The 230,686-nt window shown below is 74.4% G+C and carries 160 protein-coding genes, 4 pseudogenes and 1 riboswitch (2 of these 165 cut by a window edge); of the genes and pseudogenes, 105 read left to right on the top strand and 59 right to left on the bottom strand.

Translation table 11 applies throughout. The features are described 5' to 3' along the window. From OG689_RS12170 to OG689_RS12140, 7 genes are all read left to right on the top strand, one after another. A protein-coding gene (locus tag OG689_RS12170; protein ID WP_266320081.1) for a non-ribosomal peptide synthetase crosses the window boundary here: on the top strand, positions 1 to 8,530 show its 3' portion. It extends 1,190 nt beyond the left edge of the window; 8,530 of the gene's 9,720 nt are visible here — the last part of the coding sequence; its start codon lies beyond the left edge, outside the window; its stop codon occupies positions 8,528 to 8,530. A gap of 92 nt (positions 8,531 to 8,622) precedes the next feature. After that, complete coding sequence (locus OG689_RS12165; RefSeq protein WP_266320079.1) at positions 8,623 to 8,847, top strand: MbtH family protein; 225 nt, start codon at positions 8,623 to 8,625, stop codon at positions 8,845 to 8,847. 111 nt (positions 8,848 to 8,958) lie between these two features. Then, complete coding sequence (locus OG689_RS12160; protein ID WP_266320077.1) at positions 8,959 to 10,824, top strand: ABC transporter ATP-binding protein; 1,866 nt, start codon at positions 8,959 to 8,961, stop codon at positions 10,822 to 10,824. After that, positions 10,817 to 12,562, top strand: a complete 1,746-nt coding sequence (locus OG689_RS12155; protein WP_266320075.1) for an ABC transporter ATP-binding protein — start codon at positions 10,817 to 10,819, stop codon at positions 12,560 to 12,562. The genes OG689_RS12160 and OG689_RS12155 overlap by 8 nt, the downstream gene beginning before the upstream one ends. 107 nt (positions 12,563 to 12,669) lie before the next feature. Beyond that, entirely contained in the window at positions 12,670 to 13,500 is an 831-nt protein-coding gene (locus OG689_RS12150) for a siderophore-interacting protein (protein ID WP_266320074.1), read from the top strand. Next, positions 13,497 to 14,567 carry an iron chelate uptake ABC transporter family permease subunit gene (locus OG689_RS12145; protein ID WP_266320073.1) on the top strand — a complete coding sequence of 357 codons (1,071 nt, stop codon included), beginning with the start codon at positions 13,497 to 13,499 and terminating at the stop codon, positions 14,565 to 14,567. The genes OG689_RS12150 and OG689_RS12145 overlap by 4 nt, the downstream gene beginning before the upstream one ends. After that, the gene (locus tag OG689_RS12140) at positions 14,564 to 15,703 is read left to right on the top strand and encodes an iron chelate uptake ABC transporter family permease subunit (protein ID WP_266320072.1); all 1,140 of its coding nucleotides are present in this window, start codon (positions 14,564 to 14,566) and stop codon (positions 15,701 to 15,703) included. Before OG689_RS12145 ends, OG689_RS12140 begins: the two co-directional genes overlap by 4 nt. Before the next feature lie 84 nt (positions 15,704 to 15,787). Here the strand turns inward: OG689_RS12140 and OG689_RS12135 are convergent, their stop codons facing one another. From OG689_RS12135 to dhbA, 6 genes are all read right to left on the bottom strand, one after another. Next, on the bottom strand, positions 15,788 to 16,294 hold the full coding sequence (locus OG689_RS12135) for a GNAT family N-acetyltransferase (protein WP_266320071.1): 507 nt from the start codon (positions 16,292 to 16,294) through the stop codon (positions 15,788 to 15,790). Continuing rightward, positions 16,291 to 17,103 carry an ABC transporter ATP-binding protein gene (locus OG689_RS12130; protein WP_266320070.1) on the bottom strand — a complete coding sequence of 271 codons (813 nt, stop codon included), beginning with the start codon at positions 17,101 to 17,103 and terminating at the stop codon, positions 16,291 to 16,293. Before OG689_RS12130 ends, OG689_RS12135 begins: the two co-directional genes overlap by 4 nt. Then, positions 17,100 to 17,732: an isochorismatase family protein gene (locus OG689_RS12125; RefSeq protein WP_266320068.1), complete on the bottom strand. Its 633-nt coding sequence runs from the start codon at positions 17,730 to 17,732 to the stop codon at positions 17,100 to 17,102. The genes OG689_RS12130 and OG689_RS12125 overlap by 4 nt, the downstream gene beginning before the upstream one ends. Before the next feature lie 14 nt (positions 17,733 to 17,746). After that, a complete protein-coding gene (locus OG689_RS12120; protein ID WP_266320067.1) occupies positions 17,747 to 19,339 on the bottom strand; it encodes a (2,3-dihydroxybenzoyl)adenylate synthase in 1,593 nt (530 codons plus the stop codon). Further along, a complete protein-coding gene (locus OG689_RS12115; RefSeq protein WP_266320065.1) occupies positions 19,336 to 20,523 on the bottom strand; it encodes an isochorismate synthase in 1,188 nt (395 codons plus the stop codon). The genes OG689_RS12120 and OG689_RS12115 overlap by 4 nt, the downstream gene beginning before the upstream one ends. Before the next feature lie 107 nt (positions 20,524 to 20,630). Next, the gene (gene dhbA / locus OG689_RS12110) at positions 20,631 to 21,380 is read right to left on the bottom strand and encodes a 2,3-dihydro-2,3-dihydroxybenzoate dehydrogenase (protein WP_266320064.1); all 750 of its coding nucleotides are present in this window, start codon (positions 21,378 to 21,380) and stop codon (positions 20,631 to 20,633) included. A 414-nt stretch (positions 21,381 to 21,794) separates the two neighbouring features. Here dhbA and ddaH point away from each other — a divergent pair, with 414 nt between their 5' ends. Then, positions 21,795 to 22,652, top strand: coding sequence for a dimethylargininase (gene ddaH, locus OG689_RS12105; RefSeq protein ID WP_266320063.1), 858 nt, complete (start codon positions 21,795 to 21,797; stop codon positions 22,650 to 22,652). A 125-nt stretch (positions 22,653 to 22,777) separates the two neighbouring features. On the opposite strand, the pseudogene OG689_RS12100 reads toward ddaH, so the two are convergent. From OG689_RS12100 to OG689_RS12085, 4 genes and pseudogenes are all read right to left on the bottom strand, one after another. Next, positions 22,778 to 23,233 (bottom strand): annotated as a pseudogene (locus OG689_RS12100) (alpha/beta fold hydrolase); the annotation flags it as partial. A 64-nt stretch (positions 23,234 to 23,297) separates the two neighbouring features. Beyond that, a complete protein-coding gene (locus tag OG689_RS12095) occupies positions 23,298 to 25,703 on the bottom strand; it encodes an excinuclease ABC subunit UvrA (protein ID WP_266320061.1) in 2,406 nt (801 codons plus the stop codon). A gap of 234 nt (positions 25,704 to 25,937) precedes the next feature. Beyond that, complete coding sequence (locus OG689_RS12090) at positions 25,938 to 26,348, bottom strand: VOC family protein (protein ID WP_266320060.1); 411 nt, start codon at positions 26,346 to 26,348, stop codon at positions 25,938 to 25,940. 10 nt (positions 26,349 to 26,358) lie between these two features. After that, the gene (locus OG689_RS12085) at positions 26,359 to 26,802 is read right to left on the bottom strand and encodes a helix-turn-helix transcriptional regulator (protein WP_266320059.1); all 444 of its coding nucleotides are present in this window, start codon (positions 26,800 to 26,802) and stop codon (positions 26,359 to 26,361) included. 175 nt (positions 26,803 to 26,977) lie between these two features. Between OG689_RS12085 and OG689_RS12080 the strand changes: the two genes are divergently transcribed. The 7 genes from OG689_RS12080 (at position 26,978) to OG689_RS12050 (ending at position 33,973) form a co-directional block, all read left to right on the top strand. Further along, positions 26,978 to 28,279: a diaminopimelate decarboxylase gene (locus OG689_RS12080; RefSeq protein WP_266320058.1), complete on the top strand. Its 1,302-nt coding sequence runs from the start codon at positions 26,978 to 26,980 to the stop codon at positions 28,277 to 28,279. 242 nt (positions 28,280 to 28,521) lie between these two features. After that, entirely contained in the window at positions 28,522 to 29,445 is a 924-nt protein-coding gene (locus OG689_RS12075; RefSeq protein ID WP_266320056.1) for an alpha/beta hydrolase, read from the top strand. Between the two features lie 14 nt (positions 29,446 to 29,459). Further along, complete coding sequence (locus OG689_RS12070; RefSeq protein WP_266320055.1) at positions 29,460 to 29,975, top strand: RNA polymerase sigma factor; 516 nt, start codon at positions 29,460 to 29,462, stop codon at positions 29,973 to 29,975. Then, a complete protein-coding gene (locus OG689_RS12065; protein WP_266320054.1) occupies positions 29,972 to 30,436 on the top strand; it encodes a hypothetical protein in 465 nt (154 codons plus the stop codon). The genes OG689_RS12070 and OG689_RS12065 overlap by 4 nt, the downstream gene beginning before the upstream one ends. 234 nt (positions 30,437 to 30,670) lie before the next feature. After that, positions 30,671 to 31,714: an NAD-dependent epimerase/dehydratase family protein gene (locus OG689_RS12060; protein WP_266320053.1), complete on the top strand. Its 1,044-nt coding sequence runs from the start codon at positions 30,671 to 30,673 to the stop codon at positions 31,712 to 31,714. Further along, a complete protein-coding gene (locus OG689_RS12055; protein WP_266320052.1) occupies positions 31,711 to 32,451 on the top strand; it encodes a maleylpyruvate isomerase family mycothiol-dependent enzyme in 741 nt (246 codons plus the stop codon). Before OG689_RS12060 ends, OG689_RS12055 begins: the two co-directional genes overlap by 4 nt. A gap of 223 nt (positions 32,452 to 32,674) precedes the next feature. Next, the gene (locus tag OG689_RS12050) at positions 32,675 to 33,973 is read left to right on the top strand and encodes an AarF/UbiB family protein (protein WP_266320051.1); all 1,299 of its coding nucleotides are present in this window, start codon (positions 32,675 to 32,677) and stop codon (positions 33,971 to 33,973) included. A 63-nt stretch (positions 33,974 to 34,036) separates the two neighbouring features. Here the strand turns inward: OG689_RS12050 and OG689_RS12045 are convergent, their stop codons facing one another. Both OG689_RS12045 and OG689_RS12040 read right to left on the bottom strand, forming a co-directional pair. Beyond that, positions 34,037 to 34,804 carry a helix-turn-helix transcriptional regulator gene (locus OG689_RS12045; protein ID WP_266327040.1) on the bottom strand — a complete coding sequence of 256 codons (768 nt, stop codon included), beginning with the start codon at positions 34,802 to 34,804 and terminating at the stop codon, positions 34,037 to 34,039. Between the two features lie 146 nt (positions 34,805 to 34,950). Further along, positions 34,951 to 36,315: a carotenoid oxygenase family protein gene (locus tag OG689_RS12040; RefSeq protein ID WP_266320050.1), complete on the bottom strand. Its 1,365-nt coding sequence runs from the start codon at positions 36,313 to 36,315 to the stop codon at positions 34,951 to 34,953. 118 nt (positions 36,316 to 36,433) lie between these two features. On the opposite strand from OG689_RS12040, the gene OG689_RS12035 reads away from it, so the two are divergent. Continuing rightward, positions 36,434 to 37,033, top strand: coding sequence for a TetR/AcrR family transcriptional regulator (locus OG689_RS12035; protein WP_266320048.1), 600 nt, complete (start codon positions 36,434 to 36,436; stop codon positions 37,031 to 37,033). A 144-nt stretch (positions 37,034 to 37,177) separates the two neighbouring features. On the opposite strand, the gene OG689_RS12030 is transcribed toward OG689_RS12035, so the two are convergent. After that, positions 37,178 to 38,155: a hypothetical protein gene (locus OG689_RS12030; protein WP_266320046.1), complete on the bottom strand. Its 978-nt coding sequence runs from the start codon at positions 38,153 to 38,155 to the stop codon at positions 37,178 to 37,180. A 186-nt stretch (positions 38,156 to 38,341) separates the two neighbouring features. Here OG689_RS12030 and OG689_RS12025 point away from each other — a divergent pair, with 186 nt between their 5' ends. Both OG689_RS12025 and OG689_RS12020 read left to right on the top strand, forming a co-directional pair. Then, the gene (locus OG689_RS12025) at positions 38,342 to 39,322 is read left to right on the top strand and encodes a DUF1702 family protein (RefSeq protein WP_266320045.1); all 981 of its coding nucleotides are present in this window, start codon (positions 38,342 to 38,344) and stop codon (positions 39,320 to 39,322) included. Further along, positions 39,319 to 40,692: a cytochrome P450 gene (locus tag OG689_RS12020; RefSeq protein ID WP_266320043.1), complete on the top strand. Its 1,374-nt coding sequence runs from the start codon at positions 39,319 to 39,321 to the stop codon at positions 40,690 to 40,692. The genes OG689_RS12025 and OG689_RS12020 overlap by 4 nt, the downstream gene beginning before the upstream one ends. 74 nt (positions 40,693 to 40,766) lie before the next feature. Here OG689_RS12020 and OG689_RS12015 read toward each other — a convergent pair whose 3' ends face one another. The 5 genes from OG689_RS12015 to OG689_RS11995 are packed head-to-tail and all read right to left on the bottom strand — an operon-like array spanning position 40,767 to position 50,633. Further along, a complete protein-coding gene (locus tag OG689_RS12015; protein ID WP_266320042.1) occupies positions 40,767 to 41,318 on the bottom strand; it encodes a flavin reductase family protein in 552 nt (183 codons plus the stop codon). Between the two features lie 3 nt (positions 41,319 to 41,321). Next, positions 41,322 to 41,810: an acyl-CoA thioesterase gene (locus tag OG689_RS12010; protein WP_266320040.1), complete on the bottom strand. Its 489-nt coding sequence runs from the start codon at positions 41,808 to 41,810 to the stop codon at positions 41,322 to 41,324. A gap of 2 nt (positions 41,811 to 41,812) precedes the next feature. After that, positions 41,813 to 47,683, bottom strand: coding sequence for a type I polyketide synthase (locus OG689_RS12005; RefSeq protein ID WP_266320038.1), 5,871 nt, complete (start codon positions 47,681 to 47,683; stop codon positions 41,813 to 41,815). After that, on the bottom strand, positions 47,680 to 48,696 hold the full coding sequence (locus OG689_RS12000; RefSeq protein WP_266320036.1) for an enediyne biosynthesis protein: 1,017 nt from the start codon (positions 48,694 to 48,696) through the stop codon (positions 47,680 to 47,682). The genes OG689_RS12005 and OG689_RS12000 overlap by 4 nt, the downstream gene beginning before the upstream one ends. Then, on the bottom strand, positions 48,693 to 50,633 hold the full coding sequence (locus OG689_RS11995; protein WP_266320035.1) for a CRTAC1 family protein: 1,941 nt from the start codon (positions 50,631 to 50,633) through the stop codon (positions 48,693 to 48,695). The genes OG689_RS12000 and OG689_RS11995 overlap by 4 nt, the downstream gene beginning before the upstream one ends. 309 nt (positions 50,634 to 50,942) lie before the next feature. Here OG689_RS11995 and OG689_RS11990 point away from each other — a divergent pair, with 309 nt between their 5' ends. The 9 genes from OG689_RS11990 (at position 50,943) to OG689_RS11950 (ending at position 59,074) form a co-directional block, all read left to right on the top strand. Continuing rightward, positions 50,943 to 52,493: a GMC family oxidoreductase N-terminal domain-containing protein gene (locus tag OG689_RS11990; RefSeq protein WP_266320034.1), complete on the top strand. Its 1,551-nt coding sequence runs from the start codon at positions 50,943 to 50,945 to the stop codon at positions 52,491 to 52,493. Between the two features lie 187 nt (positions 52,494 to 52,680). Further along, entirely contained in the window at positions 52,681 to 53,382 is a 702-nt protein-coding gene (locus OG689_RS11985) for a DUF899 domain-containing protein (RefSeq protein ID WP_266320033.1), read from the top strand. Continuing rightward, complete coding sequence (locus OG689_RS11980; RefSeq protein ID WP_266320032.1) at positions 53,382 to 53,558, top strand: hypothetical protein; 177 nt, start codon at positions 53,382 to 53,384, stop codon at positions 53,556 to 53,558. The genes OG689_RS11985 and OG689_RS11980 overlap by 1 nt, the downstream gene beginning before the upstream one ends. A 488-nt stretch (positions 53,559 to 54,046) precedes the next feature. Continuing rightward, on the top strand, positions 54,047 to 54,418 hold the full coding sequence (locus tag OG689_RS11975; RefSeq protein WP_266320031.1) for a metalloregulator ArsR/SmtB family transcription factor: 372 nt from the start codon (positions 54,047 to 54,049) through the stop codon (positions 54,416 to 54,418). Positions 54,419 to 54,823: 405 nt separating this feature from the next. Beyond that, positions 54,824 to 55,462 carry a peroxidase-related enzyme gene (locus OG689_RS11970; RefSeq protein WP_266320029.1) on the top strand — a complete coding sequence of 213 codons (639 nt, stop codon included), beginning with the start codon at positions 54,824 to 54,826 and terminating at the stop codon, positions 55,460 to 55,462. Then, positions 55,462 to 56,337 carry an SDR family NAD(P)-dependent oxidoreductase gene (locus OG689_RS11965; RefSeq protein ID WP_266327038.1) on the top strand — a complete coding sequence of 292 codons (876 nt, stop codon included), beginning with the start codon at positions 55,462 to 55,464 and terminating at the stop codon, positions 56,335 to 56,337. Before OG689_RS11970 ends, OG689_RS11965 begins: the two co-directional genes overlap by 1 nt. Before the next feature lie 20 nt (positions 56,338 to 56,357). Continuing rightward, positions 56,358 to 57,146 carry an SAM-dependent methyltransferase gene (locus tag OG689_RS11960; RefSeq protein WP_266320028.1) on the top strand — a complete coding sequence of 263 codons (789 nt, stop codon included), beginning with the start codon at positions 56,358 to 56,360 and terminating at the stop codon, positions 57,144 to 57,146. A 35-nt stretch (positions 57,147 to 57,181) separates the two neighbouring features. After that, a complete protein-coding gene (locus OG689_RS11955) occupies positions 57,182 to 58,231 on the top strand; it encodes a hypothetical protein (protein ID WP_266320027.1) in 1,050 nt (349 codons plus the stop codon). Between the two features lie 75 nt (positions 58,232 to 58,306). After that, the gene (locus tag OG689_RS11950; RefSeq protein WP_266320025.1) at positions 58,307 to 59,074 is read left to right on the top strand and encodes a helix-turn-helix transcriptional regulator; all 768 of its coding nucleotides are present in this window, start codon (positions 58,307 to 58,309) and stop codon (positions 59,072 to 59,074) included. A 141-nt stretch (positions 59,075 to 59,215) separates the two neighbouring features. On the opposite strand, the gene OG689_RS11945 is transcribed toward OG689_RS11950, so the two are convergent. Together OG689_RS11945 and OG689_RS11940 are read right to left on the bottom strand one after the other, a co-directional pair. Beyond that, complete coding sequence (locus OG689_RS11945; RefSeq protein ID WP_266320023.1) at positions 59,216 to 60,169, bottom strand: ABC transporter permease; 954 nt, start codon at positions 60,167 to 60,169, stop codon at positions 59,216 to 59,218. After that, positions 60,166 to 61,107 carry an ABC transporter ATP-binding protein gene (locus OG689_RS11940; protein WP_266320021.1) on the bottom strand — a complete coding sequence of 314 codons (942 nt, stop codon included), beginning with the start codon at positions 61,105 to 61,107 and terminating at the stop codon, positions 60,166 to 60,168. The genes OG689_RS11945 and OG689_RS11940 overlap by 4 nt, the downstream gene beginning before the upstream one ends. A gap of 261 nt (positions 61,108 to 61,368) precedes the next feature. Between OG689_RS11940 and OG689_RS11935 the strand changes: the two genes are divergently transcribed. The 8 genes from OG689_RS11935 (at position 61,369) to OG689_RS11900 (ending at position 75,891) form a co-directional block, all read left to right on the top strand. Next, the gene (locus OG689_RS11935) at positions 61,369 to 61,533 is read left to right on the top strand and encodes a hypothetical protein (RefSeq protein WP_190211860.1); all 165 of its coding nucleotides are present in this window, start codon (positions 61,369 to 61,371) and stop codon (positions 61,531 to 61,533) included. A 169-nt stretch (positions 61,534 to 61,702) separates the two neighbouring features. Next, on the top strand, positions 61,703 to 63,019 hold the full coding sequence (locus tag OG689_RS11930; RefSeq protein ID WP_266320020.1) for a cytochrome P450: 1,317 nt from the start codon (positions 61,703 to 61,705) through the stop codon (positions 63,017 to 63,019). A 251-nt stretch (positions 63,020 to 63,270) separates the two neighbouring features. Then, positions 63,271 to 64,134, top strand: coding sequence for a biotin/lipoyl-containing protein (locus tag OG689_RS11925; protein ID WP_266320019.1), 864 nt, complete (start codon positions 63,271 to 63,273; stop codon positions 64,132 to 64,134). Beyond that, complete coding sequence (locus tag OG689_RS11920; protein WP_266320018.1) at positions 64,131 to 66,506, top strand: ATP-binding cassette domain-containing protein; 2,376 nt, start codon at positions 64,131 to 64,133, stop codon at positions 66,504 to 66,506. The genes OG689_RS11925 and OG689_RS11920 overlap by 4 nt, the downstream gene beginning before the upstream one ends. Next, entirely contained in the window at positions 66,503 to 68,728 is a 2,226-nt protein-coding gene (locus tag OG689_RS11915; RefSeq protein WP_266320017.1) for an ATP-binding cassette domain-containing protein, read from the top strand. The genes OG689_RS11920 and OG689_RS11915 overlap by 4 nt, the downstream gene beginning before the upstream one ends. A gap of 1 nt (position 68,729) precedes the next feature. Next, positions 68,730 to 72,050, top strand: a complete 3,321-nt coding sequence (locus OG689_RS11910) for a DUF4135 domain-containing protein (protein ID WP_266320016.1) — start codon at positions 68,730 to 68,732, stop codon at positions 72,048 to 72,050. 28 nt (positions 72,051 to 72,078) lie between these two features. After that, positions 72,079 to 74,340 (top strand): TOMM precursor leader peptide-binding protein, encoded by a 2,262-nt coding sequence (locus tag OG689_RS11905; protein ID WP_266320015.1) that lies wholly within the window; start codon positions 72,079 to 72,081, stop codon positions 74,338 to 74,340. 60 nt (positions 74,341 to 74,400) lie between these two features. Further along, positions 74,401 to 75,891, top strand: a complete 1,491-nt coding sequence (locus OG689_RS11900) for a SagB family peptide dehydrogenase (protein ID WP_266320014.1) — start codon at positions 74,401 to 74,403, stop codon at positions 75,889 to 75,891. 174 nt (positions 75,892 to 76,065) lie between these two features. On the opposite strand, the gene OG689_RS11895 is transcribed toward OG689_RS11900, so the two are convergent. The 3 genes from OG689_RS11895 to OG689_RS11885 form a co-directional block, all read right to left on the bottom strand. Beyond that, the gene (locus tag OG689_RS11895; protein ID WP_266320013.1) at positions 76,066 to 76,734 is read right to left on the bottom strand and encodes a response regulator transcription factor; all 669 of its coding nucleotides are present in this window, start codon (positions 76,732 to 76,734) and stop codon (positions 76,066 to 76,068) included. Between the two features lie 52 nt (positions 76,735 to 76,786). Further along, on the bottom strand, positions 76,787 to 77,017 hold the full coding sequence (locus OG689_RS11890) for a hypothetical protein (RefSeq protein ID WP_266320012.1): 231 nt from the start codon (positions 77,015 to 77,017) through the stop codon (positions 76,787 to 76,789). A gap of 289 nt (positions 77,018 to 77,306) precedes the next feature. Then, on the bottom strand, positions 77,307 to 77,633 hold the full coding sequence (locus OG689_RS11885) for a hypothetical protein (protein WP_266320011.1): 327 nt from the start codon (positions 77,631 to 77,633) through the stop codon (positions 77,307 to 77,309). A 362-nt stretch (positions 77,634 to 77,995) separates the two neighbouring features. Here OG689_RS11885 and OG689_RS11880 point away from each other — a divergent pair, with 362 nt between their 5' ends. After that, complete coding sequence (locus OG689_RS11880) at positions 77,996 to 79,000, top strand: LuxR C-terminal-related transcriptional regulator (RefSeq protein WP_266320010.1); 1,005 nt, start codon at positions 77,996 to 77,998, stop codon at positions 78,998 to 79,000. Positions 79,001 to 79,059: 59 nt separating this feature from the next. On the opposite strand, the gene OG689_RS11875 is transcribed toward OG689_RS11880, so the two are convergent. Further along, positions 79,060 to 79,284: a hypothetical protein gene (locus OG689_RS11875; protein WP_266320009.1), complete on the bottom strand. Its 225-nt coding sequence runs from the start codon at positions 79,282 to 79,284 to the stop codon at positions 79,060 to 79,062. A gap of 105 nt (positions 79,285 to 79,389) precedes the next feature. After that, positions 79,390 to 80,532, bottom strand: a complete 1,143-nt coding sequence (locus tag OG689_RS11870) for a sulfite oxidase (RefSeq protein ID WP_266320008.1) — start codon at positions 80,530 to 80,532, stop codon at positions 79,390 to 79,392. Between the two features lie 228 nt (positions 80,533 to 80,760). On the opposite strand from OG689_RS11870, the gene OG689_RS11865 reads away from it, so the two are divergent. The 3 genes from OG689_RS11865 to OG689_RS11855 all read left to right on the top strand — a co-directional run bounded on the left by OG689_RS11865 (position 80,761) and on the right by OG689_RS11855 (position 83,190). Continuing rightward, positions 80,761 to 80,979 (top strand): hypothetical protein, encoded by a 219-nt coding sequence (locus OG689_RS11865; protein WP_266320007.1) that lies wholly within the window; start codon positions 80,761 to 80,763, stop codon positions 80,977 to 80,979. Between the two features lie 113 nt (positions 80,980 to 81,092). Beyond that, positions 81,093 to 81,848, top strand: coding sequence for an alpha/beta fold hydrolase (locus OG689_RS11860; protein ID WP_266320006.1), 756 nt, complete (start codon positions 81,093 to 81,095; stop codon positions 81,846 to 81,848). Between the two features lie 154 nt (positions 81,849 to 82,002). Continuing rightward, positions 82,003 to 83,190, top strand: a complete 1,188-nt coding sequence (locus tag OG689_RS11855) for a permease (RefSeq protein ID WP_266320005.1) — start codon at positions 82,003 to 82,005, stop codon at positions 83,188 to 83,190. A 94-nt stretch (positions 83,191 to 83,284) separates the two neighbouring features. On the opposite strand, the gene OG689_RS11850 is transcribed toward OG689_RS11855, so the two are convergent. The 4 genes from OG689_RS11850 to OG689_RS11835 form a co-directional block, all read right to left on the bottom strand. After that, positions 83,285 to 83,956: a hypothetical protein gene (locus tag OG689_RS11850; protein ID WP_266320004.1), complete on the bottom strand. Its 672-nt coding sequence runs from the start codon at positions 83,954 to 83,956 to the stop codon at positions 83,285 to 83,287. Between the two features lie 51 nt (positions 83,957 to 84,007). After that, the gene (locus OG689_RS11845; RefSeq protein WP_266320003.1) at positions 84,008 to 84,901 is read right to left on the bottom strand and encodes a hypothetical protein; all 894 of its coding nucleotides are present in this window, start codon (positions 84,899 to 84,901) and stop codon (positions 84,008 to 84,010) included. Beyond that, the gene (locus tag OG689_RS11840; protein WP_266320002.1) at positions 84,898 to 85,689 is read right to left on the bottom strand and encodes a ParA family protein; all 792 of its coding nucleotides are present in this window, start codon (positions 85,687 to 85,689) and stop codon (positions 84,898 to 84,900) included. The genes OG689_RS11845 and OG689_RS11840 overlap by 4 nt, the downstream gene beginning before the upstream one ends. A 192-nt stretch (positions 85,690 to 85,881) precedes the next feature. Then, on the bottom strand, positions 85,882 to 86,457 hold the full coding sequence (locus OG689_RS11835) for a class I SAM-dependent methyltransferase (RefSeq protein WP_266320001.1): 576 nt from the start codon (positions 86,455 to 86,457) through the stop codon (positions 85,882 to 85,884). Positions 86,458 to 86,788: 331 nt separating this feature from the next. Here OG689_RS11835 and OG689_RS11830 point away from each other — a divergent pair, with 331 nt between their 5' ends. The 4 genes from OG689_RS11830 to meaB all read left to right on the top strand — a co-directional run bounded on the left by OG689_RS11830 (position 86,789) and on the right by meaB (position 93,078). Beyond that, positions 86,789 to 87,640 (top strand): nucleotidyltransferase domain-containing protein, encoded by an 852-nt coding sequence (locus OG689_RS11830; RefSeq protein ID WP_266319999.1) that lies wholly within the window; start codon positions 86,789 to 86,791, stop codon positions 87,638 to 87,640. Between the two features lie 314 nt (positions 87,641 to 87,954). Continuing rightward, positions 87,955 to 89,847, top strand: coding sequence for a methylmalonyl-CoA mutase small subunit (mutA, locus tag OG689_RS11825; RefSeq protein ID WP_266319998.1), 1,893 nt, complete (start codon positions 87,955 to 87,957; stop codon positions 89,845 to 89,847). Between the two features lie 23 nt (positions 89,848 to 89,870). Continuing rightward, positions 89,871 to 92,051, top strand: a complete 2,181-nt coding sequence (gene scpA, locus OG689_RS11820; protein ID WP_266327036.1) for a methylmalonyl-CoA mutase — start codon at positions 89,871 to 89,873, stop codon at positions 92,049 to 92,051. 13 nt (positions 92,052 to 92,064) lie between these two features. After that, positions 92,065 to 93,078 (top strand): methylmalonyl Co-A mutase-associated GTPase MeaB, encoded by a 1,014-nt coding sequence (meaB, locus tag OG689_RS11815; RefSeq protein ID WP_266319996.1) that lies wholly within the window; start codon positions 92,065 to 92,067, stop codon positions 93,076 to 93,078. 99 nt (positions 93,079 to 93,177) lie between these two features. On the opposite strand, the gene OG689_RS11810 is transcribed toward meaB, so the two are convergent. Further along, positions 93,178 to 93,870 (bottom strand): DUF4386 domain-containing protein, encoded by a 693-nt coding sequence (locus OG689_RS11810; RefSeq protein WP_266319995.1) that lies wholly within the window; start codon positions 93,868 to 93,870, stop codon positions 93,178 to 93,180. 138 nt (positions 93,871 to 94,008) lie between these two features. On the opposite strand from OG689_RS11810, the gene OG689_RS11805 reads away from it, so the two are divergent. Next, a complete protein-coding gene (locus OG689_RS11805) occupies positions 94,009 to 94,761 on the top strand; it encodes a TetR/AcrR family transcriptional regulator C-terminal domain-containing protein (protein ID WP_266319994.1) in 753 nt (250 codons plus the stop codon). Positions 94,762 to 94,902: 141 nt separating this feature from the next. Here the strand turns inward: OG689_RS11805 and OG689_RS11800 are convergent, their stop codons facing one another. Then, on the bottom strand, positions 94,903 to 95,862 hold the full coding sequence (locus OG689_RS11800; RefSeq protein WP_266319992.1) for a rhomboid family intramembrane serine protease: 960 nt from the start codon (positions 95,860 to 95,862) through the stop codon (positions 94,903 to 94,905). 337 nt (positions 95,863 to 96,199) lie between these two features. Here OG689_RS11800 and OG689_RS11795 point away from each other — a divergent pair, with 337 nt between their 5' ends. Then, positions 96,200 to 96,553: a YciI family protein gene (locus OG689_RS11795; RefSeq protein WP_266319990.1), complete on the top strand. Its 354-nt coding sequence runs from the start codon at positions 96,200 to 96,202 to the stop codon at positions 96,551 to 96,553. 8 nt (positions 96,554 to 96,561) lie between these two features. After that, positions 96,562 to 97,905: an RNA polymerase sigma factor gene (locus OG689_RS11790; protein WP_266319988.1), complete on the top strand. Its 1,344-nt coding sequence runs from the start codon at positions 96,562 to 96,564 to the stop codon at positions 97,903 to 97,905. A 90-nt stretch (positions 97,906 to 97,995) separates the two neighbouring features. Here the strand turns inward: OG689_RS11790 and OG689_RS11785 are convergent, their stop codons facing one another. Together OG689_RS11785 and OG689_RS11780 are read right to left on the bottom strand one after the other, a co-directional pair. Next, positions 97,996 to 99,378 carry an ABC transporter substrate-binding protein gene (locus OG689_RS11785; RefSeq protein WP_266319986.1) on the bottom strand — a complete coding sequence of 461 codons (1,383 nt, stop codon included), beginning with the start codon at positions 99,376 to 99,378 and terminating at the stop codon, positions 97,996 to 97,998. A 323-nt stretch (positions 99,379 to 99,701) separates the two neighbouring features. Next, positions 99,702 to 100,922 carry a glycoside hydrolase family 6 protein gene (locus tag OG689_RS11780; RefSeq protein WP_266319984.1) on the bottom strand — a complete coding sequence of 407 codons (1,221 nt, stop codon included), beginning with the start codon at positions 100,920 to 100,922 and terminating at the stop codon, positions 99,702 to 99,704. A gap of 1,194 nt (positions 100,923 to 102,116) precedes the next feature. On the opposite strand from OG689_RS11780, the gene OG689_RS11775 reads away from it, so the two are divergent. The 8 genes from OG689_RS11775 (at position 102,117) to OG689_RS11740 (ending at position 110,665) form a co-directional block, all read left to right on the top strand. After that, positions 102,117 to 103,448, top strand: a complete 1,332-nt coding sequence (locus OG689_RS11775; RefSeq protein WP_191291238.1) for an extracellular solute-binding protein — start codon at positions 102,117 to 102,119, stop codon at positions 103,446 to 103,448. A gap of 300 nt (positions 103,449 to 103,748) precedes the next feature. After that, positions 103,749 to 104,651: a carbohydrate ABC transporter permease gene (locus OG689_RS11770; RefSeq protein ID WP_229912910.1), complete on the top strand. Its 903-nt coding sequence runs from the start codon at positions 103,749 to 103,751 to the stop codon at positions 104,649 to 104,651. Between the two features lie 11 nt (positions 104,652 to 104,662). Continuing rightward, complete coding sequence (locus OG689_RS11765) at positions 104,663 to 105,595, top strand: carbohydrate ABC transporter permease (RefSeq protein ID WP_266319982.1); 933 nt, start codon at positions 104,663 to 104,665, stop codon at positions 105,593 to 105,595. Positions 105,596 to 105,698: 103 nt separating this feature from the next. After that, the gene (locus OG689_RS11760) at positions 105,699 to 107,189 is read left to right on the top strand and encodes a GH1 family beta-glucosidase (RefSeq protein WP_266319981.1); all 1,491 of its coding nucleotides are present in this window, start codon (positions 105,699 to 105,701) and stop codon (positions 107,187 to 107,189) included. 291 nt (positions 107,190 to 107,480) lie between these two features. Beyond that, positions 107,481 to 108,104 carry a GNAT family N-acetyltransferase gene (locus tag OG689_RS11755; RefSeq protein WP_266319979.1) on the top strand — a complete coding sequence of 208 codons (624 nt, stop codon included), beginning with the start codon at positions 107,481 to 107,483 and terminating at the stop codon, positions 108,102 to 108,104. Positions 108,105 to 108,303: 199 nt separating this feature from the next. Beyond that, positions 108,304 to 109,194, top strand: a complete 891-nt coding sequence (locus tag OG689_RS11750; protein ID WP_266319978.1) for an SGNH/GDSL hydrolase family protein — start codon at positions 108,304 to 108,306, stop codon at positions 109,192 to 109,194. A gap of 10 nt (positions 109,195 to 109,204) precedes the next feature. Next, the gene (locus OG689_RS11745; RefSeq protein ID WP_266319976.1) at positions 109,205 to 109,693 is read left to right on the top strand and encodes a DUF6328 family protein; all 489 of its coding nucleotides are present in this window, start codon (positions 109,205 to 109,207) and stop codon (positions 109,691 to 109,693) included. A gap of 153 nt (positions 109,694 to 109,846) precedes the next feature. Then, positions 109,847 to 110,665 carry a shikimate 5-dehydrogenase gene (locus tag OG689_RS11740; protein ID WP_266319974.1) on the top strand — a complete coding sequence of 273 codons (819 nt, stop codon included), beginning with the start codon at positions 109,847 to 109,849 and terminating at the stop codon, positions 110,663 to 110,665. Positions 110,666 to 110,725: 60 nt separating this feature from the next. Here OG689_RS11740 and OG689_RS11735 read toward each other — a convergent pair whose 3' ends face one another. From OG689_RS11735 to OG689_RS11720, 4 genes are all read right to left on the bottom strand, one after another. Beyond that, on the bottom strand, positions 110,726 to 113,266 hold the full coding sequence (locus OG689_RS11735) for a glycoside hydrolase family 3 C-terminal domain-containing protein (protein ID WP_266319972.1): 2,541 nt from the start codon (positions 113,264 to 113,266) through the stop codon (positions 110,726 to 110,728). Next, positions 113,263 to 114,096, bottom strand: coding sequence for a carbohydrate ABC transporter permease (locus OG689_RS11730; RefSeq protein ID WP_266319971.1), 834 nt, complete (start codon positions 114,094 to 114,096; stop codon positions 113,263 to 113,265). The genes OG689_RS11735 and OG689_RS11730 overlap by 4 nt, the downstream gene beginning before the upstream one ends. Beyond that, complete coding sequence (locus OG689_RS11725) at positions 114,096 to 115,064, bottom strand: carbohydrate ABC transporter permease (RefSeq protein ID WP_266319970.1); 969 nt, start codon at positions 115,062 to 115,064, stop codon at positions 114,096 to 114,098. The genes OG689_RS11730 and OG689_RS11725 overlap by 1 nt, the downstream gene beginning before the upstream one ends. Positions 115,065 to 115,167: 103 nt before the next feature. Further along, a complete protein-coding gene (locus OG689_RS11720; RefSeq protein ID WP_266319968.1) occupies positions 115,168 to 116,466 on the bottom strand; it encodes an extracellular solute-binding protein in 1,299 nt (432 codons plus the stop codon). A gap of 418 nt (positions 116,467 to 116,884) precedes the next feature. Here OG689_RS11720 and OG689_RS44790 point away from each other — a divergent pair, with 418 nt between their 5' ends. The 6 genes and pseudogenes from OG689_RS44790 to OG689_RS11685 all read left to right on the top strand — a co-directional run bounded on the left by OG689_RS44790 (position 116,885) and on the right by OG689_RS11685 (position 124,217). Continuing rightward, complete coding sequence (locus OG689_RS44790; protein ID WP_323189276.1) at positions 116,885 to 120,361, top strand: discoidin domain-containing protein; 3,477 nt, start codon at positions 116,885 to 116,887, stop codon at positions 120,359 to 120,361. A gap of 109 nt (positions 120,362 to 120,470) precedes the next feature. Beyond that, positions 120,471 to 120,893 (top strand): annotated as a pseudogene (locus tag OG689_RS44785) (discoidin domain-containing protein); the annotation flags it as partial. A gap of 90 nt (positions 120,894 to 120,983) precedes the next feature. Beyond that, positions 120,984 to 121,865, top strand: a pseudogene (locus OG689_RS44780) (DUF1996 domain-containing protein); the annotation flags it as partial. Between the two features lie 152 nt (positions 121,866 to 122,017). Next, on the top strand, positions 122,018 to 122,590 hold the full coding sequence (locus tag OG689_RS11695) for a hypothetical protein (RefSeq protein ID WP_266319965.1): 573 nt from the start codon (positions 122,018 to 122,020) through the stop codon (positions 122,588 to 122,590). 183 nt (positions 122,591 to 122,773) lie between these two features. Beyond that, complete coding sequence (locus tag OG689_RS11690; protein WP_073922823.1) at positions 122,774 to 123,826, top strand: LacI family DNA-binding transcriptional regulator; 1,053 nt, start codon at positions 122,774 to 122,776, stop codon at positions 123,824 to 123,826. 190 nt (positions 123,827 to 124,016) lie between these two features. After that, positions 124,017 to 124,217: an antitoxin gene (locus OG689_RS11685; protein ID WP_266319962.1), complete on the top strand. Its 201-nt coding sequence runs from the start codon at positions 124,017 to 124,019 to the stop codon at positions 124,215 to 124,217. 197 nt (positions 124,218 to 124,414) lie between these two features. On the opposite strand, the gene OG689_RS11680 is transcribed toward OG689_RS11685, so the two are convergent. Together OG689_RS11680 and OG689_RS11675 are read right to left on the bottom strand one after the other, a co-directional pair. Then, on the bottom strand, positions 124,415 to 127,420 hold the full coding sequence (locus OG689_RS11680) for an acyltransferase family protein (RefSeq protein WP_266319942.1): 3,006 nt from the start codon (positions 127,418 to 127,420) through the stop codon (positions 124,415 to 124,417). A gap of 15 nt (positions 127,421 to 127,435) precedes the next feature. Beyond that, the gene (locus OG689_RS11675) at positions 127,436 to 129,124 is read right to left on the bottom strand and encodes a cellulose synthase catalytic subunit (RefSeq protein WP_266319940.1); all 1,689 of its coding nucleotides are present in this window, start codon (positions 129,122 to 129,124) and stop codon (positions 127,436 to 127,438) included. A 392-nt stretch (positions 129,125 to 129,516) separates the two neighbouring features. Continuing rightward, a riboswitch (SAM riboswitch) is annotated at positions 129,517 to 129,629 on the top strand. A gap of 18 nt (positions 129,630 to 129,647) precedes the next feature. On the opposite strand from OG689_RS11675, the gene OG689_RS45025 reads away from it, so the two are divergent. From OG689_RS45025 to OG689_RS11610, 14 genes are all read left to right on the top strand, one after another. Further along, positions 129,648 to 129,755 (top strand): putative leader peptide, encoded by a 108-nt coding sequence (locus tag OG689_RS45025; protein ID WP_354536917.1) that lies wholly within the window; start codon positions 129,648 to 129,650, stop codon positions 129,753 to 129,755. 158 nt (positions 129,756 to 129,913) lie between these two features. Continuing rightward, positions 129,914 to 132,964, top strand: coding sequence for a LuxR family transcriptional regulator (locus OG689_RS11670; RefSeq protein WP_266319938.1), 3,051 nt, complete (start codon positions 129,914 to 129,916; stop codon positions 132,962 to 132,964). A gap of 156 nt (positions 132,965 to 133,120) precedes the next feature. Further along, positions 133,121 to 142,648, top strand: coding sequence for a type I polyketide synthase (locus tag OG689_RS11665; RefSeq protein WP_266319937.1), 9,528 nt, complete (start codon positions 133,121 to 133,123; stop codon positions 142,646 to 142,648). Positions 142,649 to 142,663: 15 nt separating this feature from the next. Continuing rightward, positions 142,664 to 155,749, top strand: a complete 13,086-nt coding sequence (locus tag OG689_RS11660; protein WP_323189275.1) for a type I polyketide synthase — start codon at positions 142,664 to 142,666, stop codon at positions 155,747 to 155,749. Positions 155,750 to 155,846: 97 nt separating this feature from the next. Beyond that, positions 155,847 to 161,948 carry a type I polyketide synthase gene (locus OG689_RS11655; protein WP_266319935.1) on the top strand — a complete coding sequence of 2,034 codons (6,102 nt, stop codon included), beginning with the start codon at positions 155,847 to 155,849 and terminating at the stop codon, positions 161,946 to 161,948. Further along, on the top strand, positions 161,933 to 162,697 hold the full coding sequence (locus OG689_RS11650; RefSeq protein WP_266319933.1) for an SDR family oxidoreductase: 765 nt from the start codon (positions 161,933 to 161,935) through the stop codon (positions 162,695 to 162,697). The genes OG689_RS11655 and OG689_RS11650 overlap by 16 nt, the downstream gene beginning before the upstream one ends. A gap of 49 nt (positions 162,698 to 162,746) precedes the next feature. Continuing rightward, positions 162,747 to 163,172: an ester cyclase gene (locus tag OG689_RS11645; protein ID WP_266319931.1), complete on the top strand. Its 426-nt coding sequence runs from the start codon at positions 162,747 to 162,749 to the stop codon at positions 163,170 to 163,172. 198 nt (positions 163,173 to 163,370) lie between these two features. Then, positions 163,371 to 163,775 carry a nuclear transport factor 2 family protein gene (locus OG689_RS11640; protein WP_266319930.1) on the top strand — a complete coding sequence of 135 codons (405 nt, stop codon included), beginning with the start codon at positions 163,371 to 163,373 and terminating at the stop codon, positions 163,773 to 163,775. Positions 163,776 to 163,957: 182 nt separating this feature from the next. Continuing rightward, positions 163,958 to 165,616 (top strand): ABC transporter substrate-binding protein, encoded by a 1,659-nt coding sequence (locus tag OG689_RS11635; RefSeq protein WP_266319929.1) that lies wholly within the window; start codon positions 163,958 to 163,960, stop codon positions 165,614 to 165,616. A 1-nt stretch (position 165,617) separates the two neighbouring features. Beyond that, on the top strand, positions 165,618 to 166,556 hold the full coding sequence (locus OG689_RS11630) for an ABC transporter permease (RefSeq protein ID WP_266319927.1): 939 nt from the start codon (positions 165,618 to 165,620) through the stop codon (positions 166,554 to 166,556). 4 nt (positions 166,557 to 166,560) lie between these two features. Then, the gene (locus OG689_RS11625) at positions 166,561 to 167,451 is read left to right on the top strand and encodes an ABC transporter permease (RefSeq protein ID WP_266319925.1); all 891 of its coding nucleotides are present in this window, start codon (positions 166,561 to 166,563) and stop codon (positions 167,449 to 167,451) included. Continuing rightward, on the top strand, positions 167,448 to 169,220 hold the full coding sequence (locus OG689_RS11620) for an ABC transporter ATP-binding protein (RefSeq protein ID WP_266319924.1): 1,773 nt from the start codon (positions 167,448 to 167,450) through the stop codon (positions 169,218 to 169,220). Before OG689_RS11625 ends, OG689_RS11620 begins: the two co-directional genes overlap by 4 nt. Before the next feature lie 2 nt (positions 169,221 to 169,222). Continuing rightward, positions 169,223 to 170,110, top strand: a complete 888-nt coding sequence (locus OG689_RS11615) for a metallophosphoesterase (protein ID WP_266319922.1) — start codon at positions 169,223 to 169,225, stop codon at positions 170,108 to 170,110. Further along, on the top strand, positions 170,107 to 170,751 hold the full coding sequence (locus OG689_RS11610; RefSeq protein WP_266319920.1) for a 4'-phosphopantetheinyl transferase superfamily protein: 645 nt from the start codon (positions 170,107 to 170,109) through the stop codon (positions 170,749 to 170,751). The genes OG689_RS11615 and OG689_RS11610 overlap by 4 nt, the downstream gene beginning before the upstream one ends. A 35-nt stretch (positions 170,752 to 170,786) precedes the next feature. On the opposite strand, the gene OG689_RS11605 is transcribed toward OG689_RS11610, so the two are convergent. The 3 genes from OG689_RS11605 to OG689_RS11595 are packed head-to-tail and all read right to left on the bottom strand — an operon-like array spanning position 170,787 to position 174,327. Further along, positions 170,787 to 172,508 (bottom strand): CocE/NonD family hydrolase, encoded by a 1,722-nt coding sequence (locus OG689_RS11605; RefSeq protein ID WP_266319919.1) that lies wholly within the window; start codon positions 172,506 to 172,508, stop codon positions 170,787 to 170,789. Continuing rightward, the gene (locus OG689_RS11600; protein ID WP_266319917.1) at positions 172,498 to 172,944 is read right to left on the bottom strand and encodes a nuclear transport factor 2 family protein; all 447 of its coding nucleotides are present in this window, start codon (positions 172,942 to 172,944) and stop codon (positions 172,498 to 172,500) included. The genes OG689_RS11605 and OG689_RS11600 overlap by 11 nt, the downstream gene beginning before the upstream one ends. An 18-nt stretch (positions 172,945 to 172,962) precedes the next feature. Further along, positions 172,963 to 174,327, bottom strand: coding sequence for an NAD(P)-binding domain-containing protein (locus tag OG689_RS11595; RefSeq protein ID WP_266319915.1), 1,365 nt, complete (start codon positions 174,325 to 174,327; stop codon positions 172,963 to 172,965). 210 nt (positions 174,328 to 174,537) lie between these two features. On the opposite strand from OG689_RS11595, the gene OG689_RS11590 reads away from it, so the two are divergent. The 3 genes from OG689_RS11590 (at position 174,538) to OG689_RS11580 (ending at position 177,416) form a co-directional block, all read left to right on the top strand. Then, complete coding sequence (locus OG689_RS11590; RefSeq protein WP_266319913.1) at positions 174,538 to 174,975, top strand: ASCH domain-containing protein; 438 nt, start codon at positions 174,538 to 174,540, stop codon at positions 174,973 to 174,975. Positions 174,976 to 175,189: 214 nt separating this feature from the next. Continuing rightward, the gene (sigJ, locus tag OG689_RS11585; protein WP_266319911.1) at positions 175,190 to 176,140 is read left to right on the top strand and encodes an RNA polymerase sigma factor SigJ; all 951 of its coding nucleotides are present in this window, start codon (positions 175,190 to 175,192) and stop codon (positions 176,138 to 176,140) included. An 85-nt stretch (positions 176,141 to 176,225) separates the two neighbouring features. Continuing rightward, the gene (locus OG689_RS11580) at positions 176,226 to 177,416 is read left to right on the top strand and encodes an FAD-dependent oxidoreductase (RefSeq protein ID WP_266319909.1); all 1,191 of its coding nucleotides are present in this window, start codon (positions 176,226 to 176,228) and stop codon (positions 177,414 to 177,416) included. 192 nt (positions 177,417 to 177,608) lie between these two features. On the opposite strand, the gene OG689_RS11575 is transcribed toward OG689_RS11580, so the two are convergent. After that, on the bottom strand, positions 177,609 to 177,980 hold the full coding sequence (locus OG689_RS11575) for a hypothetical protein (RefSeq protein WP_266319908.1): 372 nt from the start codon (positions 177,978 to 177,980) through the stop codon (positions 177,609 to 177,611). Between the two features lie 478 nt (positions 177,981 to 178,458). Here OG689_RS11575 and OG689_RS11570 point away from each other — a divergent pair, with 478 nt between their 5' ends. After that, on the top strand, positions 178,459 to 179,541 hold the full coding sequence (locus OG689_RS11570) for a YhjD/YihY/BrkB family envelope integrity protein (protein ID WP_266319906.1): 1,083 nt from the start codon (positions 178,459 to 178,461) through the stop codon (positions 179,539 to 179,541). A gap of 122 nt (positions 179,542 to 179,663) precedes the next feature. Here OG689_RS11570 and xylB read toward each other — a convergent pair whose 3' ends face one another. Then, positions 179,664 to 181,100, bottom strand: a complete 1,437-nt coding sequence (gene xylB / locus OG689_RS11565) for a xylulokinase (RefSeq protein ID WP_266319904.1) — start codon at positions 181,098 to 181,100, stop codon at positions 179,664 to 179,666. 302 nt (positions 181,101 to 181,402) lie between these two features. Here xylB and xylA point away from each other — a divergent pair, with 302 nt between their 5' ends. Further along, positions 181,403 to 182,608, top strand: a complete 1,206-nt coding sequence (xylA, locus tag OG689_RS11560; RefSeq protein WP_266319902.1) for a xylose isomerase — start codon at positions 181,403 to 181,405, stop codon at positions 182,606 to 182,608. 44 nt (positions 182,609 to 182,652) lie between these two features. Here the strand turns inward: xylA and OG689_RS11555 are convergent, their stop codons facing one another. The 5 genes from OG689_RS11555 to OG689_RS11535 form a co-directional block, all read right to left on the bottom strand. After that, entirely contained in the window at positions 182,653 to 183,324 is a 672-nt protein-coding gene (locus OG689_RS11555; RefSeq protein WP_266319900.1) for an NUDIX domain-containing protein, read from the bottom strand. Next, complete coding sequence (locus tag OG689_RS11550) at positions 183,321 to 183,698, bottom strand: DUF4406 domain-containing protein (RefSeq protein ID WP_266319898.1); 378 nt, start codon at positions 183,696 to 183,698, stop codon at positions 183,321 to 183,323. The genes OG689_RS11555 and OG689_RS11550 overlap by 4 nt, the downstream gene beginning before the upstream one ends. Before the next feature lie 52 nt (positions 183,699 to 183,750). Continuing rightward, positions 183,751 to 184,536, bottom strand: a complete 786-nt coding sequence (locus tag OG689_RS11545; protein WP_266319897.1) for a DeoR/GlpR family DNA-binding transcription regulator — start codon at positions 184,534 to 184,536, stop codon at positions 183,751 to 183,753. Between the two features lie 69 nt (positions 184,537 to 184,605). Then, complete coding sequence (locus OG689_RS11540; protein ID WP_266319896.1) at positions 184,606 to 184,923, bottom strand: hypothetical protein; 318 nt, start codon at positions 184,921 to 184,923, stop codon at positions 184,606 to 184,608. Beyond that, a complete protein-coding gene (locus OG689_RS11535) occupies positions 184,920 to 185,360 on the bottom strand; it encodes an ATP-binding protein (protein WP_266319895.1) in 441 nt (146 codons plus the stop codon). Before OG689_RS11535 ends, OG689_RS11540 begins: the two co-directional genes overlap by 4 nt. A gap of 119 nt (positions 185,361 to 185,479) precedes the next feature. Here OG689_RS11535 and OG689_RS11530 point away from each other — a divergent pair. Both OG689_RS11530 and nadE read left to right on the top strand, forming a co-directional pair. Beyond that, positions 185,480 to 185,691 (top strand): annotated as a pseudogene (locus OG689_RS11530) (DUF397 domain-containing protein). Between the two features lie 85 nt (positions 185,692 to 185,776). Further along, a complete protein-coding gene (gene nadE / locus OG689_RS11525) occupies positions 185,777 to 186,619 on the top strand; it encodes an ammonia-dependent NAD(+) synthetase (RefSeq protein ID WP_266319893.1) in 843 nt (280 codons plus the stop codon). A 101-nt stretch (positions 186,620 to 186,720) separates the two neighbouring features. Here nadE and OG689_RS11520 read toward each other — a convergent pair whose 3' ends face one another. Next, positions 186,721 to 187,359: an NAD(P)-binding domain-containing protein gene (locus OG689_RS11520; protein ID WP_266319892.1), complete on the bottom strand. Its 639-nt coding sequence runs from the start codon at positions 187,357 to 187,359 to the stop codon at positions 186,721 to 186,723. Between the two features lie 156 nt (positions 187,360 to 187,515). Between OG689_RS11520 and OG689_RS11515 the strand changes: the two genes are divergently transcribed. Both OG689_RS11515 and OG689_RS11510 read left to right on the top strand, forming a co-directional pair. Then, positions 187,516 to 187,935, top strand: a complete 420-nt coding sequence (locus OG689_RS11515; protein ID WP_266319890.1) for a helix-turn-helix domain-containing protein — start codon at positions 187,516 to 187,518, stop codon at positions 187,933 to 187,935. An 85-nt stretch (positions 187,936 to 188,020) separates the two neighbouring features. Then, positions 188,021 to 188,704, top strand: coding sequence for an aminoglycoside phosphotransferase family protein (locus OG689_RS11510; RefSeq protein WP_266319888.1), 684 nt, complete (start codon positions 188,021 to 188,023; stop codon positions 188,702 to 188,704). Positions 188,705 to 188,733: 29 nt separating this feature from the next. On the opposite strand, the gene OG689_RS11505 is transcribed toward OG689_RS11510, so the two are convergent. The 3 genes from OG689_RS11505 to OG689_RS11495 all read right to left on the bottom strand — a co-directional run bounded on the left by OG689_RS11505 (position 188,734) and on the right by OG689_RS11495 (position 193,342). Further along, entirely contained in the window at positions 188,734 to 189,447 is a 714-nt protein-coding gene (locus OG689_RS11505; RefSeq protein ID WP_266319886.1) for a carbonic anhydrase, read from the bottom strand. 276 nt (positions 189,448 to 189,723) lie between these two features. Beyond that, on the bottom strand, positions 189,724 to 190,428 hold the full coding sequence (locus OG689_RS11500) for a DUF6333 family protein (RefSeq protein ID WP_266319884.1): 705 nt from the start codon (positions 190,426 to 190,428) through the stop codon (positions 189,724 to 189,726). Positions 190,429 to 190,606: 178 nt separating this feature from the next. Further along, a complete protein-coding gene (locus tag OG689_RS11495) occupies positions 190,607 to 193,342 on the bottom strand; it encodes a cellulose binding domain-containing protein (protein ID WP_266327030.1) in 2,736 nt (911 codons plus the stop codon). Positions 193,343 to 193,615: 273 nt separating this feature from the next. On the opposite strand from OG689_RS11495, the gene OG689_RS11490 reads away from it, so the two are divergent. Further along, positions 193,616 to 195,952, top strand: coding sequence for a glycoside hydrolase N-terminal domain-containing protein (locus OG689_RS11490; protein WP_266319883.1), 2,337 nt, complete (start codon positions 193,616 to 193,618; stop codon positions 195,950 to 195,952). Between the two features lie 110 nt (positions 195,953 to 196,062). Next, positions 196,063 to 196,728, top strand: a complete 666-nt coding sequence (locus OG689_RS11485) for an MOSC domain-containing protein (protein WP_266319882.1) — start codon at positions 196,063 to 196,065, stop codon at positions 196,726 to 196,728. Between the two features lie 39 nt (positions 196,729 to 196,767). On the opposite strand, the gene OG689_RS11480 is transcribed toward OG689_RS11485, so the two are convergent. Then, a complete protein-coding gene (locus OG689_RS11480; RefSeq protein WP_266319880.1) occupies positions 196,768 to 199,788 on the bottom strand; it encodes a glycoside hydrolase family 3 C-terminal domain-containing protein in 3,021 nt (1,006 codons plus the stop codon). Between the two features lie 326 nt (positions 199,789 to 200,114). Between OG689_RS11480 and OG689_RS11475 the strand changes: the two genes are divergently transcribed. The 9 genes from OG689_RS11475 to OG689_RS11435 all read left to right on the top strand — a co-directional run bounded on the left by OG689_RS11475 (position 200,115) and on the right by OG689_RS11435 (position 215,341). Next, a complete protein-coding gene (locus OG689_RS11475; protein WP_266319878.1) occupies positions 200,115 to 201,794 on the top strand; it encodes a Tat pathway signal sequence domain protein in 1,680 nt (559 codons plus the stop codon). Positions 201,795 to 201,957: 163 nt separating this feature from the next. Next, complete coding sequence (locus tag OG689_RS11470; RefSeq protein WP_266327028.1) at positions 201,958 to 202,863, top strand: ABC transporter permease subunit; 906 nt, start codon at positions 201,958 to 201,960, stop codon at positions 202,861 to 202,863. Next, positions 202,860 to 203,789, top strand: coding sequence for a carbohydrate ABC transporter permease (locus OG689_RS11465; RefSeq protein ID WP_266319876.1), 930 nt, complete (start codon positions 202,860 to 202,862; stop codon positions 203,787 to 203,789). Before OG689_RS11470 ends, OG689_RS11465 begins: the two co-directional genes overlap by 4 nt. Before the next feature lie 110 nt (positions 203,790 to 203,899). Continuing rightward, on the top strand, positions 203,900 to 204,985 hold the full coding sequence (locus tag OG689_RS11460; RefSeq protein ID WP_266319875.1) for a LacI family DNA-binding transcriptional regulator: 1,086 nt from the start codon (positions 203,900 to 203,902) through the stop codon (positions 204,983 to 204,985). Beyond that, entirely contained in the window at positions 204,966 to 206,990 is a 2,025-nt protein-coding gene (locus tag OG689_RS11455) for a glycoside hydrolase family 31 protein (protein ID WP_266319874.1), read from the top strand. The genes OG689_RS11460 and OG689_RS11455 overlap by 20 nt, the downstream gene beginning before the upstream one ends. After that, positions 206,990 to 208,996 (top strand): beta-galactosidase, encoded by a 2,007-nt coding sequence (locus OG689_RS11450; protein WP_266319872.1) that lies wholly within the window; start codon positions 206,990 to 206,992, stop codon positions 208,994 to 208,996. Before OG689_RS11455 ends, OG689_RS11450 begins: the two co-directional genes overlap by 1 nt. A 234-nt stretch (positions 208,997 to 209,230) precedes the next feature. Next, entirely contained in the window at positions 209,231 to 211,051 is a 1,821-nt protein-coding gene (locus tag OG689_RS11445; RefSeq protein ID WP_266319871.1) for an alkyl sulfatase dimerization domain-containing protein, read from the top strand. Positions 211,052 to 211,053: 2 nt separating this feature from the next. Further along, the gene (gene glsA / locus OG689_RS11440) at positions 211,054 to 212,340 is read left to right on the top strand and encodes a glutaminase A (protein WP_266319869.1); all 1,287 of its coding nucleotides are present in this window, start codon (positions 211,054 to 211,056) and stop codon (positions 212,338 to 212,340) included. Positions 212,341 to 212,614: 274 nt separating this feature from the next. Continuing rightward, positions 212,615 to 215,341 (top strand): GH92 family glycosyl hydrolase, encoded by a 2,727-nt coding sequence (locus OG689_RS11435; RefSeq protein WP_323189380.1) that lies wholly within the window; start codon positions 212,615 to 212,617, stop codon positions 215,339 to 215,341. 50 nt (positions 215,342 to 215,391) lie between these two features. Here the strand turns inward: OG689_RS11435 and OG689_RS11430 are convergent, their stop codons facing one another. The 3 genes from OG689_RS11430 to OG689_RS11420 all read right to left on the bottom strand — a co-directional run bounded on the left by OG689_RS11430 (position 215,392) and on the right by OG689_RS11420 (position 219,820). After that, positions 215,392 to 216,360 carry an acyltransferase domain-containing protein gene (locus OG689_RS11430; RefSeq protein ID WP_323189274.1) on the bottom strand — a complete coding sequence of 323 codons (969 nt, stop codon included), beginning with the start codon at positions 216,358 to 216,360 and terminating at the stop codon, positions 215,392 to 215,394. 249 nt (positions 216,361 to 216,609) lie between these two features. Further along, complete coding sequence (locus tag OG689_RS11425; RefSeq protein ID WP_266319868.1) at positions 216,610 to 218,256, bottom strand: AbgT family transporter; 1,647 nt, start codon at positions 218,254 to 218,256, stop codon at positions 216,610 to 216,612. Then, positions 218,246 to 219,820: a leucyl aminopeptidase gene (locus tag OG689_RS11420; RefSeq protein WP_266319867.1), complete on the bottom strand. Its 1,575-nt coding sequence runs from the start codon at positions 219,818 to 219,820 to the stop codon at positions 218,246 to 218,248. Before OG689_RS11420 ends, OG689_RS11425 begins: the two co-directional genes overlap by 11 nt. 334 nt (positions 219,821 to 220,154) lie before the next feature. On the opposite strand from OG689_RS11420, the gene OG689_RS11415 reads away from it, so the two are divergent. From OG689_RS11415 to OG689_RS11405, 3 genes are all read left to right on the top strand, one after another. Continuing rightward, positions 220,155 to 222,236 carry a SpoIIE family protein phosphatase gene (locus OG689_RS11415; protein WP_266319866.1) on the top strand — a complete coding sequence of 694 codons (2,082 nt, stop codon included), beginning with the start codon at positions 220,155 to 220,157 and terminating at the stop codon, positions 222,234 to 222,236. 253 nt (positions 222,237 to 222,489) lie between these two features. Continuing rightward, complete coding sequence (locus OG689_RS11410) at positions 222,490 to 223,245, top strand: hypothetical protein (protein WP_266319864.1); 756 nt, start codon at positions 222,490 to 222,492, stop codon at positions 223,243 to 223,245. Beyond that, positions 223,242 to 223,580 carry a transcriptional regulator gene (locus OG689_RS11405; protein WP_266319863.1) on the top strand — a complete coding sequence of 113 codons (339 nt, stop codon included), beginning with the start codon at positions 223,242 to 223,244 and terminating at the stop codon, positions 223,578 to 223,580. The genes OG689_RS11410 and OG689_RS11405 overlap by 4 nt, the downstream gene beginning before the upstream one ends. A gap of 34 nt (positions 223,581 to 223,614) precedes the next feature. On the opposite strand, the gene OG689_RS11400 is transcribed toward OG689_RS11405, so the two are convergent. Further along, positions 223,615 to 224,220: a TetR/AcrR family transcriptional regulator gene (locus tag OG689_RS11400; protein WP_266319862.1), complete on the bottom strand. Its 606-nt coding sequence runs from the start codon at positions 224,218 to 224,220 to the stop codon at positions 223,615 to 223,617. 89 nt (positions 224,221 to 224,309) lie between these two features. Between OG689_RS11400 and OG689_RS11395 the strand changes: the two genes are divergently transcribed. Further along, positions 224,310 to 225,434 carry an FAD-dependent monooxygenase gene (locus OG689_RS11395; RefSeq protein ID WP_266319860.1) on the top strand — a complete coding sequence of 375 codons (1,125 nt, stop codon included), beginning with the start codon at positions 224,310 to 224,312 and terminating at the stop codon, positions 225,432 to 225,434. A 270-nt stretch (positions 225,435 to 225,704) separates the two neighbouring features. After that, complete coding sequence (locus OG689_RS11390; RefSeq protein WP_266319859.1) at positions 225,705 to 226,190, top strand: cupredoxin domain-containing protein; 486 nt, start codon at positions 225,705 to 225,707, stop codon at positions 226,188 to 226,190. A 101-nt stretch (positions 226,191 to 226,291) separates the two neighbouring features. Here OG689_RS11390 and OG689_RS11385 read toward each other — a convergent pair whose 3' ends face one another. Further along, positions 226,292 to 226,810: an ATP-binding protein gene (locus tag OG689_RS11385; RefSeq protein WP_266319858.1), complete on the bottom strand. Its 519-nt coding sequence runs from the start codon at positions 226,808 to 226,810 to the stop codon at positions 226,292 to 226,294. Positions 226,811 to 226,968: 158 nt separating this feature from the next. Here OG689_RS11385 and OG689_RS11380 point away from each other — a divergent pair, with 158 nt between their 5' ends. The 6 genes from OG689_RS11380 to OG689_RS11355 form a co-directional block, all read left to right on the top strand. Continuing rightward, complete coding sequence (locus tag OG689_RS11380; RefSeq protein ID WP_266319856.1) at positions 226,969 to 227,904, top strand: helix-turn-helix transcriptional regulator; 936 nt, start codon at positions 226,969 to 226,971, stop codon at positions 227,902 to 227,904. A 2-nt stretch (positions 227,905 to 227,906) separates the two neighbouring features. After that, complete coding sequence (locus OG689_RS11375; RefSeq protein ID WP_266319855.1) at positions 227,907 to 228,107, top strand: DUF397 domain-containing protein; 201 nt, start codon at positions 227,907 to 227,909, stop codon at positions 228,105 to 228,107. 33 nt (positions 228,108 to 228,140) lie between these two features. Next, a complete protein-coding gene (locus tag OG689_RS11370; RefSeq protein ID WP_266319854.1) occupies positions 228,141 to 228,314 on the top strand; it encodes a hypothetical protein in 174 nt (57 codons plus the stop codon). Positions 228,315 to 228,523: 209 nt separating this feature from the next. Next, on the top strand, positions 228,524 to 229,054 hold the full coding sequence (locus tag OG689_RS11365; RefSeq protein ID WP_266319852.1) for an HPP family protein: 531 nt from the start codon (positions 228,524 to 228,526) through the stop codon (positions 229,052 to 229,054). 295 nt (positions 229,055 to 229,349) lie between these two features. Then, a complete protein-coding gene (locus OG689_RS11360; protein WP_266319850.1) occupies positions 229,350 to 230,075 on the top strand; it encodes a TetR/AcrR family transcriptional regulator C-terminal domain-containing protein in 726 nt (241 codons plus the stop codon). Positions 230,076 to 230,355: 280 nt separating this feature from the next. Next, positions 230,356 to 230,686 carry the beginning of an NAD(P)/FAD-dependent oxidoreductase gene (locus OG689_RS11355; RefSeq protein ID WP_266319848.1) on the top strand. It continues 827 nt past the right edge of the window, so only the first 331 of its 1,158 coding nucleotides appear in the window; the start codon lies at positions 230,356 to 230,358; its stop codon lies off the right edge, out of view.

Below are 230,686 nucleotides of genomic sequence, written 5' to 3'. Positions count from 1 at the left end.
CGACGCGCTGCGCGACGCCCTGGCCGGCGCCGGCGGCCCGGAGGTCACCGGTCTCGGCGCCCGCGACGCCACCCACTACCCGCTCGGCCTGACCGTGCTGCCCGGCGCCGAGCTGCGGGTCGAGCTGGAGTACCGCCCCGACCTGTTCGAGCCGGCCGAGGCCGAGCGGCTGACCGACCGTTTCCTGGCCCTGCTCACCGCCTTCGCCGCCGACCCGGACACCCCGCTGGCCCGCCTGGACCTGCTGGGCGCGGCCGAGCGCGCCGCCCTCGCGGCCACCGTCGCCGGCCCGGCCGGGCCCGTCCCCGCGGGCACCGTGCACGACCTGTTCGCCGCCTCCGCCGCCCGCACCCCCGACGCCGTCGCGCTGGTCGCCCCCGACCTGGCCGGCGGGAGCACCGAGCTGACCTTCGCCGCTCTGGCGGACGCCGTCGACCGGCTGGCCCGCCTGCTGCTCTGCCGCGGCCTGGGCGCCGAGCGGGTCGCCGCCCTGGCACTGCCGCGCTCCGCCGAGTCGGTGACCGCGATCTTCGCGGTGCTCGCCGCCGGCGGCGCCTACCTGCCGCTGGACCTCGACCACCCGGACGAGCGCCTCGCCATGCTGCTCGACGACGTCCGCCCGGCCGTCGTGCTGACCACCCGTGAGGTGGCCGGACGGCTGCCCGAGGTGCCCGGCGCCGTCACCCTGCTGCTGGACGACCCGGCGGTGGCGGCGGCGCTCGCCGCCCTGCCCGGCGGCCCGCTCACCGACACCGAGCGCGGCGGGCCCGTCCACCCCGGCCAGGCCGCCTACGTCATCCACACCTCCGGCTCCACCGGCCGCCCCAAGGGCGTGTTGATCCCGCACGCGGGCCTCGCCAACCTGGCGCACGACCACCTCGGCGGCACCTTCGCCGAGGCCGCCGCCGGCCGCCGGCTGCGCGCCGTCAGCGCCGCCTCGTTCGCCTTCGACTCCTCCTGGGACCAGCTCCTCTGGCTGGTCGGCGGCCACGAGCTGCACGTGCTCGGCGACAGCGAGCGCCGGGACGCCGAGGCCGTCGTGGCGCACGTCCGGGAGCACCGGATCGACGTCCTCGACCTCACCCCCACCTACGCCCGGCAGCTCCTGGACAGCGGCCTGCTGGACGGCGCGCACCGCCCGTCGCTGCTGCTGCTCGGCGGCGAGGCGCTGCCCGAGGGCCTGTGGACCAGGCTGCGTGCCGAGCCCGGTGTGACCGCCCTCAACTACTACGGCCCGACCGAGTTCACCGTCGACGCGCTGCTCGCCGACCTCGCCGACAGCCCCACGCCGAGCGTCGGCCGGCCGCTGCGCAACGGCCGCGCGTACGTCCTGGACTCCCTGCTGCGGCCCGTCCCGGCCGGCGGGCGCGGCGAGCTGCACCTGGCCGGCGACCAGCTGGCCCGCGGCTACCTGGGCCGCCCGGACCTGACCGCGGAGAGGTTCGTCGCGGACCCGTTCGGCGCCCCGGGCGAGCGGATGTACCGCACCGGGGACCAGGTGCGCCGCCGCGCCGACGGCACCCTGGACTACCTCGGCCGGATCGACGACCAGGTGAAGATCCGCGGCTACCGGATCGAGCTCGGCGAGATCGAGGCGGCGCTCGCCGACCTGCCCGGCGTCGCGCACAGCGCGGTGCTGGTCCGGTCCGGCGCCGTCAAGCGGGTGGTCGCCTACGTGGTGCCGGCCGCCGGGGCGCTGCTCGACACCGAGGCCCTGCACCAGGCCCTCGCGGCCCGCCTGCCCGAGTACATGGTGCCCTCGGCCTACGCCGTGCTCGACGCGCTGCCGCTGACCGTGAACGGCAAGCTGGACCGGGCCGCGCTGCCCGAGGACGCCTTCGACTTCGCCGGCGCGGCCACCGGCCGGGCCGCCGAGACCGAGACCGAGGAACTGCTCTGCGAGCTGTACGCGGAGGTCCTCGGCCTGCCCGCGACCGGCGCCGAGGACGACTTCTTCCGCCTCGGCGGCGACAGCATCTCCTCCATCCGGCTGATCGGCGCCGCCCGCGCCGAAGGCCTTCTCCTCAGCCCGCGCGACGTCTTCGAGCGCCGCACCCCCGCCGCCCTGGCCGCCCTCGCCGACCAGCGCGGCACCGTCGGGACGGTGCCCGAGCCCGCCGAACTGCCGGCCGCCACCGAGGCCGAGCTGGCCGTGGTGCGGGCCGCCGCCCCCAAGCTGGAGATCGAGGACCTCTGGCCGGTCTCGCCGCTCCAGCAGGGCCTGCTCTTCGAGGCCGGCTACGACGACCAGGCGCTGGACGTCTACACCTCGCGGGACGTGGTCACGCTGACCACCCGGGTGCCGGGCCCGGTGCTGCGCGCCGCCGTCGCCGCCGTCCTGGAGCGCCACCCCAACCTGCGGGTCGGCTTCCTCCAGGAGGGGCTGGAGCGCCCGGTGCAGTTCCTGCCGCGCGCCGTGGACGTGCCGCTGACCGAGATCGACCTCGGCGACCTGGCCCCGGCCGAGTTCGAGGCGGAGCTGGCCCGGCTGACCGAGCGGGAGGCCGCCACCCGGTTCGACCTGACCGCCCCGCCGCTGCTGCGCCTGGTCTCGGTGCTCGCCCCCGGCGGCGGGCAGCGGATCCTGATCACCAACCACGCCCTGCTCTGGGACGGCTGGTCCGCCGGCCTCTTCCTGCAGGAGCTGCTGACCCACTGCGCCGGGCAGCCGGCGCCCGCCCTCGGCCTGCCCTACCGGGACTTCCTCGGCTGGCTGGGCGCGCAGGACCAGGAGGAGGGACGGGCGGCCTGGCGAGAGGCGCTGGCCGGCCTGGACGAGCCCACCCTGCTCGCCCCGCAGGCCCGGGAGCGGGCCGCGTTGCTGCCGCAGGAGGTCACCGCCGGCATCTCGGCCGAGCTGACCGGGCGGATCGCCGCGTTCGCCCGCGAGCACGGCCTGACCCTGAACACCGTGCTGTCCGGCGCCTGGGGCCTGCTGCTGGCCGGGCTGACGGCCCGCGAGGACGTGGTGTTCGGCGCCACCGTCTCCGGCCGGCCGGCCGAGCTGGCCGGGATCGACGCCACCATCGGCATGTTTCTCAACACCGTGCCGGTCCGGGCCCGGCTGGACGGCGCCGAGAGCGTCGCCGCCTTCCTCGCCCGGCTGCAGGGCGAGCAGACGGAGCTGCTGGCGCACCACCAGGTCAGCCTGGGCGAGATCCAGCGCGGCACCGGCTTCGGCCGGCTCTTCGACACCTTGCAGGTGCTCCGCAACACCCCGGCCGACCAAGGCGTGCGGGACCGGATCCGGGAGAGCCTGGGCGTCCAGCAGGTGGTGGACGTGGACGCCACGCACTTCCCACTGATCTTCATCACCAACCCCGGCGAGGCGCTCTCCTTCGAGTGGAAGTTCCGCCCGGACGTCTTCGAGCGGGCCACCGTCGAGGAGCACGCCGAACGGCTGGTGGCCCTGCTCGGCCAGCTGGTCGACCGCCCGGGCCTGCTGGTCCGCGAACTCGACGTGCTGACGGTGCGTGAGCGTGGTTTGGTGCTGGGGGAGTGGGCGGCGACGTCGCGGGGGTTGCCGGAGGCTTCGGTGGCGGATCTGCTGGCGGAGCGTGCGGTGTCGGTGCCGGGGGAGACGGCGTTGGTGTTCGGTGCGGCTTCGTGGACGTACGCGGAGTTGGACGAGCGGGTGAACCGGTTGGCGCGGTTGTTCGTGGCGCGGGGTGCGGGGCCGGAGAAGGTGGTGGCGCTGGGGTTGCCGCGGTCGTTGGAGATGGTGGCGGCGTTGTTCGCGGTGCTGCGCTCGGGGGCGGCGTACCTGCCGTTGGAGTTGGACTACCCGGTGGAGCGGCTGGCGTTCATGGTGGAGGACACCGCCCCGGTCTGCCTGGTCACCGACTCCACCGCGGCCGCGCTGATGCCCGCGCACCCCGACACCCTGCTGCTCGACGCGGACTCCGTCCGGGCGGAGCTGGCGGAGCTGCCCGGCACCCCCTACCGGGCGGCCTGGTCACCGGACGCCCCGGCGTACGTGATCTTCACCTCGGGTTCGACGGGCCGGCCGAAGGGTGTGGTGACGCCGTACCGGGGTCTGACCAACATGCAGTTGAACCACCGGGAGGCGATCTTCGACCCGGTGGTGGCCTCGGCCGGTGGGCGGCGGCTGCGGATCGCGCACACCGTCTCCTTCTCCTTCGACATGTCGTGGGAGGAGCTGCTCTGGCTGGTCGAGGGCCACGAGGTGCATGTGCTGGACGAGGCGCTGCGCCGCGACGCCGAGGCGCTCTCCGCCTACTGCGCCGAGCTGGCGGTCGACGTCATCAACGTCACCCCGTCCTACGCCCAGGCGCTGGTGGAGTGCGGCCTGCTGGACGAGGGGCGGCACCGTCCGGTGCTGGTGCTGCTGGGTGGTGAGGCGGTGGCGGAGACGCTGTGGTCGAAGCTGCGGGACACCCCGGGGGTGATGGGCTACAACCTGTACGGGCCGACCGAGTACACCATCAACACGCTCGGCGGCGGGACGCTGGACTCGGTGACCGCGACGGTGGGCCGGCCGATCTGGAACACCCGGGCCCACGTCCTGGACGCTCACCTGCGCCCCGTACCCGTGGGGGTCGCCGGTGAGCTGTACGTCTCGGGCGTGGGTCTGGCGCGGGGTTATCTGAACCGGCCTGGTCTGACGGCGGAGCGGTTCGTGGCGGACCCGTTCGGCGAGCCCGGGGGGAGGATGTACCGGACCGGCGACGTGGTGCGGTGGCGTCAGGACGGTCTGCTGGACTTCCTGGGCCGGGTGGACGACCAGGTGAAGATCCGCGGTTACCGGGTCGAGCCCGGTGAGATCGAGGACGCCGTGGCCCTGCACCCCGAGGTGGCCCGGGCCGCCGTCGTGGTCCGCGAGGACACCCCCGGCGTCAAGCGCCTCGTCGCCTATCTCGTGCCCGCCGGCCCCGGCGTCGACGTGGCCGGCGTGCGCAGCGACCTCGCCCAGCGCCTGCCCGAGTACATGGTGCCGTCGGCGTTCGTGGTCCTCCCCGAACTGCCGCTCACCGTCAACGGCAAGCTCGACCGCAAGGCCCTGCCCGCCCCCGACGCCGCCGCCGCCGGCCGCGCGCCGCGCGACGCCCGCGAGGAGATCCTCTGCGGCGCCTTCGCCGAGGTGCTCGGCCTCGCCGAGGTCGGCCCGGAGGACCACTTCTTCGACCTGGGCGGCCACTCGCTGCTCGCCACCCGCCTGGTCGGCCGGATCCGCACCCTGCTGGGCAGCCGGCTGACCGTCCGCGACCTGTTCGAGGCGCCCACCCCGGCCGGCCTGGCCCACCGGGCCGCCGCCGAGGGCGAGCCGCGCCCCGCGCTCGGCCGCCGCGAGCGCCCGGCCGACCTGCCGCTGTCGCACGCGCAGCGCCGGATGTGGTTCCTGCAGAACCTGGACGACTCGGGCGCCACCTACAACGTGCCGCTGGTCGTCCGGGTCACCGGGGAGCTGGACCTGGCCGCCCTGCGCGCCGCCGTCCGCGCGGTGACCGAGCGCCACGAGAGCCTGCGTACCGTCTTCACCGAGCGCGACGGCGCCGTCTTCCAGCAGATCCTGGACGTCCCCGGGGCCGCCGACACCGTCCACCTGGTCGCGTCCGGCGAGCACCGCCTCGCGGCCGACGTCCAGGAGGCGGTCCGGCACGGCTTCGACCTCTCCGCCGAGGCGCCGCTGCGCGTCACCGTGCTCGAGATCGCCCCGCGGGACCACGCGCTCGTCCTGCTCTTCCACCACATCGCCGGCGACGAGTGGTCGATGCTCCCCTTCATCGACGACCTCACCACCGCGTACACCGCGCACGCGGCCGGCGCGGCGCCCGCGTGGACGCCGCTGCCCGTCCAGTACGCCGACTACACGCTCTGGCAGCAGGAGCTGCTGGGCGCCGCCGACGACGCGGACAGCCTGCACGCCCGCCAGGTCCGGTACTGGCGGGAGGCGCTGGCCGGGCTGCCGGAGGAGCTGCCGCTGCCGATCGACCACCCGCGCGTCCCGGTGGCCGGCCACCGCGGCGACACCGTGCACGCCCAGGTGCCGCCGGCGGTCTACCGCGGCCTGCGGGAGGCCGCCCGGGCCACCGGCAGCACCACCTTCATGGTGCTGCAGGCCGCGGTGGCGACCCTGCTGCACCGGCTCGGCGCGGGCACCGACATCGCCCTCGGCGCACCGGTGGCCGGCCGCTCGGACGCCGCCCTGGACGGCCTGGTCGGCTTCTTCGTCAACACCCTGGTGCTGCGCAACGACCTGTCCGGCGACCCGACCTTCGCCGAGCTGCTGACCCGCACCCGGGACGCCGACCTGGCCGCCTTCGCCCACCAGGACCTGCCGTTCGACCGGCTGGTGGAGGCCGTCAACCCGCCGCGGGTGCCCGGCCGGCACCCGCTGTTCCAGGTGATGCTCGGCTACCAGCACAACGACGGTCAGGCCGGCCGGCTGCTCGGTCTGGAGAGCCGGATCCTGCCCTTCGAGCTGGGCGCGGCGAAGTTCGAACTCGACTTCAACTTCGAGGAGACCCCCTCGACGGAGGAGATCGACATCGCCTTCGAGTACGCCGCCGACCTGTACGACCGCTCCACCGCCGAGGCCCTGGTCGAGCGCCTGCTGGCGGTCCTGGAGCAGGTCGCCGCCGACCCGCGCCGCCGCATCGGCACCCTGGACGTGCTGACGGTGCGTGAGCGTGGTTTGGTGCTGGGGGAGTGGGCGGCGACGTCGCGGGAGTTGCCGGAGGCTTCGGTGGCGGATCTGCTGGCGGAGCGTGCGGTGTCGGTGCCGGGGGAGACGGCGTTGGTGTTCGGTGCGGCTTCGTGGACGTACGCGGAGTTGGACGAGCGGGTGAACCGGTTGGCGCGGTTGTTCGTGGCGCGGGGTGCGGGGCCGGAGAAGGTGGTGGCGCTGGGGTTGCCGCGGTCCTTGGAGATGGTGGCGGCGTTGTTCGCGGTGCTGCGCTCGGGGGCGGCGTACCTGCCGTTGGAGTTGGACTACCCGGTGGAGCGGCTGGCGTTCATGGTGGAGGACACCGCCCCGGTCTGCCTGGTCACCGACTCCACCGCCGAGGCCCGGATGCCCGACGCCCCGGGCGTGGCCCGGCTGCTGCTGGACTCGCCGGAGGTGGCGGCCGAACTCGCCACCCTGCCCGCGACCCCGCTCGGCCTCACCGTCGACCTGGACGCCCCGGCGTACGTGATCTTCACCTCGGGTTCGACGGGCCGGCCGAAGGGTGTGGTGACGCCGTACCGGGGTCTGACCAACATGCAGTTGAACCATCGGGAGGCGATCTTCGACCCGGTGGTGGCCTCGGCGGGCGGGCGGCGGCTGCGGATCGCGCACACCGTCTCCTTCTCCTTCGACATGTCGTGGGAGGAGCTGCTCTGGCTGGTCGAGGGCCACGAGGTGCATGTGATGGACGAGGCGCTGCGCCGCGACGCCGAGGCGCTCTCCGCCTACTGCGCCGAACACGCCATCGACGTCATCAACGTGACGCCCTCCTACGCCCAGGCACTGGTCGACCGGGGGCTGCTGGACGAGGGGCGGCACCGTCCGGTGCTGGTGCTGCTGGGTGGTGAGGCGGTGGCGGAGACGCTGTGGTCGAAGCTGCGGGACACCCCGGGGGTGATGGGCTACAACCTGTACGGGCCGACCGAGTACACCATCAACACGCTCGGCGGCGGGACGCTGGACTCGGTGACCGCGACGGTGGGCCGGCCGATCTGGAACACCCGGGCCCACGTGCTGGACGCTCACCTGCGTCCGGTGCCGGTGGGGGTGGCGGGTGAGTTGTACGTCTCGGGTGTGGGTCTGGCGCGGGGGTACCTCAACCGGCCTGGTCTGACGGCGGAGCGGTTCGTGGCGGACCCGTTCGGCGAGCCCGGGGGGAGGATGTACCGGACCGGCGACGTGGTGCGGTGGCGTCAGGACGGTCTGCTGGACTTCCTGGGCCGGGTGGACGACCAGGTGAAGATCCGCGGTTACCGGGTCGAGCCCGGTGAGATCGAGGACGCCGTGGCCCTGCACCCCGAGGTGGCCCGGGCCGCCGTCGTGGTCCGCGAGGACACCCCCGGCGTCAAGCGCCTCGTCGCCTACCTGGTGTCAGGTGAGGGTACCCTTATCGAGGTCGCCTCGGTCCGGCGTATGCTGGCCGGGCGCCTACCCGACTACATGGTGCCGTCGGCGTTCGTGGTCCTGCCCGAACTGCCGCTCACCGTCAACGGCAAGCTCGACCGCAAGGCCCTGCCCGCCCCCGACGCCGCCGACTTCACGGCGTCAGGACCGCTGCGCGGCCCGCGGTACCCGAGCGAGAAGGCGGTGCACTCCGCGTTCGCCGAGGTGCTGGGCCTGCCCGCGCTCGGGATCGACGAGAACTTCTTCGAGCTCGGCGGGCACTCGCTGCTCGCGATGTCGCTGCTGCAGCACCTGCGGGCCGCGTTCGCGGGCGAACTGTGCCTGGCCGACCTGCTGGCCCGGCCCACCGTCGCCGCGCTCGCCGAGTTCCTGGTCGACCGTACGGTCCAGACCGCCCTCGGCGAGTCGGCCGACGAGGTGGCGCCCTGCTCCGACTGACCGGCCCCACCCCTCCGACCGGCCTCACCGCCGACCAACCTCACCCACCAGCCACCCCCCCGACCCGACGCAGAGCCACCCGAGGAGACGACATGACTGCCACCAACCCCTTCGAGGACGACGACGCCCGCTACTTCGTGCTGGTCAACGCCGAGAACCAGCACTCGCTGTGGCCGGCCTTCGCGGAGATCCCGGCCGGCTGGACCGCCGTGCACGGCGAGGACACCCGGCAGGCCTGCACCGAGTACGTCGACACCCACTGGACCGACATGCGCCCGGCCAGCCTGATCGCCCGCACGGAGGCCGTGGCGTCCTGACCGCCCGTCGGGGGACGGCCCCGGGCCGTCCCCCAGGGCCCGCCCGAAGCCCCTCCCGAGGGCCCGCCCGCTCCCACCCGACCGCCGCGACCAGACGGATGACCGATCGACGTGAGCACCCCACCGCCCGACCCCGCCGCCTGCCCCGCCGCCGGACCCGCTGACGGTCTGACCGCCGAGCAGCTGGCCGACGAGGACCTGGAGCCCGGCGCGCTCTCCCCGGAACGGCGCCGACGCGCCCGGGCGCTGCTGCGCGGCTCCCTGCGACCGCACCGCGCGACCGTCGCCGCCGCCATGATCGCCGCGGCGATCCGGCAGGTGGCCCTGCTCGCGGTGCCCTGGTGCGTCCAGAAGGCGCTCGACGAGGGCCTCCAGAAGCACGACGACCAGGCCCTGCTGCTCTGGTCCGGCGCCACCGCGGCCACCGCCCTGGTCCAGTTCGCCGGCCTCTACGGCTGGCAGTACTGGGCCGGCTTCGCCGATGCCAAGGTCGGCGCCGACCTGCGTTCGCGGCTGCTGCGCCACCTCTCCGGACTCGACCGCGCGGCCCTCGCCTCCCGCGGCCACGGCGACCTCGCGATGCGCGCCACCCGCGACACCGACCTGGTGCGCGAATGGGTGCACGGCCTGGCCGTCTGGGTGGTGCTGGCGACCACCTTCGTGGTGGTGCTCCCGGCGCTCGCCGTCCTCGACCTGAGCCTGCTGCTGGTCACCCTGGGCACCCTGCCGTTCCTGGTCTGGGTCAACCTGTACTTCCCCAAGCGCTTCGCCGCCGCCAGCGGCGAACTCGCCCGGGTGCACGGGGAGCGCGCCGACGCCGTCGCCGACCTGCTCCAGGTCGGCACCGGACTGCGTGGCACCGGCGGCCACCGCCCGCTGGTGGAACGCCACCACAGTGCCAGCGCCGAGGTCACCGAGCGGACCGTCACCGCGGCCCGGATCGAGGCCGGCTGGGCCGCCGTCGCCCCGTTCGTCCCCCGCCTCGCGGTCGCCGCGGGCGTCGGCGTCGGCGGCCTCGCCGTCCTCGACGGCCGGCTCAGCCTCGGCGGGCTGGTCGCCTTCACCTCCTGGATGGCGATCGTCACCCTGGCCACCCGCGTCCTGGTCGACCGCCTGTTGGAACGCGGCCAGGCGGACGTCGCGGCGGCGCGGATCGACGAGGCGCTGTCCATCCCGCCCACCGTCACCGAGCCGGACGCCGACCGGGCGAAGGCGCTGCCGGTCGAGGGCGCGCTCGCCTTCACCGGCGTCACCGCCGTCCGGGACGGGCGGACCGTGCTCGGTCCGTTCGACCTGGAGGTGGCGCACGGCGAGTTCGTCGCCGTCCGCGGCGCCACCGGCTCCGGCAAGAGCACCCTGCTGCGCCTGGGCGTCCGGCTGGACGACCCGGACGCCGGCCACGTCCGCTACGGCGGCACCGACCTGCGCGAGGCCCGCCTCGACGAGGTCCGCGCCCGGATCGCGTACGTCGCCCAGCGGCCCGTTCTGCTCTCCGGCACCGTCGCCGACAACCTCCGGCTCGGCCGGGACCTCGACGACGAGGCGCTGCGCGAGGCCTGCCGTACCGCCGGCATCCACGAGCAGCTCGCCGCGATGCCCGACGGCTACGACACCGAACTCGGCGAGGGCGGCACCGCCCTGTCCGGCGGCCAGGTCCAGCGCCTCGCCATCGCCCGGGCGCTGCTCGGCGACCCGCGCGTCCTGCTGCTCGACGACTCGACCTCCGCCCTGGACACCGGCACCGAGCGGCTGGTGCTGGAACGGCTGAGGCGGTGGGCCGTCGACCGCACGATCGTCTTCGCCACCCACCGCTCCGCCGTCCTGGACGCCGCCGACCGGGTGGCCGTCGTCGGCCCCCGGACCACCGCGGTGCCCGGCACCCCGGCGCCCGGCACCGCGGCGCCCGGCACCCCGGCGCGCACCGGCGAAAGGCCCGACCCCGTGACCCCGAACGCCGTGGAGGTGGCCCGTGGCTGAGCAGCCCCTGCTCCAGGACGAGGCCGACCAGCGGGCGGTACTGCGCCGCGCCGCGCCGTACCTGCGCCCGCACCGCGGCCGGCTGGCCGTGGCCCTCGGCGTCGGCCTGGCCGACTCGGCGGCCCTGGTGGCGGTGGCCCCGCTGATCGGCCTGGCCGCCGACTCGCTGGCCGACGGCGACCGCGGCGGGCTGGGCCTGGCCGTGGCCCTGCTGGTGGCGCTCGCCGCGGCCCAGCTGGTGCTGGCCCGGGTCGGCGAACTGCTGCTGATCACGGGCGGGGAACAGGTCGTCCGGACGTTGCGCGAGCAGGCCGTGGAGAACCTGGCGACCGCTCCGCTGCGCTTCCTGGAGACCCACCGCAGCGGCGAGCTGCTGCGCCGGGCCACCGGCGAGGTCGCGGCGCTGGCCGCCTTCGTCCGGTTGCACCTGCGCAACATGGTCGCCTCGGCGGCCACCCTGGTCTTCACCCTGGTGGTGCTGGCGGGCTACTCCTGGATGCTGCTGCTGGTGCAGCTGGCCGTCTTCCTGCCGCTGACCCTGCTGGTCACCCGCTGGTTCCAGCGGGACGCCGGCGCGGCCTTCGGCGGCAAGGCGAGCGCCGAGGCGACCGTCGCGGCGACCTTCTCCGAGACGCTGACCGCCCGCGAGGCGCTGCAGACCTCGCGCGGCCTCACCGGCTGGACCCGGCGCTTCGAGCGGGAGAACACCCGCGCGGTGGGTGCCGCCCGGCGGGCCCTGCGGGTGGAGAACCGGATCGACCTGGTCAGCCTGATCGAGGGCGCGGCCCTGGTGGTGCTGCTGCTGGTCGGCGGGTGGCTGGTCTCGCACGACAGCGTCAGCCTCGGCACCGTGGTGGTCTTCGTGGTGGCAAGCCGCAACCTGTTCGACTGCTTCGCCGAGATCTCCCAGCTGGTCGGCGAGGTGCAGACGGCCAGGACCGGCCTCGCCCGGCTGCTGGACCTGCTGGCGGCCACCCGGCCGCAGGACGCCCCCGCGCCGGCGCCGGCCGGCCTGCCGGCCCGCGGCGACCTGCGCTGCGCCGACGTGGAGTACTCCTACCGCGCCGACGGGCGGACCCTGCACGGCATCTCGCTGGACTTCCCCGAGGGCAGCCGGACCGGCGTCGTCGGGGAGACCGGCTCGGGCAAGACCACGCTGTCCAAGCTGCTCTGCGGCCTCTACCGCCCCGACGGCGGCGCGGTCACCTTCGCCGGCACCGACCTGGCGGACCTCCCGGAGGCGGAGCTGCGCCGCCGGATCGTCCTGGTGCCGCAGGAGGTGCGGATGGTGTCGGGCACGATCGCGGACAATCTGGCGCTGGTCCAGGGCGCCCCCGACCGGGCCCGGATCGAACGGACCGTCGACCAGCTGGGCCTGCGTGGCTGGACGGTGGACCTGCCGGGCGGCCTGGACGCCGAGGTCGGCCAGCGCGGCGGCAACCTGTCGGCCGGCGAGCGGCAGATCCTCGGGCTGGTGCGCGCGGTGCTCGCCGACCCGGCCGTCCTGGTGCTGGACGAGGCCACCGCCGACATCGACCCGGTGACGGCGGCCCGGCTGGAGGGCGCGCTGGACGAGCTGCGCGCCGACTGCACCCTGGTGGTGATCGCGCACCGCCCGGCCACCATCGCCCGGATGCCCCGGGTGGTCCGGCTGGACGGCGGCCGCCTGCTCGCTGACGTACCGGCAGGTGGACGACCGAGCGGTGGGACGATGACTGGTCCCAGGAGTGCAGGTTAGGCTAACCTAAATCGTAGGATTGCCCTGTGCCGCCGCCCGGCCCCGTCGTGGCGGCGGCACAGGGCCGTCCGGGCCGGCGCACACCCACCACCGGATTGGGCACAACGATGAACACCGACACGGCTCCACCGCGTATGCGGATCGTCCGTCATCCGCTCAAGTACCGTCTGCTGGAAGTCAAGCGGGTCGTCCGGGTCACGCCCGGCACCGTGCGGGTCACCCTCGGCGGGGAGGCGCTGGAAGGCTTCTGCGAGCAGGCGCCGACCGACCACGTGAAGCTCTGCTTCGCCGAGCCCGGCGCCGAACTGCCGGTCGAGCCGGTCGTGGAGAACGACACCTGGATGGACGCCCCGGTCGAGCCCGTCACCCGCGACTACACGATCCGGCACTACCGCCGGGCCGAGCGGGAACTCGACATCGACATGGTCCTGCACGGCACCGGGGTCGGCTCCGGCTGGGCCGCCGCCGCCGAACCGGGCATGCGGCTGGGCGTCTTCGGCCCGCGCGGCTCCGAGGAGATCCCCTTCGTCCACGACTGGTACCTGCTCGCCGCCGAGGAGACCGCGCTGCCCGCCCTCGCCCGCTGGCTGGAGATGCTGCCCGCCGGGGTCAAGGTGCTGGCCTTCGTCGAGGTCTCCGGGCCGCAGGACGAGCAGGAGCTGACCACCGCCACCGACCTGCGGCTCACCTGGCTGCACCGCGGCGACAACCCGTCCGGCACCGGAGACCTGCTCGAACGGGCCGTCCGCGCGGCCGAGTTCCCGCCCGGCATGGGCTTCGCCTGGATCGCCGGCGAGGCCAACACGCTCAAGCCGATCCGCCGTCACCTGCGGACCGAGCGCGGCCTGGGCAAGGACCAGGTCGACGTGGACGGCTACTGGAAGCGCGGGGTGGCCAATCACGACCACCACGAGGACGACCACCACGAGCACGCATGACCGCCGAGATCCTGGCGAAGCCGGCGCCGGCCGTCCCCGCGCCCGGGCCCGCGACGCCCGGCCGGACCGGTACGGGCCGCCGGCTGGCCTGGCTGTCCGGAGCGCTGGTGCTGCTCGCCGTGCTCGCGCTCGCCGGCATCGCCGTCGGCGCCCGGTACATCCCGCCCGGCCAGGTCCTGCACGTCCTGCTGCACCGTGAACCCGCCTCCGAGGACTGGATCGTGGTGCACCACGCGCGGATCCCGCGCACCCTGCTCGGCATCGCGGTGGGCGCCGCCCTCGGCATCGCCGGCGCCATGATGCAGGCCCTCACCCGCAACCCGCTGGCCGACCCCGGCCTGCTCGGCGTCAACGGCGGCGCGGCCGCCGCCGTCGCCGCCGGGACGGCCCTGCTGGACCTGCGCACCTTCGGCTCCTTCGTCTGGTTCGCACTCGCGGGCGCGGCCGTCGCCGCGCTGGTGGTGCAGATCCTCGGCGGGGGCGGGCGGGCCTCGGCCACCCCGGCCCGCCTCGCGCTGGCCGGCACCGCCGTCACCGCCGTGCTCACCGCCTTCGTCAACGGGCTGATCCTGCTCGACCCGCTGACCCTGAACCGGTTCCGGTTCTGGCAGGTCGGCACGCTGGCCGGGGTGGACTCCGCCGTGCTCGGCCAGGTGCTGCCCTTCCTGGCGGCCGGCGGCCTGCTCGCCCTGCTGCTGGGCCGCCCGCTGAACGCCCTCGCGCTCGGCGACGACGCCGGGCACGCGCTCGGCGCCAACCCGACCCGGACCAGGCTGCTCAGCCTGCTCGCCGTCACCCTGCTGTGCGGCGCGGCCACCGCGGCGGTCGGCCCGATCGCCTTCGTCGGCCTCGCCGTGCCGCACCTGGCCCGGCACGTCTGCGGGCCCGACCAGCGCTGGATCATGCTGCTGTCGGCGGTGCTCGCGCCCGTCCTGCTGCTCGGCTCGGACATCATCGGCCGGCTCGCGCTGCACCCGGCCGAACTCCAGGTCGGCGTCGTCACCGCCTTCATCGGCGCCCCGCTCTTCATCGCCCTCGTGCGCGGCCGGAGGATCGCCCAACTGTGAACGGCCCCACCGCGGTCGACCCCGCCGCCACCCTGCCCGCGACGCCCCCCGCCGCTCCCGCGGCAGAGCCGCCCGGCGACCCGGGGCCCGGCCTCGCGCCGGTGCCGTTGCGCGCCGTCCCGCTGCCCGCCGGCGGGTCGCTGCGCTGGCACCCGCGGGCCACCGTGGTCGGCGGCCTGCTGGTGCTGGCCCTGCTCGGTGCCGTGACCTGGGCGCTGACCGCCGGCGACTACCCGCTGCCGGTCGCCGACGTCCTCGACGTCCTCACCGGCGGCGGCGCCCGAGCCGACCGGTACGTGGTGATGGAGGTCCGGCTGCCCCGGTTGCTGACCGCCCTGCTGGTGGGGGCCGCCCTGGGCCTGGCCGGCTCGCTCTTCCAGACCCTGGCCCGCAACCCGCTCGGCAGCCCGGACGTCATCGGCTTCACGGTCGGCTCCGCCACCGGCGCGCTGGCCGTCATCCTGGTCATCGGCGGCGGCGCCGCGGCCGTCGCGGGCGGCGCGGTGGTGGGCGGCCTGCTCACCTCGGTGCTGGTGTACCTGCTGGCCCGGCGCGGCGGCACCCAGGGCTACCGGCTCGTCCTGGTCGGCATCGGCGTCAGCTCGCTGCTCGCCTCACTGAACGCCTACCTGATCGCCCGCGCCTCGTTCAGCGACGCGCAGAGCGCCGCGGTCTGGCTCACCGGCAGCCTCAACGCCCGGGGCTGGGAGCACTGTGGCCCGATGGCCGTCGCGCTGGCCCTACTGCTGCCCGCGGCGCTGCTGCTCGGCCGGCCGCTGCGGATGCTGGAGATGGGCGACGACGTCGCGTCCTCGCTCGGGGTGCGCACCGAGGGGGTGCGGATCCGGCTGGTGCTGATCGGCGTCGGGCTCACCGCGGCGGCCACCGCCGCCGCCGGGCCGATCCCGTTCGTCGCGCTGATCGCCCCGCAGGCCGTCCGCCGGCTGACCCGGGCCACCGGGCCCAACCTGCTCGGGTCGGCGCTGACCGGCGCCCTGCTGCTGGCGCTCAGCGACCTGGCGGCGCAGCGGCTGCTGGCCCCGACCCAGCTGCCGGTGGGGGTGCTCACCGGGGTGGTCGGCGGGTGCTTCCTGATCTGGCTGATCGTCCGTCAATGGCGGGGCGACCGGGCCTGAGGCCCCCTCGGCACCCGCCGCGCACGAAGGTCCCTGGAGACCGGTCGGACGGTCTCCAGGGACCTTCGCGGTGGCGGGGGTCGGTCAGCCCCGGTCGAGGGTCAGGGCGAAGACCCGTGAGCCGCGGGCCGGGTCCAGTCCGGCCGCCCAGGACCGCGGGGCCAGCGCCACCGGGATCTCCCGGAAGCCGCTGCGCAGGAACAGCGCGCCGTCGCCGGTGCTGGCCGTGACGAGCGTACGCAGCCCGCACCGGCCCGCCTCCGCGAGCAGGGCCGCCAGCAGCCGGGAGCCGAGACCGGCGCCCTGGCGGCCGTCGCGGACGCAGAAGTTGTGCACCAGCCCGGCCGCCGGGTGCCGCGGTTCGGGCGGCAGCGCCCGCAGCGCGACGCAGCCGTCCAGCTCTCCGTCCGGGCCGCCGCCGGTGGCCGCGCCGGGCACCATCAGGAAGCGGTCCCCGGGCCGGCGGTAGTCCGCCACCGTGCGCGGCCGCAGCGCGCCGCTGCGCATGAACGGCGCGGAGAGCGCGTACAGGGCCTCGGCGTCGGCCCCGGTCGCGGTGCGGACCGGGGCCGGGCGCAGGGTTCCTCTCACCGGACGGCGGCCCGGTGCCTGGGTGCCATCGGCACCACCAGCGGGGTGCCGGTCTGCGGGTCCTCGATCACCTGGCAGGGCAGGTCGAAGACCCGCTCGACCAGCTCGGCGGTGACGATCTCGGACGGCGCGCCCTCGGCGACCACGGCGCCGTCCCGCATGGCGATCAGGTGCGTCGCGTAGCGGGTGGCCTGGTTGAGGTCGTGCAGCACGGCGACCAGGGTGCGCCGCTGCTCCTGGTGCAGTCGGGCGCACAGGTCGAGCACCTCGACCTGGTGGGCGATGTCCAGGAAGGTGGTCGGCTCGTCCAGCAGCAGCAGCGGGGTCTGCTGGGCGATCGCCATGGCCAGCCAGACGCGCTGGCGCTGGCCGCCGGAGAGCTCGTCGACGAAGCGGTCGGCCAGGCCGGTCACGTCGGTGGCCGCCATCGACTCGGCGACCACCCGGTCGTCCTCGCGCGACCACTGCCGCAGCAGCCCCTGGTGGGGGTAGCGGCCGCGGGCGACCAGGTCGGCCACGGTGATCCCGTCCGGCGCGGTGGAGCTCTGCGGCAGCAGGCCCAGCCGGCGGGCGAGTTCCTTCGCGGGCAGCGCGCCGATCTGCCCGCCGTCCAGCAGCACCCGCCCGGCGGCGGGCTTCAGCAGCCGGGCGAAGGCCCGCAGCAGGGTCGACTTGCCGCACGCGTTGGGCCCGACGATGACGGTGAACGAGCCGTCCGGCACGCCGATGGACAGATCGGTGGCGATGGCCCGGTCGCCGTATTTGAGGGTGACGGCCTCGGCGTACAACCGGCCCGGGGGCGTGGTCACTTCGTCTCCAGGAGCTGGTCGGTGGTGAGGACGACGGCGCACTTCTCGGCGGCCCAGCGTAGTGCTTCGAGGTGCTTCTCGGCCGAGAAGTCGGCGACCGCGTCGGAGACCACGAAGGCCTGGATGTCGCGGGACCAGGCGTCGCAGGCGGTCATCATGACGCCGATGTGGGCGTACACGCCGACGATGACGAGCTGGTCGCGGCCGGCCGCGGCGAGCAGTTCGGCCAGCTCGGTGCGGGCGAAGGCGCTGTACTTCCACTTGAGCAGCATGGTGTCGCCGGCCGCCGGGGCGACGATCGCCGGGACGCCCTGGGCGTGCTCGTCGGCGGGCAGACCGGGGCCCCAGAAGTCCAGTTGGAGGCCGCGCTGGGCGGGCGTCTGGCCGCCGCGCTGGTGCGAGTAGAGGACGGGCATGCCGTGCGCGCGGGCGTGTGCCAGCACCCGGGCGGAGTTGGCCAGGGCGGGGGCGAGCGGCGGCCCGGCGGCGGGGAACGCGCCGAGGAAGTAGTTCTGCAGGTCGTGGACGAGCACGGCGGCCCGTGCGGGGTCCACCTGCCACGGCACCTTGGGCGCCGGGTACCGGTCGGGGCCGGGCAGGTCGTACGGGGCGATGGTGGGAAGGGGCATGTGACGGGGTCTCTCTAGCGCGGGGCGGAGCGGAGGTCCTTCTTGCTGACCTTGCCGATGCCGGTCTGGGGGAAGGCGGTGACGAACTCGACGCGGTCGGGCACCTTGTAGTCGGCGAGCCCGCCGGCCCGGACGAAGGCCTTCAGGTCGACGGGGCGGGGCCGTTCGGCGCCGGGGAGCAGGATGACGTACGCGCAGCTGCGTTCGCCGAGGTATTCGTCCGGGGTGGCCACCACCGACACGTCGTGCACGGCGGGGTGGCGCAGCAGGACGTTCTCGACCTCCTCGGCCGCCACCTTCTCGCCGCCGCGGTTGATCTGGTCCTTGGCCCGGCCCTCCACCACCAGGTGGCCGGTCGGGGTACGGCGGACCACGTCGCCGGTGCGGTAGAAGCCGTCGGCGGTGAAGGCCACCGCGTTGTGCTCGGGGGCCCGCCAGTAGCCGCGGACGGTGTACGGGCCGCGGGTCAGCAGGTGGCCGGTGGCGCCCTCGGGCAGGTCCTGGTCCTCGTCGTCGACGATCCTCACCTCGTCGTCGGGGGAGATCGGCCGGCCCTGGGTGGTCAGCACGGTCTCCTCGGGGTCGTCGACCCGGGTGTAGTTGACCAGCCCCTCGGCCATGCCGAAGACCTGCTGGAGGCGGCAGCCGAGGGCGGGGCCGAGCCGGCGGGCCGCCTCCTCGCTGAGCTTGGCGCCGCCGACCTGGAGGAGTTCCAGGCTGGACAGGTCGCGGCCGGCCGCGGGGGCGGCCTGCGCCCAGGCGAGGGCCAGCGGCGGCACCAGCCCGGTGAGGGTGACCCGTTCGCGCTCGATCAGGGCGAGCGCGGTGGCCGGGCTCGGGTCCGGGGCGAGCACCACCCGGCCGCCGGCGTGGAAGGTGCCGAGCGTGCCGGGGGAGCTGAGCGGGAAGTTGTGGGCGGCGGGCAGCGCGCACAGGTACACGGACCCCGGCGTCAGCTCGCAGATCACCGCCGACTCGCGCACGCTGTACAGGTAGTCGTCGTGGCTGCGGGGGATCAGCTTGGGCAGGCCGGTGCTGCCGCCGGAGAGCTGCAGGAAGGCCAGGTCGGAGGCGGTCGGCGGGTCGGCCGGCGGGGCGGACCCGGCGGACCGCAGCTCCTCCAGCGGGGTGAAGGGGCCGGGGTCGCCGAGCACGATCACCTCGCCCAGCGCCGGGACCGCCCGGGTGACCTCCAGGGCCAGCTCGCGGTGGTCGAAGCCGGCGTGGCGGTCCGCCACGATCAGCGCCCGGGCCTCGGTGAACTCGCAGAAGTACGAGAGCTCGGCGCGGCGGTGCGCGGGCAGCGCCATCACCGGGACCACGCCGGCGCGCAGGGCGCCGAAGAAGACCTCGAAGAACTCGGCGACGTTGGGCAGCTGGAGGACCACCCGGTCGCCCTTGCGCAGGCCGCGGGCGAGCAGGCCGGCCGCCAGCACGTCGGCCCGGCGGTCGAGTTCGGCGTAGCTCCAGTGACGGTCGCCGTCGGTGACGGCGATCCGGCCGGGATGGCTGCCGGCGTGCCGGCGGATCACGGTGTCCAGCGTCTCGCCGGTCCAGTACCCGGCCGCGCGGTAGCGGTCCGCGAACTCCTCGGGCCACAGCGTCACTTGGCGTCCTCCAGTCCGACGGCGTGCAGGAATGTTCGGAACTTGGCGCCGGTCTCGGCGAGTTCGTGCTCCGGGACGGAGGCGGCGACCACGCCCGCGCCGGCGAACAGCCGCAGGCGCTCCCCCTCGGCCTCGGCGCAGCGCAGGGTGACCACCCACTCGCCGTCGCCGGCCGCGTCGCCCCAGCCGACCACGCCGGTGTAGAGGCCGCGGTCGAAGGGCTCCAGGGCGCCGATCAGGTCGCGGGCCCGGTCGGTGGGCGTCCCGCAGACGGCCGGGGTGGGGTGCAGGGCGAGGGCCAGGTCGAGCGCGCTGGTGCCGGCGTCGCGCAGGGTGCCGCTGACGGTGGTGGACAGGTGCCACATGGCGGCGGTGCGGATCAGCGAGGGCTGCGCGGGCACCACCAGGTCGTCGCAGTACGGCTCCAGCGTCCGGCGGACGGCGTCCACCACGAAGGCGTGCTCCGCCAGGTCCTTGGGGGACTTCGCCAGGGCGGCGGCGCGGCGCACGTCCTCGACCGGGTCGGTGCTCCGGGCGGCCGAGCCGGCGAGCGGGTTGGAGACCACCGAGCGGCCGCGCCGGGACAGCAGCAGCTCGGGGCTGGCGCCGACCAGGGTGGCCGCGCCGCCGGCCGGCACCGCGAAGGTGTAGCCGTTCGGGTCGCGGTGGATCAGGCGGTGCAGCATGGTGGTGAGGTCCGCGCCGCCGGGCGCGGTGAGTTCGAGGGTGCGGGCCAGCACGACCTTGGACAGCTCCGGGTCCTCGTTCATCTGCCGCACCGCCTCGGCGACGGCCGTCCGGTACGTCTCCGGGGCGGGCACCGGGCGCTGGTTCCAGGCCCGGCCGGCGGCCGGGGCGAGCGGCGGGCGGGGCAGCGGGCTCTCGCGGACCGCGCCGGCCCGGCGCACCCGGGCGGGGATGAAGAGCTCGGCGTCCCGGCCGGGGGCGAACGGTATCGCCCCGACCACGACGGGGTTGTCCTCCTGCGCGCTGCGGGCCTCGGCCAGCAGGCGTCCGGCCGAGGCTGGGTCGGGGACGGCCCGGCGCCGGCCCTCGGCCAGCAGGGTGCCGTCGGGGCCGGCGAAGAACGCCCTCGCCGGCCCCGGCCGGTAGGCAGCCAGCAGCGTGCCGCCGGCGGGCAGCGCCGCCGAGGGGGCGTCCTGGGCCTGGAAAGCCGTGGTCATGGTGCTCCGTTCTGCCGGTGCGTGCGGGCACCGGGACGCTGGGACTGGGATCGCTGGACGGGCGGGGCGGGCCGCCCGTTGGGCGCGGGGGCCGGGCCGGCACGGGCTCAGGCCCGCAGCGTCGCGCCGCCGTCGACGTACAGGTCGTGCATGGTGATGTGCCGGGCGCGGTCGCCGGCCAGGAAGGCGACGGCCTCGGCGACGTCCTCGGGTGCGGCGATCCGGCCGAGCGGGATGCCCACCCGGTAGCTGGCCGGGTCGCCGTCTATGACGCGCTGTTCGGCGTCGTCGTCGGTCCACAGGGCGCGCTGCATGTCGGTGTCGGTCGACCCGGGCGAGACCAGGTTGCAGCGGACGCCGGAGCGGGCGAGTTCGAGTCCGAGGCAGCGGACGAACATGGTGGTCGCGGCCTTGGAGGCGGCGTAGGCCGCCATGTTGGTGCGGGGCACCCCGGCGGCGTTGGAGCCGACGGTGACGATGCTGCCGCGCCCGCGGTCGGCCATCCGGCGGCCGACGGCGCGGCAGGTGTGGAAGACGCCGGTGGTGTTGACGGCGAAGGTGCGCGCCCAGTTCTCGTCGGTGGTCTCCAGCACGGGGGCGGCGGTCAGCACACCGGCCACGTTGACGAGGACGTCGATCGGGCCGTGTTCGCGCTCGATCCGGTCGACCAGGGCCTCGACGGCCGCGCCGTCGGTGACGTCGAGCCGGTGGACGGTGCCGTCCGGGGCGTCCAGGTCGGAGGCGATCACCTCGGCCCCGCGTTCGGCCAGCATCCGGGCGACGGCGGCGCCGATGCCGCGGGCCGCGCCGGTCACCAGGGCGACGCGGCCGGCGAACTCGGTGGTCGGGTCGGCCACGGTCAGGCCTCCGTTCTGACGGTCGGTCCGGCGGCGGCGGGGCGGGCGGCGCCGGCCGGGCCGGGGCCCGCCGGTCGCCCGCCGGGGTGCAGAGGGGGCGCCGTGGCGGCGGCACTGCCGGCGGTGGGCGGCATGGTTGCTCTCCGGGTGGGTCGAGGTTCGAGGTGCAGGTCGGCCGAACGCGCACACGAAGTGCTGCAGTAAGGTTAGCCTAACCACATCGGATGAGGTGGCCTCGGGGGCGCCTCTTCCTCCGGTGGTCCGCGGCTCCCGCGCGGATCCGCGCCGGCCGCCGCCTGCCACCCTCCCCGCCGCTCAATTCCCGCCCAGGCCAAGGCAATCCCGCCGGCCCAGGGTGTTGCGTCGTGGCGATCCCACGCCGCAGCAGATTCGCATCCCGACCGGAGGACCTCCATGCCTGCCACGGACACCATCACCTCGGCGACCGCCGCCCCGCTCCGGGAGGCCCGCGTGGCCACCCCTCGCCGCTTCCTGATGTGCCCGCCGCGCCACTTCGACGTGACCTACTCGATCAACCCGTGGATGGACCCGGCCAAGCCGGTCGACGGCGCACTGGCCCTCGCCCAGTGGACCTCCCTGCGCGACCTCCACCTCTCCCTCGGCCACACCGTCGAGGTGATCGAGCCGCTCCCGGGCCTGCCCGACATGGTGTTCGCGGCCAACGGCGCCACCGTGGTCGACGGCCGGGTGTTCGGGGCGCGGTTCCGCCATGCCGAGCGCACCGCCGAAGGGCCCGCCTACCTCGACTGGTTCACCGCCCGGGGCTACCGGGACGTCTACTGGCCCGAGCACATCAACGAGGGCGAGGGTGACCTGCTGACCGTCGGCCGCAGGATCCTGGCCGGCAGCGGCTTCCGCACCGACCCCCGCGCGCACGCCGAGGCCCAGGAGTTCTTCGGCCTGCCCGTGACCGGCCTGACGCTGGTGGACCCGAAGTTCTACCACCTCGACACCGCCCTCGCGGTGCTCTCCGACGACGAGGTCATGTACTACCCGGAGGCGTTCAGCCCCGGCAGCCGGGCCGTCCTGCGCGAGCTCTTCCCGGACGCCGTCCTCGCCGCCGCCGAGGACGCCGAGGTCTTCGGCCTCAACGCGCTCTCCGACGGTCGCCACGTACTGCTGCCGGAGGCCGCCGTCGGGCTCCACCGCCAGCTCCGCGAGCGCGGCTTCGAGCCGATCGGCGTCGATCTGACGGAGCTGCTGCGCGCCGGAGGCAGCGTCAAGTGCTGCACGCTGGAGCTGCGTCCGTAGCGGCCGCCCGGAAGGCCGGGTGCCGGCCCGGGGCGGCACCGGTTGGCCCGGCAGGCACGACGGAGTCCCGGTCCGGCGCTCCTGGCGGACGCCGGGCCGGGACCTTGTGGGTTCGTCCAGGCCTGCGGGTCGATGTTGCTGTCCAGGACCATCGCGCGGACCCGGTCGGGGTACAGGTTCGCGTAGGTGGCGTCGAGGATCGTGCCGTAGGAGACGCCGAGGTAGGTGAGCCGTGGCTCGCCCACCGCCTGGCGGAGCAGGTCGAGGTCGTGCGCGGTCCCGGCGGTCGACACATGGCGCAGAAGCTCGGGGTGCCGCTGCTCGCAGCGTTCGCCCAGCGCCCGGTAGGCGGCGATCCACGCCGCCCGTTCCTGCTCGCCCACCGGGAACCCGGCGGGTTTGCCCGCGGCCCGTTCCGCGGCCTCCTGAGGCGTGTCGAAGCAGTTGACGGCGGTGCTGTTGCCGACTCCGCGAGGGTCCCAGCTGACGATGTCGAACCGGTCCCGCACCTCCTGCGGGAGGTCCTCGTAGTTCTGATGCACCTGGACCGTCCCGGGTCCGCCGGGGCCACCGGGCTTCACGAAGAGGGTGCCGAGGCGCCGCCCGGGGTCGGCCGCCGTCAAGGGGCGCCAGGGGCACCCCGGGTCAGGCGCCCACGTACGCCGCGAGGTGCTCTCCGGTGAGGGTGGAGCGGGCGGCGACCAGGTCGGCGGGCGTGCCCTCGAAGACGATCCGGCCGCCGTCGTGGCCGGCGCCGGGCCCCAGGTCGATGATCCAGTCGGCGTGCGCCATCACCGCCTGGTGGTGCTCGACGACGATCACCGACTTGCCGGAGTCGACCAGCCGGTCGAGCAGGCCGAGCAGCTGCTCGACGTCGGCGAGGTGCAGACCCGTGGTCGGCTCGTCGAGCACGTACACGCCGCCCTTCTCACCCATGTGGGTGGCCAGCTTGAGCCGCTGCCGCTCGCCGCCGGACAGCGTGGTGAGCGGCTGGCCGAGGCTGACGTAGCCGAGCCCGACGTCGGCGAGCCGCTCCAGGACGCGGTGCGCGGCGGGGGTGTGCGCCTCGCCGGAGCCGAAGAACTCCTCGGCCTCGCTCACCGACATCGCCAGCACCTCGCTGATGTCGCGGCCGCCCAGGTGGTGGTCCAGCACCGACGCCTCGAACCGCTTGCCCTCGCACTCCTCGCAGACGCTGGCCACACCGGCCATCATCGCCAGGTCCGTGTAGACGACGCCCGCGCCGTTGCAGGTCGGGCAGGCACCCTCGGAGTTCGCGGAGAACAGCGCCGGCTTCACGCCGTTGGCCTTCGCGAACGCCTTGCGGATCGGGTCGAGCAGCCCGGTGTACGTCGCCGGGTTGCTCCGCCGGGAGCCGCGGATCGCACTCTGGTCGATCGACACCACCCCCTGCTCGGCGGCCGCCGGGCCCTTCACCAGCGACCCGTGCACCAGCGAGCTCTTGCCGGAGCCGGCGACACCGGTGACCACGGCGAGCACCCCGAGCGGGATGTCGACGTCGACGTCGCGCAGGTTGTTCGCCGTCGCCCCGCGGACCTCCAGCGCGCCGGTCGGCTTGCGCACCGACTCCTTGACGGCGGCGCGGTCGTCGAAGTGGCGGCCGGTGACGGTGCCGCCGGTCCGCAGCCCTTCGACGGTGCCCTCGAAGCAGACGGTGCCACCCCCGGAGCCGGCGCCGGGCCCGAGGTCGACGACGTGGTCGGCGATCGCGATGGTCTCCGGCTTGTGCTCCACCACCAGCACCGTGTTGCCCTTGTCCCGCAACCGCAGCAGCAGCTCGTTCATCCGCTGGATGTCGTGGGGGTGCAGACCGATGGTGGGTTCGTCGAAGACGTAGGTGATGTCGGTGAGCGAGGAGCCGAGGTGGCGGATCATCTTGACCCGCTGCGCCTCGCCGCCGGACAGCGTCCCCGACGGCCGGTCCAGCGAGAGGTAGCCCAGCCCGATCTCACCGAAGGCGTCCAGGCTCTGCTGCAGGGCGTCCAGCAGCGGTTCCACGGAGGGTTCGTCGAGGCCGCGGACCCAGTCGGCCAGGTCGCTGATCTGCATGGCGCAGGCGTCCGCGATGCTGATCCGCCCGATCTTCGAGGACCGGGCGCCCTCGGCGAGCCGGGTGCCGTCGCACTCGGGGCAGGTGGTGAAGGTGACCGCCCGCTCCACGAAGGCCCTGATGTGCGGCTGCAGGGCCTCCTTGTCCTTGGCCAGGAAGGACTTCTGGATCTTGGGGATCAGCCCCTCGTAGGTGAGGTTCACCCCCTCGACCTTCACCTTGGTCGGCTCCCGGTAAAGGAAGTCGTGCATCTCCTTCTTGGTGAACTTGCGGATCGGCTTGTCCGGGTCGAGGAAGCCCGACTCGGCGTAGACCCGCACCGTCCAGAAGCTGTCCGACTTCCAGCCGGGGATGGTGAACGCGCCCTCGGCGAGCGACTTGGAGTCGTCGTAGAGCTGGGTGAGGTCGATGTCGGAGACCGCGCCCCGGCCCTCGCAGCGGGTGCACATGCCGCCGGTGCGGTTGAAGGTCGCCTTCACCGTCTTCTTCGCGCCACGCTCGACGGTGATCGCGCCGCTGGCCCGGACCGAGGGGACGTTGAAGGCGTACGCGCTGGGCGGGCCGATGTGCGGCTCGCCGAGCCGGCTGAAGAGGATGCGCAGCATGGCGTTGGCGTCGGTGGCGGTGCCGACCGTGGAGCGGGGGTCGGCGCCGAGGCGCTGCTGGTCGACGCTGATCACGGTGGTCAGCCCGTCGAGGACGTCGACCTCGGGCCGCGCCAGGGTCGGCATGAAGCCCTGCACGAAGGCGCTGTAGGTCTCGTTGATCAGCCGCTGCGACTCGGCCGCGATCGTGTTGAACACCAGGGAGCTCTTGCCCGAGCCGGAGACGCCGGTGAACACCGTCAGCCGCCGCTTGGGGATCTCGACGCTGACGTCCTTGAGGTTGTTCACCCGCGCGCCGTGCACGCGGATCAGATCGTGGCGGTCGGCGGCGTGCGGCTCCTCCGGTCGCGGGTCCGTCCTCGTGGCCTTGCTCATCCTGTCTCCCTCTCTCGGGCGGGCCCCTGGGCGGGCCCCGCCGGCGTCGCCCGGCGCGATCCGGCCGGCTTCGGGCAGGCGGTCCCGCGCCGGGCGGGGCCGCGTCCGGCGCGGTGACCAAGGTTTCCACGCCGCTCCGGCCGCTGGGGCCGGTTCGCCGCAGCCGGCGGCGCGGGCGGCGCAGCCCGTCCCGGTGCGGCCCCGGCAGCGGGGGCGCCGTGGCGGGCGGAGGGCTCAGCGGGCCTCGTTGATCCGGACGAGGTTGCCCGCAGGGTCGCGGAAGGCGCAGTCACGCACCCCGTACGGCTGCTCGGTCGGCTCCTGCACGACCTCGGCGCCGGCGGCCTTCAGCCGGTCGAAGGTGCCGTCGAGGTCGGCGCTCGCCAGCACGATGCGGGCGTAGCTGCCCTTGGCCATCATCTCGGTGATGGTGCGGCGCTCGTCCTCGGTGACGCCCGGGTCCGCGGCCGGCGGCTCCAGGACGATGGAGGTCCCGGGCTGGTCGGCGGGGCCGACCGTGAGCCAGCGCATCCCGCCGTAGCCGACGTCGTTGCGCACCTCGAACCCGAGGCTGTCCCGGTAGAAGGCCAGCGAGGCCTCCGGGTCGTTGTGCGGGAGGAAGGTCCAGTGAATGGTGAGGTCCATGACGATCACGCTAACCGCGGGCCGGGGGCCGCGCTTCTTGATTCCTGACCGGTCTGGTCACCTGCTTCGCCACGCAGGAAGGGATCCCCTCGGTGGCGTCCGCGGCCAGCCGCCGGTAGGTGCTGGGCGGCATCCCGACCAGTTCGGTGAAGCGGGTGCTGAAGGTGCCGAGCGAGGAGCAGCCGACCGCGAAGCAGACGTCGGTGACGCTGAGGTCGCCGCGCCGCAGCAGGGTCATCGCCCGCTCGATGCGCCGGGTCATCAGGTAGCTGTACGGCGATTCGCCGTAGGCGAGCCGGAACTCGCGGCTGAGGTGCCCGGCCGACATGTTCGCGCCGCGGGCCAGCGCCTCGACGTCCAGCGGCTGGGCGTACTCGCGGTCGATCCGGTCACGGACCCGGCGCAGCCGCGCGAGGTCGCTCAGGTGCTGCGCCGCGGCGCCCTTGGTGCTCACCCAAGCGATCGTGCCACAGGGCGGGGGCGGGTGTCCGGCCCTCCGGCCGGTGCGCCCCGGCCCCGCCCCGGCCGTCGGCGCGGTACGGGGGACAGGTCGCGGTACCGCTGACAGTCTGGAGGTACCGCCCGGGAGCACACCGGACGGGCACCGGCGACCGGCGGAGGACACGGCGATGAGCAGCTCGCAGGCGGCCGGGCGGCGGGAACGGATCCTCCGGGCTGCGGTGCGCGAGGGCCTGTTGGACCCGGAGCACGCGCTGCTGGCGGGCTTCGTCGACCTGGACGGCGTCGCGGCGAGCGTCGCGGCCCTGCGGCGCGCCTTCCCGGACGGGGTCGAGGTGCTGCACGCCTTCGCGGCCAAGGCGAACTGCCTGGTGCCCGTGCTGGAGCGGCTGCGCCGCCTCGGCATGGGGTGCGAGGTGGCCGGCCCCGGGGAGCTGGCCCAGGCGCTGGCGGCCGGCTTCGACCCGGGGCGGATCGTCCTCGACTCCCCGGCCAAGACCCGGGGCGAGCTGCGCCGCGCGCTGGACCTCGGGATCGCGGTGAACGCGGACAGCTTCCAGGAACTGGATCGGATCGACGGGATCCTGGCGGGCCGGCGGTCGTCCTCCCGGCTCGGGGTCCGGGTCAACCCGCAGGTCGGCGGCGGGTCGATCGCCGGTACGAGCACCGCCACCGCGACCTCGAAGTTCGGCGTCCCGCTGGCGGACGACGGGAGCGCCGAGCGGCTGCTGCGCGCCTATCGGGACCGGCCCTGGCTCACCTGGGTGCACGTGCACGTCGGCTCGCAGGGCTGCCCGCCGGAGCTGGTCGCCGAGGGCATTGCCCGGGCGGTCGAATTCGCCGAGGAGGTCGACCGCCGGCTCGGCCGGCGCCAGGTGACGGGCATCGACATCGGCGGCGGGCTCCCGGTCGACTTCGGCAGCGACGACACGGCACCCGGCTTCGACGCGTACGTGGCCCTGCTCCGGGCCCGGGTACCGGCCCTCTTCGGCGGCCGGTACCGGCTGGTCACCGAGTTCGGGCGCTCGCTGCTGGCGAAGAACGGGTTCACCGCCGCGTACGTCGAGTACACCAAGACCGCCGGCGGGCGGCGGATCGCGATCACCCACGCCGGCGTGCAGGTCGCCGCGCGGACCGTCTTCCTGCCGGAGGCGTGGCCGCTGCGGATCAGCGCGCACGACGGCACCGGAGCGGCCAAGGGCGGGCCGCCGGTGCCCCAGGACGTCGCGGGGCCGTGTTGCTTCGCCGGCGACCTGGTCGCCCGGGCCCGGCCGATGCCGCTGCTGGAGCCCGGTGACCTGGTCGCGCTGCTGGACACCGGGGCGTACTACGCGTCGAACCCCTTCGGCTACAACAGCCTGCTCGAGCCGGCGGTGCACGGCGCCCTGATCGAGGCCGACGGCACCGTGCGGTTCGAGCTGCTGCGGGCGGCCCAGACCCTGGACGAGCTGCTGACCCGGACGGGCGGCTGACCCGGGCGGTCCTCCCGCCGGTGTGACGCGGATCACGGGAGTGATGCGGGCGGTCCGCGGCCTCTTCCCTTCGACAGTGATCGCACCGGATCGCACGGAGGGGAAGCGATGAGGGTTCGTTCCGCGGCCATCGGCCGCAGGGGGCAGGGCAGGGGGCAGGAGGGGCCGCCGGTTCGGCTGCCCGGGCGGTGCGGTGGGGACCGTGCCGGGTCGGTCCGTACGGGCGGGTCGGGGGTGTCGTGATGAGCGTCCAGGACCGGATCGCGCCGGATCGTCCGTTCCCGCCGGTCGAGGGGGTGTCCCATCGCTTCGTGACCGTGCGCGGGGTGCGGTTCCACGTGGCGCAGGCAGGTCCGGCCGCAGGGGATGCGACGGGCCCGGCGGAGGCGGTGGTGCTGCTGCACGGGTTCCCTCAGCACTGGTACGCCTGGCGGCGGCTGATGCCCGAACTCGCCCGCGATCGGCGGGTGTTCGCGATCGACCTGCGGGGCTGCGGCTGGTCCGACGCGCCGTCGGGCGGTTACGACAGCGCCGGCCTGCTGGAGGACGTCCTGGGGGTGCTGGACGCGCTCGGGCTGGAGCGGGTGCGGCTGGTGGGGCACCAGTCCGGCGGGTGGCTGGGCTTCCGGCTGTGCCTGGCGGCGCCGGAGCGGTTCAGTGCCTTCCTCGCGGTGAACAGCGCGCATCCCTGGCCGCGGCGCCGGTTCGGCCTCCCCCTGTACGCCTGGCGGTACTGGTACACCGCCCTCTGGGAGTATCCCGGGGTCGGACGGCGGGTGCTGCGGCACTGGCCCGCCCTCACCCGCGCCATGCTGCGGTACTGGGCGGGCCGGGCGGCCGGGATCGAGGAGAGTGCCGTGCAGGAGTTCGCGCGGGCCTGTACGGCGCCGCAACGCGCCCGGGCGGGCGAGCAGTTGCTGTGGCAGTTCGTGCTGCACGACATTCCGGCGCTGGCCGGGGGCCGGTTCCGCGACCAGCGGCTGACGGTGCCCACCCTGGTGCTGCTGGGCGACCGGGACCCGGTGGTGCGCCCGCAGCCGCTGGTCGGCGCGCAGGACTTCACCGAGGCGCTGACCGTCCGGGTGGTGCCCGGCGGCCACCTGCTGGCCGAGGAGATCCCCGAGGTGGTCGCGGCGGTGGCGCGCGAGCACTTCGGCCGGGCGTGAACGGCGGGCCGCCGGTGACCGGGACGGCCGCGCGTCCGCAGCTGGATCCCGCGCTGGTCCGCGCGGCGCAGCGCGGCGACCCGATCGCGCTCGGCGACCTGATGGACCTGCTGGCACCGTACGTCGGGCGGATCTGCGGTCCGATCGCCCTGCAGGACGGGCCGGACGCGGCCCAGGAGGCGCTGATCGTGGTGCTTCGCAGCATCGGACAACTGCGCGACCACGCGGCTCTGTTCGGTTGGGTGAGGGCGATCGCGGTCCGGGAGGCGGTGCGGGTCGCCGTCCGTGCGAAGCGGCTGTCCGGCGACCCGGTGGAGGAGGTCGCCGGCGGCGCTGACCAGCAGCTCGCCACCGATGTCGGTGACGTGCTGGCGCGGCTGACCGCCGAGCACCGGGCGGTGCTCGTGCTGCGTGACCTGGAGGGGGTGGACGAGGCGACGGCCAGCGCGGTGCTGGCCGTACCGCCCGGCACCGTACGGTCGCGGCTCCACCGGGCCCGGCAGAGCTTTCGGAAGGTGTGGGAATCATGAGCCATGACATGCCGGTGGCCGAACTCGACCCGGTCCGGCGGCTGCGCGTGCTGGCGCGGACCCTGCCCGGTGCCCTGCACCACGGTGAGATCGTGCTGCCCGTCCCGCTGGAGCGGGTCTGGGCGGTGGCGTCCGACCTGGAGACCCAACTCCCCGTCCTGCTCTCCACGGTGAAGTCCTTCACGATCACCGACGTGGTGGGCGAGCGGCTGCGGGCCAGGGCGGTGGGCACCCTGGGGCAGCGGGCCGACTTCGAGGTGGTGCTGCGGCCGGGCTGGTGCCTGATGCGCAGCCGCTTCGTGGTCGGGGCGATGGCCGCGACGCCGGAGGGCGACGGCACCCGGTTCGGCTCGCTCGGGGGGTTCCGGCTGCCGGGGGCGCGGCTGCTCCGGCCGGTGCTGGACTCGCTCGGCGACCGGGCGGTGCGGCGCTTCGCGGAGCATCCGGACCTGCGGGCGTGAGGCGGCGACGGGTGTGCGCGGGGAGGTGCGGCGCCGACGCCGGCGCGCCGGCAGGTGGCACCCCCGTCCGGCGAGGCACGTTGCGAGAAGCCAAGCCGCCCGCGCTGCCACCAGGATGGCTTCGGGCGTCCGCCCCTGCCGGGCCGGACGCCGCCCCGCGCAGGACCCGAGGAGGCGGACCGCCGTGCCTGGAGAGACGCGCGCGCCCGCCGGTGCAGGAGAGAGGAGTTCCGGATGCTGGTGTGCGTGACGGGTGGCACCGGGTTCGTCGGCGCCCATTCGGTCGCGGCCCTGCTGCGGGCGGGCTGCCAGGTGCGCCTGCTGGTCCGGGACGAGGCCGGGGTGGGCCGGGCACTGCGGCCGCTCGGCGTCGATCCCGGCGCGGTCGAGGTGGTGGTCGGGGACGTGACCGACGAGGGTGCGGTGGCGAAGGCGGTGACCGGCGCCGAGGCGGTGCTGCACGCGGCGTCGGTGTACTCCTTCGACAGCCGGCGTGCGGACGAGATGCGGCGGACCAACGTCCGTGGCACGGAGCTGGTGCTGGCCGCCGCGCTGGCGGCCGGCGCGGCGCGGGTCGTCCACGTGTCGAGCGTCGGAGCGCTGTTCCCGGCCGAGGGGCCGGTGATCCGTACCGACTCGCCGGTCGGCGCGCCCCGCGAGGTGTACCTGGCGACCAAGGCGGCGGCCGAGGGGGTGGCCCGCCGCCACCAGGCGGCGGGGGCGCCGGTGGTGATCACCTACCCGCCGGCGCTGCTGGGCCCGCACGACCCGCACCTCGGGGACCAGAACTCCCGGCTGCGCAACGAGCTGCGCGGGCTGATGCCACTCTGGCCCGGCGGCGGGCTGCCGATCGGGGACGTCCGGGACACCGCCGCGATGCACGCGGCGCTGGTCACCGCTCCGGCGGACGGCCCGGCCCGCCACTTCGGTCCGCAGCACTACCTGACCACCCGCGAGTACGTCCGGACGGTCCGGGAGGTCACCGGGCGGCGGCTGCCGGCGATGTACCTGCCGGCCCGCGCGATGCTGCCGTTCGGGCTGCTGACCGGCGCGGTGCAGCACGTCTGGCCCTGGCACATCCCGGCCGAATACGGGGCCGTCTACACCTGCGCGGTGGCGGTGCCGGCCGAGGGGGCCGCGCCGCACGGCATCGCGGCGCGACCGGTGGCCGCGACGATGGCGGACACCGTCCGCTGGCTGCACCGGCGCGGCCTGCTGACGGACGGACAGGCCGGGCTGCTGCGCCACCCGGCCGGGCGGGCGGGGGAGCGGGGATGACCGCGGCGCGGGAGGTGTCGGCGGCGGCCCCGGAGCGCTGGGTGCGGGTGCCCGACAAGCTCGGCTACGACCTGACCAGGGAGAGCATCACCGCGCTGCTGGCGGGCCGCCCGGAGGTCGCCGGCACCGCGGTGCCGGCCTGCCCGGGGTGGACCGTACGGGATCTGGTCGCCCATCTGGCCGACGTCTGCCGGGCGGTCGGCGACGGTACGCAGGTCCTGCCGCTGGAGCACCCGGACCCGGACGAGGAGGCCGGCCTGGCGGAGCTGCTGGGCCGCTGGCCGGGGCTGTCCGCCCGGGTGCCGGAGCGGTCCGAGGGGCTGCGCGGGATCATCATGACGATGGACGCGCTGACCCACGAGCTGGACCTGCGGCAGGCGCTCGGCGATCCGGTGCCCGCCGCCCACCCCGCGTACCCGGCCTCGCTGGACCTGGTGGTGCTGGGGATGGGCCTGACCGTCGTCGCGCAGGGCCTGCCCGCGCTGCGGGTCGAGACGCCCGGCGCCGACTGGGTGATCGGCCAGGGGGAGCCCGGGATCACCGTGCGGGGGCACCGGCACGACCTCTTCCGCTCGCTGACCGGGCGGCGCACCCTCGCGCAGATCTCCCGGCTGGACTGGAGCGGGCCGCCCGGGCGCTGGCTTCCCGCCTTCACCTGGGGGCCGTTCAGCCCGCCGGAGCAGGCGGTCGAGGCCCCGGCGGCGGAGCCGGCGGACGCACCGGTGGCGGGGCGCTGACAGCAGGACGGGCGGCGCGGTGCGGCCACGGCCCGCCCGGGTACGGGCGCCGGGCCGCGGCTTCGCGCTGCGCGGGCGCCGCGGCCGCGGGCGGACCGGGGGACCGGCGCCGGGCGGCGGACCGGGCACGTTGGGAGAAGACCCGCGGCCCGTGGGTGCTGATCATCTGTAGGGCCGATCCGAACCGGACCGGGGACGCGCACAGTCGACGATGGAGGCTCTCATGAGTGACGCGCACGCCGGCGGGGCCGGCCTCGGCCGCCGGGCGGTCAGGATCGGATCGATCGCCCTGCGGCACGCGGGGCGGGCGGTGGGCGGGGCGGTGTTCCGCCGCGGCGAGGAGGGCACCGTCTCGGCGCGGCTCGCCGTGGCGGCGCCCGCGATGCTGACCGAGCTCGGCCCGTTCTACGTCAAGGTCGGCCAACTGCTCAGCACCCGGCGGGACTTGCTGCCGGAGCGGTGGTGCGGCGAGCTGGCGCGGCTGACCGACACCGTGCCGCCGCCGTCCCGGGAGGCGCTGACGGCCGTGCTGACCGAGGAGTTCGGGCCGGTCGAGCAGTGGCCGTTCGCCTCCTTCGAGTGGGAGCCGGTCGGCAGCGGGAGCATCGCCACGGTGCACCGCGCGGTGCTGGCCGACGGCACGGTGGTCGCGGTCAAGGTCCGGCGGCCGGGCATCGTCCCGGTGATGAGCGGGGACTTCCGGCTCGCCGGGGCGCTGGCCCGGGCGGCCGGCAAGCTGCCCGGGATGCGCCGGCTGCCGGCCGAGGAGATGCTCGGCCAGGTCGGCACCGCGGTGCTGGCGCAGGCCGATCTGGCCGCCGAGCGGGCCTCGTTGACGCAGCTGCGGGCCAACCTGGCGGGGGTGAAGGGGGTCCGGCTGCCGGCGCCGGTGGAGGGCTTCGGCGGCGACCAGGTGCTGGTGATGGAATTCCTGGACGACCTGCGGGACTTCCGCCCGGAGCCCTACAGCCCGCAGGAGCGCCGGGACGCCATGCAGCGGGTGCTGCGCACGGTGTACCAGATGCTGTTCCTGGACGGACTGGTCCACTGCGACCTGCATCCGGGCAACCTGCGGCTGGACGCCGCCGGCGACGTCGTGATGCTGGACGCCGGGTTCGTGGTGCGGCTGCCCGACCGGGTGCGCCGGCACTTCGGCGAGTTCTTCCTCAGCATGGCGCTCGGTCAGGGCCGGCGCTGCGCCGAGATCGTGATCGAGAGTGCCGCCCGGGTGCCCGAGGACTTCGACGAGGAGGCGTTCCGGGCGGCGGTCGAGGAACTGGTCGGGGACGCCTCCGCGGTGGTCGCGGCGGATTTCAACCTGGCCGCGTTCGCGCCCCGGTTGTTCAAGCTGCAGCGCAAGTTCGGGATCTTCGCGGCGGCGGAGTTCGCCTTCCCGTTGCTGTCGCTGCTGGTGCTGGAGGGCATGATCCACAGCTTCGACCCCGGGGTGGACTTCCAGGGCGAGGCGGTGCCGGTCCTGATGCAGGCCGTCGGTGCGCCGGACGGCCGACCGGGCGACTGAGGGCCCGGCGGGATGGTTCCTGCTGACCATCCCGCCCGTCGGGGGCCGGCGCGTCCCGGCCGGTCAGGCGCCGGGGACGACCGCGGCGGTCACCTCGGACGCCCTGATCGGGAGCGCCGCCTCCAGGGGCTGCCAGCCGTCGAGTTCGGGCAGGGCGAGCAGGATCGGGATGTCCAGGTTGCACGGCGGGCGGGTCAGGATGTCGGCCTCGACGGCCTTGCCGCCGGAGATCACCACCGGCTTCTGGACCGCCCCGATGAACAGGGGCTGGCGCACCATCGGGCGGGGGTCGAGTGGGCGCCTGGACACCACCGCGACCCGGACGGACCACTGCCCGTCCGGCAGGCCGATCAGCCGGTAGCCGCCGGGGCCGTCGAGGATGTCGCAGGACTTCGGCTGGCCTTCGGGGATCGATTCCTTGAAGGCGGCGACATAGATGCGGATCGGGTGGGGCGATTCGGGGACGTACACCTCGCCGTGGACGGATCCGCGGTGGGCGGCGGGGTTTCCGGGGCGCAGGGCGCTGGGGGCGGCACTCATGCCGAGCTGGCACATCAGTCGGAACCGTGCCGGCGGGACGCCGACACTGCGGGTGAAACGGCTGGTGAAGGTACCTAAACTGTTGTATCCGACCATGATGGAGATGTCGGTGACGCTCACCGAGGTCTCCAGCAGCAGCTTCTTGGCCATGCAGAGCCGGACGGCGGCGAGGAAGCGGCTGGGCGAGGTGCCGGTCAACGTGCGGAATACGCGTGAGAAGTAGAACTTGCTCAATATTGCCGTATCCGCGATATCGGTCAGTGTCAATGGTTCGTCGAACCGTTCCCACATCGTCGCGACGGCTCGCTCGACAGCGTCATGCAAGGAAGCTCTCCATTCCCCTGGGGTGGATGCCCTATTTGTGCTGCTGCATTGGCGGATTGAGCCTAGCGAGGGGGGCCGATGGACGCAATGGTGCCTTTTTGGACCGATTTTGATCATCCGTGCGCGGACGCTACCCATTGGGTGTGGAATCCGTGCGGGACGCGGACCGGCAGCGGTACGACGGCCACCGGCGGGCCGGTGAACCGGGCGGTGTCGAGCACGATCAGCTCGCCCCGGTCGGCGCGGGCGTCGTGGACGAAGGTGAGCAGCCAGCCGTCACCCTCGGGGGCGTGCGCCGCGCGCGGGACGAAGACCGCTCCGCCGGCCTCCCGGCCGGGTCCAAGGTCGTGGGCGTCCGTCACCCCGGCGGCCAGGTCGTGCCGCAGCAGCGTCGGGCCGGCCAGCGCGAAGCCCTCGCCCGCCCGCAGGCCCACGGTGAAGGCGTAACGGTGGCGGGAGCCGGCGAAGCGCTCGTCGATCCGGGGGAACTCCTGCGCCCGGCCGTCGAGCCGGTGCTCGCCCACGGTGCCGTGGCGGCGGTCGACGGTCCAGCGCCACAGGGTGGGGGTGGACTCGGTGGGGTGCAGCTGGTCGCGGTCGAAGGCCCGCTCGTGGCGGATCACGTCGATGACCGTCCGGTCTCCCTCCTCGTAGGCGTTGACCGGGTGGAAGACGAAGCAGGGGTCGATCTCCAGCCACAGGACGTCGGCGTCGGAGCCCTCGCGCGGCAGCAGCCCGAGCCGGGCGCCGTGGTTGTCGTCCCAGGTGTAGGGGACGCGGGAGCCGGCGTCGGCCGCCTTCGGGTCGAAGGTGACCGGCAGGTCGTAGACGATCGCGTGGCGGTCGGTCAGTGAGAAGGCGTGCACCATCGGGGTGCCCTTGACGGTGATCGGCTCGGCCCGCCGGACCTTGCCGTGCGCGTCGACGGTGAGGTGGGTCAGGTGCGGCAGGGTGTGGTCGTGGGTGAGGGCGTGCAGTTCGCCGGTCAGCGGGTCGCAGACCGGGTGGGCGGCGAAGCCGGCGGGCAGCGTGCCGTCGAAGTCGATCCGGGCGAGCGTCTCCAGCTCGTCGCCGATCTGGACCGGGAGCGCGCCGCCGTCGCCGAGGGCGAGGGTGCGGCCGGCGTGCCGGACCAGGCCGGCGTTGGCGGTGTCGCCGAGGCCCCGGCGGGGGCCGGGGGTGGGCAGTTCGCCGAGGGCGCGGGCGACCCGGTCGCTGCGCAGCCAGCGGTTGCGGTACCACTCGGCGCGGCCGCCGCGCAGCCGCAGGCCGTGGACCATCGCGTCGCCGGCGAAGGCGTGGTCGAGCGCGGGGTCGTGCGCGCCGAGCGGGTTGGCGCCGATCCGCAGCAGGGTGCCGTCGAGCTCGGGCGGGAGCTGGCCGCGGACGGCCAGGTCGCGGCGGGTGGTCTCCTCCTTGACCGGCCGGTATCCGCCGGTCAGGAGGTGCGACGTGCTGTGGGCGAGGGAGGTGGACATCCGGCGTCTCCTTGCATATCGACGTTATATAACACTGTTGTATGAAGGTTCGCGCCGCCGTGAGAGGATGTCAAGGGTGAGCCCACGTCAGATCGATCCCACGCTAGGACCGCAACTCGTGGAAGCCGCAGCGAGGTTGCTCGCGGAGGAGGGCCCCAAGGCGCTGTCGACGCGCCGGCTCGCCGCCGAGGTGGGCACCTCCACGATGGCGGTCTACACGCACTTCGGCGGCAAGGGCGACCTGGTCAGGGCGATGGTCCGGGAGGGCTTCAGCTACCTCAACCGCAGTCTCACCGACGTCCGCGAGAGCGAGGACCCGGTCGCCGACGTGGCCGTCCTCGGCTGGGCGTACCGCCGCAACGCCCTCGAACACCGCAATCTCTACAACGTGATGTTCGGCAGCGCGGTGCTCGGCAGCTTCTCGCTCGCCGACGAGGACCGTCAGCACGGGCGCTACACCCTGGAGACCCTGGTCCGGGCCGTCGCCCGCTGCATGGCGACCGGCCGGCTGCGGCCCGGCGACCCGCAGTCCGTGGCCCACCAGCTGTGGATCGCCCTGCACGGGCTGGTCACCCTCGAACTCGGCGGCTACCTGATCCCGCCGAACGACGCGGACACCTGCTTCGAGGCCCAGGTCGGCGGACTGCTGATGGGCGCCGGCGCCGACCCGGCCGAGACCCTGGACTCGCTGGAGCGGGCACGCGGACGGCTGGTCTGAGGGTGCCGGAGCGGGCACGCGGACGACGGGCCTGAGGGTGCCGGAGCGGGCACGCGGACGGCTGGTCTGAGGGTGCCGGAGCGGGCACGCGGACGACGGGCCTGAGCGCGCTGTGCGCCCGGGCCCGCCGCGGTGCCGCTCCGGTCAGTGCGGGGCGTTCCAGGGCGCCGTGGGCCACCAGATGTAGCCCAGCCGGCCCAGGATCCGCACGTCCCAGTACACCAGCGTGAAGACGCCGGCCACCAGGAAGGCCGCGGCCGTCACGGCCGCCACCCGCCCCGGCGAGGCCGACAGCAGGCGCCGCAGCCGACCGCCCAGCCCGTACGTCAGCGCGACCACCAGCACCGACATCACCAGGATGTTGCCCAGCGACTGCAGGGTGAAGGCCGCGGCGCCGTACAGCGGGTTGTGCGTGCTCGCGGCGTGCCGGAAGAGGTCCCGGAACAGCGGGTACGGGCGCCCGATCAGGAACCCGCCGACCAGCGCGCCCAGCACCACCATCGGGGCGTTCGGGAACCGCCGGGACAACGGTCCCAGCGGGTCCTTCACCACGCCCGCCGCGGCCAGCCCCAGCACGATCATGGCCAGGCCGATCAGACCGAAGGCGATCATCGACTGGGCGCTGCGCGCCGAGATCGTGCCGGCCGGCGCCGAGGCCGTCGAGAACTGCGGCATCCGGGTGCCGACGATCCCGACCAGCGCGCCGTACGCGGCCGACACCGGGATCATCCCGACCGCCATCCAGCCCAGCGGCCCGGCCGTGTGCAGGAGCTTCTCGCGGCGCGAGCCGCTGCTGCCCACCATCGGGCCCACCGCGCCGAACACCGCGATGTTGCAGGCCGTGAACGAGCCGGCCAGGCCGGTCACGAACGCGAACAGCACACCCGACGCGACACTCGCGATCGGCGTCCCGTGGGCGTCGTGGCCGAGCAGGGCGTTGGCCGTGTTGACGCCGATCTCGGTGTCCACCAGTTTCGAGGACCAGGCGTAGGAGAGGAACAGGCCGAAAGCGGCGCTCAGCAGTACCAGGAGTCCGCGGCGACGCGGAAAGCTCCCACTGACGAAGAGCGAGGTACGGTCGGCCTCGGTGACGGGCGCCGGCGCACGCTTGAGATCACTCACGTAGGTGTTCTTCCTCTGGAGGGGCGGTGCGGGACGGCTTGATTCTGGGGGGGACGGAGTCGCCACGTCTTCTTCCGTCGTGCTCTCGGCTGGGCACGTTCGAAGTAGACGGCCCTTCGGGCGGACCGCAAGGATTTCGGTTGGAGAGCTGCGCCCGATAGCAGCCCCGATCCCCGGAGGAAAACCATGGCGGGTTCTTGGCGTGCGCTCAGGCGCCGCATTCTGACCCCAGATCATTCGGAAACACTGCTTTCCAAGCGAGGCTTCCACGAGAAGAGCGCGGATTCCCGGGACCTCCTGGAGACCGTCGGCGCGACCTTTCTCACCGGATACGCCTACGTGATGGAGGCGCGGACGGTCGCCGACGCCGAGACGCGGCTGGAGGAGATTCCCGAGCAATTCCGGGGATTCGCCTACGAGGGCGCCGGAATGGGCGCCGCGATGCTGGACGGCTTCGGCCTCGGCAACGGCCGCAAGGTGGCCGACCTGCTCGCCGGCCGCGGCCGCCACCACAGCTACATGGTCTACGTCGGCGTGGGCTGGGCGATGGCCCGGCTGCCGAGGTTCCGCTGGGCCGCGGTCAGCCCGCCGGACCCGCTGCTGCGCTGGCTGGTGCTCGACGGCTACGGCTTCCACCAGGCGTACTTCCACACCCGCAAGTACGTCCACGAGCACTACCAGGAGCGCCGCTTCCCGTGGCCGGCCGGCGCCCCCGCGGGCTACTCGGACCGGGCGCTCGACCAGGGCATCGGCCGTGCCATGTGGTTCGTCGGCGGCTCCGCCCCCGACGTGGTGGCCGACCTGATCGACCGGTTCCCCGAGTCCCGCCGGGAGGACCTCTACAGCGGCGCCGGACTGGCCGCGACCTACGCGGGCGGCGGCGACGAGGCCGAGCTGCGTCTCTTCCTGCGGCGGGCCGGCAAGTACCGTACGCAGGTCGCCCAGGCCTCCGCCTTCGCCGCCACCGCGCGGGTGGAGGCCGGCCTGGTCACCCCGCACACCGAACTGGCGGCCCGGTTCTTCTGCGACCTGACGCCGCAGCAGGCGGCCGCGCTCTGCGACAAGGCCCGACCCGTCCCGGTGGTGGACGGCGCGGTGCCCGCGTACGAGGTGTGGCGCCGGCGGATCGCCGAGCAGCTGGTCGCCCAGGGCGACGTGGTCGCATGAGCGTCCCCGACGCCGCGCGCACCCGCGCCCGGCGGCTCCCGCCCGGCCCGCCGGCCCGCCGGGCCCCGGCCCTGCTGGCCAGCATGGCGCGCGACCGGCTCACCGTGATGACCTCGGCGGCGCTGCGCTACGGCGACGCCGTGCGGCTGCCGCTCGGCCCCAAGACGCTGTTCTTCTTCAACCACCCGGACCACGCCAAGCGGGTGCTGGCCGACAACGCGGCCAACTACCACAAGGGCATCGGCCTGGTGCACGCCCGCCGGGCGCTCGGCGACGGGCTGCTGACCAGCGAGGGCGATCTGTGGCGCGCCCAGCGCAAGGTCATCCAGCCGGTCTTCCAGCCCCGCCGGATCGCCCGGCAGACCGGCGTGATCGCGGAGGAGGCGGCCAAGCTGGTCGCCCGGCTGCGCGCGCACGCCGGCGGCGGCCCGGTCGACATCCGGGAGGAGATGACCGGGCTCACCCTGGGCATCCTCGGCCGGACCCTGCTCGACGCGGACCTGGGCGCCTACGACTCCATCGGGGAGTCCTTCGAGGTGGTCCAGGACCAGGCGATCTTCGAGATGATGTCGCTCAGCGCCGTCCCGTCGTGGCTGCCGCTGCCCCAGCAGCGGCGCTTCCGCCGGGCCCGCGCCGACCTGGAGCGGATCACCGCGGAGCTGGCCGCCGAACGCGCCGCGCGTCCCGCCGAGGACGGCGACGACGTGCTCTCCCGGCTGATCGAGGCGACCGCCGCCGAGCCGGACGAGGCCGTCCGCCGGCAGCGGATGCGGGACGAGCTGGTGACCCTGCTGCTGGCCGGGCACGAGACCACCGCCTCCACGCTCAGCTGGACCTTCACCGAGCTCGACCAGCACCCGCTGGTGTGGGAGAAGGTGCACGCCGAGGTGGTGAGCGTGCTGGGGGACCGTCAACCCACCCCCGAGGACCTGCACCGGCTGACCTACACCTCGATGGTGCTGGAGGAGGTGATGCGGCTCCACCCGCCGGTCTGGATCCTGCCCCGCAAGGCGCAGCAGGAGGACGAGATCGGCGGGTTCCACGTGCCGGCCGGCGCCGAGGTGCTGATCTGCCCGTACACCCTGCACCGCCACCCCGACTTCTGGGAGGCGCCGGACCGCTTCGACCCGGAGCGGTTCGCACCGGACCGGGCGGGCAGCCGGCACCGCTACAGCTACATCCCGTTCGGCGCCGGCCCGCGCTACTGCGTGGGCAGCAGCCTGGGTCTGCTGGAGGCGACCGTGGTGATCGCGGCCGTCGTCCGTGAGCTGAAGCTGGCGAAGGCGCCCGGCCATGTGGTCCGGCCGGAGCCGATGCTGACCCTGCGGGTCCAGGGCGGTCTGCCGATGACCGTGCACCCGGTCGACTGACCCGGTCCCGCCCGTGAAGGAGCCCCCCGGCCGGGTGCACGGCCGGGGGGCTCCTTCACGGGCGGGGCGGTCGGTCAGTCGTCCAACCGCTGGAAGCCGCCCGCGAAGTAGAGCAGCGGGTCGTCGGCCGGAGCGCGGCCGATGTCCAGCACCGAGCCGAGGAAGATCGAGTGGTCGCCGCCGTCGTACTCGGCGGTCAGCTCGCACTCCAGCCAGGCCTGGGCGCCGACCAGCACGGGTGCCCCGGTGAACCGGCCGGGGACGGTCTCCACGGCCTCGAACTCCTCGGCGCCGCGGGGTCGGTGGCGGTCCGCGAAGTGCCGGGCCGCCTTCTCCTGGCCGCCCGAGAGGACCGAGACGGCGAAGGCCTGCTCGGCCAGGATGGTCTCGTGCACGGCGGCCGTCCGCAGCACGCAGACCAGGATCACCGCCGGGTCCAGCGAGACCGAGGTGAAGGAGTTGGCCGTCATGCCCCGGGGGGCGGTCCGGCCGGCCGTGAGCACGGTGACACCGGTGGCGAACCTCCCCAGCACGCCGCGCAGTTCGCTCCGGTCGTGGGTGGGGCGCTGGTGGCCGGCCCGGGCGGTCGCCGGGCCGCCCGCGGGCAGTCTGTCGGTCGAGGTCATCGGCTACGCCTCGCTCGGGACGGGGACGGGCCGCGCGGCGGCCCGCGCGGCGGCGCCGACGGGCGCCGCCGTGAACGGCTCCAGGGCCTGGCGCAGCTGCTCCGGGACCCTGGTCGGCCGGGTGTCGTTGTTCGGCCCGCGCATGCACGCGACCCGCTGCTGACCCCGGGCGACCAGCTCCTCGCCGCCGCCGGCGGGCAGCCGGACGTAGTCGAAGGCGAAGCCGATCTGGGTCTGGGTGAGGTCCTGCAGCCGCATCCGGATCGACAGCTCGTCGAAGGCGGTGATCTCCGCGAAGAACTCGCAGTCCACCTTGAGGGTGAACAGCTTCAGGTCGTCGCGGATGTCCGCGAGCACCTCGGGGGCCAGCTCCCGCAGGAACATCTCCCGACAGCGCCCCTGCCAGCGCAGGTAGTTGACGTAGTACACGTTGCCGACCAGGTTGGTCTCCTCGAACCCGACGAGGTGGCGGTACTCGTAGAACGGCTGCATGATCAGTCCTCGCTCTCCGACATCAGGGCGAACATCACCGGTACGTCGACCCCGTGCAGGGCCGTCGGGAAGGTCGCGATCCGCGCATCGCCGGACCGCAGCAGGACCCAGCGCTCCGGAGTGTCCGGCACGTCGGCCGGCGTCAGGCCGGCCAGCGCGCGGCCGTTCTTGCGCAGGCACTCGGTCGCGCCCCAGACCCGCGCGGCGGCGGAGGTGAGGTGCTCGTCGTGCTCCGCGGCCAGCAGCTCGGCGAGGGCGAAGCCGTCCGGGCCGAGCAGGGCGGCCCAGTCGGCCGCCGAGCGGTCCGTCACGGGCTCCACGTCGCAGCCCACCGGGCCCGACCCGAGCACCGTGAAGGTGACGCCGGCGCCGTGCGAGGAGGACACCCGGCCGGTGTCGATCTCCGGCCGGCCGTCCGGTCGGTAGCGCACCGGTGTCTGCCGCCCGAGCGCCCAGGCGACGGCGGCCGCCGTCCGCTCCCGGCGCTCCGCGACGCCCTCCGCGGGCCGGTAGCCGTCCGGCAGGACGACGCCCCGCAGGGGTGTGCCCAGCAGCGTCTCGGCGCGGCGCTCCAGGTAGCCGCCGAGCAGCGCGGGGTGCCACGGGCCGGTCCCGTCCTGCTTGCGCACCGCCCGCAGTTCCAGGCCCTCCCAGCGCTCGACCAGCAGGCCTTCCTGGTCGCGCACGTCGAGGTCGTACAGGTAGGTGTCACCGTCGCGGGAGCGCTCGACGGCGTGCAGGGTGACCTGCTTGTCGGTGTCCCCGCCGGCCGGCGCGGCCAGGTGCAGCCGCCGGACGCTGACCGGGAGCAGGGTGGCGTCCGGGACGCAGGCCTGGATCGAGTGCATCAGCGCGTCCCGGGTGCCCGGGTCGGCCAGCACCAGGCTGTCCGGCAGGTAGCCGGCGAACCAGGGCGCGGCCGCCGTGGTGGAGATCTCCGCGACGCAGCCCTTGGCGGCCAGCTCCCGGTAGCCGAGCAGGCGCTGGAAGCGTCCGCCCTGGAAGAGCACCGGGCCGTAGAGGTCGCGGGCCGGGTCGAGCGGCACCCGCGGGGCGTCCTCGGCGACCGGCCGCGGGCCGGCGTCCTCGGGGGCCGGGGCGCCGAAGCGCAGGGTGGCCCGGAAGTGGTCCGCCTGGAAGTTGGTCTCGCTGCTGCGGATCACCGCCTGGACGGTGCCGGCCTCCTTGGCCAGCACCGCGACCCGCACGGTGGTGGTGCCGCCGACCGGGACGACGATCGGCCGCAGGAACTCCATGTCCTCCAGCGTCGGCACGCCCGGCAGCCCGAGCAGGGCCGAGCCGGCCTGCGACATCGCCTCCATGCCCAGGACGGCGGGGAAGAGCAGGTCCCCGTCGAGCAGGTGGTCCGAGAGGTAGGGGTCGCCGGCCGCGGAGAGGTCCGCGTCGGCCACCAGCTCGATGCCCGGGTAGTACGCCTGCGGCCGCTCCAGGAAGCGCAGCAGCGGCAGTTCGCGCCGGCCGAGGTCGAGCGTGGGCAGGCCGCCGGCCCGGCCCATCACGACCATCGCGGTGGGCGCGGCCGGGTCGGCGAGCAGCTGCTTGAGCAGTGCGACGCCCTGCTCGGTCGGGATCGGCTCGATGCCCTCGCGGATCAGCGCCTCCAGCACGCCGAGCCGCTCGCCCATCCCGGCCCCCGACCACACCGACCACTCCAGGGCCAGGCAGCGGCAGTCCGGGTAGTCCTCCTGGACCCGCAGGGTCAGGTCGGTGAGCCAGTCGTTGGCGGTGGCGTAGTCCGCCTCGCCGCGCAGGCCGGCCCGGCCGATGATGGAGCCGAAGGTGACCAGCAGCCGCAGCGCGGCGGGGTCGGTGGCGGCCAGCACGTTCTCCAGGCCGGTGATCTTGGTGGCCAGGGTCCGCCGGAACGAGGACTCGTCCAGGTTGGCCAGGCCGTGCGGCTCGTTGCGGCCGGCGCCGTGCAGGACGGCGGTCACCGGCCCGAGCGCGGCGCGGATCTCGCCGACCGCGTCCTTGACCTCGTCGGCGGAGGTGACGTCGGCCCGCGCGTAGTGGAAGGCCACACCCGCGGCCTCCATCCGCTCCAGGTTCGCCGCCAGCTCGGTGTCCCGCGCCGGGTCCGAGCGGCCCAGCAGGCCGATCGAGGCGCCGGTGTCGAGCGCGAGTTCCAGCGCGCACTCGGCGGTGATGCCCTTGCCGCCGCCGGTCACCAGCAGGACGTCGGTGCCGTCCAGGGCCGGGCGTCCGGCCCCGTCGGCGGCCGGCGCCAGCGGCCGCAGCACCGGGACCCGGCGCACGCCCTCCCGGTCGTAGTGGATCTCGGCGAAGCCGGAGGTCCCGGCCACGTCCGCGGCGATCCGGGTGCCCAGCTCCCGGGCGGTGGCGTCCGCCAGGTCGTCCGGCAGCGGCAGCGTGACCAGGGTGGTGGTGACCCCCGGCGCCTCCAGGTGCAGGGTCTTGGCCAGGCCGGCCGCACCGCGCCGGTCGCCGACCGCCACGAACCGGCCGCCGCCGCCGGCGGACAGCGCGGCCCGGGCGGCGCTCAGCATCAGCGCCGCGTGCTCCTGCCCGCAGTCCCGCGGCAGGCAGAGCAGCACCCCGCCGCCGAGGCCGGCCGAGTCCAGCGAGCGGCGCAGCGCCTCCGCCAGCGGGTGCCGCTCCGGGGCGAAGACCTGCCAGCGGCCCGGCGTCTGCCCGGGCCGGGCGAGGGCCGCCCTGGGCGCCGGGACGAGGTCGACGGCGAAGGCCCGCACCCAGGGGGCGACGCCGGCGGCGATCCGCGGCGCCTCGTCCCGGCCGTCCGCGGTCTCGGCCAACTCGTCCAGCAGCCCGGCGAGTTCGCCCAGGGTGGAGGTCGCGAAGGCGGAGGTGACCATCGGGGCCGAGATGCCGAGTTCCTGCGCCGCCTGGTTCATGATCTGGCCGACGGTGATGGAGCTCAGGTGCAGTTCGTCCAGCGGGTTGATGTGCGGGCCGACCGCGTCGAGGGGCAGTTCGGCCCGGTCGGCGGCCAGCTGCAGCAGGACCTGCAGGCTGCTGGTGCCCGGCTCGGCCGTGGCCGTGGCCGTTGCGGCGGCGACCGGCGCCGCCGTGGCGGCCGCCGTGGCGGGCCGCTCCTCGCGCTGCACGCCGGCGAAGGTGAAGTCACCCTCCGGCGCCGCCTCGCAAGGGCTGGCGAAGAAGCGGAACTCCTTGTCCAGCGGCAGCGGCCGGGTGAAGCGGTCGCGGAACAGCTCCGCGTGCCGGACGGGGGCGCCCAGCGCGAACGCCGCCGCCACCGCGCCGAACAGGCCGGCCAGCGAGCCGCTGTCCGACTCCAGCGAGACGGTCGGCACCGACGGCGCGATCTCGCCCGCCAGGCCGCGCAGCACCCGCCCGGGCCCGACCTCCACCAGCAGGTCGACGTCGGACGCCAGCGCCCGGACGGCCTCGTCGAAGCGCACCGGGTCCAGCACCTGCCGGGTGAGCAGCTCCACCACATCCACCTCGGACGGGAGTTCGCCGGCGGTGACGGTGGAGAGCATCCGTCTGGCCAGCGGAGCGAAGGTCTCGGTCGCCAGGTGGGCGCGCAGCCCCTCGGCGGCCGGGGCCACCGCCTCCGAGTGGAAGGCGTGCGACACGTTGATCCGGGCGGTGCCGATACCGGCGGCGGCGGCCTTGGCGCAGACCCGCTCCACCGCCGCGACCGGTCCCGAGACGACAGTCTGCGCGGGGCTGTTGTAGCCCGCGATCACCACCGGCTCACCGGTCAGCAGCGGTTCGACCAGCGCGGCCTCGGCGGCGATGCCCGCCATCGTCCCACCGCCGTCGCTGGCGTCCGCCATGATCCGCCCGCGGGCGGCGGCGATCCGCAGCAGCGCGCTCTCGTCCATGGCGCCGGCCCAGTGCAGCGCGGTCACCTCGCCGAGGCTGTGGCCGGCCGCGCCGACGGCCTCGATGCCGAGGGCGGCGAGCACCCGCAGCCCGGCGACGGACGCGGTGACGATCCGCGGTTGCGCCACGGCGGTGGCGACCAGGTCGCCGCCGGTGGGCTGGGCGTGGGTGTCGTACAGCTCGTCCACGGTGGCGAAGCGCCGCCGGAGCGCGCCGCCGTCGCCGCGCCGCCCGGCGCCCTGGCCGGGGAAGAGGAAGCCGATCCGCGGGTTGAGGGCGGCGTTGCCGAGGTACACCCCGCCGCTCGGGTCCAGCACCGAGCGGGCGCCGGAGTCCAGCAGGGTCAGCAGCTTGGTGAAGCGTGCCTCGGCCTGCTCCGGGTCGGCGGCGACCACGGCGGCGCGGATCGGGCGGTCCGCCAGGTCGCCCTGCAGGGTGGCGGCCAGGTCGCCGAGTTCGGCGAAGGACAGCCGGGGGGTGAGCCCCGCGAGGGTGGCCACCTTGCCGCGCAGTTCGGCCATCCCGTCGGCGTCGAGGAGCAGCAGCTCGACGTCCTGCCGGGAGGCGACCAGCCGGCGGGTGGTGGTGCCGACGCCGGTCTTGCGGACGCCGTCGGCGTGCTCGACCACCACGTGGGCGTTGATGCCGCCGAAGCCCATCGAGGAGACGCCGGCGCGTACCGGCGCGTCCTGCGGCCACAGTTCGGCCTGGTCCGGCACCCGCAGGGCGGGCCGCTCGCCGGTCAGCTCCGGGTGCGGGTCGGTGTGGCTGGTGGCCGGGGGGATCACCTGGTGGCGCACCGCCAGGACGGCCTTGAGCAGGCCGGCGACCCCGGCGGCCGCCTTGGTGTGGCCGAAGTTGCCCTTCACCGTGCTGATCGCGGCCGGCGGCGCGTCCGGGTCGGCGGCGCGGCGGGCCTCGGTGAAGGCGCGCAGCTCGGTGGCGTCCCCGACCGCGGTGCCGGTGCCGTGGCCCTCGAAGTACGACACCGTCTCGATGCCGAACCCGGCTGTGGCGTAAGCCCGTTGGAGGGCGAGCCGGTGCCCGCTCGCCTCGGGGCGGGTGATGCCGCCCTTGCCGTCGGAGGAGTAGCCCCAGCCGGCGATCGACGCGTAGCGGAACCGGCCCTCGCTGCGGGCGTCCTGATCACGCATCAGGACGAGCATGCCGCAGCCCTCGCCGGGCCAGAAGCCGTTGGAGCCCTTGTCGTAGACCTTCATCTCGCCGGTGGCCAGCGCGCCGGTCTTGGCGAAGCCGATCACCTCGAAGGGGTCGATGCTGAGGTCCACGCCGCCGACGATCGCGACGTCCAGGCGCCCGTCGACCAGCGCGTCGCAGGCGGTGGCGACCGACAGCAGCGAGGAGGAGCAGGCGCCGTCGACGGTGAACCCGCCGCCCTTGAAGTCGAAGTGGTTGCAGATCCGGCCGGCGATGGTGTTGGCCAGGCCACCGGCCAGAGTGTCCTCGCCGATCGGCGGGAAGGGGCTCTTGTAGCGCTCCTCCAGGCCGTCCAGGAACCCGGCCAGCGAGGCGTCGTCCCAGCCCTGCTCGCGCAGCGCGGCGCCGACCGTGCGCCGGACGTACGGCCAGCGCAGCCGCATCAGGTTGGCCCGGCTGAACTCGCCGGTGAGGGTGTTGCCGATGATGACCCCGGTGTTGGCCTCGGCGAGGCCGGCGCCGAGCGGGAACCCGGCGTCCTCCAGGGCGCGGGCGGCGGTGTCGAGCGCCAGCCAGTGCGTCATGTCGGTGGCGCGGAAGGTCGAGCCGGCGACCCGGTGCTTGACCCGGTCGAACTCGAAGCCCTCGATCACCGCGGCCTTGGCGGAGTAGAACTTGTCCGGGGCGGACGGGTCCGGGTCGTAGTAGTCCTCGGCCCGCATCCGCTCGTCCGGCAGGCGGCGGAACGCCCGGCGGCCGGTGAGCACGTTCTGCCAGAGCTGCTCCGGCGAGTCCGCGTCGGGGTAGCGGCAGGCGATGCCGACGACGGCTATCCCTGCGGGCTTGGTGGGGTTGGTGGTCATGCGGCCATCGCCTCGGATCCGGTCTGCTTGCCGATCTCGGCGGCGATGCTGTCGCCGAGTCCGGTCCCGGACGCCTTGGCGTCCCGGGACCGCTTGATCAGGTGCGCCACCCACCAGCCGGCCCCGCGCAGCCCGCAGACCACGGTGACCGCGAAGAACAGCGTGTAGACGACGTTGAAGAGCATCAGGACGCCGTAGACCATGCCGACCCAGGAACCGAACATGAACTGGTTGCGGGGCTTGGACGGCGTGGTGCCCGGGTCGCTGATCATGTAGTTGGTGAAGAGCACGAAGGCCACGCCGCTCATCGGGCCGAGCGCCGAGAAGATGGCCACGTCCCAGACCCAGTGCCGGATCAGGGCCTGGATCACGAAGCCGCCGAGCCACCCGACGATCAGCGCGACCTTCTTGGTCAGCAGGGCGTTGATCACGGTGCCGGAGGTGACGATGATCAGCGGGATGGCCACCCGGAAGAACGTGTTGGCGTTCTCGGTGAACTCGTACGGCGGGGCGATGCTCACCCAGGAGCCGTAACAGACCAGGGTGACGGTGATCCCGAAGTTGGACGGGTTCATGAAGTGCCGCATCCGGCCGGCCACCGGCGCCTGCAGCGCGTGCTTGCCGGCCACGCCGACGAAGGTCGCGAACAGCACCGGGAGGATCTGGTCGTTCGCGTAGAGCAGCATGTTCGCGGCCAGCGCGGTGATGTGCGAGGGGAGCAGGAACTCGTACAGGCCGCGCATGCCGTTGCCGCGGAACCGCGAGGTGCGGCGCTGCGCCCAGGCGCTGAGGACCTCGAAGGCGATCTCGGTGACGTAGGCGGTCAGCACCGCGATGATCGGCCAGAGCCAGGGCTGCTCGAAGCCGAGCAGGGTGTAGCCGAAGATGTTGAAGACGGAGATGGAGATCGCGAAGTTGCGCAGCGCGAGGTAGCGCGGGTCCTTCGCGGCGGGGGGCGCGGCGGCGGGCACGGGCACCGGCTTGGGGGCCGTGCGGGGGGTGACGGGACTCATCGGCTCGGAACCTCCTGGACGTCGCTGGTCAGCAGCAGCGAGTGGGTGCCGGGCTGCAGCTGCTCGGTCTTCTCGTGCATCGCGCCGGAGGTGTCCCGCCAGCAGAGCTCCACGGTGACCGGGCCGTTGTAGGCGGCGAGGCCGAAGTGCACGTCGAAGCTGCGGTACCCGCCGTGGCCGCTGCCGCCGTCCAGCTGGGAGACCCGGGTGCCGTCCGGTGTGGTGATCTTCACGGTGGCGCCGTATGCGGGGGTGCCGGTGTTGGTGATGCCCTGGCCGGCCGTGGCCTCGCCGGAGGGGCGGTACAGCCGCAGGTTGAGGAAGTTGCCGGGCTTGGGAGCCTGGTTGGCGTAGAAGGCCGGCGGTCCCCACTGGCGGGCGACGGCGAAGTCCAGCAGGCCGCTGCCGGTGGTGTCACCGGTGGCTATGGCCCGGGTCGGGGTGGGGACCGCCAGGCCCAGCTGCTTGCTGATGTTGGCGAAGGTGCCGCTCGGCGTCCGGGCGTAGAAGGCGAGCACGTCGTCGCCGGCCAGGTCGTCGCCGGGCTGGACGTTGGGCCACATCGCCGGGTTGGAGAGCAGGTCGTCGTTGGTCATGGCCATCTCCTGCAGCCACGGCCACCGGTCGATGTTGCCCTTGACGAAGCCGTCGGCCTGGAGGATGGAGAGATTGCCGTCGTTGCGGAAGTCGGCCATCTTGGTGTCCCAGCCCCAGCCGGTCCACGCCACGCCGTGCTCGCGGGCCTCCTGGGTGAACGGCGCGACGCCGTCCTCCAGTTGCCGCTTCATGTCGGCGTTGTCCTTGGCCTGGTTCACCCAGAGGAAGTTGGACTCCTCCAGGCCCCAGGCCGCGGTGATGTTGCTGACCATCATGTCGAAGCTGCCGTTGTTGTTGATGTCGGCGAAGTCGACGCCCATGCCCTTGAACGAGCCCTTGCCGAGCACGAAGGACTTGGGGGTGGTCGCGTCCCGCCGGCCGGTCGCCTCGATGAACTTGATGCGGCCCGGCGTGGACTGGTTGTGCAGCAGGTGCGCGTGGCCGAAGTCGTTGGCGATGTAGAGGTCCGGGCGGCCCTGGCCGGTGAGGTCGGCGCCCGCGATGGCCAGCGTCCAGCCGGTGGAGGCGTCGAAGGGGATGGCGTCCCGCTCCTCGACGAAGGCGACGTCCGGCTCGGGGCCGGTGCTGGCCTTCGCCCAGCGCAGCACGTGGTCGCCGCCGGCGTTCTTGGCACTGGAGAGGGACTCGTTCATCTCCACGTTGTTCAGGCCGTTCGGGTCGAGCACGTCCGAGTCGGGGAAGTAGTTCCCGATCACGATCGACGGGTGGCCGCTGCCGTCCAGGTCGCCGACGTACGCCGCGTCGGTGTTCCAGCGGGGGCCGTGGTACTTGCCGTCGAGGGACTGCGAGGGCACCACTTCGCGCGCCGTGTAGCTCTTGGCGGTGAGCGTGCCGGCGTCGGAGTTCGCCAGGAAGACGACCGGGGTGCGGCCCCAGTAGGTGGCCAGCAGGTCGGTCCGGCCGTCGCCGTTGAAGTCCCCGGGGGTGCAGCCGGTCGGCGCCATGGTGTTGTCCATCGGCAGCGGAGCGGCGTCCAGGACGAACGGGGTGAAGCGGTCGGCCTGGCGGGCGGTGGGGGTGTACGTCACCACGATCTGGTCGGTCCTGGTGTCGACGATGCACATGCCGTCGGCCAGGCCGTGCCCGGTCAGGTCGTTGATGGCGATGCCGGCGCCGACCGAGGAGATCCAGGAGCGGATCTTGTGGTACGCCGGGTTCACCACCCGGACGGTGTTCATCGGCTGGGACTCGTACCCGGGAGGCATCGCGATCGGCATCTCCTGGAACTTGTACTGCGTGGCGACCTCGTCGCCCCCGGCCACCGCCACCCCGTCCCGGACGGCGAAGAACAGTGAGGTCGCCACCACCACCGTCGCCACTCCCGGAATCAGTCTACGAATTCGCTCGCGGTACAACGCATTCCCCTCTCCATGCAGGCATTCCGTGCAGGAATAACAATGTGATGGATAGTCGGCCGGATAGGCTGTTCAACTCCCTTTGTAGGCCGTCATAGTTTTTGAGCATGAGTCACCCCCTGCCGTCCCGCTTCTCCCATCTTGCCCACCGGTTCTGCGGGCGCCGGCCGGGAGGGAGAGCACGTTCGGAGAAGACAGCCGGACGCGGCGGCTGTGAAGCTCGTGGACAGAAGGTGTTGTTCCAATCGGATTCCGCGACCCCGAGGACGTTCCATGGCGCAGACTTATGACGACATCGTTGTCGGATCGGGCTCGGCCGGCGCGGCGATCGCCGCACGGCTCAGCGAGGACCCTTCGCGCAAGGTGCTCCTGCTGGAGGCCGGTCCTGACTTCCCAGGGACCGCCGACCTCCCGGACGACATCCGGGACGGCAACGCGATGTCCCTGAGCGCGCACGACTGGAAGTTCAGGGCCGAGATCAGCGACGGCCGCAGGATTCTCTTCCCCCGCGGGAAGGTGTCCGGAGGATCATCCTCGGTAGGGGCGACCATCGCCCTGCGGGGTGTTCCCGAGAATTTCGACGAATGGGCCGGTGCCGGAAACCAGGAATGGTCCTGGTCCGAGGTGCTGCCCTTTTACCGAAAGCTCGAGGACGACCTCGACCGCGGTGACGAGGAGATTCACGGAAAGGGCGGGCCGATACCGGTCCGGCGGTGGCGGCCGGAGGAGCTGACGCCTGCCCAGGCGGCATTTGTCGAGGCGAGTCTGGGTGCCGGCTTCCCCGAGGTGGCGGACCACAATCATCCGGAGGCCAGCGGAATCGGGCCGATTCCGTCGAACCGCCGGGACACCGAGGTCCGGGTCAATGCCGCCCTGGCCTACCTCACCCCCGAGGTGCGGTCCCGGGAGAACCTGACCGTGCGGGCGGGCGTGCTCGTCCACCGGGTGCTGTTCGAGGGCGTCCGCGCGGTGGGGGTCGAGCTCTCCGCCGGCGGCGGGGCGGCCGAGGAGGTGCGGTCGCGGCGGGTGGTGCTCTCCGCGGGCGCGGTCAACTCGCCCACCATCCTGCTGCGGTCGGGCATCGGCCCGGCCGAGGACCTGCGCCGCCTGGGCATCGACGTCCGGCTCGACCGGCCCGGCGTCGGCGCCAACCTGATCGACCACCCTCGTACCGGCGTCTTCATGAAGCCGGCCCCCGGGGCGATCCGGCGCACCGATCCCTTCCTCCAGGCCATGGTGCGCACCACGGCGAAGGGCTCGTCCGACTTCAACGACCTGCAGTACTACATGGTCAACCACTTCGACCTGACGATGTTCCCCGACCTGCAGATGCTGGCCGGCGGCAACGTGATCCTGGGCGTGATGGTGGTCGACCAGAAGCCCCAGTCCCGCGGAAGCCTGCGGCTGAGCTCCGCCGACCCGGCGGCCGCCCCCGACATCGACCTGAACTTCCTCTCCACCGAGCGCGACCTGGAGAAGCTCGCCGACGCCGTCCGGACCTGCTGGGAGCTGGTCAACCACCCCGGCATCCGCAGCCTCGGCGAGGACTTCATCGTCCTCAACGACCAGCTGATCGAGAACGAGGAGATGGTCCGCCAGTACACCCGGGTGAGCCTGGACAGTGCCTACCACCCGGTCGGCACCGCCCGGATGGGCCTGGCGGAGGACGAGGGCGCGGTCGTCGACGGGCACCTGCGGGTGCACGGCACCGAGGGGCTCTACCTGGCCGACGCCTCGGTGATGCCGGGGATCGTCAACTGCAACACCAACCTGACCTCCACCATGATCGGCGAGCGGCTGGCGGACTGGCTGCGCGCCGGCTGATCCGGCCGTCGCGGGCACGGTCGGGGGGAAGCGCCCGGGCGCGGCCGGGGGCACCCGGGGGCATCGCCGGAAGTAGGGCGAGGACCGGCACCGGAACCAGAACCAGCACCGGAACGAGAACCAGCACCGGAACCAGGACCAGGACCAGAGCCAGGACCAGAACCGAAACCAGAACCAGGAGAGTTCGATGAACCTGCCCAAGGTGGCAACGCGCGAGGAGTGGCTCCAGGCCCGCAAGGAGCTGCTGGAGAAGGAGAAGCAGCTCACCCGGCTGCACGACGAGGTCGTCGCGGCCCGGCCGGAACTGCCCATGGTCAAGGTCGACAAGGACTACGTCTTCCACGGCCCCCAGGGCGAGCTGTCGCTGCTCGACCTGTTCCAGGGCCGGCGCCAGCTGATCGTCCGCCACTTCATGTTCGGCCCGGACCAGGAGGAGGGCTGCATCGGCTGCTCGATGCAGGCCGACTCGGTCGGGCACCTGTCCCACATCAACGCTCGGGAGACCACCTTCGTCATGGTCTCGCGCGGCCAACTGCCCAAGCTGGAGGCCTTCAAGGCGCGGATGGGCTGGGACATCCCCTGGGTGTCCTCGTTCGGCTCCGACTTCAACGTGGACTACCACGTCACCACCGAGCAGGGCGAACTCCCCGGCGTGAGCGTCTTCATGACCGACGGGACGGACGTCTTCCACACCTACTCGATCTACGACCGGGGCGGTGACATCTTCAAGAACTTCTACAACTACCTGGACCTGACGCCGCTCGGGCGCCAGGAGGCGCAGCTGGAGCAGCCCTGGGACTGGTGGCGTCACCACGACATGTACGACAACGAGGCCGCCAGCACCGCGGGGACGAACTGGTGGAACGGTACGGACAAGTTCGCCAGCTGATGCGCCGGCCCGGTTGGCTCGGCCAGTACCCGGCGGTGGCCGGGGCGGTCCTGCTGCCGCTCGCCGGCGGCTGGATCGGTTGGTGGGTGCGGCACCACGCGCTGGGGGCGGCGCTGGGTGTGGTGGCCGGCCTGCTGGCCGCCGTGGCCCTGGTGGTGCTGGTGGAGTTCGGCTGAGCACGGGCCCGGGGTTGGTCCGGGCCCGGGCCCGGGGGTGAGCCTGGGCCCGGGGCCGGGCCGGCCGGCTGCCGGCCCAGGCCCGCTCCGCGCGTGCGACCCGTCCGCGCGTACGTCCCGTCCGTCCGAGCGCCGGGGCCCGTCCGTCCGACCGCGAGCAGCGGCCGGGCGAGCGGGCCCCGGCGCTCGTCGGCGTTCCCGGCTCCTTGGGGCGGCCGCGCCGGGCGGCGCGCGGTGAAGCGGGGCCGGTCGGACGGCCGGGGCGGGTGCGCGGCCCGGAAATGGTTCGCGATCGGAGTGCAACTCCCAGGTTGCTCCTGGGGGGTCGATGTGCGACTATGGAGTCGTAACCATCGGCGGCAGTGAAGGGGTCCTCTCATGGGTGACCAGCTGATCGAACGCGACGCCCTGTTCGAGGCACGGCCGGAGCCGGTCCGGTCGTCGGCGGCCGAGCCCGGACTCCGGGGCCAGGCCGAAGAGTCGTCCGTGTGACCGAGAGACCCGACGGCGCCGCCGAGGGGGTCGACGGCGTCCTCGCCGCCCTGGCGGACCCCACCCGCCGCCGCCTGCTCGACCTGCTCTCCGCCCAGGGGGAGGCCACCGCGACCACGCTCGCCGGAAGCCTTCCGGTGACCAGGCAGGCGGTGGTCAAGCACCTCGCCGTCCTGGACGCCGCGGGGCTGGTCTCCGGCGCCCGATCCGGCCGCGAGGTCCGGTACACGGTGCGGCCGGTCGCCCTGGACGCCACCGCGCGCTGGATGGCCACGCTCGCGGCCGACTGGGACCGCCGGCTCGCCACCGTCAAACGCATCGCGGAGGCGGCCGAACGCGAGGCGCGCCGGCCCGAGACCCCCCGGTAGGGGGCCGACGGACCGGGCCCGTACCGCCGGACCGGGCCCGTACTGCGGGTGCGGGCCCGCGCCGCGGTGCGGGCCCGCCCCGTGGCGGCGCCCGCCTGCCATGCACCACCCGCGGACTTCCTGCGCCCGCGGCGCCCCGCCCGTCCGCGGTGCCCCCTTCACCTCCGTCCCGTCGGCTCCGGCCCCGGGCGCACGAACAGCGCCCGGGGTCGGAGCCGTTCGTGTTCCAGGGCGGAGGGGGGAGTCGGCGCGGATCATTGCGCACCGTGAATTTGCTTGTGGCAAATACGACTTGGGAATCGGACGGTTGGAGGAAGAGGGCAATTTAGGAGACAACCGCTCAGCGCGCCCCTGACAACATCGGGTTGCTCGTGAATGTCCGTCCACCGCGAAGGAGTCACTTCCATGGGTGAGCAGCAGGGTCCGGCGGCGCGCGTTCCGCTGATCGAGGAGTCCGAGGCGACCGGCAGGACCGCGGAGCTCTACGACCTGATCAAGGCCAGGACCGGCCTCCCGTTCGTACCCGATATGTTTCGGCTCGTCTCCAGCCGACCGGATCTGATGGAGGTGCTCATCACCGGATACACCGGCGTCTTCAACGACGGTGTGCTGCCGCGGGCCACCCGCGAGATGATCTCCGCCTGGAGTTCCAAGGTCAACGGCTGCCCCTACTGCGTCGGCACCCACAACTGGTTCCTGTCGCAGTTCGGCGGCAGTGAGGAGCTGACCCACGCGATCGCCACCGCCGACAAGCCGGGCGAACTGCCGCTCGACGAGCGGACCCTGGCGCTGATGGAGCTGGTCACCCAGGTCTGCACCGGCGCCTACCGGATCACCGACGAGGACTGGGACCGGGTCGCCGCGGCCGGCTGGAGCAACGAGGAGATGCTGGAGGCGGTCTTCACCGCCGGGCTCTTCGCCTTCATCAACCGGCTGGTGGACGGCTTCGGCCTGGGCACCGCGATGACCCGCAGCCGGATCTCCCGGCAGTCCGACACCGACACCGACACCGGTGCGGACACCGGAGCCGGGACGGCGGCGTGATGGCGCCGTCCCGGGCGGTCCTGCTGACCGGCGCCTCCTCGGGCACCGGGATGTCCTCCGGCACCGGCCAGGCCGCGGCGCTGCGCCTGCACCGCGCGGGGTGGCCGGTCTACGCGACCGGCCGCAACCTGGAGGCACTCGCCGGCCTGGCGGCCGAGGGGATCCAGGTGCTCCACCTGGACGTGACGGACGAGCAGTCGATGATCGACGCGGTGGACAAGATCACCGCCGAGCACGGTGCGGTCGGCACCCTCATCAACAACGCGGCCTACAGCCTGAACGGCACCATCGGCGAGACACCGATCGAGGAGGTGCGCCGGCAGTTCGAGACCAACGTCTTCGGGCTCTCCCGGCTCACCCAGCTGGTGCTCCCCGGGATGCGTGCCCAGGGCAGCGGCCGGGTGGTCATCATGTCCTCGATCTTCGGCCAGTTCGCCACCCCGGGCCGCGGCTACTACCAGGCCACCAAGCACGCCCTGGAGGCGATCGGCGACTCGCTGCGGCACGAGGTCGCCGGCTTCGGCATCAAGGTGGTGCTGATCGAGCCCTCGCCGGTGCTCGGCGGTTTCGTGCCGATGTCGGTCGCCGACCTCGGGATGTCCGGACAGGAGAGGACCGGCCTGTACGACGACTTCTGGCAGTACTTCGTCGACTGGCACGGCGCGTACCGCGAGACCGACCACCCGACCGGGCGCGGCCGGATGGCCGTCCGCGCGGAGACCGTGGCGAAGGTCATCGAGAAGGCCGTGAGCAGCGACAACCCGCAGATCCGCTACCGGATCGGGGTGCCCTCGCGGCTGCTCCCCCGGATGCGCTGGACGATCGGAGACCGGCTCTTCGAGAAGTTCGTGCGGGCCTTCTTCCCGATTCCCTGACAGTTCAGCTGAGGAATGGTGTGACCGAGGAGTTCGACATCCCCAGTCTGGCGCGGGCGGTGGACTACCTGCTGGGCGGCGCGGCCAACGGGCCCGCCGACCGGGCGGCCGCCGAACGGGCCTGTACGGCCTGGCCGGCCGGTGACCTGCGGGCCGAGCTGCGGACGACCCGCGCCGCGCTCGGCCGGATCGTGGGCCACCTGGTCGGCGAGGCGGATCTGCGGCAGCTGCTGCACATCGGCGCGGGCCTGCCGACCATGGGCAGCACGCACCAGGTGGCCCAGCGGGTGTCCCCGGCCACCCGGGTCGTCTACGTGGGCCGGGACGAGACGGTCGTCGAGCACGCGCGGCAACTGCTCCGGCAGCAGCCGCGCAGCCCGACGTCCTACGTGCAGGGGGAGCTGGGCGATCCGGACCAGGTCCTGCGGGACGCCGCGGCGACGCTGGACCTGTCCCGTCCGGTCGGCCTGCTGCTCTTCGGGGCCCTGCACTTCGTCCCCGGCGCGGAGGATCCGGCGGGCCTGGTCCGGCTGCTGGTGGACGCCGTCCCGTCCGGCAGCTGGGTGGCCTTCGGCCACCTGGCGCCGCACGAGCTGGACGGGCCGATGGACGACGCGCTGGAGCTGCTCCTGCCCGGCTGGGGCGCCCAGGTGGTGCGCCGCGGCCGGGCCGAGGTCGCGGCCCTGCTGGGCGAGGGGCTCGAACTGGCGTCACCGGGAGTGGTGGTGCCGGGGGAGTGGCGTCCGGAGCCGTCGGCCGAGGAGGCCGGGGCCCCGGCGATGTGGTGTGCCGTGGCACGCAAGCCGTGAATCGACCGCTGACCGTTCGAACCGGGGAGAGTTCCGTGCGCAGAAAGTTTGTCCAGTCGCGCTTGCGAGGCCTGTCGTTGATGCAGGTGCGCCATGTGAAGCCGGTCGGCTTCGACCGGGCGCGCGGTGGCGTCGCCCAGGTCTACCGGGAGCTGGAACGGGACTTCGGGGTGCTCGCGCCGCCGATCGCCCTCCACTCGCCCGCGACCGGCCCGCTCGCCGCCAGCTGGTTGATGCTGCGGGAGACCATGCTGGTGGAGGGGGCCGCCCCACGGCCGGCCAAGGAGGCGGTGGCCTGCGCCGTCTCGGCGGGCAACGAGTGCCCGTTCTGCGAGCGGATGCACACCGCCGTCCTGCACAGCCTGACACCCGGCGCCGCCACCGACTGCGGCGCGGGGCGGTTCGACGCGGTCACCGAGTGGGCCCGGCTCGGCGCCGCCCGCGACACGGCGGCCGCCAACCCCCGGCCCTTCCCGGCCGGGCAGCTGCCCGAACTGCTCGGCACCGTCGTCATCATGCAGTACCTCAACCGGATGGTGAACGTCTTCCTCGGCGCGGTGCCGCTGCCGCCCGGCGCACCGGAGAGTTCGCTGCGCCCGGTGCTGCGGGTGCTCACCTGGCTGATCCGCTCCGCCGCCCGCTCCACCCCGGCGCCCGGCGTCTCGCTGGACCTGCTGGCGCCCGCCCCGCTGCCCGCGGACCTCGGCTGGGCCGAGGGCAACCCGGTGATCGCCTCGGCCTTCGCCCGGGCCGCCGCCGCCGTCGAGGAGGCCGGGCGCGAGGACGTGCCGAAGGCCGTCCAGGAGCTGTTGCACGACACCCTGGCGGGCTGGGACGGCCGCCCGCCCGGGCTCGGCCGGGGCTGGGCCGACGGGGCCGTCGCCGTGCTGGCTCCCGAGCTGCGCCCGGCGGCCCGGCTGGTGCTGCTGACCGCCCTCGCCTCCTACACCGTGGACGAGACCGTGATCGCCGACTTCCGCCGGTCGGCCGGCGGGACGGGCGACCGGGCACTGGTCGGGCTGACGGCCTGGGCCAGCCTGACGGCCGCCCGCCAGGTCGGGGCGTGGATGCAGCAGGACGGCTGACCGCCGCCGCCGCGGAGCGCCGGCACACCTTGTTCGTACGGATACCCCCGGATTCGCACGGAAGGAAGAGATGTCTTGCAAGCCGCAGTCGAGCGTGCCATCGCGACGATGTGGGAGCGCTACGAGGAGCCGCTGTCGTTGGACGACATCGCGGACACCGCCATTCTGAGCAAGTTCTACTTCTCCCGGGTGTTCCGGACACTCACCGGCACCTCGCCGGGGCGCTTCCTGTCCGCGATCCGGCTGCACAAGGCGAAGAACCTGCTGCTCCGGACCCCGCTGAGCGTCACCGACATCTCCTATCAAGTGGGTTACAACAGCCTCGGTACCTTCACCAGCCGCTTCACCCGCAGCGTCGGGCTCTCCCCGGGCCGCTACCGGACGCTGGCGAGGGCGGGCATGCCGCGGGAGCCGGGCGCCTTCCGCTCGACGGCCGCCCACCGGCCGTGCGCGGTGCGGGGCGTGGTCGACGTCCCGGACGTGGGGCTGCCGACCCGGATCTACGTGGCGGCGTTCAGCGACCCGATCGTCCAGGGCGAGCCGGTCGCCTGCGACGTGCTGGACGGGCCGGGCGCCTTCCGGCTGGACGGCGTCGTGGAGGGCGTGTGGCACCTGCGGGCCGCGGTGGTCGCGATGCGCGACGTCGAGCCGCTGCCCTGGAACCGCCGGCCGCTGTTCATCGGGGCGAGCCGCCCGGTGACGGTCCGGGCCGGGCAGGCGATCGAGGTCGATCTGGAGACCCGCGGGTTCTGTCCGTTCGACCTGCCGATCCTGCTCGCGCTGCCCGAACTCGACTGCTGGCAGCTGCCCCAGCCGCAACTGGCGGTCCGGACCCTGGGGTGAGGTCGGCCGGATCGGGCGTACCGGCCGGTTCGGGCCGGACGGACCGGGGCCCGGACGGGCGAGGCCCCGGTCACCGGCGTGTCCGCCCGGCCGCTCCATCGGCCGGGCGGACCCATCGGCGACCGGGGCCGGCCGCGGGTCTCATCCGTGGCGCGGCTCCCAGCGGAACAGCCGCCGCCCCAGCACCGCCGCCCCGGCCGTCCAGGCCGCGACCAGCAGCAGCGAGCCGGTCGCGTGCTGCCAGCCGTGCAGCAGGTCGATCCGCGCGAGCGCGCCGCCCGACCAGCTCTCCGCGCCGAACGGGCGACCGAACCAGGCCGTCCGCAGGGTCTCCACCACCGGTGCCAGCGGCAGGTTGTGGGCCGGCCCCTGCAGCCACTGCGGCATCGAGCTGAGCGGCGCCACCACGCCGCTGCCGAACATGCAGACCAGCAGCACCGGGGTGGCGACCATCGGCGCCGCCTCGGCGCTCGGGGTCACCCCGGACAGCGCCACCGCCAGCACCGCGAAGAGCAGATAGCCGGCCACCAGGGTGAGCGTGAAGAGCAGCGGGTCGGCGGGCAGCGGCGCCCCGAACCAGCCCACCGAGAGACCGCCCAGCAGCAGGACCTGCAGCAGCACCACCGCGCCGGCCGCGCCGAACTGCCCGGCGAAGATCGCCGTAGCCGGGACCTCGGTGCCGCGCAGCCGCTTGAGCACCAGGTCGTCACGGCGGGCGACCACGCCGTTCAGCAGGTTGATGAACGAGGTCACCAGCGCGAAGCCGATGAACCCGACGGTGCTGTACGCCGCCGCGTTCACCCCGCCGATCTCCTTGTCCCGCAGCGGCGCCGCCACCACCAGGTTCAGCAGCACCGGCAGCAGGAAGCCGATGAAGGTGGAACGCCGGTTGCGCCAGAACACCCGCCAGGAGAGCAGGAACTGGCCGCGCGCGTACTGCGGCCAGCCGAGTTCACGGTGCCGCTCGGCGGCCGCGCGGGGGCCGTCCTTCGTCCGCCCGGCCGCCGGGCTCGTCCCCCCGGTCGCCGGGCTCGTCCCCCCGGTCGTGCCGGTCGCTCCGCCGCGGATCACGCTGCTGTCGGTCGCGCTGCTCATCGGGTTCCCGCCCTCTCGTGTGCCAGCTCCAGGAAGACGTCCTCCAGCGAGGCGTTGCGCGCCTCGATGCCGTCCAGCTCCACCGACCGGCTCGCCGCCCAGGTGTGCAGCACGGCCAGGGCCGGCGCGGTCCGGGCCGCCGTGTAGACCACCGTGCCGTCCTCGACCACCGGTGACTCGCCCAGCACGGTGGGCAGTTGGACCGCCGTGAGGCCGGCCGGCAGCGGGAAGCTGATCCGGGTGCGGTGCCCGGAGAGCACCTCCTGGACCGTCCCGACCGCGGCCAGCCGGCCGCGGTCCATGATGGCCACCCGGTCGGCCAACTGCTGGGCCTCCTCCAGGTAGTGGGTGGTCAGCAGGACGGTCGTACCGGCCGCCCGGAGGTCCTGCACCAGGCGCCAGGTGATCCGGCGGGCCTCCGGGTCCATGCCGGTGGTCGGCTCGTCCAGGAACAGCAGCTCCGGCGCGTTCAGCACCGCCAACGCCAGGTCCAGGCGCCGCCGTTCGCCGCCGGACAGCTGCCCGACCCGGGTGCCGGCGCGCTCGGTCAGGCCCACCTGGCCGAGCACCTCGGCGGCGGGCCGCGCGCCGGACAGGAAGGAACGCCAGGAGTCGACCGTCTCCCGGACGGTCAACTCCTTGAAGAAGCCGCCCTCCTGGAGCATCACCCCGGTCCGGCGCCGGACCGAGGTGCCCTGGGCGTACGGGTCCGCCCCCAGGACCCGGACGGTGCCCGAGCTCGGCGGGCGGTATCCCTCCAGCACCTCCAGGGTGGTGGTCTTGCCGGCGCCGTTGGTGCCCAGCAGGGCGAACAGCTCGCCCCGCGCGACCGTGAAGGAAATACCCCGCACGGCTTCGTATTCGCCGTAGCTGCGGTGCAGGTCCCGCACCTCGACGGCCGGTGTCCCGGGAATTCCCGGGCCTGTGGTGAGTGTCATGGAATACAGCGTGACCTGCGTATGGCGATGAACGCAAGATGGGATAACAGTGCATGTCAGAGGGGGTGCAAAATGTCATGGATCAGAGTGTTGCATTTTGTAGGGGGGAATTCCTGACATCCCCTACTGACGAACTTATGTGCCCCGGGTGCATAGTTTTCTCATCGCCACCAGCGAGCCGGAGAAAAAGCCGGAAAGCGAAATGGCGCCGAAGGTGACCAGCCCCGCCGGGGCCGGCGCCTCACCCGGAGGGAGACCATCATGGCCGACAACGAGATCACCTCGAACGAGCAGTTCGACATCGAGATCGAGGAGCTGGACACCGTCAACGGTGGCATCAGCGTCAGCTCGCTGGCCTGCGCCGCCTGCCCCGTCTCCAGCTTCTCCTCCGTCTCCAACGCGGCCGCCGAGACCGCCGCGGAGTAACGGGTCCTGTGCCGCGGTGGTTCCGTCAAGGCGGGGCCATCGCGGCACCCCTGTTTCCGCCTCCCGCATCACCCTGGGGCGGGTGCGGCCGGCCTTCACCGGGCGCCACCCCCCATCCGGCGAATCGCCGACCACCTTCCGCACACCAGTAGTTGAGGAGAGCCGGGCCATGGAGAGCCTCCGGCACGAGCTTGCGCGGTTCATCCAGCAGCCCGCCGCGCAGCAGGACCCACCCGCGCTCTACCGCCGGCTGCTGGCCGAGGCGCCGGTGCTCGACCTCGGCCGGGTCCACGTGGTCTCCGGCTACCAGGAGATCATCACCGTCCTCATGCACCCGGGAACGGCCGTCGACCCGACCGCCGTCGGCCTGCCCAGGGCCGGTTCCACCGCCCTCGCCCGGATCGTCAACCGGATGCTCCCGATGCGGGACGGCGCCGACCACACCCGGCTCAAGCGCCTTGCCACCACGGCCTTCAGTGCCCGCCGGCTGGAGCAGATGCGGGCCCGCATCGAGTCCACCGCCGCCCGGATGCTGGACCCCCTGCTCGCGGCCGGCTCCTTCGACGTGGTCGCCGACCTCGCCGTGCCGCTGCCGGTGGCCGTCTCCTGTGCCATCCTCGACATCCCCGACTCCGAGCAGGACCGCGTCACCGGCTGGGCGAAGCTGGTCGCGCGCTCCCTGCTCGACGACTTCGGCGACCAGGCCGACCCGGCGCACATCGCCGAACTGGACGCCGAGTTCGACGAGTTCCGCAGCTACGTGGAGGAGCTTTGCGCGGCCCGCGCGGCCGCCCCCGGCGACGACCTGATCAGCCGGCTCACGGTGGCCCGGGCCGAAGGCCGCCTCGACCACGAGGACCTGCTCGCCTTCGTGGTGATGCTGCTTGCCAACGGGCTGGAGACGCTGACCTCCGGGCTGGCCGTCGCCGTCTGGCAGCTCCTGCAGGAGCCGGCCCTCGGTGACCTGCTCCGGGCCCGGCCCGAGCGCGCCGAGGCGGTGTTCGACGAGGCCCAGCGGCTCGGCAGTCCGGTGCGCGCCAGCGCCCGCGCCCTCACCGGCGAGGTCGCCGTGGGCGGCACGGTGATCCCGGCGGGCCGGGTGGCGCTGCTGCTGTACGCGGCGGCCAACCGCGACCCGCGCCGGTTCGCCGAGCCGGACCGCTTCGACCCGGACCGGGCCGAGCTGCGCCATCTGGCGTTCGGCCACGGTCCGCACCACTGCCTCGGCGCGCCGCTGTCGCTGATGGCGGGCGCCGCCGTGCTGCGCGGCCTGGCGCGGGCGGGGGAGACCCGCGAGCTGCGCACACCGCTGACGCCGGCCACCGTGCCGTGGAGCACCCAGTTCGTCTTCGGCGGGATGCGGGAGCTGCCGTTGCGTTGCCCACCCCGGGCGGGGGGCGGTCCGGAGCCCGCCGGGCCCACCGGACTCGCCGGGCCGGACCGCCTCGCGGAGCCCGCCGGGCTGGCCGGGGCGGTGCGCGGATGAGCGGCGCGGCGACCAGGAAGCGACCGGGCCGACCGTCCGCGAAGGGCCTGCCGGGCGACGGCACACCGAGGGACGGCACGGCGAAGAACGGCACGGCGAAGAACGGCACACCGAGGGACGGCACGGCGAAGAACGGCACACCGAGGGACGGCACGACGAAGAACGGCACACCGATTGACCACACATCCAGGGACGACACACCGAAGGACGGCACACCGGGCCGGCTACGGAGAACGGACGGCGGGGAGAGCGTGAGCGTATCGACCGAGGTGGACGGACCACGGGCCGCGAGCACCGCCCGTCCGACGCAGGACCCGGCGCCGGGCCCCGACCCGTCCACCCGTACCGCCGCAGGCGCCCCCTCACCCGCGTCCGCACCCCGCGGCGCCGCCGTCCTGGAACCCGGGCTGGACCGTCCGGTCGGACTGGTCGGCGCACGGCTGTGGGCCGCCGCCGCCGCGCTGCTGCTGGTGGTCGGCGCGGGCACCGGCTGGGCGCTGTTCGGCACCCTGCCGCACACTTCGGCCCTCCCCGCGCTGCTCGCGCACGGCCCGGCCCCGGAGACCGTCCGGGCCGACCGGGCGGGCGCGCTGCTCGGCTACCGGGTCCTCCCCGGTCAGCGGGTGACCCAGGGCCAGCCACTGGCGCTGCTGCGGACCGCCGACGGGACGGAGGTGCCGGTGCCGGCGCCCGCGGACGGGACGGTCACCTCGCTGCTCGCCGCACCCGGCGACGAGCTCGCGCCGGGAGCCGCCGTCGCCTCCCTGGACGACGGCCGGCAGCCGCGCACGCTGCGGCTGTACGCCACCACGCTCAAGCAGGCCGGGCAGCTGGCACCGGGCCGGACGGTGCTCGTCCCGGTGCCCGGGAAGGGCGTCGTCCGGGCGACCGTCACCGCCGTGGACCCGCTGCCGGCGCGGGCCGACTCGCTGGCCGGGAGCTTCTCCGTCCCGCTGCCGGGTCTGCCCGTGGGGGCGGCTCCGGTGTGGACGGCCTACGCGCTGCTGCCGGAGCCCGAGGGCCCGGGGGTCGGACCGGTACCGCTGACGGTCTCCGTCGATCTCGGGGCCCGCCACCCGTACCAGGCCGTGTTCGGAACGGGGGCCAAGCGGTGAGCCTCGACGTACGCGAGAACGCGGCGCCCGCCGGCCTGCGGCCGGTGGGGGAGCCCGCCCCGGACCCGGCGCGGGGGACGGCCCCGGAGCGGCCGGCCCGCAGCTGGCGCCCGCGGGCGTCCGTCGGGCGCGGTACCACGCGGCCCCGCCGCCACCTGCGCACCCCGGTGGTGCCGCAGATGGAGGAGCAGGACTGCGGGGCGGCCTGCCTCGCGGTGGTGCTCGGCGCGTTCGGCCGGCGGGTGACCCTGCACGAGGCCTCGCGGTCCTGCGGGGTGAGCCGGGACGGTGTGAGCGCGGCGGCGGTCGCCCGGGCGGCCGGCCGGTACGGACTGCTGGCGCGGGGGCGCCGGGTGGTCCGCGGCGAGGGGCGGCTGCTCGGGCTGGAGCAGGTGCCGGTGCCGTCGATGGTGCTGGTCACCGGGCCGCACTTCGCGGTCTTCGAGGGTCTCAAGCGGGGCCGGGTGCACGTCAACGACCCCTCGCTGGGCACCTATTCGGCGACTCCGGCGGAATTCTGGGACTCCTTCGCCGGGATCGCGGTCGGCTTCGAGCCAGGGCCTGACTTCGAGCCGGGCGGCCGGCGGTTCCCGCTGCTGCGGGCGCTGACCACACGGATGCGCCCGTTCGCCGGGCCGCTGCTGCTGGCGGTGCTGCTCGCGGTGCTGCTGGCGGTGCCGGGCGTCGCGGCGGCCTTCCTGCTGCGGGCCTACCTGGCCTCCGTGGTGCTGGGCGGTTCGACCGCCTGGGCCCTGCCGCTCACCCTGACCGCCACCGTGGTGGCCGCCACCGTGCTGCTCGGCACCTGGCTCCAGCAGAGTCTGGTCAACCGGGTGCTGGAGGCGATGGCGGCCCGCTCCTCGGCCGGGTTCCTGTGGCGGATGCTGAGACTGCCCGGTTCGTTCTTCCACCGCCGCCAGCTCGGCGGCCTGGTGACCCGGGTGCAGATGAACGACGGCCTGGCCATGCTGCTGTCGCACCGCTCGGCCGGCGCCGCCGCCTCGGTGGCCTCGGCCGCCGTGCACCTGAGCGCGCTGCTCTGGCTGGAGCCGCGGCTGGCGGCGGTGCCGGTGGTGGTGGCCGTACTGGACGTGCTGGCGCTGCGGGTCGCCGAGCGGCGGCGCGGCGGACTGGTGCACCGGATGCACGCCGAGCAGTACAAGCGCGACGGGGTGGCCTTCGCCGGGGTGTCCGCGATCGAGACGCTGAAGGCGGAGGGCGCGGAGGACTCGTTCTTCCGCTCCTGGGCGGGCTGGCAGGCCCGGGCGATGGAGACCGGGCAGCGGGTGACCTCGGCGGTGATCGTGCCGCTGTCGCTGCCCGGCGCGCTCAACTCGGCGGCCACCGCGACCGTGGTGGTGGCGGGCACCTCGCTGCTGATCGGCGGCACGCTGTCGGCCGGCACCCTGCTGGCCTTCCTGCTGCTGCTGAACGGGTTTCTCCTACCTGTCGGGCAACTGGTCGGCACGGGTTCGGAGTTCTCGATGGCCAGGGCGCAGAACGCGCTGCTGGAGGACGTCGAGAGCACCGAGCCCGACCCGTACCTGACGCCCGTCCTGGACGCCCCGGAGCTCGGCGACAGCGGCCAGGAGGCGCTGCTGACCGGCGAGTTGGAGCTGCGAGAGGTCTCCTTCGGCTACGACCCCAACCGCCCGCCCGCGCTGTCCGGGATCTCGCTGCGGATCCGCCCGGGGGAGTGGGTGGCCGTGGTGGGCGGCAGCGGCAGCGGCAAGTCGACGGTGGCCAGGATCGCGGCCGGGGTGCTGCGCCCGTGGGGCGGCGAGGTGCTGCTGGACGGCCGGCCGCGGGACGACTGGCACCGGGCCGTGGTGACCGGCCAGGTCGCTTATGTGGAGCAGCAGTTGAGGCTCTTCGAGGGCACCGTCCGGGAGAACCTCACGCTCTGGAACCCGGCCGCCGACGAGGACGCCCTGCGGCGCGCGCTGGACGACGCCGAGGCCGCCGACCTGGTGGCACGCCGGGGCGGGTTGGACGGCGGGCGGATCGAGGAGGACGCCCGCAACCTCTCCGGCGGGGAGCGCCAGCGGCTCGAACTGGCCCGCGCGCTCGCCCTCGACCCGGCCCTGCTGGTGCTGGACGAGGCCACCTCCGCACTGGACGCCCACACCGAGGCCGCCGTCAACGAGAACCTGCGGCGCCGGGGCACCACCTGCCTGGTGCTGGCCCACCGCCTCAGCACGATCCAGGCCGCCGACCGGGTGCTGGTGCTGGCGGGCGGCCGGATCGTCCAGCAGGGGACGCCGGCCGAACTGGCCGCCGTCCCCGGCCCGTACCGCACGCTGCTCGCCGAGAAGGCGCCGGCGGCGGACCCGACCGTACGTCCCGTCGAGCAGAAGGAGGAGAACGCATGAGCGCCACGGCGACCCGGCCGGTGACCCCGGCGACCCCGGCGGCGACGACCGCCGCCGCCACGGTCGAGGCCAACCGCTCGGCCCTGGCGGCCGCCGTGGGCGCGCTGCACGCCGGACGGGGGCGGGCGCCCGCCGCCCGGCCCGTCCCCTCGCACCCGGCCGAGCAGGCCCGCGCCGTGCTGCTGGCGCTGGGCCTGGCCGGCGAGGCCGGCCAGGAGGGGGCCGTACTCCCGCCCGCCGTGCGGAACTCCCGTGACCCGCTGACCGTACTGCTGCGGTCGGCCGGGGTGCGGCACCGCCCGGTGACGCTGCCCGCGGGGGCGGACGGCGGCGGGGACCCGACCGGGACGGCCGGCCCGATGGTGGGGTTCGCGGTGGCGGACGGCCGCCCGGTGGCGCTGGTGCCGCGCCCGGGCGGCGGGCACCGCCGGGTCGACCCGGCCGGCGCCGGGGCCGGCCCGGTCACCCTGCGGACGGCGGCGCTGCTGCTCTACCGGCCGCTGCCCGCGGGGGACCTGGCACCGGCGGATCTCGCCCGCTTCGTGCTCTCGGTTCCGGGGGCCCGGCTGGACCTGGGCCGGCTGGCTGTGGCCGGCCTGGTGTCCGCGCTGCTCGGGCTGCTGATCCCGCTGAGCACGGGGGTGCTGCTGCCGAACCTGCTGGCGGCGGACCGGCACCCGGTCCGCTGGCTGGCGGTGCTGCTCGGTTCGGCGGTGCTGGCGTCCTGGCTGCTGGTGATCGTCCGCAACACCGCCGCCGTCCGGCTGACCGGGCGGGTGCAGAGCGCTCTGGAACCGGCTGTCTGGGACCGTCTGCTCGGTCACGACGCCCGGTTCTTCCGCGACTACACCACGGGTGACCTGGTGCATCGCGCCAACGCGGTCGCCCAGGCCCGGCAAGCGCTGTCCGAGGTGCTGGTCGGCGCGGTGCTGGGGGCGGTGTTCGCCACCTCGGGGCTCACCGTCCTGCTGCTGGTGGATCCCTGGCTCGGCGGGCTGCTGCTGCTCGCCGTGCTGGCGGTGACCGGGTTGCTGCTCCTGCTCGGTCGCCGCCGCCAGCGCCACGAGAGCACGGTGTTCGAACTGCACGGCCGGCTGCACGGCGTGCTGTACGGGCTGCTGCTCGGCATCGACAAGATCCAGACGGCGGGCCGGGAGATCCAGGCCTTCGCCCGGTGGGCGGTGCCGTTCGCCGAGCAGAAGCGGGCCGACGCCGCCGCCCAGCGGGCCGACGCCGCGGCCGGCGCGCTCACCGCCGCCCTCCAACCGCTGCTGCTGGCGGTGCTGCTGGCGGGGGCGACGGCCGCCGGTTCGACGCCCTCGGGCCACCTGATGGCGGCCGGTGTGGCGGCCGGCCAGGTCGCCATGGCACTCGGCCAGGTGACCCACGCCGCGGCCAGCGCCTACGGCATCGCGCCGGTGCTGGACCGGATCCGGCCGATCCTGGCCGAGGTCCGGCCGGTGGACGGGCCGCAGGAGCTCACCGACCCGGGCGAGCTGCGCGGGGCGGTCGCCCTGGACCAGGTGACCTTCCGCTACCCGGGGACGGCCGCGCCCGCGCTCGAAGGTGTCTCGCTGCACGCCGGTCCGGGCGAACTGGTCGCGGTGGTCGGCCCGTCCGGGGCCGGCAAGTCCACGCTGGTGCGGCTGCTGCTCGGCTTCGAGCGGCCGGAGTCCGGCGCCGTCCGGTACGACGGCCGCGACCTGGCCGGCCTGGACGCCCGGCTGGTGCGGCGCCAGCTGGGCGCCGTCCTGCAGCACGGCCGGATGCTGCGCGGCTCGCTGCTGGAGAACCTGGCCGGCACCGACACCGACGTGACCGAGGAGCAGGTCTGGGAGGCCGCCGAACTGGCCGGCATCGCCGAGGAGCTGCGCCGGCTGCCGCTCGGCCTCGGCACCCGGGTGGGGGAGGACGCCCAGGGCTTCTCGGGCGGCCAGGTGCAGCGCCTGCTGCTGGCGCGCGCCCTGGTCCGACGGCCCGCCGTCCTGCTGCTGGACGAGGCCACCTCCGCCCTGGACAACGCGACCCAGCTGCGGGTCGCCGAGGCCGTCGCGGGACTGGATCGCACCCGCGTGGTGATCGCCCACCGACTGAGCACCATCCGCACCGCCGACCGTATCCACGTGCTCTCCGGCGGCCGCCTGACGGCCTCCGGCACCTACGACGAACTACTCGGCCACGACCCGCTGTTCACCCGACTCGCCCGACTCCAGGAGATGTGAGATGCCGCTCGACCTGCAGACCTGGCTCCGCCCCGTCGACGGCGCCACCGCCCCGGCCGACGGCCACCCCGACACCGACGACCCGGCCCCTTCGGCCGAGCAGCTGCTGCCCGGCCCGGCCAGGGGCGACGAACGGCTGCGCGCCCTGGTCGCCGCCGCCGCCCCGTTCGACGAACGGGCCGCCGCCCGCCCGGACGGGACCGCCTTCTTCGCCCCCGACCCGGACGAGGACCGCCGCGCCCGCGGCGCCGCGGTCGACACCTGGCTGCGCCGGGCCGGCGGCCAGCACGGCGGCGCCGCGGTGCTGCTGGAGCACTTCGCCGAGACCGGCCGACCGCTCGGCGACGGCCTGCGCGGGGTCGTCCTCGCCGACCCGGCGAAGCTGCCCGGCTGGGCGCTGGTGCTCGCCGCCTTCCTGCGGACGCTGCCGGTCGCCGCCGGCCCCGGGACGGCCGGGCCCGGCGCCCTCACCGCCGCCTTCGCCGCGGCCGCCGACGCGCTGCTGCCGCACGGCAGCGGCGGCATCCTCGGCGTCCCGGTCACCGACCGGGCCCGCGCCGACCTGGCCGGCACCCTGGTCGCCCGGCTGACCGAGGCCTGCAACCTCTCGTTCTGCCACGAGCTGCAGGCCGCCACCGGCCGCCCGCGCGCCAACGACTGGGACACCGCCGGCGGCCTGGACACCTCCCAGGAGGGCTGGCTGGCCCGGCTGGAGCGGCTGCCCGCGCTGGCGTACCTGGTCGGTACGGTCTGCCGGCAGTGGCAGCACGTGCAGACCGAGCTGTTCGCCCGGCTCGCCGCCGACCGCTCGCTGCTGGTCGAGCGGATGTGGCAGGGCGAGGACCCGGGCGCGCTGGACTCGGTCCGCGGCGACGCGGGCGACCGGCACGCCGGCGGGCGCTCGGTGTCGCTGCTGCACTTCGCCGGCGGCCGGTCCGTGGTCTACAAGCCGAAGGACATGCGGCACGCCACCGCCTACCTGGACCTGGTGCGCCGGCTCAACGGCGAGCTGTCGCTGGACCTCCCGGTGCGTACGGTGCTGGTCCGCAGCGACCGCGGCGACGACGGCCACGCGGCCTCGCTGGCGGCGGACTGCGACAGCGACTACGGCTGGGAGGAGCTCGTCCCGCACCGTCCGGTGGCCGACCGCGGCGGTTTCGCCCGGTTCTACCGCCGGCTCGGCATGACCGTCCGGCTGGTGCAGCTGCTGGAGGGCCGCGACCTGTGGGCCGACAACCTGCTCGCGGACGGCGAGCACCCGGCGCTGATCGACCTGGAGTGCCTGCTCTACCCGCGGGTACAGACCCCGCCGGCGATCAGCCCCGAGCACCACGGCCTGCTGGACGACCTGGAGTCCACCGTGGTGCGGACCGCGATGGCCTTCCAGCCCTGGACCCCGGCCAAGCAGAAGCACGCCCTGGACATCGGCTGCCTGTCCCGGATCGGCGGCCTGGAGGTCGCCCCCGGCGTGCCCGCCCTGCCGCTGCCGCCCTACCGCCCGGTGCTGCACACCGAATCCGGCACCACCGAGACCGCCGACCCGTGGGAGCACACCGACGAGGTCGTCGAGGGCTACCGCGAGATGCACCGGGCGCTGCACCGGCTGCGCGGGGAACTCGCCTCCCCCGAAGGTCCGTTGGCGGCGTTCCGGGGGATCTGGGTGCGCTACATCTGGCGCCACACCTGGGACGGCTACAAGATCCTCTCGGCCTCGACCAGCCCGCTCGCCCTGGACAGCGGCGCGACCCGCGAGACGGTGATCGCCGGCGCGCTGCAGGGCGCCACCACCGCCCTGGCCGGCGACGGCGACCGCGGCGACCTGCTGGAGGTGGTGCTCGCCGAACTCGACTCCTTCCGGCTGCTGGACATCCCCTTCTTCCGCTCGCTGACCTCCTCCTCCTCGGTCTTCACCGCCGACGGCCGGGAGATCCCCGGCCACTTCCGCGGCACCGGTTGGCAGCGCCTGCAGCAGCGGGTCGCCGAACTCGACGACTTCGACCTGGACGCGCACCTCGCCGTCCTCAGCGGCTGCGTGGACGCGGCCCGGGGCGGCGGCGAGCGGCCCGCCCCCGCCGCCGCCCGTACCGCCCGGGCCACCGTGCCGACCGGCGCGGACCTGCTCGACCACGCGGTGCGGATCGGCGACCGGATCCTCGCCGACCGGCGCGGCACCGGCTGGCTCGGCCAGAGCTGGTACCCGGGCACCGGCCTGCGCCAGGTCGAGGTGCTCAGCGCCGACCTGGTCACCGGCACCCCCGGCCTGGCCGTGCTGTTCGCCGAACTCTGGGCCGCGACCGGCGAACCGCGCTTCCACCGCGCCGCCCACCGCACCCTGACCGCCGCCGCCCGGCTGATCGACCCGGACGCCCCGCGGGCCTTCGCCTTCGCCGCCGACACCCGGCTGGCCGGCGGCACGCCCGTCCCCGGCGGCTTCGCCGGCCCCGGCTCGCTCATCCACGCCCTCGCCCGGGCCGGCAGCCTGCTCGGCTCTCCCGAACTCCTCGCCTCCGCCCAGGCCCTGGTGCCCGGCGCGCTCGGCGTCGCCGCCGCCGCGCCGGCCCGCCCCGGCCGCCCCGTGCGCACCCCGCACCCGGACACCCCGCTCGGCAGCGCCGGCCTGCTGCTCAACCTGCTCCGGCTGCGCCGGGCCACCGGCCCCGGCCACGCCCCGACCGAGGACGGCATCCGGACCCTGGCCGCCGCCGCCCTCGACCACCTGATCGCCGACCGGGGCGCCGACGGCGAGAGCGAGGCCGACAACGGCTTCCTCGACCTCGTCCCGTCCGGCGCCGACTCGGTCGCCGCCGCGCTCGCCCGGACCGTCGCCGAGGCGCCCGCCCTGCTGGCGAGCGCCGACGCCGTTCGGGAGCGGCTGCGCGGCCACCGCTTCGCCACCGCCACCCGGGCCGGGCGACTGGCCTGCCTGGACACCGCCGTCGCGCTCGGCGCCGGCATCGTCGACCCCGCCGAACTCGGCGCCCTCACACCGCCGGTGGGAGCCCGGCAGATCACCGGCCGGACCACCAGGGACCTGGTCGCCACCGCCGGGGAGGCACTCACCGCCGCCGAGGCCGGGCTGCTGCACACCCTGCCCGAGGCCTCCGACTCGGCCCTGCCCGGCCCGTTCTACGACGGCCGGGAGGCCGCCGCCCTGCTGGTCGGCGAGCTGATCGCCCGCCACGACGCCACCGGCAGCTGGTACTCCGACCGGGCCGCGGACGACCGGATCAACCTCGGCGCGCTGGACGGCTCGGCGGCCGTCGGCCTGCTGCTGCTGCGCCTGCTCGACCCCGCCACCGCCCCGCTCGCCACCCTGCGCTGACCGCCGCACCAGAACCCGAGGGACCGCCATGTCCGACAAACCCACGATCGGCTTCAAGCGTCACTACACCCCGTACGTCGTCGACGGCGAGGCCGTCTACCTGGTCTCCGAGCGCGGTGTCTCGGTGGTCGACGGCAAGCTCGCCGAGGCCCTCGCCCCGCTGCTGGACGGCACCCGCACGGCCGAGCAGATCGGCGAGGCCCTGCACGGCACCGTCCCCGCCGACAAGGTGGCCACCGCCGTCGAGCGGCTGCTGGCCGGCGGCTACCTGGCACCCTCCGGCCAGGTCGAGGACCGGGCCGGCGCCGCGTACTTCGAGATGGCCGGCCTGGACGGCGACGCCGCCACCGGCGCGCTGCGCACCGCCCGCGCCCGGGTCGAGGTCTACGGCGACCTGGACCCGCGGCCCTTCCTCGCCGCGCTCGCCGCCGCCGGCGTGTCCGCCGACCCGGACGCCGAGTTCACCGTCGCCCTCACCGAGGACTACCTGCACCCCGGTCTCGCCGAACGCGACCGGCAGGCCCGGGAGAGCGGCCGTCCGTGGCTGCTGGCCCGCCCGGTCGGCTCGATCCTCTGGGTCGGCCCGGTCTTCGTCCCCGGCCCGGCCGGCGACGATGCCGCCACCGGCTGCTGGCACTGCCTCTCGCACCGCCTCTCCGCCAACCGGCAGTCCCTCAGCTACCTGCAGCACCGGCTCGGCCAGGACGAGCCGATCTCCACCGCCGGCGCCCACCTGGCACCCACTCTCGGCGCCGGGGTCCAGCTCGCCGCCCTGGAGGCCGCCAAGTGGCTGGCCGGGGTCCGGCCGGCGGAGCCGGTCGTGCTCACCCTGGACACCGTCCTGCTGGAGACCGAACGCCACCGCCTGGTGCGCCGCCCGCAGTGCGCGGCCTGCGGCGACGAGGGGATCATGGCGGAGCGCCAGCTGGCCCCGGTGCGGTTCGAGAGCCGCCCCAAGGTGTTCACCGCGGACGGCGGCCACCGCTCCGCCTCGCCGGAGGACATGCTGGAGCGCTACCGCCCCCAGCTCTCCCCGGTGACCGGCGTGGTGACCTCGCTGGTGCCCGCCGCCCGTACCCCCACCGGCCTGCGGGTGTACGTCTCCGGGCAGAACCTGTCCCGGCAGAGCGGCGACCTGCGCCAGCTGCGCACCGGCCTGCGCTCGGTCAGCTGCGGCAAGGGCCGCACCGACGTCCAGGCCCGGGCCAGCGCGCTCGGCGAGGCGATGGAGCGCTACTCCGGGGTCTTCCAGGGCGACGAGGCCCGGCGCCGGGCCACCTTCGCCGAGCTGGGCGACGCCGCGATCCACCCCGCCGACAGCCTGCTGTACAGCGAGCGCCAGTTCGCCGAGCGCGGCCGCTGGAACGCGAAGCCGTCGATGTTCAACACCGTCCCCGAGCGGTTCCGCGAGAGCGCCCCGATCGACTGGTCGCCGGCCTGGTCGCTCACCCAGCAGCGCACCCGCTGGCTGCCCACCATGTCGCTCTACTACGGCTACCGGCACCGCGACGGCTTCTTCGCGGCCGGCGACTCCAACGGCTGCGCCGCCGGCACCTCCTTCGAGGACGCCACCCTGCAGGGCTTCCTGGAGCTGGTCGAGCGGGACGCCGTCGCCCTGTGGTGGTACAACCGGGTCCAGCGGCCCGCGATCGACCTGGACGCCTTCGGCGACCCGTACATCGACCAGCTCCGCGAGGTCTACCGGGGGCTGCGCCGGGAGATCTGGGCGCTCGACCTCACCACCGACTTCGGCATCCCGGTGGTCGGCGCGTTCTCCCGCCGGACCGACAAGCCCGCCGAGGACGTGCTGATCGCCTTCGGCGCGCACCTCGACCCGCACATCGCCCTCACCCGGGCGCTCACCGAGATGAACCAGTTCCTCGGCCCGGTCGCGGGCGACGCCGAGGGCCGGGTCACCTACGCGGGCGCCGACCCGGAGCAGAAGCGGTGGTGGACCACCGCGACCGTGGCCAACCAGCCCTACCTGCTGCCCGACCCGGCCGCCCGGGCGGCCGGCCCGGCCCGCTGGGCGAAGCTGGCCGGCGACGACCTCGCCGAGGACGTGGCCCTCGCCCAGCGCCTGGTGGAGGAGCGGGGGATGGAGTTCCTGGTGCTCGACCAGACCCGCCCCGACATCGGCCTGCCGGTGGCGAAGGTGATCGTCCCCGGGATGCGGCACTTCTGGGCCCGCTTCGCGCCCGGCCGGCTGTACGACGTGCCGCTGGCCCTCGGCTGGCTCGACGCGCCGACGCCGGAGGTGGAGCTCAACCCCGTCCCGATCTTCATCTGACCACGCGCCGGGCCGCCGCCCCGCCGGCGGCGGCCCGCCCAGCCCGGAAAGAGGTATCCGATGACCGTGACCGAACAGCTGCCTCCCGACCTCGCCACCGAGGGCGGGGCCCCGCGCACGCTGCTGCGGCTGCGCCCCGAGGTGGTCGTCACCGCGCAGGGTGACGACCTGGAGCTCAGCCACCCCTGGGGCCGCCAGCGGGTGCACGCGCTCGGCTCCGAGACCGTCCAGCGGCTTGCCGCGCTCACCCACAGCCAGATCGACGTCGACGAACTCGCGGCCAGCGGGCGGTTGTTCCACCTGCTGCAGCGATTTCCCTACCTGGTGACCACCACCCTTGCCGACCCGTTCGGCGAGCCGCTGGCGAGCGCGGTGCCGATCGCCCGCTCGGCCGGCCTGCCCGGGGTGGTCCGTCCGCCCGCCAGCGTGGTGCTCTCCCGTTTCGCCTATCTGCGCCGGTTGCCGGAGGAGCACGCCGGGGCCTGCGTGCTGGAGTCCCCGACGGCGCCGTTCCGGCTGACCCTGCACCAGCCGGCGGCGGGCGCGTTCGTCGCCGCGGTGACCGCCTCCCGTTCGGTGGCCGAGGCCGCGCTGCTGGCCGGGCTCGGGCCGGCGGCCGGGCAGGCGCTGGCCGGGCTGCTGGCCGGGGCCGGGTTCCTGGACGACGGCGCCACCGGCGAGCCGCCGCTCTGGGACTTCCACGACCTGCTGTTCCACGCCCGCAGCCGCCCCGGCCGGCACGACTACCCGAGCGGCGGCGTCTTCGCCCACCCGGAGGTCGAGCAGCTGCCCGCGATCCCCGGCACCGGCGCCCGCGAGGACGGCACCGGCATCGACCTGCCCGTCCCCGACTGGGACGCGGTGCTGGCCCGCGACCCGGCGCTCAGCGAGGTGCTGGAGGGCCGCCGTTCGGTCCGCTCGTACGCCGAGACCCCGGTCACCCTGGACCAGCTGGGCGAGCTGCTGTACCGGGTGGCCCGGGTCCGCCGGATCATCCCGGGGGACCCGTCCGACCCGCACGGCTACGACATCGTGGACCGTCCCTACCCGGCCGGCGGGGCGACCGGCGAACTGGAGGTCTACCTGTCGGTGGTGCGCTGCGACGGCCTGGTGCCGGGCGTCTACCGCTACGACGCGGCGGCCCACCGGCTGCGGCCGCGCCCGTTCGCCGGCCCGGCCGACGAGGCGGCGTTCCGCGAGCTGATGACGGCGGCCTGGCGGGCGACCGGCTGCACGGTGGACCCGCAGGTCCTGCTGACCGTCACCTCCCGGTTCGGCCGGCTGTCCTGGAAGTACAGCCAGATCGCGTACGCGCTGACGCTCAAGCACGTCGGCGTGGTCTACCAGACGCTGTACCTGGTGGCGACCGCGATGGGGCTGGCGCCGTGCGGGCTCGGCTCGGGCGACACCGACGCGGCGGCGCGCGCGCTCGGCCTGGACTGGACGGCGGAGTCCTCGGTCGGCGAGTTCCTGATCGGCAGCCGTCCGGCCGACGTGCCGCGCACGGCGCACCGGTTCACCGACATGGTGGCCCAGGCGCGGGAGGGGTAGGTCTGACCTGACCTGACCTGACCTGACCCGATGCGATGCGCCGTGCCGGGCGGGCCGACGTGCATGTGGCGCGTCCGTCGTGACGTGCCGGACGTGACGTGCAGCGGACATGCCGGTGCCCCGCCGTGGAGTGGCGGGGCACCGGCATGTCCGGGTGGGTCCGGGCCGGAGGCCTCAGAGCCAGCCGCGTTCGCGGGCGATCCGGATCGCGTCGCAGCGGTTGCGGCTGCGGGTCTTGGCGATCGCGGCCGAGACGTAGTTGCGGACCGTCCCGGGGGAGAGCGACAGCGCCGCCGCGACCTCGTTGATGGTGGCGCCGTCGGCCACGTGGCCGAGCACCGTGAGCTCGCGCGGAGTGAGCGGCACGCCGCCCGTCCGGACCACGTCCACCACCAGCCGGGGGTCGTACACCCTGCCGCCCCGGGCCAGTTCGCGGACCGCGGCGATCAGTGCGGCCGGCGGCACGTCCTTGAGCAGGACCCCGGCTACCCCGTCGGCGACCGCCCGCTGCAGGTCGGCGGTCCGCGACTGGGCGGTGAGCAGGAGGACCGCGGTGCCCGGGGCCCGCTCGCGGATCATCGCGGCGGTGGCCGGACCGCCGGGCCCGGGCATGTCCGGGTCGAGGACGGCGACCGCCGGCCTGGTCCTGGCGGCCTCGGCGGCGGCCTCCTCGGCGGTCGGGGACTCGGCGACCACGGCGAGGTCGGCCTCCCGGTCGAGCAGGGCGCCGAGCCCGGAGCGGAACAGGTGGTGTCCGTCGGCGAGCAGCACGCTCACCGTGGCGGTCCCGCGGTCCGCGGCCGTGGCCTGGTGGTACAGGGGTTGGTCCAGGAGGGTGGTCATCCGGCTACCTCGGTGGCGTTGAAGTGTCGGGCGAACAGGTGGGCCGGCGGGATCAGCCCCAGCCCCAGGTGTCCTGCGGGCCGGTGGGCAGCGGGGACGGGGTGGCGGTTGCGGCGGCGGGCTGGTTGACGGGGGTGGCGGGCGTGCCCCCGGTGGCGCCGTCGGCGGTGAGGACGGTGGCGTGCGCCTGGCTCGGGCCCGCCAGGGTGACGGTGGCGGCCGTGCCGGTCAGGACGCTGAAACCCAGGGCGACAATCGTGATGAAACGGACCTTCTGCGACATGGGGGTGCCCGATCCTCTCGCGTTCGGCTGTGCCCCGGGCTGCTTCCGGGGCGCGGTGGTCTGCGGCGGCGGGGGCGGATGATCGGTTCCGGGCCCTGTGAGGGGCTGCTGTCCCGGTGTCCGGTCCGTCGTTCCTGCCGACACCATGAGAGTGGCGGTCGACGGGTGCCCGTGTCAGTACCTGGAGCTGGCACCAGAGTGCCGTGACACCCTGAGGCCAGCTCCGGCCGGCCGGGGCCGGACTCCTCGGGAGGCGGCCGCAATGGCCCTGACCTGCCCGGACGTCGGATCAGGGGTGGCTGGGCAGTTCGTGCAGGCCCAGCGCGAGCCGGGAGTCCGCCTCGCAGTGCAGAAGGTGCCAGCCGCTGAGCGGCCCGTCCTTGCCGGTGAGCTCGCCCCAGGCGGTGCGCAGTCCGTCCTCCGCCTCCAGCAGGGTGCCGGCGGCCACGAACACCATCGCGTCCACGGCCCCGGGCGTCACCAGGATCCGTGCGTGGCTGAGCCGGGCCGGCCCGCGGAGCCGCCGCTCCAGTCCGTCCCGTACCGCGGGCGCCCCCGGCGGGCCGGGCAGCGGCCTGCCGCCCGGCGTCTCCAGGTGGACGCGAATCGCATACACACCTGTAAGACTGACGGATCGCCAGCTGTTCGGAAGGTCGCGGGTGGTGTCAGGTCGCCGCCTGGCAGCAAGATGCCGCCCGCGCGGTGCCGCCGGGCAGGGGGCGACGGCGGGCCCGGAGGTGGCGCGGGGGTGACAGGGGGTGCCACCGGGGCGCCGGGGGAGACGGTGCGCGGGCGTCGTCCTGCCGTCGGCCCGCTGTCGGAGCCCCTTCACAGTTCGTCCATCGGACCGTCGCGATTGTCCGCAAGACTGTTCTATGTTCGCTGATGTGACGATACGCTGACCGCCAGTCAGATCGACCGGTAGCATTCCGGTCACGGGGAGGGTGTGATGTGTCCCGCACTTCTGGTGGCGGACTGTTGAGCGGGCCTCAGCCGATCGGCCTCGACCCGTTCGGCGAAGCGGTGTACCGGACCATGCTCCTGCACCCCGAGCTGGACACCCAGGGCATCGCCGACCGCCTGGAGGCGCCCGAGCCCGAGGTACGGGCCGCGCTCGACCATCTCGCCGACCTGGCCCTCACCAGACCCACCGGGGCCGAGGACCGCTGGCGCGCGGTCAACCCCGAACTGGGCCTGGCCACCCTGCTCGCCCGCCAGGAGGCCGAGGCGGCCCGCCGCCAGCAGGAGATCGAACGCAGCCGGGCCGCGATGGCCGGGCTGATCGCCGAGTACGCCAGCGTGCACGCGCCGGCCAACCAGTCCGGCATCGAGCTGATCTCCAGCCTGGGCGACGTCCGAGACCGCCTCGTCCAGCTCGCCTCCGACGCCGCCGTCGAGGTGCTCTCGCTCGCCCCCGGCGGCCCGCAGCCCCCGCAGGTGATGGAGGCCAGTCGGGCCCTGGACCTGGAGACCCTGGAACGCGGCGTCCGGATGCGCACCGTCTACCAGGACAGCGTCCGCAACGACCCCGCCACCGTGCAGTACGCCCGCTGGCTGCACGGCCTCGGCGGCGCGGTGCGCACCCTGCCCACCCTCCCGCTGCGGATGATCCTGGTCGACAACGCCACGGCCATCGTGCCGATCGACCCGGAGGACCCGCGCAAGGGCGCCGTGCTGCTGCACAGCCCCGGCGTGATCGCGGCCCTGCGGGCCCTGTTCGAGCAGCTCTGGGACCAGGCCCGCCCGCTCGGCGAGCCCGTCCAGCGCGGCCCGCACGGGCTCACCGCCCAGGAGCGGGAGCTGCTGCGCCTGCTCGCCGAGGGCCTCACCGACGAGCGGGCCGGGCAGCGGCTCGGCGTCTCACTGCGCACCATCCGCCGGATGATGGCCGACCTGATGGTCCGGATGGACGCGCGCAGCCGTTTCCAGGCCGGCATCCAGGTCGCCGCGCTCGGCTGGCTCGGCGAGACCACCCCGCGCTGACCCGGGCGCCCCGCGACGGGGCGGGACGGCCGCGCGGCGCGGGTCACTACAGGTACGGGTCACTCGAACAGCGCCTGCTGGACGGCCGTCGGCCCGTCCGTACCGCCGTGCGCCCCCGGCCCCTGCGGCCAGGACAGCGGTACCCGCCGCATCGACCCCGGGCAGAGCACCAGCCGGCGGGACTCCTGCTTGTGGTCGACGACGGCGCCCAGTCCGATCGCCTCGACCGGCGCCACGGCGATCGGGCGGCCGCACACCGGGCAGGGAACGCGGGGGAGTCTCATACCGCCATGGTGCGCCGGACCACTGACAGGCCGGACCACTGACAGTCCGGGGCACTGACAGGCCGAGCCACTGACAGGCCCGCGCCGGCCACCGGGCCCGCGCCGTCAGGACCCGTCGGGTTCCCCGTCCGCGCCGTCCAGGCAGAGCACCTCGACCCGCTGCACCAGGTTGACGGCGAACCCGCCGCGGTTCCACGGCTGGTCCAGCGGCTGGGTGCGTCCCCGCGCGTCGGTGGCCCGGGCGCTCAGCACATGCCGGCCGGGGACGGCCGCCCAGCGGTGCCGCCACCGGCGCCAGGCCCACGGGTGGACGGCGTCCGGCGGGGCGAGTTCCGCGTCCTCCCAGCTGCCGCCGCCGTCCGTGCTCACCTCCACCCGCACGACCGGGCCGTGGCCGGACCAGGCCCGGCCCTCCAGCGGCACCTCACCGGGCCGCACCACCCGGATCCTGGACATGAAGTCGGGGAAGCCCGGCGGCAGCAGCAGGGCGCGCGGCGCGATCCGGGTGACCGGCTCGCCCGCGTCCTGCGGCGACTGCCGGAGCCGGTAGGCCACCGCCTGCTGAAACCCGGTGAACGGGCGGTCCACCAGCGTGACGTCGCACAGCCACTTCACCTGCGCCATCCCGTACCAGCCGGGGACCACCAGCCGCAGCGGGTGCCCGTGCTGCGGCGGCAGCGGCGCGCCGTTCATCGCGTACGCCACCAGCACCTCGGGATCGCCGCCGGTGGCCACGGCCAGGGGGAGGCTGCGCCGGTAGTCCTGCTCGACCCCGCGCTCCACGCCGTGGTCGGCGCCGGTGAAGACCGCCTCCACCGCCGCCGGCCGGACGCCCGCCTCGGCCAGCAGCGTCCGCAGCGGCACGCCCGTCCACTCGGCGGTGCCGACCGCCTCGACCAGCCAGGGCTGGCTCACCGGGCGCGGGGACAGCAGGGCCCGCCCGTTGCCGGCGCACTCCATGGTGACCCGCCGGGTGACCGCAGGCCGGGCCCGCAGGGCCTCGAGGTCCAGCGAGAGCGGTGTGCGGACCTCGCCGCGGACGGTGAGCCGCCAGCCGTCGGCGTCCACGGCGGGGATGTCGTAGTGCGTCAGCACGTAGTGCAGCCCGGGCGGGGTGACGTCGTAGCGCAGCGCCTCCAGCGGCAGGCCGTGGTTGCGGGCCGCCAGCGCGAGTTCCTCAGCGGTGACGCCCTCGCCCGGCCCGACCACCCGGGCGGGTGTGCTCACCTCGCCGAGCCGCGCCGCCATGGGTCCATTCTCGCCTCGGAGGCCGTCCGGCGCCCGGGGAATCGCGGCGAAACGGTCGGCATCGTCCGGTGGTGAGCGGGCGCACCGGGACCCGCCCTGCGGTGCGCGCGCCGCCGGCAGCGTGCGGCCACGTACCCGAGAGAGGTCGTGCCGGATGGCATCTTCCCAGCTCAAGACCGGTTCGAGAGTCGACAGTACGGCGGCGGGCGCTTCCGCGTGGTGGCTCCCGTGCTCGCGCTCCGCCGGCTGTCGGTCTTCTTCGACGGCATGGACGTCGACATCCACGGCGCCGTGATGCCCTACCTGCTCAAGGACCACGGGCTCGGCCGCACCACGGGCGTCGCCGGCACCATCGGCAGCCGGACCACCTTCGGGATGCTGATCGCCGCCCTCGTCGGGGGCAGCGTCACGGACCGGCTAGGGCGCCGGGCGAGGCACCGGCGGTGACGTTCCGTCGGACCGCGGGCACGTTCGGCGACGGCGGGGCGGTTCGTCCGGGTCGCCGCGGGGGAGGGGCCCTGCGGCACACCCACTCCACCACCCCCCGGAGGAAAACCCTCATGACGGTCGATCACCGCCTCGTCGGCACCGGACCGAACCGGGTCGTCGTCCTGCACGACTGGTTCGGCACCAGCGCGGGCTGGGGCCCGTTCCTGGACTACCTGGACGGCTCCGCCTTCACGTACGCCTTCCTCGACTACCGGGGGTACGGCGAGCGGGCGGACGTGGCCGGCGACTACACGCTGGCGGAGATCGCCGGGGACGTGCTGGCGCTCGCCGACCAGCTCGGCTGGGAGCGGTTCTCGCTGGTCGGGCACTCGATGGGCGGCAAGGCGGCGCAGCGGGTGCTGGCCGAGGCGCCGCACCGGGTGCGCAAGCTGGCGGGCGTCGCACCCGTGCCGGCCTCCGCGTACCCGCTGGAGGGCGACGCGTACGACCTGTTCCACGGGGCCGCCGAGCGGCCGGCCAACCGACGGGCCATCCTCGACCTGGTCACGGGCAACCGGGCGGGCGGGGTCTGGCTGGACCGGATGACCGCGCAGTCCCTGGCGACCAGCCGCACGGATGCCTTCGCCGCCTACCTGGCCGACTGGACCACCCTGGACTTCGCCGCCAAGGTGGCCGGCAGTCGGCTGCCCGTGAAGGTCTTCGTGGGCGAGCACGACGTGGCGTTGAGCGAGCCCGTGATGCGGGCCACCTGGCTCGCCCACTACCCGGAGGCGGAGCTGGAGACGCTGGCCAACTCCGGCCACTACCCGATGTACGAGGTGCCGGTCGCGTTCGCGAGCGCGCTGGAGGCCTTCCTGGGCGACTGACGGCCCCCGGACGCCGGGGGCTCCCTCCCCCGGCGTTCCGGCCCGGTTCGCGCCGCCCGGTCACCCGGTGCCGGTTCACCCGATGGAGTTGCCGGGCGGGCCGGCCGCGTGTCCGGGGCCGGACCGGGGGCGCCGGGCGGAAGGCTTCGGCGGTATGCACGCGATCCTGCACGCCCTGTCGATCACCGCCTCGATGACCTGGGCGATCACCTGGGCCCTGATCCTCGGCTTCGCGCTCTCCGCGCTGGTCCAGGCAGTGGTCCGGAGGTCCACCGTGGTCGGTCTGCTCGGCGACGACCGGCCCCGCACACTCGCCGTCGCGGCCGGGCTCGGCATCGCCTCCTCCTCGTGCTCGTACGCGGCGGTCGCGCTCGCCCGCTCGCTGTGGCGCAAGGGGGCCGACTTCACCGCCGCGATGGCCTTCGAGATCGCGTCCACCAACCTGGTCGTCGAACTCGGCTTGATTCTCGCCCTACTGATGGGCTGGCAGTTCACCGCCGCCGAGTTCGTCGGCGGTCCGGTGATGATCCTGCTGCTGGCCGTCCTGTTCCGGCGCTTCCTGCGGGAACCGCTGCTGCGGGAGGCCCGCGAGCAGGCCGACCGGGGCCGGGCCGGCTCGATGGAGGGCCACGCCGCGATGGACATGTCCGTCCGGCGGGAGGGCGGCTTCCTGCGCCGGCTGCTCTCGGCCGAGGGCTTCACCGCCACCTCGCACGTGTTCGTGATGGAGTGGGCGGCCATCCTGCGCGACCTGGTGATCGGCCTGCTGGTGGCCGGCGCGATCGCCGCCTGGGTGCCGGACAGTTTCTGGAGCGCGTTCTTCTTCGACGGGCACCCGCTGGCGGCCAAGCTGTGGGGGCCGCTGGTCGGCCCGCTGGTGGCGATCGCCTCGTTCGTCTGCTCGGTCGGCAACGTGCCGCTGGCGGTCGTGCTCTGGAAGGGCGGCATCAGCTTCGGCGGGGTGGTCGCCTTCATCTTCGCGGACCTGCTGATCCTGCCCATCCTGAACATCTACCGGAAGTACTACGGCCGGCGGATGGCGCTCTTCCTGCTCGCCACCTTCTACGTCTGCATGGTCCTCGCCGGGTACGCGGTGGAGGTCCTCTTCGGGGGCCTCGGTCTCGTCCCGGACCCGGCGGACGCCACCATCCCGACGGACGGCGTCTCGTGGAACTGGACGACCTGGCTCAACATCGCCTTCCTGCTGCTGGCGGCGGTGCTGGTGGTGCGGTTCCTGCGGACCGGCGGACGGGCGATGCTCGGCATGATGGGCGGCGCGCCCGCCCCCGGCCCCGGCCCCGGTGCGACGGCCGGGCCCGCCGGCGGCGGACCTTCGGCGTAGGGCGGGCGCGGCGGCCGGGCTGCAGGGGTGGAAGGGGCGCAGGGGTGGAAGGGGCGCAGGGGTGGAAGGGGCACAGGGGTGCGAGCGGCGCGGGCTACGGCAGCGGGCTGCTGTACCAGCGCCAGCCGCTCCGGTGCGCGCGGCCGGGCAGGTCGGCCCGGCCGGTAGCCCAGAGCAGGGTGAGCCAGGGGTCGCCGTCCCCGGGGACGTCGGGGAACAGTCGGGCCAGGGCCCGGGCGCAGAGCTCGGCGGGCGGGACCCAGACCAGGCCGAGACCGGCCGCCAGGTCGTGGGTGTGCACCAGGGTCTCCACCACGCCCATCGCGGCGAAGCCCTCCGGGTCGGCGATCCCGTAGCTGTGGTAGGCGCGGACCTCGGGGGGCGCGGTGCGGACCATGGCGACCAGCAGGGCGCCGCACGCCTCCAGCACCTGCAGGGTGCCCTCGGGGCCGGCCGCCCGGTCGGCGTGCACGGCGTTCGCGGGGCCGGCGGGGCTGCTGCGCTCCCAGACGAAGGGCACCTCGCCGGTCAGCGGCGGCTGCCGGGGGCCCAGCTGGACGGCGTACGCGAAGAGGTCGTCGGCGAGGTGCTCGGCGGTCTCCCAGCAGTCCCAGGAGAGGGACCCGGCTCCGGCGTCCCAGTCGCCGGCCGCGGGCGCCCCGCGAAGGACGCCCACGGCGAGCTGTACGGCGCGGTCGACGTCGTCGGCGGTGACGGGCGACCGGGGTGATTCGGGTGCGGTGGCACCGGGGGCGGCACTGGACATGGCCCGACCGTACCGCGCGGACGGGCCGTCAGGGGGCAGCCGGCAGCGCGGTCAGCGGCGCCGTTCGGGGCCGGCGCCGCGCTCCGCCAGGTCGGCCCCGATGATCCGGGCCGCCCGGCGGACCTGTTTGCGCAGGTCGGCCAGCGCCGTCGCGGTCTCCTCGGGGAAGGACCGCGCGGCCGTCGCGGGCAGGGTGTCGGGCAGGTCCCGCAGGGCGGCCCGCAGCACACCGGCCAGCCGTTCCAGGTCCCCGAGGGCCAGCCGGCTGTCCTCCTGGTCCACGGCGGGCGGCTGGGCCGGGGCGGCCGGCTCCTCCACCCACGGCGTTTCGGCGGCCGGTGCGTAGCCGAGTTCGGTCCGGGCCGCGGTCAGCGCCTTGGCGGTCGGCCGCCCGCCGCCGGCCATCGCCTTCTCCACCACCTCCCGCACCTGCTCGGGCCCGCGCTCGCGCAGCACCGGGACCAGCACCCGGGCCTGCGACTCGCGGAGCACGATGTTGCCAAAAACCGGATTTGGCAACAGCGCGGCCTGGACCGGGATCATCTCCAGCAGGCGGTGGGCGTAGGACCGCGACAGGTTCCAGCGCTCGGTCAGGTACTCCTCCCAGGTGGCGTGGCTCGCCCGGTAGAGCCGCCGGTCGTGGATCTCCCACAGGGCAGGGCCGGCGTCGGCCGCGAACCGGGTGTGCGCGGCCTGCTTGTCCGCCTCGAACTGGGCCTCCGCCTGGCGGATCGCGTCGACCCCGTGATCCTGCGCGGCGGCGACCCGCGCCTCCAGTTCGGCCAGCGTGCAGCCGGCCAGCGAGCCGGCCGGCTCGGTGGACGCGACACCGGCCGGGCCCGTCCCGGGGTTCCGCCGGCCGGGCCGGTTGCCGATCATCAGGGTCTCGGGGCCGGCCAGCTTGGCGGCGCTGTCGGGGCGCTGGAGCCGGGGACGTTCGTTCACGCGGCGACCTCCATGAGCTTCCTGACCTGCACGGCCAGCTTGTCGAAGTCCTCCGCGACCTCCCGTGCGGGGGCCGTGCGGAGCGAGCGGAGCGGGGCGACCGAGTCCGCGGCGGCCTTCACCACCGCCCGCTCCCGGATGTGCGGCGACCAGACCAGGCCGGGGAAGCACTCGTCGAGTCCGGCGATCTGGAAGTCGTGCACGCCGAGCCCGGACCGGACCCGGGAGGGCACCACCCCGGCCACCCGCAGCCGGGGGTTGTTGAGGTCGTCGGCGTGGTCCCGGACGAAGTTCAGCACCCGTACCGCGCCCTCGATCCCGTCGAACTCGGGCTCGGCCACGATCAGCACCACATCGGCGGCCACCATCGCGAGCTGGGTCAGGTGGCCCAGCGAAGGCGGGCAGTCGAGCAGCGTGACCCGCCGGTCGTCGCAGCCGGCCAGCGCCCGCTTGAGCCGCTTCACCGCGCCGACCGTGCCGGCCTCGGAGATCCGGTTCTCCAGCTCGAACCTGGCCGGCAGCACCCTGATCCGCTCGCTGTACAGGCCGCCCCAGCCGCACGGCACGTAGGCGTCCCGCGCGGCGCCCAGGGCGTCGCACTTGATCGCCTCGCTGATGGTCATCTGGTCGGCGGCCGGGCGCGCCGCCAGCCGCCGCGAGGCGTTCCCCTGCGGGTCCACATCGGCGACGTCCACCAGCTCACCCGCCTCGGCCAGCGCGGCGGCCAGATTCACCACCATCGCCGACTTCCCGGACCCGCCCTTGTTCTGACATACCGCGATCCGCATCCGTGGCCTCCTCCGCTCCACTCCGGCCACCGTGGGGGGCCGTGCTCGCAGAGTAGTCATCTCATCGCCCTGTGCTACCGACGATCGCCCGTCCGGGCCGAGGTACACCCGGACGGCGGCGCCGCCCCGACTGTCCCGCCGAGGCGGCCGGGGTGGCCGGGGCGGGCCGGTGGTGGGCCCGCGGCCGACGGGTCAGCGCGGGCGGCGGGTGGCCATGATGATCCCGGTGCCCACCGGGAGGTCGGTCAGCACCAGCCCGCCGTCCGCGGCCAGCCCGGCGCGGACGCCGGCTATGGACCGGTGGTGCTCGGGCAGCTCGTAGCGTCCCGGGTCCATGTCGTCGAGCAGCAGGACGCCGCCGTCGGCCAGTGCCCGCAGGGTCAGGTCCAGGCCGGACCACTTGCCGCCCTCGGCGTCGGCGAAGATCAGGTCGAACCGGCCGAGCCCGGGCAGCAGGGCCTCGGCGTCGCCGGTCGTCAGGGTCACCCAGGAGGGCAGGCCGGCGCTCGCGGCGAGCTCGGCGGTGTCCGGGTCGTGCTCGACGCTCAGCACGGTGGCGTCGGTGCGGCCGGCCAGGCCGTGGGTGATCCAGGCCAGCCCGACGCCGGCCCCCGTCCCCAGTTCGAGGATCCGGCCGCCCGCCGGCACGGCGGCGGCCAGGACGGCGAGCAGTTCGCCGGCCACCCGCTCGCAGGAGTAGGGGAAGGAGTGCTCGGCGGCGCGCCGGACGGCGGCCTGCACGGGTGCGGGCAGGGGCGGGGTGGTCATGGGGCGGCTCCCGGGCCGGCGGCGGTGGACGAGACGTGGATCACGTCGGGTCGGTGAAGGATAGTCAGACGGGGAGGCCCGCCGGCACTGCTTTTCCGGGTCGCCTGACGGTGCGTGAGATCCGCCGGGAGGGGACGGGACCGGCATGGCCCGCGCCCGCTCGCGTGGCCCGCGCGCCCGCTCGCGTCGCCCCTCGTGTGCCCCGTGACCGCTGCCCTGCCCGCGACCCGTCCACCCGGGCCGCGCCCGCCGACGAGGCATCGGTCCGCCGGCCGCCGCCCGGCGGAATATCCGTCGCCCGTCGCGGGTGTCCCGTGAAACGCTGCCGGACATGGATCCGCAGCTCACCGCCTCGCAGCCCGCCGACCCACAGCCCGCCGACCCACAGTCCGAGGCCTCGCGGCCCGCCGACCCGCGGCCCGTGGACCCCGGGCCCGTCGACCAGGCCCCCGTCGACCAGGCGCGGCGCCTGGTCCGCGACCGCTTCCCGGACGCGCTCGCGGCGGTCCTGGCCGGGTCCACCGCCCGGGGCCGGGCCACCGCCGGCAGCGACCTGGACATCGCGGTGCTGGTCCGCGACGACGCCGAGACCCGCCGGGAGACGCTTCGCTTCGAGGGGCGGCTGGTGGAGCTCTTCGTCCACACCCGGGCCGGTCTGGCGGAGCTCTTCGCCGCGGACGCCGCCACCCGGCGAGCCGTCCTGCAGAACATGTACCTGGACGGCCTGGTGCTGACCGACCCGGAGGGCGAGGCCGCCCGGGCCCGGGCGCTGGCCGAGGCGGACCTCCGGCAGGGGCCGCCGCCGCTGGCACCGGAGGCGGTCGAGACCAAGCGGTACGGGCTGACGGACGCCCTGGACGACCTGGCGGACACCGGCGACCCGTTCGAGCGCCTGGCCGTCGCCGCCGTCGTCCTCGCAGGGGGCGCCGATCTGCTGCTGGACCACCACCGCGCCTGGACCGGCGGCGGCAAGTGGCTGCCGAGGCGGCTGCTGGCGGCGGACCCGGAGCGCGGCGGCGCCCTGCTCGAAGGGCATCGGCGACTGTGCGCGTCGGGGGAGCACGCGGCCCTCGCCGCCGCGGCCGCGGAGATCCTCGACCTCGTCGGCGGCCCGCTCCGCGAGGGGTACCGCAGGACCTGGCGGGGTGTCATCGAGTCGGTCGCCGTGAAGGCCGGGCGCTGACGCCGGCCGCCCGGCCGCCGCAAGGCCCCGGGGAGCAGGCGACACGCCCGGGCGGGCACCGGGTTCGGCGGTCGGTCCCGGGAGCGTCCGGGCGTCGCGCCGACCGCCCGCCGCGTCACCGGGCCCGCCCCGGGATTGCCCCGGGACGGCCCCGCGACCCGCCGCCGCCCCCTCGGCAACCCCTACCGCGACCCCTAGGCCGACCCCTGACTTCAGCGCGGCGTCAGGCACTTTCCGCAGCACAGAGTGCATGGAGGGCAAGGTCACACCGATTGGCCCTGCAGCCCGGAGCCGCCGGACCTTAACCTTCCCTCATGACGGTCCCGCCCGAAGGGCTCCCTCTGGCCGCCGAGTTCCCGGACGCAACCCGCGAGCAATGGCAGCTCCTTGTCGAAGGCGTCCTGCGCAAGTCAGGCGCGCAGAACGTCGAAGGCGCACAGGCCGAGGACGCCCTCACCACCGAGCTTCAGGACGGGCTTCGCGCCCGCCCGCTGTACACCGCCGACGACACGGCGGCCGATCCCGGGCATCCGGGCTTCCCGCCGTTCGTGCGCGGGGGCCGGGCCGAGGGATCGGTTCTGTCCGGCTGGGACGTGCGCCAGCGCCATGCCCATCCGGACGCCCGGCAGTCGAACGAGGCCGTGCTCGCGGACCTGGAGAACGGCGTCACCAGCATCTGGCTGGCCGTCGGGGCCGGCGGTGTGCCGGTCGACGCCCTGGACGAGGCCTTGCAGGGCGTCTACCTGGACCTGGCGTCCGTGGTGCTCGACCCCGGCGCCGACTTCGCCGCGGCGGCCGAGCAGTTGCTCGCCCTGTACGCGCGGCGCGAGGTGCCGGCCCAGGACGCCCGCGGCAACCTCGGCGCCGACCCGCTGGGCCTGCTGGCCCGCACCGGCCGCGACGAGGACACCGAGCGCCACCTCGCCGACGCTGCGGCCCTGGCCGCCGACTGCGTCCGCAGCCACCCGGGCCTGCGCGCGCTGACCGTGGACGCCCTCGGTCACCACGACGCCGGCGCCTCGGCCGCCCAGGAGCTCGGCGCCTCGCTGGCCACCGGCGTCGCCTACCTGCGGGAGCTGACCGCGGCCGGGCTGACGGTGGACCAGGCCTGCGGGCAGCTGGAGTTCCGCTACGCGGCCACCGCCGACCAGTTCCTCACCATCGCCAAGTTCCGCGCCGCGCGCCGGCTCTGGGCCCGGGTGGCCCAGGTGGCCGGCGCCGCGCCCCAGGCCGCCGCGCAGCGCCAGCACGCCGTCACCTCCAGCGTGATGATGACCGAGCGCGACCCCTGGGTGAACATGCTCCGCACCACGGTGGCCTGCCTGGCCGCCGGCGTCGGCGGCGCCGACGCGGTGAGCGTGCTCCCCTTCGACGACGCCCTCGGCCTGCCGGACGCCTTCGCCCGCCGGATCGCCCGCAACACCCAGTCGATCCTGCTGGAGGAGTCCCACCTGGCCCGGGTCATCGACCCGGCCGGCGGCTCCTGGTACGTCGAGCAGCTCACCGACGAGCTGGCCCGCGCCGCCTGGGCCTGGTTCCAGGAGATCGAGCGGGCCGGCGGCCAGCGCGCCGCCCTGCGCTCCGGGCTGATCCGCGAGAGGGTCGCCGCGACCTGGGCCGAGCGTTCCGCGGACCTCGCGCACCGCCGCGAACCCATCACCGGCGTCAGCGAGTTCCCCAACCTCGGCGAGCAGCCGGTGGTCCGTGAGCGGGCTGCCGACCGCGGCCCGGTGCCGTCGGGCGGCCTGCCGAAGGTCCGGCGCGCGGAGGCCTTCGAGGCCCTGCGCACCCGCTCCGACGAGCAGCTGGCCGCCACCGGTGAGCGGCCGAAGGTCTTCCTGGCCGCGATCGGGCCGGCGGCCGTGCACACCGGCCGGTCCTCCTTCGCCGCCAACCTGTTCCAGGCCGGCGGCCTGGCCACGGTGACCGGCGAGGGCACCGAGGCGGCCGCGCTGGCCGAGGCCTTCACCGCCGGCGGAGCGAGCGTGGCCTGCCTGTGCTCGGGCGACAAGCTGTACGCCGAGCACGCCGAGGCCGTCGCCGCGGCACTGAAGGCGGCCGGCGCGCGGCGGGTGCTGCTGGCCGGCAAGCCGGGCGAGCACCGCGAGGCGTACCAAAAGGCCGGGGTGGACGGATACGTCTTCGCGGGCTGCGACGCGGTCGCCGTCCTCACCTCGGTCCTCGACGAGATCGGAGCGGCACGGTGATCCCCGACTTCACCGAGATCGGCCTGGACGACGAGGCCGGCACCCCGGGCAGCACCGGCGGGCAGTGGCGGGAGGCCTGGCAGCAGGCCACCGGCAAGGACGTCGACGACCTGCTCTGGGAGACCCCGGAGGGCATCGGCGTGAAGCCGCTGTACACCGGCGAGGACCTGGCGGGCCTGGACTTCCTGGCCACCTACCCGGGCATCGCGCCGTACCTGCGCGGACCGTACCCCACCATGTACGTCAACCAGCCCTGGACGGTGCGCCAGTACGCCGGCTTCTCCACCGCCGAGGAGTCCAACGCGTTCTACCGCCGCAACCTGGCGGCCGGCCAGAAGGGCCTGTCGGTCGCCTTCGACCTGCCGACCCACCGCGGCTACGACAGCGACCACCCCCGGGTGACCGGCGACGTCGGCATGGCCGGTGTGGCGATCGACTCGATCTACGACATGCGCCAGCTCTTCGACGGCATCCCGCTGGACCGGATGTCGGTGTCGATGACCATGAACGGCGCGGTGCTGCCGATCCTGGCGCTCTACATCGTGGCGGCCGAGGAGCAGGGGGTGGCGCCCGAGAAGCTCGCCGGCACCATCCAGAACGACATCCTCAAAGAGTTCATGGTCCGCAACACCTACATCTACCCGCCGCAGCCCTCCATGCGGATCATCTCCGACATCTTCGCGTACACCTCGCAGAAGATGCCCCGCTACAACTCCATCTCCATCTCCGGCTACCACATCCAGGAGGCCGGGGCCACGGCCGACCTGGAGCTGGCCTACACGCTGGCCGACGGCGTGGAGTACCTGCGCGCGGGCCTTGCGGCCGGCATGGACGTGGACGCCTTCGCGCCCCGACTGTCGTTCTTCTGGGCGATCGGCATGAACTTCTTCATGGAGGTCGCCAAGCTCCGCGCGGCCCGCCTGCTCTGGGCCAAGCTGGTGCAGCAGTTCGAGCCGAAGAACCCCAAGTCGCTGTCGCTGCGCACCCACTCGCAGACCTCCGGCTGGTCGCTGACCGCCCAGGACGTCTTCAACAACGTGACGCGCACCTGCGTGGAGGCGATGGCCGCCACCCAGGGCCACACCCAGTCGCTGCACACCAACGCCCTCGACGAGGCGCTGGCCCTGCCGACCGACTTCTCGGCCCGGATCGCCCGCAACACCCAGCTGCTGCTGCAGCAGGAGTCCGGCACCTGCCGGGTGATCGACCCCTGGGGCGGCTCCGCCTACGTGGAGAAGCTCACCGACGATCTGGCCCGCCGTGCCTGGGAGCACATCCAGGAGGTCGAGGCGGCCGGCGGCATGGCCAAGGCCATCGACGCCGGCATCCCCAAACTGCGCGTCGAGGAGGCCGCGGCCCGCACCCAGGCCCGGATCGACTCCGGCCGCCAGCCCGTCATCGGCGTCAACAAGTACCGGGTCGCCACCGACGAGCAGATCGACGTGCTCAAGGTCGACAACTCCTCCGTGCGCACCCAGCAGATCGACAAGCTCCGCCGGCTGCGCGCCGAACGCGACGAGGCGGCCTGCCAGGCCGCGCTGCGCGCGCTCACCGCCTCCGCCGAGGCCGGCCCGCAGAGCGGCGGCGGCCTGGAGGGCAACCTGCTGGCCCTGGCGGTGGAAGCGGCCCGGGCCAAGGCCACCGTCGGCGAGATCTCCGACGCCCTGGAGGCGGTCTACGGCCGCCACTCCGGCCAGATCCGTACCATCTCCGGTGTGTACCGAGACGAAGCAGGCCCCTCCACCGCCCTCGAGCGCACCCGCGCCCTGGTCGAGGCCTTCGAGCAGGCCGAGGGCCGCCGCCCGCGCATCCTGGTCGCCAAGATGGGCCAGGACGGCCACGACCGCGGCCAGAAGGTCATCGCCACCGCCTTCGCCGACCTCGGCTTCGTGGTCGACGTCGGCCCGCTCTTCCAGACCCCGGAGGAGGTCGCCCGGCAGGCCGTCGAGGCCGACGTCCACATCGTCGGCGTCTCCTCACTGGCCGCCGGCCACCTCACCCTGGTGCCCGCGCTGCGCACCGCGCTGGCCGAGGCCGGCCGCGACGACATCACCATCGTGGTCGGCGGGGTCATCCCCCCGCAGGACTTCGACGCCCTGCACGAGGCCGGCGCCGCCGCCGTCTTCCCGCCGGGCACGGTGATCCCGGACGCCGCCCACGACCTGCTGAAGTCGCTGGCCGCCGAGCTCGGCCACGAGCTGTAGGCCGCTGACGCCGATGGCCCGGACGATCGACCTCGACCAGTACATCCAGGGGGTGCGGGACGGCTCGCGCGCGTACATCGCGCGGGCCATCACCCTGGTGGAGTCCACCCGCCCCGACCACCGCGTCCTCGCCCAGCGCCTGCTGGTCGAGCTGCTCCCGCACAGCGGCAACGCGGTGCGGGTCGGTATCACCGGCGTCCCGGGCGTCGGCAAGTCCACCTTCATCGAGGCCCTGGGCACCATGCTCACCGGCCTCGGCCACCGGGTCGCGGTGCTCGCCGTCGACCCCTCGTCCAGCCGGACGGGCGGCTCCATCCTGGGTGACAAGACCCGGATGGAGAAGCTCGCGGTCGACCCGAACGCGTTCGTGCGTCCCTCGCCGACCTCGGGCACCCTCGGCGGGGTGGCCCGGGCGACCCGCGAGAGCATGGTCGTGATGGAGGCCGCCGGCTACGACGTCGTCCTGGTGGAGACCGTCGGCGTCGGCCAGTCGGAGACCACCGTCGCCGGCATGGTCGACACCTTCCTGCTGCTCACCCTGGCCCGCACCGGCGACCAGCTCCAGGGCATCAAGAAGGGCGTCCTGGAGCTCGCCGACATCGTCGCCGTCAACAAGGCCGACGGCCCGCACGAGCTGGACGCCAAGGCGGCCGCCCGCGAGCTGGCCGGCGCACTGCGGCTGCTCCAGGCCCCGGACGCGGCCTGGACCCCGCCGGTCCTCACCTGCAGCGGCCTGGGCGGCGCCGGACTGGACGAGCTCTGGGAGCGGCTCCAGCAGCACCGGCAGATCCTGGACGCGACCGGGGCGCTGGAGGCCAAGCGACGCGACCAGCAGATCGACTGGACCTGGGCGATGGTCCACGACGGCCTGCTCTCTCAGCTCCGCGAGCACCCCGAGGTCCGCCGCCTCACCCCGCTGCTGGAGCAGCAGGTCCGGGACGGCCGGTTGACCGCGACCCTGGCGGCCGAGCAGTTGCTGGCGGGCTTCCGTACACCGCGCGAGGACGGCCGACCGCCGGCCCCGTAGTGCTTCCCTGTACCGGTGGGCCCGGTGGCCCGGACGGATACCGTCCGGGCCACCGGGCCCACCGGCCGTCACCTTGCCCGGCCTTGCGTTGCCGGGCCGTCAGGCGGCCGCGGGGACGGGGCGGACGGTGGGGGAGGCGGGGGAGACGGGCTCGAAGCCCTTGGCGATCAGTCGCACGGCCAGCGTCACCTCCCAGGCGAACACCGGCAGCGCCGCCAGCGACCCGGCCGTCGAGACCTGCTCGTAGAGCCCGAACAGCACGGCGGTCGCCGAGGCGCAGATCAGCGGCCCGCCGACCAGTCCGAGGACCGCGACGAACCGCGGTACCAGCCGTGCGCGGTACATCAGCCAGGACAGCACCAGAGTGTTGGCGCCCAGGACGAAGTTGGGCCCGAGGAGGAACGTCCAGTCGTGGATCGCCACCAGGGCCCGTGCCACCGTGCGCAGTGACGCGGCGTCGGAGCCCGCGGCGCCCGCCGCGAAGTCCTGCCGGAGGGTCACCACCGACAGGACGCTGACGATGCCGACGACGATGACGGCGGCCTCCAGCAGGCGGGCGCAGACGTAGCCGAGCGCGGCCCCCTCGTGCTGCCGCCGCAGGACGGGGTACAGCGTGACCCCGGTGCCGACGACCGCCGCCGCCAGCAGCAGCTCGAACAGCGCCCCCAGGAACACCCGGCCGTCCGCGCCGGAGCCGGTCACATAGTCGGCGCCCTTCAGGACGGGGCCGTACAGCACCAGGCCGCCGATCGCGGTGATCTCGGTGACCAGGAACAGGACACCCGCGGCCACCGCGGTTCCTCTGGTTGGGCTCACTCGGACACTCCCCTCGAAAGGTGTACGGCGTACACCTGCCTCACGGTAGGCGTACGCCGTACACTCGTCAAGCCCGGACGCCGGTCCGGGAGTCGATCCGAGGGAGTTCAGCAGATGGCCCAGCCGACGGACCCGGCCCGCCGGGCCCCCCTGAGCAGGGACCGGGTGCTGCGCGCGGCCGTCGCGCTCGCCGACGGGACGGGGATCGAGACGCTCAGCATGCGCCGGCTCGCGCAGGAGCTGGGCGTGGTGCCGATGGCGCTCTACAAGCACGTCGCCAACAAGGAAGAGCTGCTGGACGGCATGGTCGACGCCGTGGTCGGCGGGATCGAACCGCCGGACCTCGACCCCGACTGGCGCGCCGCCGTCCGCCGGCGGATCCTCTCGGCCCGGGAGGCGCTGCGGAGCCACCCGTGGGCGTCCCAGGTGATCCGGTCCCGGAGCGGCCCGACGCCGGCCCTGCTCGCCTACATGGACTCGGTGATCGGCATCCTGCGGACCGGCGGCCTCTCGGTCGACCTCACCCATCACGCGATGCACGCCCTGGGCAGCCGCATCCTCGGCTTCACCCAGGAGGTCTTCGACGCCCCGCCCGGTGCTGCACCCGGTGCCGCACCGGGTGCCGCGCCCGGCACCGGGTCCGATCCGCGGGCCGGGGAGCAGGCGGCGGCGCTCCGGCAGCTGGCGGAGCGGTACCCCTACGTCACGGAGCTGGCCGGGGCGGCCGCCCACGACGACTCCGTGGTGGGCCAGGGCTGTGACGACCAGTTCGAGTTCGAGTTCGCGCTCGACCTCCTGCTGGACGGCTTCGAAAGGCTCCGGCAGCAGGGCTGGACCTCGTCCCCCGCCGGCGGGCGGGCCGGCTGACCGGGCGCCCACCCGCCCGGCACAGCGCACCGCCCGGTACAGCGCCGGGCCCGGCACAGCGCAAGGCCCGCCGGCGCGCGGGGCCGGACGTCACGTCCGGTCCTCGGCGCCCGCGGGCCTGCGGGGCTCATGCTTCGCCATTCAGCCCCAGAGGCTGCGCCCGGCGAGATCGGCGGTCTGCACGAACACCATGGCCGTCAGCAGCCCCAGGACGGCCAGCACCCCGGCCGTCTGGACCAGCACCTGGCCCTTGCGCGGCGCGAACACCAGCACCGAGCCGACCGCGAACCCCGCCAGCAGCCCGCCGAGATGGCCCTGCCAGAAGGTGAAGCCGGCCGAGGCCACCAGCCAGATGATCGCCCCCACCAGCTGCCGCCCGCCGCCGAGCGGGTCGTGGTGCATCTTCCTGGTCATCAGGAAGTACGTGGCGACCAGGCCGAAGATCGCCCCGGACGCGCCGACCGCCGCCGCCTCCGGGTCGATCAGGTACCCCAGGACCGACCCGCCGAGCAGGCTCGTCAGGTAGAGCGCCAGCAGGCGGACCCGCCCCAGCTGCTGCTCCACCACCCGCCCGAAGAGCCACAGCGAGTACATGTTCATCAGGATGTGCAGGATTCCGAACTGCCCGTGCGTGGCAGGCAGATGCAGGAACCCCGAGGTGACCAGCCGGTACCACTCGCCGTGCGCGATCCCGACCTCGTGGAAGCCCGGCGGCAGCAGATCGCCCTCGACGATGTACCGCAGGCCGTCCGGCCCGGTCACTCCCTGGCCGAGACTGTCGAACCGGTCGACGATGCCCGGACGGATCAGCTCGAGCACGTACACCAGTACGTTGGCGGCGATCAGGAGGTACGTCAGGAAGGGCGTGCCGATCAACTTCCCGCCGAACACCGTACGGGCCTGACGGATGCTCCGGTGGCCCTCCTTCACGCACTCCGGGCACTGGTGGCCGACCGGCGCGTCCAGCATGCAGTCCGGGCAGATGTAGCGCTCGCAGCGGGTGCACCTGATGTAGGACTCCCGGGTCGGATGCCGGTAGCAGGTGGTGGCGGGCTGCGCCTCGGGGGTCTGCGCCCCAGGGGTGACGTGCGTGGCGTCCATGGAAGGGCTGGTCTCCGTACGGTTCCGGCTGGGCCCGGCGGCTGGTCGCGGCCGGTGCAGCGAACAAGCTAGCGAACAGGCCCGCCGGCGGGAACGCAGGGGCGGGCTCCGCACCGGCCGCGGGGTGCCGGCCGGTCGGGGAGGCGGCGGGCCGGCGGCCGGACGGTCGTGGGACGGTCGTGGGGCGGTCCTGGGAACGGCCCGGGCGCCGGACGGCGATGGGCCGACCGGGTTGCCGCGGAAAACCTCGCCGCCGGGTGTCGATCCGGCCGCCGGCCGTTCGTGTAGAGGGTGGAAGGCCGGCCCGGTGCCGGCCGCCGGAACCGGAGGAGGAGCCATGAAGCAGTACCTGCTCAGCATCTACCAGCCCGACGGCGAGCTGCCCGCGCCCGAACTGCTCGACCGGGTGATGCGGGACCTCGACGTCCTCAACCAGGAGATCAGGGTGGCCGGGGCCTGGGTCTTCACCGGCGGACTGCACCCCGCCGACACCGCCACCGTGGTGCGGGTCCAGGACGGCGCGATGCTCACCACCGACGGCCCGTACGCCGAGGGCAAGGAACACCTCGGGGGGTTCTGGGTGATCCGCGCGCCCGACCTCGACGCGGCGCTCGAATGGGGCCGCCGGGCCGCCCGGGCGACCACCCTGCCGATCGAGGTCCGCCCCTTCCAGGACGGACCCGAGGGCTGACCGCCGCCATGCCGCACCCCCGGCCCGGCGCACCTGACCCCGGCGCTCCTGCCCCCGCTGCTCCCGGTATCGGGCCTGTTGCCGGCGGGCCGCCCGCCGTCGCCGAGATCGAGCGCGTCTTCCGTCAGGAGTACGGCCGCGCGGTGGCCGTACTGGTCCGCCGCTTCGGTGACATCGACCTCGCCGAGGAGGCGGTCCAACACGCCTTCACCAGGGCGGTGGAGCGCTGGCCGGCCGACGGCGTGCCGCCGAGCCCGGCCGGGTGGATCATCACCACCGCCCGCAACCGGGCCGTCGACGACCTCCGCCGGGAGTCCGTCCGGGCGGACCGCCAGGCCGGCGCGGCACGGCTCGGCCCGGCGGGCGGGCCGGCTCCCGACGAGGGAGCGGCGGCCGGCTGGGGGACGGACGGCCCCGCGATGGAGGACTCGGCGGACGACGACCGGCTGCGCCTGATCTTCACCTGCTGCCACCCCGCGCTCGCCCCCGCCGCCCAGGTCGCTCTCACCCTGCGACTGCTGGGCGGGCTGAGCACGGCCGAGATCGCGCACGCCTTCCTCGTCCCGGAGCCGACCATGGCGCAGCGGCTGGTCCGGGCCAAGCGCAAGATCCGCGACGCCGGGATCCCGTACCGGGTCCCCGGCCGGGCCGAGCTGGCGGAGCGGCTGCGGGCCGTCCTCGCGGTGGTCTACCTGGTGTTCAACGAGGGGTACACGGCGAGTTCGGGTGATCGGCTGGTCCGCGCCGACCTCTGCGCCGAGGCCGTCCGGCTCGGCCGGCTGCTGGCCGCCCTGATGCCGGACGAGCCGGAGGTCACCGGGCTGCTGGCGCTGATGCTGCTCACCGACTCGCGGCGGGCCGCCCGCACCACCCCGTCCGGCGACCTCGTCCGGCTGGCCGACCAGGACCGGGACCGCTGGGACCACGAGCTGATCGCCGAGGGCCAGGCCCTGGTGCGGCGGTGCCTGCGGCTCGACCGGCCCGGCCCGTACCAGATCCAGGCGGCGATCAACGCCGTGCACAGCGACGCACCCGTCGCCGCGGCGACCGACTGGCGGCAGATCGTGCAGCTCTACGACCGGCTGCTGACGCTGGCGCCGGGCCCGGTGCCGGCCCTCCACCGGGCGGTGGCGGTGGCCGAGGTGGACGGGCCGCAGGCCGCGCTGGCCCTGGTCGAGGGGCTGGACCTGGACGGTTACCACCTCTTCCACGCCGTCCGGGCGGACCTGCTCCGCAGGCTGGGGCGGACCACCGAGGCGGCCGCCGCGTACGAGGCGGCGGCCGCCCTGACCGGGAACGCGGCCGAGCGCGCCTTCCTGCTCGGGGCCCGCCGGGCGCTGGACGGGACCTGACCACCACCATGTCCGTGCGGTGCCGGCACCGCGGCACCGGCACCGGCACCGATGCCGGGCCGGTGTCCTTGGCGCCCGCCGGCGCCCGGGTCATTCGCCGGTCTTCTGCCTGATCAGCTTGAGGGCGTCGTTCCAGGCGGTCTTCGGATCGGCGCCGTCCTGCTCGACCGCCCGCAGACCGGTCTCGGTGAGGACGGTCTTCACCGTGCCGTCGTCCTTGCCGATCGGCGCGGGCCGGACGAACTGCGCCGCGGCGGCGTAGATCCGGCCGACCGGGGCGTCCCCGAAGAAGTCGAGCTTCGCCTGCTGGACGGCGGGCAGCTGCAGCGCCGCCGTGGTGGAGGGAAGGTTGCCGACCTTGGCGAAGACCTTGGCCTGCTGCTCGGGCGCGGTGAGCCAGGCGGCCAGGGCGGCGGCCTCCTTGGGATGCGCCCCGCCGCCGGGGACGGTCAGGAAGGCGCCGCCCCAGTTGCCTGCCACCGGGGCCTGCGCGATGTCCCACTGGCCGGCGGCGCCGTCGTCGGACTGGCTGCTGATCAGGCCGGTCATCCAGGAGGGGCAGACCACGGTGGCGAACCGGGACAGGAAGAAGCCGGTGTTCCAGGCGCCCTGGAACTGGGTCAGCCCGGCGCTCATGCCGCCCTGCGCCGCCCGGACCGCGACGTCCCAGGCCTTCTTCACCCCGGGGCTGGACTGGTGGTCGAGCTTGCCGGAGGCGTCCGAGTACTGCTGCGGCTCGCCGGCCAGGACGGCGTTGAAGAGGCCGCCGACCGAGTCGGTGAAGAACGTCCCCTTGGGGGCGGCGGCCTGGTAGCGGCGGCCGACGTCGACGAACCGGTTCCAGTCGCCCTTCCACAGGGCGGCGACCGCCTCCCGGTCGGTGGGCAGTCCGGCCTTCTTGAAGAGGTCCTTGCGGTAGCAGACCGCCATCGGGCCGATGTCGGTGCCGAGGCCGATCATCCGGCCGTCGGCGGTGGTGCCCTGCTGCGCCTTCCAGGGCAGCCAGGCGGCGGGATCCACGCCGGGTGTGCCGCGCAGGTCGGTGAACCGGTCGCCGTAGGTGCTGGTGGCCTGGGCGATGTAGCCCACCTCGACCGCCTGGATGTCGGCGAGACCGCTGCCCGCGGCCAGTTTGGGGGTCAGGGCGTCCCAGTAGGCCTGGCCGTCCTGGGTGATCTGGGCGTGGATGTTGATCTCGGGGTGGGCGGTCATGTACTCCCGGTACAGGCCGGCCTCGTGGTAGCCGAAGGTCCCGAACTCGCCGACCGTCAGGGTGATCGTCCCCTGATCGGCGGTGGCCGAGGCTGCGCCGGCCCCCGTCGGCGCGCCCGCCGGGGAGCCTTCGAAGGCGCAGCCGGTGAGCAGCAGCACCCCGGTGGTGAGCGCCGCCGCGAGGCGCCGGGCGCCGGCGCGGTGCGGCCGTGTGGCGCCTCGCGGCCGGGGGTGGGACGGGCGGCGCGGGGTTCTCGGCATGGTGCGGTGGCCTCTCACGGGCGGGGGAGGAGGAGCCGGGCGGCGGCGGGGGAGGGGAACGGCGGTGGTGGGAGGGGGTGACGGGCGGCGGGGCGCGGCCGGGGTGCTGCTCCGATGGGTGGGAGCGCTCCCACTGAAGGGTGGAGGACCGGCCCGGGAGCGTCAAGATCGGTGCGGCGGCGTTTCCGAACCGTGTCGTTGGCATGGACGTGCGGTCCTGCGGGCTGGCGGGCTGGCGGGCCGGCCGTCCGGGGCGGCAGCCTGCCGCCCCGGACAGCCGGAGCCCCGCCCCGGACAGCCCCCGCGGCCCCGGTCCCGTCCGGTCAGCCCTTGCGGGGATACGGGTCGGTGTTGAAGCGCAGGGCGGGGGAGGCCTGCGCGGCGAGGCTGTGCGCCTGCTCGGGCCACCAGGCGCCGGCGATGGGGTCGACGCCGCCGTACTCGGGATCGGTCCCGCCCGCCGTACCCCGGGTGCAGCTGCCGTCCGACTCGCCGGGGACCTTGATCCACAGGTAGGCGTCGAGCAGCGGGACGCCGGTGTCGGCGGTCGGGCGGGTGCCCAGGCCGCGGGCCGGCGGGTTGCACCAGGTCTGCGGGTCCGGGTACTGGGCGGTGGGCGTCCACGGCCCCTGGCCGTTGCGGCTGCTGTCGACGACGAAGTGCGGCAGCCGGGCGTCGGCCGGCACGTGGGCGGCGTACCAGGCGTCCGCGTCGGCCTGCGGCCAGTACTGGTTGGCGCAGTCGTCGGCGGCCGCGCCGGGGGTGTTGGCCAGGTACCAGCTGCACTTGGCCACCAGCGTGCCGTACCGGACGAGGTCGGCGTCCCGCTGGTAGTTGGAGACGTTCAGGAAGAAGCCCTGGGCCCGGGCCACCCCGGCCGCGTCGAGCAGCGCCGCCATGGTCCCGACGTTCTGCCAGGAGCTGTGGCCGCCGTCCAGGTAGACCAGTGCCCCGCTCTGCCGCTCCAGCCGGTCGACGGCGGCGTTCGTCTCGGCCAGCCGGTCGGCCTGCTGCTGCGCGGTGCCGCCGCAGAAGGCGGGGCTGAGGGCGAGGCCGTCGGGCTCCAGCACGACCACGGTGGGCCGCCGCCCGATGCCCTCGGCCAGCGCGTCCACCCAGGTCGCGTACTGGGCGGAGTCGGCGGCGCCGCCGGCCGAGTACTGGGAGCAGTCGCGGCCGGGCACGTTGTAGGCCACTGCCACCGGCGTCTGCCGCAGCACGGCCGCCTTCGCCTGCAGCGCGGCCATCTCGCGGGTGGTCTGCGCCGGGTCGGCCGTCCCGGTGAACCACTGGGCGACCGGCCAGCTGGCCAGCTTGGCCATTGCGGCGGCCCCCGTGGTGTCGCCGGCCCGGAGGTCGGTGACGGCCTGCTGGGCGGCCTTGCTCGCCGGGTCGATGAAGAAGTGCGTACCGGCGGGGAGCGAGCGGGCGGCCGGTGGAGCGGCGGGTCCGGCCGCGGCCGCGGGTCCGGCGCCGAGGCCGGTGAGCGCGGCGAGCGTCGCGGTCACGGCCAGTGCCGCTCGCGTGGTGCGGGCGATGCGCATGACGGTAACTCCCTGTGAGTGGGTTCGGGCGGGCGGGGCGGTCCCGGCGCCCCGCGGATCCCGGTGCGGACGGTTCGGGTGGTGGGGACGGTGCGGATGCAGGGGCACCGGACGGCCGGCGGGCGGCCGCGCCCGGACAGGGCCCGGCCGTCCGGGTCCGGCGGGCGGATCGGGGCTGGTCCGGGCGGTGCGGGTGCGGGCGGGCGGTGGCTGCGCCGTGCGTTGGACGGCCCCGGTACCTGGGAGCGCTCCCAGGTACCGGGGCGGCCGGTCCCCGCATGAGTGGGTGGGGGCAGGGACCGCCACACATGAAGTCAGAGTCCCCGGGAGGCGTCAAGACTTCTCACCGGCTTCAAGTTCTGAACCGGCGAAGGGCCCGCCGACGGCCTGACGGGCCGACAAGGCGCCACTGGCTCAAATCTCTGAAGGAGTGTTCGACGATTCGACGCTCCGGACCGGCAACGAAGCCCCCTGATGGCCGAATTGAGCGCCGGAGCGGGTGGTCGGGGGTCGGTCGCGGCCGGTCGGCCGGGGCGGTCCCCGTCGGTTCCGCCCCTGCGGCCGGGCGACGCCGCCGGCCCGCGCCGGGTGACCGCCCGGGGTGCCGAGGGCCCACGTCACCTGCCGATCGCCCGCCGCCCGGCACGGCGGCAGGACCGCGGGCGGCGGCGCCGAGGCTGGCCGCCCGGGGGCCTCGGTGGCCGGGTCGTGGTCGGTTCCATGGTCCTCCCACGGGTGGCGGCCATCGGGCTGCCGGGTTTCCGCGGGTGCCGGCCGGCGCCTGTGCCCTCCGCCCGGCGTCCGTCCGGCGCTCCGGGCGCGGCGGCCCCGCGGTCGGCCGGGCGCGCTCTCCCCGGCCCGTCCGCCGGTCCGCTACCCAGCCCTGTGACCTGCGGAGACGACAAGGGCACGGAAGGCCGGCCGGGCTGTGCGCGGAGGCCTTGCCGGGCGCTCGGCCCGACATCGGCAGGACACGCTCCGGTAACGGCTTGGACTTCATGTCTTGACACGCCTGCCGGACGGGAAGCAACCTTTCGGCAGACGCATGGGAGCGCTCCCACCACGAAGGGGCGAATCCCAGCCGTCAGCACCACCCCAAGGTCGCTTTTCCCCGGCCGGATCCCGGCTCTCCCTGACATCGCTTCCGCCCCATTCCCGAGCCGCACCGCCGCGTCTCGGACCAAGGAGATGGACATGCGCACGTCCCGTGCCACCCGCACCACCCGTTCCCGTCGCGCCGTCGTGCTCGTCACGACCGTGCTGAGTGCCACGGCGCTGCTGGCCACCGGTTGCTCCAGCAGCGGGTCGAGCAGCGACAAGGCCGCCGACCCGAACGAGAAGATCACTCTCACCGTGGGCGACTTCGGGACGTTCGGCTTCAAGGAGGCGGGCCTGTTCGACGCGTACACCGCGCTGCACCCGAACATCACCGTCAAGGAGAACACCACCACCCAGGAGGCGGACTACTGGACCGCCGTCCAGACCCACCTCGCGGCGGGCAGCGGCCTGGACGACATCCAGGCCCTGGAGGTCGGCCGGATCGCGCTCGCCACCTCCGACGCGCTGAGCGGCTCCTTCCAGGACCTCTCCAAGGCCCCGGGGATCAAGAAGGACGACTACCTGCCGTGGAAGTGGCAGCAGGCCACCACCGCGAGCGGCAAGACCATCGGTCTGGGCACCGACGTCGGCCCGATGGCGGTCTGCTACCGCCAGGACCTCTTCCAGGCGGCCGGCCTGCCCTCCGACCCGGCGGCCGTCAGCGCGCTGTGGGCCGGCGACTGGGCCAAGTACGTCGAGGTCGGCAAGCAGTTCCAGGCGAAGGCCGCCAAGGGCACCTTCTTCATGGACTCCGCCACCGGCCTGTTCAACGCCACGGTCTCCAGCAGCACCGAGCAGTACTACAAGAACGGCAAGCTCAACTACAAGGACTCGGCGAGCGTCAAGACCGCCTGGGACCTCGCCATGAAGGCCGACGCCGCGGGCAGCTCGCAGGGCCTCAAGGAGTTCGACCCGACCTGGCAGACCGCGTTCACCCAGTCCACCTTCGCCACCACCATCTGCCCGTCCTGGCAGCAGGCGAACATCGAGAAGTACTCCGGCCCGGCCAACGCCGGCAAGTGGAACGTCGCCCAGGCGCCCGCCGCCGGCAACTGGGGCGGCTCCTTCCTGTCCGTCCCGAGCTCCGGCAAGCACGTCGCCGCGGCCCAGGACCTGGTGGCCTGGCTGAGCGCCCCCGAGCAGCAGGCCAAGGTCTTCCAGAAGGTCGGCAACATCCCGTCCAACCAGAACGCCTACGCCCTGCCCGGCGTGACCGACTTCAAGAACCCCTACATCGGCCCGAACGCGCCGACCGGCCAGATCTTCTCCACCGCGGCCAAGGCCATCAAGCCCGCCGAGACCGGCCCCAAGGCCGGTGACCTGCAGACCGCCTTCTCCAACGGCATCCTGCTGGTCGAGCAGAACGGCAAGAGCGCCGGCGACGCCTGGAACGAGACCGTCAAGCAGATCGACAGCACCATCCAGTAGCCGGCCGGCGGGGGCCGCCCGGTCAGCGCACCGGGCGGCCCCCGCCCGCCCCACCCGACGTCCATCGGCGTCCCGTCCGGCAGCCGGCGCCGCCGGGCCCGGGCCCGCCGTCCAAGGCCCCGAAGACCCGGCGGCATCCCACTGGCCCTCGCCAGTGGGCCGAAGGCAGCAATCCACGGAAGGAAGCCACACGTGGCCACCTCCATCACCGCCCGCGGGAGCGACCCAGGCTCCGCGACGCCGGACCGACCCCACCCCGTACCGCCGAAGGACGAACGGCGCCAGGCCTGGCGCAGCCGTCTGTACCGCTGGGACACCAAGGGCTCGCCCTACGCCTTCGTGTCGCCGTTCTTCCTGGTCTTCGCGGCGTTCGGGCTCTTCCCCCTGCTCTACACCGGCTGGCTGTCGCTGCACCAGGTGAGCCTCTACAACGTCGACCAGGCGAAGTGGGTCGGGCTGAAGAACTACACCGACCTCTTCACCGGGCCGCCCAGCCACTTCTTCTGGAACGCCCTGGGCAACACCTTCACGCTCGGCATCCTGTCCACGGTGCCGCAGCTGATGATCGCCATCGGCCTGGCCCACCTGCTCAACTACAAGCTCCGCGCCAGCTCCTTCTTCCGGACGGCCCTGCTCGCGCCGTACGCGACCTCGGTCGCCGCCGCCACCCTGGTGTTCGCGCTGATCTTCAGCCCGGAGAGCGGGATGGCGAACTGGTTCCTCGGCCTGTTCGGGGTCGACCCGGTGGCCTGGGAGGCGGGTGAGTGGACCTCCCAGCTGGCCATCTCGCTGATCGTCACCTGGCGCTGGACCGGCTACAACGCCCTGATCTTCCTCGCCGCGATGCAGGCCGTGCCGGGCGATCTGTACGAGGCCGCGGCCCTGGACGGCGCCTCCCGCTGGAAGCAGTTCCTGCACGTGACCGTCCCCGCGCTGCGGCCGACGATCCTCTTCACGGTCGTCGTCTCGACCATCGGGGCCACCCAGCTCTTCGGCGAGCCCTTCCTGTTCGGCGGCCAGAGCGGCCACCAGGGCGGCACCGCCCACCAGTACGAGACCCTCGGGGTCTTCATGTACGACCAGGGATTCCGCAACAGCATGCTCGGCCGCGCCTCCGCCATCGCCTGGACGATGTTCGCGCTGCTGCTGCTGATCGGCCTCGTCAACGCCCTGATCGCCCGCCGCCTGCGCAAGTCGCAGTGAGAGGAGGAACCATGACCGCCGTACACCCGGCCGCTCCGGTCCGCACCGCGGACCAGGACGCCCAGGCCCAGGCGCCACGGCGTCGCCTCCGCTCCGCGCGGAAGGGCGCGGGCCGCCAGCACCATGCCGGCCCGCTGACCTACGTCGTCCTGGTCCTGGTGGCGCTCGCCTCGCTGTTCCCGCTGTACTGGACCCTGGTCGCGGCCTCCACCGACGCCCACGCCGTGGTCTCCACCCCGCCGCCGATGGTCCCGGGCGGCAACCTGTTCAAGAACCTGTCCTACGTCTGGCACAACGCCGGCGGCCGGGGCATGGGCGTGGCGCTGCTCAACTCCACGCTGGTCGCCGGGTCCGTCACGATCGGCACGGTCAGCTTCTCGCTGCTGGCCGGATTCGCCTTCGCCAAGCTCCAGTTCCCCGGCCGGGGCGCGATGATGGGCCTGGTGATCGCGACCCTCGCGGTGCCGGCCCAGCTGAGCGTGGTGCCGCTGTTCATCCTGATGAAGAACCTCGGCCAGGGCAACCACCTGAGCGCGCTGATCCTGCCCTCGCTGGTGACCGCCTTCGGTGTCTTCTTCATGCGTCAGTTCCTGGTCCAGGCACTGCCCTCGGAGCTGTTGGAGGCCGCCCGGATGGACGGCGCCAACTCGCTGCGGGTGGTGTGGCACGTCGTGGTGCCGATCGCCCGCCCCGCGATGGCGGTGCTCGGTATGCTGACCTTCGTCCAGTCCTGGAACGACTTCCTGTGGCCGATCATCGCGATGAACGGCTCCTCCAACCCGACCGTGCAGGTCGCCCTCGCCGGGCTCGGCACCGGATGGTCCACCGACTGGTCGATCATCATGGCCGGCGCGCTGATCGGCACGCTACCCCTGCTGCTCGTGTTCGTCCTGTTCGGCAAGCACATCGTCGGCGGGATCACCCAGGGCGCCGTCAAGGGCTGAGCCCCGGCACCCCGGCCGGGCGGGGCCGGCGGCTCCTCCGCCGCCGCCCCGCCCGCCACCCTCCCCGCTGCCTCTCTTCCTCGCACATCTGGAGCGTCCCCCGATGACACCCGTGTCCTCATCCGCCCCGCACCGCCCGGCCGAAACCAGCTCCCAGGAAGGACAGTTGACCTTCCCGAGCACCTTCCTCTGGGGCTCCGCCACCGCGGCCTACCAGATCGAGGGCGCGGCCGCGGAGGACGGCCGCACCCCGTCGATCTGGGACACCTTCAGCCACACCCCTGGCAAGACGCACCAGGGCGACACCGGCGACGTGGCCACCGACCACTACCACCGGTTCCGCGAAGACGTCGCTCTGATGGCCGAGTTGGGCCTCAAGGCCTACCGCTTCTCGATCTCCTGGCCCCGGGTGCAGCCCACCGGCCGGGGGCCGGCGGTGGAGCGCGGCCTCGACTTCTACCGCGCCCTGGTGGACGAGCTCCTCGCGGCCGGTATCGAACCGGTCGCCACCCTCTACCACTGGGACCTCCCGCAGGACTTGGAGGACCTCGGCGGCTGGACGGTCCGCGAGACCGCCGAGCGCTTCGGCGAGTACGCGGCGATCGCGGCCCGCGCGCTCGGCGACAAGGTCAAGTTCTGGACCACCCTGAACGAGCCGTGGTGCAGCGCCTTCCTCGGCTACGGCTCCGGCGTGCACGCCCCCGGCCGCACCGACCCCGCCGACGCCCTGCGCGCCGCCCACCACCTCAACCTCGCCCACGGCCGGGCGGTGGCCGCCCTGCGCGCCGAACTGCCGTCCGACGCCAAGGTCTCCGTCACCCTCAACCTGCACCAGGTCCGCGCCCTGACCGGCTCCCCGGCCGACCTCGACGCGGCCCGGCGGATCGACGCCGTCGGCAACCGGGTCTTCACCGGCCCGATCCTGGAGGGCGGCTACCCGGCCGACCTGCGGGCCGACACCGCCCACCTGGTCGACTGGGACACCCTGGTGCAGCCCGGTGACGAGGCCGTGATCGGCGCGCCGATCGACGTCCTCGGCATCAACTACTACAGCCCGACCCTGGTGTCGGCCCCGGCCGAGGGCGAGGAGCTCGCCCCCGGCGAGGCCGCGAAGAACGACGCCCACGGCGCCAGCGACCACTCGCCCTGGCCCGGCTCCGAGCAGGTCGTCTTCCACCTGCCGCCCGGCGAACTCACCGCCATGAACTGGGCGATCGACCCGAGCGGCCTGTACGACCTGATCACCGACGTCTCCCGGCGCCACCCGGGCCTGCCGCTGATGATCACCGAGAACGGCGCCGCGTTCGAGGACACCGTCAACGCCGAGGGCGAGGTGCTCGACCCGCGCCGGATCGACTACGTCCACCGCCACCTGGCCGCCGTGCACCGGGCCATCGCGGACGGCGCCGACGTCCGGGGCTACTTCCTGTGGTCCCTGCTGGACAACTTCGAATGGTCGTACGGCTACAGCCGCCGTTTCGGGGCCGTGTACGTCGACTACGCCACCCAGCTCCGGATCCCCAAGGCCAGCGCCCGCTGGTACGCGCGGACCGTGCGGAGCAACTCGATCCCCCAGGTGGACAGCCCGTCCTGACACGGGCCGCCGCCGGGAAGGCGGCGGGGGCGAAGGGGACACCGCCCCCGCCGCGGGGCCGGGCACGGCAGCCGAGGGTCTGCCGTGCCCGGCCCGTCGCCGTCCGGGCACGGCGGGCCCGGTCCGGCCGTTCAGCTGTTCGACCGTTCATCCGTTCAGTCGTCCGCTCGTCCGCTCGTCCGCTCGTCCGCTCGTCCGCTCGTCCGCTCGTCCGTCCGGCCCCGGCGGGTCGAGGGCGTTCGGAGCGGCGAGCGCCGCCGAAGCCGCAGGACTCGAAGGAGAGGACACTCGATGGAGAACCCGCAACCGACGATCCGCCCGTACCGCCCGGCCGACCGCGAGGCCGTCTACGACATCTGCGTCCGCACCGCCGAGGCCGGCGGCGACGCCACCGGCCTGTACAAGAACGAGCAGGTGCTCCCGGACAACTTCGCCGGGCCGTACCTGGAACTCGAACCCGGCCTCGCCTTCGTCCTGGACGACGGCCGAGGCACCGCCGTCGGGTACGTGCTCGGCACCTCCGACACCGCCCGCTTCGTCACCGAGCTCCGCGAGCGCTGGCTCCCCCGGGTCGGCCACCGCTACCCGCCGCCGGCGGGGGAGCCGGCCGACGGTGACGAGCTGATGGCCATGCTGTTGCACAACCCCGAGCGGATGATCCTCCCCGAGCTGGCCGACTACCCCGCCCACCTGCACATCGACCTGCTGCCGGAGTACCAGGGACGGGGCTTCGGCCGGCTGCTGATCGAGCGGCTGCTCGCCGCCCTGCACCGGGCCGGCGCGGGTCAGGTCCACCTCGGGATGGTGAGCGCCAACACCGGCGCCCGGGCCTTCTACGACCGCACCGGCTTCCATGTCGTTCCGGTGCCCGACCCGGGCGTGCTGACCTACCTGGGCCGCTCGACCGCGCCCTGATCCGGCCGTCCGGCGAGTGACGGCGCCGGGCCCGAGCCCCGTCCGACTCGTGCCCCCGTCCGACTCGTGCCCCTGACCGGCCCGACCCCGGACCGGCCGACCCCCGGTCCCGCCCGCCGACCCGGGCCGGACCGGGGGTTGGGCCATTGGGGTGGCGGGGTTTGCGCGGCGTGCAGGCCGTGCGCCAGCATCACCTCCCGTGAAGATCACCGGGGACCGCGAAGCCGCCCGCCGGCCTGCCGTACGCGAGCCCTGGGGCGACCCGGTGTCCGCCGTACCCCGCCCCACCCCACCGGACGGCCGGCCCGCGGCCCGCGTCCCGGCGCCCGGCCGCGGCCCGCGGCGGCCCGCCGGACCGCTGAGGCGGCGCCGACGCCGGTTGCGGCTGCTCGCGGCCCGGCTCTACACCTCCGTCCTGATGTCGAACCCGCCGCGCAGCTGGGCCGCGCCGATGGCCGACGGACGCTACGGGCCGGCCGACGGCGCCCCGCTGACCCTGCTGATGCTCGGCGACTCGCTGGCCAGGAGCGTCGGCGCGGGCACCCGGGAGGAGACGCTCGGCGCCCTGCTGGCCCAGGGCCTCGCCGACCGCGGCGGGCGCCCGGTGAACCTGCGCGTCCTGGCCAGGGCCGGCGCCACCACCCGCACCCTGCACCAGCAGGTGGCCCGGGCCGGGACGCTGCGGCCCGGGCTCGCCGTGATCATCGTCGGCAGCAACGACACCATGCTGCCGGCCCCCGTCGGCCGGGCCGCCCGGCGGTTCGCCCGGGTGCTCGACGGGCTGGGCGCGGCCGGCTGGGAGATCGTCGTGGTGCCCTGCGCCGACCCGGGCGGGGCACCGGGCTTCCGGTCACCGGTCCGCGCCGTCGCCTCCCGCCGGGCCCGCCGGCTGGCCCGCCTGCAGACCAGGGCGGCGGTACGGGCCGGGGCGCTGATCGGGCCCTCGGCGGTGGACGAGTTCCGCGACCGGGCCGCCGAGCTGTTCGGCCCCGACGGTGTGCACCCCTCGCCCCGGGGCTACGCCGAGTACGCGCGGAAGATGCTGCCGACCCTGCTGTCGGTCCCCGTCCACGCGGGCGTCGGCCGGTAGGCTCGGTCAGGTGCCGACGGAGCCGGAACCGGACCGGGGCCCGGACGTCGAGCGTCACGAGACGCCCGACGAGCGGGCCGACCGCAACCTGGTCGAACTGCTCCAGGAACTCCGGGTCGTCCAGACCGGCGTGCAGATCGTCTTCGCCTTCCTGCTGGGTCTGGCCTTCACCAGCCGGTTCCCGCAGCTCGACGACTTCCAGACCGGCGTCTACGTCACCACGCTGCTGCTCACCGTGGTCGCCTCGGCGGTGCTGGCCACCCCGGTCGCGCTGCACCGCGGGCTGTTCCACCGGGGGGCCAAGCGCCGGATCGTCGCGCTCTCCTCGCGGCTGGCCGAGGCGGGCCTGCTCTTCCTGGCGCTGGCGCTCAGCGGCGCCGTGCTGCTGATCACCGACGTGGTGCTCGGATCCGTACCGGCCGCGGTGATCACCGCGCTCACGGGGCTGATGTTCGCGGGCCTCTGGTTCGTCCTGCCGTGGACCCAGCGACAGCGGTGAACGGCGCTCGCCCCGGACGGTCGGCGCGGGGGCGGGGGAGGTGCTGGTACCGCCCCGCCCGGTCGGGCAGGGTGGGGAGGTGATGCCGGGCTGCGGTGTCCGGCACGGCGGTTCGCCGCAGTACGCCGCACGACGGGAAGAGGACGACCGGCCATGACCACGCAGATCAGCAAGGACACCCGGCTGTGCATGTCGCTGGCCGCGCGGCCCGGCAACTTCGGCACCAGGTTCCACAACTTCCTCTTCCGGGAACTCGGCCTGGACTACCTCTACAAGGCCTTCACCACCACCGACCTGCCGGCGGCGATCGGCGGGGTCCGGGCGCTGGGCATCCGGGGCTGCGCGATCTCCATGCCGTTCAAGGAGGAGGTGATCGCGCTGGTCGACGAGCTGGACCCGTCGGCGGCGGCGATCCGCTCGGTCAACACGATCGTCAACGACGACGGGGTCCTGCGGGCCTGCAACACCGACTACCTCGCCGTCGCCCAGCTGCTGGAGGTCCACCGGGTGCCGCTGGACGCCACCGTCGCGGTCCGTGGCAGTGGCGGCATGGCCAAGGCCGTGGCCGGCGCGCTCGGCGACGCCGGGTACCGCTCCGGCACGGTGGTCGCCCGCAACGAGCCGGCCGGCCGTGCCCTGGCCGAGGCGCAGGGCTGGTCCTGGCGCTCCGACGTGGGCGGCCTGCGGGCCGACCTGATCGTCAACGTGACGCCGATCGGCATGCGCGGCGGCCCCGAGGCGGAGGACCTTTCCTTCGAGCCCGCGACCGTGGAGGCCGCGACGACCGTCTTCGACGTGGTCGCGCTGCCGGTGGAGACACCGCTGGTCCGCCGGGCCCGCGCACTCGGCCGGCAGGTGATCAGCGGACACGAGGTGCTGGTGCGGCAGGGGTTGGAGCAGTTCGTCCGCTACACCGGGGTGCGCCCCGACCGGGAGCTGGTCGAGCGCGCGGCGGCCCAGGCCCGGGACTGACGGCCGGGACGGGGCCGGGGCCTGCGGGCGGTGTCCCGCCGCCCGCAGGCCCCACCCGCCCTACCTGCCGGCCGGCCCGGCCAGCCGCACCGCGGCGGTCAGCGGCAGCTCGCCGCTGGACGGCCCGGCCAGCACGGTGAACCCGCCGGGCTCCCCGAGCCAGCGCCCGTCCTCCACCGACCAGTGCTGCAGGGCCCGCCCGTCCACCGGCACGTCCACCTCGACCCGCTGCCCCGGCTCGGCCCGGACGGCCGCGAAGCCGGCCAGCCAGCGCACCGGCCGCTCCACCCCGCTGCCGGGCCGCGCCAGGTAGACCTGCACCACCTCGCGCGAGCTGCGGGTGCCGGTGTTGCGCAGCGCCACCCGGACAAAGAACCCGGCCCCCTGCGCCACGAGTTCGGGCACCGCCAGCCCCAGGTACTCCCAGGCGCCGTACCCGAGCCCGTGCCCGAACCAGTACGCCGGGCGCTCCCCGGCCCGCAGCCAGCCCCGGTAGCCGATGTGCAGCCCCTCCGTGTAGGCGAGCACGCCGCCCTGCGGGGTGGTGTCGAGCACCGGCGCGTCCCGTTCCTCGGCCGGCCAGCTGGTCGGCAGCCGCCCGCCCGGCTCGGCCCGGCCGAACAGCACGTCGGCCAGCCCGTCGCCGCCCTCCTGGCCGGGGAACCAGCCGAGCAGCACCGCCGCCACCTCCTCGCGCCAGGGCAGCAGCACCGGGCCGCCCGTGTTGACCACCACCACGGTGGCCGGGTTGGCCGCCGCGACCGCCGAGACCAGGGCGTCCTGGCCGCCCGGCAGCCGCAGGGTGGTGCGGTCGAAGCCCTCGCTCTCGTGCTCGTCGGTGGTGCCCACCACGACGACCACGGCGTCGGCGCCCCGGGCGAGTTCCACCGCGGCCGCCAGCTCGGCGGCCTCGGCGGCGACCGGCGGGTCGGCGGCGAGCACGATCACCCGGCCGTGCGCCGCCTCGGCGGTCCGCCGGGCCCGCAGGGCCACCTCCTGGCCGGCCGTCAGCTCAAGTTCGACCTGCCGGAAGGAGGGTGCCACGTGCAGGTAGGTCGGGTCGTCGGACTCGGCGGGCACGTACGCGTCCAGCAGCACGGCGCCGTCGGCCTCCAGCACGATCCGGCCGAGGCCGACCACGCCGATCCGCCAGCGGCCGGCGGTGGGCGCCCGGAACACGGTGCTGACCTCGACCGCCCCGAAGGAGTCGAGCCCGGCGCCCTCCGAAGGCTCCAGCACCCGGCCGCTCGGCCGGTGCTCGCGGTGCAGTTCCCGGCCGTCGGCGTCCAGGTAGCGGGCCAGCAGGCCGGGTTCGCCGGTCCCCGGGTGGCGGCAGTCGGCCTGCTCCAGCGGTGTCGGCCGCAGCGCCGTCCGTACCCCGGCGGCGTGCCCGACCAGGACGCCGTCGGGCAGTGCGGCCCGGATGCCCTCCAGCGGGGAGACCACCGAGGCGGGGAAGACCGCCGCGCTGCCGCCGCCCTGTACCCGGGCGGTGGCGGCGTTCGGGCCGATCACGGCCACCCGGCGCAGCGCCTTGGCGTCCAGCGGCAGGACGGCGTCCCGGTTGTGCAGCAGCACGGCGGCGGCCGCGGCCGCCCGGCGGAGCAGTCCGCGGGTCGTGTCGTCGGCCGGTGTCGGGGCCGGGGCGGACTCCGTGGCCGGGCCGTCGAGCGCGCAGACCCGGCCGGCCAGCCGGAGCAGCCGGCGGACCTTGTCGTCCAGGGCGGCCTCGCTCACCAGGCCGGACCGGACGGCCTCGGCCAGGGCCGCGGCCCAGTGCTCGTTCGGGCCGGGCATGGCGAGGTCGACGCCGGCGGAGCCGGAGGGGGCGGTGTTGCGGATCGCGCCCCAGTCGGAGACCACCAGGCCGTCGAAGCCCCACTCGCCCTTCAGCGGCTCGGCGAGCAGCGAACTCTCGCTCATCGACTCGCCGTTGACCCGGTTGTAGGCGGACATCACGGCCCACACCCCGGCCCGGACGGCGGCCTCGAAGGGGGCCAGGTAGACCTCGCGCAGGGTCCGCTCGTCCACCCGGGCGTCCAGGGTGAGCCGTTCGGTCTCCGAGTCGTTGGCGACGTAGTGCTTGGCGGTGGCCGCGACCCCGCCGCTCTGCACGCCCTCGATGTAGGCCGCGCCGATCCGGCCGGTGAGCAGCGGGTCCTCGGAGAAGCATTCGAAGTGCCGCCCGGCGAGCGGGGACCGGTGCAGGTTGAGGGTGGGGGCGAGCAGCATGTCGACGCCTTTGCGGCGGGCCTCGGCGGCGAGCAGGGCGCCCAGTTCGCGGACGAGGTCCTCGTCCCAGCCGGCGGCCATCGCGGTGACGGAGGGCAGCGCGAGCGCGGTGTCCGACTCGTCCCAGCGCTCGCCGCGGACGCCGACCGGCCCGTCCGAGGTGATGATCGGCCGCAGGCCCAGGGCGGGTTCCGCGCTGGTGCGGAAGGTGCCGCCGCCGGAGACCAGCGCGGCCTTGCGGTCCAGGTCCAGGGCCAGGGCGGCCGCGTCCAGGGCGGCCGCCTTCGGGGCAGCCGGGGCCAGGTCGGGGGCGGCGGGGGCCGGGCCCCGGTCCGTGGCGGTGTCGGCGGTGGTGCGGATGTCGGTCATCCCTTCGTCGCTCCCTGCATGATTCCGTCGATGATCTGGCGCCCCATCAGCAGGAAGACCGCGATGACGGGGAGGCTGGCGACGAGTGCGCCGGTGAGGACGAGGGAGTAGTCCTTGATGTAGCCGCTGGCCAGTTCGGAGAGGGTGAGCTGGATGGTGGGGTTCTGCTGGGTCATCACGACCTTGGGCCAGTAGAAGTCGTTCCAGGTGGCCATGAAGGTCAGCATGCCGAGCACGCTCATCGCCGGGCGGGCGGTCGGCAGCACGATGTGCCGGACCAGGCCGCGGGTGGTGCAGCCGTCGATCCGGCCGGCGTCGAGGAGTTCGTCCGGCAGCGAGGTGACCAGGTACTGGCGCATGAAGAACAGGCCGAAGGCGTTGGCGGCGGCCGGCACGATCAGGGCCTGCAGGTGGTCCGCCCAGTGCAGCCAGTTGGCCATCATGATGTAGAGCGGGATGATGCCCAGCTGGGTCGGCACCATCATGGTCGCCACCACGCCGGCCAGCAGCGGCCTGCTGCCCCGGAACGGCAGTTTGGCGAAGGCGAAGCCGCCGAAGGTCGAGGTGAGCACCACGCTCGCGGTGACCAGCGAGGAGACGATCAGCGAGTTCAGCAGGGCCAGGCCCATGTCGGTCCGGCTGAAGGCCTGGCCGATGTTGTGCAGCAGGTTGGCGCCCGGCAGCAGGATCGGCGGCACGCTGTGGATGTCGGTGTTGTTGCGCGAGGCGGCGACCAGCGTCCAGTAGAGCGGGAACACCGAGAGCGCCACGGCGGCGCCGAGGAAGGCGTACACGCCCCGGCCCGCGGAGAGTTGGCGGTTGCGGCTCATCAGGCGTCCAGTCCCTTCATCCGGCGGGCGGCGATCAGGTTGGCGGCGACGATCACGACGATCAGCAGGAACATCGCCCAGGAGACGGCCGCGCCGTAGCCGTACTTGAAGCGGCCCCAGAACTGGTTGTAGGAGTACAGCGCGAGGGTCTGGAACTGGTGCTGGGAGCCGCCGGTGGTCGGGTCCTGCTGCTGGCCGAAGAGCATCGGCTCGCCGAACAGCTGGAGCGCGCCGATGGTGGAGACGATCACCGAGAACAGGATCGTCGGGCGGAGCATCGGGACGGTGATCGAGCGGAACTGCCGCCAGCGGCTCGCCCCGTCGATGGCGGCGGCCTCGTACAGCTCGAACGGCACGGCCTGCATCGCGGCGAGGAAGATCAGGGCGTTGTAGCCCGTCCAGCGCCAGGTGACGATGGCGGAGATGGCCGTCCAGGAGGAGAGCGTGCCGGCCTGCCAGTCGATGTGCTCGACGCCGAACAGGCCGAGCGTCCAGTTGATCAACCCGTAGTCACGGCCGAAGAGTTGGACGAAGATCAGGGTGACGGCGGCGACCGAGGTGACGTTGGGCAGCAGGACGCCGAGCCGAAACAGCGTCCGCCCGCGCATCCGGTAGTTCAGCAGGTGCGCGAGGACGAGCGCGAGCAGCAGCTGCGGAACGGTGGAGAGCACGCCGATGCCGACGGTGTTCTTCAGCGCGTTGAGGAAGAACGGGTCGTCCAGCAGCTTGCGGTAGTTCTCCAGCCCGACCCACTGCCCCTGGCTGCCGGGGACGTCGACCCGCCAGTTGGTCATCGACACGTACCCGGTGTAGAGCATCGGGAAGAGCCCGAAGCCCGCGAACACCAGGAAGAACGGCGCGATGTAGAGGTACGGCGAGAGGGTGCGGTCGAGCCGGTGCCGACGGTGGGCCGCCACGGGTGCGCGGGCGGCCCGGGCGCTCCGGCCGGCGGAGACGGACGCAGCCATCTGGGTGTGCTCCTTGGAGGGTGGCGCGGTGCCGGCGTGGTGTCAGATCCACGCCGGCACCGCGGGTCTCGGGGTGTGAGGTGGCGCCGTTCGCGGCGGGCGGTCAGCCGACGATGTTGCCGACGTCCGCGAGGGCCTTCTTCCAGGCCCCGTCGGCGTCGGTCTTGCCCTGCTCGATCGAGGTGAGGGCGTTGCCGAGGGCGGTGCCGATCTCGGCGCCGTGCGCGCCGAGCGGCTGCGGCTTCAGGTCCTTGGCGGACTGGGAGAAGATCTTGCCGGTGGGCGCGTTGTTGAACAGCGGGTCGGTGTGGTCGGCGATGTCGGGCCGGCTCCACAGGGCCTGGTCGGAGGGGAAGTAGCCCTTCTCGGTGAAGAGCTTGCCCTCCTGCTCGGGCGCGGTGAGCCACTTGGCCAGCTCGGTGGCGGCCTTGGTGTGCTTGCCGGACCTGGGCACCGAGAGGTACGAGCCGCCCCAGTTGCCGCCGCCGCCGGGGATCCGGGCCATGTCCCAGGTGCCGCCGTCGGTGGGCGGGTTGGCCTTGAACTGGTAGCTCATCCAGGCCGGGCAGGCGACGGTGGCGAACTGGCTCTTCTGGAACCCGGTGTCCCAGGCGGGGGTGAAGGCCTGGATGCCGGCCGACTCGCCGTCCTTGATCGCGCCGGCCACCAGGTCGAAGGCCTGCCGGACGGCCGGGTTGTCGTTCACCACGGGCTTGCCGGCGGCGTCGTAGAAGCCGGTCGGGGCCTGGGCGATGACGGCGCTGAACAGGTTGCCGCCGCTGTCGAACCAGCGGACGTCCTTGTTGGGGCTGTCGGCCAGGAACTTCTTCCCGGTGGCGGCGTAGGCCTTCCAGTCGGTGAGCAGCGCCGAGACCTGGTCCCGGTCGGTGGGCAGGCCGGCGGCCTTGAACAGGTCGCTGCGGTAGCAGAGCGCCATGCCGCCCATGTCGGTGCCGAGGCCGAAGAGCACCTTGCCGTCGGCGCTGGAGGCGGGCGCGGTCTTGGAGGGCACCCACTGGGCGGCGTCGACGCCGTTCTCCAGGAAGTTGACGAACTTGGACGCCTGCGCCTGGAACCCGGCGACCTGGCCGATCTCGATCGCCTCGACGTCGGCGGTGCCGGAGCCGGCGAGCAGGTGGGCCTGCAGGTTCTGGTGGTGCGCGCCCATGTCGGCGCGGTTCTCCTTGATGGTGATGTTGGGGTGCTGCTGCTCGTACTGCTTGTAGAGGTCCGCGTACCCGAAGTCGGAGAAGAGGTTGACCGTCAGGGTGATCTTCTCGTTCGGGTCGTCCTGCGCCTGGCTCCCGCCGCCGCTGGAACAGCCGGTCACGGCCAGCAGGGCGGTGAGCGCGGCTGCCGCGCCGAGGAGCCGGGTTCTCGGACCGGTACGGAAGGTGGGCATGGTGACTCCTTGCGAGGACGGCGCTGGGCCTGACGGGTGAGGGGGAGGGGCTGAGCGGCGGGCAGGGAGAGCGCGCCGCTCCGGGAGCGGTGCCGGTCGGAGCACCTGTGGAGCGGAGCGGAGAGCGCTCTCCCACGGCCTGGAGCCTGGCCCCTGGAACAGGCAAAGTCAAGAGGTGGCGCTCAACACCACACCAGTACTGCGCCTTTGTCCGGGCGGCAGGGTCCGGCGGCGATGTATGCAGAGGGCTTGACACGACGGAAACGTGGGCGCAACTATCTCAACCACTGCGAGAGCGCTCTCCCAGCGATGGGAGCCCGACCCGACCCAGCCGTCCGACCACCCCTCCCGGACCGGCTGCGGCCGAAGGCCGGTGTTTCCGGTCCTCCCCCCCACCGTCTCGTCAGGAGAGTCCCCCATGCTCGCACCACCCGTCCGGACAGCCGCCGGCCCCGAACGCTCGTCACCCGGGTGGCGAGCGGTGGCCGCGACCGTCGCGGCAGCCCTGGTCGCGGCCCTGATGCTGTTCGTTCCCACGAGCCGCGCCCAGGCCGCGCCCGTTCTGCTGTCCCAGGGCAAGCCGGTGACCGCCTCCTCGGAGGAGAACTACGGCACCACGGCCGCCAACGCCGTCGACGGCAACACCGGCACCCGCTGGTCGAGCGCCAACACCGACCCGCAGTGGATCCAGGTCGACCTCGGCAGCCCGGCCGCGATCGGCCAGGTCGTGCTGAACTGGGAGTCCGCGTACGGCAAGGCGTACCAGATCCAGCTCTCCACCGACGGGACGAACTGGACCACCGCGTACTCCACCACCACCGGCGCCGGCGGCACCGAGACGCTCGCCGTCTCCGGCACCGCCCGCTACGTGCGGATGAACGGCACCGCCCGGGCCACCGGCTACGGCTACTCGCTCTGGGAGTTCCAGGTCTTCGGCAGCGCGGCCACCGCCGGCTGCGGCACGACCAACGCCGCCCAGGGTCGCCCGGCCACCGCGTCGAGCGAGGAGAACTACGGCACCACGGCCGCCAACGCCGTCGACGGCAACACCGGCACCCGCTGGTCGAGCGCCAACACCGACCCGCAGTGGATCCAGGTCGACCTCGGCTCGGCCCAGCCGGTCTGCCAGGTCGTGCTGAACTGGGAGTCCGCGTACGGCAAGGCGTACCAGATCCAGCTCTCCACCGACGGGACGAACTGGACCACCGCGTACTCCACCACCACCGGCGCCGGCGGCACCGAGACGCTCGCCGTCTCCGGCACCGCCCGCTACGTGCGGATGAACGGCACCGCCCGCGCCACCGGCTACGGCTACTCGCTCTGGGAGCTGCAGGTCCGCACCGGCGGTGACCCGACCACGCCGCCCACCACCCCGCCGACCACGCCGACCACGCCGCCCACCACCCCGCCGGTGACCCCGCCGCCGGGCAACTGGACCACGGTGTTCAACGAGGACTTCACGGGCAACGCCGGCACCGCGCCGTCCGCCGCGAACTGGATCACCCAGACCGGCACCTCCTACCCGGGCGGTCCGGCCAACTGGGGCACCAGCGAGGTGCAGACGAACACCAACGCGCCCGCCAACGTCTCGCTCAACGGCAACGGCGCGCTCAACCTCACCGCGCTGAAGAACGGCGACGCCTGGACGTCGGGCCGGGTCGAGAGCCAGCGCTCCGACTTCGCCGCCCCGGCCGGTGGCCAGCTCCAGATCTCCGCGACGGTCAAGCAGCCGAACGTCGCCGACGGCACCGGCTACTGGCCGTCGTTCCGCGCGATGGGCGCCGGCAACCGCGGCAACTTCACCGTCTGGCCGGGCGCCGGCGAGTCGGACATCCTGGAGAACGTCAACGGCCGCAGCCAGCTCTCCACCACCCTGCACTGCGGTACCGCCCCCGGCGGCAACTGCAACGAGTACAACGGCATGACCAGCGGGCTGGCCAGCTGCACCGGCTGCCAGAGCGACTACCACACGTACTCGCAGATCCTGGACCGCACCACCTCGGACGAGCAGATCCGCTGGTACCTCGACGGCCGTCAGGTCTGGCAGGTCAGCGAGTCCCAGGTCGGCGTCTCCACCTGGGACGCGGCCGTGCACCACGGCTTCTACCTGGTGTTCAACCTCGGCATCGGCGGCGGGTTCCCGAACGGGAACTGCAACTGCACCTCGCCGACCGCGAGCACCACGTCCGGCGGCGCGCTGAGCATCGACAAGGTGACGGTCTCCACCACCACCGGCAACGCCCCGGCGCCGCTGACCGACCCGGCCGTCCCGACCGGCGGCTCCACCGTCAAGGTGACCGGGGGCCAGGGCAACTGGGCGCTGACCGTGAACGGCGCGCCGTACCAGGTCAAGGGCATCACCTGGGGCCCGGCGAACACCACCGTCGACGCGCACGTCCGTGAGCTCAAGGCGATGGGCGTCAACACCCTGCGCACCTGGGGCACCGACGCCGGCAGCAAGCCGCTGCTGGACACCGCCGCCGCGCACGGGATCAAGGTCGTCAACGGGTTCTGGCTGAACCAGGGCGCGGACTACGTCAACGACACCGCGTACATGGACAGCACGATCGAGCAGATCAAGCAGTGGGTGACCACCTACAGGAACCACCCCGGTGTGCTGATGTGGGACGTGGGCAACGAGGTCATCCTCACCACCCAGGACCACACCTACAACGGCACCACGGTCGAGCAGCAGCGGGTCGCGTACGCCAAGTACGTCGAGCGGGTCACCCAGGCGATCCACGCCATCGACACCAACCACCCGGTGACCTCCACCGACGCCTACACCGCGGCGTGGAAGTACTACAAGGACTACACCCCGAGCCTGGACCTGCTGGCCGTCAACTCCTACGGCTCGGTCTGCAACGTCAAGGCCGACTGGATCGCCGGCGGCTACACCAAGCCGTACATCATCACCGAGTCCGGCGAGGACGGTGAGTGGGAGGTCCCGAACGACGCCAACGGCGTGCCCACCGAGCCCTCGGACATCAAGAAGCGTGACGCCTACCTGTCCAACTGGGGCTGCATCACCGGCCACCAGGGCGTCGCGCTCGGCGCCACGGTCTTCCACTACGGCACCGAGAACGACTTCGGCGGCGTCTGGTACAACACCGTGCCGGCCGGCTGGAAGCGCCTCAGCTTCTACTCGGTGGCCAAGGACTACAACGGCGACGTGGGCACCAACACGCCTCCGGTGATCTCCGACATGACGCTGAGCAACACCGCGAGCGTCCCGGCCGGCGGCACGTTCACCATCAGCACCACCACGACCGACCCGAACGGCGACCTGATCCGCTACCAGCTGCTCTACTGCGCCAAGTACGCGGGCGGCGGCACCGGGTTCGACCAGGTCAAGTTCGTCCAGACCGCCGACGGCCGGTTCACCGCGACCGCCCCGAAGAACCTGGGCGTGTACAAGGTCTACGTCTACGCCTACGACGGCCACGGCAACGTGGGCATCGAGACCAAGTCCTTCCGCGTGGTGGCCCCGGTGGTCAACGGGACGAACGTGGCGCTGAACAAGCCGACCACCGCCTCGACCTTCCAGGCGGTCGGCAACGGCGCGCCGTACCCGGCGAACAACGCCACCGACGGCAACTGGGGCACCCGTTGGGCCAGCGAGTGGGCCGACCCGCAGTGGATCCGGGTCGACCTCGGCGCCGTCACCACCTTCAAGCACATCCAGCTGGGCTGGGAGGGCGCCTACGGCAAGGCGTACCAGATCCAGACCTCCAACGACGGCACCAACTGGACGACCGTCTGGTCCACCACCACCGGGACCGGCGGCATCGACGACTTCGACGTCGCCGGCAGCGGCCGCTACGTCCGGGTGAACATCACCCAGCGGGGGACCGCCTACGGCGACTCGCTCTACGAGTTCGGCGTCTACGCCTAGGCCCTGACGGCCCGGTGCGGCGCCTGGTCCAGACTCCCTCGGGGCCGGGGCGAACCCCACTCCTCCCGGCCCCGAGGGCCCCCACCCATCCGTTCGACCTGGAGGTCCGATGCGACCCCGCTTCCTGTCCCGCGGCCGACCGCGCCGCACGTCCCTCGCGGTGGCCTTCGCCGCCGTCCTCGCCCTCACCGGCCTCTCCGGCACGGCCCAGCAGGCCGCCGCGGCCGGCGACCCGCTGATCTCGGCGTCCCGCCCGGTGACGGCCTCGTCCATCGAGAGCCTGAACTTCCCCGCCGGGGCGGTCGTCGACAACGACCTCAACACCCGCTGGGCGAGCACCTGGACCGACCCGTCCTGGATCCAGATCGACCTCGGCGGCACCGCCGCCGTCAGCAAGGTCGAGCTGGACTGGGAGGCGGCCTACGCCAAGGCCTTCCAGCTCCAGGTGTCCCCGGACGCCAGCAACTGGACGACGGTCTACTCCACCGCCAACGCCACCGGCGGCGTGCAGAACCTCAACGTCACCGGCAGCGGCCGCTACATCCGGATGTACGCCACCGCCCGCGGCACCCAGTACGGGTACTCGCTGCTGGAGTTCAAGGTGTTCGGCCAGGTGAGCACCCCGACCGGCGGCTACGTGCCCGCCAACCCGCAGGTCACCGGGGTCACCCCGTCGACCGCTAACCCGCCGCACGCGTACTTCCACGAGTTCCAGGCGAACTGCACGGCGTCCCACAACCTGCCGGACGACCCGATCGTGTTCCCCGGCCAGGCCGGTGCCTCCCACATGCACACGTTCATGGGAGCCACCAACACCAACGCCGCCTCGTCGCTGGCCTCGCTCAACACCAGCGCCAGCAGCTGCCTGGCCCCCGCCGACCGCTCCGGGTACTGGATGCCCTCCATGTACGACGGGTCGACCCTGGTCAACCCGGTCGGCCTGCAGACCATCTACTACAAGAGCTCGGTGAACGACTACACCAGCGTGCGGCCGTTCCCGCCGGGCCTGCGCTTCGTGGTCGGCAGCCCGTCGGCCACCGCCACCCAGTTCGCCACCGACCCCGGCTACGTCGCCGGCTGGGAGTGCGGCACCAGCTACCACAGCAGCGACCTGCCGGTCGACTGCCCCGGCGGCGGCCAGGTCGGCGTCCGCTACCAGGCGCCCAGCTGCTGGAACGGGCTCTACCTGGACACCCCCGACCACAAGAGCCACATGGCCTACCCGGTCGGCGGGGTCTGCCCGGCCACCCACCCGGTGGCGCTGCCGATGATCGAGTTCAAGGTGGCCTTCCCGGTCAACACCGCGAACATGTCGCAGCTCCACCTGTCCAGTGGACGGGGATTCTCCTTCCACTACGACTTCTTCAACGCCTGGGAGGCGCCCACGCTCGCCGCGATGGTGAACCACTGCATCGTCGGTGGTCTCCAGTGCGACCCGCGCGGCTACGACGAGAACCAGCCCGCCAAGGGCGCCGTGCTCAACGCGCAGTACCTGCTGCCCTGACGGTCCGGATCTCGTGATCCCGTGCCCGTGGCCGTCCCCGCTCCGGCGGGGCCGGTCACGGGCACGGCCGTACCCGGCCGTCGCCCTGCATTCCCCTCGTTCTCCCGGGCCCGCCCGCCCCTGGCCCGTCGTTCCCCGCCGCGGAGGACCGTATGCCCACCCGCCCGAGCCGCCCGCTGCCGCGGTCCGCCGCCGCTCTCCTGCTGACCCTGGCCGCCGCGGCCTGCGCCGCGCCGCCCGCGCCGGGCCCGGCCGCCGCCCCACCGGGGCCGCGGACCTCCGCCGCGGTCGATCTCGGTCCCTCGCCGGCCTCCCTGATGGTCTGCGCCGGCAGCGTGCCGACGCAGCTGGCCGGGGCCTTCGGCACCGAGCCGGCCACCCCGCCCGCCGGCACCTGGGCCCAGCACCTGTACACCTGCACCTACCCGTACGCCGAGGGCCCGCTGCTGATCACGGTGAAGGAGCTGGCCGACCGGGCCACCGCCGGCGCGCACTTCGAGGGCCTGCGCGGCAGCGCCGGCCCGGTGACGCCCGTGACGGGTCTCGGCGACGCGGCCTACACCCAGGCGGACGGCTCGACGGTGGTCCTCCGGGACGGCTCGGTGCTGACGGTCGACGTGCACCGGCTGCCGGAGCGTTTCGGCAGGCCGCCGCGGTCGCGGGCGAACGTCTCGGTGACGGTCGCGACCACGGTGATGATCTGCTGGAAGGAGCACGCGCCGTGACGGGAAACGTTTCCCGGAAGGGCCGGCGGTGCTCCGGCGGCGTTCCGAGTCCGTTCCGATGGTGTGTTCCGGGGCCCGAACGGGCCCCGGCGGCCTCAGGGCCGGGCCGGGAAAGGCCGGTGGGGCGGCTCCGAGCTGTGGGTTTGATGGATAGAGCGCTCTCCCAGGTGCTATAAAGACACCATGAGCGAAGTCCTCCGGTCCGCCGTCAACCGCTCCACCACTCTGGAGGACGTGGCCCGGGTCGCGGGCGTCTCCCGGGCCACCGTCTCCCGGGTCATCAACGGCATCCGCAACGTCGATCCCGCCATCCAGGAGAGCGTCCGGCTGGCCATCGCCAGCACCGGCTACGTCCCCAACGGGGCCGCCCGTTCCCTGGTCACCCGGCGGGCCGGGTCCCTCGCGCTGGTCGTCTCCGGTTCGGGCGCCGAGGCGGACGGGCCGGCCGGCGGCGAGGTCTTCACCGACCCCTTCTTCGGCCGGGTGGTCAGCGGGGTCTTCACCGCCCTGCGGCCGCAGGGGCTGCACCCCGTGCTGATGCTCGCCGACGCCCCCGAGGCCCGCGAGCAGGCCCTCGCCTACCTGCGGCAGGGCAACGCGGACGGCGCGATGGTGGTCTCCACCCACGCCGACGACCCGATGCCCGCCCTGCTGCTGGAGGCCGGCGTCCCCGCGGTGCTGTTCGGCCGCCCCGACCGCCCGCTGCCGATCAGCTGCGTCGACCTCGCCAACCGCGACGGCGGCCGGCTGGCCGCCGACCACCTGCACGCCCGGGGCTGCCGCCGGGTGGTGACCATCGCCGGCCCCTCCGGCGTCCGGGCCGCCCGGGACCGGCTGGCCGGCTTCCACGACGCGATGGCCCGCCACGGCCTGCCCTACCTGCCGCACGCCGAGGCGGACTTCACCCAGGCCGGCGGCGAGCGCGCGATCACCCGGCTGCTGATCGAGCACCCGGACACGGACGGCGTCTTCGCCGCCAACGACCTGATGGCCCAGGGCGCGCTGGCGGTGCTGCGCGACCACGGGCGGCGGGTCCCGGAGGACGTCGCGGTGGTGGGCTTCGACGACAGCAGCGCGGCCACCGCCGGCCGGCCGCTGCTGACCACCGTGCGCCAGCCGGTGGAGGAGATGGCCGCCGAGATGACCCGCATCCTGCTCGACCACATCGCGCGTCCCGAGCGCGGCGCCACCTCGGTGATCTTCGAGCCCTCGCTGGTGGTCCGGCAGTCCGCCTGAGCCCGGTGGCGGCCGAAGCCCGGCAGCCCGGGCCGGCGGGGCCGTGATCCTGGGGAAAGTACAGGTCAGCGAGGTGATCGTGGCCGCCGGGGGCGGACCGGCGGCGGGTGCGCGTGGGCTGCCGGGATGCCGTTTCCGGGCGGGGTGCCGACCATGGACGTAGTTGGTCACCGAACACGGAGGTCACACCATGTCCATGCTCGACAAGCTCAAAAGCATGATGAAGGGGCACGAGGACACCGTGCAGAAGGGGGTGGACAAGGGCGGCGACATGATCGACGAGAAGACCGGCGGCAAGTACAGCGGCCATGTCGACACCGCCCAGCAGAAGATCAACGACCAGCTCGGCAACCAGTCGATGCCCGGCGAGGACCAGCCGCCGCAGCCCTGACGGCCGGGTCACCGGTGCCCCGAGGCACCGCACCCACCCGTTCCCCCCGCCGGCCCGGCCGGCGGGGGCCGAGTGGCGCCCGGACCGGTCCCACCGGCCCCCGCACTCACCCGCCCCCCGAACGCGCCGTCCCGCCCCCCGGGAGCAAGGAAGCGTCCGGGGGAGCGGGTCAGGAGCGCCCGGTCAGGAGCGCCTCGTCACGGCCGGGCGCCGCCCCGCGCCGAGACGGCGACGTAACCCACCCGCATCGGGTGCCCCGGCTCGGTGGCCGCCCCCGGCACACCGCCGAACGCGGCGGGCAGGTTGCCGCCGACCGCCACGTTCAGGATCAGGAACTGCCCCTGGTTCACCGCGCGGTCCCAGGTCGCGGCGTCCATCCGGTCGGCCCGCACCCGGTGGAACTCCCGGCCGTCCAGGTACCAGCGCACCTGCTCGGCGCCGGCCGTCCGGTCCACCTCCACCGCGTAGGTGTGGAAGCCCGTCCGGCAGTCCGGGCAGGCGGACTCGCCCGAGCCGAGCCCCTTCGGCTCCTGGCAGGGGCCGCCGTCCAGGGTGCCGCAGTGCATCGTCCCGAACACGGAGTCCCGGCCGTTCACCGACTCCATCACGTCCAGCTCACCCGTCGCCGGCCAGCCGGTGAAGCCGTCCCGCAGCCCGGCCCCGAGGGTCCAGAAGGCCGGCCAGTAGCCCGCCGCGGCCGGCCCGGTCACGTCGGGCAGGGCGATCGAGGCCTCGATCCGCAGCACCCCGCCGGGCGGGGCGGCGAAGTCGGCGCGCCGGGACTCGATCCGCCCCGAGCTCCACCGGCCGCCCTCCAGGGTGGGCACGATCTCCAGGGCGCCCTTGCCGTCCAGCCGGACGTTGGCGGTGGAGTCGGTCATCGTCTCCACCTCGCCGGTGCCCCATCGGGCGGCCGGGCAGCCCGGGTAGCAGGTGCCCAGGTCGTACTGCCAGTTCGCGGCCGAGGGGCGGCTGCCCGCCGGGCCGTCGAAGTCGTCCCGCAGCAGCTGCGTCCAGCCGTCGCCGCCCGGCTCGCTCCGCGCGGGCACCAGGCCGGCCTCGACCAGCAGCCGCTCCAGCCGGGGAGTGAGGACGACGGCGGCGACGTTCGTCAGGTGCGCGTCGTCGCGGTAGAGCAGGATCCGCTCCAGCACCGCCGGGCAGCTGCGCCCCGCCCCGGGGCAGAGCACCGAGTTCACCTCCACGGACCGCACACCGGGCATCCGGCCGGCCGCGATCGCCTCCGCGAGCGGGTCCGGCCAGTGCGCGCGGCCGCGGTCGAACTCGCAGGCGGCCGGGTCGGCGATGTGCCCGGAGACGCAGGCCGGGACGTCCCGGCCGGGTATCGGGGTGTCCTCGACGTAGACGATCGGCACGCCGAGGGCGCGCAGCGGTGTCAGCGTCTTCTCCCAGCCCTGGGCGAGGAGTTGCCGGTCGTCGGTGTAGCGGTTGAGCGAGGCGATCACGATCAGCCTGGGCTTCGGCCCGCTCTGCAGCCTGGCCAGGCTGTTCGCCCGCCAGGTGTCGCACTCCCGGTACTCGCGTCCCAACTGCGGGTTGACCACCGGTATCTCCGCCAGCGGGCAGCCCTGCTTGACCAACTCCTCCAGGCCCCAGTGACGTTCGGCCGCGACGGCCAGCATCGGGGAGAACCACTGGCCGGCGTGCGAGTCGCCGAGCAGGACGATCCGGTCCGCTGCGCCGGCCGGGCCGAACAGGCAGGCCGGGCCGGCCGTCACGGCCGGGGCCACCTCGCACTCGCCGTCCGGCGGGAAGTCCTTGCGGGCCTGCGCCGGGTCGGGGACGGCCGGGCCGGCCTTGAGCGGGACGGCGGTGCGGGCCAGCAGCGAGGTGCCGTCCGGCGAGCCGGGCGGCAGGCCGAGCATGTCGACCGGGGCGGCCGGGCCGAGCAGCCGGAGCGTCCCGGTGCCGACGACCAGCGCCAGCACCACCGGGACGACCACCGCTGCCACCCCCAACGACAGGCCTCGCCGAGGCAGTTCGGCGATGGTCCGGTTGCGCCGCAGCGGCTGCTCGATCCAGCGCAGCGCGGCCGCGGCCGGCAGGGCGGCCGCCAGCGTCAGCCCCGCCTTGGCCGGCCAGCCGAGGGCGCCGAGCCGGGCCTCGGCGAGCACCAGCACCGGCCAGTGCCACAGGTACAGGTTGTAGGAGAGCCGGCCGACGGCGCGCGGCGCCCGGCCGGACAGCAGCCGCCCGACCCCGAGGCCGCCGCGCACCGGGTCGGCGGCCCCGGCGTCCGGGGTGCCCGCCAGGACGACCGCGGCCGCCCCGAGGGTCGGCACCAGCGCCGCGTACCCCGGGTAGGGAGTGCCGGCGTCGTACTCCAGCACGCACCAGACGATCGCCGCCGCCCCGGCCCACCCGGACAGCAGCCGGAGCGGGCGCGGCCCGCGCATCCGGTGCCAGGGCAGCAGCGCCAGCAGCGCGCCCACCCCGAACTGCCAGCCCCGGGAGGGCGTGCCGAGGTACGCCAGCGAGACCGAGCCGTGCGTCCAGTGCAGGGACAGGGCGAAGGAGCCGAGGGTGAGCAGGCCGGCGACGACCGTCACCGCCGAGCGGACCGCCCGGCCCCGCCGGACCGCCCGGGCCACCAGGAGGACGGTCACGGCGAGCAGCGGGGCCCAGAGCAGGTAGAACTGCTCCTCCACCGCCAGCGACCAGAAGTGCAGCAGCGGGCTCTGCTCCCGGCCCGCCGCCAGGTAGTCGGTCTGCTGCGCGACGAAGCGCCAGTTGGCCGCCGACAGCGCCGCGGCGAGGACGTCGTACTCGAGGTCGGTGCGCCGCAGCGGGACGGTCAGCCAGGCGCCGGCCAGCGCGACCGCGGCGAGCACCACGGCGGCGGAGGGCAGCAGCCGGCGGGCCCGGCGGGAGAAGAACTCGCCGAGCCGGATCCGGCCGGTGGTGACCGCCTCGCGTACCAGCAGGCCGGTGATCAGGTAGCCGGAGATGACGAAGAACACGTCGACGCCGACGAAGCCGCCGGCCAGGCCGGGGACGGAGGCGTGGAAGGCCAGCACGGCGAGGACGGCCACCGCGCGCAGGCCCTCGACGTCGGGGCGGAAGCCGGTGCGGCGGGAGGAGGGGGCGGCGGCGCCGGCGCCCGGGGAGCCGGCGCCGCCGGGTGGTGGGCCGGGGGGCGTGAGGGTCTGCGGAGCGAGTTCCGGAACCACGGTCGAGGACATCGGTGTGACCATCTTTCAACCCAGCCAGGGCAGCATCGGGCTGACCCAGCCGGAGGCGAGCAGGGCGGTGAGGACGAGGGTGGCGGTGGCGGCCGAGGCCTCCGGCCAGCGCCTGGGCAGCATGCCGCGGCCGGCCCGGCGCCCGGCTCGGGCGGCCTTCCGGGCGGAGCTGCGGGCCGGGGCGGCTGGCCGCAGTTCGGCGGCCAGGTCGCGGATCAGCGGGACGCCGATCTGGCACTGGACCACCAGGTACAGCCCGAGGCCCCAGTTGGGCTCCCAGCCGTTGCGGGCGACGGCCAGCGCGAGCCCGACCGTGGCCGCGCCGACCGAGGCGCAGAGCCAGGCGAGCGAGACCAGGACGACCTGGCGGGCCAACCCGCCGGGCCTCGCGCGGCCCGCACCGGTGGGCACCCAGGCCGCGCTGCGGCCGCGCAAGGTGTGCCAGAAAGCGGCGCCGGCTGCCACGCTCATCAGGACGTTGGAGCGGATCACCTCGACCCGCCAGCGGGTCCGGCTGATCCGGGGCAGCAGGACGTGCCAGAGCCAGAGCGGGGCCAGCAGCGGCAGGACGTGCCAGGGCCGGATCTCGTCCGGGTACCAGAACATCATCACCAGCGGCGGCAGCGGGGCCGCGAAGATGTTGACCGCCGTGGTCAGGTAGCCGACGACGCCCTCGTAGAAGCAGAGTCGCATCCGCCAGGGCGCCCGGATCCGCTTGAGCTCGGGGGTGCCGAGCAGGTGCAGGTTGCCCATCGCCCAGCGGTACTGCTGGTTGACGAAGGAGGCGAGGTTGTCCGGCGAGGTGCCCTTGGCGACCAGCACCGGGACGTACAGGGTGCGGAACCCCTGCTCGTACAGGGCGAGTCCGGTGAACAGGTCCTCGCTGTGGTCGAGCCTGGCGAAGCCGCCGGCGGCGTCGATCGCGGCGCGCCGGTAGACGGCGTTGCTGCCGCAGCAGATGGCGGCGTCGCTGGCGTCGCGGGAGGGCTGGATCCAGCGGAAGAACCACTCCTGGGCCGCGCCGGCGGCGCGCTGGATCCAGCTCATGGCCTCGTCGGTGTCGAAGCACTGCGGGCTCTGCACGATGCCGGTGCCGGGGTCGGCGAAGTAGGGCACCAGGTGCCGCAGGAAGTCCGGCCGGGGCGCGAAGTCGGCGTCCAGGATGGCGATGAACTCCGCCGAGCTCAGGGTGAGCGCGTGGTTGAGGTTGCCGGCCTTCTTGAGGTGCCCGCGGTCGGGCCGTACGACGTACGCGTAGCCGTACCGGGCGGCCAGGTCGGCCACCTCGGCGCGGTCGCCGTCGTCCAGCACCCAGACGGTCAGCGCGTCCGGCCAGTCGACGGCCGAGACGGCGCGGTAGGCGTTCTCCAGGACGTCGAGCGGTTCGCCGCAGGTCGGCAGGTAGAGGTCGACGCCTGGCAGTTCGGCCGGCTGCCAGGCGTGCACCAGCACCTCGTGCGACTGCCGGGTGAGCCGGCGCTGGCGCAGGCTGTTGACGGAGGACAGGGCGAGCGCGGCGAGGTTGAGCACGAGGACCGCGAGGAAGGCCCAGAGGGCCGGGGTCCGCAGCGAGAAGGTGAGCATGGTCGCCGCGGTGAAGACGAAGGCCAGCGAGGTGCAGATCAGCACCCAGCGGCGCTGCGGTCCGAAATACCAGTAGAGCTCCTGATCGGAGGGAGGTTGAGGAAGGTGATGGACAGTCATAGGGCCCCCACAGCCGCTGGTCCGACAGCATCCTGGGGGAACCGTACCGCAATTGGTATAGACCATTGGACCACCGGTCGCGGGGCGGACGGCATTCGGCCACGGCCGTGCGCCGGCGGTGATCATTTCAGCGCCCGGCCGGTGCGCGGGGGATCGGCAGGCCTCACCGGGGTGAACAGTCGTCCAACTTCCTCGCGCCGGCCCCGCCGGCCCCTCGGTGGACGGCGCGACCGCCTCGGCGTACGGTCGGGTGGCCCGGTCTCCGGTTCGCTGCCCGGTTCGCCCGGGATGTCGCGGTAGGGGTGTTTCCGCCAGGTCAAACCCCCGTTGCGTGGCGGAGTGTGACCGAACGTCGATTGACGGGGCCGATTCGGCATTCGTACACTCGGACCGGCGAAGAATGTCAGCTTTGGGCCCCGGCCGGCTGACTGGCAACCCTCCACTGTGGCGGGGTGCCGCCGGGGATAAGCCGGGCGACATGGGTGTCATGTCGCAAGCACAGTGACCCCGGGTACACAGGGGGATGGAGACGGTCATGCAGCGCGTGCACGGCAGCCGTGCCGTTCGGCCCAGACTGGTGGCCAGGTTGGCTGTCGACCTCGTCCGCAGTGCCAGCTCGCTCTGTCGTTGAGGCCGTGCGACCGGACCCCCACCGGGGGTCGCGGTTCGGTTCGCGTGTCATGGCCCCGGGCTCCGGGCGGCCAGTGACGCACCTCGTTTCCGGCCTCTCGTACGACGGGTAGCGCAGCGTAGCGCGGCCCGGTCGTGCGCCCTGCTCCAGGAGAGCGGATGCTCACGTCCCCCGCGCGTGCCGCGCGTCTTGTCCACCGATCCGAACCATCAGGCCGTGACAGCGAGTTCCGGCTGCTCCGCCACGCCCTCGACCGCTCCCTGCGCGGCCGGGGCGGCGTCGTCGCCCTGGGCGGCGCGGTGGGCACCGGCCGCACCGAACTGCTGCACGTCTTCTCCGAGGCCGCCGCCGACCACGGCGTCCGGGTGCTGTCCGCGGCCGGCTCGCCGCTGGAGAAGGACTTCCCGTTCGGGATCGTCCACCAGCTGTTCCAGAGCGCCGGCCTCGACGCCGCCGCCGACGCCGAGGTGGCGCACCTGCTGGAGGGCGGCCCCGACACCCCGGCCGGCGAGGGCGGCCCCAGGCTCACCCCGCGCGCCCTGCACGGCCTCTGCTCGCTGGTGCTGCGGCTCGCCGAGCGCGCGCCGCTGCTGCTCGCGGTCGACGACCGCCAGGACGCCGACGTGCAGTCGCTGGAGTTCCTGCTCTACCTCGTCCGGCGGACCAGGGCCGCCCGGGTGCTGACCGTGCTCAGCTCGCGCGAGACCATGACGCCGCCCAACCCCTTCTTCGAGGTCGAACTGGCCCGGCAGCCGCACCACGAGCGGGTCCGCCTGGAGCTGCTCCCGGCCGGCCTGGTCTCCGAACTGCTGCACGAACGGTTCGGCGCCGACGCCGCCCTCCGGCTGACGGCCGAGGCGCACACGCTGACCGGCGGCAACCCGCTGCTCGTCCAGGCCCTGCTGGAGGACCAGGAACCCGGCGGGGCCCGCCACGAACTGGTGGTGGGGGAGAGCTACCGTCGGGGGCTGATGAACTGCCTGCACCGGATGGACCCGCTGGCCCTGCGCTGCGCCCGCGGCGTGGCCGTGCTCGGCCGCCCCGCCGAGCCGGAGCTGCTGGCCGAGCTGCTGCTGCTGGCACCGCAGTCGCTGTCCCGGGCGTCCTACCTGCTGCACTCCGCCGGACTCTTCCACGAGGGCAGGTTCCGGCACCCGACCGGCGGCGGGGACCTGCTGGCCGCGATGAAGCCCGAGGAGCTGGCGGCGCTCCACCACCGGGCCGCCCAGCTGCTGCGGGCCTCGGGCGCGTCCGCCGACCGGGTCGCCGAGCAGCTGCGCTCGGCCGAGGGCCACGTCCGGGCGCCGTGGGCGACCCCGGCGGTAGGGACCGACGGCCTCGGCGGGACGCTGGAGGAGATGCTCAGCGACTGCGACCCGGGCGGTCCGGGCGGTTTGGGTCGTCCGGGCAGCCCGGGCGGGATCGACGGGATCGGCGGCCCGGAGGGGCCGGCGCCGCTGGACGGGCCGGCGGTGCCGGACGGCTGGGCGCAGGGCTGGATGTCGGCCGTCCCCCCGCAGCGACCGCCGCGGCAGCCGGCCCCCGGCCCGGCCCTCGCGCCGGCGGCCGGGCGGCCCGCCTCCCGTCCGGTGCGGGCGGCCGGGTTCCACCCGGTGCCCGCCCCCGCGGCCGACGGCGGGGCTCCGGAGCCGGCCCCGATCGTGCTGCCGTGGGCCGCGGGCCCGACGTGGACGCCGGAGCCGGCGGCCGAGGAGACCGTCCGGATCGAGTGCGTGCCCTGGCTGCCCGGCACCGAGGCGGAGTCCGCCGAGGCCGTCGCGCGGCGCGAGCTGAAGGCCGTCCGCTACCTGTTCTGGCACGGCCGCGTCGCCGAGGGGACGGCCGCCCTGGAGCGCTTCGAGGCCGACCGGCCCGCCGGCGCCGAGCCGGCCGGCCTGCGCGAGCTGCGCTCGTGGCTCGGCTACTGGTTCCGGTCGCTGTTCCCGCAGCCTGCCCCCGGGCAGGGCGCCGGCGCCGGGGACGGCCTGGCCGTCCTGGGTGGACTGCTGGCCGGGCTGCCGGCCGAGGAGTCGGTGCTCAAGGCCGAGCGGATCCTGCGTGAGGGCCGGCTCGGCGGCGGCTCGGTGGAGTCGCTCACCTCCGCGCTGACCGTGCTGGTCTACGCGGACCGGTCGGACCGCGCGGCCCGCTGGTGCGAGCCGATCGCGACCCGCACCGCCGCCGCCAACTGCAGTTCCACCTGGCACGCGCTGTTCTCCGCGCTGCGGGCCGAGGTCGCGCTGCGCCAGGGCGACCTGCGGACCGCCGAGGAGGCCGCCCGGGCGGCCTTCGCCCGGATCCGCCCCGAGGGCTGGGGAGTCGCGGTGGGCTACCCGCTGTCCACGATGATCTCGGTACGCACCGCGCTCGGCCGGCACGAGGACGCCGCGCGCTACCTGGCGCTCGCCGTACCGGCCGAGACCTTCCAGACCCCGGCCGGCCTGCACTACCTCTACGCCAGGGGCGGCCACCTGCTCGCGGTCGGCCGGCCCGAGGAGGCGCTGGCCGACTTCCGGGCCTGCGGCGAGCTGATGGCCCGCTGGGACATCGACCACCTGCCGGGCCTGGTGCCCTGGCGGGTCGGTGCCGCCCGGGCCGAACTGGCCCTCGGGCGGCGGCAGTCGGCCGTCGCGCTGGCCGACCGGCAGCTGGCCGCGCTGGGGCCGGCCGGGCACGCGAGGGTCCGCGGGATGGCGCTGCGGGCCAGGGCGGCGGCCGGCGGGCCGGGGGAGCGGACGGGCCTGCTGGAGCGGGCCGTCTTGGCACTGGAGGCGGCCGGGGACGGCGCGCAGCTCGCCGCCGCGCTGGGCGAACTGGGCGCCACCCACCGGGTCCAGGGCGATCTCGGCCTGGCCCGGTCGGCCGAGCGCCGGGCCCGTCCGGCCGGTTTGCAGGCGGCCCGCCCGGGCGGCCCGCGGCCGCCGACGGCCGAGCCGCCGGCGGCTCGTGGCGTCGACCGTGCGGTCGAACGGGCCGTCGACCCGGGGACCGCGGCGCCCGAGGAGGGCGCCGACCGGCTCAGCGACGCCGAACGCCGGGTCGCCGGGCTGGCCGCCCGCGGGCTGACCAACCGCGAGATCGCCCGCAAGCTGTACATCACCGTCAGCACGGTGGAGCAGCACCTCACCCGGGTCTACCGCAAGCTCGGGGTCCGGCGGCGCGTCGATCTCCGCTGCTCGCCTTACCTCGGCGGGGAGTTGGCCGGCTGACCGAGCGACTGCAGGACGCCCCGGGAGCGGGCCCCCGCGAGACCCCTAGCGACGCCTAGGGGTCCCGCAGGGGCCCGCTAGGGGTTAGCGGCAAGGGCACTGATCACCAGACTGAGGAGCGCCGGAAGAACCCTTTCTCAGAGGTGGAAGCTCACGATGGCGCGCCAGGAACAGTTGCACCCGTCCTTGCCGGAAACCGTGCTCGCGACAGCGACCGCCGTCATCGGATCGGCGTGCCGCCTGCCCGGAGCGCCCGACACGCAGGCCTTCTGGCGACTGCTGGAGGAGGGCGTCGGCGCGGTCGGCGCCTTCCCGCCCGGGCGCTTCGCCGAGGGCGAGCCGGCCCGCCCCGGTGGCTTCCTCGACGAGGTCGGCACCTTCGACCCCGAGTTCTTCGGCATCTCGCCGGCCGAGGCGGCCGCCGCCGATCCCCAGCAGCGGCTGGTCCTCGAACTGGCCTGGGAGGCCCTGGAGGACGCGGGTGTACTGCCCCGCAGCCTGGCCGGCCGGGCCGCCGGGGTGTTCGTCGGCTCGATCGCGAGCGACTACGCCACCCTGGTGGCGCAGGCCCCCGAGGCGGTCACCCGGCACAGCCTGACCGGCCTGAACCGGGGCATCATCGCCAACCGGGTCTCCTACGCGCTGGACCTGCGCGGCCCCAGCCTGACCGTCGACTCGGCCCAGTCCTCCTCGCTGGTGGCCGTGCACCTCGCGCTGGAGAGCCTGCGCAGCGGTGAGTCCGAGCTGGCGCTGGTCGCCGGGGTGAACCTCAACCTGGCGCCCGACAGCACGCTGACCGTCGACCGCTTCGGCGCCCTGTCGCCCGACGACCGCTGCTTCACCTTCGACGCCCGCGCCAACGGCTACGCCCGCGGGGAGGGCGGGGTGCTGCTGGTGCTGAAGCCGCTGGCCCGGGCCCTGGCCGACGGCGACGACGTCCAGGCCGTGCTGCTGGGCAGCGCCGTCAACAGCGACGGCGCCACCGACGGGCTCACCGTGCCCGGCGCGCCCACCCAGGAGGCCGTCGTCCGGGCCGCCGTCGAGCGGGCCGGGGTGGCGGGCCACCAGGTCCAGTACGTCGAGCTGCACGGCACCGGCACCCAGGTCGGCGACCCGGTGGAGGCCGCCGCGCTCGGCGCCGCCCTCGGCGCGGGCCGCGATCTCGGCCAGCCGCTGCTGGTCGGCTCGGCGAAGACCAACGTCGGCCACCTGGAGGGCGCGTCCGGCATCGTCGGCCTGCTCAAGACGGTGCTGAGCGTGCGCCACCGCAGGCTGCCGGCCAGCCTCAACTTCGCCACTCCCAACCCGGCGATCCCCTTCGACGAGCTGGCGCTGCGGGTGCGGACCGAGTCGGGCCCGTGGCCGGACGAGGACGCTCCGCTGATCGCGGGCGTCAGCTCCTTCGGGGTCGGCGGCACCAACGCCCACGTCGTGGTCGCCGAAGGGCCGGCCGCCCGGGAGGCCGCGCCGGGTGCCGGGGGCGGCCCGCTGCTGTGGCCGCTGTCCGCGCGGAGTCCGCGGGCGCTGCGGGCGCAGGCCGGGCGGCTGCTCGACCTGGTCGGGGAGCACCCGGGCCCGGACGCCGTCGACCTCGGGCACTCGCTGGCCACCACCCGGACGGCCTTCGAGCACCGGGCCGCCGTCGCCGGCGCCGACCGGGCCGAACTGGTCGAAGGACTGCGGGCGCTGGCCGGGGGCGGGCAGGCGCTGAACCTGGTCCAGGGCGTCGCCCACCAGGCCGGGCGGACGGTGTTCGTCTTCCCCGGCCAGGGCTCCCAGTGGGATGCCATGGCCCGCGAACTGTACGCCACCGCACCGGCGTTCGCCGACAAGCTGGCCGCCTGCGAGGCCGCCCTGGCCCCGCACACCGACTGGAGGCTGACCGACGTCCTGCTCGGCCGGCCCGGCGCGCCCTCCTTGGAGCGGGTGGACGTCGTGCAGCCCGCACTGTTCGCGGTGATGGTCTCGCTCGCCGCGCTCTGGGAGGCCGCCGGCGTCCGCCCGGACGCGGTGATCGGCCACTCGCAGGGCGAGATCGCCGCCGCGCACGTGGCGGGCGGGCTCACGCTGGAGGACGCCGCCGCGGTCGTCGCGCTGCGGGCCCGGGCCATCGCCGGGCTGGCCCGGCCGGGCTCCGGCGGGATGGCCTCGGTGCCGCTGCCGGAGGCCGAGGTCCGGGCCGCGCTGGCGGCCTGGGAGGGCCGGATCGGCATCGCGGCGGTCAACGGCCCCTCGGCGACCGTCGTCTCGGGCGAGCGCGAGGCGATCGACGAGCTGCTGGCCGGCTACCGCGAGCGGGGCGTGCGGGTCCGGCTCGTCCCCGTCGACTACGCCTCGCACTCGCCGCAGGTCGAGCCGCTGGAGCGGACCCTGCCCGGGCTGCTGGCCGGGATCCGCCCGCGGGCCGGCCGGACGGCCTTCTACTCGACCGTCACCGGCGGGCTGCTCGACACCACCGAACTGGGCCCCGGGTACTGGTACCGCAACCTGCGGCAGACGGTCGAACTCAGCAGCGCGGTACGGGCCGCCCGGGCCGACGGCCATCTGGCCTTCGTCGAGGCCAGTGCCCACCCGGTGCTGACCGTCGGCCTCGGCCAGATCCTGGACGGCTCGGCGGCGGTCACCGGCACCCTGCGGCGCGACCACGGCGGCCTGCCGCAGTTCCACCGCGCAGTCGCCGACCTGTTCGCCCAGGGCGGCACGGTGGACTGGACGGACTTCTACGGCCCCGACGCCCGCCGGGTGGCGCTGCCGACCTACGCCTTCCAGCGCCGCCGGCTCTGGATCGCCGCCGCCCCCGGCCGTACTCCGCTGACCGCCGCCGCACCCGCCGGGCCCGGCCCGGCCGACCTGCCCGCAGCCATCGACCCGCCCGCAGCCATCGACCTCGCCCAGCCGCCCGCACCGGCCGGCCCGAGCGAGAGCGCCCTGCTGGACGCCGTCCGCACCAGCGCCGCACTCGTCCTCGGCCAGGCCTCCGCCGCGGCCGTGGACCCCGACCGCACCTTCAAGGACCTCGGCTTCGACTCGGTCTCCGCCGTCGAGTTCCGGGGCCGGCTGGCCGCCGCCACCGGCCTCGACCTGCCCAGCACCGTCACCTACGACCGGCCCACCCCCCGCGCGCTCGGCGCCCACCTGTACAGCCTCGCCACCGGCGGGAGCGTCGCCGCAGCCGCCCCGGCCGTGCGGACGGGCGGCGCGGACGAGGACCCGATCGCGATCGTCGCGCTCAGCGGCCGCTGGCCGGGCGGCGCCGACACCCCCGAGGCGCTCTGGGAGCTGCTGCGCGAGGGCCGGGACGCGATCGGCGACTTCCCCGAGAACCGCGGCTGGGACCTCGACGCCCTCTACGACCCGCAGGGCCTGCGGCCGGGCACCTCGTACACCCGCCAGGGCGGGTTCCTGTACGACGCCGACCGCTTCGACGGCGCGTTCTTCGGGCTGAGCCCGCGCGAGTCCGCCGCCATGGACCCGCAGCAGCGGCTGCTGCTGGAGTCCGCCTGGGAGCTCACCGAGCGGGCCGGGATCGCGCCCGACGACCTGCGCGGCAGCCGGACGGGCGTCTTCGTCGGCGTGATGCCGCAGGACTACGGCCCCCGGCTGCACGAGACCCCGGAGGGCCACGAGGGCCACGCCCTCACCGGCAGCCTGACCAGCGTGGCCTCCGGCCGGCTCGCCTACGTGCTCGGACTGGAGGGGCCCGCGATCACCGTGGACACCGCCTGCTCCTCCTCGCTGGTGGCGATGCACCTGGCCGCGCAGTCGCTGCGCCGGGGGGAGTGCGACCTCGCGCTCGCGGGCGGCGCCACCGTCATGTCCGGCCCCGGCATGTTCACCGAGTTCAGCCGGCAGCGCGGCCTCGCCGCCGACGGCCGCTGCAAGCCCTTCGCGGCCGCCGCCGACGGCACCGCCTGGGCCGAGGGCGCCGGACTGGTCCTGCTGGAGCGGCTCTCCGACGCCCGGCGGCTCGGACACCCGGTGCTCGCGCTGGTGCTCGGCTCCGCCGTCAACCAGGACGGCGCGTCCAACGGGCTGACCGCCCCCAACGGCCCGTCCCAGGAGCGGGTGATCCGCGAGGCGCTGGCCGCCGCCGGCCTCACCCCGGCCGAGGTGGACGCCGTGGAGGCGCACGGCACCGGGACCGCGCTGGGCGACCCGATCGAGGCGCAGGCGCTGATCGCCACCTACGGCCGCGGCCGGACGGCCGAACAGCCCCTCTGGCTCGGCTCGTCGAAGTCCAACATCGGCCACACCCAGGCCGCAGCCGGGGTCACCGGTGTGATCAAGCTGGTCCAGGCGCTGGCCCACGGCGAACTCCCCGGCACCCTGCACCTGGACCGGCCCTCGCCGCACGTCGACTGGTCGGCCGGCACGGTCTCGCTGCTCACCGGGACCACCGCCTGGCCGGAGACCGGCCGCCCGCGCCGGGCCGCCGTCTCCTCCTTCGGCATCAGCGGCACCAACGCGCACCTGATCCTGCAGGCCCCGCCGGCCGAGGCGGACGCTCCCGGGGCGCCGGCCACCGAGCCCGTGCCGTCCGCCGAGGGGGCCGGGCCGCTCGCCGAGGCCGCCGGCCTGCCGCAGCCCTGGGTGCTGTCGGCCCGTGACGAGCGGGCCCTGCGGGACTCCGCCGGGCAGCTGCTCGCCCGCCTCGCCGACCCGTCCACCGACTTGTCCGCCGCGGGCTCGGTCGCCGGCTCGGTCGCCGACATCGGCTGGTCGCTGGCCGCCGGCCGGGCCCGCTTCGAGCACCGGGCGGTGCTCACCGCCGCCGACCTGGCCGGGCAGACCGGGCTGCTCGCCGCCCTCGCCGCGGGCGAGCCCGCCCCCGGCCTGCTGACCGGCGTGGCCGCCCCCGGCCGGACCCTCGCCGTGCTGTTCTCCGGACAGGGCAGCCAGCGGCCCGGCGCCGGGCGTGAACTCCACGCCCGCCACCCGGTGTTCGCCCGGGCCCTGGACGCCGCCGCCGACCTGTTCGACGCCGACGGCAGCCTGGACGTACCCCTGCGCGAGGTGCTGTTCGCCGAACCCGGCACCCCGCAGGCCGCGCTGCTCGACCGCACCGCGTACACCCAGCCGGCCCTGTTCACCCTCCAGGTCGCGCTGTTCCGGCTGGCCGAGTCCTTCGGCGTCCGCCCGGACCACCTGATCGGCCACTCGATCGGCGAACTCACCGCCGCCCACCTCGCCGGCGTGCTCTCGCTGCCGGACGCCGTCACCCTGGTCGCCGCCCGCGGCCGGCTGATGCAGGCGCTGCCCGAGGGCGGCGCGATGGCCGCGCTGCAGGGTCCCGAGGCCGAGGTGCTGCCGCTGCTGGCCGGCCTGGAGGGCCGGGTGGCGGTCGCGGCCGTCAACGGCCCGTCCTCGGTGGTGATCTCCGGCGACGCCGACGAGGTCCGCCGGATCGCCGCCGACCGGCGCGAGCGCGGCCGCCGCAGCAAGGTGCTGCCGGTCAGTCACGCCTTCCACTCCCCGCACATGGACGCCGTCCTGGACGACTTCCGGCGGGTCGCCGAGAGCCTGGAGTTCGGCGAACCGCGGATCCCGGTCGTCTCCGACCTCACCGGCGAGATCGCCACCGCCGAGCAGCTGCGCAACCCCGAGTACTGGGTGCGGCACATCCGCGAGGCCGTCCGGTTCCACGACGGCATCCGCACCCTGGACGCCCTCGGCACCGGCGCCTACCTGGAGATCGGCCCGGGCGCGACCCTCACCGCCCTCGCCGAGGAGAGCCTGGACGAGCGTCAGGACGACGGCGCCGGCCGACCCGGCGCCGATCGCCCGGTCGCCGTCGCCACGCTGCGCGCCGACCGCCCCGAGGTCGACACCTTCACCGAGGCCCTCGCCCGGCTGCACGTCCACGGCACGCCGGTGGACTGGAGCGCCGCCTACGCCGGCCGGGAGACCCGCCGGGTCACCCTGCCGACCTACCCCTTCCAGCGGCTGCGGCACTGGCTCGACCAGCCCGCCACCGCCGCGCCGGCCGCCGCCGGACTGCTCGCCGCCGGCCACCCGCTGCTCGGCGCAGCCGTCGAACTCCCGGGAGAGGCAGGCTGGTTGCTGACCGGCCGGATATCCCTGCGGACCCACCCCTGGCTCGCCGACCACACCGTCGGCACGGCCGCGCTGCTCCCCGGCACCGCCTTCGTCGAACTCGCCCTGCACGCGGCGGAGCGCACCGGCCCGGCCGCGCTGGAGGACCTCACCGTCGAGGCCCCGCTGCCGCTGACCACCCGGGGCGTCCAGCTCCAGGTGTCCGTCGGCGCCGCCGACGAGGCCGGCCGCCGGCCCGTCCAGGTGCACTCCCGCCCCGAGGGCGGCGACGGGCCGTGGACCAGGCACGCCGCCGGCTCCACCGCCGCCCCCGCCGAGCGGCCCGAGGAGTTCGCCTGGGCACAGGCCTGGCCGCCGGCCGGCGCCGTCGCCGTCGACACCGCCGACCTGTACGAGCGGCTGGCCGACCGGGGCTACGCGTACGGCCCGGCCTTCCGCGGGCTGACCGCCGCCTGGCGGCTCGGCGAGGAGGTGTACGCCGAGGTCGGGCCCGCCGCCGAGGCTGCCGGGTACGGACTGCACCCGGCCCTGCTCGACTCCGCCCTGCACGCCGTGATCGGCATCCTCCGGGACTCCGAATCGCTCGAACTGCCGTTCTCCTGGCGGGAGGTGGCGCTGCACCGGGCGGGCGCCCGGACCCTGCGGGTACGGCTGCGCGCCGCCGGCGCGGACGCCGTCACGCTGGAGGCCGCGGACGACACCGGCGAGCTGGTCGCCGCCGTCGGAGGCCTCACCCTGCGGGCCGCCGCCGGCGCCGGGACCGACTCCCTCCACCGGCTCGACTGGGTGCCGCTGGCGCTCCCCGCGGCCGCTGCCGAGGGGGCCGGCCGGACGGCCGCGGCGGGCCCCTGGGCCCTGCTCGGCGAGGACGAGCGGCTGCGGGCCGCGCTCGCCGGGGCCACCGGAGCGGACGTCCCCGCCTCCCCCGGCACCGGGGAGCTGCCCGCCGGGGTGCGTACCGTGCTGGCCCCCGTCGCGGACGCGGAGTCCGCGCTGGCGCTGCTCCAGGCCTGGACGGCGGACGAGCGGCTCGCCCCGGCCCGCCTGGTCCTGCTCACCCGCCACGCGGTCGCCACCCACGGCGGTGAGGACGTCCCCGACCCGGCCGCCGCCGCGGTCTGGGGCCTGGTCCGCACCGCGCAGGCCGAGCACCCCGACCGCTTCCTGCTGGCCGACCTGGACGGCCCCGCCGCGGAGGCCGCCCTGCCCGCCGCGCTGGACGCCGCCCTGGCCGCCGGCGAGACCCAACTCGCCCTGCGCGCAGCGGAGCCGACCGTACCCCGGCTGGTGCCGGTCCGGGCCGGCGACAGCCTGCGGCCGCCCGCCGACGCCGCCTGGCGCCTCGACACCGAGACCCCGGGCGCCCTGGACAGCCTGCGGCTGCTGCCCGCCCCCGAGGCGGCCGCCCCGCTCGAGGCCGGGCAGGTCCGGCTCGCGCTGCGCGCCGCCGGGCTCAACTTCCGGGACGTGCTGATCACCCTCGGGATGTACCCGGGCGGCGCCCGGATCGGCGCCGAGGGCGCCGGCATCGTGCTGGAGACCGGCCCGGGCGTCACCGCGCTCGCCCCCGGCGACCGGGTGATGGGCCTGGTCCAGGGCACCCTGGGCCCGGTCGCGGTCACCGACCACCGCCTGCTGACCCGGATCCCGGCCGGCTGGAGCTTCGCCGAGGCCGCCACCGTGCCGGTCGCCTTCCTCACCGCCTACCACGGCCTCTACGACCTGGCCGGGCTGCGCCCGGGGGAGAGCCTGCTGGTGCACGCCGCGACCGGCGGCGTCGGGCAGGCCGCCGTCCAGCTCGCCCGGCACGGCGGCTCCCCGGTGTTCGGCACCGCGAGCCCCGGCAAGTGGGACACCCTGCGCGCGCAGGGCCTCGACGACACCCGGATCGCCTCCACCCGGACGCTCGACTTCGAGCCGGAGTTCCGGGCGGCCACCGACGGACGCGGGGTGGACGTCGTACTGAACTCGCTGGCACGGGAGTTCACCGACGCCTCGCTGCGCCTGCTGGCCCCCGGCGGCCGGTTCGTCGAGATGGGCAAGACCGACCCGCGCGACCCGGCCGCCGTCGCCGCCGACCACGGCGGCGCCGCCTACCTCGCCTTCGACCTGTTCGACGTCGACCCGGCCCGGATCGGCGAGATCCTCGCCGAACTCACCGCCCTGTTCGACAGCGGCGCCCTGCGGCCGCTGCCCGTGCACGCCCAGGACGTCCGGCAGGCCCCGCAGGCGCTGCGCCACCTCAGCCAGGCCCGGCACACCGGCAAACTCGCCCTCACCCTGCCCCGCGCCCCGGCCGCCGGCGGCACCGCCCTGGTCACCGGCGGCACCGGCACCCTCGGCCGGCTGATCGCCCGCCGCCTGGTCACCCGGCACGGTGTGCGGCACCTGCTGCTCACCGGCCGGCAGGGCCCGGCCGCCGCCGGCGCCGCCGAGCTGACCGCCGAACTCACCGCGCTCGGCGCCGAGGTGACCGTCGCCGCCTGCGACGTCGCCGATCCCGACGCGGTCGCGGCCCTGGTCGCCGGCATCCCGCCGGAGCACCCGCTGACCGTCGTGGTGCACGCGGCCGGCGTCCTCGACGACACCCTGCTCGACTCGCTCACCGCAGAGCGGCTGCGGGCCGTCCGCCGCCCCAAGGCCGGCGGCGCGCTGGCCCTGCACCGGGCCACCGAGCACCTCGACCTGGCCGCCTTCGTGCTCTTCTCCTCGGCCGTCGGCCTGCTCGGCAACGCCGGACAGGCCAACTACGGCGCCGCCAACGCCGAGTTGGACGCGCTCGCCCAGCACCGCCGGGTGCGCGGCCTGCCCGCCGTCTCGCTCGCCTGGGGACACTGGGCCGAGGCGGGCGGCATGGCGGCGAAGCTCAGCGCGGCCGAGGCCGAGCGGCTCGCCCGGACGGGGCTGGCGCCGATGGGCACCGAGCAGGCGCTGGCCCTGTTCGACGCGGCGCTCGACTCGCCGTACCCGGCGCTCGCGCCGGCCGGGCTCGATCCGTCGGCCGCCGACCCGCAGGCGCTCGCCCCCGTACTGCGGGCGCTGGTCCGGGCCCGGCCGCGCCGCGCCGCCGCACCGGGCGCGGACGGCCCGGCGGCCCTGGTCCGCCGGCTCACCGGCAAGGCGCCCGCCGAGCAGCAGCGGATCCTGCTGGCGCTGGTCCGCTCGACCGCCGCCGCGGTGCTCGGACACCCGGACGCCGACTCGATCCGGCCCCAGATCGGCTTCATGGACTCGGAGTTCGACTCCCTGGGCGCGATCGAACTCCGCAACCGGATCAACGCCGCCACCGGGCTGCGCCTGCCCACCACCGTCGTCTTCGACCAGCCGACCCCGGTCGCGCTGGCCGCCCATCTGCGCGAGCGGCTCGCCCCCGAGCCCGCCGCGCCGGTGGCCCCCGAACACCCCGCAGCGCCCGACCTGCTGGCCGAACTCGACCGGCTGGAGGCCTCGTTCGCGCTGGCCCCGGCGGAGGACGAGACCCGGGCCCGGGCCGTGGACCGGCTCGCCGCGCTGCTCGGCGCCCTCGGCGGACGCCCGGCCGGCGCCGACGACGGCATCGCGGAGCAGATCTCCGCCGTCAGCAACGACGACATCTTCGACTTCATCGACAACGAGCTCGGAATTTCCTGAGAGAGGCGGCACCACATGACCACCAACGAGGAGAAGCTCCGCGACTACCTCAACCGGGTCGCCGCCGAGCTGCAGCAGACCCGTCGCCGGCTGGCCGAGGCCGAGGCGAAGTCGCAGCCCCAGGAGCCCGGGCACGAGCCCATCGCGATCGTCGGGATGGCCTGCCGGCTGCCGGGCGAGGTCCGCAGCCCGGACGACGTCTGGCAGCTGCTGACCGAGGAGCGCGACGCGATCGGGCCCTTCCCGGCCGACCGCGGCTGGGACCTGGACAACCTGTACGACCCGGACCCGGACCGCCCCGGCCGCAGCTACGCCCGCGAAGGCGGATTCCTCTACGACGCGGGCGAGTTCGACGCCGGCTTCTTCGGCATATCGCCGCGCGAGGCCCTCGCCGCGGACCCCCAGCAGCGGCTGCTGCTGGAGACCGCCTGGGAGGCGCTGGAGCACGCCTCGATCGACCCGGGCGCCCTGCGCGGCAGCCGGACCGGCGTGTTCGCCGGCGTCATCGCCCAGGAGTACGGCCCGAGCCTGCACCACCTGCCCGCCGAGAAGACCGACGGCTACGTGCTGACCGGCACCACCACCAGCGTCGCCTCCGGCCGGATCGCGTACACCCTCGGCCTGGAGGGCCCGGCCGTCACCGTCGACACCGCCTGCTCCTCCTCGCTGGTGGCCCTGCACCTGGCGGCCCAGGCGCTGCGCGGCGGCGAGTGCTCGCTGGCGCTGGCCGGCGGCGCCACCGTGCTCGCCGCCCCCGGCATGTTCATCGAGTTCAGCCGCCAGCGGGGCCTGGCCCCCGACGGCCGCTGCAAGCCCTTCGCGGGCGCGGCCGACGGCACCGGCTGGGGCGAGGGCGCCGGCGTCCTGGTGCTGGAGAAGCTCTCCGACGCCCAGCGGCTCGGCCACCGCGTGCTGGCCGTGCTGCGCGGCTCGGCCGTCAACCAGGACGGCCGCAGCAGCCAGCTCACCGCGCCCAGCGGCCCCTCGCAGCAGCGGGTGATCCGCGAGGCGCTGGCGTCCGCCGGCCTCACCGCCGCCGACGTGGACGCCGTGGAGGCGCACGGCACCGGCACCCGGCTCGGCGACCCGATCGAGGCGCAGGCGCTGATCGCCACCTACGGGCAGGGCCGCACGGCCGAACAGCCGCTCTGGCTCGGCTCGTTGAAGTCCAACATTGGCCACACCCAGGCCGCGGCCGGGGTGGCCGGCGTGATCAAGGTGGTCCAGTCGCTGCGCCACGGCGTGCTGCCGAAGAGCCTGCACGTGGACGAGCCGTCCCCGCACGTGGACTGGTCCGAGGGCACCGTCCGGCTGCTCACGGAGGCCCGCGACTGGCCCGAGCTGGACCGCCCGCGCCGAGCCGCGGTCTCCGCCTTCGGCGTCAGCGGCACCAACGCGCACGTCATCATCGAGCAGGCCCCCGAGACCCCCGCCGAGGCCGCCGAGCGGGTGCTCCCCTCCGTGCTGCCCTGGGTGCTCTCCGCCCGTACGCCCGAGGCGCTGCGGGCCCAGGCCGCGAAGCTGGCCGGCCACCTGGCCGCGGGCGGCGCCGCGCCGGACGACGCCCAGGCGCTCGACGCCGCGTTCTCGCTGGCCACCACCCGCGCCGCGCTGGAGGAGCGCGCCGTGGTGATCGGCGACCAGGCGGGCCTGCGGGCCCTCGCCGACGGCGCGGAGGCCCCCGGCACGGTACGCGGCCGGGCCGACGCGGACGGCAAGGTGGTCTTCGTCTTCCCCGGCCAGGGCTCCCAGTGGGCCGGCATGGCCGCCGGGCTGCTCGCCGCCGAACCGGTCTTCGCCACGCACATCGAGGCCTGCGCCACCGCGCTGGCCCCCTGGACCGACTGGTCGCTGCTGGACGTCCTGAACGGCGTCGAGGGCGGCCCCGACCCGGACCGCGTGGACGTCCTGCAGCCCGCCCTGTGGGCCGTCATGGTCTCGCTCGCCGAGCTCTGGAAGTCCTACGGGGTGCGCCCCGACGCGGTGGTCGGCCACAGCCAGGGTGAGGTCGCCGCCGCCTACGTGGCCGGCGCCCTGACCCTGGAGGACGCCGCCCGGATCGTCGCCCTGCGGGCCCAGGCCCTGGCCACCATCTCCGGCAAGGGCGGCATGGTCGCCGTCCCGCTGCCGCTCGCCTCGGTGGAGCCCCGGCTCGCCGCCTGGGCCGGCCGGCTCTCCATCGGCGTGCTGAACGGCCCGTCCTCGGTGGTGGTCTCCGGCGACCTGGACGCGCTGGCCGAGCTCACCGAGCAGTACACCGCCGAGGGGGTCCGGACCCGCCCGGTCGCCATCGACTACGCCTCGCACTCCGCGCAGACCGACCCGCTGCGCGCCGAACTCGCCGAGCTGCTGGCCCCGGTCCGCCCGCGGGCCGGCGACATCCCGCTGGTCTCCACCGTCACCGGGGACTGGCAGGACACCGCCGCCCTGGACGCCGCCTACTGGTTCGAGAACCTCCGCCGCACCGTCCGCTTCGAGCAGGCCACCCGGGCCCTCGCCGCCGACGGGCACACCGTCTTCGTCGAGGTCAGCCCGCACCCGGTGCTGACCGGCGCGATCGAGGACACCCTGGACGCCGCCGGGGCGCGCGGCGCGGCCGTGGTCGGCTCGCTCCGCCGCGACCAGGGCGGCCGGGCCCGCTGGCTGACCTCGGTCGCCGAACTGTACGTCCGCGGCGTCCAGGTGGACTGGTCGGCGGCCTTCGCCGGCGCCGACCCGCGCCGCGTCGACCTGCCCACCTACGCCTTCCAGCGGCAGCGCTACTGGCTTGACGCCACCAAGTCCCCCGAGCAGCTGACCACGGCCGGCGGCGGCGCGGCGGACGACCCGTTCTGGGAGCTGGTCACCGGGCAGGACGCCGGCCGCCTCGCCGAGGCCATCGGTGTCCAGGACGCCCAGATCGGCCCGGTGCTGCCCGCGCTGGCCTCCTGGTGGGAGCGCCGCCGGGCGGCCTCCACGGCCGACGCCTGGCGGCACCGGGTGCTCTGGCGCCCCGTCACCGGCACCGCCGCCGGCCGGCTCACCGGCCGCTGGCTGCTGGCCGTCCCGGAGGAGCACACCGACCACACCTGGGTAGGCGCGCTGACCCGGGAACTGACCGCCGCCGGCGCCGAGGTCGGCACGGTCACGGTCGGCACCGACCGGGCCGCCGCCACCGAGGCGCTCCGCGCGGCCACGGCCGGGCCGGTCGCGGGCGTGGTCTCGCTGCTGGCCCTCGCCGACGGCAGCCACCCGGAGTTCGCGGCGGTGCCCCGCCCGTACGCGGCCAACGTCACCCTGACCCAGGCCCTGGACGACGCCGGGCTCGCCGTCCCGCTCTGGTTCCTCAGCCGGGGCGCCGTCTCCACCGGCCCCAGCGACGCGGTGACCGACCCCGCGCAGGCCCTGCTCTGGGGCTTCGGCGCGATCCTCGCCGTGGAGAGCCCGGCCCAGTGGGGCGGACTCGTCGACCTGCCGGCGGCCCCGGACGAGCGCGACTGGCAGCGCCTCACCGGCCTGCTCGCCGCCCAGGGCCCGGACCGCGAGGCGGAGCTGGCGCTCCGCCCGGCCGGCGCCTTCGCCCGCCGCCTGGTGCCCGCCCCGCTCGGCGGCGAGGCCGCCCGCGAGCCCTGGAGCCCGCACGGCACCACCCTGATCACCGGCGGCACCGGCGCCCTCGGCGGGCACGTCGCCCGCTGGCTGGCCGGCCGCGGCGCCGAGCACCTGCTGCTGGTCAGCCGGCGCGGCGCGGACGCCCCCGGCGCCGCCGAACTCGCCGCCGAGCTGGCGGCCCTGGGCACCCGGGTCAGCTTCGCGGCCGCCGACGTGGCCGACCGCGAGGAGCTGGCCGCGGTGCTGGCCGCCGTACCCGCCGAGCACCCGCTGAGGGCCGTGGTGCACACGGCCGCCGCCCTGCACGACGGCCTGATCCCGACCCTCACCCCCGCGCAGCTGGACCTCGCACTGCGTGCCAAGGTCGGCGCGGCGCAGCACCTGCACGAGCTGACCGCCGGGCTGGACCTCTCCGCGTTCGTGCTGTTCTCCTCGGTGGCGGGCATCTCCGGCATCCCCGGCCAGGCCAACTACGCACCCGGCAACGCCTACCTGGACGCGCTCGCCGCCCTGCGGACGGCCGCCGGACTGCCCGCCACCTCGGTCGCCTGGGGCCACTGGGCCGGCGCCGGGATCGCCGACGCGGGCGCCGACGCGCAGCTGCTGCGGCACGGGCTGGTGTCGCTGCCGCCCGAGCCCGCGGTCGCCGTGCTCGGCCAGATCCTCGACCACGGCGAGTCCCACCTGGTGGTCGCCGACGTCGACTGGCCGGTCTTCTACCGGGGCCGCACCCACCCGCTGGCCGCCGAACTCCCCGGCGTACGGGAGACCCTGGCGCAGAGCCCGGCCGCCCGGACCGGCGAGGACGCGGCCGCCGGCCTGGCCGCCGTGCCCGCGTCCGAGCGCCGACGGGCCCTGCTGGCCGTGGTCCGGGCGCAGGCCGCCGCCGTGCAGGGCCACCGCTCGGCGGAGGCGATCGACCCGGCCAAGGCCTTCCGCAACCAGGGCTTCGACTCGCTGACCGCCGTCGAGTTCCGCAACCGCCTGGGCGCCGCCACCGGCCGCCGGCTGCCCGCCACCGTGGTCTTCGACCACCCGACGCCCGCCGCGCTCACCGACTGGCTGGCCGGCGAGCTGTGGGGCGCCGAGGCCGCCGCGCCGAGCGCGCCCGTCGCCGTCCGGGCGGTCGACGACGACCCGATCGCGATCGTCGGCATGGCCTGCCGCTACCCCGGCGGGGTCGCCTCGCCGGAGGACCTCTGGCGGCTGGTCAGCGACGGCGTGGACGCGCTCACCGAGTTCCCCGCCGACCGCGGCTGGGACCTGGACCGGCTCCACAGCGCCGACCCGGACCGCCCCGGCACCTCCTACGCCAAGCACGGCGGGTTCCTGGAGGGCGTCGCCGACTTCGACGCCGGCTTCTTCGGCATCCCGCCGCGGGAGGCCCCGGCCATCGACCCGCAGCAGCGCCTGCTGCTGGAGACCACCTGGGAGGCCTTCGAGCGGGCCGGCATCGACCCGCAGGCCCTGCGCGGCAGCCGCACCGGCGTCTTCGCCGGCATCTCCGGCCGGGACTACGCCACCACCGCCCAGCGCGTCCCGGACGAGCTGGAGGCCTACCTCGGCATCGGCAACGCGGGCAGTGTCGCCTCGGGCCGGATCTCGTACTCGTTCGGGTTCGAGGGTCCGGCGGTCACGGTGGACACGGCCTGCTCGTCCTCGCTGGTGGCCCTGCACCTGGCCGCGCAGTCGCTCCGCTCCGGGGAGAGCGACCTCGCGGTGGCGGGCGGCGTGCTGGTGATGTCCACCCCGACCACCTTCATCGAGTTCTCCCGTCAGCGCGCCATGTCGCCGGACGGCCGCTGCAAGGCCTTCGCGGCCGCCGCCGACGGTACGGGCTGGGCGGAGGGTGTGGGGCTGCTGCTGGTCGAGCGGCTGTCGGACGCGCGGCGCAACGGTCACGAGGTGCTGGCGGTGCTGCGCGGCTCGGCGGTCAACCAGGACGGCGCGTCCAACGGGCTGACCGCGCCCAGCGGCCCGGCCCAGCAGCGGGTGATCCGCGAGGCGCTTGCGGTGGCCGGGCTCGGCTCCGCCGACGTGGACGCGGTGGAGGCGCACGGCACCGGCACCACCCTCGGCGACCCGATCGAGGCGCAGGCGCTGATCGCCACCTACGGAAAGGGGCGCCCGGCCGAGAGGCCGCTGCTGCTCGGCTCGGTGAAGTCCAACATCGGGCACACCCAGGCCGCGGCCGGCGTGGCCGGCGTGATCAAGATGGTGCAGGCGCTGAAGCACGGCACGCTGCCCAGGACGCTGCACGTGGACGAGCCGTCCCCGCACGTGGACTGGTCCGAGGGCACCGTCCTGCTGCTCACCGAGCAGCAGGACTGGCCGGAGACCGGCCGCCCGCGCCGCGCGGCGGTCTCCGCCTTCGGCGTCAGCGGTACCAACGCGCACGTCATCATCGAGCAGGCCCCCGACGAGCCGGTCGAGGAGACCGCCGAGGAGCCGGCCGGGCAGGGCGGGAGCACCGCCCCGGCGGTGCTGCCGCTGGTGCTGTCCGCCCGCACCTCGGAGGCCCTGCGGGCCCAGGCCGCGCAGCTCGCCGACCACCTGGCCGGCGGCGCCGGGCCGGTGGACACCGCGTACGCCCTGGTCGCGAACCGGGCAGCGTTGGAGGAGCGGGCCGTCGTCCTCGGCGACCCGGCCGGCCTGCGGGCCCTGGCCCTCGGCGAGTCGGCTCCCGGCATCGTCACCGGTTCGGCGGTGGGGGCGGGTTCGTTGGCGTTCCTGTTCGCCGGGCAGGGGAGTCAGCGGCGCGGTATGGGTCGCGAGTTGGCTGGGGCCTATCCGGTCTTCGCGGAGGCGTTCGGTGCGGTGGCGGCGGAGTTGGATCCGTTGCTGGGTGTGTCGTTGGCGGAGGTGGTCGAGTCGGGTCGTGGTCTTGAGCAGACGGGTCTGACGCAGCCGGCGTTGTTCGCGGTGGAGGTGGCGTTGTTCCGGTTGTTCGAGTCGTGGGGGGTGCGGCCGGACTTCGTGTCGGGTCATTCGATCGGTGAGTTGTCGGCGGCGCATGTGGCGGGTGTGTTGTCGTTGGCGGATGCTGCGGTGCTGGTGGCGGCGCGGGCGCGGTTGATGCAGGCGTTGCCGTCGGGTGGGGCGATGGTGGCGGTGCAGGCCTCGGAGGAGGAGGTGCTGGCGGCGCTGTCGGCGGGGGTGTCGGTGGCGGCGGTGAACGGGCCCTCGTCGGTGGTGGTCTCGGGTGACGAGGCGGCGGTGCTGGCCTTGGGGGAGCGTTTCGCGGCGGAGGGGCGTAAGACGCGTCGGCTGCGGGTGAGTCACGCGTTCCACTCGGCGCACATGGACGGGATGCTCGAGGAGTTCGGTGCGGTGGCGGCTTCGCTGTCGTTCTCGGCGCCGCGGATCCCGGTGGTGTCGAACCTGACCGGGCGGGTCGCTGCGCCGGAGGAGATCACCGATCCGGGGTACTGGGTGCGGCATGTTCGTGAGGCGGTGCGTTTCGCCGATGTGGTGCGGGAGTTGGACGCCAACGGGGTGACGACCTTCGTGGAGCTGGGGCCCGACGGCACGCTGTCCGCGCTGGTCCAGGAGACCCTCACCGACCCGGTCGCCGTCCCCGCCCTGCGCCGCAACGCACCGGAGGCGGTCAGCGTGGTCGGCGCCCTGGCCCAGGTGCACACGCACGGCCACCAGGTCGACTGGACCGCCCTGTTCGCCGGGGCCGCGCCCCGGCGGGTGGACCTTCCCACCTATCCTTTCCAGCGCCGTCGCTACTGGCTGGAGCCCGGTACCGCCCGCGGCGCCGACGCCGCCGGCCTCGGTCTCGGCGCCCCCGCCCACCCACTGCTGGGCGCGGTCGTGGCCCGGCCCGACGCGGACGGTGTCCTGCTCACCGGCAGCCTCTCGCTGCGCACCCACCCCTGGCTCGCCGACCATGTCGCCCTCGGGACGGTCATCGTGCCGGGCGCGGCCCTGCTGGAACTGGCCGTCCGGGCCGGGGACGAGGTCGGCGCCGGCACCCTGGAGGAGCTGGTGGTGGAGGCGCCGCTGGTCCTGCCCGAGCGCGCCGCCGTCCAGCTCCAGGTCTCCGCCGGCGCCCCGGACGAGTCCGGCGCCCGGCCGGTCACCATCCACTCCCGGACGGACGGCGGTGAATGGCAGCGGCACGCCTCCGGCACCCTGCTCGCCACCCCGGCCGAGGCCGGCCCCGGTCTCACCGAATGGCCGCCCGCCGGCGCCGAGCACCTCCCGGTGGAGGAGGTCTACCAGGCCCTGGCCACCGCCGGACTGGCGTACGGCCCGGCCTTCCAGGGGCTGCGGACGGTCTGGCGGGACGGCGACACCTTCTACGCCGAGGCCGCCCTGCCGGAGGCCCTGCGGGAGGAGGCCGGCCGCTTCGGCCTGCACCCCGCACTGCTCGACTCCGCCCTCCAACTGCCGGGCCTCGCCGAGGTCCCGGGCGGCGGGAGCCGGCTGCCGTTCGCCTACCGCCAGGTCGCGCTGCACGCCGCCGGCGCGGCCGAACTGCGGGTCCGGCTCTCGGTCACCGGGCCGGAGGAGTTCTCCCTGCTGGCCACCGACGCCGACGGCCGGCCGGTGGTCTCGATCGGCTCGCTGGTGACCCGGGCGGTGACCGCCGAGCGGCTCACCGCGCCGAAGCCGGCGCACGGCGACTCGCTGTTCACCGTGGAGTGGCCCGCCCTCGTACTGTCCGAGCCCGCCGCACCGCGGCAGACCGTGCACGCGGGCCGGGCCGACCTCGGGCCGGCCGACCTGGCCGGCGCCTGGGTCGCCGTCCGCGCGGCCGCCGACCCGGCGCTCGACGCGGCGGACACCCCGGCCCGGGTCCGGGCGGTGCTCGACGACACCCTGGCACTGGCCCAGGAGTGGGTCTCCGAGGAGCACCCGCCGGCCGCCCGGCTGGTCGTGGTGACCACCGGCGCCGTCGCGGTCGGTCCGGAGGAGAGCCCGGACCCGGTGGCCGCCTCCGTCTGGGGCCTGCTGCGCTCCGCGCAGACCGAGAACCCGGACCGGATCGTCCTGCTGGACCTGGACGAACACCCGGACTCCGCCGAGGCGCTGTCCACCGCGGTGGCGGCCGCCCTCGCCGCCGGCGAGAACCAGCTGGCGCTGCGCGCCGGCGCCGCCCACGTCCCCCGGCTGGCCCGGGCGGCGGCGGGTGGGTCGGCCGGGCGGGCCTGGGACCCTGAGGGCACGGTGCTGATCACCGGTGGTACCGGCGTGCTGGCCGGGGTGCTGGCGCGGCACCTGGTGGCGGAGCGCGGGGTGCGGCATCTGCTGCTGGTGTCGCGCAGCGGCGCCGGTGCGCCGGGTGCCGCCGAACTGGCGGAGCTGGGTGCTTCGGTGACCTTCGCGGCGGCGGACACCGCCGACCGGGAGGCGCTGGCGGCGGTGCTGGCCGCGATCCCGGCCGAGCACCCGCTGACCGCGGTCGTGCACACGGCCGGTGTGGTGGACGACGGCGTGATCGGCGCGCTCACCCCCGAGCGGCTGGACACCGTCCTCCGCCCGAAGGCGGACGGTGCCTGGCACCTGCACGAACTCACCCGCGACAACCCGGACCTGGCCGCCTTCGTCCTCTACTCCTCGGTGGCCGGCGTGCTCGGTTCGCCGGGACAGGCGGCCTACTCGGCGGCCAACACCTTCCTGGACGCGCTGGCCGCCCGCCGGCACGCCGAGGGCCTGCCGGCGCAGTCCCTGGCCTGGGGCCAGTGGGAGCAGGCCAGCGGGATCACCGGCCGGCTCAGCCGTACCGACCTGGCCCGACTCGCCCGCCTCGGCATCCGCCCGCTGTCCTCGGCGGAGGGCGCCGCCCTGTTCGACGCGGCCGGGCTCGACCCCGAGGCGCCGGTCCTGGTGCCCTCGCCGCTCGACCTGGCGGCCCTGGCCGCCGCGGGCGAGCCGGTCGCCCCGCTGCTGCGCGGGCTGGTCCGGCCCGCCCGGCGTGCGGCCCGGGCCGGGGTGGGCTCGGGGACACCGTCCTCGCTCGCCCAGCGCCTGACCGCCCTGCCGGACGACGCCGAGCGGGACACCGCCCTGCTGGAGCTGGTCCGGGCCGAGGTGGCGACCGTGCTCGGCACCACCCCCGGGACGGTCGGCGCCCGCAAGGCCTTCACCGCGCTCGGGGTGGACTCGCTGACCGCCGTCGAGCTCCGCAACCGGCTCAACTCGGCCACCGGGCTGCGGCTCTCCGCGACCCTGGTGTTCGACCACCCGACCCCGCAGGCGCTCGCCGAGCACCTGCGCGCGGAACTGCTCGGCAGCGCCCCGGCCCCGGCCGCCGCGGCCGCCGCCCCGGCGCCGGGCCGCCCGGAGGAGGACCTGATCGCCATCGTCGGGATGGCCTGCCGGCTGCCCGGCGGGGTGACCTCGCCGGACGAACTGTGGCAGCTGGTCGCCCAAGGCAGGGACGCCGTCACGGAGTTCCCCGACGACCGCGGCTGGGACCTGGACTCGCTCTACTCGGAGGACCCGTCCGAGCCCGGCACCTCGTACACCCGGCACGGCGGATTCCTGGAGCGGCCCGCCGACTTCGACGCCGAGTTCTTCGGGATCTCACCGCGCGAGGCGCTCGCCACGGACCCCCAGCAGCGGCTGCTGCTGGAGACCGGCTGGGAGGCGCTGGAGAGCGCCGGACTGGACCCGAACGCGCTGCGCGGCAGCCGGACGGGCGTGTTCGCCGGCGTGATGTACCACGACTACGCCCCGCGGGTGCGGGAGATCCCGGCCGAGCTGGAGGGCTGGCTCGGCAACGGCACCGCCGGCAGCGTGGCCTCCGGCCGGATCTCGTACTCCTTCGGGTTCGAGGGGCCGGCGGTGACCGTGGACACCGCCTGCTCGTCCTCGCTGGTGGCCCTGCACCTGGCCGCGCAGTCGCTGCGCAGTGGCGAGTGCGACCTCGCGCTGGCCGGCGGCGTGGCGATGATGTCCACCCCGACCACCTTCGTGGAGTTCAGCCGGCAGAAGGCGCTCTCCAGCGACGGGCGCTGCAAGGCGTACGCGGGGGCGGCGGACGGCACCGGCTGGGCGGAGGGCGTCGGCCTGCTGCTGGTCGAGCGGCTCTCGGACGCCCGCCGGCTCGGGCACCGGGTGCTGGCCGTGGTCCGGGGGACGGCGGTCAACCAGGACGGCGCGTCCAACGGGCTGACCGCGCCCAGCGGCCCGGCCCAGCAGCGGGTGATCCGCCAGGCGCTCGCCAACGCCGGGCTCAGCCCGTCGCAGGTCGACGCGGTTGAGGGCCACGGCACCGGCACCACGCTCGGTGACCCGATCGAGGCGCAGGCCCTGCTGGCCACCTACGGGCAGCAGCGGACGGGCGAACAGCCGCTCTGGCTGGGCTCGTTGAAGTCCAACATCGGGCACACCCAGGCCGCGGCCGGGGCGGCCGGCGTGATCAAGATGGTGCAGGCGATCCGCCACGGCGTGCTGCCGAAGACCCTGCACGTGGACGAGCCTTCGCCGTACGTGGACTGGGCCTCCGGTGAGGTCGAGCTGCTGACCGAGGCGCGGGACTGGCCGGAGACCGGCGCACCGCGCCGGGCCGCGGTGTCCTCGTTCGGCGTCAGCGGCACCAACGCGCACGTCATCATCGAGCAGGCCCCCGACGCCCCCGTCGAGGAGACGGCGCGGACCACCCCGTCCGTGCTGCCGTGGGTGCTGTCCGGCCGTACGCCGCAGGCGCTCCAGGAGCAGGCCGGCCGGCTCGCCGGCCACCTGGAGGGCGGAGCCGCTGCGGTGGACACCGCCTACTCCCTGGTGACCACCCGGGCCGCACTGGAGGAGCGGGCCGTGCTGGTCGGCGACCCGGCCGGTCTGCCGGCCCTGGCCCGCGGCGAATCCGCCGCCGGGCTGGTGCGCGGCACCGCGGACCTCGCGGGGAAGACCGTGTTCGTCTTCCCCGGCCAGGGTTCGCAGTGGGCCGGGATGGCGGTCGAACTGCTCGACTCCGCCCCGGTGTTCGCCGACCGGATCGAGGCCTGCGCGCAGGCCCTCGCCCCGCACACCGACTGGTCGCTGCTGGACGTGCTGCGGGGCGCCGAAGGCGCCCCCGGCCTGGACCGGGTGGACGTGGTGCAGCCGGTGCTCTGGGCCGTGATGGTCTCGCTCGCCGAGCTGTGGCAGTCCTACGGGGTGCGCCCCGACGCGGTGGTCGGCCACAGTCAGGGCGAGATCGCCGCCGCGGTGGTGGCGGGCGGCCTGACGCTGGAGGACGGCGCCCGGGTGGTCGCGCTGCGCAGCTGGGCGATCCTCGCCCTGTCCGGGCGCGGCGGGATGGCCTCGGTGGCGCTGCCGGCCGCGGACGTGGCCGGGCGGATCGACCGCTGGGGCGGGCGGCTGTCCGTCGCGGTGGTCAACGGCCCGTCCTCGGTGGTGGTCTCCGGGGAGCCGGAGGCCCTGGCCGAGCTGGTCGCCGAGTACCAGCAGGAGGCCGTCCGGGCGCGGCTGATCCAGGTCGACTACGCCTCGCACTCCGCCCAGGTCGACGACCTGCGGGCGGAACTGCTCGACCTGCTCGCCGCCGTGCGGCCGCGCACCGGTACGGTGCCGCTGCTGTCCACGGTGACCGGCGACTGGTTCGACACCGCCGGGCTGGACGCCCTCTACTGGGTGACCAACCTGCGCGAGACCGTCCGCTTCGAGGAGGCGACCCGGGCGCTGGCCGCGCAGGGGCACAGCACCTTCGTCGAGGTCAGCCCGCACCCGGTGCTCACCGTCCCGCTGCAGGAGACCCTGGAGTCGGCCGGCGCGGCGCGCGTCACGGTGGCGGTCGGCTCGCTCCGCCGCGACCAGGGCGGCCTCGACCGCTTCCTCGGCTCGGCGGCCGAACTGTACGTGCGCGGCGTGCCGGTGGACTGGGCGACCGTCTTCGCCGGGACCGGCGCCCGCCGGGTGGAGCTGCCGACGTACGCCTTCCAGCGGCAGCGGTACTGGCTGGACGCGAGGGTCTCCAACAGCACGGTCGGCGCCGCGCTCGGCCCGGCCGCGGCGCAGGCCGCCCCGGCCGAGGCGGCCTGGTCGGGCCGGCTGGCCGGTCTGGACGCCGTCGAGCGGGAGTCGGTGCTGCTGGAGCTGGTGCGCACCGAGGCCGCCCTGGTACTCGGTCACACCGGTACCGCGGGGGTCGCGGCGGACAAGGCGTTCCGCGACCTCGGGCTCAGCTCGCTGACCGCCGTCGAGCTGCGGAACCGGATCGGTGCCGCGACCGGCCTGGAGCTCCCGGCCACGCTGGTCTTCGACCACCCGACCCCGGTGGCGCTGGCCGCCTACATCGTGGCGGAACTCCCCGCCCCGGGCGGGGGCTCGGAGCCGCTGACGGTGCTGGCCTCGCTGTCGGCGCTGGAGGACGCGCTGGCCGCGCCGGCCGGCGGGGACGAGGACCGGGACTCCGTCCTGGCCCGCCTGCGGGCCCTGGTGGACCGCTGGGACACCGGCGACGCGCTGCTCCCGTTGGAGGACGAGCTGGACCTCGAAACGGCGACCGACGAGGAGCTGTTCGAACTGATGGACCGGGGCGCCGAGTCCCTCTGACCCGCCGTCCGCCCCCGGCCCGCACCCGACCTGAGCGGTACCGAAGTGCGCACCACCCGAAGTCAGCATCGCCAGACGTGAGATGTGAGAGGCAGTAATGTCCAACGACCAGAAGCTCCGCGAGTACCTGAAGCGGGCACTCGCCGACGCCCGGCAGGCCCAGAAGCGCCTCCAGGAGGTCGAGTCCGGCCGTCGGGAGCCGATCGCCATCATCGGCATGGCCTGCCGCCTCCCGGGCGGGATCGCCTCGCCGGAGGACCTCTGGCGGGTCGTCGCGGGCGGCGTGGACACCGTCTCGGAGTTCCCCGCCGACCGGGGCTGGGACCTCGCCGGTCTCTACGACCCGGATCCGGACCACACCGGCACCTCGTACACCCGGCACGGCGGATTCCTGGACACCGTCGCCGACTTCGACGCCGAGTTCTTCGGGATCTCCCCGCGGGAGGCGCTGGCCACCGACCCGCAGCACCGGCTGCTGCTGGAGACCGCCTGGGAGGCCTTCGAGCGGGCCGGCATCGACCCGACCGGGCTCACGGGCAGCCGGACGGCGGTCTTCGCGGGCATCGCCGGCGGCGACTACACCCCCCGGATGCACGACGCCCCGGGCGAGTTGGAGGGGTACCTCGGCATCGGCGGGCTGGACAGCGTGGCCTCGGGCCGGATCTCGTACTCGTTCGGGTTCGAGGGTCCGGCGGTCACGGTGGACACGGCCTGCTCCTCCTCGCTGGTGGCCCTGCACCTGGCGGCGCAGTCGCTCCGCTCGGGGGAGTCCGACCTCGCCCTCGCGGGCGGCGTGAGCATCATGGCCAGCCCGCAGGGCTTCGTGGAGTTCTCCCGCCAGCGCGGCCTGTCGGCGGACGGCCGCTGCAAGGCCTTCGGCGCCGGTGCGGACGGTACGGGCTGGGCGGAGGGTGTGGGGCTGCTGCTGGTCGAGCGGCTGTCGGACGCGCGGCGCAACGGCCACGAGGTGCTGGCGGTGCTGCGCGGCTCGGCGGTCAACCAGGACGGCGCGTCCAACGGGCTGACCGCGCCCAGCGGCCCGGCCCAGCAGCGGGTGATCCGCCAGGCGCTGGAGAACGCCCGGCTGACGGCGGCGGACGTCCACGCGGTGGAGGCGCACGGCACCGGCACCTCGCTCGGCGACCCGATCGAGGCGCAGGCGCTGATCGCCACCTACGGGCAGGACCGGCCGGCCGACCAGCCGCTCTGGCTGGGCTCGCTGAAGTCCAACATCGGGCACACCCAGGCGGCGGCCGGGGTGGCCGGCGTGATCAAGTCGATCCAGGCGATCCGGCACGGTGTCCTGCCGCAGACCCTGCACGCCGAGGAGCCCACCCCGTACGTCAACTGGTCGGCGGGCGCGGTGCGGCTGCTGACCGAGGCCCGGCCGTGGCCGGAGGGCGAGGGTCCGCGCCGGGTGGGCGTCTCGGCCTTCGGCGCCAGCGGTACCAACGCGCACGTGGTGATCGAACAGGCCCCGGCGGCCGAGGAGTTGGAGCAGGCGCCCGCGCCGGCGCCGGCCGCCTTGCTGCCGCGCCCGTGGGTGCTCTCCGCCCGGACGCCCGAGGCGCTGCGTGAGCAGGCGGCCCGGCTGGCCGCGCGGGTCCGCGCCGACGAGGAACTGGGCCTGGCCGACGTCGGGTTCACCCTGGTCACCGCACGGGCCAGACTGGACGAGCGGACGGTGGTCGTCGCCGAGGACCGCGCCGGCTACCTCGCCGGACTCGACACGGTGGCGGCCGGTGGCGGGCTCACCGGTTCGGCGGTGGGGGCGGGTTCGTTGGCGTTCCTGTTCACCGGGCAGGGGAGTCAGCGGCGCGGTATGGGTCGCGAGTTGGCTGGGGCCTATCCGGTCTTCGCGGAGGCGTTCGGTGCGGTGGCGGCGGAGTTGGATCCGTTGCTGGGTGTGTCGTTGGCGGAGGTGGTCGAGTCCGGTCGTGGTCTTGAGCGGACGGGTCTGACGCAGCCGGCGTTGTTCGCGGTGGAGGTGGCGTTGTTCCGGTTGTTCGAGTCGTGGGGGGTGCGGCCGGACTTCGTGTCGGGTCATTCGATCGGTGAGTTGTCGGCGGCGTATGTGGCGGGTGTGTTGTCGTTGGCGGATGCTGCGGTGCTGGTGGCGGCGCGGGCGCGGTTGATGCAGGCGTTGCCGTCGGGTGGGGCGATGGTGGCGGTGCAGGCCTCGGAGGAGGAGGTGCTGGCGGCGCTGTCGGCGGGGGTGTCGGTGGCGGCGGTGAACGGGCCTTCGTCGGTGGTGGTCTCGGGTGACGAGGCGGCGGTGCTGGCCTTGGGGGAGCGTTTCGCGGCGGAGGGGCGTAAGACGCGTCGGCTGCGGGTGAGTCACGCGTTCCACTCGGCGCACATGGACGGGATGCTCGAGGAGTTCGGTGCGGTGGCGGCTTCGTTGTCGTTCTCGGCGCCGCGGATCCCGGTGGTGTCGAACCTGACCGGGCGGATCGCTGCGCCGGAGGAGATCACCGATCCGGGGTACTGGGTGCGGCATGTTCGTGAGGCGGTGCGTTTCGCCGATGTGGTGCGGGAGTTGGACGCCAACGGGGTGACGACCTTCGTGGAGCTGGGGCCGGACGGCACGCTGTCCGCCCTGGTCCAGGAGACCCTCACCGACCCGGTCGCCGTCCCCGCCCTGCGCCGGGACAGGTCCGAGACCGTGACCGCCCTGACCGCCCTCGGCCGGGTCCACGTCCACGGCCGCGCCGTCGACTGGACTCCGCTGTTCGCCGGGGCCGCGCCCAGACGGGTGGACCTTCCCACCTATCCCTTCCAACGTCGCCGCTACTGGCTGGAGCCGGGCTCCGCGCAGTCGGCCGACGCCGCCGGCCTGGGCCTCGGCACCGCCGGGCACCCACTGCTGGGCGCCGTGGTGGCCCGGCCCGACGCGGACGGCGTGCTGCTCACCGGCAGCCTCTCGCTGCGCACCCACCCCTGGCTCGCCGACCACGCCGTCCAGGGCACCGTGATCGTTCCCGGCACCGCCCTGCTGGAACTGGCCGTCCGGGCCGGGGACGAGGTCGGCGCCGGCACCGTGGAGGAGCTGGTGGTGGAGGCGCCGCTGGTCCTGCCGGAGCGCGCCGCCGTCCAGCTCCAGGTCTCCGCCGGCGCCCCGGACGAGTCCGGCGCCCGGCCGGTCACCATCCACTCCCGGACCGAGGACGGCGAGTGGCAGCGGCACGCCTCCGGCACTCTGCTCGCCACCCCCGGCGAGCCGGCCTTCGACCTCGCCGCCTGGCCGCCGGCCGGCGCCGAGCAGCTCCCGGTCGAGCAGGTGTACCAGGACCTCACCGCCGCCGGTCTCGCCTACGGCCCCGCCTTCCAGGGGCTCCGGGCGGCCTGGCGGGACGGCGACACCTTCTACGCCGAGGTGGCGCTGCCGGAGGAGCAGCGGGAGGAGGCCGGCCGGTTCGGCCTGCACCCCGCACTGCTGGACGCCGCCGTACACATCACCGCCCACCACGGCCTGCTGGACACCCCGGCGGGCTCCAGCCGGCTGCCGTTCGCCTACACGGGCGTGCGGCTGCACGCCGCCGGCGCCGCCGCCCTGCGGGTGCGGTTGCGCCGTACCGGCCCGGAGGCGATCTCGGTCGAGGCCGCCGACGAGACCGGCGCCCCGGTCGCCTCGGTGGAGGGGCTGCTGGCCCGGCTGGTGTCCGCGGCCCAGCTCGAGCCGGCCCGGGCCGGCCACCGGGACGCGCTGTTCCAGCTGGACTGGGCGGTGCTGCCGCCGGTCACCGGCCCCGCGGCTGCGGCACCGGGCGCCGGCCCCTACCCGGATCTCGGTTCGGTCGAGCCGGGCGCCGAGGACCGCCCCTGGCTGGCCGTCGCCCTGGAGGGACATCAGGAGCCCCGGACGGCCCTGCGGGCCGCGCTGGCCCTGGTGCAGGAGTGGGTGTCCGGGGAGCGCTGGCAGGCCACCCGGCTGGTCGTGGTGACCAGGGGCGCGGTGGCCGTGGCCGAGGGTGAGCGGCCCGACCTGGCGTCGGCGCCGGTCTGGGGTCTGCTGCGCTCGGCGCAGGCCGAGCACCCGGGCCGGATCCTGCTGCTGGACCTGGACGAGCACCCGGACTCCGCGAACGCCCTGCCGGCCGCCGTTGCCTCCGCCCTGGCCGCCGACGAGCCGCAACTGGCCGTCCGGGCCGGGACGGTGTGGGTGCCCCGGCTGGCCCGGGCGACGGTGGCCGCTGCGGCGGGCCGGGCCTGGGACCCGGCGGGGACGGTGCTGATCACCGGCGGTACCGGCGCGTTGGCCGGGGTGCTGGCGCGGCACCTGGTGGCGGAGCGCGGGGTGCGGCACCTGCTGCTGGTGTCGCGCAGCGGCGCCGGTGCGCCGGGTGCGGCCGAACTGGCGGAGCTGGGTGCTTCGGTGACCTTCGCGGCGGCGGACACCGCCGACCGGGAGGCGCTGGCGGCGGTGCTGGCGGCGATCCCGGCCGAGCACCCGCTGACCGCGGTGGTGCACACGGCCGGTGTGGTGGACGACGGGGTGATCGGCGCGCTCACCCCCGAGCGGCTGGACACCGTCTTCGGCCCGAAGGCGGACGGTGCCCGGCACCTGCACGAACTCACCCGCGACAACCCGGACCTGGCCGCCTTCGTCCTCTACTCCTCGGTCGCGGCCGTCCTCGGCGGGCCCGGCCAGGGCTCGTACGCGGCGGCCAACACCTACCTGGACGCGCTGGCCGCCCGCCGCCACGCCGAGGGCCTGCCGGCGCAGTCCCTCGCCTGGGGCCAGTGGGCCCGGGCCAGCGGGGTCACCGCCCACCTGGGCGAGGCCGACCTGCGCCGCGCGGCGCGGGCCGGGGTCCGGCTGATCTCCGACCGGCAGGGCACCGAACTCCTGGACGCGGCAAGCCTGCTGGACACCCCCTACCTGGTGCCGGCGCCGCTGGACCTGGCCGCCGTCCAGCGTGGCGGGCAGCCCGTTCCGGCGCTGCTGCGCGGCCTGGTCCGGCCCGCCCGCCGGGCCGTCCGGGCCGCCGCCGCGGAGGGTCCGTCGCTGCCGGCCAGGTTGGCCGGGCTCGGCGAGCCGGAGCGCGAGGCGGTACTGCTGGAGCTGGTGCGTGCCGAGGTGGCCGGCGTGCTGGGCGCGGACACCGAGGGGGTGACGGCCGCCCGTCCGTTCAACGACCTGGGCCTGGACTCGCTCTCGGCCGTCGAGCTGCGCAACCGCCTCACCGCGCTGACCGGCCTGCGCCTGCCGCCGACGGTCACCTTCGACCACCCGACCCCGGCCGTGCTCGCCGCCCACCTGCGGGAGTTGCTGGGCGACCTGGCCGAGCAGCCGGCCGTGCCGGTGTCGGCCGGGCCGGCGGCCGAGCCGCAGCACCCGCTCTCCGCGCTGTACCGGGCGCTCGCCGCGCAGGGCAGCTTCGCCGAGGCCTCCGCGCTGATCGGCGTCGCCTCGGCGCTGCGGGCCCGGTTCCCCGCCGAGGAGCGGGCCGCGCACACCCTGGCGCCGATCCGACTGGCTTCGGGGGAGGGCGAGTTGGCGGTGGTCTGCTTCCCGGCGCTGAGTGCCATCTCGGGGCCGCACGAGTACGCCCGCTTCGGCCACACCTTCCAGGGGGAGCGCGACGTGTTCGTGCTGCCCTCGCCCGGCTGGGCGCCGGGCGACCACCTGCCGGACAGCCTCGACACCTATCTGCGGATGCAGGTCGACACCGTCCGGCAACTGCTGGGCGAGGAGCGGCCGTTCGTGATCGTCGGCCGGTCGATGGGCGGCTGCGTCGCGCACGCGGTGGCGGCCCGGCTGGAGGCGGAGGGCCGGTCGGTGGCGGGTCTGGCACTGATCGACGCGTACCCGATCGACAGCGCGGTCCGGGAGGGCATGGGCGACTGGTGGCTGACCGCCATGCTCAGCGGGATGCTCGACCGGATCGAGCAGTACGACATGGTCTGGAGCGACGCCAGCCTCACCTCGATGGGCGGGTACAACACCGTCTTCGCCGACTGGCGCCCCGAGCCGATCACCACCCCGACGCTGGCCGTCCGGGCGGACACCCCCTTGCGCGGCACCGTGATCGACCCGACCGGGCGGCACGACTGGCGCGCGTACTGGCCCGTCCAGCACGAGGTGGTGGACGTCCCAGGCGACCACTTCACCGTGCTGGAGCAGCACACCCCGACGACGGCGGACGCCGTCGGTCGGTGGATCGAGAAGAGGGAACAGGAATGGTCAACCCGGTAGTACTGGTCACCGGCGCGGCGTCCGGTATCGGCGAGGCGACGGTCCGGCTGTACGCGGAGCGCGGGTACCACGTGGTCGCGGTCGACGTGGACGAGCGCGGTCTCGGCGAGCTGGAGAAGCTGGACGGCGTGGCGACGCTGGTCGGCGACGTCTCCACCGAGGAGACCAACGAGGGCGCGGTACGGCTGGCCCTGGAGCGGTTCGGGCGGCTGGACGCGGCGGTGCTGAACGCCGGGATCGGCGGGGCCGGACCGCTGGAGTCGGCCGGGGCGATCGAGCGCTTCGACCGACTGTTCGCGGTCAACGTGCGCGGCGTCGCGCTGGGCATCCGGGCGGCCGTGCCGGCCCTGCGGGCGGTCGGCGGCGGCGCGATCGTGGCGACCTCCTCGGTCTCCGGGCTGCGCGGCGACCCCGGCACCTGGGGCTACAACGCGACCAAGGCCGCCGTGATCAACCTGGTCCGGGCCGCCGCGATCGACTACGCGGCCCAGGACATCCGGATCAACGCCGTCGCGCCCGGCGGCACGGTGACCGCGATGACCGGCAGCCAGGTCGCCGACCCGCAGTTCTCCCGTCTGATCACCAGCCGGATCCCGGCCCAGCGCTGGGCCGACGCCCGCGAACAGGCCGAGGTGATCTGGTTCCTGACCTCCCCGGCCGCCTCGTACGTGACCGGGGTGACCGTCCCGGTCGACGGCGGGCTGAGCGCCAACGGCGGCATCCTGCCGCCGCCCGCCCGCACCTCCTGATTTCCCCTTTCCGCCTGCCCACCGATCCGTTTTTCGACGAAGGAGAGACATGAGCACCATCGAGGACAACAAGGCACTGGTCCGCCGCTACTACCACGAGCTGGTCAGCGAGCAGCGGATCGACCTGCTGGAGGAGCTGATCGCCGAGGACGCGGCCGACGAGACCGTGGTGGGCCCGGGTGGCGTGGGCACCCGGGAGGACTTCGTCGGCCACCTGCGGGTGCTCTGGGCGAACGTGCCGGACGTCCGCGCCACCGTCGAGGACCTGGTGGCCGAGGGCGACCGGGTGATCGCCTTCTGGCGGATCGAGGGCACCCACGCGGGCCCGGTCTTCGGGGTGCCGGCCACCGGCAAGCCGTTCAGCGGCTTCAGCATCAGCACACTGACCATCCAGGACGGCAAGGTCGTGCGCTACAACGTGCTGCCGGACCGCCTGGGCATCATCACCCAGCTGGCCGGCTCCGGGGTGCACTGACCCTCCCGGCCCCGCCCGGCCGCCCCGCCGGAGCTACCGCCCCGCCCCCACGGTGACGCCCACCCCCACGGCACCCCCGCCCCACCGCACCACTGCCCGGCCGGCCCCTCCCGGCCGGGCAGTCCCGTCCCCCCACCTCCGCCTTGACCCGTCCCCCCACGCCCGTCCTGTCCCGTCCCGCTTCACCGAGGAGTCACCATGGCCGACGAACTGACGCTCACTCAGATCTCGGAGATCCGCCAGCTGTTCGCTCTGTTCTCGCACGTCTTCGACAACGGCGAGGTCGACGCGCTCGACCAGGTCTTCGCCGCGGACGGCGCGATCGAACTGGCCCGGACCGGTTCGGTCTTCCAAGGGCTGGACGCCATCCGGAAGTTCAACCTGAGCCTCGGCGAGCACTCGCCGGACCACCACACCGTGGACACCGTGCTGTCGGTCGACGAGGACGGCACCGTCCGGGCCCGCAGCCGCTACCTGGCGATCCTGCCCGACGGCAGTCTGCACAACGGCGACTACTTCGACGTGCTGGTGCACACCGAAGCGGGCTGGCGGATCGCCTACCGCAGGTCCGTCCCGCGCTACCCGCTCGCCGGCCTGCACTGACGGCCCGGCCCGGCCCGGGCCCGGCCCCCGGCCGGGAGGGGTCGGGGCAGGGAGGGGTCGGGCCCGGGGCCGTGACTAAGGGTCCGGTAGGGGCCCGCTAGGGGTGCTTCGGCGAGCGGTGGATCGCTAGTTTCTGATCATCCCCCCGACGCGGAAACCCTGAAACCATCGGAGTCACCGGCATGCCCAGATCTGTCCGCAGACCGTCCGCCCTGATCGCCGCCGCCGCGGCCGGGACCTTGCTGCTCGCCGGGTGCGGCTCCGGCGGCGGCTCGGCGGCCGCCGGCGGCGACGCGGCCAAGCCCGTCGAGGGTGGATCGCTCGCCTACGCGGTGGACACCGAGCCGGTGTCCTTCGACATCCACGCCAGCTCGCAGGACATCACCGGCGCCATCCAGCGCAACGTCTTCGACTCCCTCGTCCGGCAGGACGACAAGGGCGAGTTCCACGCCTGGCTGGCGAAGACCTGGGAGATCGCCGCCGATCTGAAGAGCTACACCTTCCACCTGCGCGACGACGTGAAGTTCACCGACGGCACGGTCTTCGACGCCGAGGCGGTCAAGGTCAACTTCGACCGGATCGTGGCCAAGGACACCAAGTCGCAGTACGCCTCCAGCCTGATCGGCCCCTACACCGGTACGGACGTCATCGACGCGCACACGGTGAAGGTGAACTTCTCCGAGCCGTTCGCGCCGTTCCTGCAGGCGGCCAGCACCCCCTACCTGGGCTTCTACTCGCCGGCCACGATCAAGGAGAACGGCGCCAAGCTGGGCTCCGGCGGCGCGGTGGACATCGGCACCGGTCCCTTCGTCTTCAGCGGCTACACCAAGGGCCAGAGCGCGGTCTTCACCAAGAACCCGGCCTACAACTGGGCCCCCGAGGGCTCCGCGCACCAGGGCGCGCCCTACCTCGACAAGCTCACCGTCCGTTTCCTCAGCGAGAGTTCGGTCCGGATCGGCGCACTGAACAGCGGCCAGGTGCAGGTCGCCGACGCCGTTCCGCCGGCCGACGTGAAGACCCTGAAGGCCGACTCCCGGGTCCAGCTGATCACCAAGGCCACGCCCGGCGCCAACTACGGCCTGGTGCTGAACACCACCCAGGCGCCGCTGAACGACCCGCTGGTCCGCAAGGCCGTCCAGCGCGGCATCGACGTGGACACCGACGTCAAGAGCGTCTACTTCGGCGTGTACGAGCGCGCCTGGAGCCCGATCTCGCCCACCACGCCGTACTACGACGCCTCGCTGGAGAAGAGCTGGCCTTACGACCAGGCCCAGTCCAACTCCCTGCTGGACCAGGCCGGCTGGACGACCCGGGACGCGGACGGCTACCGCACCAAGGACGGCAAGCGGCTCACGATCGAGTGGCCGCTGATGCCCGCCGAGTACGTCCGCGACCAGCGCGACACCCTGGGCACCGCGATCCAGGCCGACCTGAAGAAGATCGGCGTCGAGATCACCCGCCCTCGGCTGGACATCGGCACCTACATCAAGAAGGTCTACGCCGGGGAGGAGGGCATCGCCGACTACAGCTGGGCCCGGTTCGAGCCGGACGTGCTGCGGCTCTACTTCAACAGCGCCAGCGACCCCCGCAAGGGCGGCCAGAACGCCACCTTCTACAAGGACGCCGACCTCGACACCTGGACGGACGCCGGCAAGGCGACCCTGGACAAGGCCGTCCGGCAGGACGTCTACAGCAAGACCCAGAAGAAGGCCGTCGACCTGGCCCTGTTCGTGCCGCTCTACGTCCGCACCGCGGTGGCGGGCGCCGGCAGCGACGTGCACGGGCTGCGCTCCGACCCGAACACCTGGCTGAACTTCTACGACACCTGGCTCGGGAAGTGACATGACCCCCGCACCCTTGTTCCGCGCCGTCGCGAAGCGGCTGGCCGGCGCCGTCGCGGTACTCCTCGGCGCCGCCACGGTCGCCTTCACGGCCCTCCAGCTGATCCCCGGCGACCCGGTGACGGTGATGCTGGGACCCGGCACGGCGGCCACCCCGGAGATCAAGGCGCAGATCAGGGAGCAGTACGGACTCGACCAGCCGGTCGCCCTGCAGTACCTGCACTATCTGGGCAACCTGCTGCGGGGCGATCTCGGCGAGTCCTACCAGCTGCAGCGGCCGGTGGCCGGTCTGATCGGTGACCAGCTCCGGCCAACCGTCCAACTCGCCCTGGCCGCCCTGGTGCTGGCCGTCGTCCTCGCGGTGACCGCCGCGGTGGCGACGGCCGGCCGCCGGCCTGCGCTGCGGGCGGTCGCCTCCCTGCTGGAGCTGCTGACCGTCTCCAGCCCGCCGTACTGGATCGGCATCCTGCTGCTCACCGCCTTCTCCTTCCAGCTGCGGATCTTCCCCGTCGCCGGCGACCAGGACTTCTCCGCCCTGGTGCTGCCCGCCGTCACCCTGGCGCTGCCGCTGACCGGCGTGCTCGCCCAGGTGCTGCGGGAGGGGCTGGAGGCCGCGCTCGGCCAGCCGTTCGCGGTCACCGCCAGGTCCCGGGGGCTGAGCGTCACCGCGGTACGGCTGAAGCACGCGCTGCGGCACGCGGCCGTCCCGCTGGTCACCCTGGTCGGCTGGCTGACCGGCTCGCTGCTGGGCGGGGCGGTGCTGGTGGAGACCGTCTTCGCCCGCCCGGGGATCGGCGCGCTCACCCTGCAGGGCACCACCAACAAGGACATGCCCCTGGTGATCGGAGTGGTCCTGCTGTCCGCCTTCGTCTTCGTGCTGCTGTCGACCCTGGTGGACCTGCTGTACACCGTCATCGACCCGCGCCTGAGGACCGGCTGATCCCATGACTGCTCCCGACACCGCCCCGGCGCCGGCCGCCGCCCGGCCGCTGCCCGCGGTCCGCCCCCGGCGCCGGCTGCCGCGTCCGGCCGGCGGCCCCACCCTGGTGCTGGCCTCGGCCCTGCTCGCGCTGATCGTGCTCGCCGCCCTGGCGCCGGGCCTGTTCACCGACACCTCGCCCATCGAGACCGACCCGGTGCACGCGCTCACCGCCCCCGGTTCCGAGCACTGGTTCGGCACCGACCAGCTCGGCCGCGACCTGTTCTCCCGGGTGCTCCACGGCGCCCGGCCCTCGCTGCTGCTGGGCCTCGGCGCCACCCTGCTCGCGGTGGCCGGCGGCGCCCTGCTCGGCATCGCCGCCGCGCTCGGCGGGAAGTACGCCGACCAGGCCCTGATGCGGCTCGCCGACGTACTGCTCTCGCTGCCGCCGATCCTGCTGGCCCTACTCGCGGTCATCGTGCTCGGCACCGGCTCGGGCAACGTGATGGCCGCCATCGCGATCGCCTTCATCCCCGGCTACGCCCGGATCGTGCGGGCCGAGACCCTGGTGGTGCGCCGCTCGGGCTACGTCGAGGCGGCGGTCGGACTCGGCCTGCCGCGACCGCTGCTGATCGTCCGGCACGTGCTGCCGAACGCGCTCGGCCCGATGCTGGTGCTCGCCACCGTCGGCTTCGGCTCCTCGCTGATCGCCGCCTCCGGCCTCAGCTTCCTCGGCCTCGGCCCCGAGCCGCCGTCCCCGGAGTGGGGCGCGATGCTCTCGCAAGGGCGCGGGTTCCTGGCGACGGCCTGGTGGATCGGGGTCTTCCCGGGCGCCGCGATCACCCTCACGGCCCTCGTCGTCAACGCGGTCGGCCGCCGGGCGCAGGCCCGCTTCACCAGGAGGACCACCCGATGAGTCTGCTGCGCGTGGCCGGCCTGGACGTGTCCTTCGGGGACGTCCGCGCCGTCCGGGACGTCTCCTTCACCCTGGACCGCGGCGAATGCCTGGCGATCGTCGGCGAGTCCGGCTCCGGCAAGAGCGTCACCGCCCGCACCCTGGTCGGCCTGGCCGGCGACCGCGCCACCCTCGCCGCCGGCACGCTGGACTTCGACGGCCTGGACCTCGCGGCGCTCACCGAGTCGCAGTGGCGGGCGGTGCGCGGCCGCCGGATCGGCCTCGTCCTGCAGGACGCCCTGGTCTCGCTCGACCCGCTGCGCACGGTCGGCGCCGAGGTCGCCGAACCGCTGCGCACCCACGGCCTGGTGCCCCGCGCGCAGACCCACGACCGGGTGCTCTCGCTGCTGGCGGACGTGGGGATCCCGGAGCCCGCGCGGCGCGCCGCCCAGTACCCGCACCAGCTCTCCGGCGGGCTGCGCCAGCGCGCCCTGATCGCCTCGGCCCTCGCCGGCGGCCCCGAACTGCTGATCGCGGACGAGCCCACCACCGCCCTGGACGTCACCGTCCAGGCCCAGGTGCTCGACCTGCTCGGCGGGCTCAAGGAGCAGGGCACCGCGCTGCTGCTGATCAGTCACGACCTGTCGGTGGTGGCCAGGCTCGCCGACCGGGTCGCCGTGATGTACGGCGGGCGGATCGTCGAGACCGGCCGCACCGCGGACGTGCTGGCCGGCCCCCGCCACCCCTACACCCGCGCCCTGCTGGACGCGGTGCCGGCCACCCATGCCAAGGGGACCCGGCTCGCGGCCCCGCCGGCCGACCGGCCCGCCGCCGGCCCGGCGGGCTGCGCGTACGCGGCCCGCTGCGCCGCCGCCGACGACCGCTGCCGGGCGGCCCTGCCGGCGCCGGACGAGCAGGGCACGCTCTGCTGGCACCCGGGGGCGGGCGACGCGCTGCCGGCCGCCGCGGTCCGGCTGCGCACCCGCGGCGGGGAACCGGCGGTGAAGGCGCCGCCGCTGATCGAGGCGGACCGGATCTCCAAGCGGTTCCGGGCCCCCGACGGCAGCGGCTACGACGCCGTCAAGGACGTCTCGTTGACCCTGCGGGCCGGCGAGACCCTGGGCGTGGTGGGGGAGTCCGGCTCGGGCAAGACCACCGCGGCCCGGATCGTCCTCGGGCTGCTGGAGCCGGACGCCGGCACCGTCCGCTTCGCGGGTGAGCCGTGGAGCGGAGTGCCCGAACGGCGGCGCCGGGCCGCCCGGTTGCGGATCCAGGCGGTCCAGCAGGACCCGCTGGGCTCCTTCGACCCGCGGTTCGACGTGGAGCGGGTGGTGGGCGAGGCCGTCGCCCGGGCCGGGGTGCCGCGCGGCCGGGCGCGCCGGGCCAGGGTGACCGAACTGCTGGACCGGGTGGGCCTGCCGGCCGCGCTGCTGGACCGCCGGCCCACCGAGCTCTCCGGCGGCCAGCGGCAGCGGGTGGCGATCGCCCGCGCGCTCGCGCCGGACCCGGACGTCGTGGTCTGCGACGAGCCCGTCTCCGCGCTCGACGTCTCCGTCCAGGCGCAGATCCTGGATCTGCTGGCGGATCTGCAACATGACCTGAATCTGGCCCTGTTGTTCATCTCCCACGACCTCGGAGTGGTGCACCATGTCAGCGACCGCGTGGTCGTCATGAAGGGCGGCCGCGTGGTGGAGACCGGCGAGGTGACCGAGGTCTTCGCGAACCCGGCCGAGGACTACACCCGCGAACTGCTCGCGGCCGTCCCCGGCGGCAACCTGCTGAGGAGCTGACAGTGACGACGACGCCCGGCAACGACAACGACCTCCTGGCGCGGACCTCGACCGGCGGGCGCCTGCTGGCCGTCAGCGACCTGCACGTCTCGTACCAGGAGAACCGTGCGATCGTCGAGGACATCCACCCCACCGGCCCGGACGACTGGCTGCTGGTGGCCGGCGACATCGGCGAGCGCACCGCGGACATCGAGTGGGTGCTCGGCCTGCTGGCCGGCCGCTTCGCCCGGGTGGTCTGGGTGCCGGGCAACCACGAACTCTGGACGCACGAGAGCGATCCGGTCGGGCTGCGCGGCGAGCAGCGCTACCAGCACCTGGTGGCGCTCTGCCGCCGGCTCGGCGTGCTCACCCCGGAGGACCCGTACGAGGTGTTCACCGGTCAGGGCGGGCCGGTCCGGGTGGCGCCGCTGTTCCTGCTGTACGACTACACCTTCCGTCCGCCGGGCACCCGGAACAAGGAGGAGGGGCTGGCCTACGCCCACCGCACCGGGATCGTCTGCAACGACGAGTACCTGCTGCACCCGGACCCGTACCCGAGCCGGGAGGCCTGGTGCCGGGCCCGGGTGGAGTGGACGGAGCACCGGCTGGCGGACTGCCCGCCCGAGGTGCCGCTGGTGCTGGTGAACCACTACCCGCTGGTCCGGGACCCGATGAACATCCTGCGCTACCCGGAGTTCGCCCAGTGGTGCGGCACCGAGGCCACCGCCGACTGGCACCGGCGCTTCCCGGTCGCCGCGATGGTCTACGGCCACCTGCACATCCCCCGGACCACCTGGTACGACGGGGTGCGCTTCGAGGAGGTCTCGCTCGGCTACCCGCGGGAGTGGCGGGCCCGGCCCTCGCAGCGGCCGCTGCTGCGCGAGATCCTGCCGGCGGTGGCCCCCGCATGATCGAGGACCTGCTGCGGAGCCCGGTGGTGACGGCCGAGCTGTTCGGTGACTCGGTGGCCGTCCTCTACCCGGAGGAGGCGGCGGCGATCGAGCATGCCGTCGACAAGCGCCGCCGCGAGTTCACGTCCGTCCGGGTGTGCGCCCGCCGGGCGCTGGCCCGGCTGGGCCGCCCGCCGGTGCCGCTGGTGCCGGGCGCGGACGGTGCCCCGGGCTGGCCGCCTGGCATCGTCGGCAGCATGACCCACTGTGACGGCTACCGGGCCTGCGCGGTGGCCAAGGCGGAGGCGGTCGCCTCGCTCGGGATAGACGCCGAGCCGCATCTGCCGCTGCCGTCCGGGGTGGAGGAGGCGGTCACCCTGCCGGCGGAGCGCGCGCATCTGGCGCGGCTGGCCGCCCGATTCCCGCGGACGGCGTGGGACCGGCTGCTGTTCTCGGCCAAGGAGTCGGTCTACAAGACCTGGTACCCGCTGACCGGCCGGCCGCTGGGCTTCGAGGAGGCCAGGGTGGAGTTCGAGCCGGACGGTACCTTCACGGCGCGGCTCCTGGTCCCCGCCCCGGTCGACGCGTTCGCCGGTCGCTGGCTGGCCGGTGAGACCCATCTGCTGACGGCCGTCGTCCACCCGCGGCCGGCCACCGCCTGACCCGCCGCGGGCGGACGGGTGCCGTGGCGCGGGGTTCAGGCGGTGCCCGGCGGCAGCACGCCGAGCGTGATCCGGGACGGCCGCTGCGGCGAGTGGTGCACCTCCTGCTCGGCGGCCAGCAGCCGGACGGCGGTGGCGGTCGGCTCCCCGCTGCCCGGGTTCCGGGCGTACCTGGGGTGGGCGCCGCTGGAGACCTGCAGCCGGATCCGGTGGCCGGCCCGGAACCGGCAGGCGGTCGGCGCGAGGTCCAGGGCCAGCGTGAGCACCTCGTCCCGCTCGTCGGGGCCGGCGGCGGGGGAGCCGGGTCGGACCCGCAGCAGCCCGTCGGTGATGTCCACCGAGCGGCCGTCCGGGTGGACGTCGCAGAGCCGGGCGAAGAAGTCGGTGTGCGCCCGGTCGGACCGTACGAACAGCTCGGCCGTGACCTCGCCGACGACGTCCAGATCGGCCTCCAACAGGCTTGTGGTGAAGGTGAGTACGTCCGCGCGGGCCTCCAGGGCGCGGTTGTCCCGGGGGCCCGCGCCGGTGCCCGTCCAGGCGCCGCCGACGGCGGGGGTGGGGTCGGCCGGGTCGTAGCGGTAGCGGTCCGGCGCGCTCGGCGGCGGCGGTTCGGGGTCGAGCCGGCCGCCCGGGTGCAGGTACCAGGTCCGCGGGGCCGCCTGCGGCGGGGGCCAGGCGTCGAAGCCGCGCCACTGCTCGGCGCCGAGCAGGTACAGGCGCACCGGGTCCGGCTTCGGGGCGCCGGGGTCGTCGTGGGCGGCCGGGCGGGTGTGTGCGGCCGGGCCGTCCGGGAAGATCCCGGCGAGCCAGTCCAGCGAGTCGGTCATGAAGGTCGGCCACCAGCGGCCGAGCGCCGCGTGCGTCCAGGGCCCGACGGTCAGCCGGGGCGTGGCGCCGGCGGCCCGGAGCAGGGCGTACTGGCGCAGGGTCTGCGGCAGGAAGGCGTCGTACCAGTTGCCCTGGAGCAGCACCGGGACGCCCGCGCTCCGGACGAGTGCGTCGGTCCGGTCGGAGCCCGCCCAGTAGGGGTCGTCCTCGCCCTCGTGCGCCAGCCAGGCGTCGAGGTGCGGGTACGCGCGGCCGAGGGCCCGGGCGGCGGCCGCGCCGAGCGGCAGCTCCCGGTAGGCGGTCCGCTGCAGGTTCCGCTTCTCGCGCAGCTGGGTCAGGGTGTCGCGGACCGGGCCGCGCTTGGGGTGGCTGATCATCGAGGCCCAGCCGGCCATCGTGTCCAGCGCGAACGCGCCGCCGGGCCAGGCCACCTGGGAGTACTCGTGCGGCCCCATCTGGACCACCGCGCCGCGCATCCCGGCCGGCGGGTCCGCCAGCAGCGCCCACTGCACGTACCCCAGGTAGCTCGCCCCGATGGTGGCGAACTCGCCCGGGTACCAGTCCTGCCGGCCCATCCACTCGACGGTGTCCTGCCCGTCGGCGGCCTCCTGGACCCACGGGTCGAGCACCCCGCCCGAGCCGAAGGTGCCCCGGCAGCGCTGCACCAGCACCTGGTAGCCGCGCTCGGCGTACAGCCGCCCGTACAGCAGGCCGATCGGCAGGTCCCAGCCGTAGAGGTTGCGCACCAGAAGGACGGGCGGGCGGCCGTCGCCGGCCGGTGCGTAGTGGTCGGCGAGCAACTCGACGCCGTCCCGCATCGGCACCCGCAGGTCCCGGGTGACCCGGACGCCGTGGCCGGTGGCGGGCGGCAGCCGCAGCAGCCGGGCCGCCGCCCGCGCGGCCAGTGCGCCGCCTCGCTCAGCCCGCATGCAACAGCCCCAGGGCGAAGAGCAGTTGCAGGTTCTCGGCGGCGCTCCACCACTCGACGACCTGGCCCTGCTCGATCCGCAGGATGTCGATGCCCCGGTTGGCGACCGGGGTGCCCGGCGCCGCGGTGGCCTCCGGCAGGCCGCCGCGGTAGGTGCCGGCGAAGCGCCAGCCGCCGGTGAGGTACGCGCCTTCGGCGACCGGTCCCACCTCGGTGGTGTAGGTCAGTTCGGCGATGCCCTGGACGCCGCCGATCAGCGCCAGGGCGCCGTCCCGGTCGCCGATCAGGCCGGGGTCGATGCTGTCGGACAGCTTGGGGGAGTGGACGGTGAGCCGCTCGGCGAGCAGCTCCTTGCCGAGCGCGAGGTCGCCGTTCCACAGGGCGATCCACTGCTCCCAGATGCGGTGGGCCTCGGCGCGGGTGGGGTCGGTGGTCATGCTCTCTCCTTCTGCTGCTCAGCGGGACCCGGCCGGGGCCGGACTGCGTTCGGTGGTGCGGGAGTCCGGGCGGGGCGCCGGGGCGGCCCCGGTGGCGAGGTGCCGGGTGCGGTCGCGCAGCAGCTGGCGCAGGTAGCGGTAGACGTCCAGTTCGACGGTGAGCCGGGGGGTCGCCGAGTACCGCCGCCGGACCTTGCGCTCGTCGGCCGCGATCTCGGCCTCCATCGCCTCCCGGCCGGGCAGCCGGGTGCGCCCCTCGATCAGGTCGGCGGTCCATTCGGCCTGCGCCTCGGCGACCGGGGTGATCGCGCTCAGCGTCTTGGCGAAGCCGAGGAAGAACAGTCCGTCGTGGCCGGGCATGACGACCCGGCGGAAGAGCCGCATCGGGCCGGTCATCACCGGGGTGAGGGCGGCGGGCAGGAAGGGGAAGCTGAACTTGAAGCCGGTGCACCAGACGATCGCGTCGAACTCCTCGACGGAGCCGTCGGTGAACCGCACCCGCTTGCCGCCGTCGAACCGCTCGATGCCGGGCCGGACGGCGATCTTCCCGGCCTTGACCGCCGGCAGGTACCCCTCGCAGGTGGCGGGGTGGGTGCGCAGGGCGAGGTGGCCCGGGGCGGCCAGGCCGTACTTGCTGATCCGGCCCTGCATCAGCCAGAGCATGGCGGTGAGCGAGAGGCTCTGGACGGCGGGCGGCACGTACTTGGCGAACGGCAGGTTGACCTCGTCGGCCGGCTTGCCGAAGAAGTACTTGGGGGTGATCCAGAAGCCGCGGCGGGCGCTGGAGACCACCCGGCCGGCCACGGTGGAGAGTTCGGTGGCGATGTCGCAGGCGGTGTTGCCGAAGCCGACCACCAGCACCCGCCGGTCGCGCAGCGGCCCGGCGCTCTTGTAGTCCTTGCTGTGCAGCTGGCTGCCGGTGTACTCGCCCTGGTAGGCGGGCTCGGGCCACTTCGGGTCCCAGTGGAAGCCGTTGGCGACCAGCACGTGGGAGTACCGGTGGGTCTGCCCGTCGTCCAGCGTGACCAGGTAGCCGTCACCGTCCTTGGCCACGGCGGTCACCGAGGTCCGGAAGCGGATGTGCGGGCGCAGGCCGAAGTGCTCGGTGTAGCGCTCCAGGTAGTCGAGCATCTGCGGATGCCCGGGGAACAGCGGATAGTCCTTGGGCATCGGGAACTTGGGGAACCCGCTCATGTCCCGGGAGCTGTTCAGCTCGATGGAGTCGTAGACGGCCGAGGTGCCGCTGTCGTTGCGGAACCGCCACTGGCCCCCGACGTCGGAGCCCTTCTCGTACACGTCGAACGGGATGCCCCGCTCGCTCAGCACCTGCGCGGCGGCGAGTCCGCAGACCCCGGCCCCGACGACGCACACCCGTACGGACATCCGATCCCGCCGCTCTCTCGTGAACTCCCTTGGTATGGAGGAGTGTTCGTGGACCGGCTAAAGACCTCCTTGTGTTGGGCGCCGGTCGGGCGGGCGGCCGGCCGGTCGGTCGGTCGACCGGTGGGGGATCGGCCGGCGGGGGAGCGACCGGTCCGTCCCCGGGCCGAAAACCGCGGGCCGTCCGGCCGCCGGCTCGGTACCGTGCCGGGTATGAGCCTCGAAGACCTGCCCGTGGTGGAGTTCGCCTTCCCCGGTCCGCTGCGCGACCAGCTGGTCGCTGCCATTCTGTCCGGCGCCAAGACCTCCACCTCCGGCCTGGTGCTGGGGTACGAACGGGAGAACGAGCCGCTGCCCGAGCCGGGCCGGCGCGCGGCGGTGATCGACTCCGAGGGCCGGCGGGTCGCCGCGATCGAGGTGACCGAGGTACGGGTGGTCCGCCTCGCCGACGTCGATCTGCAGCACGCCCTGGACGAGGGGGAGGGCTACCGCTCGGTGGCCGAGTGGCGCGTCGGGCACGAGGACTTCTGGCACAGCGCCGAGATGCGGGAGGAGATGGGCCCCGACTTCACGGTGGCCGACGACACCCTGGTGGTGGCCGAGCGCTTCCGGCTGGTGGAGGTCGACCAGGCCGCGGCTCCGTCGCCCTGAGGCGAACGGGGACGCCGTCCGGCTGCCGGCACTCGCCGTGCCGGCAGCCGGCGGGCCGATCCACCCGGCGGATCCGTCGACCGGCCGGCCCCGTGCCGGCCGATCATGTGCCCGTCCCGTCCCGGCCGATCATGTGCCCGTCCCGTCCGGTCGGGTGCCCGTCCGGGCCCGGGGCGGGTGGACGCGGTCCGCTCGCTTGGCCGATCATGGCGTGATGTCGCTCCGCACGTACGAGGTCGATCTGTTCGAGAGCTCCAGGGGCCGCCTGGAGGCGATCGCCTACCGGTTGCTGGGATCGGCCGGTGATGCCGAGGACGCGGTGCAGGAGGCGTTTCTGCGGTGGCACGCGGCCGACCGGGACCTGATCGGGACTCCCGAGGCGTGGCTGACCAAGGTGCTCACCAACCTCTGCCTCAATCAGCTCACCTCGGCGCGGGCCAGGCGGGAGACCTATGTCGGGCAGTGGCTCCCGGAGCCGGTCCTGGCCGGGGACCGGATGCTCGGCCCGGCCGACACGGCCGAGCAGCGTGAGTCGGTCTCCATCGCGATGCTCACCCTGATGGAGCGGCTGTCGCCCAACGAGCGCGCGGTGTACGTGCTGCGCGAGGCGTTCGGGTACGCGCACCGTGAGATCGCGGAGATCCTCGACCTCACCGAGGCCAACTGCCAGCAGATCCACCGGCGGGCCAAGCAGCACCTCTCGACCGACCGGGCCCGCACCGAGGTCGACGCGGCCGCCGCGCGGAAGGTCGTCGAGGAGTTCCTGGCGGCGGCCCTCAGCGGCGACACCGAGCCGTTGATCCGGCTGCTCACCGATGACGCGGTCAGCGTGGCCGACGGCGGTGCCAAGGTCCGGGCCCGCCGGACGCCGGTCATCGGTGCGCTCGGCATCGCGCGGTACCTGCGCGGTCTGTTCCGGCCGGGTGAGGCCAAGCGGGCCCAGGTCGGCGGCGAGGGCCGGGTCGCCTTCCACGCCGTCGTGGCCAACGGCGGCCCGGCCGCGCTGATCGCGGTCGGCGAGCGGGTGCTCGGTGTCATCTGCCTCGCGCCCACCCCCGAGGGCGTCGGCGCGATCCACATCCAGGTCAACCCCGACAAGCTGGAGCGCGTCACGCGCCGGTGGGCGGCCGCCGGCCCGCATCGGCCCCTCGTGGAGATCTGGTGACCCACGTCACAGTCGTTTCCTGTCAGGGATCGCGCGGCTGTCCGGTTCAGGAGGTGAGTCCAGCCGAACCGAACAGGAGCGAGCCATGAAGCACCGCATCGTCGTCCTCGGAGCCGGGTACGCCGGAGCCACCGTCGCCGGTCGCCTCGCCAGGCGGCTGCACCGCGACGACGTCGAGATCACCCTGGTCAACGGCGACCCCGACTTCGTCGAGCGGGTGCGTCTGCACCAGCTCGCGGCCGGGCAGGACCTGCCGCGGCGCCCGCTGCGCGACCTCTACGCGGGCACCGGGGTGCGGGTCCGGCAGGCATGGGTCACCGCGGTCGACGCCGACCGCAGGACCGTCGCCCTCACCGCCGAGGACGGCGCCGAGACCCTCGGCTACGACACCCTCGTGTACGCCCTCGGGAGCACCGTCGCCGACCACGGCGTCCCCGGTGTCGCCGAGCACGCCCACACCGTCGCCGGGAAGCAGGACGCGCTGCGGCTGCGGGCGCGGCTGGGCGAGTTGGAGCCGGGCGGGACGGTCCTGGTCGCGGGCGGCGGCCTGACCGGTATCGAGGCGGCCACCGAGATCGCCGAGGCCCGCCCGGACCTCGAGGTCGCCATCGCGGCCCGTGGCGGCGTCGGCGACTGGCTCAGCGACAAGGCCCGGCGCCACCTGGCTGTCGTCCTCGACCGGCTCGGCGTCACGGTCCACGAGCGGGCCGACATCACGCGGGTCGAGGCGGACAGCGTGGTCACCCGCGCGGCCGGGGAGATCCCGGCCCAGGTCACCGTCTGGACCGCGGGTTTCACCGTGCACCCGATCGCGGCCACCACCACCCTGGAGGTGTCCGGCACCGGTCAGATCGTCGTCGACGGCACCATGCGCTCGGTCTCGCACCCCGACGTGTACGCCGTCGGCGACGCCGCGCTCGCCGAGGGAGCGGGTGGTCAGTCTCTGCGGATGGCCTGCGCCACGGCGACCCCGATGGCGTGGCAGGCCGCCGACGCCCTCGCCGCGCGGCTGACCGGCCGGAAGGTTCCCGAGAGCACGATCGGCTACTCCGCCCAGTGCATCAGCCTCGGACGCCGCGCCGGAATCCTCCAGCGGGTGACCCACGACGACCAGGTCACGTCCACCGTCTTCACGGGTCGCAGCGGCGCCCGGATCAAGGAGTTCATCTGCTCGGGCGCGGCCTGGGGCGTCGCCCACCCCACCCTGCTGCTGCCGAGCCGCCGGCGCCGCCTCGCGGCGGCCGCCGAGGTGGAGCCCCGCCTCGTCACCCTGTGACATGGTCGCCGGGTCCGGATCCGGCGGGCATCCGGACCCGGCGGCGAGGGGGAGGCCGAAGCAGGCGGTGCGGATGGCCCCGGCGCCTCGCCCGCCCCGGCGCCTCGCCCGCCCCGGCGCCTCGCCCGCCCCGGCACCTCGCCCGCCCCGGCACCTCGTCCGAACCGGCGCCTGGGGCGGCGGGGGCGTCACTCAGGCGCCGAAGTCCTCGACGAACCGGTCCGGGCCGGCGGTGAGGTCGAGCGGCTCCGGGGACGCGTCGAAGTCGGCCCACCGGACGGCGGGGACGGCGGGGGCCAGCTCGCTGAGCAGGGTGTGCACCACGGCGAGGGTGGCGGGCAGCGGGTCCTGGTCGCGCAGGACCAGGACCTGAAGGTCGGCCTGGTAGGACAGCTCGCAGCGGTGTTCGCCGGCCCGCACGGTGATGTCGAGGGTGTCGTCGAGGTCGCCGGCCAGGGTGCTGCCGGGCCACACCCGGGTGACGGTGGCTGCGAGCTGTTCGGCCGTGAAGTGCCAGGTGGCGTCGCTGCGCCGGTCGGCGCTCACGAAGTAGCTCGATCCCATCGTCGGGTCCTCCGAAGGGTGCCGGTCCGGTTGTCGGTCCTGGACATCCTCGCCTCCCCGGCGGGGCGGAACCTCGGTTTTCCCCGCCCGGAGCCGGGACGGGGCCGGCCGGGACCTGCGCCGGCCGGGGAGGGGAACCGCCGGGGCTCACGGGTGGCCATGCCGCGGCTGGGCGATCGTCTGGCCCTATGATCCCTTATGTCCCTTTCGGTGCCGTGCGGGCCCCCGCTCCGGGAGTCCGGTGCCCTCCGGTCGCCGAGCACGCCGCCGAGTCGAGGAGCGCGGACCGCATGACGCAGGCAACGCGGACGGCAGCCGGGATCGGAACGGCCGCCGGCATCGGAGTGACCACCCGCACCGGGGCGGCCGCCCGGACCGGCGCGGACGCCGGCACCACGGCCGGCCGGCCGCCCCGGCGGGCAACGGCAGGGGCAAAGGCGGCCGGGGGAACGGCCGGGCCGACGGCCGGGGCCGCCCGGTGACGGGGAAGCTGGCCGCCGCCGCCCAACGCCTGCGGGGACGGTTCGAGAAGCACCTGCCCCTGGTGAGCCGGATCGCCGGCCGGCTGGTGGAGGTGAACCTGCTGGAGGCGGCCACCCGGCTGGCCGCGCAGTGCTTCCTCACCGCCATGCCGCTGCTCTTCGTGACGGCCTCGCTCGCCCCCAGGGGCTTCGAGGACCAGGTGCTCAGCTCGCTGCGCTCGGCCTTCGGCCTGTACGGCAACGCCGAGACGCAGCTGCGCCAGCTCTACCAGGGCCACGACGACCAGCTGCGGGAGACCGTGGGCGCGATCGGCCTGGTGATGGCCCTGCTGTCGGCGACGGCGTTCAGCCGCGCCATGCAGCGGGTCTGCGAGCGGGCCTGGCAGCTGAACAAGGCCGGGGCCCGGATCGTGGCCTGGCGCTGGCTGGTCTGGGTGGCGTCCTGGCTGGTGATCCTCGTCCTCCAGGGGCCGATGCGGGAGGGCTTCGGGGCGGGGCAGATCCTCGGGATCCCGCTGGGGCTGGTGGCGAGCGTCCTGGTGTGGTGGTGGACGCAGCACCTGCTGCTGAGCGGGCGGGTGCGGTGGCTGCCGCTGCTCCCGGGGGCGCTGCTCACCGGGGTGGCGATGAGCCTGCTGTCGGTGACGGCCCGGCTGTACATCCCGGGCGCGCTCAACCGCAGCCTGTCCGAGTACGGGGCACTCGGGCCGGTCTTCACGCTGCTGTCCTGGCTGATCGCGCTGTGCGCCGCCGTGACGGGAGGGATCACGGTGGGCGCGGTGCTGGCCCAGGAGCACTTCCTGGCCGGCATGCTCGGGACCCCGCCCGCCACCGTGCAGCCGACCCCGTTCGGCCGTCCGCCCACGGCGCCCGCCGGGCCGGCCGCACCGACCGGGTCCGCCGGGCCGGCCGCGCCGACCGCCGCCGGCTCCGGTGGACTGCCACCCGGCTCGGACGCCGACCCGCCGCCACCGCCTCCGCCACCGCCTCCGCCGGTGCCTCCGCCCCCGCTCCCCTCCCGGGCGGCCGCCGTGCCGTACGCGCCCCCGGCCCCGCAGGGCGGGGACTGCGGGCCCTGAACCGGCGCACCGCCGGCGCCCGCGTCCGGTCGAGCCCGTTCATGCCCGATCGCGGCCGGTCGGGGCCGATCGCCGTCGGACCGGGCGTGGCAGCGACGGCCGCCACGCCCGGCCCGCCGCCGTCACTTCTCCCGCAGCAGCGGTTCGGCCCGGGTCAGGGTGTCGGCCAGTCGGGCCACGGCGGCCTCGTCGCGCTCGACCGGCTCGTACAGCGGGCCGTCGGCGGTCCGCCAGCGGCGGGCCACCTCCTCGGGGCGTTCTCCGGTGAGCAGGGCGGCGGCCTGGGCGGCCGCGCCGAGGGCGACCAGTTCGCGTCCGGCAGGCACCTGGACGGCTCGGCCGGAGAGCCGGCGTACGGTGTCGCGCCAGGCCCGGCCCTGGGCGCCGCCGCCGATCAGCAGGATCGGCGCGTCGGGGTCGGCGGGCTCGCCGCCGGCCCGCAGGACGTCGTCGAGGGCGGTGAGCAGGGTGTGGGCGGCGCCGTCGTAGGCGGCCTGCAGGATCTGGCCAGCGGTGGTGTCGTGCCGCAGTCCGTGCAGCAGGCCGGTGGCCTCGGGCAGGTTGGGGGTGCGTTCGCCGTCCAGGAAGGGCAGCACGACGACGCTGCCGCCGGGCTCGACCGCGCCGCGGTCGCGGCCGAGCAGGGCGGCGATCCGGTCCACGGCCTGGGTGCAGTTGAGGGTGCAGGCGAGCGGGAGCCAGCCGTCGGTGGCGTGTGCGAAGCCCGCCACGGTGCCGGTCGGGTCGCTGGGGCGGCCGCGGGTGGCGGCGTAGACCGTCCCGGAGGTGCCGAGGCTCAGCACGGGGCGGCCGGCGGTGGGGCCGGCGCCGAGGCCGAGGCCGAGGGCGGCGGCCATGTTGTCGCCGGTGCCGATCGCGATCCGGGTGCCGGGGGCGAGGGGGCCGTCGGCGGTGGCGGTGCCGGCCGGTCGGCCGGGGGTCAGGACGGTGGGCAGCAGGGCGGGGTCGAGGCCGACGGCGGCGAGGATCTCCTGGTCGTAGCCGTCGGCGGTCCACCAGCCGGTGCCGGAGGCGTCGCCGCGGTCGGTGACGGCCTCGCCGGTGAGGCGTTCGGTGAGGTAGTCGTGCGGGAGCCGGACGGCGGCGGTGGCGCGGGCCGCGTCGGGTTCGTGGGCGGCGAGCCAGGCCCATTTGGCGACGGTGAAGGCGGCGGTCGGGACGCTGCCGGTCCGGCGGGCCCACTCCTCGGGGCCGAGGCGCGCCACCAGCGCGCGGGCCTCGGGCGCGGAGCGGACGTCGTTCCAGAGCATCGCCGGGCGGACGGGCCGGCCGGCCGCGTCCAGGGTGACCAGGCCGTGTTGCTGCCCGGCCACCGAGACGGCTGCCGCGGCGCGGACGTGGCCGGTGTCGGCGAGGGCGGCGCAGAGGGCCTGCCACCACTGTTCGGGGTCGCTCTCGCGGGCACCGCCCGTTCCGGTGACGGTGTGCGGGGCTCGGCCCTCGCCGAGGACGGCGCCGGTCTCGATGTCCACGGCGAGGGCCTTGGTGGCCTGGGTCGAGCTGTCCACGCCGATCACCACGCGGGCGGTTGGTGCCATGGCTGTTGGGTCCTTCCCATGCTGCGTCGGGTGGGCTGCTGCGCCGGGTGGGGCTGCTGCCCGGATGGGCGGGGTGCGGTGGCGGCCGGGAGGAGGTCCGGCGGCGCGGGGGCTTTCGCGACACCGCCTCCGCATACTAGTTTGTTTTTCGCATTTGCAAATAGGGTGGGGGTGATGGCCCGACCCGATTCTTCCGACGTTCCACCCGGACGCCGGATCACCGGGCCGTCCCCTCCGACGCCGTACCGCCCCGTGCCGTCCCCCGTACCGCCCCGCCCGACCGAGCCGCCAGGAGCCCGACGATGAGCACCGACCGCACCGCCCCCACCACCCCCGCCGGCAACCTCACCCCCACCCCCGAGGACCGCTTCACCTTCGGCCTCTGGACGGTCGGCTGGCAGGGCCGCGACCCCTTCGGCGACGCCACCCGGCCGGCCCTCGACCCGGTCACCTCGGTCGAGCGGCTGGCCCAGCTCGGCGCCTACGGCGTGACCTTCCACGACGACGACCTGATCCCCTTCGGCTCCACCGATGTCGAGCGCGAGGCCCACGTCAAGCGGTTCCGCCAAGCCCTGGACACGGCCGGCCTCAAGGTCCCGATGGCGACCACCAACCTGTTCACCCACCCGGTCTTCAAGGACGGCGCCTTCACCGCCAACGACCGCGACGTCCGCCGCTACGCGCTGCGCAAGACCATCCGCAACATCGACCTCGCCGCCGAACTGGGCGCCGAGGTCTACGTCGCCTGGGGCGGTCGCGAGGGCTCCGAGTCCGGCGCGGCCAAGGACGTCCGGGTGGCGCTGGACCGGATGAAGGAGGCCTTCGACCTGCTCGGTGACTACGTCCTGGAGCAGGGCTACGACCTGCGGTTCGCGATCGAGCCCAAGCCCAACGAGCCGCGCGGCGACATCCTGCTGCCCACCATCGGCCACGCCCTGGCGTTGATCGACCGGCTGGAGCACCCGGAGCTGGTCGGCGTGAACCCCGAGGTCGGGCACGAGCAGATGGCCGGGCTCAACTTCACCCACGGCATCGCCCAGGCGCTGTGGTCCGGCAAGCTCTTCCACATCGACCTGAACGGGCAGTCCGGCATCAAGTACGACCAGGACCTCCGCTTCGGCGCGGGCGACCTGCGGCAGGCCTTCTGGCTGGTCGACCTGCTCGAATCGGCGGGCTACACCGGCCCCCGCCACTTCGACTTCAAGCCGCCGCGCACCGAGGACTTCGACGGCGTCTGGGCCTCGGCGGCCGGCTGCATGGCCAACTACCTGATGCTCAAGGAGCGCGCCGCCGCCTTCCGCGCCGACCCCGAGGTGCAGCAGGCCCTGCGGGCCTCCCGGCTGGACGAGCTCGCGCTGCCCACGGTGGCCGAGGACGAGGGCCTGGCCGGCCTGCTGGCCGACCGCACCGCCTTCGAGGAGTTCGACGTGGAGGCCGCCGCCGTGCGCGGGATGGCCTTCGAGCAGCTCGACCAGCTCGCCATGGAGCACCTGCTGGGCGCGCGCTGAGCCGTCGCGGGGCGACCTGACCACCCGACCGCCCGGCGGAGGCCTCAGACCTCGGCCGGGCGGCGGCGGAACGGCCCGTCCAGGGCGGCCCACTGCAGCAGCATGATGGTCTTGGCGTCGGCGATCGTGCCGCTCCGGATCATCGCCAGGGCCTCCTCGAAGGGCAGTTCCAGCACGGTGATGTCCTCGCCCTCGGCGGCGATCCCACCGCCCGCGTCGGTGGCGGTCGCCCGGCCGTAGGGGGCGGCGAAGAAGTGCAGCCGCTCGGTGACCGAGCCGGGGCTCATCCAGGCCGCGAAGGCGCGCTCGGGCGTGCCCACCGTGTGCCCGGTCTCCTCGGCGGCCTCCCGCCGGACGGCCTCCTCGGGGCTGTCCCCGTCCAGCAGCCCGGCGGCCGTCTCGACCAGCATCCCGTCCGGGTGCCCGTTCACGTACGCGGGGAGGCGGAACTGGCTCGTCAGCAGGACGGTCCGCCGCCCGGCGTCGTACAGCAGGATGGTCGCGCCGTCGCCCCGGTCGTACGTCTCGCGCTGCTCCCGGCTCCAGTGGCCGTCGCGGTGCCGGTACTCGAAGGTGGTCTTCCGCAGCACGTACCAGTCGCAGGAGAGCACCTCGACCTGCTCGATCCGCACGTCCGGGTTGCCGGTCAGGTCCCGGCCGTGCCGGTCCAGGCCGGTGCGGCCGCGCCGGTCGGGGGTGTCGATGCCGGCCGTCATCCGGCGGCCGGGAGCTGGTGGACGGCGGTGTAGACGTCCGAGCCCTGCGCGCGGGCCTGGGCGACCATCCGGTCCGCCCCCTCGGAGGGTCCGCCGATCCGCAGGACGGCGTCGCAGCGGGCGAGCAGCCGCTCGGCCACCGGGTGGAAGATCTCCTCGAACAGCGGGTCGCCGGGGCCGGCGCTGCCGGCCGTCTCCAGCAGGGGCAGCGCGAGGGCCTCGCCGGTGACCGGCAGGTGCCCGGCCCGGAAGAGCGCGAGGGCGGTCTCGTTCATCGCCCGGACGTTGGCGTCGAGCTTCGCGGGGTCGTCGCCGGTACCTGAGCGGTACGGGCCGGCGACCAGGATCATCAGCGGGTGTGGTGCGGTGGTCATGCCGGGTTCTCCTCGGGGGCGGGGCGGGGCGGGTGGTGGATGCCCTGCGGGATCAGGCCAGGACGGTGTGGACGCCGGCCTCGCGCAGCGCCGCCAGGGTCTGCGGGCCGTTCGGGTGAGTGCCGGGGTCCTGGGCGGCGGTGTCGGTGACGAAGGTGTCCACCGCGTCCAGCCCGGCGACCTGGCTGAACGCCCGGACCCCGAGCTTGGTGGCGTCGGCCACCGCGATCGTCCGGGTGGCCTGGGCGAGGGCCGCCTGCTTGACCGCCGCGTCGTCCAGCGAGAACTCCGACCACCCGTACTCGGCGTGCACGCCGCCGATGGACAGCACGTAGCAGTCGAAGGCCAGCGACTCCAGGGTGCGCAGCGCCAGCGGGCCGACCAAGGACCGCTCGCCGGGCCGGGACCGGCCGCCGACCACCAGCAGCTCGATCCCCGGCCGGTCCGCCAGGCCCATGGCGGCCTGCAGGCTGAGCACGGCCACGGTCAGCGGTGCCCGGTCGACGAGGTACCGCGCGACGTGCACCGTCGTGCTGCCCGCGTCCAGCAGCACCCGGGAGCCCGGTTCGATCATCGCGGCCACGGCGGCCCCCAGCCGGTCCTTGGTCGCGGCCTGCCACGGCTCACGGGCGACGAAGCCGGCGCCTTCCTCCCGCGACCAGGTGGCGACGGCGCCACCGTGCACCCGCTGGACCAGCCCCTGTCCTTCCAGCGCGTCCAAGTCCCGGCGGACGGTCATCTCGGAGACCCCGAGGCGCTGCGAGAGCTCCGAGACGGACACCCGTTCGGAGTTCTGCACCAGGCGCAGGGTCAGGTCCAGCCTGTTGGCTACGGTCATACGTCATGTCTAACACAGGAATGTTCGAATGAACGTCAGCCTGTGCGATGAGATGGGTGGGGCTGGGTGTCAGGGCGGTGGGGGAGTCCCGGCGGGGCCGATCCGGACACAGTGCACCCGGCCGCCCGGTCGGAACGCGAGGCTCAGCCGGCCCTCGCGCCGGATCGACTCCCTGACCAGCCGGTCCACCTCCGGGTGGGCGAGGAAGTACCGGAACGCGTCGGCCTGCACGGCGCCGAGCGGGAGCAGCCGCAGAGCTTCCCGGGTGGCGGCGAGCGCCTCCGGCAGGCGGTCGAAGGTCGCGGGGCCGCAGATGTCCTCGATCTCGACCGTCACCGGCCCGGGGCCCGTGACGGCGTCCGCGCCCGGCCCACCGCCTGCGCTCACCGGGCGTCACCGCCCGCCGGTCCGACGGTGGCCCGGACGACCTTGCCGACCCCGCCCGCACGCGGGTGGCAACCCCAGCCGGTGGACAGCTGCTCGATCAGCCGCAGGCCCCGACCGCCCTCGTCCTCGGCCCCGGCCGTCCGGGGCGTCGGTACGGCGTCGCCGGCGTCGTGCACCTCCACCCGAAGCTGCCCGGGTCGCAGCTCGAACCGGATCATGACCAGGCGTCCGTGCGGTGTACGAGCGTGCTGCACGGCGTTGTTGACCAGCTCGGTCAGCACCGACGCGGCGGCCAGGACGTACCGTTCGCCGCCGGGCCGCCCCGCCAGGAACTCGCGGAGGAGCCGGCGCGCGGCGCTCCCCGATCTCCGGTGTCGCGGCAACCAGCAGGCGTACTCGTCGGCCGAGGCAGGCGGCTTCTCCAGGATTCCGGGCATGACGATGTCCCGTCCGGACGTGGCTCGATGCTGGACAGCTCCTTTGCGGTAGAGCGGGTGTTGGGGTCTGTTCGCCCGGGTACGGCAACAGCTGTAGCACTGGCCGGGAAGGGAGAGACATGTCCGCACCCGACTTTGGCGGCGTCGCGTGGCGCAGGAGCAGCTTCAGCGCGCAGGGCGGTGAGTGCGTCGAGGTCGCCGACGGCGTCCCGGCGTCATGCCGGTCCGCGACTCCAAGGACCCCGAAGGCCCGGGGCTCGTCTTCCGGGCCGCTGCGTGGTCGGCGTTCGTCGCCGGGGTCAAGGCGGGGGCGTTCCGTCCGGGCGGCTGACCTGGGCGTGCGTCCCGCGCTGTGATCGGCCAGCGGCCCTGGACCGTCCTCCTCCCGGCCGGATCGGGGCCGGTACAGTGGCCGGATGGCGATCCAACGGGAGCAGATCCTCACCGAGCTCGGCGTGAAGCCGACCATCGTGCCCAAGGTCGAGATCCGGCAACGGGTCGACTTCCTCAAGGCGTACCTGCGGGCGACCTCGACCAAGGGATTCGTCCTCGGGATCAGCGGCGGCCAGGACAGTTCGCTGACCGGCAAGCTGTGCCAGCTCGCGGCCGAGGAGTTGCGGGCCGAGGGGGTCGAGGCCACCTTCGTCGCGGTCCGGCTGCCCTACGGGGTCCAGGCCGACGAGCACGACGCGCAGATCGCGCTGGAGTTCATCCGGCCCGACCGCTCGGTCGCGGTGAACGTCAGGCCCAGCGCGGACGCGGTCTCCGCCGAGGCCGCCCTCGGCCTGCAGGAGCTGCTGGGCGGCGAGCCCGTGCTGCGGGACTTCGTGCGGGGCAACATCAAGGCCCGCGAGCGCATGGTGATCCAGTACGCGATCGCCGGTCAGCTGGGGATGCTCGTCGTGGGCACCGACCACGCGGCCGAGGCGGTGACCGGCTTCTTCACCAAGTACGGCGACGGCGGTGTCGACATCACCCCGCTGACCGGCCTGACCAAGCGGCAGGGCGCCGCCCTGCTGGCCGAGCTCGGTGCCCCGCCGAGCGTCTGGGAGAAGGTGCCGACCGCCGACCTGGAGGACGACCGGCCCGCGCTGCCGGACGAGGTGGCGCTCGGCCTGAAGTACAGCCAGATCGACGACTACCTGGAGGGCGCCGAGGTCGCTCCCGAGGTGGCGGCGAAGCTGGAGTCCATCTACTTCGCGACCCGGCACAAGCGGGCCGTCCCGGTCACGCCGCTCGACGACTGGTGGCAGGCCTGACCGTACGTCGACCGCCCCGGATCCGCCGAAGCCGAAGCCGAAGCCGTTGATCGGCAGGCGGATCCGGGACGGGTCACGTCACGCGGTGGCCCGTCGGTGTATCACCGGGCCACGGACAGGCCGAACGGCACCGGCCCGAGCGCACGGACGAGGCCGCCGACCATCAGGATGAAGGCCTCGGGCGCCCGGGCGCTCTCCACGCCCCCGAGGTCGATGATCCAGTCAGCCGGCCAGCCCAGCTCGCGGAGCAGCCCGCGGACGGCCTTCTTCGCCTCGGCGTCGGCGCCGGACAGGAACGCGGTGGGCGGCGCGGCCAGCCTGGTGGGATCGGCCATGACCGACTCGTGCACGGTGTTGAGGGTCTTCACCACCCGGACGTCGGGCAGCGCCCGCTGGATCTCCTCGGCGAGGCTGCCGCCCGGGTAGCACAGCCCGGACGCGAAGCCGTGGGCGTCGGACTCGGTGGCGTTGGCGACGTCGACCAGGACCTTGCCCGCCAGTGGGGCGGCCAGCCCGCCGAGCACCTCCACCGAGACCGGCCCCGGCAGGGCGTTGACCACCAGGCCGGCCGACTCCGCCGCCTCCGCCAGGCCGGTCAGGCGTACCCCGGAGCCGGCCCACTGCTCGGCGGCCCGTCGCGGGTCGCGGGACCCGACGACGACCTCGTGGCCGCCGCCCCGCAATCTGCCGGCGAGGGTCCGGGCCACGGTGCCGGATCCGAGGACGGCGATCGTCGTCATGGCGTGTTCTCTCCTTGGTCGTACGGGCCGGTCGCACCGGGCCTGTTGCGCCGGGCCTGTCGCACCGGGATCGGTTCGTCCTCGACGACGTTAGGCGGCGCTACGGTTGCGGGGGAGTAGGCACTTCAAAGTGGCCTGCGTACCCGAAGGGATGCCATGACCGCCCGTACCGCCGTGCCTCCCCCTGCCGCCGCCGCTCCCCACGCCGAGTCCCGGGACGCCTACCAGGCCGACTGCGCCGCCTGCCCCACCAACCGGGTACTCGATCGGATGGGCGACAAGTGGGTCGGACTCGTCCTCAAGGAGCTGGCCGGGGGCCCGCAACGCTACGGGGAGCTGGCCCGCTCGATCCCCGGCGCGAGCCAGAAGATGCTCACCCAGACGCTGCGCCGCCTCGAACGCGACGGACTCCTCTCGCGCACCGTCACCCCGGCCGTGCCGGTACGCGTGGACTACGAACTCACCCCCCTCGGGCTGAGCCTGCTGCCCGTCCTGAACGCCGTGACCCGGTGGGCGGAGCAGAACATCGGGCAGGTCGACCGCGCACGCGAGGCCTACGACGCCCGACAGGGCTGAACCCCCCGGGCCTCGGCAGCGGACCGTGCCGAATCCCGGCGCACGGCGGGCCGCCCGGGCAGACTGCTCCCACGGAGCAGATCGCATGGAGCTGATCGCGCGGGGCCGGGACGCGGACGTGTACGCGCTGGACGGGGCAAGGGTGTTGCGGCGCTACCGGGACGGGGCCCCGACCCGGTTGGAGGCGCGGCTGATGACGCACCTCGCCGCCTGCGGGTACCCCGTGCCGCAGGTCCACGAGGTGACCGACACCGATCTCGTCCTGGAGCGGCTGACCCGGCCGACGATGACCGAGGCACTGGGCCGGACCCCTTGGCGGGTGGGCGCGTTCGGCCGGATGCCGGGCGGCCTGCACGACCGGCTGCACGACCGGCTGCACGCGATCCCGGCGCCGTCCTGGCTGCCCGCGCGCTTTCCCGCCGCCGGAGCCGGCGCCGGCCAGGGCCGGGTGCCGCACCTGGACCTGCACCCGAGCAACGTGATCACGACGGCCGCCGGTCCGGTGGTGATCGACTGGCGGAACGCCGCCGCCGGCGACCCGGCCGCCGACCTGGCGATGACCCTGGTGACCGTGGGCAGCGCGGAAGTACCCGGCCCGGCGGCCCGGTTCGGACGGGGACTGCTGCTGCGGGCCGCCCGGCGGGGCTCCGGCACCGACCCCGGCCCCAGGCTCCAGGAGCCGATCGCGGCCAAGCTGGCCGACCCCGACCTGACTCCCCGCGAGGCCGCTTGGCCGCACGCCCGGCTGGACGCGCCGGTGAACTCCTGACCGTCCGCGACCCGGGCCCCGTCCGGCCGTCAGTCCGAGAAGGTGACCTCGCCGGTGTCCAGCGAGTAGTACGCGCCGACCACCCGCAGCTTTCCGGCGGCGACCAGCGGCCGCAGCAGCCGGTCCGACCGCAGCCCGGCCACGGTCTGCCGGGTCTGTGCCCGGATCGTCGCCTCGACCAGCTGGTCGGCCGGGGCGCCCTTGCGGCGGGCCTCCTCGTACGGGGCACGCAGGTCACTGGCTATGTCGGCGAGGTGGCCGGGCAGCCGCTCGCCCTCGCGGTAGGAGTTCACCGCGGCCGTGACCGCCCCGCAGCGCTGGTGGCCGAGGACGACCAGCAGCGGGGCGCCGAGTTCGGCCGGACCGTACTCCAGGCTGCCGGTGACCAGGCCGTCACGGGTGTGCGCGGCGGTCCGGATCACCATCAGGTCGCCGAGGCCCTGGTCGAAGACCAGCTCCGGCGGCACCCGGGAGTCGATGCAGGAGAAGACGACCGCGAACGGCTCCTGGTGGGTGGCGAGGTCGCGGCGGCGGGCGGACGTGGCGTCCGGGTGCGCCGAGCGGTCGGCGACCCAGTTGGCGTTTCCCGCCTTCAGCCGGGCCAGCGCGTCGCCGGGCCCCTGCACCCCGGCCGCGCCGCCGCTCGCCGGTGCGGCTGCGGACGCCGTCCCGTTGCCCAGCTGGGCGGCCAGGGCCGCGACCGCCAGGGCCCCTGCCCTGAGCACGCTGCGCCGGTTCGTCATCATGGTCTCCCGCCCGTTGAAACTACTCCGTATGAGTGATGCCGGGTCACTTTAACGGCGCGAGAGGGGCGCTTGACCTGCGTATTTACCAGGGGAGTTGCACCTTGGAGGAACCAACGGCGCGGGCCCTCCCCGACTGACTCGAAGACTGTTCGAAGCGTCGAGCCGATCGGACGTACGGGCCGCGCCCCCGCCTGCTATCAAGATCGGCGACCTCGCCCGCGAGGCCCCGCCCCCGAGTCCGTCGGCCACCCGGCGGGCCTGCTCGCCGCCGCGTCAGTCCCGGAGCCAAGCCTCGGCGATGTCGTACCGGACGTCCTCGGTACGGGTGACCCTGAAGACGGACACCATCAGTCGCTCGTTCGCCCAGACGGAATGCAGGTTGCAGGTGATCAGGTTCAGGTACTCGAGGCCGAGGTAGGGCTCCTCCTGGTCGGGGTCGAGGCACTCGGCCCCGGGGGCGCCGGAGTTGGCGCCGACGGCTCGCAGGAGCCGCGCGGGGTCACCGGTCACGAACTGCTCGTCCCAGCCGTCGACGGCGAGGTCGGGCTGTCCGGGGACGTGGGCGAGGTACTTGCCGTAGGTCTCGGCCGAGTACATCTCGCAGACGGCGGTGATGCGGGCCTCGGGATGCGCCTTGACCTGGGCCTGGAAGGCGTTGTCGAGGTTGGTGGAGAGGATGCCGTCCTCACCGAAGGCCGGGTCGCTGATCTGGACGATGCCGCCCCAGCATCCGACGGTGACCAGGTCGAGGTCCTCGAGGTGATTCGGGTGGCCCAAGTCCCGGCGGCGCACGGGGTCGAGCTCTTCGGCGACCGTGGCCACGGTGGGGAGTGCGGCGACGACCGCGCGGGCGCGGACCGGGTCGTGGGCCGGCGCCCGGCGGGCGGCGTGGTGGTCGAAGGGGGCGGGGCAGGGCGGGTGGACGCGGGTGATCTGGATGACGGACTGGCGCCAGGCGACCTGCTGGTTCGGGCTCATGGCAGGGAGCCTAGGACAGGCCACCGTCAGGCAAGGGGACGCGATCCCACGGTGAAGGACCGCGGTCCGAGCGGGAGTTGCATCTCCGGAGGATGGTCCGGCGGCCGGTGGGTACGGGCCATGGCCTCCGGCCGGGAGCGGGTGCTCCGCTCCCGGCCGGACGCCTCCTTCGTGCCCGCTACTTCACGGTGCAGGACGTCCCGTTGAGGGTGGCCGCGGTCGGGTTGGTGTTGCCGCCCGTCCAGCTGCCGTTGAAGCCGAACGAGGTGCTGCCGCCCCCGGCCGCCAGTGAGCCGTTGTAACTCAGGTTGCTCACCGTGACGTTGGCTCCGGACTGGGTGTACGCGCCGTTCCACAGCGAGGTGATCTGCTGGCCGTTGGCGTAAGCCCACTTCACCGTCCACCCGGTGAGCGCGGTGGAGCCGGTGTTCTTCACGGTCACGTTGGCGCCGAAGCCGCCGCCCCACTGACTGGCGACCGCGTACGTGATCTCGCAACTCCCGCCGGCCGTCGGGCTGCTGGTGGCGGTGGGGGAGCTGGTCGCGGTGGGGCTGGCGGTGGCCGTCGGCGAGGCGGTCGCGGTCGGGCTGGTGGAGGTGGTCGGGGTCGCGGTGGCCGTCGCCGAGGGGGAGGCGGTGGCCGTGGGGCTCGGCGGCGTGCTGCTGGTGTCGCCCACGATGATGCCGCGCCCGTTGGTCCCGACGTACACCCGGCCGTACACCCGGGGGTCGCCGGTGATGGTGGCGCCGGTCCAACCCCACTGCTGGGCGTCGTTGTTGATCCTGGTCCAGCTGGCCCCGGCGTCGTCCGACCGGAAGATGCCCCGGACGCCGTTGATCTTCGCACTGGTGTAGAGCGCGGGGTAGGTCCGGCCGGGGGCGGGCTTGCCGAAGCCGATGCTGTCGGCCTGGTCGGCCGCCGCGATCCGGGTGAAGGTCGCACCCGAGTCGGTGGAGTGCCACAGGCCGTAGGCCGCGCCGCTGCCGGTGGTGCCGCCGGCGAACCAGACGTCGCCCTCGGTGGTGGTGAGCGCCTTGAAGCGGACGTTGCCGGTGGCCGGCAGGCCGGTCGCCGCACTGGCGGTGAAGGTCAGGCCGCCGTCGGTGGAGGTGTAGAACTTCCCGGCGGAGAAGGCGTAGAACTTCTTCGGGTTGACCCGGTCGGAGGCGACCCGGGCGCCCGCCGGCACACCGCCGGCGGCCGTCCAGGAGTTGCCGCCGAAGGTGGAGCTGGAGACCGCGCCGCCGTCCGGCGCCCAGAGCACCCGGCTGCCGTCCGCCGCCAGGGCCACGGTGCCGCCGCCGGTGGTGCCGGCCGGCTCGCTGTTCGCCTGGTACCAGTTGGCGCCGTTGTCGTTGGAGAAGGCGATCCGCTTGCTGGTGCTGCCGCTGTCCAGGTTGCCGGTGCGCACCACCATGTTCCCGTTGGCCTCGGCGTAGTCCAGGCTGGTGCTGGTGGTGAAGTTGGGCGAGGTGTACATCATCGCGGGCACGGTGGTGAGCGAGGTGTGCCGGAACCCGCCGATGTCGCCGAGCGCGCTGAGCAGGCCCGCGCCGGTGGGCGGGCTGATCAGGTCGTTGACGGCGGTCTCCTCCAGGCCCTGGACCACCGGCTTGATGGTGATCTTGCCGCCGGTGTCCCACCCGGTGAGGTTCTCGCTGCCGTAGAGGGTGGCGCCGGTGCCGTACATCATCCGGTCCGAGTTGAACGGGTCGATCTCCAGCGACTCGGTCATCCAGCCCAGCTTCGGCGTCTCCTCCGGCGGGCTCGGATTGGCGCCCCAGGTCAGCCAGGGGGAGCTGGAGACGTCCATGGTGTAGTGGTCGACCCGGGTCGGGTAGGAGCTGTACTCCCAGATCGGCTTCCACGTCGCCCCGAAGTCGGTGCTGCGGTAGATCTGGGTGTCCGGCCACCAGGAGCTGTAGCCGGTCGCCATCAGCACGTTGGGGTGCTGGCGGTCGATCGTCAGGCCGCTGTAGCCGAAGTACGCACCGGAGTCGGTGGAGGGCAGCGGGCTGATCCTGGTCCAGACGCCGGTCGCGGTGGCGTACCGCCAGATGTCGCCCTTGCCGCCGTCGTACGGGCCGCCGGTGTCGCTGGTGGCCAGGTAGAGGTAGCCGTTGACCGGGTCCAGCACGCCCTTGTGCGGCAGGAAGCCGGTCGGCTGCCCCGCCAGCCTGGTCCAGCTGGCGCCGCCGTCGGTCGATCTGTAGACGCTGTTGTCCTTGTCGGCGACGCCGACGTAGATGGTCTGTGTGGTGGCGCCGGCCGCGGCCGAGGTCTTGTCGAAGGTCACCCAGAGGACGCCCTGCTCGGCGCTCAGGTAGCCGTTGGCGTCGCTCGGGTCGGGCGCGTAGTGGCCGACGTTGGGGAACGCGGTGACCTGCGCCCAGGTGACGCCGTAGTCGGTGCTGCGCCAGAGGCCGTTGCCGCTGGGCGCGCCGAAGTAGAGCACCTTGTCGTTGTTGGGGTCGACGGCCAGGCGCTCGCCCATGCCCCGGCCCGGCATGTTGCCGCCGATCTTGAACGGCAGCGCCGTCCGGGCCCAGGTGGCGCCCTTGTCGGTGGAGCGCAGGATGGCGCCGTTGTCGGGGTCCCAGCTGTTGGTGTACATGCCTGCTGCCACGTACACGCGGTTGGTCTGCACCGGGTCGGTGGCGAGGCTGGCCACGCCGGTGAGGTTCCAGTCGTCCCAGCCGACCGAGTCGAGCAGCGGGATCCACTTCTTGGTGGCCGGGTCCTGGCGGTAGGCGCCGCCGATGTCGGTGCGGGCGTAGACCAGGTTCTTCTCGGTCTGGTTGAAGACGATGCCGGGGACGAAGCCGCCGCCGTCGATCCTGGCGTTGCTCCAGGTGTACGAGTCGGCGGTGGCGGCGTCTGGCGCCGCGGCGGCCGTGCCGCCGAGGCCGGTCATGGTGGTCAGTGCCAGGCCGCAACTGACCGCGACGGCGGTGAGTGCGGCTCTGGAACGGGGTGTGAGCATGGGTCGGGGTACTCCTCGGGGCGGGCCGGCGGGTGGGGGCCGGTCGGGTGGGGGATGTGGGAGCGCTCCCATCGTTGACCTGCCATCTGGACCCGTCAAGAGCCGAAGCAAGCTTCGATGCGCTTCGACACCTATTCGGACGGGCGGGCAACAAACTAGGATGCCGCGAGCCCCGCCGCGAGAGCCGCCGAAGGAGCATCCCCCGTGAATCCCCGCGAAACCGGCGCAGTTGACGGCGCCCCAGCAGACCCGTCCGCCGCCTCCGCACCACCCACCCCGATCAGGGACGACAGCCACGCCGTCCACGACACCGCCCCCGCCACCCGCTGGGAGGACGCCCACCTCTCCGGCAACGGCGAGTACGGGATCATGGTCAACGGCGGCCCGCACCGCGAGCGCGTCGTCCTCAACCACCACCGCTACGTCCTCCCCAACGGCACCCGCCACCTCCGGGCGCCCGAGACGGCCCACCGGCTGGAGGAGATCCGCGACCTCGTCCTCGCCGGCCGCGCCCCCGAGGCCCAACGGATCTGGGCCGGCGGCGCCGAACTGCGCTGGACCCAGTCCTTCCACCCCGGCCACGCCCTGGAGATCGCCACCCCCGCCCACGGGCCGGTCCACGACTACCTGCGCAGCACCGACTTCGCCACCGGCCAGATCACCGTCGGCTGGCAGGACGACGCCGGCCTCTGGCGACGGCGCTCCTTCGTCTCCCGCGCCGACGCCGTCGTCGTGCAGGAGCTCACCGGCCCGCCCGCCGACCTCCGGCTGCGCCTCACCGGAGACCTCCCCGACTGCCCCGAGGACGTCCGGCACCGCTGCACCGCCACCGAGGCGGCCCCCGCACTCGGCCTGCTGGACGCCCGCGCCACCTACCCGCCCGGCCAGGGCGCGTACGGCTTCGAGGCCGTCACCCTGGTGCACGCCCCCGGCGCCCGGATCGACACCGACGGGGACGTGCTGATCCTGCGCGGGGCCCGGCGCGTCCTGCTGCTCACCGCCCTCGACCGCCAGGAACAGCCCGGGTGGCACACCGGCACGATCCGCCGCCGCCTCGGCCGGCTCCCCGCCGACTACGACACCCTGCTGGCCGCGCACACCGCCCTGCACACCCCCGCCTACCGGCGCGCCACCCTGGACCTCGGCGGCGCCGGAGCGGCCGCCCGTACGACAGAGCTGATCGAACGTCAGCACAAGCAGCCGGACCGCCTCGACCCCGCGCTGCTCGAACTGCTCTTCCACAGTGGCCGCTACCTGCTGCTCTCCGCCAGCGGAGTGCTGCCGCCCCGCCTCACCGGGCTCTGGATCGGCGGCTGGGGCGCCGCCTGGGCCGGTGACTTCACCACCGACGCCAACCTCAACCTCCAACTGGCCGGCGCCAATCCGGCCGCCCTGCCGGAGGCCGTGCACGCGCACGCCGCGCTGGTCCGCGGCCAGATCGCCGACTGGCGGGCCAACGCCCGGGCCCTGTACGGCGCCAGGGGCCTGCTCGCGCCCGGACGCACCGACGGCGAGCACGGGCACCTGTTCCACCTCGACGACGACTGGCCCTGGCCGGCCTGGCTGGCCGGCGCCGACTGGCTGCTGCACCCGCTGCACGAGTACTGGCGCACCACCGGCGACGACGAGTTCCTGCGCCTCGAACTGGCCGGCTGGCTGATCGGCGCCGCCGAGTTCTTCGAGGACTTCCTCACCCGCACCGACGACCGGGGCCGGGTCGTCTTCGTCCCGTCCTACTCCCCGGAGGTCGCCCCCGAAGGGGCGGCCGGCTCCGCCACCGTGAACGCCGTGATGGACGTCGCGGCCGGCCGGCACGCCCTGGAGACGGCTGTGGAGGTCTGCGAGCACCTCGGCATCGAGCCCGAGGCCGTGGCGCGCTGGCGGGCCCTGCTGCCACGGCTCCCGGCGTACCTGGTCAACTCCGCCGGCCGGCTCACCGAATGGGCCTGGCCCGGCCTGGACGGCAACCTCGACCACCGGCACGTCAGCCACCTCCACCCGGTCTGGCCGCTGCGCGAGATCACCCGGGACGCCACCCCGGCGCTCGCCGAGGCCGCGCACCGGGCCCTCGCCGAGCGCGGCGACGAGAACCTCTCCGCCCACGGCAGCCTGCACCGCGCGCTGGCCGCCGCCCGCCTGCGCGACGCCGGGCTGGTCCGCGCCAACCTGCTGAAGATCCTCGGCGGCGACATGCTGTTCCGCTCGCTGATGACCTCGCACAACCCCGGCCTGGAGATCTACAACGCCGACGCCGCGATCACCCTGCCCGGCCTGCTCCTGGAGCTCCTGGTCGACGCCCGGCCCGGCCGGCTCGACCTGCTGCCGGCCCTGCCCGAGGAGCTCACGCGCGGCACCGTCCGGGGGGTGGCCTGCCAGGGCCGGGTCACCGTGCTGGAGCTCGAATGGGATCTGACGGCGGGCACCGCACGGGCGCTGCTGCGCTCCGCCGTCGACCAGGTGCTCGCCGTGCACTGCCGGGGCGCCGGCCGGGAGGTCACCCTGGTGGCGGGCGGGGAGCGGGAGGTGCGGTTCGGCTGCTGAGCGGGGTGGCGGTGGCCCGTCCCAGGTCAGGGGCAGGCCTGGCCGGCGCGGGCCGGCCGGGGCCGCGAATCCGGTGGCCCCGGGCCGCGCCGGGTCGTACCGTCGGCCCCATGCAGCTGCTCTCCCTGAACATCGGCCGACCGCGTCCCAACCCGTGGAAGGGCATCGCCCTGACCGGGATCGACAAGCGCCCGGTCGACGGCCCGGTCGCCGTGACGGCCCCCGGGCCCAAGGGCACCGGCGCGGTGGGCCTGGCCGGGGACCGCGTCTACGACGTGAAGCACCACGGCGGCGCCGACCAGGCCGTCTACGCCTACGCGAGGGAGGATCTCGACCGCTGGGAGCCCGAGTTGGGCCGCCCGCTGCCCGACGGCTGCTTCGGGGAGAACCTCACCACCAGCGGTCTCGACGTCAACGGCGCCCTGATCGGCGAGCGTTGGCGGATCGGCCCGGACGTCGTCCTGGAGGTCTCCTGCCCGCGCATCCCCTGCGGCACCTTCCAGGGCTGGCTGGAACGCGCGGGCTGGATCAAGGAGTTCACCCGGGCCGCGCTCCCCGGGGCGTACCTGCGGGTGATCGAGCCCGGCGAGATCCGCGCCGGCGACCGGATCGAGATCGTGCACCGGCCCGACCACCAGGTGACGGTGGCCGCGTCCTTCCGAGCCATGACCACCGAACCGGAGCTGCTGCCGGGCCTGCTGGTGGCGGACGCGCTGCCGGCGGAGGACCTGGAGCAGATCCGCGGGCGCCTCGCACGACGGCGCCCCGACCGGTGACCCGGCCGGGGCGCTTCGGGCGGCCGCCGCGGGCATGACTCAGCCGCGGGCCACCCGGAAGGACGCCAGGCGCTGCTCCCCGCGCAGCACCAGGTGCAGGTCGTGCACCCCGCCGGGGCTGTCCGGCAGGTCGACGCGGACGCTGGTCCAGGCGTACCGCCCGCCGGTGGACGGCACGGCGAGACTCGCCAGCAGCGTGCCGCCGTCCGGGCCGCCGTCCCTGCCGCCGCCGGTCCGTAGCTCCAGCACCGCGCCGCCCGCGCCCTCGCGGGCCACCTCGGCCTCGAAGGCCAGTGGCCCGCCCGGCAGTTCGACCGCCCGGAACACCAGCCGCGCCGCTGCACCCTCGGCCACCGGGGCCACCGCGTCGCCGTGGTCGCGGTGGGCGTCCACCAGGGCGATCCCGGCGTGGTCGTCGAAGTCGACGGCCCGGACGGTCCGCCCCAGCACCTGACGCGGGCCGGGCGGCGGCCCGTCGACGGTCAGCGGCACGGACAGCTCGACCGCCCCGGCCGAACGTCCCACCAGGATTTCGTACGCGCCCGGGTCGACGGTGAACCCGCCCTCGGCCACGTCCCAGTGCGCCAGCGCCGACCGCGGCAGGGTGAACTCCACCCGCCGGCTCCCGCCCGGAGCCAGCCGCAGCTTGCGGTAGTCGGCCAGCCGCAGCAGCGGCGCCTGGTACCGCGCCCCCAGCGCCCGGGTGTAGAGCTGCACGGTCTCCGTCCCCGGCCGCGCGCCGGTGTTGCGGACCTCCACCGCGCAGCGGATCTCCTCGCCGTCCAGGGCCGCCGTCAGCCCGGCGTACTCGAAGGACGTGTACGAGAGCCCGTGCCCGAACGGGAAGGCCGGCGCGGCCCGGTGGTACTGGTACGTCCAGCCGGCCTGGACGATGTCGTAGTCCAGGCGCTCGGGCAGCGGGTCGTCCCCCCGGTACCAGGTCTGCGGCAGCCGGCCGGCCGGGTCGCTGTCACCCAGCAGGACGGCGGCCAGTGCGCGGCCGGTCTCCTGGCCGCCGTGCGAGGTCCACAGCACCGCCGGCACCTGTGCGGCGGCCCGGTCGACGGCGTAGGGGTAGCTGCTCATCAGCACCAGCACGGTGTCGGGGCACTCGGCGGCGACGGCGCGCAGCAGGGCCTCCTGGGCCGGCGGCAGGTGCAGGTCGGCGCGGTCCTGGGTCTCCCGGCCGTTGATGTGCGGGTCGTTGCCGAGGACGACGACGGCCGTGTCGGCGGCGCGGACGGCGGCCAGTGCCTCGGCGGCGCCGTCCCGGACGACCCTCCTGGTCCACCGCTCGGCCCCGGCCGGCGTCCCGGCGGAGACGGTGACCAGGCCGGTGACCGGATCGACGGCCGCGTACCCGCCGCTGTACACGTTGCGGAGCAGCTCGGTGCCGTCCGGGCCCGGCTCCAGCCGGAAGGTCTCGTGCACGTCCCAGCCGTTCGGCTGGGTCTGGTCGGCGGCGAGGCCGAGGCCCTCGTCCTTGAGGGTGACGTAGCGCCCGGAGGCGGCGCTGCGCAGGGTCAGCACGCCGCCGCCCCAGTCGAACAGGTCGAAGCAGGCCTCGTCGACGGCCTTGCCGTCGCCGACGTTCCCGTCGACGGCCTTGCCGTCGCCGACGTTCCCGTCGACGGCCTTGCCGTCGCCGACGTTCCCGTCGCCGGCCCCTTCCGTCGCGGTCACGGTCATCGGCCCGGCCGGATCGCCCGCGGGGACGGCGAGCAGCCCGCCGGTGGAGGCCGCCCGCAGGGTGATCCGGTCCACGCCCTCGGTGCACGACACCTCGCCGCCGCGGGCGCCCAGGGCTGCGCCGAGCCCGGCCGCCACGGTGATCCGGTACGGCATGGTGCCGCTGTACCAGTCCTCGAACAGGGTGTCGGCGAGCGGGCCGACCACGGCGACCCGGCGCCCCTCGGCGGGGTCGAGCGGCAGCAGCGCCCGCTCGTTCCTGAGCAGGACGACGGACTCGGTGGCGGCGCGCAGCGCGAGGTCGCGGTGCGCGGGGGAGTCGACCACCGACCAGGGCGTGGCGCCGTACGGGCCGGGGCCGGGGTCGAACTCGCCGAGCCGGAAGCGGATCGACAGCTGGCGGCGCACGGCCCGGTCGACGTCGGCCTCGGTGAGCAGGCCGCGGGCCAGGGCCTCGGTGATCCGGGCGACGGTGGTGCGCGGGTCGTCGGCGTGGTCGGTGAAGCTGTCGACGCCGGCCCGCAGGGCGGCGGCGTGCGACTCGGCGTGGTCCTCGAAGTAGTGCTCGGGGTCGACCAGGTTGGAGGGGGCCTCGGCGTCGCTGCAGACGTACAGCTCGTGCCCGGTCGGCGCGGCCCAGCGCCTCAGTTCGTCCTCGATCAGCGGACTCACGTGGCAGGGGCGGCCGTTGACCAGGTTGTAGGCGGGCATCACGCCGGTCGCGGAGCCGCTGGCGACGGCGGTGCGGAACGCGGCCAGGTCGTACTCGTGCAGGACCCGCGGGCGCAGGCCGGAGGAGGTCACGCAGCGCTCGTCCTCGTTGTTGTACGCGAGGAAGTGCTTGAGGATCGGCGCGGTGCGCAGGTGGTCGGGGTCGTCCCCGGCCAGGCCCCGGCAGAAGGAGTCGGCGAGGCGGGCGGTGAGCAGCGGGTCCTCGGCGTAGCCCTCCTCGTTGCGGCCCCAGCGCGGGTCCCGCAGCAGGTTCACCACGGGCGCCCAGGCCTGCAGGCTGATCCGGCCCTCGCCGGCGAGCGGGGCCCGGTGGTGGTGGAAGGCCCGGAGTTCGGTGCCGATCGCGGTGGCGACCTCGTGCAGCAGCTCGTCGTCCCAGGTGGCGCCCAGGCCGACGGCCTGCGGGAAGACGGTGGCGGCGCCGAGCCAGCCGACGCCGTGCAGGGCTTCGGTGCCGGTACGGAAGGCGGCCGTACCGAGCCGGGGGACGGCGGGGGAGTACTGGTGCAGCATGGCGATCCGCTCGCCGGGGGTGAGCCGGGCGAGGAGGTCCCCGACGCGTGTCCGCAGCGGTCGTGCGGGGTCGCGGAAGGCGAGCTGCTCGATGGGCGGCCGGTCGGGCACAGCGGTGGTCGTCACCTGGGAAACCCCTCGGGGATGGGCGTGCGGGGAGAGTGGCTGCGGCGCGGGGCGGGGGAGGTCCTGACCCTGACAGCGTCCCGGCGGGCCGCGATGTTGAAACGCTTCGAAAGTGGCACGGCGGGTTGACTGTGTCAACCGTCCGACCGCCATAGAACGTCATCTTGCCCGGTGGTGAAGGGGGTTGTGGGCAGGCGTGGGCCCGGCAGGTTCCCGGAAATGATTTGTTCATCCCCTTGTCGAACCCGAAACCCGCCGTTAGTCTCGCCGCAACATCGAAGCGATTCGACACACCGGATCCTGAACGATGAAGGGCCGCACCGATCATGAGCTCCCAGATCAGCCGTAGAACCCTCCTCAGAACCGCCGTCGGCGTGGCCGGCGCAGCCGCCATGACGCCGCTGCTCAGCGCCTGCGGGAGTGGCGGCGCCGCGAAGAGCGGCTCCAACACCAAGACCGGCCTGGCCGGCGCCCTGCCCGCCTTCGTCGCCAACACGGCGGTCACCGCGGACCTGCCCTCGGTGACCGGCCCCGGCGGCGGCTTCAGCGACCCGGGCTTCCTGACCTACCCGGCCACGCCGGTCAAGACCGTCCCCAAGACGCCCGGCTCCGGCGGCAGTTACTCCGCCGTGACGCCGCTCTGGGGGACGATCCCGGCGGCCGACAACTCCTTCTACCAGGCCGTCAACGCCGCGCTGGGCGTCAAACTCACCATGCAGCCGGCCAACGGCACCACCTACAACACCGCGATCCCCACCCTGACCGCGGCCCAGAAGCTCCCCGACTGGATCCAGCTGCCCACCTGGTGGAACCAGCTCTTCAACGTCGGCGGGCTCGCCGGCACCCAACTGGCCGACCTCACCCCCTACCTGGCCGGCGACAAGGTCAAGGAGTACCCGAACCTGGCGGCCATCCCCACCGGCGCCTGGCAGGCCGGAGTCTGGGGCGACAAGCTCTACGGCATCCCCTGCTTCTCCTCCGGCACCGCCTTCGCCGGCGCCTTCTACTACCGCCGGGACGTCTTCGAGGCCAAGGGCATCGCCGCCGACAGCGTGAAGTCCGCCGACGACCTGATGAACCTCGGCAAGGAGCTGACCAGCGCCAGTGCCGGCGTCTGGGCCTTCGACGACCTCTGGATCTACCTCGCCCAGCCCTTCGGCCTGGCGCAGCTCTACGCCGCCAAGGACGGCAAGCTGATCCGCAAGTACGAGCAGCCGGAGTTCCTGGAGGCCCTCAACTGGGCCTGGAAGCTCGCCAAGTCCGGCTACATCCACCCGGACGCACTGGCCGGCAACAACAACGACGCCAAGGCGCGGTTCTACGCCGGCAAGGTGCTGGTCACCGGTGACGGCACCGGCTCCTGGAACATGGCCGACGCCCAGGCCGGCCAGGCCGCCGACCCGAAGTACCGGCGCGGCGCCCTCCCGCTGTTCGCGGCGGACGGAAAGTCCACCCCGAGCATCTTCCTCGGCCCCTCCACCAGCATGGTCAGCTATCTCAACGCCAAGCTGAAGCCGGAGCAGATCAAGGAACTCCTCGCGGTCGCCAACTACCTCGCGGCGCCCTGGGGTTCGGCCGAGTACACGCTGGTCAACTACGGCGTCGAAGGCACCGACCACACCCGGGTCGACGGCACCCCGACCTTCACCCCGCAGGGGCAGAAGTCCGTCCAGCAGCAGACCTTCCCGTTCCTCGCCTCCAGCCCGCAGGCCCGCAGCAACCCCGGCTTCGACCAGATCACCAAGGACATCTGCGCCTGGGACGCCCAGGCGGTCACGTACGCCTACAAGCCGGTGTTCTGGAACATGAACATCACCGTGCCGACCCGCTTCGCCACCGCCGACGCCGCCCAGGCGCTGGAGGACACCATCAAGGACGTCTACCACGGCCTGAAGACCGTCGCCGACTACCAGAACGCGCTGACCTCCTGGAAGCGCAGCGGCGGCGACGAACTCACCGCCTGGTACCAGACCGAGATCTACGACAAGCACGGCTCGGGCCAGTAGCCCCACCGCTCCCAGTCCGACCTATCTAGGAGGTGCGGTGGTCGTGGCGGCAGTCACCACGAACAGCGCCGACGTACCCGGCCGCGAGGAGGCGGCGCCGCCGCCCGGCGTCCCCACGGCGACAGTCGGGGCGCCCGGCGCCCGCGAGCAGCGCCCCCGGGAGCTGAACTGGCGGATCCGGCTGCGCCGGGACCGCTCGCTGCTCCTGATGACCGTCCCGGTCGTCGTCCTGCTGCTGGTCTTCAACTACCTGCCGCTGTTCGGCACGGTCACCGCCTTCGAGTACTACGACCCCATCGTCGGGGTGGTGAACAGCCAGTGGATCGGCCTGGACAACTTCCGCCAGCTGTTCGGGGACCCGCTGTTCTGGGGGTCGGTGTGGAACACCCTGGAGCTGGCGGCCGTCCAGCTGGTGCTGTTCTTCCCCGTCCCCGTCGCGCTGGCGCTGTTGCTCAACTCGGTGCTCAGCCCCCGGATCCGCGGCTTCGTGCAGTCGGTGACGCTGATCCCGCACTTCTTCTCCTGGGTGCTGGTCATCACCCTGTTCCAGCAGATGATCGGCGGGGCGGGGCTGCTCAACCAGTTCCTGCGCCAGCACGAGATGACGCCGTGGAACATCATGACGGACCCGTCGGTCTTCAAGCTGCTGGTCACCTCCCAGGTGATCTGGAAGGACGCCGGCTGGGGGATCATCGTCTTCCTGGCGGCACTGGCCGCCATCGACGAGAACCTCTACGAGGCCGCCGCGATGGACGGCGCCGGCCGATGGCGCCGGATGTGGCACATCACCCTGCCCGGCCTGCGCGGGGTGATCGTGCTGATGCTGGTGCTCCGGCTCGGCAACATCCTGAACGTCGGCTTCGAGCAACTGCTCATCCAGCGCTACGCGGTGGGGCACGACGCCGCCGACGTGCTGGACACCTTCTCCTACTACTACGGCATCGGCACCAACAACTACGGCTACGGCGCCGCGGCCGGCATCTTCAAGAGCGCCGTCTCGCTGCTGCTGATCTACGGGGCCAACAAGCTGGCGCACTTCTTCGGCGAGGACGGGTTGTACCGGAAATGAGCGAGCTCACCATCGGCTCCCGGCGCCGCACCGCGCGCCCCGCCTGGGAGGAGACGCCGACCGCGGTCGGCCAGGGCGTCAAGGGCGTCACCCTGACCGGCATCCTGCTGCTGGTCCTCGGACCGCTGTGGTGCGTGGTGATCACCAGCTTCTCCACCCAGGGCTCGGTCAACCGGGCCGGTGGTCTGGTGATCGTCCCGCACGGCCTGACCCTGAACGCCTACCGCACGATGCTCGGCGACGGCCCGGTGACCCGCGCCCTGGTGGTGAGCCTGGCGGTCACCGCCGTCGGCACCGGCTTCTCGATGCTGGTCTCCGTGCTGTGCGCCTACGGGCTGTCCCGGTCCCGCTCGCTCGGCCACCGGTTCCTGCTGATGACCCTGGTCGTCACCATGTTCGTCAGCGGCGGCCTGATCCCGTCCTACCTGGTGGTCACCGGGCTCGGCGGCTTCGACCAGTACTGGGCGCTGATCCTGCCGAGCGCGGTCAGCGTGTTCAACATCCTGGTGCTGCGCTCCTTCTACTCGGGCACGGCATCCGAACTGATCGACGCCGCCCGGATGGACGGCGCCGGCGACTGGCGGATCCTCTGGTCGGTGGTCCTGCCGACCTCCCGGGCGGTCACCGCGGTGATCACCCTGTTCTACGCCGTCGGGTACTGGAACTCCTTCTTCAACGTGATGCTCTACATGCCCACCAGCAGCCAGAAGTGGCCGCTGCAGTACGTGCTCTACCAGTACGTCAACCTCGGGACGAACATGCCCGGCCAGGTCAACTCCGGCTTCGGCAACGCGGCGAACGCCACCGCGCCGCTCTCGCTGCAGATGGCCGTGGTGGTGCTGACCCTCGTCCCCGTGGTGATCGCCTTCCCGTTCGTCCAGAAGCACTTCACCAAGGGCGTGCTCACCGGCGCCGTCAAGGGCTGAGCACCGCCGCACCCGCCCGCCGTCACTACGCTGGGCCGCACCGCGCGGCACCGGAGCACGGCGGCACCGCAGCACAGATGTCCGACACAGCACAGGGGGATACCGATCCAATGGTGACACTCGCCGAAGTGGCCCAGCACGCAGGTGTTTCCCCGAGCACGGTCAGCTACGTCCTCAGCGGCAAGCGCAGCATCTCGGAGCCCACCCGCCGCCGGGTGGAGCGGGCCATCAGCGACCTGGGGTACCACCCCAACGCCGGCGCCCGGGCGCTGGCCGGCAAGCGCTCGCACATCATCGCGCTGGTCGTGCCGCTGCGCACCGACGTCTACGTCCCGATCATGATGGAGATCGCCATCTCGGTGACCATGACGGCCCGCAGCCACGGCTACGACGTCCTGCTGGTCACCAACGACGAGGGCCCGGACGGCGTGCGCCGGGTCGCCGCCAGCGGGCTCGCCGACGGCGTGATCCTGATGGACGTCGAACTGGACGACGAGCGCATCCCCGTCCTGCGCGAACTGGGCAGTCACGCCGCGTTGATCGGCCTGCCCGCCGACACCACCGGACTGTCCTGCGTGGACCACGACTTCACCACCGCCGGCGCCCTGTGCGCGGACCACCTGGCCGACCTCGGCCACCGCGACGTCGCCTTCGTCGGCTACGCGCCGCAGGTCTACCAGCGGCACGCCGGCTACGCCGAGCGCACCCTGAGCGGGTTCCGCGAGCGGGCCCGCGAACGCGGCCTGCGGATCCTGCACCGGCCGTGCGAGGGCAGCTTCGAGAGCACCGCCGGCGTACTCGGCCGGATCCTCGACGACCGGCCGGCCACCACCGGCTTCGTGGTCCAGAACGAGGGCGCGCTCGGTCCGCTGCTGAGCCTGCTGCGGACCTCCGGGCGGATCGTCCCCGAGGACGCCTCGGTGGTGGCGCTCTGCCCCGAGCCGCTCGCCGAGCAGAACTCGCCCCGGCTGACCGCCGTCACCGGCCCGGCCCAGGACCTCGGCCGGCAGGCCGTCGAACTGGTCCTGAAGCGGATCGGCGGCGCCGCCACCCCCGAGGTCACCCTGCTCACCCCCGTCCTGACCCCCCGGGAGAGCTCGGGCCCCGCGCCGCTGACGGCGGCCACCGCCCTGCGCCTCCCTCCCCCGCAGACCCCCGCAGACGTGGAGAACACCCATGCCCAACCACTTCCATGACCTCGGCGGCGCCCTCGAATGGCGGGCCCGGGGCGAGACTTTGCGGGTGGAGCCCTGGGGCCCCGACTCGGTCCGGGTCCGGGCCACCCCCGGCGGCCCGCTGCTGGAAGACCTGCCCGGCGCCCTGCTGGAGCGGCCGCCCGGCGAGGCCGTGGTGAAGATCGAGGGCGCCACCGCCACCCTGGTCAACGGCGCGCTCACCGTCCGGATCGACGGCAACGCCCTGGACGCCACCGACCCCCAACTGCACCCGGCCGCCGGGCGGATCACCTTCCTGCGGACCGCCGACGGCGGCGAGCTGCTGGCCGAGGAGCCGCACCACTTCTGGTGGCCGGGCCCGCGCCTCTACACCGCGACCGGCAACGGCCACCACCGCCTGGAGCAGCGGTTCCGCGCCTACCCGGGCGAGCGGCTGTACGGGCTGGGCCAGCACACCCACGGCCTGCTCGACCAGAAGGGCGCCGTCCTCGATTTGGTGCAGCGCAACGGCGAGGTGACCATCCCCTTCCTGCTGTCCGACCGCGGGTACGGCCTGCTGTGGAACAACCCGGCGATCGGCCGGGTCGAGCTGGCCGAGACGGGCACCCGCTGGGTCGCCGACAGCGCACGGCAGTTGGACTACTGGGTGACGGCCGGCGCGCCCGCCGACGTGCTGCGCCGCTACGCCGACGCCACCGGCCACGCACCCGTGCTGCCCGAGTGGGCCACCGGGTTCTGGCAGTGCAAGCTGCGCTACCGCACCCAGGCCGAACTGCTGGAGGTGGCCCGCGAGTACCGCGGGCGCGGCCTGCCGCTCTCGGTCATCGTCAGCGACTTCTTCCACTGGACGCACCTGGGGGACTGGAGGTTCGACCCGGCCGAGTGGCCCGACCCGGCCGCGATGAACGCCGAACTCGAAGAGCTGGGGATCACGTTGATGGTGTCGGTCTGGCCCTCGGTCAGCCCGCTCAGCGAGAACTACCACGAGCTGCTCAACGAGGGCTTCCTGATCAACACCGAGTACGGCCCGGTGGCCCACGCCGACTGGCCGGACAAGGGCCTGGACGCCTACTCCGCCCAGGTCGCCTTCTACGACGCCACCAACCCCGACGCCCGCTCCTTCGTCTGGGAGCGGATCCGCCGCAACTATCACGAGCTGGGCATCAAGGTCTTCTGGCTGGACGCCTGCGAGCCGGAGCTCAAGCCCGGCTACCCGGCCAACCTGCGCTATCACGCGGGCCCGGGCCTGGAGGTCGGCAACCTCTACCCCCGCGAGAACGCCCGGATGATCCACGAGGGCCTGACCGCCGCGGGGGAGAGCGAGATCGTCACCCTCAACCGCTCCTCCTGGGCCGGCGCGCAGCGCTACGGCGCGGCCCTGTGGTCAGGCGACATCGGGACCGACTTCGCCAGCCTGCGCACCCAGATCAAGGCGGGCCTCAACGTCGCCGTCTCCGGCATCCCCTGGTGGACCACCGACATCGGCGGCTTCCACGGCGGCGACCCCGACGACCCCGCCTACCGCGAGGTTCTGATCCGCTGGTTCCAGTACGGCGCCTTCTGCCCGCTCTTCCGGCTGCACGGATTCCGGGGCCCCGAGCAGAAGTTGGAGCCCGCGATGACGGGCCTGCCGAACGAGGTCTGGTCCTACGGCGAGGAGGCGTACGGCATCCTCGCCGAGTACCTGCGGCTGCGCGAGCGCCTGCGCCCCTACCTGATGCGGCAGATGGAGACGGCGGCCGAGCAGGGTCTGCCGCCGATGCGACCGCTGTTCGTCGAGTTCCCCGACGACCCAGCCGCCTGGCGGGTGGACGACGCCTTCCTGCTCGGCCCGTCCCTGCTGGTCGCCCCGGTCACCGAGGCCGGAGCCCGCGAACGGGACGTGCACCTCCCGGCCGGCGCCGACTGGACCGACGCCTGGACGGGCGAGCGCCACCGGGGCGGAAGCACCGTCCGGGTGGCCGCCCCGCTGGAGCGGATCCCGCTCTTCCTGCGCGACGGCGCCGACCTGCCGGTCCGCGGCTGATGGCGGACCGGCTCCCGCTCCCGGGCCTGGCCTTCGGCGGCGACTACAACCCCGAGCAGTGGGACGAGGAGACTTGGAAGGAGGACGACGAGCTGATGCGGCAGGCGAGGGTCAACCTCGTCACCGTCGGGGTCTTCTCCTGGGCGCTGCTCGAACCCGAGGAAGGGCACTACGAGTTCGGGTGGCTGGACACCCAGCTGGACCGGCTGCACGCGAACGGCGTCCGGGTCGACCTGGCCACCCCCACCGCCTCCCCGCCGCCCTGGTTCACCCTCGCCCACCCCGAGGCGATGCCGGTCACCGCGGACGGCACCCGGCTCACCCACGGCAGCCGCGACACCTACTGCCTCGCCGCCCCGGCCTACCGCCGGGCGGCGACCCGGATCGCCGGCGCCCTCGCCGAGCGCTACGGCCACCACCCGGCCCTCGCCCTGTGGCACGTCCACAACGAGTACGCCACGGTCTGCTGGTGCGAGCAGTCCGCGGCCGCCTTCCGGGTCTGGCTGCGCAGCCGGTACGGAAGCCTGGACGCCCTGAACGAGGCCTGGGGCACCGCCTTCTGGAGCCAGCGCTACGGCTCCTGGGAGCAGATCACGCCCCCGCGGGCCACCCAGTGGCACCACAACCCCGGCCACACCCTGGACTTCCGCCGGTTCTGGTCCGACGAGGCGCTGGCCGCCTACCGCGAGCAGCGTGACGTGATCCGCCGGCACACCCCCGCCGGCGTCCCCGTCACCACCAACCTGATGCTGCCGGGCTACCAGACGCTCGACCTCTGGGCCTTCGGCCGCGAGGTCGACCTGATCGGCATCGACCACTACATGGACGCCCCCGGCGTCGACGGCGACGCCGACACCGCCTTCGGCGCCGACCGGGCCCGCTCCTTCGGCGGCGGCAAGCCCTGGCTCCTCGTCGAGCAGGGCACCAACACCCTGTACCTGCCAGACCGGGTGCTGCCCAAGGACCCGGGCCGGATCCTGCGCAGCTCGCTGGCCCACATCGCGCGCGGCTCGGACGGCGCGCTGTTCTTCCAGTGGCGCCAGTCCCGGGCCGGCGCCGAGATGTGGCACTCGGCGATGGTGCCGCACGCCGGCCCCGACACCCGGATCTTCCGGGAGACCGTCGCCACCGGCGAGGCCGTCGCCGCGCTGGCCGAGGTGGCCGGCTCGACCGTCACCGCCGAGGCCGCCGTGCTGCACGACGCGGACGCCTGGTGGGCCCTGGAGGCCGACGGCCTGCCCTCCTCGGAACTGGACTACCCGGCCGCCCTCAAGCGCGCCCACCGCGCGCTCTGGGACGCCGGCATCACCACCGACTTCGCCCACCCCGCGGCCGACCTCTCCCGCTACCGCCTGGTGCTGGCCCCCAGCCTGCACCTGGTCTCCGACGCCGGCGCCGCCTCGCTGCGCCGCTATGTGGAGGGCGGCGGCACCCTGCTGGTCGGGTACTTCAGCGGCGTGGTCGACGAGTACCAGCGGGTCCGGACCGGCGGCCATCCGGGCGCCCTGCGTGAGGTGCTGGGCATCCGCGGCGAGGAGCACCGCCCGCTCGCCGCCGGCGCCGCCCTCCCGCTGTCCGACGGCTCCACCGGCCGGATCTGGAGCGAGCTGCTGCGCACCGAGGGCGCCGAGACCGTCACCTCGTACGCGGCGGGTCCGCTCGCCGGTCTCCCGGCCGTCACCCGGCACCGGTTCGGGGCGGGCACCGGCTGGTACCTCTCGACCGAGCTGGACGAGGAGGCGTACCGGGCGCTGGTCGGCCGGATCCTGGAGGAGAGCGGCTTGAAACCTGAGGTGGCGGGCCTGCCGCCCGGCGTGGAGGCGGTCCGGCGGCGCTCGGCGGACGGCCGCGGCTGGCTCTTCGTCATCAACAACACCGACCGGGCGGTGCTGCTGCCGGCGGTGGGTCACGAGTTGCTGGCGGCCAGGCCCGTCCCGGCGGAGGGGCTGAGCGTTCCGGCCGGCTGTGCGGCCGTGGTCCGGGAGGGGCCGCTGGACGCGGCCTGACCCGAGGCGACCGTCGGGCGGCCGGGACCCCGCGCCCGTCCGCCCGTCCGTTTCGTCCGCCCGCCGGTCCACCCGTCAACATGCCGATTCAGGCCAGTTTCTATAGGTTTGTTCCGATGGGAGGCCCGCACGCCGGTGCGGACCTCCACGGCGTACGGGGGAGTGCGACGACGGCTCGCCCGGCCGGCCCGCAGACCCCGGCCGGCACCTGCGAAGGGCTCCGAAAGGCGCGGCATGAGCACCCTCCCGTTCGAGGACACCACCGACTTCGAGAACGCCGACCGCGGGTTCGTCGGCGCCCTGTCGCCCGCCGTCGTGAAGGCCGCCGACGGCCGGGTGATCTGGGACAACGACGCCTACGACTTCCTGAAGGCCGACTGCCCGCCGACCGCGCACCCCAGCCTCTGGCGGCAGGGACAGCTGGTGGCCAGGCAGGGCCTCTACGAGGTCACCGACGGCATCTACCAGGTGCGCGGCCTCGACCTCTCCAACATGACGCTGGTCGAGGGCGACACCGGGGTCATCGTCATCGACCCGCTGATCTCCGCCGAGTGCGCAGCCGCCGCCCTGGAGCTCTACCGCGAGCACCGCGGCCCCCGCCCGGTCACCGGCCTGATCTACACCCACTCGCACGGCGACCACTTCGGCGGCGCGCGCGGCGTGCTGCCGGAGGGCCACGCCTCCGTCCCGGTGATCGCCCCCGAGGGTTTCCTGGAACACGCGGTCAGCGAGAACGTGTACGCCGGCAACGCGATGACCCGCCGGGCGATGTTCATGTACGGTGACCGGCTGCCGAAGGCCGCGGACGGCCAGATCGGCGCGGGCCTCGGCATGACGACCTCGGTCGGCACCATCACGCTGATCCCGCCGACGGTGGACGTCACCCGCACCGGGCAGGAGGAGACGGTGGACGGCGTGCGGATCGTCTTCCAGCTCACCCCGGGCACCGAGGCGCCGTCGGAGATGAACTTCCTCTTCCCCGACCGCCGTGCCCTGTGCCTGGCCGAGAACTGCACCCACAACATGCACAACATCCTGACGCTGCGCGGCGCCGTCGTGCGCGACGCCCGGATCTGGGCGCGTTACCTGGACGAGGCGATCGACTTCTTCGGCGACTCCACGGACGTCGCCTTCGCCTCCCACCACTGGCCCACCTGGGGCCGGGAGAACGTCGTCGAACTGGTCTCCGAGCAGCGAGACCTCTACGCCTACCTGCACGACCAGACGCTGCGGATGCTGAACGCCGGGCTGACCGGCCCCGAGATCGCCGAGGAGATCCAGCTGCCGCCGGCCCTGGAGGGCGCCTGGCACGCGCGCGGCTACTACGGCTCGGTCAGCCACAACGTGAAGGCCGTCTACCAGCGCTACCTCGGCTGGTTCGACGGGAACCCGGCCCACCTCTGGGAACACCCGCCGGTGGAGCTGGCCAGGCGCTACGTCGACCTGGCCGGCGGCCCGGACGCCGCGCTGGCCAAGGCCGTCGGGTACGTCGACGCCGGCGACCTGCGCTTCGCCGCCACGCTGCTCAACCACCTCGTCTTCGCCGACCCGGACAACGACCGGGCCCGGGACCGGCTCGCGCACGTCTACGACCGGCTCGGTCACGGCAGCGAGAACGGCACCTGGCGCAACTTCTACCTGATGGCCGCGCAGGAGCTGCGGGAGGGCCCCGGCACCGCTCTGCTGGACGCCGCCAACCCCGAGATGCTGATGGCGCTGACGGTCGAACAGCTGCTGGACTCGATCGCGATCCGGGTCGACGGCCCGCGGGCCTGGCACGAGCACCTGCTGGTCGACCTGGTCGTCACCGACCAGCGCCGACGCTTCCGGCTGACCCTGCGCAACGGCGCCCTGACCCACCTCGCCCATCCGCTCGAACCGGCGCCGCGCGAGCCCGCCGCGCTCACCCTGACCCTCACCAAGGAACAGCTGCTCGGTGTCCTCGCGGGTCACGGGCTGGAGGGGGTCACCGTCGACGGCGACCCCGCCGTCCTGGGCACCCTGTTCGGGCTGCTCGCCGAGCCCGACCGCTCCTTCCCGATCGTGACCCCCTGACGGTGGCCGCCGGGCCGGACGTGGTCACCGAGGCCCTGGCCGACATCCACCGGCGCCTCGGCGCCCTGGACGAAGGGGAGACCGCGACCTACATCCCCGAGCTGGCCCGGGCCCGGCGCGAGGCCTTCGGGCTGGCGCTGGTCAGCATGGACGGGCACCGCTACCAGGCCGGCGACGCGGGGGAGCCGTTCACCCTGCAGTCGGTGTCCAAGCCCTTCGTCTACGCCCTGGCGCTGGCGGAGCTGGGCCTGGACGAGGTCGGCCGGTGGGTCGGCGCCGAACCCAGCGGGGAGGCCTTCAACGCGATCAGCCTGGAGGAGGGCACCGGCCGCCCGTCCAACGCGATGATCAACGCCGGTGCGATCGCGACCACCGCCCTGGTGCCGGGCGCGACCCCGGCGGAGCGGTTCGAGCGGATCCTCGCCGGACTGAGCGCCTTCGCCGGCCGCCGCCTGGACCTGGACGCGGCCGTGCACGCCTCGGAGGCCGCGACCGGCGACCGCAACCGGGCCCTGGCCTACCTGATGCGCGGGGCCGGCTCGCTGGCCTGCGACCCGCTCGCCGCCACCGACCTGTACTTCCGGCAGTGCGCGGTCCGGGCGACGGCCGCCGACCTCGCGGTGATGGCGGCGACCCTGGGCAACGGCGGCGTCAACCCGGTCACCGGGGAGCGGGTGGTGGGTGAGCTGGTCGCCGTGCAGGTCCTCTCGGTGATGGCGACCTGCGGCATGTACGACGCCTCCGGCGAGTGGCTGCTGCGGGTGGGACTACCCGCGAAGAGCGGGGTGTCGGGCGGGCTGATCGCGGTCAGCCCGGCCCGGTTCGGAGCCGCCTGCTGGAGCCCGCCGCTGGACCGGACCGGCAACCCCGTCCGCGGCACCGCCGCGCTGCGGGAGCTGTCGGAGCGGTTCGGCCTGCACCTGATGCTGAGCCCGGCCCCGGCGGCGCCGACCGTCGTCGGCGGGTCGCCTGCCGACGATCCCCCGCGCCGGGGCGCCTTCGCGGTGGTGGCGGCGCAGGGAGCGCTGGACTTCACCGCCGCCGAGCGGGTGCTGTTCGAGCTGGAGACGGGGACCACCGGCCCGGTGCTGCTCGACCTCGGCCGGGTCACCCGGCTGGACACCGTCGCCCAGGCGATGATCAGCGCGACCCTGGCCCGGCTGGCCGCCGGCGGCCGCCGGGTGGCGGTGGTCGGCGAGGCGCTGCCCGTCCCGCCGGGTGCGCCCTGGGAGCAGGTCGGCCGGGACGGCGCCCGGTCGGACCGCCCGGGGGCCGGGGGCTCTGCCTGAGCAACGGCCCGGCCCGACCCCTGCACTGGCCCCCGCCCCCGCATCCCGCCCCCCCCGCATCCCGCCCCGCTATCCGCTCGCCGATGCCGCCTGCGCCGCGCGTGCGCCGCCCGCCCGCCCGTGCTCCGCCATCCGTGTTGCGCCATTCGCCGTCACCCGGCCCGGCGCGCCGGGCGCGCTCCCGGACGATCACGTTCCCGTTGGTACTGTGCCCGGACACCCGAGCGACCCGCCGAGTGCCACAAGGCCATCTGCACAGCCGAAGTGACGATCCATCACCATCAGGCGGTCCGCCCTGCCCCGCTCACGAATCACCTGCGCGGTCGGTGCCGCACTGCTGGTCCTCGTCGGCCCCGCCGGTACCGCCGCCCCGGCGCGGGCCGCCGCCGTCCCGCTCACCCGGTACGTCGACCCCTTCGTCGGCACCGACGACAGCACCGCCCCCGACCCGGTACCCGGCGGGGCCGGCGGCAGCACCTACCCCGGCGCGGTCGTCCCCTTCGGCGGGGTGCAGTTCAGCCCGGACACCCCGACCGCCTCGCCGTCCGGCTACCGGTGGTCCGACACCTCGGTGGAGTCCTTCAGCCTGACCCACTTCGACGGCGCCGGCTGCCCCAACAACGAGGACCTGCCGCTGCTCCCGGTGACCGGCGCCCTCACCGCCTCCCCGGGAACCGCCTGGAGGGACTACGCCTCCGGCCACACCAAGGCCGAGGAGTCCGCCGCCCCCGGCCGGTACCGGACCAGGCTCGACCGGTACGCCACCGACGTCGAACTGACCGCCACCACCCGCACCGGCATGGGCCGGCTGACCTACCCCGCCACGGACACCGCCCGGCTGCTGATCGGCACCGGCCGCAGCGCGACCGGCGACCGGCCCGGCAGCGTCCGGATCGAGGGCCGCGAGGTGACCGGCAGCGTCACCGCCGGCGGCTTCTGCGGCTCGTCGAAGACCTATCAGATCTGGTTCGACCTGCGCTTCGACCGCGAGCCGACCGGCTTCGGCACCTGGTCGGGGGCGACGGTCACCCCCGGTTCGGCCAGCGCCTCGGGCACCGGCACCGGCGGGTACCTGACCTTCGACACCACCGGCGGGCGGAGCGTCCGGTTCAAGGTCGGGCTCAGTTACGTCGGCGCCGAGGGCGCCCGGCGCAACCTGGACGCCGAGAACCCGGGCTGGGACTTCGACGCCGTCCGGGCGGCCGCGGACGCCGCCTGGAACGAGGTGCTCGGCAAGGTGGTGGTGGCCGGTGGCCGGGAGGGCGAGCTGCGGAAGTTCTACACCGCGCTCTACCACGTCTTCCAGAGCCCGAACGTCTCCAGCGACGTCGGCGGTGACTACCGGGGCTTCGACGGGGCCGTGCACCACGCCGGCCACCCGGTCTACCAGAACTACTCCGGCTGGGACATCTACCGCTCCTGGGCGGCGCTGGTCGCCCTGCTCGCCCCGGCCGAGGCGAGCGACATCGCCCGGTCGATGGTGCTGGACGGGCAGCAGGGCGGACTGTTGCCCAAGTGGTCGCAGCAGACCGACGAGGAGTTCGTGATGACCGGCGACCCCGGCCCGATCGTGGTCGCCGGCCTGTACGCCTTCGGCGCAAGGGACTTCGACACCGCGGCCGCGCTCGCCCTGATGGAGAAGTCCTCGACCGGGGGCACCACCCAGGGTCGCCCGGTCCGCGGCCGGCAGTCCGAATACAGCCGGCTCCGGTACCTCGCCGGGGACCCCTCCGACTCGCTGGAGTACTCCGCCTCGGACTTCGCGGTGGCGCAGTTCGCCCGGGCGCTGGGGGACGAGGCCTCGTACCGCACCCACATGACCCGCGCCCAGTGGTGGCGCAACACCTACGGCCAGGACGCCGGCTACGTGCAGCCCCGGGACCAGGCCGGCGTCTGGGCCTGGCCGCTGGACCCGGCGAGCGGCTCGGGCTTCACCGAGGGCAACGCGGCGCAGTACACCTGGACGGTCCCGTACGACTACGCCGGCCTGATCGACGCCATGGGCGGGCGGCACACCGCCCTGCGGCGACTGGACCACCACTTCGGCGAACTGAACGCCGGTCAGAGCCGGCCGTACTACTACATCGGCAACGAGCCGGAGCACGGCGTGCCCTGGGCGTACAACTTCGCCCGCCGGCCGGCCGGGGCCGCGGACGCCGTCCGCCGGGTGGCGGCCGAGTCCTTCGGGCTCGGCCCGGGCGGGCTGCCGGGCAACGACGACCTCGGGGCCACCTCCGCCTGGTACGTCTGGGCCGCGCTCGGGATGTACCCGGTCACGCCGGGCGCCGACACCCTCGCCCTGCACGGGCCGCTCTTCCCGGCGCTGCTGATCAGGCGCCCGGGCGGCGACATCGCCGTCACCGCCACCGGCACCGGCCGCTACGTCCAGGGGCTGACGGTCGGCCGGGCGGCCACCACCCACAGCTACCTGCGCTACCCGGACCTCGCCGGCGGGGCGGCGCTGGAGTACACGATGGGCGGCGCACCCGGCGCCCGCTGGGGCACCGGCGCCGACGACGTGCCGCCGTCCTTCCCCGACGGTGCGCCCGCCCCGCCCGCCGCGCCCGAGCGCGGCCCGGACCTCGCGCTCGGCGCCGCCGCCACCGGCTCCGCGCCCTGCCCCGGCGGCGGATCGGCCGACCGGGCCTTCGACGGCGCGCTCGGCAGCGCCGCCGGCTGGTGCTCGGCCGACCCGGAGCCCTGGCTGCGGGCCGACCTGGGCACCAGCCGGACGGTCTCCTCGTTCGTGGTCGCGCACGCCGGCCTCGGCGGCGCGAGCACCGGCCGCAACACCGCCGCCTTCCGGATCGACACCAGCACCGACGGCGTCGACTGGGCCCCGGCCGTCGCCGTCACCGGCTCCCGGGCCAGCCGCACCGAGCACGCCGCCCTGCCCCGCCCGGCCCGGTACGTCCGGCTGCGGGTCGACGTCGCCGCCAACGCCCCGGCCGGCGGCGGCCCGGAGCCGGCCCGGATCCAGGAGCTGGAGGTGTACGGGTAACGCTGCTGCAGGGAGAGGGGCCGCAAGCGTCCCCTCTCACCTCGCACCGCTCAAAGGGCGAACCAGCCGCGACCTTCGTACCAGTGGCGCCCCGCGCGGAGATGGTCCCCCACCGCTCGCTCCAGTGAGGTGCGCCGGGGGAGGTCGGCCGGGTCGACATCCGACAGGCCGAAGACGTACCGGACCGGGGCGTCGTCGTTCGGCCGGTCAGGCCGGGGAGCGAGTCGGAACCGGCGCTGGAAGCCGAGGATGTTGGAGTTCACCGGCAGGTACTGGCTCAGCTGCGGGTCGAGCAGCCACGATTCACAGTGGGTGAGGGCGCAGTGCTCCTCCGGGAAATGGCGGGAGAAGAACTCGCGAGCGCGAGCGAGGGAGGCGTCGCAGGCAGCCGGCGACAGCGGCCCGCAGAAGTCCGGAATGTGGAGCGCCAGGCTCGGCTCCCCGGCACGGACCGGGAGCCACCGTGTGGAGAGCCTGGACCGCTGGTACTGCAGACGGCCCAACTGGAAGAGCTCGCCACGAAGGTGCAACCCCAGCCAGGACGGCGAGTTCACCCCGCCCATGCCGCGGCGCAGGCGGTGAACCACCACCTGTCGGCCAAGGTCGGCGAACGTCCGCCGGGTGACCTTCTCGGGGATGCCACGGGCACGGTGCAGCTCTCGTGCGCGCGGCAGGGCCACGACGAACACGAACGCCGCCCACCAGCGCCCCGCTTCGCCGAGCCCCTCGGGCAGCCGTGGTATCCGCGACCCACCGCCGACCGCCTCCGGATCGGTGAACACCGAGGCCGCACATCGTCCCAACAGCCAGCGCCAATCGGGGTCGTCGCGAACCGACTCCAGGAGCCCGACCACACCGTTGACGTCCTCGTGCGGAACCGCCAGGTCCACCAGCAGAGCCGGGAGTTCGTCGGCCGGCGGCAGCACGACGCCACCGTCGGGGACTTCCAGGTCCGCCAGGTCTCGGAGCCACCGCGCGTATGTTTCGTCCCTCCCGAGGAACGCCAGAATCCCGCCCATCCCACCCGCCTGTGTCTCGGCCGCTCACCGGGATGATTCCGGGTTTCTCCCACCCCGTACAGCCGACGCGCGATCCGGGGGAGTCCGGGCGGCCACGTGACGTTCCGGAATCGACACACGTTCAATACCGTTGACTTCGATCGGCGTCGGGCGTCGGGCTGGTCGGGCCATGGCCGGGACAGGTGTCGTCGGTGGATGAGCGTGCTCGGATCGGACCGCGCCGGGGGTGCTGACGGTTGCGGCCCACCCCTAGGCGTCGACCGGCGCGCCCGGTCCGAGTGGGATGCCGATCAGGTACCAGGCGACGAAGAAGATCACCCAGGCGACGGCCACCAGGAGCGCGTACGGCATCATCAGCGACACCACGGTGCCGACGCCGGACTTCTTCTTGTACTTCTGGGTGAGCAGGACGATGAACGGCAGGTACACCATCAGCGGGGTGATGACGTTCGGGGGCGAGTCGCCGATCCGGTAGGCCGCCAGCACGGTCTGCGGGGCGATGCCCAGCCGCAGGAAGAGCGGGACGAACACCGGTGCCAGGATGGCCCACTTGGGGATCACCCCGGGGATGATCAGGTCCAGGATCAGGGTGACCAGGATGAGGCCCAGGAGCAGCCAGAGCGGTCCGACGTCGATGCCCTCCAGGACGTCGGCCAGCTTGACGGCGGCGATCGTCGCCATGTTGCTGTAGTTGAAGTAGGCGATGAACTGGGCGATGATCAACAACAGGAAGATCAGCCCGCCGAGGCCCGCGAAGGTCTTGGTGATGGCCTCCATCGCGGCGCTGGTGCCCCGCAGCGTGTTGGCCCCGGTGCCGTAGCAGAGGCCGGCGACCAGGAACAGCAGCATGATGATGAAGATCAGCGCGTCCATGAACGGCGAGTCGTCGAACAGGCTGCCGGTCTCCGGGTTGCGCAGCGGCGCCCCCGGGATGAACGAGAGCAGCGAGACCGCCACCGCCACCACCAGCAGGCCGTAGAGCGCGAACCGCAGGCCGCGGCTCTCCGCCTCGACGCTGATCCCGGCCTCGGTGACGTCCTCGACCTCCGGCGTCTCGGTGTAGGCACCGAGCCGGGGTTCGACCATCCGCTCGGTGATCACGGTGATGACGACGGCGAGGAACAGCGTCGAGGCGATGCCGAAGTACAGGTTGGCGGTGAGGTTGATCGACTCGCCGGGCCTGACCAGCGCGACCGCCTCGTTGGTGATCTCGGTGATGATCCCGTCGACCGGGGTGATCAGGACGTTCACGCCGAAGGCCGCCCCGACGCCCGCGAAGGCGGCGGCCAGGCCCGCCAGCGGATGGCGTCCGACGCTCATGAAGGCCACCGCGCCCAGCGGGATCAGCACCAGGTAGCCGGCGTCCGAGGCGATGCTGGACAGGATGCCGAGCAGCACGATGATGAAGGTCAAGCTGCCCGGCGGGGCCACCCGGACGAGCTTGCGGATCAGCGCGCCGATCAGGCCGGCCTCCTCGGCGAGGCCGACGCCGACCATCGCGACCAGGATCACCGCGACCACGCCGAAGTTGGTGAAGTTGGTGGTCGCCGACGTGAAGATGAACCTGATGCCGTCCCCGGTCAGCAGGCTCTCGATCTTCGTGGTCTCCTGGTGGATCTCGTACGGGTGGTCGTAGTTCGAGACCGGCGGCACCTGGTTGGACGGGTAGTCGGTGCCGCCGTCGTACACCTCGTGCACGGGGACGGGCGCCGGCTCGGCGGCGTCGTAGGTGACCGAGACGTCGAAGGCGGCCAGGATCGCCGACAGCACGATCACCAGGGCGCAGAGGCCGATGAAGATCATCGCCGGGTGCGGGACCTTGTTGCCGATCTTCTCGATGCCGTCCAGCATCCGCTGCCCGCGGGTCCGGCCCGCCGGCACCGCCTCACCGCTCATCGCGGGCCACCTCGCCGCCCTCGCCGGAGCCCGGCCGGGGGCTGCCGGGCGGGGAGAAGAGAAGCAGGAACTCGGCCAGCAGCCGCGCCCCGAACCCGGTGCAGCCCTTGGGCCGCCAGGCGTTCGCGCTGTCGTTCTGGGCCGGCCCCGCGATGTCGATGTGCGCCCACGGCACCCCGGCGACGAAGTCCTCCAGGAACAGCGCGGCGTGGATCGCGCCGCCGTTCGGGCCGCCCATGTTCTTGATGTCGGCCACGTCCGAGTCGAGCTCCGCCCGGTAGCGCCGGGACAGCGGCAGCTGCCAGGCCGGCTCGCCGGTCGCCCGGGCCGCCGCCAGCACCTGCTCCACCAGCGGCCCGCGGTTGCCGAACACCCCGGCGATCTCCGAACCCAGCGCGCGCATCGCGGCGCCGGTGAGCGTGGCGATGTCCACGATCGCGTCGGTCGGCTCCTCGGTCGCCAGCACCAGCGCGTCCGCCATGATCAGCCGGCCCTCCGCGTCGGTGTTGATCACCTCGACCGTGCTGCCGCCGCGGATCGACAGCACGTCACCGAGCTTGGTCGCGGTGCCCGACGGCATGTTGTCCGTGCACATCAGGTAGCCGGTGACGGCCGTCGGGCAGTCCAGCTCCCGGAGCACCGACATCGCCGCCAGGATCGCGCCGGCCCCCGACATGTCGTTCTTCATCGTCGCGTGCACCGCGTCGGCCGGCTTGAGGCTGATCCCGCCGGAGTCGTACATCACGCCCTTGCCGACCAGCGTGACCCGGGCCGCCCCGTCGCCCGCCGCCCCCGCCGGGGTGTAGCGCAGCCTGATCATCCGGGCCGGGTCGGCACTGCCCGCGTTGACCCCGAGCAGCCCGCCGCAGCCCATCGCCACCAGCTGCGCCTGGTCGAACACCTCGACCGCGAGGCCGGTGCCCGCGGCCAGGCCACTCGCGACCTCCGCCAGCACGGCGGCGGTCAGCAGGCTGGGCGGCGAGTTCGCCAGGTCGCGGGCCAGCATGGTGGCGCGCGCGAACAGCAGGCCCCGCCGCGCGCCCCGCTCCGCCTCCGCCACGTCCGCCCCGGCCACCAGCAGCGTCAGCGCCTCCACCGGGACGGCCTGCGGCGAGCGCTTCAGCACCTCGTAGCGGTAGCGGGCCAGCAGCACCCCCTCCACCAGTGCCTGCGCGGCCGCCGCCGGAGCCACCACCCCGGGACCCGCGGGCATCAGCAGGGCCAGCCGGCCCGCCGAGGCGGCCGCCCCGGCGAACGCCGCGCCGGCGTCCCGCAGGGCGGTGGTGTCCAGCGCCTCCGTCGTGCCGGTGCCGAACACCACCAGCGGCCCGTCGCCGGGGCGGGCCAGCAGCCCCGCCGTGCCCGCCTCACCGCTGAGACCGGCGGCCGTCAGCTGCCGGCGGTCCAGCCCCAGCTCGGGCGGCACGTCCCCCTCGGCCGGCAGCGGTACGCCCACCAGGCCGTGACCACCCGCGCCCGGCGCGCCGTCGGACGCCGCCACCAGGACCTCCGGCGGCCGCGCCCAGGACGGGATCGGGTCGAATCTGTCACGAAGGTCTGCCATCCCCGCTCCTCGGGCCCCCTGGGCCGGCCCGTCGCGGGCGGCTCGTTCTCGGCAGGGGGCGAACTCAGACTGTCCACACCCCGGCCGGTCCCGCCCGCCGGGCGGCCCCCGGCTCGGCCGGACGGGGCAGCGGTGCCCGGCCCGCGGACCACCCGCCCGCCGCGCCGCCCTGCCCGGTAGGCCGGGGCCGCCGGCACGGCGATCGCGGGGCCCGCCCGGACGGCCGAGAACCCGCGACCCGCCAGCGACTCCTGCCGGGCCGCCGCCCCGCTGCTCTGCCATGGTGGGGGAAGGGAACACGACGGATCAGGTACGGCTGCCCGGAGGTTTCACGGTGCGGGACTCGGATCGCGACGAGGGGGAGGCCGCCCTCCTGGCGGCACTGTTCGGCGGGGCGCCGCGCTGCTGGTACGTCCTCGACCGCGAACTGCGACTGGTGCAGCTCAACCGCGCCGCCCGCACCCTGCGCTGCCTGCCCGGCGAGGAGGCCGTCGGCCGTCGGCTCACCGATTTCGTCCCCGGATTCCCCGCCGCCGAAATGACCGGACTCGCCGCCGAAGTGCTCGCCACCGGCGCCACCCTGACGGGCCGGCTGGTGCGCGGCCACCCCGCGGCCGCCCCCGACCGGGCCCAGGTGCTCTCGCTGACCCTCTACCGGCTGGAGGACGGCGTCAGCGGCGAGCAGGGCGAACCGCTCGGCGTCGCCGTCGCCGTCGAGGACGTCACCGCCCGGGAGTCCGCCGCCGAACGCCTCGCCGTCCTGCACCGGGCACACCGGACCATCGGCTCCACCCTCGACATCGCCACCACCGCGCAGGAGCTCGCCGACGTCACGGTGCCGCGCTTCGCGGACGCCACCACCGTCGACGTCCTCGACGAGGCCTGGCGGGCCGGCCCCGCCCACGAGGGCCCGGTCTCCCCCGACCACCCGCTGCGCCGCGCCGCCTACCGCACCCGCCACGGCGGAGAACTCCCGGTGCGCATCGGCCGCCTCAACACCTTCCCGTTCCCGACCCCGTTCACCCAGAGCCTCGCCGACATCCGCCCCCGGCTGGTCAGCCGGCTGGACTACGGCGAACGCTGGCTGGAGACCGACCCGGTCACCACCGAACGGTGGCGGACCGCCGGCGTGCACTCCCTGATCGCCGTTCCGCTGGTCGTCCACGACACCGTCCTGGGCCTGGCGGCCTACTACCGCTACGAGCGGCCCGACCCCTTCGACGAGGACGACCTGGAACTCGCCCGGGAGCTCACCGCGCGCGCGGCCCTGAGCCTGGACAAGGCCCGCAGCTACGCCCGCGAACGTACCGTCGCCACCGCGCTCCAGCGCTACCTGCTGCCCCAGCAGCCCCCGTCGGTCTCCGCCGTGGACGCCGCGCACCTCTACATGGCGGGAGGCGCCGGCAGCGACTGGTACGACGTCATCCAGCTCTCCGGGGCCAGGGTCGCACTGGTCGTCGGCGACCTCGCCGGCCGGGGCGTGGAGGCCGCCGCCACCATGGGCCAGCTGCGGACCGCCGTCCGCACCCTGGCCGCGCTCGACCTGCCGCCCGACGAACTGCTCGAGCGCCTGGACACCACCACCGTCCGGCTCGCGCGGGACAGCGCCGTCACGCCCGGCAGCGGCGACCCCGGGTCCGAGATGATCGCCTCCTGCCTGGTCCTCACCTACGACCCGGTCTCCCGTCGCTGCACCGCCGCCCGGGCCGGCCACCCGCAGCCCCTGGTGCTGGACCCCAGCGGGAAGGTGCTCCCCTTCGAGGTGCCCGGCGGCCCGCACCTGGGGGTCGGCGGCGCCGGCTTCGAGAGCGCCTCCGTCGAACTGCCGGCGGGCAGCGTTCTCGCCCTCTACACCAACGGTCTGGTGACCGACCGCGGCCGCGACAGCGACGCCTCGCTGGAACGCCTGCACCAGGTCCTCGCCCGGCCCGGCCGCAGCCTCCAGGAGCTCTGCGACGCGGCGGTCTACACCCTGGTGCCCGAGCGGCCCGGCGACGACGCCGTCCTGCTGCTCGCCCGCACCCACCACCTGGCCGAGGGGAACGTCGCCGCCTGGACCTTCCCCGACGACCTCGCCGTCGTCTCCCACGCCCGTGAGCTGGCCGAACGCCAGCTCGTCGCCTGGGGGCTGGACGACCTGGTGTACAGCACCCAGCTCATCGTCAGCGAACTCGTCACCAACGCCATCCGCTACGGCAAGGGCGCCGTCCAGCTGCGCCTGATCCGCGACCGCACCCTGATCTGCGAGGTGTCCGACCGGACCAACACCGCCCCGCACCTGCGCCAGGCCGGCAGCACCGACGAGGGCGGCCGGGGGCTGTTCATCGTCATGCAGCTCAGCGCCCAGTGGGGCACCCGCTACCTCCGCGAGGGCAAGACGATCTGGGCCGAGCAGCCGCTGCCCGGGCCGCTCTGACGGTACGGCCCGGCGGGGGCGGCCGCCGGGACCGCCACGCGTGAGCCGGCCGGGCACCTCGGCCCGTGGCTCACGTCCCCGCGGACGGACTGCCCGCCGGTCCTTGCAGCGGCGGCAGTCGCCGCTGCACGGTGGCGTACGACCGGCTCAGCGCGTCGTACCCGGCCGGCCCGATGGAGGCGCGCGGGGCCCCGGTCCTCCGGTCCCACGCAGGTCTCTTGTCACAACTGGTTTGTAATGCAAAGCTGACTGCATGACAGACGCAGCAGTACCGTCATCAGGTACTCCCAGTGAAGTCCTCGCCGGCCTCGGCGAGTTGACCCGTCAGGTCCGTGCCGCCCAGCGCGGCGCCTGGTTCCCTCTCCTGCTGTTCGGGGTGCTGACCCTCGGCGGGATCCTGGTCGGCCGCCTGACCACCAGCGTCCGGACCGTCACCGACTGCCCGGCCGCCCCGGGCTCGGGGGACATCCCCACGAGCTGCACCCTCGTCACGCAGGGATCGCCGCTCTACTGGACGCTCGGCCTCGGCCTGGCCTACGCGGCGATCGCGTTCTTCTACGTCCGCCGCTCCCGCAACCGCGGGGTCGGCACCCCGGTCCGGCCGTACATCCTGGCGGGGATCGTCCTGGCCGGGCTGGCGACGGCCACCGCGTTCTGGAGCCTCCGGCAGGGGATGCCGCGGCCCGGCACCCCGCTCGACTTCTGGGGCCTGCGGCTCGATCCCGCCTCGGGGTCGACGGTCTTCCTCGAACGGCTCGTCGGCAACGCCGCCGCCGTCGGACTACCGCTGCTGGTGCTGTCCTGGGTGGAACGCAGTTTTGCCCTGCTGCTCCTCACGGTGGCGTACCTGGCCTTCGAGCTGGTGCCGCTCGGCACCGGATGGGCCGGGAGCTTCGCCGCCCCGCCCTGGTCCGCCCTGCCCCGTCTGGGCGTCCCCGGGCTGCTCCTCCTGCTCGGCGCACTCGGTTTCGGCCTGGCCCAGCAGTCCCGTCAGCGCAAAACCTCATGATCGCCGAGCCCGGTCAGCACCCCGTCAACGGCCTGGACGACGTGGTCCACCAGCGCGTCCGCCTGGGCATCCTCACCATCGCCCACCAGGCCCGACGGGTCGAGTTCGGATTCCTGCGCACGGCACTCGGTCTCACTGCCGGAAACCTCAGCCAGCATCTGGCAGTCCTGGAGAAGGCCGGACTGATCCTCGTCGAGAAGGGCTACGAGGGCAGACGCGCCCGCACCTGGCTCTCCCTCACCCCGGCCGGCGACCGGGCCCTGCGGGACGAAGTCACCCAGCTCAAGCGGCTCATCCAGCAGATCGAACACGGAAGTTCGACCCGGGAGCCGTAGGGGTCGTCCCCGGGGGAGGCGCAGCCGCCCGCGCTCAGGCTCCGGGCCGCAGCCAGGGGGCGAGTGCGGTGTCGGTGGCGGCCCGGACGGCGGCGTGCAGGTCGGCGGGGGTGGCGAGGTGCTCCGGGTCTTCGAGGAGGACCTGGAGGGCGCCGGTGACGGCGCCGGCGAACGCGCCGGTGAGTGCGGCCGCCCGGACCGGGTCGAGCTGGTCCGGGAAGGCCTCGGCCAGCCGGCGTGCGATCTCCTGCTGGGCGTCGAGCTGGATCTGGAGGGCGCGGCCGCGTACCGCGGGGACGGTGCGGATCAGTTCGAGGCGCAGTGCGGCCAGTGGGCCGACCAGGTCGTCGCCGGTGTCCGGCACGGCGCTCAGGGCGCGGAGCAGGACCTCGGCCGGGCCCTCCCCGGGGGTGCGGGAGTCGATGGCGGTGATCACGGCCTCCACCCGGGTGTCGGACTCCGGGAAGAGCAGCTCCTCCTTGCTGGCGAAGTAGCTGAAGAACGTCCGTGTGCCGATCTCCGCCGCCGCGGCGATGTCCGCCACCGTGGTCCGGTCGTAGCCCTGCCGGCGGAACAGCTCGGTCGCCGCCTCGACGAGGGCCTGGCGGGTGCGGGCGCGCTTGCGGTCACGAAGGGACATCCGGACACCTTAGCGTGCGGTGCAGGTTTGCATCTGATGCAAAACTGCACTCATTGCAGAAATGCATCGAGTGCATCTACGGTGATGGCATGACTCCTCGGAGCGTTCTCATCTCCGGTGCCGGCGTGGCCGGCCCCACCCTCGCCTACTGGCTGGCCCGCCAGGGCCTGCGCCCGACCGTCGTCGAGAAGGCCGCGAACCCGCGCTCCAGCGGGAACCCGGTCGACGTCCGCGGCGCAGCCCTGCCCGTGGTCGAGGCCATGGGCGTCCTGCCGCACCTGCGGGCCGCCGCCACCTCGGCCACCACGATGCGCCTGCTGAACGCCTCCGGGCGCACCATCGCCCGGCTGCCCCTGCCCGGCGGCCGGGCGGGCGGCGAGCGCCGGGAGGTCGAGGTCCCGCGCGGTGACCTGGCCGCCGTCCTCCGGCAAGCGGCCCGTAGCGACACCGAGTTCCTCCTCGGCGACAGCATCGCCGCACTCCAGCAGGACGAGCACGGGGTGGACGTGACCTTCGAGCGGGCCGCGCCGCGCCGCTTCGACCTGGTGGTCGGCGCGGACGGGCTGCACTCCCAGGTGCGGCGCCTCGCCTTCGGTCCCGAGCGCGGTTTCGTCCGGCCCACCGGGATCCTGGTCGCCACCCTGCCGCTCGGGGAGCCCGCCGACCATCCGCACGAGGTGCAGCTGCTCAACGCCCCCGGCCGGCTGGTCTCCGTCCACCCCTCCCGGGGGGCCGCCCTGGCCGCCTTCATCTTCCGCCGGCCCGACATCACCGCGTTCGACCATCACGACACGGGGCTGCACAGGCGGATCGTGACCGAGTCCCACACCGGCCTCGGCTGGCGGGTGCCGGGACTGCTCGACCAGGTGGCGAACACCGACGAGCTCTACTTCGACGCGGTCAGCACCGTCGACCTCCCCGCCTGGTCGCGCGGCCGCATCACCCTGCTGGGCGACGCCGCCTCCTGCGTCTCCCTGCTCGGGGACGGCTCCAGCCTCGCCATCGCCGGGGCCCGCACGCTGGCCGCGGCCCTCGCCGAACACCCGGCCGCCCCCGCCGCCGCACTGGCCCGCTACGAGGCCGAGCACCGCGCCCGGGTGACCCCCAAGCAGCGCGGCATCAAGCGCTCGGCGGCGCTGCTCGTCCCCGCCACCCGGTTCGGCCTCGGCGCCCGCAACCTGGCCGCCCGTCTCCGGTCCGCCGGGCGTTCCTGACGTCCCGTCGGCTGCCGGTCGGCTGCGCTGCGGCGTTCCCAGGGCAGGCCTGCCCGTTGCCCACGGGGTGGCGGGGTGGCGGGGTGGCGGGGCGAACGGGTGGTCCAGGAGAGGGGACGGCGGGGCCGATCGGTCGAACGGAGGCCGCCCGTTCGGGTGACCGGGAGGCCCCGACGGGTGGGTGGACCCGCCTGGGGCGGCAGGCCTGCGGGAGTCTGGCCACCGGCGGCCCGCCTCCCGGCGGGCGCGGACCCGAAAGGCCGGAGCACCATGCTGCCCACCAACCCCCGCCGGTGGCGGACCGCCCTCACGGCCGTCACCGTCCTCGCCCTGCTGGGCCTCGCCGGCTGCTCGTCCAGTAAGCCGAGCACCCCGAGCACCCCGTCGCCCGCCAGCGCCGACGCGTCGCCCACCGCGGCCGGGTCGCCGTCGCCGTCCGCCGGCTCGGCGAGCCCCTCGGCCGCCGGCTCCGGGTCCGCCTCACCCAGCGGGACCCCGGCGGCCGCCGTCACGGTGACCATCAAGGACTTCGCGTTCACCCCGGTCGCGGTGACGGTGGCCCCCGGCGCGACCGTCACGGTCATCAACCAGGACAGCACCGCGCACACCGTCACCTCCGTCACCGACGGCCTCTTCGACACCGGCGACATCGCCGGCGGTCAGACGACCACCTTCACCGCCCCGACCACGCCCGGCGAGTACCGGTACATCTGCAGCATCCACCCGAACATGCACGGGACGCTGACGGTGCAGTAGGGCGTGCGGACACCCCCGTTCGTCGGGAGACGTCCACCGGCTGGTGGCTGGTGGCTGGTGGCTGGTGGCCGGCGGACGACGGACGGCGGACGGCCTGCCGGTCACGCTTCCGCCGAGCGGGGCTCGGTGGGGTGGAGCTCGGCCCAGACGGTCTTTCCCGAAGGCGGCCGGGGGACGCTGCCCCAGCGTGAAGCCAGCGCGTCGACGAGCACCAGGCCCCGCCCCGACTCGGCGCCGGAGTCGGGGCCGACCCCCGCTGCGTCGGTGTCAGTGACGGTGCGTGGAGCGGGCAGCCGGTCGCCGCGGGAGTCGGCGACCTCGACACGGAGCGTGGCCGGCCCGGCGGCACCGCCCTCGGCGGCCGGCGGTTCGGCCATGCTCAGCCGCACCCGGAAGTCGCGGCCGGGCACGCGCCCGTGGACGACCGCGTTGGCGGCGAGCTCGGCGACCAGCAGGGCGGCGTTCTGGGTGGTCTCGGTGTCGACCGCCCAACCCCACTCGGCGAGTTGCTTCGTGACGGCGACCCGGGTGAGCCGGACACCCCGCCAGGTGGAGGCGAACTGCCAGCTGCGCGGAGCTGTGGCCGCGGTCGGTCTGGCGGGAGCGATTTCGGACTTCATGTCACAGAGCGTGCCCGCTTGCATCTACTCTGGCGAGCAGGTGATCCGGTACGGGACGCGGCTGTACGGGCACGGCCGGTTGACGGTCCGGCCCGCCGGTCCTACCGGAGGTGAACGGCACGGGGGGCCCGCCGGGGCCCGTGAGGCGGTGGTCGCTGATGGCGCTACGGGAGAGTGGCGGTGACGACCTGGACCGGGCGGATCCGTTCGCGCGGCCGGCGGGCGCGGTGCGGGACGGCGGCCTGGACCGCCGGCCGGAGCCGCCGGACGACCCCGAAGGCGCGACGGACTTCCTCCGCGCGATCGGCAAGCAGGTGAAGCTGCTGCGGGAGCGGGCCGGGCTGACGCAGAAGGAGCTCGGCGACCGGCTCGGGTACGGGGAGGACCTCATCTCCTCCCTGGAACGCGGCCGCCGCACGCCGCAACCGGAGTTCCTCGATGCGGCTGACGAACTGCTGGGGGCAGGCGGCCTGTTGAAGGCGGCCAAGGAGGACCTGACCCGGGCGAAGGCGAAGGCGCGGGTGAGGCACCCCGAGTGGTTCCGGGACTACGCGCGGCTGGAACTGGAGGCCGTGGAGCTGAACTTCTTCAGTACCTTCACAGTCCCGGGGCTTCTGCAGACCACGGACTACGCGCGGGCCACCTTTGATGCCCAGCAACCACTCCTGGACGAAGCGACCATCGAGCAACGGGTGGCCGCCCGACTGGCTCGGCAAGAGGTCCTCACCCGCTGGCCGCCGCCCATGGTCAATGCGGTGCTGGAAGAGTCGGTTCTGCGACGGCGGATCGGCGGGCCGACTGCCCAACGGGGGCAGTTGAGGCAGTTGCTCCAGCTCGGACGGTTGCGGAGTACCACGATTCAGGTGCTGCCCCTGGAGTGCGAGGAGCACGCCGGGCTGGCCGGTCCGTTCATCCTGCTCACCCCCAAAGGGCGGCAGCAGGTCGGCTATGTCGAGGTGCAGAGCGTCAGCCGGTTGATCACCGATCCGGAGGAGGTCCGTATGCTGGCTGCACGTTTCGGGAGCATCCGCGGGCAAGCCCTCACTCCTCGTGAGTCGTTGACCCTGATCGAGAAGGTCTTGGGAGAGCTATGAACATGGAATACCCTTATGACCGCACCTCCGGCCTCGCTTGGATCAAGAGCAGCCACAGCGCCGGCGACGGCGGCGAGTGCGTCGAGGTCGCGCTCGGCTCCGACGTCGTACATGTCCGGGACTCGAAGGACCGCCAGGGGCCGCAGTTCGCGTTCGCCCGTGAGGAGTGGGCCGCGTTCGTCCGGTTCGCGGCCGAGGCGTGAGGTCCGAAGGCAGCGGGACGTACCGTGGCGGGTATGACCGAGGAGGACGGCGCGGGCGGTGAGCCGCCGGAGCCGGAGGGCGGCGAAGCCGCCTGCTGGCTGAACCGGGTCTGCCCGGAGTGCGACGCGGTGCTGGACAGGGTCCCGCCGGTGGTCTGCCATCGCTGCGGGGCCGAGGTACGGGCGGGGTGGCCGGGGGAGGAGTGAGGACCCCCGGGTGCAGGTCAGTGCGGCGGCGCGGGTAGATTCGTCCACCAATGGACTGCGCCGTCCGGGATCCGGAGCCGAGCGTATGGCCCCGCCGCGTCGACCACGCGGGCCCGCCGCGTGGAGTGTCGCGGTGGCGCCGGGCCGTTCCCGACCCCCGTCCAACCCCGGGCCAGTGACGCCCGGAGCACGTCCGGAGCGCCACGCCCATGAGCACCGACCAGGCCGCCCGCCCTCGCCCCGCCCTGCGGCCGCCGGTCAGCAGGGCACCCGCCTCACCGAGCCTGGGCACCATGCTGCACGCGACCACCTCGTCGATATCGGTGCTGCTGCTGATCGTCGCCGCGGGGGCGCTGCTGCACCAGCCGATGCTGATCCCGCCGCTGGCGGCCAGTGCGGCTCTGGTGCACAGCACCCCGGCTCTGCCGCTGGCGCAGCCGCGCAGCCTCGTCGGCGGGCACCTGCTGGCGGCCCTCACCGGGTTCGCCGTGCTGGCCGTTCTGGGCAGTGCGACCTGGGCCGCTGCCCTGGCGGGCGGCCTGGCGCTGGCGGTGATGATGTTCAGCCGGACCCAGCACACGCCGGCGGTCGCCACCGCCGTGATCGTGGTGCTCCAGGCGCCGAGGCCGGCCCGTTTCCTGCCGCTGCTGCTGGCGGCGACCGTCCTGATCGTGCTGGCGGCGATGGCCGCCACCCGCGCCAAGCGCGGCGGCCCGGCGTACCCGTCCTACTGGTGGTGAGGGCACTCCCGCCCCCTTTGCTTTCGGAAGCGCCCCCGGCGGGGGCGCTTTTTTCGTGCCCGGGTGAGGTCGGCGGGTGGCGGCGGGGCAGTCGATCGTGATCGTGGCGTCCTTGTTCGCGACGATCACGGTCGTGACGTCCGCGTTCGTGGCAAACGCGTTCGTGACGATCGCGTTTGTGGCGTCCATGGTCGTGACGAACGAATTCGCGACGTACTTGTTCGTAACGAACATGTTCGTTAGAGTGGAGGCATGACAGCGCACTCCGAACGAACATGTTCGTTATCTTGGGGGGATGACAGCACACTCCAGGACTCCCCACAGCCGTCGGGAGCGCCCTGCGAAGCCCGCCCTCACCCGGGACGGCATCGTGGCGGCCGCCGTCGGGATCATGCGCGAGGAGGGCCTCCAGAAGGTCACCATGCGCCGCCTGGCGCAGGAGCTCGACACCGGGCCGGCCTCGCTGTACGTCTACGTCCGCAACACGGCGGAGCTGCACGCGGCGATCCTGGACGAGCTGCTCGGGACCGTCCGGCCGCCCGCCGCGGGCGGGTCCTGGCGTGAGCGGCTGGAGCAGCTGCTCGGCTCGTACACCGACATGCTCTTCGCCCATCCGAGCCTGGCCCAGTCCGCCCTGGTGGCGCGCCCCAGCGGTCCGCACTACCTCGACCTGATCGAGGGCGTGCTGGCTCTGCTGGCCGAGGGCGGGGTCCCCGCCGGGCAGGCGGCCTGGGGGGTGGACGTGCTGCTGCAGCACGCCACCGCCACCGCGGTCGAGCACTCCACCCGGGGGCGTTCCGCCGAGGCCCAGGAGGAGATGGACACCCTGGCCAGGGTCGTGAAGGAGACCTTCGCGGGGACGCATCCGCACATCGCGGCGCTCGGCCTCGGGCTGCTCGCGGGGCCGCCCTCGGCGCGCCGTTCCTGGGGTTTCCAGATGTTGATCAACGGCATCGTGCACACCCCCGTGCCGGCCGCCGTGGAGTCGGCGGCGGCACCGGGCGGTGACAGCCGCGGCTGAGCGCCGGGGGTAGCCCCGCGTCCAGCCGTCGGTTCCCGTCAGTCGCACTCCCGCCGGGCCGGTGCCGATGCCGAGCCCCTACTCCGTCGTGCCCGAGGGCCGGTCTCCACAGTCCCTCCCGTATTCCCCTCCCGTAGTTCCTCCCGCAGTCCCGTCCCGTAGTTCCCTTTCGCAGGGCCGGCGTCGTCGCCAGGCCCCTACCCCGTCGCGTCCTCGTGGGCCGACCGTCCGAAGTGCCCGGGGTCCTCGAAAGGCCCCGCCGATCCAAGGAGAGCGCACCATGACCACCATCACCCACCACCCCGTCGTCATCGTCGGCGCCGGCCTCGGCGGCCTCACCCTGGCCCGGGTCCTGCACGTCCACGGCATCGAGGCCGCCGTCTTCGACCTGGACGCCTCGCCGACCGCCCGCGCCCAGGGCGGCATGCTCGACATCCACCAGGAGTCCGGCCAGGCCGCGCTGGCCGCCGCCCGGCTGCTGGAGGAGTTCCGCCCGCTCGTCCACCTCGGCGGGCAGGCGGTGCGGGTGCTCGACCGGCATGCCGTGGTCCGCCTCGACGAGGAGGACGAGGGCGACGGGGACCGCCCCGAGGTCGAGCGCGGACAGCTGC

The sequence above is a fragment of the Kitasatospora sp. NBC_00240 genome, assembly GCF_026342405.1.
In the GTDB taxonomy this organism is placed as follows: domain Bacteria; phylum Actinomycetota; class Actinomycetes; order Streptomycetales; family Streptomycetaceae; genus Kitasatospora.
The sequence above is the reverse complement of the archived record's forward strand: the minus strand, read 5'-3'. Positions and strand labels throughout refer to the sequence as shown.

Excerpts from the sequence above, each read along its gene's own strand:
- OG689_RS11685 (WP_266319962.1), top strand. The coding sequence starts at position 124,017 with ATGTCCATGCTCGACAAGCTCAAAAGCATGATGAAGGGGCACGAGGAC.
- OG689_RS11640 (WP_266319930.1), top strand. The coding sequence starts at position 163,371 with ATGGCCGACGAACTGACGCTCACTCAGATCTCGGAGATCCGCCAGCTG.
- OG689_RS11425 (WP_266319868.1), bottom strand. The coding sequence starts at position 218,256 with ATGAGCGGTGAGGCGGTGCCGGCGGGCCGGACCCGCGGGCAGCGGATG.
- OG689_RS11840 (WP_266320002.1), bottom strand. The coding sequence starts at position 85,689 with ATGCGGATCGCGGTATGTCAGAACAAGGGCGGGTCCGGGAAGTCGGCG.
- OG689_RS11405 (WP_266319863.1), top strand. The coding sequence starts at position 223,242 with ATGATCGCCGAGCCCGGTCAGCACCCCGTCAACGGCCTGGACGACGTG.
- OG689_RS11915 (WP_266320017.1), top strand. The coding sequence starts at position 66,503 with ATGAGCGCCACGGCGACCCGGCCGGTGACCCCGGCGACCCCGGCGGCG.
- OG689_RS12050 (WP_266320051.1), top strand. The coding sequence starts at position 32,675 with ATGAGTGACGCGCACGCCGGCGGGGCCGGCCTCGGCCGCCGGGCGGTC.
- OG689_RS11545 (WP_266319897.1), bottom strand. The coding sequence starts at position 184,536 with ATGACCGTAGCCAACAGGCTGGACCTGACCCTGCGCCTGGTGCAGAAC.
- OG689_RS11630 (WP_266319927.1), top strand. The coding sequence starts at position 165,618 with ATGACCCCCGCACCCTTGTTCCGCGCCGTCGCGAAGCGGCTGGCCGGC.
- OG689_RS11755 (WP_266319979.1), top strand. The coding sequence starts at position 107,481 with ATGGAGAACCCGCAACCGACGATCCGCCCGTACCGCCCGGCCGACCGC.
- OG689_RS11520 (WP_266319892.1), bottom strand. The coding sequence starts at position 187,359 with ATGACGACGATCGCCGTCCTCGGATCCGGCACCGTGGCCCGGACCCTC.
- OG689_RS11985 (WP_266320033.1), top strand. The coding sequence starts at position 52,681 with ATGAACCTGCCCAAGGTGGCAACGCGCGAGGAGTGGCTCCAGGCCCGC.
- OG689_RS11800 (WP_266319992.1), bottom strand. The coding sequence starts at position 95,862 with ATGGACGCCACGCACGTCACCCCTGGGGCGCAGACCCCCGAGGCGCAG.
- OG689_RS12040 (WP_266320050.1), bottom strand. The coding sequence starts at position 36,315 with ATGTCCACCTCCCTCGCCCACAGCACGTCGCACCTCCTGACCGGCGGA.
- OG689_RS12020 (WP_266320043.1), top strand. The coding sequence starts at position 39,319 with ATGAGCGTCCCCGACGCCGCGCGCACCCGCGCCCGGCGGCTCCCGCCC.
- OG689_RS11625 (WP_266319925.1), top strand. The coding sequence starts at position 166,561 with ATGACTGCTCCCGACACCGCCCCGGCGCCGGCCGCCGCCCGGCCGCTG.
- OG689_RS11610 (WP_266319920.1), top strand. The coding sequence starts at position 170,107 with ATGATCGAGGACCTGCTGCGGAGCCCGGTGGTGACGGCCGAGCTGTTC.
- OG689_RS11460 (WP_266319875.1), top strand. The coding sequence starts at position 203,900 with ATGGTGACACTCGCCGAAGTGGCCCAGCACGCAGGTGTTTCCCCGAGC.
- OG689_RS11970 (WP_266320029.1), top strand. The coding sequence starts at position 54,824 with ATGGGTGAGCAGCAGGGTCCGGCGGCGCGCGTTCCGCTGATCGAGGAG.
- OG689_RS11805 (WP_266319994.1), top strand. The coding sequence starts at position 94,009 with ATGGCCCAGCCGACGGACCCGGCCCGCCGGGCCCCCCTGAGCAGGGAC.
- mutA (WP_266319998.1), top strand. The coding sequence starts at position 87,955 with ATGACGGTCCCGCCCGAAGGGCTCCCTCTGGCCGCCGAGTTCCCGGAC.
- OG689_RS11785 (WP_266319986.1), bottom strand. The coding sequence starts at position 99,378 with ATGCCGAGAACCCCGCGCCGCCCGTCCCACCCCCGGCCGCGAGGCGCC.
- OG689_RS11510 (WP_266319888.1), top strand. The coding sequence starts at position 188,021 with ATGGAGCTGATCGCGCGGGGCCGGGACGCGGACGTGTACGCGCTGGAC.
- OG689_RS11375 (WP_266319855.1), top strand. The coding sequence starts at position 227,907 with ATGGAATACCCTTATGACCGCACCTCCGGCCTCGCTTGGATCAAGAGC.
- OG689_RS11690 (WP_073922823.1), top strand. The coding sequence starts at position 122,774 with ATGAGCGAAGTCCTCCGGTCCGCCGTCAACCGCTCCACCACTCTGGAG.
- OG689_RS11380 (WP_266319856.1), top strand. The coding sequence starts at position 226,969 with ATGGCGCTACGGGAGAGTGGCGGTGACGACCTGGACCGGGCGGATCCG.
- OG689_RS11940 (WP_266320021.1), bottom strand. The coding sequence starts at position 61,107 with ATGACACTCACCACAGGCCCGGGAATTCCCGGGACACCGGCCGTCGAG.
- OG689_RS11895 (WP_266320013.1), bottom strand. The coding sequence starts at position 76,734 with ATGACCACCCTCCTGGACCAACCCCTGTACCACCAGGCCACGGCCGCG.
- OG689_RS11670 (WP_266319938.1), top strand. The coding sequence starts at position 129,914 with ATGCTCACGTCCCCCGCGCGTGCCGCGCGTCTTGTCCACCGATCCGAA.
- OG689_RS11360 (WP_266319850.1), top strand. The coding sequence starts at position 229,350 with ATGACAGCACACTCCAGGACTCCCCACAGCCGTCGGGAGCGCCCTGCG.
- OG689_RS11420 (WP_266319867.1), bottom strand. The coding sequence starts at position 219,820 with ATGGCAGACCTTCGTGACAGATTCGACCCGATCCCGTCCTGGGCGCGG.
- OG689_RS11720 (WP_266319968.1), bottom strand. The coding sequence starts at position 116,466 with ATGCCCACCTTCCGTACCGGTCCGAGAACCCGGCTCCTCGGCGCGGCA.
- OG689_RS44790 (WP_323189276.1), top strand. The coding sequence starts at position 116,885 with ATGCTCGCACCACCCGTCCGGACAGCCGCCGGCCCCGAACGCTCGTCA.
- OG689_RS11535 (WP_266319895.1), bottom strand. The coding sequence starts at position 185,360 with ATGCCCGGAATCCTGGAGAAGCCGCCTGCCTCGGCCGACGAGTACGCC.
- OG689_RS12010 (WP_266320040.1), bottom strand. The coding sequence starts at position 41,810 with ATGCAGCCGTTCTACGAGTACCGCCACCTCGTCGGGTTCGAGGAGACC.
- OG689_RS11600 (WP_266319917.1), bottom strand. The coding sequence starts at position 172,944 with ATGACCACCGACCCCACCCGCGCCGAGGCCCACCGCATCTGGGAGCAG.
- OG689_RS11760 (WP_266319981.1), top strand. The coding sequence starts at position 105,699 with ATGACACCCGTGTCCTCATCCGCCCCGCACCGCCCGGCCGAAACCAGC.
- OG689_RS12015 (WP_266320042.1), bottom strand. The coding sequence starts at position 41,318 with ATGACCTCGACCGACAGACTGCCCGCGGGCGGCCCGGCGACCGCCCGG.
- OG689_RS11990 (WP_266320034.1), top strand. The coding sequence starts at position 50,943 with ATGGCGCAGACTTATGACGACATCGTTGTCGGATCGGGCTCGGCCGGC.
- OG689_RS11655 (WP_266319935.1), top strand. The coding sequence starts at position 155,847 with ATGTCCAACGACCAGAAGCTCCGCGAGTACCTGAAGCGGGCACTCGCC.
- OG689_RS11370 (WP_266319854.1), top strand. The coding sequence starts at position 228,141 with ATGACCGAGGAGGACGGCGCGGGCGGTGAGCCGCCGGAGCCGGAGGGC.
- OG689_RS11450 (WP_266319872.1), top strand. The coding sequence starts at position 206,990 with ATGGCGGACCGGCTCCCGCTCCCGGGCCTGGCCTTCGGCGGCGACTAC.
- OG689_RS45025 (WP_354536917.1), top strand. The coding sequence starts at position 129,648 with ATGGAGACGGTCATGCAGCGCGTGCACGGCAGCCGTGCCGTTCGGCCC.
- OG689_RS11780 (WP_266319984.1), bottom strand. The coding sequence starts at position 100,922 with ATGCGCATCGCCCGCACCACGCGAGCGGCACTGGCCGTGACCGCGACG.
- OG689_RS11475 (WP_266319878.1), top strand. The coding sequence starts at position 200,115 with ATGAGCTCCCAGATCAGCCGTAGAACCCTCCTCAGAACCGCCGTCGGC.
- nadE (WP_266319893.1), top strand. The coding sequence starts at position 185,777 with ATGGCGATCCAACGGGAGCAGATCCTCACCGAGCTCGGCGTGAAGCCG.
- OG689_RS11430 (WP_323189274.1), bottom strand. The coding sequence starts at position 216,360 with ATGGGCGGGATTCTGGCGTTCCTCGGGAGGGACGAAACATACGCGCGG.
- OG689_RS11365 (WP_266319852.1), top strand. The coding sequence starts at position 228,524 with ATGAGCACCGACCAGGCCGCCCGCCCTCGCCCCGCCCTGCGGCCGCCG.
- OG689_RS11455 (WP_266319874.1), top strand. The coding sequence starts at position 204,966 with ATGCCCAACCACTTCCATGACCTCGGCGGCGCCCTCGAATGGCGGGCC.
- OG689_RS11515 (WP_266319890.1), top strand. The coding sequence starts at position 187,516 with ATGACCGCCCGTACCGCCGTGCCTCCCCCTGCCGCCGCCGCTCCCCAC.
- OG689_RS12065 (WP_266320054.1), top strand. The coding sequence starts at position 29,972 with ATGAGCCATGACATGCCGGTGGCCGAACTCGACCCGGTCCGGCGGCTG.
- meaB (WP_266319996.1), top strand. The coding sequence starts at position 92,065 with ATGGCCCGGACGATCGACCTCGACCAGTACATCCAGGGGGTGCGGGAC.
- OG689_RS12080 (WP_266320058.1), top strand. The coding sequence starts at position 26,978 with ATGAGCAGCTCGCAGGCGGCCGGGCGGCGGGAACGGATCCTCCGGGCT.
- OG689_RS12095 (WP_266320061.1), bottom strand. The coding sequence starts at position 25,703 with ATGAGCAAGGCCACGAGGACGGACCCGCGACCGGAGGAGCCGCACGCC.
- OG689_RS11930 (WP_266320020.1), top strand. The coding sequence starts at position 61,703 with ATGGAGAGCCTCCGGCACGAGCTTGCGCGGTTCATCCAGCAGCCCGCC.
- OG689_RS11695 (WP_266319965.1), top strand. The coding sequence starts at position 122,018 with ATGCCCACCCGCCCGAGCCGCCCGCTGCCGCGGTCCGCCGCCGCTCTC.
- OG689_RS11495 (WP_266327030.1), bottom strand. The coding sequence starts at position 193,342 with ATGACCGGCCTCGGCGGCACGGCCGCCGCGGCGCCAGACGCCGCCACC.
- OG689_RS12125 (WP_266320068.1), bottom strand. The coding sequence starts at position 17,732 with ATGCCCCTTCCCACCATCGCCCCGTACGACCTGCCCGGCCCCGACCGG.
- OG689_RS11935 (WP_190211860.1), top strand. The coding sequence starts at position 61,369 with ATGGCCGACAACGAGATCACCTCGAACGAGCAGTTCGACATCGAGATC.
- OG689_RS12005 (WP_266320038.1), bottom strand. The coding sequence starts at position 47,683 with ATGACCACCAACCCCACCAAGCCCGCAGGGATAGCCGTCGTCGGCATC.
- OG689_RS11595 (WP_266319915.1), bottom strand. The coding sequence starts at position 174,327 with ATGTCCGTACGGGTGTGCGTCGTCGGGGCCGGGGTCTGCGGACTCGCC.
- OG689_RS11395 (WP_266319860.1), top strand. The coding sequence starts at position 224,310 with ATGACTCCTCGGAGCGTTCTCATCTCCGGTGCCGGCGTGGCCGGCCCC.
- OG689_RS12090 (WP_266320060.1), bottom strand. The coding sequence starts at position 26,348 with ATGGACCTCACCATTCACTGGACCTTCCTCCCGCACAACGACCCGGAG.
- OG689_RS11620 (WP_266319924.1), top strand. The coding sequence starts at position 167,448 with ATGAGTCTGCTGCGCGTGGCCGGCCTGGACGTGTCCTTCGGGGACGTC.
- OG689_RS12055 (WP_266320052.1), top strand. The coding sequence starts at position 31,711 with ATGACCGCGGCGCGGGAGGTGTCGGCGGCGGCCCCGGAGCGCTGGGTG.
- OG689_RS11465 (WP_266319876.1), top strand. The coding sequence starts at position 202,860 with ATGAGCGAGCTCACCATCGGCTCCCGGCGCCGCACCGCGCGCCCCGCC.
- OG689_RS11680 (WP_266319942.1), bottom strand. The coding sequence starts at position 127,420 with ATGTCCTCGACCGTGGTTCCGGAACTCGCTCCGCAGACCCTCACGCCC.
- OG689_RS12150 (WP_266320074.1), top strand. The coding sequence starts at position 12,670 with ATGAACACCGACACGGCTCCACCGCGTATGCGGATCGTCCGTCATCCG.
- OG689_RS11860 (WP_266320006.1), top strand. The coding sequence starts at position 81,093 with ATGACGGTCGATCACCGCCTCGTCGGCACCGGACCGAACCGGGTCGTC.
- OG689_RS11890 (WP_266320012.1), bottom strand. The coding sequence starts at position 77,017 with ATGTCGCAGAAGGTCCGTTTCATCACGATTGTCGCCCTGGGTTTCAGC.
- OG689_RS11905 (WP_266320015.1), top strand. The coding sequence starts at position 72,079 with ATGTCCGACAAACCCACGATCGGCTTCAAGCGTCACTACACCCCGTAC.
- OG689_RS11550 (WP_266319898.1), bottom strand. The coding sequence starts at position 183,698 with ATGACCACCGCACCACACCCGCTGATGATCCTGGTCGCCGGCCCGTAC.
- OG689_RS11795 (WP_266319990.1), top strand. The coding sequence starts at position 96,200 with ATGAAGCAGTACCTGCTCAGCATCTACCAGCCCGACGGCGAGCTGCCC.
- xylB (WP_266319904.1), bottom strand. The coding sequence starts at position 181,100 with ATGGCACCAACCGCCCGCGTGGTGATCGGCGTGGACAGCTCGACCCAG.
- OG689_RS11555 (WP_266319900.1), bottom strand. The coding sequence starts at position 183,324 with ATGACGGCCGGCATCGACACCCCCGACCGGCGCGGCCGCACCGGCCTG.
- OG689_RS11400 (WP_266319862.1), bottom strand. The coding sequence starts at position 224,220 with ATGTCCCTTCGTGACCGCAAGCGCGCCCGCACCCGCCAGGCCCTCGTC.
- OG689_RS11580 (WP_266319909.1), top strand. The coding sequence starts at position 176,226 with ATGAAGCACCGCATCGTCGTCCTCGGAGCCGGGTACGCCGGAGCCACC.
- OG689_RS11445 (WP_266319871.1), top strand. The coding sequence starts at position 209,231 with ATGAGCACCCTCCCGTTCGAGGACACCACCGACTTCGAGAACGCCGAC.
- OG689_RS11675 (WP_266319940.1), bottom strand. The coding sequence starts at position 129,124 with ATGACTGTCCATCACCTTCCTCAACCTCCCTCCGATCAGGAGCTCTAC.
- OG689_RS11500 (WP_266319884.1), bottom strand. The coding sequence starts at position 190,428 with ATGAGCCCGAACCAGCAGGTCGCCTGGCGCCAGTCCGTCATCCAGATC.
- OG689_RS11775 (WP_191291238.1), top strand. The coding sequence starts at position 102,117 with ATGCGCACGTCCCGTGCCACCCGCACCACCCGTTCCCGTCGCGCCGTC.
- OG689_RS11790 (WP_266319988.1), top strand. The coding sequence starts at position 96,562 with ATGCCGCACCCCCGGCCCGGCGCACCTGACCCCGGCGCTCCTGCCCCC.
- OG689_RS12145 (WP_266320073.1), top strand. The coding sequence starts at position 13,497 with ATGACCGCCGAGATCCTGGCGAAGCCGGCGCCGGCCGTCCCCGCGCCC.
- OG689_RS11855 (WP_266320005.1), top strand. The coding sequence starts at position 82,003 with ATGCACGCGATCCTGCACGCCCTGTCGATCACCGCCTCGATGACCTGG.
- OG689_RS11575 (WP_266319908.1), bottom strand. The coding sequence starts at position 177,980 with ATGGGATCGAGCTACTTCGTGAGCGCCGACCGGCGCAGCGACGCCACC.
- OG689_RS11740 (WP_266319974.1), top strand. The coding sequence starts at position 109,847 with ATGACCACGCAGATCAGCAAGGACACCCGGCTGTGCATGTCGCTGGCC.
- OG689_RS11385 (WP_266319858.1), bottom strand. The coding sequence starts at position 226,810 with ATGAAGTCCGAAATCGCTCCCGCCAGACCGACCGCGGCCACAGCTCCG.
- OG689_RS11875 (WP_266320009.1), bottom strand. The coding sequence starts at position 79,284 with ATGAGACTCCCCCGCGTTCCCTGCCCGGTGTGCGGCCGCCCGATCGCC.
- OG689_RS11730 (WP_266319971.1), bottom strand. The coding sequence starts at position 114,096 with ATGAGCCGCAACCGCCAACTCTCCGCGGGCCGGGGCGTGTACGCCTTC.
- OG689_RS11590 (WP_266319913.1), top strand. The coding sequence starts at position 174,538 with ATGAGCCTCGAAGACCTGCCCGTGGTGGAGTTCGCCTTCCCCGGTCCG.
- OG689_RS11835 (WP_266320001.1), bottom strand. The coding sequence starts at position 86,457 with ATGACCACCCCGCCCCTGCCCGCACCCGTGCAGGCCGCCGTCCGGCGC.
- OG689_RS11650 (WP_266319933.1), top strand. The coding sequence starts at position 161,933 with ATGGTCAACCCGGTAGTACTGGTCACCGGCGCGGCGTCCGGTATCGGC.
- OG689_RS12165 (WP_266320079.1), top strand. The coding sequence starts at position 8,623 with ATGACTGCCACCAACCCCTTCGAGGACGACGACGCCCGCTACTTCGTG.
- xylA (WP_266319902.1), top strand. The coding sequence starts at position 181,403 with ATGAGCACCGACCGCACCGCCCCCACCACCCCCGCCGGCAACCTCACC.
- OG689_RS11900 (WP_266320014.1), top strand. The coding sequence starts at position 74,401 with ATGACCGTGACCGAACAGCTGCCTCCCGACCTCGCCACCGAGGGCGGG.
- OG689_RS11410 (WP_266319864.1), top strand. The coding sequence starts at position 222,490 with ATGACAGACGCAGCAGTACCGTCATCAGGTACTCCCAGTGAAGTCCTC.
- OG689_RS11830 (WP_266319999.1), top strand. The coding sequence starts at position 86,789 with ATGGATCCGCAGCTCACCGCCTCGCAGCCCGCCGACCCACAGCCCGCC.
- OG689_RS12115 (WP_266320065.1), bottom strand. The coding sequence starts at position 20,523 with ATGACCACGGCTTTCCAGGCCCAGGACGCCCCCTCGGCGGCGCTGCCC.
- OG689_RS11870 (WP_266320008.1), bottom strand. The coding sequence starts at position 80,532 with ATGGCGGCGCGGCTCGGCGAGGTGAGCACACCCGCCCGGGTGGTCGGG.
- OG689_RS11945 (WP_266320023.1), bottom strand. The coding sequence starts at position 60,169 with ATGAGCAGCGCGACCGACAGCAGCGTGATCCGCGGCGGAGCGACCGGC.
- OG689_RS11605 (WP_266319919.1), bottom strand. The coding sequence starts at position 172,508 with ATGCGGGCTGAGCGAGGCGGCGCACTGGCCGCGCGGGCGGCGGCCCGG.
- OG689_RS11665 (WP_266319937.1), top strand. The coding sequence starts at position 133,121 with ATGGCGCGCCAGGAACAGTTGCACCCGTCCTTGCCGGAAACCGTGCTC.
- OG689_RS11980 (WP_266320032.1), top strand. The coding sequence starts at position 53,382 with ATGCGCCGGCCCGGTTGGCTCGGCCAGTACCCGGCGGTGGCCGGGGCG.
- OG689_RS11965 (WP_266327038.1), top strand. The coding sequence starts at position 55,462 with ATGGCGCCGTCCCGGGCGGTCCTGCTGACCGGCGCCTCCTCGGGCACC.
- OG689_RS11850 (WP_266320004.1), bottom strand. The coding sequence starts at position 83,956 with ATGTCCAGTGCCGCCCCCGGTGCCACCGCACCCGAATCACCCCGGTCG.
- OG689_RS11645 (WP_266319931.1), top strand. The coding sequence starts at position 162,747 with ATGAGCACCATCGAGGACAACAAGGCACTGGTCCGCCGCTACTACCAC.
- OG689_RS11725 (WP_266319970.1), bottom strand. The coding sequence starts at position 115,064 with ATGGCTGCGTCCGTCTCCGCCGGCCGGAGCGCCCGGGCCGCCCGCGCA.
- sigJ (WP_266319911.1), top strand. The coding sequence starts at position 175,190 with ATGTCGCTCCGCACGTACGAGGTCGATCTGTTCGAGAGCTCCAGGGGC.
- OG689_RS12000 (WP_266320036.1), bottom strand. The coding sequence starts at position 48,696 with ATGAGTCCCGTCACCCCCCGCACGGCCCCCAAGCCGGTGCCCGTGCCC.
- OG689_RS12045 (WP_266327040.1), bottom strand. The coding sequence starts at position 34,804 with ATGTGGGAACGGTTCGACGAACCATTGACACTGACCGATATCGCGGAT.
- OG689_RS11485 (WP_266319882.1), top strand. The coding sequence starts at position 196,063 with ATGCAGCTGCTCTCCCTGAACATCGGCCGACCGCGTCCCAACCCGTGG.
- OG689_RS11635 (WP_266319929.1), top strand. The coding sequence starts at position 163,958 with ATGCCCAGATCTGTCCGCAGACCGTCCGCCCTGATCGCCGCCGCCGCG.
- OG689_RS11735 (WP_266319972.1), bottom strand. The coding sequence starts at position 113,266 with ATGACCGACATCCGCACCACCGCCGACACCGCCACGGACCGGGGCCCG.
- OG689_RS12075 (WP_266320056.1), top strand. The coding sequence starts at position 28,522 with ATGAGCGTCCAGGACCGGATCGCGCCGGATCGTCCGTTCCCGCCGGTC.
- OG689_RS11910 (WP_266320016.1), top strand. The coding sequence starts at position 68,730 with ATGCCGCTCGACCTGCAGACCTGGCTCCGCCCCGTCGACGGCGCCACC.
- OG689_RS12060 (WP_266320053.1), top strand. The coding sequence starts at position 30,671 with ATGCTGGTGTGCGTGACGGGTGGCACCGGGTTCGTCGGCGCCCATTCG.
- OG689_RS11660 (WP_323189275.1), top strand. The coding sequence starts at position 142,664 with ATGACCACCAACGAGGAGAAGCTCCGCGACTACCTCAACCGGGTCGCC.
- ddaH (WP_266320063.1), top strand. The coding sequence starts at position 21,795 with ATGCCTGCCACGGACACCATCACCTCGGCGACCGCCGCCCCGCTCCGG.
- OG689_RS11505 (WP_266319886.1), bottom strand. The coding sequence starts at position 189,447 with ATGACGAACCGGCGCAGCGTGCTCAGGGCAGGGGCCCTGGCGGTCGCG.
- OG689_RS11390 (WP_266319859.1), top strand. The coding sequence starts at position 225,705 with ATGCTGCCCACCAACCCCCGCCGGTGGCGGACCGCCCTCACGGCCGTC.
- OG689_RS12025 (WP_266320045.1), top strand. The coding sequence starts at position 38,342 with ATGGCGGGTTCTTGGCGTGCGCTCAGGCGCCGCATTCTGACCCCAGAT.
- OG689_RS11765 (WP_266319982.1), top strand. The coding sequence starts at position 104,663 with ATGACCGCCGTACACCCGGCCGCTCCGGTCCGCACCGCGGACCAGGAC.